Source organism: Amycolatopsis rifamycinica, from assembly GCF_000695625.1.
GTDB classification, from domain to species: Bacteria; Actinomycetota; Actinomycetes; order Mycobacteriales; family Pseudonocardiaceae; genus Amycolatopsis; species Amycolatopsis rifamycinica.
This window is the reverse complement of sequence record NZ_JMQI01000068.1, coordinates 55,598-267,622: the sequence shown is the minus strand read 5'-3', so window position 1 is coordinate 267,622 and position 212,025 is coordinate 55,598. Positions and strand designations below refer to the sequence as shown.

Here is a 212,025-nt window from a genome sequence, read left to right as displayed (position 1 = left end):
CCGCTTCGGCCGCCGGCCGCCGGGTGGGCCCGCCGCATCGATCGATCGCATAGCGCGCCGCCGCTGACGGCGATCAGCTCATCAGCCTAGTTACGGCGGAGACGCCCGCTGGCAGGGTCGAAGCCATGCCACCCTCCGATCGCGCTACAGCAGACGCTCACGCCGAAGCAGCACGTCAGGCCATCGAGCAGGGAAGGACCAGCGCCGACCCGATCAGTCTGGCTACGGCCGAGGCGCTCTTAGCCATCTTCCACCAGCTCAAGCACATGGATGACCACTCGGTCGCCTCCGACCAGGTATCCACTCTGATTGGGGCCATCGACACGCTCACCTACAAGCTCTCTGATCACTAGCGGCCACCACCCCGAAGCCGGATCATGACTACGGCCGGTAGCACCGCGTCAAGGCGGGAAAGCGTGCCTTGACCCGGCACCACCGGCCGCGTGCTGGCTTCGTATCGGGGTGATGGGGGAGGTCTGGGCGTGGGCCAGGTCATGCCATTAGCGTGCCATTCAGGCCGGTCAACCAAGGTCAACAAGGGGTACCACGAGGTAGGCCCGCCCGCAGGTCAGGGCCACTTTCGAGCATGATCACCCTGGTTCCCAAGCTGAATACGCGGGTTCGATTCCCGTCATCCGCTCTCAAGTCGAGGTCCAGCGTTGTACTCGCTGGACCTCGACTTTTACGTCGCCTAGGTTGGGCTTGTGAAGCTACCGGCCTCACCTAAGCTCCCCGTATCCGCCTTCCAGCGGCACGCCTTGTTCAACGCGCCCAGACCACGTCGTGTTACCTCTTGTGCACCCCACGATGTGGTCGCGTACTCCAACCTCGTAACAACGCGAGCCTGCGCAGCGACACTTACCGCCGACCGATACACGATCTAGCCAAAACACGCACGACACGAGGTTTCGTTACGAGACGGCGACAGTGGGTCGCGTATGCTCCACACAGGACGGAGGACCGCACGATGGAAGTTGAGCCCCCATCACCGCCGGGCGAGAGCGATTTAGGCAGCCTCCTGGACAGCCGCCTTTCCTCCATCGGACTTACGACGGCTGACGTACCGGCCCTGACGGAAGCTTTTGAGAGAAGCGCCGGTTTAATAAACAGAGCAAGAAAGCTAACCGAAGAATCATTTGCTGACATCGATAGTCCGATCGATATTATCGGATTTGGTTCACTGGCTCGCCACGAATTCACCTCGGCGTCCGACCTGGACTACCTGGTAGTTACCTACGGACTTCAATCGGAGACAAATACTACGCGTCGGTTTTTGCAGCATGCAGACCTGCTTCGCAACCGGTTGATCGAAGGCGTAGAACTTAACGGGCCCGGCGCTACTGGAGTCTTTGGTCGAGTTATCTCTGCTCCTGACATGGCCGAGAGGATCGGCTTAGAAGAAGACACCAATCACTCCCACACGAGACGAATTCTCCTCCTAGAGGAATCGACTTCCCTTTTTAAGCCAGATCTCCATCTTAAGCTACTAGAAACAATCATTAAGCGATATCTGTACGATCGCGTCCGAGGACGAGACAACGTTCCACGTTTCCTACTTAACGATATCGTGAGATACTGGCGCACAATTACCGTGGATTATCAGGCCAAGACCTCGAAGGGTACGGCCTACTCACTTCGCTACCTGAAGTTGCTCACCTCTCGAAAGCTTACCTTTGCGTCATCTATAACTCCGCTTATAGAATGCCAAGACATAGCGCACGACGCCGTCGTCGATCACCTAGTCGCCGCATATCAGGAGCCACCGATACTGAGGCTTCTTCGCCTCGGAAGACGGCTTCAAACCGATGAAGAAAAGAACGAGCTGCGATCAATCATAAAGATCTCCGATAAATTCACCAGCAATCTAGGGTCAAAGGACTGGCGCGACGCCGTCGGTTCGGACTGTCAAGCATTAGACCCTCGAGAAACGCCAAACTTCGGGACCGCACGACTCGATGGCAAGAACCTGCAGGATCACCTGCAAAATCTATTCACCTCGTCAAGCGTTGAGCACTTCACGAAGAAGTACCTGATCTTCTAGGCGGCCTTAATGGATTACTTTCATCACCCCAGAGAAGTCGGTTACCTTTGCGAATCATGCGACTTCGAACTCTGGACTCCAATCGCTACCCTCTCGACCTCTACATTGGGCCTCTATGACGATAGCCGATTCCGCGGTCGCTGCATACTCGCCCTACACGATCATTATGACAACCTGGCAGAGCTCCCAGAAAATATGGCCGCCTCCTTCATGGAAGATATAAGAATCGCCTCGGTGGCGATTCAAAAAGCAAGCGGTGCCGATCGAATGAACTTAGCGATATTGGGAAACAGGGATCCACACATTCATGCGCACCTTATTCCCCGCTTCCCTTTGGAGGAAGAGTTTCCACGGGACAGCCCATGGAAGGATTCACGCGTTAAGGAAGCCCTGCCTCAGAACCTCAAAGAACGTTTAGTTAGCGACATTGCGGCCCATCTAATCCGCACGCCGATAGCTTGATATCCGAGAATCTAAAAATCTGACGTGTACCGCAGGCAAGCCGGTTTCCTCCGCGCGGGCCAGCGCCTCGGAAGCCGACGCGGAACCCAAGCGGTGCAACAACTCCGCCCGCGACGCGTGCCACCACGGGTAGTCATCCAGGCCCGTCAACGCGTCCACCAGCGCCAATGCCGCGGCCGGGCCGTCGCGTTCCGCCACCGCGGCCGCGCGGTTTAAGCGGACCACCGGTGTGTCCTGCACCGACAACAGCACGTCGTACCAGGAAATCACCGCGTTCCAGTCCGTCGCTGAATACGACGGGGCGAGGTCGTGGCAAGCCGCTATCGCTGCCTGGACCACGTACGCGTTCGGCGTCGATGGTGTCCGGCGCAGTGCCCGGCCGACCAACGCGACGCCTTCCTTGATCAGCGACGCGTCCCACAGCGAACGGTCCTGCGCCGACAGCAGCACCGGCTCGCCGGAAGGCAGGAACCGCGCGGGGCGGCGGGCGTCCTGCAGCAGCACCAACGCCAGCAATCCCAACGCCGTCGGCTCGTCCGGCATGAGGGACACCAGCAAGCGGGCCAGGCGAACAGCCTCGGAAAGGAGCGAAACCCGGCCCGTGTAGCCCTCGTTGAAGATCAAGTACACCGTCGACGCCACGCCGGCCAAGCGGGAAGGCAGCTCCTCCGCCGACGGGACGCGGTACGGAATTCGCGCCTGAGCGATCTTCTGCTTCGCCCGCGTCAGCCGCTTCGCCATCGTCGCTTCCGGGACCAGCAAGCCGCGGGCGACTTCCGCGGTCGACAAACCGCCCAATGTCCGAAGCGCCAAAGCCACCTGGGCCTCCAGGGACAACGCCGGGTGGCAGCACGTGAAGACCAGCCGCAGCAGGTCGTCGCGGACCGAAAGCGGGTCCGGGTGCGGGTCGATCGATGGCATCGCGACGGCCTCCTTCCCGAGCCGCTTCGCCTCGCGGCGGGCCACGTCCACCGCGCGGTGGCGGGCCGTCACCAGCAGCCAGCCGCGGGGGTTGGCGGGGACGCCGTCGCGCGGCCACGTCTCCAGTGCGCGCACGACGGCGTCCTGCACCGCGTCTTCGGCCAGGTCGACGCTGCCGGTGACGCGGACCAGCGTGGCCAGTACCCGGGTGCCCTCGTCCCGGACCAGCCGCGCGACCGCGTCCCCGGCGCCGGTCACTTGCCGAAGTCGACGACCGGGCGGACCTCGATGGCGCCGTCCCAGGCGCCCGGGATGCGGGCGGCGACCTTGACCGCTTCATCCAGGTCGGCGCATTCGAGCAGGTAGAACCCGGTGAGGGCTTCCTTCGTCTCCGCGTACGGGCCGTCGCTGGTGACGATGTCGCCGCCCTTGCCGCCGGTGACGCGGACCGTCGTCGCGGTGGCCGTCGGGTACAGCGCCGCGCCGCCGCGGATCACCGCGGCCGCGCCCGCGCCGAACTCGTCGTAGTCCTTCATCATGTCCGTCGCCTCGGGCGTGGTCGGGTCGATGTCCGTGGCGTAGATGATCGCGGCGTACTTGGGCATGAGGGGCTCCTCACAGATCCTGACCGGCGCCGATCGCCGGCTTTCACTGTAAGGACGAACGGGCGAAGCCGCGCCGGGACACTTGCCGCGGAGAAAGTCCGGCGGGCAGGGTGAACGGATGGGAGAGCCCGCGTTGTTCGGCCCGGACTTCGATCGCGACCCCTCACCCGCCTACACCTGGCTGCGCGAACGACCGCCGCACCGGCTCGCCTTCCCCACCGGCACCTGGGCCTGGCTGATCACGCGGTACGCCGACGCCGTGACGGCGCTCAACCACCCCGCCCTGGTCAAGAGCCCCTCCGCCGGCAATGAGGAGTGGCGGCGCGCGGGCATGGGCCTGCCGCTCGACCACCGGCCGTCGCTCGCCTCGAACATGATCAACACCGATCCGCCCGAACACGCCAGGTTGCGGCGCGCCTGCGCCGGCGCGTTCGGCCCACGCCGGATGCGGCACCTGCGTGAGCGGGCCCAGCAGGTGACCGACGAGCTGCTCGACGCCGTCGAGGCGCGCGGGCGCGGCGACCTCGTCACCGACCTCGCCTACCCGCTGCCGATCGCGATCATCTGCGACCTGCTCGGGGTGCCCGAGCGGTACCGCGAAGACGTCCACGAGTGGTCACTCGTCATCGACTCCGCCGACGACACCGACGACGCCAAGGTCCGCGAAGCGACCGACGTCCTGGAACGGCTGGTCACCGAGGTCGTCGAGGCCAAGCGGGCGACGCGGGACACCGACCTGATCAGCGACCTCGTCGCGCAGGAGGCCACCGGCGAGCTCTCCGCGGACGAGGTCACGTCGACGGCCTTCCTCATCCTCATCGGCGGCCACGAGACGACGGTCGGGCTGATCGCGACCGGCGCGCTCACCCTGCTGACCCACCCGGCCGAAGCGGCGAAGGCCCGGACCGGCCCCGCTCACCGCGCCGCCGTCATCGAGGAGACGCTCCGGCTGCACGCGCCGCTGCAGAACGCGACCTGGCGGTTCCCCACCGAGGACGTCGAGATCGGCGGCCGGCTCATGCGCCCCGGCGACCCCGTCCTCGTCTCCGTGCTGGCCGCCAACCGGGATCCCGCGGCGTTCGCTGACCCGGACGCCTTCCGGCCGGGACAGCGAGCCGGAGAACGGAAGCACCTCGCGTTCGGCGCCGGGCCGCACCTGTGCATCGGCGCGGCGCTGGCCCGGCTGCAGGCCGACGTCGCCTTCGAGACCCTGCTCCGCCGCCTGCCCGAAGCCCGGCTCGCCGTTCCCGAGGAGGAACTCACCTGGTGGCCGAGCCCGATCACCCGCGGGCTCTTCCACCTGCCAATCGAGGTCTAACCCTCGACGAGCTCCCACTCCGAGTCCGGCGTCGCGCGGTCGTACACCTGGCCCGGCGCCGCCTTCAGCACCGTGCGGACGTCCGGGTACAGGTTCGCCACGTGCTCCAGCTCCAGGCCCTCGACCTCGAAGTCCTCCGCCTCCGGGACCTCGAAGCCGACGAACAGCCAGGTGCCGTCCTGCTCGCGGACGACCTGGCGGACCGCGCGGACCGGCTGCTCCGGGCCGGTCGGGATCTCGGTCAGGCCGGTGCTGATCTGGGCTTCGTCGTCCGGTGAGCCCTCGTACTCCCAGGCCGCGCGGCGCTGGGTGAGCAGCCGGATGTCCTCGTCCTCGTCGTCCGAGCCGGTCACCGACGAGAGCAGCCACGTGCGGCGCTCCGGGTCCCAGTCGGCGGCCATCCCGGTCGGCAGGCCCGCCAGCGCGGTCAGCTGCGGCAGCAGCTCGACGGCCTCGCGCAGCGACATCTTCCGGAAGCTCTCCCGGTTGACCAGCACGTCGTCGGACAGCTCGGTGCCGTCGCTGATGAACCAGTCGTCCTCGTCGTCCAGGACGACGAAGCCCAGCGCGTCGGGGTCGTTCACCAGGGCCAGCGCGATGATGACCGGCCCTTCCGGGTCCTGGCGCAGCGGCCATGCGGTCGACATGCGCCATATCCCACCATCGGAGCCCCTCGCACCGGGAGCCGGGGTCACCCGATCGATTAATTCATCAGGTGTTGATATCAGCCTCCGGCGGGATCATCATGGGCCTATGGTGCTCTCGAGACGTGTCGCCCGCTTCAACCGCGTCGCGACCAATCAGGTGCTCAGGCACGTCGCCGGCTGGGCGCCCGGCTTCGCCATGGTCGTCCACAAGGGACGCAGGTCCGGACGCGAGTTCCGCACGCCGATCAACGTCTTCCGCACGAAGGACGGCTTCGTCGTCGCATTGACCTACGGGCCCGGCGCCGACTGGGTGAAGAACGTGCTGGCCGCCGGCGGCTGCGCCCTGGTCTACCGGCGGAAGGAAATTCGCGTGCGCGGCGCCGAGCTCGTGCACGATGATGCGCGGCGGGCCATGCCGGTGCCGATCCGGCAGTTCCTCGGCCTGCTGGATGTCAACGACTTTCTGCTGTTGAAACGGGAGTAGCGATGCTCGAGGGGGAACTCGTCCGGTTGCGCGCGCTCGAACCGGAGGACGCCGACAAGATCTACGGCTGGGTGCACGACCCCGAGGTCGGCCGGTGGATGGTCAACGACTACCCGCGGTCGCGCGCGCAGATCCGCAAGCGCTGCGAGGAACGCCCGGTCAACAACTACGAGCTGGTCGTCCTCGGCATCGAGACGAAGGCCGAAGGCGAGTTGATCGGCATCGTCGACCTGCGGGACGCCGACCCCCGGGTCGGCAACGCCGAACTGGACATCTACATCGGCGACGCCGAGTACCGCGGCGGCGGCTACGGAACCGACGCCATGCGCGTGATGTGCCGCTACGGCTTCGACGCCATGCGCCTGCACATGATCACCCTCTGGGTGGTCGCCGGGAACGAGCGCGCCCGGCACGTCTACCGGAAGGTCGGCTTCTCCGAGGACGGCCGGCACCGCGAGGCCTTCGTCGGCGAAGGCGGCCGCCGCCACGACATGATCCTGATGAGCATGCTGAAGGGCGAGCTCACGTGAGCAGCCGGCGTGGCGCCCGCAACCGCCAAGCCTCTTCGAGCAGCTCACGCAGCTGATCGACGTCCACGCGGTCCAGGTCGACGATGACCATGCCGTGCCCGTCGTAGTGCGGGGTCGTGAAGAAGGCCGCGTCGCCGGAATCCAGCAACGCGGCCTTCTCGTCGTGGCCGCACAGCACCACCAGGCCACCCTCGGCCTCGGTGCGCAACCGCGCGAACCCCTTGCCCGCCACCTTCAGCGCGGGCGTGCGGTACCACGTCGACGCCTCCACCTCGGGCAATTCCGAGGCGAGGCGCACGACGTCTTCCCAGGTCGTCATGGGTCCATTGTCGACCCGGTGTCTTGGAGAAACCGGACCTACGGCAGCCGGGTGATCCGGTCCGCCGCGGGCGGGGCCAGGTTCGGGTGCGCGCCCAGGTAGGCGATCAGCGCGTCGAGGTCCACCGGGCCACCGGAGAGGTTGGTGCCCTTGGTGAACTCGGTGAAGCCGTCCCCGCCGGCGGCGAGGAAGTTGTTCACCGACACGCGGTACGACGCCGCCGGGTCGACCGGCGTGCCGTTGATCGTGATGGCCGAGACCCGCGAGCCCTGCGGCGCGGACGCCGAGTAGCTGTAGTGCAGCGAGCTGGAGATCTGCAGGAAGCGCGTCACCGTGCCCTGCCACTGCTGCTCCAACACGTTTTTCAGGTTCGCGCCGGTCAGCGTGATCGTCTGCATGATGTTCGCGAACGGCTGGACGGTGAACGCCTCGCCGTAGGTCACCACGCCGTCGCCCTCGCCGTTCGCCGAGGACTTGTACGTCAGGTCGGCGCGGATGCCGCCCGGGTTGGTCATCGCGACGACCGCGTTGTTGCTCTGCGTGCCCGCGAGCTGCGCGTCGGCGATGACGTCGCCGAGCGACGACTCACCGGCCGCGTTGCCCGCCGCCGGCAGGTCCGCCGTGATCGTGCCGACCTGCCTGTTCGCGATCGGCGCGGACTTGGTCTTGGCGTCGGCGATCAGCGCGGTCACGGCCGGGTCCGGGGTGACCGTGCGGGTGACGATCTCGTTGAACGCCTTGGTCTGCGCGCGCACGACGTCCCGCGTCTTGCGGCTGATCTTCAGGTCGACCACTGACAGCAGCCTGCCGAACGACGAACCCTGGATGACCGGCCGCGGCTGGCCCGCCGGGTCGTTGATCACGCAGTTGTACTGCTGGTGGCTGTGCCCGGTGAAGAAGGCGTCGACCTTCGGCGTCACCGCGGCCGCGATCGCCGCGGCGGGGCCGGGCCGCAGCTTGCAGTCGTTCGGGCCTTCGACCTCGGTGCCGTCGCCCTGGTGCAGCAGCACGACCTGCGCCTTGACGCCGAAGTGGTCGAGCAGGTTCGCGGTCCGGTTGATCGCCTCGACCTCGTCGCCGAACTTCAGGCCCTTGATGGCCTCGGGCGTGACGACCGTGGGCAGGTCCTTCAGCGTGGCGCCGATGACGCCGATCGGCACGCCACCCTCGAACTTGACGGTGAACGGCAACAGCGCGGGCAGGCCGTTGGTGAAGTACACATTGGACCCGATGAACGGGAAGTTCGCACCCTTGAAGGTGTTCTCGAACTGGCAACCGTCGGTCGGGTGGCAGCCGCCGAACTGCATGCGCCGCAGTTCCTGGTAGCCCTCGTCGAACTCGTGGTTGCCGACGACGGACGTGCTGACACCGAGCATGTTCAGGAAGTCGATGGTCGGCTCGTCGTGGAACAGCGCCGAGATCACCGGCGACGCGCCGATGTTGTCACCGGCGGACACGACGAACGAGCTGGCCACCTGCGCCCGCAGCTGCTTCACGTGCGTGGCCAGGTAGGCGGCCCCACCCGCGTCCACAGTGGTCCCGTCCGACTGCACCACGCGCCCGCTGGAGCCGGACGGCGGCTCCAGGTTGCCGTGCAGGTCGTTGAACCCGATGATCCGGACGTCGGTGGTGGGGTCCGGGCGCTGGCCCGCGGACGCGGGTGCGGTGGTCACCGCCGTGGTCGCCAGCGCGGCCGCGGCGAACACCGCGAGCCGGGTCGAAAGCCTCATGAGTTGTTCCTCCGATTCGCGCCCAAGGTCCCCGAACGGGCGCACGGCGGAGGATTCTGCCTCGCGAAGCAGTCACCTACCAGGGTCAAAAGACGGACGTAAAGCGAATGTCACCTAACGGCTTCCCTCGAGCAGCACCCGCGCGACGAGGTCCGGGTCGTCGTTCATCGGCACGTGCCCGCAGCCCGGCAGCAGCCGGAACACCCCGTCCGGCGCGACTTTCCGCAGGTCGGCGACACGCGGCCGGGCGAGGATCCGATCACGCCCGGCCCAGGCGATGGTCACCGGGACGCCGGTGACCGGCCCGGTGAACCGGAAGTCGCCGCGGGACTGGGCGGCGGTGGGCTCGAAGCCCGGCGCGGTGGCGAGCGCGCGGGCGTCCTCGACGACGGCGTCCGGCGTCTGCAGCTCGGGCCGTCCGACGATCATCCCGGTCAACGCCCGACGTCCGGACGCCGTCGCGGCGATGCGGCGCACGACGTGCGGCGGCGTGCGCTGCGCCAGGGCGCGGTGGGCCTTGAGCGTGGCGATCGCGTACATCTTCTGGCGGCGGTTCCACAGCCCGGCGGGCGACAACGCCGTAACGCTGCGGACCAGGCCCGCCTGCCCGAGGGCCAGCGAGAGCAGGCCGCCGAGCGAGTTGCCGGCGACGTGCGGCCGGCCGAGCCCGAGGTCGGTGAAGAGCTCCTTGAACATCACCAGCGCGGGCTCGATGCCGTACCCGCCGGACGGCTCGGGCGACTCGCCGAAGCCCGGCAGGTCGACGGCGATGACGTCGCGATGGGGCGTGAGCAGCGGGAACACCGGCGCCCACGCCTGACGGCGGTGGCCGATGCCGTGGATCAGCACGAGCGGCTCCCCGCGGCCCGCCCGGTCGTAGACCACCTCGTCCATGACCCGAGGGTAGCGGAATCTGCAACCTGAAGTAACAGTTACTTTGCGTCCGGTTCGACCCGGGTCCCGGAGTCGGCCGACCGCTGCACGGCGTCGAGCACCCGGTGCACGCGCAGGGCGTGCGCGAAGTCCGGCAGGTCGCCCTTGAGGTGCCGGGCGTAGGCGTGCGCGACGTTGTACGACGGCTCGGCGCTGCGGCCGGCCAGCTGCGGCAGCTCGTACCGCGCGGGCACGGTGAGCTTTTCGAGCGTGCCGGTCCGGCTGCCGCGCAGCGTCAGCTTCGCGATCCAGAACAGGGGGTCCGCGGCCTCGACGACCAGCGTGCCCTCGGTGCCGTTGATCTCCCAGTGGAAGTTCGTGGCCGGGGACGTCCCGCCGCGCAGGTGCAGCGACGCGACGGCGCCCCCGCTCAGCACGCCGGTGACGGCGATCTGGTCGGGCGCGGTCATCTCGACGGACTCGCCGGTGACCTCGTCACGCACGCGCGGCCGGACGGTCGCCATCGTCGCCGACAGCTCGGCGAAGCCGCCGAGGACCATGGCGAGGGTGTCGACGGTGTGCGCGAAGGGGATGGTCAGCATCGTCGCCCCGCCCGCGGGGTGGAGCTGGTAGTCGCGGCCGGCCCGCACCGAAGGGCCCCAGTTCGCGCCCGAAGCGATGAGCGACGTCGAAAGCACGCGGCCGACGTAGCCGTCCTTGATGAGGTCCCGCAGGTAGCGCAACGCCGGCGCCGACCGCCCCTGCAGGCCGACCGCGGTCGTCTTGTCCCGCGCGGCTTCGGCCAGCGCCTCGGTCTCGGCCAGGCTGACGCCCAGCGGCCACTCGCTCAGCACCTGCTTGCCGGCGGCCAGGGCGGGCTCGATGAGCGCCCGGTGCTGCGGCACCTTCACGGCGACCACCACGAGGTCGACCTCCGGGTGCCGGGCCAGTTCCCCGGCGTCGCCGAAGGTCAGCGGCACGCCGTACTTCTCCCCGGCCACCCGCGCCGACTCGGCGTTGCTGCCGGCGAGCGCGCGGAGTTCGTAGCCGTCCACCGCGGCCAGCGCGGGCACGTGCGCGGTCGCGGCCCAGCCGCCGTTCGCGCTGAGCCCGACGATGCCGACCCGGACCGGTGCCATGAGCGTTCCTTTCGTTGCCTGCGAAAGAGTGCGACGTGCCGAGCGTCGTGCGCATTCCCGTATCGGCGCAAGCAGCATCCGGTTACGCCGGCATGACATCGATCACCCGTAACCCGCCGATCGGCCGCGCGCGGGTCGGCCGAGTGGCCGAGGACGTCGGGCTCATCGACCGAAGCGGCCCCCGGGGCAAGATCCATAGCGTCGGTGGCATGACGAACGCACAGCTCACGGCCCTCCAGCACGGCTTCATCGCCTTCCTCGCCCTGTGGGCCGTCGTGCTGGTGCCGCAGCTGATCACCCAGCTCGCCCGGTACGGCGGCCTGCGGCCGCGCGGCGTCGCCACCACCGCGGCGGTGCTGCTCTACGGGTGCATGACGCTCGCGGTCGTCTTCCTGCCGCTGCCGGGCCCCGGCACCCGCCGGCTCGCCCAGACCGTGCAGCTGCACCCGTTCCAGTGGATCGCCGACATCCACACCGAGCTGCTCAAGCACGGCGGCGCCTGGTTCCTGACGCAGACGTTCCAGCAGGCGTGCCTGAACGTCCTGCTGTTCGTGCCGCTCGGGGTGTTCGCCCGGATCCTCTGGCGCCGCGGCCTGACCGGCACCGCGCTGATCGGCTTCACGGCGTCACTGCTCATCGAGGTCACGCAGCTCACGGCGAACTTCGGCACGGCACCGCACGTCTACCGCATCTTCGACGTCGACGACCTCATGAACAACACGCTCGGCGCGGTGGCCGGCTGGGTGTTCGGCGCGCTGCTGCTGACGCTCCGGCGTTCACCGGTCGACGTGCAGCCGGCCCGGCGCGAGCGGGTCCACCTCGCCGAGGCGCGCTAACCGGGCTTTCCGCTGCAGCGCGGCTCGCTTGGCGGCCCGCCGATCCTCCAGGACGACGACGAGCGCGGCGACGGCCAGGACGAGCGCGACCAGCCCGAGGACGATCGGAAGCTGCACGAATCCTCCTCGGTACGGCGCTGTGCGGGAGATCACACAGGTTACGCAGGTCGGTACCGAATCCGCTACCCCCTGCGACGGGGCCGGGCGGCGAACCAGGTCCGGTCGGCGGACAGCCAGCCGCCGAAGGTCAGATCGGCCGAGGTCAGCAGGTCGTCGAGGTCGAGGCGGCGGCAGGTGAACTCCTGGTGCCACTGCCGGCCGCGCGCCGCGTAGCGGACCGTCGCCGACAGCAGGTCGCCGTCGCGGACCACGTCGGCCAGCTCGATCTCGACCTCGCCGAGCCGGCCGCCCTGACCGGATTCGACAGTGTCGAACCACGCGGGCGGATGCCACTCGACGACGAGCTGCCCGCCCGGCGCGAGGTGCCGCCGCGCGGCCGCGAGCATCGCCAGCCGGTCCGCGTCCCGCTCGGTGTTGACGAGGTGGCTCGCGAGCAGGACGACGTCGAACTCGCGGCCGAGCCGCAGGTCGCCGATGCGGGCGCAGACGGTCTCGGCGCGGACGTGCCCGAGCATGGACGGCGAGTCGTCGACGGCGACGACCTCGTGCCCGAGCTCGATCAGCCGGTGCGTGACCCGGCCGGCCCCGCTGCCGAGTTCGAGGATCGACGCGTCCGGCGGGACCGCCGCGTGCACGATCTCCGCCTCACCGTTCGGCGGCAGCAGCAGGTAGACGTCGACGGGCGAGCCGTCCGCGGTGACCTCCATCCCCCGAGCGTGCCGGAAACTGGACGGGTGAGCACCCGACCCACCAAGGACCAGCTGGCCGCGGCATACAACGCCACGATCCCCGACGTCATCGCCCCCGGCCTCGACGTCCTCTTCTGCGGCATCAACCCCGGCCTCTACTCCGGCGCCCTCGGACAGCACTTCGCCCGCCCCGGCAACCGCTTCTGGCCCGCGCTCCACAACGGCGGCTTCACCCCGCGGCGCTACACCCCCGATGAGCAGGACAAACTGCTCGACCTCCACCTCGGCATCACGAACGTCGTCGCCCGGACGACGGCCCGCGCCGACGAACTCACCGGCGACGAATTCCGCGAAGGCGGGCGGATCCTCACCGCGAAGGTGCTCGAGTACCGGCCGCGGTGGCTGGCCGTCGTCGGGATCACCGCCTACCGGACCGCCTTCGGCTTCCCGAAAGCGCAGGTCGGCCCGCAGGACCACCGGATCGGCGACACCCGCGTGTGGGTGCTGCCGAACCCGAGCGGGCTCAACGCGCACTGGACGCCGGCCGGGCTGGCGGCCGAGTTCGCCCGGCTCCGGGCCGCATCCCGAGACTGTCGAAATCGTTGAACGGGCTGCGAGCCACCCTCAGTAGCGCCGACTGCCCCATCAGGTCCTCACCCGCCCGCCCGAGCCAGTTCTCCAAGATCGAGTTCTACTGAAAGTTTGCTGTGACCGGCGGATTGGGCCATGAGGGGGATTTGGCGTCATGAGCTGCGCAATCGCGACTCGTACCAAGCAGGAGGAGTTGCTTCCACCGGTCCGAGCAGGGCGACCGGACGGCGCCGGAGACGTCCGGTGCCCCGGGGAGCGACGGCGCAGAGACGGAGGCCCGCGATGCACGGCATCGAGCCCACCCGCAGGCCCACCGGCCCGCCCGCGGCCGGCGGGCGCAGCCTCGGCGTGGCGGTCGTCGATCCCGTGCCGATCTTCCGCGACGGCCTCGCCGCGCTCGTGCACCGCAACCAGGGCCTGCACTGGGCCGGCCAGGCCGCCAGCCACCACGCCGCCCTGCAGCTGTGCGAACAGGTCAAACCGGACGTCGTCATCCTGGACTCGGCGCTCGACCCGAACTGCCACCTGACCAAGCTGCTCAACGCCGGCGACCCCGCGCTCATCCTCGTCATCCTGATCCGTGACCCGAATCGCACCCAGCAGTACCTGGCGGCCGCGATCGCCGCCGGCGCGCACGCCATCGTGCCGCGGTCGATCGATTCACGCCGGCTCGCCGAAGCGATCCGGCGCGCGCACAGCGAACGCCGTTACATCGACCCAGCCCTGGCCGCGCTGACCGCCCGGCCGAAGCGCGCGGCTGCCTCGAAGGGCGACCTCGCCCACGACAGCCCACCGGCGCCACGCGGCGCGATGCCGCTGTCCAGGCGCGAATACCAGGTGCTCCAGCTGGTCGCCGAAGGACTCGAGAACTCGGCGATCGCGAAGCTGCTGTTCCTGTCCGTCGAGACCGTCCGGACCCACGTGAAGAGCATCCTGCGCAAGCTGTCCGCCCGGGACCGGACACACGCGGTGACGATCGCCTTCCGCAGCGGGATCCTCATCGCCCGCCCCGAGGACGGCTACGTCCCGGTGACGGCGGACACAACGGTGATCCCGGGCCACCGCTGACGCCCGATCCCCAGGCCGAAGGCAACATTCAGGGGAATTTCCGATACTCGGAAGTGCGGATCTGCTTGCTCCAGTTACCCGCAAGTAATATCCTGAAGTTACCGGCGAGTAAGGCGAACATGTGCCCGGCCGGGGAGCCGAACACATTGGAGTGACGACATGGGCCACTACAAGAGCAACGTCCGAGACCTGGAGTTCAACCTCTTCGAGGTACTCGGCGTGCAGGAGCGCCTGGGCAAGGGTGTGCTCGCCGAATCCGACGAAGAGACCGCCCGCGGCGTGCTGTCCGAGCTGAACAAGCTCGCGACCGGCCCGCTCGCCGAGTCCTTCGCCGACGCCGACCGCAACCCGCCCGTGTACGACCCGAAGACGTTCAGCGTCAAGATCCCGGAGTCGTTCAAGAAGAGCTACAAGCAGCTCCTCGACGGCGAGTGGTGGCGCCTCGGCCTGACCAACGACCTCGGCGGCTTCGGTCTGCCCCCGACCGTGCAGTGGGCGGCGTCCGAGCTCATCCTCGGCGCGAACGCCCCGCTGTTCATGTACATGGCGGGCCCGAACTTCGCGATGATCGTGAACAAGAACGGCACCGAAGAGCAGAAGCACTGGGCCCAGCTCATGATCGACCGGCAGTGGGGCGCCACCATGGTGCTGACCGAGCCGGACGCCGGCTCCGACGTCGGCGCGGGCCGCACCAAGGCCACCAAGCAGGAGGACGGCTCCTGGCACATCGACGGGGTGAAGCGGTTCATCACCTCGGCCGAGCACGACATGAGCGAAAACATCATGCACCTGGTGCTCGCTCGCCCCGAGAGGCCCGGCATCGAGACCAAGCCGGGCACGAAGGGCCTGTCGCTGTTCCTCGTGCCGAAGTTCCACTTCGACTCCAAGACCGGTGAGCTGGGCGAGCGCAACGGCGCCTTCGTCACGAACGTCGAGCACAAGATGGGCATCAAGGCCTCGACGACGTGCGAGCTGACCTTCGGCCAGCACGGCACCCCGGCCAAGGGCTGGCTGCTCGGCGAGGTGCACGACGGCATCGCGCAGATGTTCCAGGTCATCGAGTACGCCCGGATGATGGTCGGCACGAAGGCCATCGCGACGCTGTCGACCGGTTACCTCAACGCGCTCGAGTACGCCAAGGAGCGCGTCCAGGGCGCCGACCTGCCGAACATGCTGAACAAGACCGCCCCGCGCGTCACCATCACGCACCACCCGGACGTCCGGCGCTCGCTGATGCTCCAGAAGGCGTACGCCGAGGGCCTCCGTGCGGTCTACCTGTACACCGCGTCGTTCCAGGACCAACTGTGGACCGGCGAAGGCGACCAGAAGCTCGCCCACGGCGTCAACGACCTGCTGCTGCCGATCGTCAAGGGCGTCGGCTCCGAGCGCGCCACCGAGCAGCTCGTGCAGTCGCTGCAGACCCTGGGCGGGTCCGGCTTCCTGCAGGACTACCCGATCGAGCAGTACATCCGCGACGCCAAGATCGACTCGCTGTACGAGGGCACCACGGCCATCCAGTCGCTGGACTTCTTCTTCCGGAAGATCGTCCGCGACAAGGGCCAGTCGCTCGCGTACGTGGCCGGGGAGATCACCAAGTTCATCGAGTCCGAGGCGGGCAACGGCCGGCTCAAGAACGAGCGGGCGCTGCTCAAGCAGGCCCTCGAGGACACCCAGGGCATGCTCGGCTCGCTGATCGGCTACCTGACGGCGTCCCAGGAGGACCCGCAGAGCATCAACAAGGTCGGCCAGCACACGGTCCGCCTGCTGATGTCGGTCGGTGACCTGCTCATCGGCTGGCAGCTGCTCAAGCACGCCGAGGTCGCGATCGGCAAGCTCGACGCCGGCGCGTCCGCCAAGGACGTCCCGTTCTACGAGGGCAAGATCGCCTCGGCTTCGTTCTTCGCGAAGCAGGTGCTGCCGGAGCTGACCGCCCGCCGCGCCATCGTGGAGGCCGCGGACAACGCGCTCATGGAGCTCGACGAAGCCGCGTTCTGATCAATGTGTTCCGCCGAAGGACCCCTTCCCGGCCGGGAAGGGGTCCTTCGGGTTTCGGGGCGCGATCGTCGGGGAATTCCGTCTTCGAGTTCGCGGGATCCGAGTGGCCGGACCCGCACCGAGAGGAGAAGCGATGACTGTCGCCGGCATCATCAGTGCCATCATCGTCGGGTTGATCATCGGCGTTTTGGGCCGGCTGGTCGCTCCCGGCAAGCAGAACATCCCGATCTGGCTGACGATTCTGATCGGTATCATCGCCGCGTTCATCGGCACGGCCATCGCGCGTGGGCTGGGCTACGCCGACACGAACGGTATCGACTGGCTGGAGATCCTCACCCAGGTCGTGCTGGCCGCGATCGGTGTCAGCATCGCCGCGGCGGCCTACGGCCGTCGAGGGGTAACCCGGTAACGCTTCCGGTTGACGGCCCGGCCGGTTCACCTTCGGGTGAGCCGGCCGGGCTTTTCCGTGCCTACCTCGTGGTCGAAGCGCGCGCGAGCGCGACCGCGAACCCGGCGCCTACCAGCAGCAGCACCGCGGCCCACGTCATGGTCGTGGCGATGGCGTGCGCGGACGAACCCGCGGCGAACGCCAGGAAAAGACTCCCGAACGTCGCCACGCCGATGACCTGGCCCAGCTGCAACGTCGTCGTGAGCAGGCCGCTGGCGTCCGCGGCCCGTTCCAGCGGAACGTGCGTGAGCGCTTGGGCCATCAAGGACCCGAACGCCGGGCCCATGGAGAAACCGAACAGCACGAGCGCGGCGAAGAACAACGCTCCGCCGTTTCCGCCGTCCTTGAGGCTGAAAGCCAGAAGTGCGTAGGCGATCGCCGACCCGGCGTAGCCGCACGGCGTCAGAGCCGCGTGGACACGAGCAGGGAGCCTCTGCCAGAAGAACCCGCACAGGCCGAAGACGACACCGCCGGGCGCCATGCCGAGCCCCGCGGCCAACGCCGTCTCCCCGAGGCCGGTCTGCAGGTGCAACGCCACGCAGAACAGGAACCCGCCGTAGGACGCCACGCCGGTGGCCAGCGCGGCCAGTCCCGGTGCGACACCGCGGATCCTGAGGACACCGAGGTTGACGAGCGGATCCTGCACCCGGCGTTCCACGGCCACGAACAGCACCGCCAGCAGCACGCCGGCGCCGAGCGAAACGAACGTCCACAGCGGCCAGCCGGTTTCGTGCCCGAGGACCAGCGGCAGCACCACGAGCACCACCGCGGGGACGGCGAGCGCGAGGCCGGCGAGGTCGAGCCGGCGGCCCGCCTTCGCCGCGACGCCGGGGACCAGACGCAGGGCGAGCACGGCCACGAGCACCCCGATCGGCACGTTGACCAGGAAGATCGGCCGCCAGCCCGCCCCGAAGAGGTCGGCACCGACCAGCACCCCGCCGAGGACCTGGCCGGACACGAACGCGACCGAGATGACCGCGGTGTACGCGCTGAGCGCCTTGGCCCGCGCGGGACCGCTGAACTGCGCCTGGATGACGCTGATGACCTGCGGCATCATCAGCGCGGCCCCGGCGCCCTGTGCGATCCGCGCGACGATCAGCGTGGCCGGGTCCGGCGCGAACCCGCAGAGCAGCGAGCAGGCCGTGAAGACGAAGACGCCGGTGACGAACAGCCGTCGCCGCCCGAAGAGCTCGCCGAGGCGGGCGCCGGTGATCAGGAGCATCGCGTAGCCCACGGTGTAGCCGGAGACGACGAGCTGCAGCGCGGCGCCGGACGCGTGCAGGTCGGTGCGGATGTCGGTCATGGCGACGTTGACGACGGTGACGTCGAGCAGCGCCATGAACTGGCCGAGCAGCAGGACGGCCAGCATCAACCACGGCCGCGCGGCCCGGTCCGGGATGGCCGGGGCAGAGGTGGTCAGAGTCATGCTGCTGACCTTGGAGTTCTTCCGCCGTGGGCGGAGAGAGCCTGGGGATGCTGGTACCGGCAGCACCTGCTTGGCCCGAAATTGTCGGACCCCTCGGGCACCATGGTCCGCATGACGTCAACGCAGGTCCACACCAGCCGCCGGGAGGAGCTCGGCCAGTTCCTCAAGGCGTGCCGCGCGCGGATCGGCCCGGAGGAGGTCGGGCTGCCGCCCGGCGTCCGCCGTCGCACGAGCGGGTTGCGGCGGGAGGAGGTCGCGCTGCTCGCCGGCGTCGGCGTCACCTGGTACACGTGGCTGGAGCAGGGGCGGCCGATCAACGCGAGCGCGCAGGTGCTCGACGCGGTGGCGCGCACCCTGCGGATGGACCACCCCGAGCGGGAGCACCTGTACCGGCTGGCGGAGCTGACACCGTCGCGGCTGCCGTCGTCGGCCGAGGTGGTGCCGGACGCGGTGCGCGAGGTGCTGCGCGCGCTCGATCCGCTGCCCGCCACGGTCGTCAACGGCCGGTTCGACGTGCTGGTGTCGAACGCGGCGCACGAGGACCTGTTCCGGGAGTGGCACAGCCTGCCGTGCCTGCACAAGAACCTGCTGTGGTGCTGCGTGACGGAGCCCAACGCGCGGGGGTTCCTGCTGAACTACGACGAGGAGGTGCCCCACATGGTCGCGCGGATGCGCGCCGAATACGGCAGGCACATCGGTGATCCGTCCTGGGAAGAGGACATCCGGCGGCTGTCCGCGCTGAGCCCCGAGTTCGCCGGGCTGTGGGCGCGGCACGAGGTGGCGGAACCGCGGCCGCGGCTGCGGGAGTTCGAGCACCCGCGGGCGGGCCGGATGCGCTTCCGGCTGACCGAGCTGGCGGTCTCGGAGGCGCCGGGGCTGCGGATCCAGGTGTCCACCCCGGACGACGCGTCGACGTGGGCGTCGCTGCCCCGCACTCGGCTGGAGGGGTCGTGACGTCACTCGATCTGAGCGACCAGGGGCTGACGTCGGTGCCCTCGCTGCCGTCCGGCGTCACGCGGCTCGACCTGTACAAGAACTCGATCTCGGACGTGCCCGGGTCGCTGTGGTCGCTGACCGGGCTGCGCGTGCTGAACCTGGCGGCGAACCGGATTTCCACGCTGCCGCCGGGGATCTCGGCGCTGACGTCACTGCACACGCTCGACCTGGCCCACAACCGGTTCGACTCGCTGCCGGACGAACTGGGCGAACTGGCCGGGCTCACCGAGTACCTGTACATCAGCGACAACCGGCTGACGAAGTTCCCGGCCGCCTGGTGCCGGCTGGGCAAGCTGCGGTACCTGGGGTGCACGGACAACCGGCTCACGTCGTTGCCACCGGACCTGTCGGGGTTCGCGGCGCTGCGCGAACTCCGGCTGTACCGCAACGAGCTGACCGCGCTGCCCGAGTCGATCGGGGCACTGAGCGCGTTGCGGGAGCTGCACCTGCGGGGCAACCGGCTGACGTCGCTGCCGTCGTCGATCGGCCTGCTGAGTGAGCTGCGTCAGCTCGACCTGCGCGAGAACTTGTTGACGACGTTGCCGGATTCGCTGGCTCAGCTGTCCAAACTGGACAAACTGGATCTGCGGTGGAACAAGCGGCTGCGGGAGCCGGCGTGGCTGCGTGACTTCGAGGAGGCGGGGTGCATGGTCCTTCGCTGACAACTCAACAGAGCACGGTCGGGCGCGGACCGTAGGTCGCCGTGTGCGACGTCCGCCGGAGCTCGGCGCCGCTCGTGAGGTCGTAGAGCACGCGCGTGTCGGTGACGCTGAAGCCGGACGAACCGATCGAGGGCCGGCACGAGCCGGCACCACCCGAGCCGAACTGGATCGGTGGCGGCTCGCCGGGCGTCTGCGCGCCGGTCTGGCCCTCGACGCGGAAGTGGCGGGTACCCCAGATCCGGACGGTCACCGAGCCGCCGGAGACGGAGGCCTGGATGGCGACGCCGGTCGCGGCGTCGTTGGTCAGCTTGAGCTCGGCCGGGCTGCCGTCGGCGTTGACGGCCTTGGCGTCGCGGCCGGCGGGGTAGCGGTCGAGGTACCGGTCGTGCTCCAGGTGGCCGGCGTCGGCCAGGCCGGCGAGGTAGGCGGCGTTGTACAAAGTGGACGCCAGCTGGGAGACGCCGCCGCCGACCACTTCCGGGCCGGTGCCGTCCTCGTCGACCGGGGCGGGCACGTAACCGCTGCCCGCGGTGCGCGGGCCGGAGCGGGCGCCGAGGCTGAACGTCTCGCCGGGCTTGACGATCGTGCCGGAGACGCGGGCGGCGAGCGTCCGGTTGTTCGTCTCGGCCGGGCCGGTGAGGCCGCCGGTGGTGAACTCGCCGATGACCTCCTTGATGCCGAGCGCGTTGGCGGCGTCCGTGGTCACGCTGGGTGTCGACGTGCTGTAGACGACGGGCAGGTCGCGCCCGTCGGTCTTCTTCAGCACGTCGATCAGGGGAAGGAAGGTCTTCTCCCAGTCCACCTTGCGGGCGTCCTCGGAGGGCTCGACCGTCGGCTGGTCGCCGGTGAAGACGATCTGGGCGTCCTTGCCGTCGGTCTCGGTGCCGGCGAGCGGGTCCTTGAGGGCGGCCTGCAGTTTGCCCTGGTCGATGCGGACCTCGACGGCCCCGCCCTCGACGGCGGCGAACCGGAAGGCGGACGCGATCGTGACGGGCTTCAGCGGAACGTCCTTGCCTTCGCCGTGCACGACGACGGGCTTGGCGACGGCGGGCACGACGATCTGCTGACAGGCGGCCTGCACCCCGGCGGCGGTGGCCCGCACGGGCGTGATCGCCATGGCCAGCTTGACCCCGCCGGGGTCGAGCCAGTGGTCGGTGACGGTGTGCACGGCGCCGGCCAGATCGGTCAGCTGCTGGCCCTGCCGCGGCAGGATCGGGTGGGCGGTGACACCGCCGTCGCTGCCCTCGATTGGGGTGAACCCGACCGAGCCTTCGGTGGCGGGGTGGTTCAGCTTGCCCTCGGCCAGCTCGCGGACGGCTTCCGCGATCCGGTTCTGGTCGGTGCGCGTGGCCACCCCGACCTCCCGGCTGGTGAAGAAGGACATGATCCGCGTGATCGGGCTGAGCGGCTGGTGCCCGGCGAGCCCGAGGGTGTTCGGCCAGTCGAGCCCAAGCCCGGACTGCGAGGGCACAAGTTCGGCCTGCACATCCCCGCCGTGGACGGCGACGGGCCGGATCAGCCGCGGCTCGAGCTCTTTCCGCAGCTTGGCTTCGGCCTCGGCGTGGCTCAGCCCACCGACGTCGATGCCGGCCACGGTCACCCCGCGCGGCACATCCCCGGCACTGACGGCGAGATCGATGGCGTAGAGGATGACGAAGAGGCCGAGGGCGAGCCCGATGGCCATCATGGTCAGAGCCACGCCCCTGCGCAGCTTCCGAGCCGGAGTCTCCGCAGCCGGCGGCGGCGCGGGGGTTTCGAGGAGCTCGCCGAGCAGATCATCGGAGAAGAGATCACCGGTGGCGCCGGTAGCGCCGGCCGGCGGCGCGGCAACCACCGGAGGCCACGCCGGCACGACTTCGGTCGGCGCCTCGGCGCCAGCCCCAGTTTCGGCCGGCGGCTCGGCGGCCGAGGGCCACTCGGGCGCCACATCACCAATCGCCTCGGCGGACGACGCATGCTCGGCGGGCGCGGGCTCGACAGACCCGGCCACGACAGGCGGCTCGGCGGACGTGGGCGGTCCCGGCACCACGCCCGCGGGCCCGGCGGCCCCGGCCACGGCTGGCCGCTGGGCGGACGGCTCCGGCACACTCGCAAGCCCCGCCACGACAGGCGGCTCAGCGGGCGGCCCCAGCACGCTCGCAAGCCCGGCCACGACAGGCGGCTCAGCGGGCGGCCCCAGCACGCTCGCAAGCCCGGCCACGGCAGGCGGCTCAGCGGGCGCGGACGGCTCCGGCACCACGCCCGCGGGCCCGGCGGCCCGCGCAGGCCCGGCCACGGCAGGCGGCTCCGGTGCCGGCAGCTCCCGCTTGGCGTCCGGCCACACCTCGGCGGCCGTCGCGTCGACCGGTTGGGGCTCGGCTTCGAGCGTTTCCGCGCCCTCGCGTCCCTCTTCGTCTGCCACGCGCCTGCCTTTCGCGGGACCGGCCTACAGGTAGAGCCCCGTCCCGTGCTCGGTTCGCTCGGTCGCCACCGCGTGGATGTCGCGTTCGCGCATCACCAGGTGCCCCTCGCCCTGGATCTCGACCTCGAGCTGATCTTCCGGGTTGAAGAGCACGCGGTCGCCGATCTTGACGTTGCGCACACTATTGCCTACGCCCAGTACATCACCCCAGGCGAGCCGGCGCGCTACCTGCGCCGTTGCGGGGATCACGATGCCGCCGCTGCTGCGGCGCTCTCCCTCTTCCGGCGACAGCCGCACGAGTACCCGGTCGTGCAGCATCTGGATTTCGAGTTTCGGCCCGTCAGACACGGCCTGCATGTTACCCGCCGGTCCGGGGTTCACCGGCCATGACCAGGCTCAGTTCGCCGGCCCCGCCGTCCTCGATCCGCACCGGGACGCCCCAGTCCTGCCGGGTGATGCGGCACGCCGGGTGGTCGCCGCCGTCATCGCAGCTCGCGGCCTGGGCGACGACCTGCAGCACGCCCTCCGGCACGCCCGGCGCGAGCCGGATCTTGCGGTTCAGGTCCGTGCCCGTCCCGCCGCCGTCGGCCAGCAGCGACGGCGGCGACGCGCTGATCTCCAGCCGCGTCGACGGGCCGAAGCGGTCGTCCAGCTTCTCGCCGGGCGGTGCCGTGAACACCACCGAAAAATCGATCTCGCCCGGGGCGAGCACGGTCGGCGGGCGGCGCACGGCGTGCGCGTCGCCGGTGACGAGCGTCGGCTCGGCGGCCGGGATCGGGCCGAGCCGGTTGCCCGCGGACTCGACGACCAGCAGCTCGCCGTCGTGCAGCAGCAGGCCCTGGGGCTCGGCGAGGCCGGTGGCGATCGTGCTCACCTGGCGGGTGAAGACGTCGAAGCGGCGGACCGCGCCGTTGTAGGTGTCGGCGATCGCGATCTTGTCGCCGGGCAGCACCGCGAGGCCCAGCGGGTGCTGGAGCAGCGCCTGGTCGGCCGGGCCGTCGGTGTGGCCGAACGAAAACAGGTCGACGCCGATCGCCGTGTGCACGGTGAACGACTCGCCGTCGGGCTCGATCGAGCGCAGCGCCGACGTCTCCGCGTCGACGAGCCACAGCTTGTCGCCCTCCACGGCCAGGCCGGACGTCTGCGCGAAGAACGCTTCGCCGACGTCGCCGTCGCGAAGGCCTTCGACGGTCGTGCCGGCGAAGCGGCGGATCGTGCCGCCGACCGGGTCGAACACGCTCAGCGTGTGGTTGCCCGCCATGGCGACGACCACCCCACCGGCCGGGCCCCACCAGGCAACGTCCCACGGGCTCGTGAGGTCGACCCCGACGGCTTTGCCGGAGTCCGATCCGCTGCGCCACTGCGCGCCGGTGCCGGCGACCGTCGTCACTTCGCCGGTGATCAGGTCGAGGCCGCGCAGCCGGTGCCCGGCCGTGTCGGCGACGACGGCGTGGTAGCCGACGCGCTCGGCGATGTCGTACGGCAGGAGCGCGATGCCCGACGGCTCGGTGAAGGTCGCGATGTCGAACGGGCCGTCCTGGCCTCCGCGGGCGCCGCTGCCGAAGCGGCGGATGACGGTTTCACCGTCCGAGGCGAACTCGACGATCGCGTGGTGCCCGGTGTCGGCGACCAGGACACGGCCCTCGGCGGTGGCGACGGCCTTGCTCGGGAACCGCAGCTCGCCGGGCTGCTCTTCGACGGGCACGTACGGGCTGCCGCCGCGTCGCAGCGTCCCCTTCGCCTCGTGCTTCTTCACGAGATCCGCGATGACGCGGCGAAGCGCCTCTTCGTGCCCTTCGCCCGCGGCGACGTGCACGACGTACCCCTCGGGGTCGACGACGACCAGTGTCGGCCACGCGCGGACCGCGTACTGCGACCACAGCTCCATCTTGGGGTCGTTGACCACCGGGTGGTGCACCTCGTACCGCCGGACCGCGGCTTCGATCGAGGCGCGCTCGCCCTCGTGCAGGAACTTCGGCGAGTGGACACCGATGGTGACCAGCACGTCCGCGAACTCCGCTTCCAGCGGGCGCAGCTCGTCGAGCACGTGCAGGCAGTTGATGCAGCCGCTGGTCCAGAAGTCCAGCAGGACGATGCGTCCGCGCAGCTCGGCGAGGGTGAGCGGGCGGCCGCCGGTGTTCAGCCAGACGTCGCCGCGCAGCTCGGGAGCACGCACGCGGCTCTGCGGTCGTGGAGAAGTCACGGCTTGAGTGAACTACACGCGCTCACGCTGTGTTCCCCAGTCCGCCCCGATGAGAGAACAAACTCACCCGGCCGTGGGTCCCCAGGTCGGGGCGAAAAAGGACGCGCGGGCCGGTGAGCCGCCGCTTAGGCTCGGGTCATGACCCCCGTCCAACCGGCCGGCGCCCTCACTCCGGAGGAGGCGCGGCACCTGCAGGAGAACCTCCGGGAACCCGTCCGTCCCGGACTGAGCGAAACCGAGCTCGACGACGTCGAGCGCCGGTTCGGCTTCCGCTTCGCCGCGGACCACCGGACGTTCCTGTCCGCCGGCGTCCCGATCGGCGACCGCTGGCCCGACTGGCGCTGCGGCAACGCCGAGCAGCTGCGCAAACGTTTGGCCTGGCCGGTCGACGGCGTGCTGTACGACGTCGAGCACAACGGCTTCTGGCTCCCGGACTGGGGCACGCGCCCGGTCGGCCCCGAGGACGCGGTCCGCGAGGCCCGCCGCCGGCTGGCCGACGTGCCGCAGCTGGTGCCGGTGTGCGGGCACCGCTACCTGCCCGGCCTGCCGGGCACGGTGGGCTACCCGGTGCTGTCGGTGTACCAGACGGACATCATCGTCTACGGCAGTGACCTGCGGGATTACCTGCACCGCGAGTTCGCGACGGGCGGCATCAGCACGGCCCCACCGGACGGCCCGCGCTACATCCCGTTCTGGTCCCGCTTCATCGACTAGCCTCGGCGGCGGCTCAGTTCTCCCGGCGCAGCATGCGGCTGACACCGGCCGCCACGGTGGTCGCCAGGATCCAGCCGGATGCCGTGAAGCCGGCCGCCACCCAGTTGTCCGGGCCGTGCATGTACCACCTGGACTTGTTGCCGAAGTCCACGATCGGGACCAGCAGGTCCGCCGTGTAGATCACCGGGTTCCACTGCAGGCCCGTGTCCTGCTGGTTGACCACGCAGCGGGGCCCGTTGCGCATGAAGCGGCCGGACTGGTCGTAGATGCAGTCGTCGGAACCCAAGCCGAACCACAGGCTGCCCAGGACCAGCAGCGTCAGCAGCCAGCCGAGCGCACGGACCGGGCGGTAGCCGTAGCCGACCATCGAACGCTGGAGCCAGCTCCACAACCGGACGCCGGGCCCGAAGAACTTGAAGCCGCGCGCCAGAGCCTCGTACCTGAACTGCTGCTTGCGCAACGCCACCGTCGACGCGTGCTCTTCGTTTCCCGCCGCGCGGAGCATGTGCGCGAGCTGGTCGTACGGGCCCGGCCGGTACCCGCGCATGGCGCTGCGCAGCAGCTCGATGCGCGCGTCGAGGGCCTTGTCGTCGTCGAGGGGGATGCCCTTCTTCAGCGCGTCGTAGCGGAAGTCCTCCAGCTCGATGCCGTCGGAGGCGGCCCAGAACTGCTCGTTGTCGCTCAGCGTTCCGCAGTGGGCTCGCCGCAGCACGATCCGGCCCGTCGGCGGGCTGCTCGGCGTCAGGATGAACTCGTCCGAGGCGACGTCGCCCGCGTCCAGGGCCACGCCGAACGGTGGTAGCGAGCCGAGCTGGGAGCCGCGCAGGTCGACGCGGCGGGCGACCTGGGCGCCGTCGAGGTTGACGCCGCCCTCGGCCACGAACGGGCGGCCGTTGTTGTCCCGCAGGGTCAGGTCGCGGCCGACCCGGCCGGTGCGGACGTCGAGGGAATAACTGCTGGTCGCGCGGCGGCCCGGGTCGGTCAGCCGGGTGCCCGCCAGGTTGATGCTGCCGCCGACGTCCACGCCCTGCAGGCGCAGCGTGCCGTGGATCGTGGCGTCGGTGAGCTGGAAGTTGCCCGCGATCTTCGAGCGCCGCGCCGAGAACACGTCGCGGCCGGGGTGGCGGAACATCGAGTTCCAGGCCAGGAAGTTGCCGCCGACCGTGACGTCGGCCAGGCGCAGCTGGCCCGTCGGCACGCGCAGGCTCGTCGCCTCGATGTCGCCGCCGATCTCGGTGCCGTCCAGGTGCAACGCGCGGTCGTAGTACGGCACCGTCTTGCCGCGCTCGACGCGGATCTCGGCGCCGGCCAGCCGCAGCGAGCCGCCGACCCGGGCGTTGACCATGCGCAACGTGCCCAGGGCCTGCAAGCCGTCGGACAGTTCGACGTTGCCGTCGACGCGCATCCGGTCGGCGACCAGCGCCGGCCGCGGGTCGATGTACGGGTCGTTGGACTTCCACGCGTCGACGGCGATCGGCCCGTGCTGGGACACCGTCAGCTTCGCTTCGCGCAGCGAGATGTCGCTGTCCACCGTGGCGCTCGGCAGGTACATGATCCCGGTGGCGGAGAACCGCTTGCGCTGGCTCGGCGGCCCGTAGTTGTCGACCTCGCACAGCAGGCTGCCGCCGATGTGCAGGCCGTTGCCGTTGAGCGCGAAGCCGTCCGGGTTGTTCAGCGTGGCGCCCGAGAAGTTGACGTTACCGCCGGTCCGCAGGCCGGGGAGCCGGACTTCGCCGTTCGCGACCATCCGGTAGGCCAGCAGCGCGCCGGCGAGCACCAGCCGGTCGGCGTGGATGGCCTTGCCGTGCGGGTGGGCGATCACCGTGCGGGTGAGCACCAGCGAGCCCTCGATGACCGCGTCGGTCAGGTTGACCGCGGCGTTCGGCATGCCGCGTTCGCGGTCGTCGCCGCGCTGGACGGTCGTCTCTTCGATCTCCCGCCGGTCCCCGTCGACCTGCACGACGCTGCGGATCAGCCGGACGTCGTTGCGGCTGCGCATGTTGCGGGCCTTGAGCCCGGGCAGCCAGCACTTGCGGAACACCAGCCCCAGCAGGCTCGCCTCGCGCACGTCCGGCGGCTGCTCGAACCGGCAGCGCTCGAACCGGAACAGGTACTTCAGGTCCGCGGCCCGCAGGTCCAGCGTCCCGGTGATGTAGGCGTCCTCGACGTAGACGATCGGGGCGTTCGTGGCCTGCCGCCGCCAGCGCATCAGGCCCGCGTTGCCGGGTTTCAGCAGTTCGGAGGCCCGGACCTCGTAACGGCGGTCCGGGATGCCCGCGAACGGGTCGAGAGGGGGCAGCACGCTTTCGGTCGTCAAAACGCCGGCCCCCTCCCTCACCCGCTTTCAAAATAGCGAATCCGGACGGGTTTCGTCAGGCGTTCGGGTTGAGCACCCGGGCCAGGAACTCCTTCGTCCGCTCCTCGCGCGGGCTCCCGATGACCTGGTCGGGCGGCCCCTCCTCGACGACGACCCCGCCGTCCATGAACAGGACCTTGTCCGCCACCTCGCGCGCGAACTGCATCTCGTGGGTGACGACGACCATGGTCATGCCGTCCTTGGCGAGCTGCTTCATCACGCCCAGGACGTCGCCGACGAGCTCCGGGTCCAGCGCGGACGTCGGCTCGTCGAACAGCATCAGCTTCGGCTGCATCGCCAGCGCCCGGGCGATGGCGACGCGCTGCTGCTGCCCACCGGACAGCTGCGCCGGGTAGTTCTTCGCCTTGTCCGCGAGGCCGACGCGCTCCAGCAGCTCGTGCGCCCGCTGCCGGACCTGGGCCTTCGGCTCGCGCCGGACCTGGATCGGCGCCTCCATGACGTTCTCGAGCGCCGTCATGTGCGGGAAGAGGTTGAAGCGCTGGAACACCATGCCGATGTCCTTGCGCTGGAGCGCGACCTCCTTCTCGCGCAGCTCGTGCAGCTTGTCGCCCCGCTCCTTGTAGCCGACCAGCACGCCGTCGACGTAGAGCCGGCCGGCGTCGATCTTCTCGAGGTGGTTGATGCAGCGCAGCAGGGTCGACTTGCCCGAGCCGGACGGCCCGATCAGGCAGAGCACCTCCCGCTCGTGCACCTCGAGGTCGATGCCCTTGAGGACGTCGACGCTGCCGAAGCTCTTGCGGATCTTCTGCGCGGAAACGACCGGGGTCATCGGGCTCCTCCGCTGGCGCCGGAGCCGAACCGGAAGCCCAGCATCCGTCCCGCCCACCTCGTCTTCGTGGCGACCTCACGCGAAGTGCCGCGTGAGAACCGCTTCTCGATCTGGACCTGGACGACCGTCAGGATCGACGTCATGAACAGGTACCAGGCCGCCGCCGTGATCAGCAGCGGGACCGTCTTGTAGTTCTGCGAGTAGATGGTCTGCACCGCGACCATCAGCTCGAAGTAGCCGATGACCACGACCAGCGACGTCGTCTTCAGCATGGAGATCGTCTCGTTGCCGGTCGGCGGGATGATCACCCGCATCGCCTGCGGCAGGATGATCCGCCGCAGCGTCTTCGTCCGGCTCATGCCGAGCGCGCTCGCCGCTTCCAGCTGGCCGGAGTCGACCGACTGGATGCCACCGCGCACGATCTCGGCCATGTACGCGGCTTCGTTGAGCCCCAGGCCGAGCAGTGACGCGGTGAACTGCGTGATCAGCTGGTTGGTGTCCCAGCTGACGAACTCCGGGCCGAACGGCACCCCGAGCCCGAGCCGGGGGTAGGCCAGCGCCAGGAAGTTCCAGATCACCAGCTGCGTGATCAGCGGGGTGCCGCGGAACAGCCAGATGTAGACGGCGGCCGCCCCGGACATCAGCGGGTTCGGCGACAGCCGCATCACGGCCAGCAGGATCCCGCCGAGGATCCCGATCAGCATCGAGATCACGGTCAGGATCAGGGTGTTCTGCAGGCCCCGCAGCACCCGGTCGTCGAAGAGGTAGTCCCCGACGACCGGCCACTGCAGTGCGTCGTTCGTGATCACGCTGCGGACCACGATGAACGCGAGGAAGAGGATGACCACCCCGGCCACCCAGCGCCCGTAGTGGCGCACCGGGACGGCCTTGATGGGCTCCGCGTCGATCGGCGCCCCGGTCGGAGGCGCTTCGGAGGAACTCACGAACTACGTCCTAACTCGACAGACTCAGGAGGCCGGGTTGATCTCCGACTTGGTGACCGCGCCGGCGGCGTTGAGACCCCACTTGTCGAGGATCTTCTTGTACGCGCCGCTGTCGATCAGCTTCTGGATCGCACCCTGGACGGCCTTGCCGAAGTCACCGCTGTTCTTCGGCAGCACGATGCCGTACGGCGCCGTGTCGTACGGCGCGCCGACCGACTCGAGCTGGCCGTTGGTCTGCTTGACCGCGTAGTCGATGACCGGGGAGTCGGCCAGCTCGCCCTGCACGCGCTTGGCGGTGAGGGCCAGGTTGACGTCGGTCTGGGCCTGCAGCTGCGTGATCTCAATGGCGGGCTTGCCCGCGCCGGTGCAGGCGGCGTTCTTCTTGTCGAGGTCCTCGACCTGCGTGGTGCCCTTCTGGACGGCGACCTTCTTGCCGCACAGGTCGTCGGCCTTCAGGCCGTCCGGGTTGCCCTTCAGCACGGCCAGCGAGGTGCCCGCGCTGTAGTAGGAGATCATGTCGACCGACTGCAGCCGCTCGGCGTTGATGCTGAACGACGACATCGCCAGCTCGTACTTCTTGGCGCCGATGCCGGGGATGATGCCGTCGAACGCGGCGTTCTGGAAGTCCATCTGCACGCCGAGCACCTGGCCGATGGCGGTGCCGAGGTCGACGTCGAAGCCGGCCGGCTTGCCGTTGTCGACGAACTCGTTCGGCGGGTAGCTCTGGTCCTGGCCGACCACGATCTTGCCGTCGGCCTTCACGTCGGCGGGCACCATGGCGGCCAGCGCGTCGTCCTTGGCGACCGCGCCCACGTCACCCGATGCGGTGCCCGGGGCGGCGGCGGAGGTGCTGCTGCCGACGTTGCCCGCGCCGCTCCCTCCCGCTCCGCACGCCACGGTCAAGCCGACCAGGGCGAACGCAGGCAGCAGGGCGATCGCCTTGAGCTGGGTTCCTCGGGGCACGTCGTCACTCCTTGTAGTTCTCAGGTTCTGAGAGCACGCATATTGCCACTCATCCATACCAAAGCACAGCACCGTGAAGTTACAGCGATGTTTAGAGGAGCGCGCGACTGTCGCGTCCGGAGCGCGCGGTGGGTGAGGATGTCGACCATGAACGCCACCCCGCCCCGGCTGCCCCCGTCCGGTCGACGCGCGCGGAAGACGGCGACCAGCCGGATCACCCGTCCGGGAGACCGGTTCGAGGGATACCTCTCGCCGGCGCGGCCGCACGCCGGCGCCTACGACGAGATGTTCGCCGCCGACGGCACGGTCCGCGGCCCGTACCGGGCGTTGTACGAGTCGATCGCGGCCCTCGACGCGCACGACCTGCAGTCCCGCTCCCAGGCCCTGGACCGGGCGATGGTCGACCAGGGCATCACGTTCTCGCTGTCCGGGCAGGAGCGGCCGTTCCCGCTGGACCTGGTGCCGCGGGTGATCCAGGCCGCCGAGTGGACGAAGCTCGAGCGCGGTGTCGCCCAGCGCGTCCGCGCGCTCGAGGCGTTCCTCGCCGACGTCTACGGCGACCGGCAGATCCTGCGCGACGGCGTGCTGCCGCGGCGGCTGATCACCTCGTGCGAGCACTTCCGCCGGGAGGCGTTCGGGATCACCCCGCCGAACGGCGTGCGCATCCACGTGTCCGGAGTGGACCTGGTCCGGGACGAGGAAGGCACGTTCCGGGTGCTGGAGGACAACCTCCGCAACCCGTCCGGGGTGTCGTACGTGATGGAGAACCGGCGCACGATGGCCCGGGTCTTCCCGGACCTGTTCGCCCAGCACCGCGTGCGACCGGTCGGCGACTACGCGTCGCACCTGCTCCGGGCGCTGCGCGCGGCGGCCGCGGCGAACGTCGCCGACCCGACGGTCGTCGTGCTCACGCCCGGCGTGCACAACTCGGCCTACTTCGAGCACTCGCTGCTGGCCCGGCTGATGGGCGTCGAGCTGGTCGAAGGCCGCGACATGTTCTGCCGCGACAACGTCGTCTACCTGCGGACCACCGAGGGCGAACGCCAGGTCGACGTGATCTACCGGCGGATCGACGACGAGTTCCTCGACCCGGTGCACTACCGGCCGGACTCGGTGCTCGGGGTGGCCGGCATCCAGAACGCGGCCCGCGCGGGCAACGTGGTCGTCGCGAACGCCATCGGCAACGGCGTCGGCGACGACAAGCTCGTCTACACCTACGTGCCGGAGATGGTGAAGTACTACCTGAACGAGAAGCCGCTGCTGCCCAATGTGGACACCTTCCGCTGCTGGCTGCCGGACGAGTTCGACCACGTCATGGCCCACCTGGACGAGCTGGTCGTGAAGCCGGTCGAGGGCTCCGGCGGCTACGGGATCGTGTTCGGGCCGGAGGCGACCGCGGCGGAACTGGCGTCGCTGCGGCGCAAGGTGCGGGCGAACCGGCGCGGCTGGATCGCGCAGCCGGTGGTCCAGCTCTCGACCGTGCCGGCCAAGGTGGACGACCGGCTCGCGCCGCGGCACGTCGACCTGCGGCCCTTCGCCGTCAACGACGGCAAGGAGATCTTCGTCCTCCCCGGCGGCCTGACCCGGGTGGCGCTGCCGGAGGGCAGCCTGGTCGTCAACTCTTCGCAAGGCGGCGGCTCGAAGGACACGTGGGTGCTGACCTCCCGGGCGTCGACGGCCGAGCGGGAGCTGGCGCAGCCCGCGCTCGGCGCGATGTCCACTGTGGATGGACTGGTCGCCGAGCAGGGCCCGGAGCTCACGACGTCCCAGCAGCAACAGCAGCAACAGCAGAGCTAGGGAGGTTTCGCATGCTCGCCCGCAACGCGGAGTCGCTGTACTGGATCGGCCGGTACGTCGAACGCGCCGACGACACCTCCCGCATCCTGAACGTCTCGGTCCACCAGCTGCTGGAGGACGCCACCGTCGACCCGGACCACGCGAGCCGCCAGCTCCTGGCCGTCCTGGGCATCGACCCGGAGGGCGCGGAGTCGCTCGACGTGTGGAAGCTGACCGAGCTGGTGGCGTACGGCAAGGACAACCCGGCGTCGATCGTCGGCTCGATCAACTCGGCGCGCGAGAACACGCGCGGCGCCCGCGAAGTCGTTTCGACCGAGCTGTGGGAATGCCTGAACGCGACGTGGAACGCGGTGCCCGACCGGCAGCGCTACGCGCGGCGCGCCGGACCGCACGCGTTCCTGTCCTTCGTCGAGGAGCGCGCGGCGATGTTCGCCGGGCTGGCCGATTCGACGATGAGCCGCGACGACGGCTGGCTGTTCATGGTGCTGGGCCGCTCGATCGAACGCGCCGACATGGTGGTGCGGCTGCTGCTGTCCCGGGTCGCCGATCGCGCGTCTTCGCCGGGCTGGATCACGGTGCTGCGCTCGGCCGGCGCGCAGGACACCTACCTCAGGACGTACCGGGGTGCCCTGGACGCCGGCCGCGTCGTGCAGTTCCTGTTGCGGGACACGCTGTTCCCGCGCTCGGTGTTCCACGCGCTGCGGCAGGCCGAGGAGTGCCTGCAACAGCTCGACCCGGGTGGCGGCCCGCGCACCAACGAGAAGTCCGAGGCCCTGCGCGAGCTCGGCCGGGCCCGCAGCGAGCTGGAGTTCCTCCGCCCGTCCGAGCTGCTCACCGACCTGCCGCGGCGGCTCGCCGCGCTGCAGACGTCGATCAGGGAGATCGGGGAAGCGGTTTCGATGCAGTACTTCAGCACGTCGCCGTGGGTGGCGTGGAGCGGCGCGGAGGTTTCGCTGTGACGTGGCAGCTGCGGGTGGCGCACCGGACGGGGTACCGGTACGCGACACCGGCGACGCAGTCGTACAACGAGGCCCGGCTGACCCCGCGCTCCGACCGCCGCCAGACCACGGTGGCGACGCGCATCGAGACGACCCCGGCGACCCGCGCCTACCGGTACACGGACTACTGGGGCACGGTGGTGACGTCGTTCGACCTCCACGCGCCGCACACCGAGTTCACCGTGCTGGCGACCTCGGTGGTCGAGACGGCGGACGAAGCGGAACCGATCCGCACGGCGTCGTGGAAGGACCTGCGGTCCGACACGGTCGTCGACCACCGCACCGAGTACCTGACCCCGACCGACTACACCCCGCGCGACGTCACGCTGGCCCGCGAGGCCCGTGCGCTGCGGCGCGGGCTGGACCCGGCGGACGCCGTGCTGGCCGTCTGCGAGTGGGTGAACCAGCAGCTCAAGTACCAGCCGGGAACGACGGGCGTCCACTCGACGGCGACCGATGCCTGGCAGGCGCGCGAGGGCGTCTGCCAGGACTTCGCCCACGTGACGCTGGTGATGCTGCGGGCGATCGGCGTTCCGGCGCGGTACGTCTCGGGGTACCTGCACACGAAGCCGGACGCGAAGCTCGGCGAGGTGGTCGAGGGCGAGTCGCACGCGTGGGTCGACGTCTGGACCGGCGGCTGGTGGGCGTACGACCCGACGAACGCGATCCCGGTCGGTCCGCGGCACGTGTGGGTGGCCATGGGCCGGGACTACGCGGACGTGGCGCCGTTGAAGGGGATCTTCACCGGCGGCGGTCAGTCCACTTTGGACGTCTCGGTGCACCTGACCCGGCTGGCCTAGAGCAGGAAGGTCCCGCCCGCGGCTTCGGCGACCTCGGCGCCGAGGGCGGACGCCGGCGTGTGCGCGCCGAGTTTGCCCTCGCCGCGGGCCAGGCGGGCCGCGACCTCGGCCACGACCGCGTTGGTGAAGTCCATGGCTTCGTCCGCGCGGAGCCAGCCTTCGCGCGTCGTGCCGTCGGGCCAGGTCACGACGGCGTGCCCCCACGTGTGCGTGCGGGGACGGGGTGCGGCCTTCGTGCGGACCGCGGCGAGCCGCCGGACCGCGAACCGGCGCACGGCCGGGATCGACACCACCCGGCCGAGCAGCGGGAGCAGGGCCCGGACCACCGGGGCGGTCGGGGCGAGCCCGGAGAACACCGTGACGTCCGCCGCTCCGCTCGCGCGCTGGGCGGCGACCAGCTCGCCCGAGTCGATGCCCGCCACCTTCGCCGTCTCACCGTCCGGCAGGACAAGGGTGCGCGGCTTGGCGCCCCGAGCCGAGACCGCGGTCATGGCGTCGACGATGCTGGCGGCCAGCGCGACCCCCACGGCACCTGCTTCGACGGCGACGGACGCCAGCGCGTCGACCTGCACGCGGCTCGGCGTTTCGCGCCCTTCGCACAGCTTCGCCACGACGGCTTCCGTGGCCAGGACGCCGAAGCCGGCGCCGGTCACGAACGTGCTGCCACCGGACAGGGCCTCCTCGTGCAGGTCGAGCAGCCGCGAGACGGCGACGAGGTCCGCGGCCATGTCGACGTAGTGCCCGCCGGGCAGGCACGCCCGCGCGATCGTCGCGGCCGTGGTGGCGTACTCGCCGATCGTGTTGACGACGACCGCCGGCCGCTGCCGCCGGATCTCCGCCGCCATGGCCTCGGCGCCGTCGGCGACGACGTACTTCGAGCCGCTCGCTTCCAGGCGTTCCCGGTTGCGCCCGACCAGCACGACCGGCAGGCCCCGGCGCTCGAGTTCCGCCGTGATGCCCCGGCCGGTGCGGCCCGCCGCTCCCAGCACCCAGATCTCCATGACGACCTCCAGTGACGTCTCAGTGTGTCATCACCGACCCTAGCACGTGATGACACACTGAGACGTCAGTTAGGCTGGGGCGTGGCCAGATGGGATCCCGGGACCGCGGACCGGCTGCGGAAAGCCGCGCTGGAGCTGTACGCCGAGCACGGCTACGACGCCGTGACGATCACGCAGATCGCCGAACGCGCCGGGATCACGCGCCGCTCGTACTTCCGTTACTTCCCCGACAAGCGCGAAGTGCTCTTCGCGGGCGCGGAGCAGCTGCCGCCCGCGGTCGCCGAAGCCGTGCTCGCCGCCGAAGAAGGCGAGTCGCCGTTGCGCACGGTCCTCGCCGCGCTGGCCGACGTCGGCACGCGGGTCGCGCAGGCCGTCGACCCGTCGCCCGAGCGCCGGGCGATCATCGCGGCCACGCCCGAGCTCCAGGAACGCGAGCGGAGCAAGGGCGCGGCGATCACGACGGCGATCCGGGACGCGCTCGAGCAGCGCGGAACCCCGCCCGAGCTGGCGAAACCGGCGGCGCAGGTCGCGGCGATCATCCTCGGCGACGCCTTCGACCGCTGGATCGACGCGGGCGGCACCCAGGACTTCCCGGCCTACCTCGACGCAGCCACCGCGGCCTTCCGCTCGGCCTGCGGCGGCACTTTCACGTGAAAGTGACCTGGAGGACCCACCTCCGTGTCACTTTCACGTGAAAGTGACCTGGAGGACCCGCCTCCGTGTCACTTTCACGTGAAAGTGGCGGTCAGCCGCGGGCGTGGGCGTCCAGGATGTGCGCGACGGCCTCGGTGACCTGCTGGGCGTAGCCGAGGTGGAGCCACTCGTCCGGCACGTGGATGTTCGAGTCGGCCCCGCACGCGCCGGTGACCAGGAACTGCGCCTCCGGGTACTTCCGCGAGAGCAGGCCCATGAATGGGATCGACCCGCCCATGCCGGTCGCGCGGTGGGGACGGCCGAACACCTCGTCGCTGACCGTGCGCAGGGCCGTCGTCAGCCACGGCGACTCGGTCGGCGCGTTCCAGCCGTTTTCCGCCTGCGGCGAGCCGAGCGTGACCTTCGCGCCGTACGGGACGTCGGTGGTCAGGGCGCGCTTCACGGCTTCGAGCGCCTTCTCGGCGTCTGCCGTCGGCGGGAGCCGGAAGCTCAGCGTCAAGGTCGTGCTCTCGCGCAGGACGTTGCCGGCGTCGGCGGGCTTCGGGAAGCCGTCGGCGCCGATCACCGACAGCGTCGGGCGCCACGCGTTGTTGAGCATCAGCTCCAGCGCGTCCTCGGTGATCACGCGGCCGCCTTCGACCAGCGGGAAGGCCTTCGAGAGCGCCTCCGGGAAGTCCTGCGAGACGGCCTTCAGCTCGGCCAGCCGGTTCGCCGGGACGTCGACCTTGAGCTCGTCCAGCAGCAGCTCGCCGGTCGCGCTGTCCTCGAGGCGTTCGATCAGGTGCCGCAGGATCCGGAACGAGCTCGCGACGACGCCCGACGCGATGCCCGAGTGCTGGGCCGACCCGAGCAGCTGCACGGTGACGTCGAGGTGCAGCATCCCGCGCAGGCTCGTGACCAGCCACAACCGCTCGTAGTCGCTGCCGCCGGCGTCGAGGCAGATCACCAGCGACACCTCGCCGATGCGGTCGGCCAGGTGCTCGACGTAGGCGGGCAGGTCGGGACTGCCGGACTCCTCGCCGGTCTCCAGCAGCAGCACGATGCGGGCGTGCTCGCCGCCGGCCGCGTGCACGGCTTCGATCGCCGTCGTCGCCGCGTAGCCGGAGTAGCCGTCGTCGACCGAGCCGCGGCCGTACAGCCGGCCGTCGCGGATCACCGGGGTCCACGGGTCGAGGCCTTCGGACCAGCCGCCCACCGGGGGCTGCTTGTCGAGGTGGCCGTACATCAGGACGGTGCCCTTGTCCGCCGCGCCCGGGGTCGCCGGGACGTCGACGAGCAGCAGCGGGGTCCGGCCCTCGAGCTGGACGACCTCGAGGCTCGCGCCGGGCAGGTCACGCCCGGCGATCCACGCGCGGACGTGGTCGACGGCGGCGGCGAGGTGGCCGCTCTTGGCCCACTCGGCGTCGAAGGCCGGGGACAAGGCGGGGATCGCCACCAGTCCGGACAGGCTCGGGACGACGTCGTCGGTCCACGACGTCACGACGGATTCACGCACGGATTTCTGCTCCACGTGGCCCATCGTGCCACGCGCGCCCCGGCGTGCCGCACGTCACAACGGTGTCGCCGGCGCGGGTGATCAAGCGATCACGCGAAGCGCGCCGCGCCTGGTGGGCGCGCGCGCCGATTCCCTACTCTCGTAGGTCCGATGCTCGGGCTTCCTAACGTTTCCCCTGTTCAGAGCGCCTTTCTCAGCAACAAATCAGCATCCGTGACTCACCAAAACGCGGACCTTCGTGCCAGGATGTCGGCGAGAACCGTCAACGCCGACGGTGACCGAGCGCTTCGGACCCGATGCGCTGGTCCCGCCGGTGCAGTCGCTGTGGTCGCCACAAGCGGCCGCCAGAGGCACCGACACCAAGGAGTACAGCGCATGCCGTCCGAACAGTGGACGCACCCGGAGCCTGGAGACGGCCCCGCCGCGGTCGCGGCCCAGCCCTCTCCCGAACAGGTGATCGCCGGATTGCGAGCGACCAGCGAAGGTGGCGCTGAGCTCACTCAGCTGCTCACCCCCGAAGGCGAACGGGTTCCCTCGCCCCAGTTCGACAAGTACGTCGAGGACGTCGACGCCGAAGCGCTCCGCGGCCTGTACCGCGACATGGTGCTGGTGCGGCGGGCCGACCGCGAGGCGAACGCGATGCAGCGCCAGGGCCAGCTCGGCATCTGGGTCCCGCTGCTCGGCCAGGAGGCCGCGCAGATCGGCTCCGGCCGCGCGCTGAAGGCCAACGACATGGCGTTCCCCAGCTACCGCGAGCACGGCGTCGCGTACGCGCGCGGGGTCGACATGAAGGACCTGCTGGGCATCTTCCGGTGCACCGACCACAGCGGCTGGGACTACCAGCAGCACGGTTTCCACCCGTACACCATCGTGATCGGCAACCAGGTGCTCAACGCCGCCGGCTACGCGATGGGCCAGAAGTTCGAAGGCAAGGTCGGGGACGACGACGGCGAAGCGACCATCTGCTACTTCGGCGACGGCGCCACGTCGCAGGGTGATGTCCACGAAGGATTCGTCTGGGCCGCCGTCTACGACGCGCCGCTGGTCTTCTTCTGCCAGAACAACCAGTGGGCGATCTCCGAGCCGACCGAGCGCCAGTCGCGCCTGCCGCTGTACCAGCGCGCCCGCGGCTACGGCTTCCCCGGCATCCGCGTCGACGGCAACGACGTCCTGGCCTGCCTGGCGGTGTCGCGCTGGGCGCTCGACGAGTGCCGCCACGGCAACGGCCCGGTGCTGATCGAGGCGTTCACCTACCGGATGGACGCGCACACCACGACCGACGACCCCACCCGCTACCGGCTCTCCGACGAGCTGGAGGAGTGGAAGCTCAAGGACCCGATCGAGCGCGTCCGCGCGTACCTGGCCCGCGGCGGCTTCGCCGACCAGGCGTTCTTCGACAAGATCCAGGAAGAGGCCGACGCGTTCGCCGCCGACCTGCGCGAGTACACGTTCAACATGCCCGAACCGCCGCCCGAGAGGATCTTCAGCAACGTCTACGCCGAGGGCAACCCGGTGCTGGACGCGCAGCGCGAAGAGTTCCTGTCCTACCTCGACGGCTTCGTATCGGCGGGTGAGCACTGATGTCCGACCTCCAGAAACTCACCATCGGCAAGGCGCTCAACCTCGGCCTGCGCCGCGCGATGGAAGAAGACCCCAAGGTCCTGATCATGGGCGAGGACGTCGGCAAGCTCGGCGGCGTCTTCCGGATCACCGACGGCCTGCAGAAGGACTTCGGCGAGCAGCGCGTGCTGGACACGCCGCTCGCGGAGTCCGGGATCATCGGCACCGCGGTCGGCCTGGCCGTGCGCGGCTTCCGGCCGGTGTGCGAGATCCAGTTCGAGGGCTTCATCTTCCCCGGCTTCGACCAGATCTCCTCGCAGCTGGCGAAGCTGCACTACCGGACGCAGGGCAAGATCAAGATGCCGGTCGTGATCCGGGTGCCGTTCGGCGGCGGGATCGGCGCGGTCGAGCACCACTCCGAGTCGCCGGAGTCGCTGTTCGCGCACATCCCCGGCCTCAAGGTCGTCTCGATCTCCAACGCCGTCGACGCCTACTGGGGCATCCAGCAGGCGATCAAGTCGGACGACCCGGTGCTGTTCTTCGAGCCGAAGCGGCTGTACCACTCGGGCGCGCTGCGCGCGGAGATCGACGTGGCCGGGACACCGGCGCAGGTGTTCTCTTCGCAGGTCGTGCGCGAAGGCACGACGGCGACGGTCGTCGCGTACGGCCCGTCGGTGAAGGTCGCCCTGGACGCGGCCGCCGCGGCCGAAGACGAAGGCAAATCCCTCGAGGTCATCGACCTGCGGACGCTCTCGCCGCTGGACCTCGGCCCGGTGTTCGAGTCGGTGCGCAAGACCGGGCGGCTGATCGCGCTGTCGGAGGCGCCGTCCGAGTCGTCGCTGACGTCGGAGATCGCCGCGCGCGTCCAGCAGGAGTGCTTCTATTCGCTGGAATCGCCCGTCCTCCGGGTGACCGGGTTCGACACGCCGTACCCGCCGGCCAAGCTCGAGGAGCACTACCTCCCCGACCTGGACCGGGTGCTGCACGCCGTCGACCGCTCACTCGCCTGGTAAGGGGGATTTCCGCGCAATGCCCACGTACAAGCAATTCCCCCTGGCCGACACGGCGGAGGGGCTGACCGAAGCCGACATCCTGTCCTGGCACGTGAAGCCGGGCGACACGGTGACGGTGAACCAGATCGTGGTCGAGATCGAGACCGCGAAGGCCGCCGTCGAGCTGCCGATCCCGTGGGCCGGAGTGGTCACGGAACTGCACGTCGAGCCGGGGCAGACGGTGGAGGTCGGCACGCCGATCCTCACCATCGACGTCGACCCCGGTGGTGCGGCCGCTCCCGCCGCCGCTCCCGCCGCCCCGGCTCCGGCCGAGGAAGAGGAGATGAAGCCGCTGGTCGGCTACGGCTCCAAGGCCGTGGTCACGCAGCGGCGGGCCCGGAAGGGCGCTGAGCCCGCTCCGGTGGCCGCTGTTGCCGCGCCGCCCGCTCCCGTCGCCCCCGCTCCGGCGGCTCCGCGCGGCGGGTACGTCCCGCTGGCGAAGCCGCCGGTGCGGAAGCTGGCGAAGGACCTCGGCGTCGACCTGCACGCGCTGACCGGCACCGCGGACGGCGGTGTCATCACGCGTGAAGACGTCGAGCGCGCCGCCAACGGGACTCCGGTCGTCACGTCCACCGTGGACAGCGGAACGCGCGAGCGGCGCGTGCCGATCAAGGGCGTCCGGAAGATGACCGCGGCCGCGATGGTGCAGAGCGCGTACACCGCTCCGCACGTCACGGAGTTCCTGACCATCGACGTCACGCCGATGATGGAGTTCCGCGAGAAGCTGAAAAAGTCGCGGGAGTTCGCCGGGGTCAAGGTCACGCCGCTGACGTTCGCCGCGAAGGCCGTGTGCCTGGCGGCGAAGCGCACTCCGGACGTCAACGCGGTCTGGGACGAGCAGGCGCAGGAGATCGTCTACAAGGACTACGTGCACCTCGGGATCGCCGCGGCCACCCCGCGCGGCCTGATCGTGCCGAAGGTCCGCGACGCCGACTCGATGTCGCTGAAGGAGCTGGCTCAGGCACTGACCCAGCTCACCGAAACGGCCCGCGAGGGTAAGACGTCCCCGGCGGACATGGCGAACGGCACGATCACGATCACCAACGTCGGCGTGTTCGGCGTCGACACCGGCACGCCGATCATCAACCCGGGTGAGTCGGCGATCCTGTGCCTCGGCGCGATCAAGGACCAGCCGTGGGTGGTGGACGGCGAGATCAAGGTCCGCAAGGTGCTCCAGCTGTCGCTGAGCTTCGACCACCGGGTGGTCGACGGGCAGCAGGGCTCGGAGTTCCTGGCCGACGTCGGCGCGCTGCTGGCCGACCCGGCCATGGCCATGACGTACTGAGTTTCCGCAGGTGAAGGCCGCTTTCGGGCGGCCTTCACCTTTACTCATTTGACGGAGTGAGCACTCACTCCGCACAATGGACGTCATGACACCAGCATCCGAAACCCGGCGAAGAGCGCCGGGCATGAGCGTCGAGGCCCGGCGCGCCATGATCGTGCACGCGGTGCTGCCGCTGCTGATGGAGCACGGCGCGAACGTCACGACCAGCCAGATCGCGCGCGCCGCCGGCATCGGCGAGGGCACCATCTTCCGCGCGTTCAAGGACAAGGACGAGCTCTTCGACGCCTGCACCGCGGAGGCCCTGCGGCCCGACCACGTGCTCGACGCGATCGCCGAAATCCCCGTCGACCAGCCACTCGAAGACCGGCTCGTCGAAGCCGCCGAAGCGCTCGGCGCCCACCTCGAGCGGATGGGTGCGCTGATGGGCGCCCTGCACGCGTCCGGACGGCACAAGCACCGCGACCCCGAACAACGGCTCAAGGACCAGCGCGGCACCTGGAAGGGCGGCCGCCGCGAGTCGATGGCCGCCATGCGCGGGGCGATCGAGGAACTGTTCGTTCCCGACAAGGACCGCCTGCGGCTGCCGCCCGAGCAGCTGGCGTCGCTGTTCCTGACCCTGTTGTTCGGCGGCCGGCGGCTGGCGCCGGACGTCGAGGCGCCCACCACGCGCCAGGTGGTCGACGTCTTCCTGCACGGCGCCGTGGAGGTCCCGTGATCCCGGGCGGCGGGGGCGGCTTGGAGTCCGTGCTCGCCCGGCGCGGCCGGCGGCGGCACGCCGTTACGGTGCCGGAGAGCGGGCTGACCGGGCCCGTCGACATTCCCGAGCCGAAGCAGGACGACCAGCCGAAGGACCTGCGCTCCCGGCTGAAGCGCGCGAAGACGTCGGTGGCGGGCACAGTCCGCGGCCTGCCCAAGGTCGTCAAGCTGACCTGGCAGGCCAGTCCGGTTCTGACGATCCTGCTGGCGCTGATCACGCTGCTGTCGGGGCTGCTGCCGACGGTGACCGCGTACGTGGCGAAGCTGTTGCTCGACGCCGTCGTCGCGGCGATCCAGGGCAAGGGCACCACGGGCGACATCGTGAACGTCGCGCTGTTCCAGTTCGGCGTGCTCGCCGCGACCGCGATCAGCAGCTCGCTGACGTCGATCGCGCAGTCGCTGCTGCAGGAACGCATGACGCTGACCATCCGCCACCAGGTGATGGCGCACGCGAGCGAACTGCACCTCGCGTACTTCGAGGGGTCCGCGTCCTACGACATGCTGCGCCAGGCGGCGCAGGAAGCGCCCATGCGGCCGCTGTCGATGATGAACTCCGCGCTGGGGCTCGTGCGGACGCTGATCACGTTCGGCAGCATGGTCGCGCTGCTCGTCTCGATCAGCCCGCTGCTGGCCCTGGTCGCGCTGGTGGCGCCGATCCCGGCGTTCATCTCGCAGTCCAAGTACGGCTCGCGCGCGTTCTGGCTGACGTTCCTGATGTCGCCGATCAAGCGGCGGATGGATTACCTGTCGTCGCTGGTCACCACGGACACCTACGCGAAGGAGACGAAGCTGTTCGGGCTCGGCCCGTACTTCGTCGACCGCTTCCGCCGGCTGGGTGTGGTGTCGTACGAGCGGCAGCGGAAGCTGACGATCAACCGCAACATCAGCTCGACGGCCTGGGGGCTGTTGAGCACGTTCGCGGGCTCGGCGATCGCGCTGTACATCGCCCTGGAAGCGGTCGGCGGCCGGCTCACGCTGGGCGACCTGGCGTTGTACACGGCCGCGGCGACGTCCGTGCAGACGTCGGTGTCCGGGCTGTTCACGGCGTTCTCGGGGATGTACGAGAACAACCTGTACCTGGACACGCTGTACCGGTTCCTGGACACGAAGCCCGAGATCACGGCGCCCGCGTCACCCCGGCCGTTCCCGTCTGTCGTGGACGGTCACATCGAGTTCGATTCGGTCACCTTCGCCTACCCGGGTTCGGAGGAGCCGGCGCTGGAGGACGTCAGCTTCGAGATCCGCCCCGGCGAGACGGTGGCGGTGGTGGGCCGCAACGGCGCGGGCAAGTCGACGCTGTTCAAGCTGCTGTGCCGGCTGTACGACCCGACGGAAGGGCGCATCCTGCTGGACGGCGTCGACATCCGCGAGTACGACCCGGTGGAGCTGCGCACGCGGATCAGCGCGATGTTCCAGGACTACGTGACGTACCAGGGAACGGCGGCGGAGAACATCGGCCTCGGCGACCTCACGCGGCTGGAGGACCGTCCGCACATCGAGGACTCGGCCCGCCGCGCCGGAGCGGACGAGCGCATCGAGCGGCTGCCTTCCGGCTACGACAGCCCGCTGGGGAGGTGGTTCGACCAGGGCGTTTCGCTGTCCGGCGGGGAGTGGCAGAAGATCGCGCTGGCCAGGGCGTTCCAGCGCGAGGCGCCGATCTTGATCCTCGACGAGCCGACCTCGGCGCTGGACGCCCAGGCCGAGCACGACCTGTTCGCGCGCCTGCGTTCGCTGTCCGAAGGCCGGACGACGCTCTACATCTCGCACCGGTTCTCGACGGTGCGGCAGGCGGAGCGGATCCTGCTGCTGGACCGCGGGAAGGTCGCCGAATACGGGACGCACGAAGAGCTGATGGCGGCGAAGGCGGGGTACGCGGAGCTGTTCACGCTGCAGGCGCAGGCGTACTTGGACGAAGTGCCGGGCTGAGCAGAACCTTGCCGGCGCCCTCACGGCTCTCGACGCGGGCGTGCGCCGCGGCCACCTCGGCGAGGGGGTAGGTCCGGTCGATCACCGGGATCAGCGTGCCGTCCGCGACGAGGCCGAGTGCCTCGGCGCGGGCGGCCGCGACCCGCTTCCCGTAGGCGTCCGGCCCGCCGAAGCCGATCAGGGTGATCCCGCGGGCGAGCAGGCCGGCGACGGGGAAGACCGGGAACTCGCCGCTGAGCATGCCGTAGGCGAGGATGCGCGCGTGCGGCGCGAGCTTCGCGGTGAGCTCGCCGGCGCGCGGGCCACCGATCGACTCGAAGACGACGTCGATGCCGTCGGGTACCTTCTGCCGCCAGTCCGGGTCGCGGTGGTCGACGTCGGCCTGTTCGTTCCCCGCGGTGGTGACGACCCGCGCACCCCTTCGTCCGGCCAGCCGGGCCAGGTGGCCGCCGATCGCCCCGGACGCGGCTTCGACCAGCACGGTCTCTCCGGCCTCGACGTCCGCGGTCTCGATCAGGGCGAGCGCCACGGAGGCCGGGACAGCGGCGGCGACGGCCTGCGCGGAGGTGAGGCCATCGGGCACAAGCGTGTACTCGCTCGCGGCGACGACCTCGGCGTACGCGCCGCCGGTGTAGGACATGGTGACGACCCTTTTTCCCCTCAGGCTCGGATCGTCGGCGTCGAGGACGATCCCCGCGGCCTCGTGCCCGAAGATCGACGGCTGCCCGGCCGGGAGCAGCCCGGACCGCAGCTGCGTCTCGTAGAACGGCACCGCGATCGCCTCGGTCCGGATGAGGACTTCGCCGGGGTTCCGCGTCGGTTCGGGCCGGTCTTCGACCTTGAGGACTTCCGGGCCACCCGAGCCGTACTGCACCACTGCCCGCATCGCATTCCCCTAACTGGACCATCGGTCAACTTACGGTCTCCTACTATATGGACCACCAGTCAACTTGTCGAGGAGCTTCATGGAGCGCGCTGACGCAGCCCGCAACCGCCAGGCGATCCTGCGCGCGACCGAGGAGCTGTTGTCGACGCACGAGCTGTCCGACGTGTCGATGGACCGCGTCGCGGCCGCGGCCGGCGTCGGCAAGGGGACGGTGTTCCACCGGTTCGGCAATCGGGAAGGCCTGATGCGAGCCCTGGTGGAGTCGCGGGTCGAGCAGCTTTCCGCGGCGTTGACCTCGGGCCCGCCCCCACTCGGCCCGGGCGCACCTCCGGCTTCGCGCTTGGCGGCGTTCTTCGACGCGGTGGTGGAGCTGGCTTCGAAGAACGTCAAGGTGATGGCGGCGTTCGAGCAGGCGTCGACGGACCGGCTGAACAGCCCGGTGTACGTGGCGTGGCACGCGCACGTGTCAGGGCTGATCGCGGCGGCGTCACCGGGGCTGGACGCGGACTTGGTGGCCCACCTGCTGCTGGGCTCGTTGCACAGCGACCTGGTCCTGCGGTTCTTGAAGTCCGGCGAGACGGATCGGCTGGCCGCGGGACTGAGGTCGATGATCGAGACGCTGCTGCGCTGACCCGGGGTGCGGCCGGGAGCAAATCGGACAGCTCGTTCGTTGACCGGGTATGGCTGTCGCGTTCCTGCTCTACGTCATCGCCGAGATCGCCGCGATCTGGGCGGTGGGTTCGGCTGTCGGCGTGCTCGGCACGCTGGGCCTCCTCCTGGCGGGCGCGTTCTTGGGCTCCTGGCTGGCCCGTCGCGAGGGCGGCAAGGCGATGAGGGCCTTCACAGCCGCGGCCCGCTCGGGACGGCCGGCGGAGAAGGAACTCACCGACGGGATGCTGGTCGGTCTCGGTGGCGTGCTGATCCTGGTGCCCGGGTTCGTCAGCGACCTGCTGGGGTTGTTGCTGATCCTGCCGCCTTCGCGGGCCGTGGCTCGTCGGTTGTGGTTGAAGCGGATGGAGAAGCGGGCGGTGAGGTTCGCCAACCGCCGTCGTGGGCCGGTGATGGTGGTGGACAGCGAGGTGGTGTCCGCGGAGGAGCCACACCGCCGCGACCAGCCGACGGTGATCGAAGGCCGGGTCGTGGAGAACTGATCACGCGTGCACGCTGCGGTGGTACTCGAGGAACTCGCTGCCGAGGTTGTGGGACTCCTGCACGGTCAACACGCCCACCGGCTGGCCATGACGAACGATGGTCAGGTCCGGGTCGATGACAATCGCCCCGCGGTCGAACTGCACGTGGCAATTGGGACAGAGGCAAAGCACGTTCGGCGGCAGGTCCGGGCCGCGGTGGAGACCCCCGAGCGCCTGGATGTGCGCTCCTTCTGAGTATCCCCGGCCGTCACCCACGAGCAGGCGGACACTGCAGATCTGACAAGTGTGGTCGTACATCTTCTTCACGTACTCCACGACCTCGGTGGAGCGGACAGTTCGTTGCGTGACGACCTTCTTGCGTTCCGGCTGAAAATTGCCGACGGGTGCTTCACCGTGGTGCAGTTCACCTGACAACAAGACATCTTGCCTGGCGAAGGCGACGTCCACGCCGACGCTCATCTTGACCATGCGGAACCGACAAATCTGGTAGCCACCCTGACCCGCCACCAACGCGGCATCGTCGACTCGAAACAGACCGTCGTAGCGGTAACCCGAATCAGGAGCGTACGGCGACTTCCGATCCGCACCGCGTACGACCCGTACCGGAGCACCGGTCAGCCAACTGGTGCGCAGGGCGGCGTTCCCCGAGGCTTCGAAGGTCTGATCGGCATTCTGCCGACCGCGGCCATCCCGACCTCCGTGGCCGGTGTAGAGCAACTCATCTCCGTGATCGTCGTCGTCCTCGTAACCGCCGGACGACACGATGGATTCAGCACCCGTCTTTGCAGTTCCTACAATCCCCGCCTGAAGCGCACGGTGGACGCCACTCGCCGCCACCTCCGCCCGGCTGGCGAACACTGCACCTTCCGGATAACCGGGGATTTCGCCAATGCCGGGCGCAAGGCCCGCGGCTGACATGACGTTGAGGTCCCGGAAGTCAAAGCCCAACCCGGTCAACCGCGCGACGACGGTCTGCAATCCACCGCTGAACTCTCCGGCCGTGAGGGCCTGGCCAGTCGCATACCCGTGAGCCGCGCCAAGCAGAGCCTTCGAGTCGTACTGCTTGCCGCCATAGAGCACGACATAGCGCCGCGACTGGCCGAAGCCGTACTTGTCCAAGAACGCATCACGGCCGAGGTCATCGAACTCGGCGATAGCTTTGTGGACATGCTCCTGGTACACGTCGGCAAGACTCATAGCACCACCCTAAGGTGGGACACCGACAGTTTGCTGTCACCAGCCTGCGACAGCTAGTCCACGGACGGCTTAGGGATGTCGAAGTAGCTGGAGAACCGCACGGCCGGGGCGTACTCGCCCTTCACCTTCACTCGGCCCGTCACGAACATCGCCGCCACTGCGGCGTTGCCGGTGGCCATCCTGATGAAGTCGTCCACCGCCAGGGTGATCGTCGTGTCCGGGGTTCGGGACAGGTCCGTTGACGAGACGCACATCCCGTCCTCGATCACCGTCTGGAAGCGGTCGTAACCGTCTTCTCCTGAGCCCTCCGAGAAACGCCAGGAAACCACGCAATCCACGTGGCGTGCCCGGGCCGGTGAGAAATGCTCTGACATTCGGCGGAAAATCTCGTCCAAAAACACCGAGCGCAGCTCTGGGTGGTCCGCGATCGCCCTCAGTTGTTCGCGGGAGGCTCGGCGGACCACGTCCACCAGGACGTCCGTCGACAGGGAACTCAGCTCGATGCCGGCGCCCGCGGAGCCCAGCATGTGCAGGGTTTCCAGGACCTGGACGAACTGGGACGGCGTCAGGTTAGCGATGACCAGCTTCTCCGCGAACGCGTTCACCACGTGGCCGCCGCGGGCTCGGTGGGGGCGCGGGAGGCGCCATTTCGCTTTTCGGGGCACGGGCGGACTATACGGGGTGCGGTAGGTCGAAGAAACCGATCAAGCCGGCCGCGAAAGCCAGGTCGCCCTTTACCTTTATCCTCCCCGTGACGAACAGCACCGCTGGGGTCGCTTGGTGCGTTACGAGACGGAAGAAGTCGACCGGCGCGATCGTGATGGTGACTCGCGGAGCTGAGTGCATCTCGCGGCTGACCGTGCACGATCCGTGCGAAATCGCCGTTTCGTAGCGGTCGTAGCCGCCTTCGCCCACTCCGCCGGACAGGCGCCAGTGGACCACCGCGTGCAGGTCGCGGGCTCGGTCCGGCCGGATGTGGGCGCCCATGCGGGCGAAGATCTCGTCCAGCACGCGCTCTCGCAGCGCGCGGTCCGCGACGACGCTCTCCAGCTGCGCGCGCGACGCCGAGGCCACCAGGGACGCGAAACGGGCCGGCTCCACCTTGCTCAGGTCGAACGCCGGTGCGCGGGATGCCAGCGTGACCAGTGCCTTCAGGAACCGCCGGAAGTCGTCCTTGCGGAGCTCGGCCGGGTCGAGAGCCTCCACCAGCGCGTTGACGTCGAGGGCGTGCCCCTCGGGGCTCAGCGGGTCGAGCCGCTCCAGTTCGTCGAGCAGGGCCGCTCCGCGGAGCTCCGCGATCCGATCGGCGCTGGTCATCCCGGCGTTTTCGGCCATGGTCACCCCTCTCCCAGTTACTCATGCGTAAGGCTACCCGTCAGTAGGTAGGCGGGCAAGCGTGCCGAAATCACCCTGACGGGTCCACTGCCGGTACCGTCTCCGGGCAGCAACGAGGAGGTCCAGCGTGTCAGAGGAAGATCAGCGTCCGCCCGAACGGGCCAGGCGGCTGCCGCGTGCGGTGCGCGAGCGGCAGATCCTGGACGCGGCCGTCCAGGTCTTCTCGCGGCACGGCTACCACGCCGCGTCGATGGACGAGATCTCCGACGTGGCCGGGGTGTCGAAGCCGATGATCTACACCTACCTCGGCTCCAAAGAGGACCTGTTCGGCGCGTGCATCCGCCGCGAGGCGACGCGCCTGCTCGAGGCCATCCAGGCCGGCGTGCAGCCCGACCTGCCGCCGGACATGCAGCTCTGGCACGGCCTGCGGTCCTTCTACCGCTTCGTCGCCGAGTACCGCGAGTCCTGGACGGTCCTGCACCGCCAGGCCCTCACCGTCGGCGGCGCCTTCGCCGCGGAGATCACCGACATGCGGGCGCGCGCGATCCAGCTCGTCGCCGCGCTCGTCGTGTCCGCCGGCACCCGCAAGGGCGTCGGCGAGCAGGCGGAGTTCTCCGGCGAAGGGCTGGCCGCGTCGCTGGTCGGCGGGGCCGAGTCGCTGGCCGACTGGGCGCTCGACCACCCCGACATCTCCGACGGCGTCCTCGCCTCCTGGCTGATGAACCTCGTCTGGCTGGGCTTCAACGACCTCATCGAGGGCGCCGTCTGGAAGCCGTCAGAGTGAGCTGATCGTCCCTTCCAGGTGCGGCTTCGACTTGCTCCACAGCTCGAACGCCCAGCCGTCGTCCACCGCCCAGGACGTGAAGGCCGCTTTGGCCGGCAGCAGCACCGGCTGCTTGAAGCGGACGTCCACCGTGAACGCCTCCGGCAGCCGGCCTTCGAACGCGGCCAGCGCGTGGGCCTTCGTCCACATGCCGTGGGCGATCGCCTTCGGGAAGCCGAACAGGCGCGCAGTCAGCGCGTGCAGGTGGATCGGGTTGCGGTCGCCCGAGACCTCCGCGTAGCGCCGCCCGATGTCGCCCGGGACGCGCCAGATCGCGTCCGGGGTCGGCGGGGCCAGCTGGTCCCGCCGGGAAGAACCGGAGCCGGCGCCGCGACGCAGGTACGTGCTGACGTCCGTCCACACCTGGTCATCACCGGCCCAAGCTTCGCTGATGACGTCGAACTGACGGCCCTTCTCGTGCGGACGCAGGTTCTCCGCCCGCACGCGGATGGTCAGCGGCTCGCTCACCCGCAGCGCGCGGTGCTGGGTGATCCGGTTCGCCACGTGAACCATGCCGAGCAGCGGGAACGGGAAGCCCGGCTCGGTCATCAGCGCCATCTGCAGCGGGAACGCCAGCATGTGCGGGTACGTCGCCGGCAGCTCGTCGCTCAGCCGGAAGCCGCACACCGTGTTGTACGCCGCCAGGTGGGCCGGGTCGACGACGACGCCGGTGCGGACCAGCTCCGTGTCCGGCAGCGATGAGCCCGACGGCTTGCGCAGGACGCCGCCGAGCAGCGCCTTCGGGTACAGCGTCGCCAGGCTCGGCGTGCTGTCGAGTTCGCGGATCGCCACGTCACGCCCCCAGCAGGGCCTGGCCGCAGACGCGGACCACGTTGCCGTTGACCGCCGACGACGCCGGGTTCGCGTACCAGGCGATCGTCTCGGCGACGTCGACCGGCAGGCCACCCTGGCCGAGGCTGGACAGCCGCCGCCCGGCCTCGCGGATGAACAGTGGCACCGCGGCCGTCATCTTGGTCTCGATGAACCCGGGCGCGACGGCGTTGATCGTGCCGCCGTACGCCGCGAGCTGCGGCGCGCCGACGTTCACCATGCCGATGACGCCCGCCTTCGACGTCGCGTAGTTCGTCTGGCCGACGTTGCCGGCGATGCCCGCGATCGACGAGACGCCGATGATGCGGCCGTTCTCGTTCAGCACGCGATCGGCGAGGAGCTTGTCGTTCACCGCGAGCTGCGAGGCCAGGTTCACCGCGATCACCGAGTCCCACGCGCTTTCGCTCATGTTGCCCAGCGTCTTGTCGCGCGTGATGCCCGCGTTGTGCACGACGATGTCGACGCCGCCGTGACGCTCCTTCAGGTACTCCGCGAGCTTCGCGGGCGCGCTCGGCGAAGTGATGTCGAGCTGCAGCGACGACCCGCCGACCTTGTTGGCGACCTTCGAGAGGTCACCACCCTGCGCCGGGATGTCGAGCGCGACGACGTGCGCGCCGTCGCGGGCCAGCACCTCGGCGATCGCCGCGCCGATGCCGCGGGACGCGCCGGTGACCAGCGCGACCTTGCCGTCCAGGGGCTTCTCCCAGTTCGCGGGCGGGGTCGCCGTCTTGCCTTCGGTGCCGATCCGGATCACCTGGGCGTCGACGAACGCCGACTTCGCCGAGAGCAGGAAGCGCAGCGTCGACTCCATGGCCTCTTCGGCGCCGTCGGCGACGTACACGAGCTGAGCGGTCGCGCCGCGCTTCAGCTCCTTGCCCACCGAACGGATGAAGCCCTCGAGCGCGCGCTGCGCGATCCGCTCGCGGCCCTCGACCTGCTCCGGCGGGGTGCCCAGCACGACGACCCGGCCGGACGGGCCGACGCTGCGGATCACCGGGTGGAAGAAGTCGTAGACCTCGCGCAGGCGGGCGGGGTCGGTGACGCCGGTGGCGTCGAAGACCAGCGCCGCGTGCCGGTCGGCGGCCGTGGCGATCACCTCGATGCCCGCGTCGGCCAGCTGGTCGCGCAGGGTCTTCTCGAGCCGTCCGCCGGGCGCCGCGCCGAGAAGTGCGGGACCCTCGAGGGCGGGTTGCCCGGGCTGGTACCGACGCAGCGTCGCGGGGTTCGGCAGGCCGAGCTTCGGCACCACGAACTTCCCCACCGGGGTTTTCGTGAACTGCTGGTACCTGTCAGCCATCGGATGCCTCCCGTGCAGTCTGCGTCACGTCGCAGTCTAACCTACTCGCTAGTAGGTTACAGTGTGAGGGACACGACCAGAGAGGTGAAGTTCATGCCGCCGAAGAAGACGCCAGCTGTACGCAAGGTCGCGATCATCGGGGGCAACCGGATCCCCTTCGCGCGGTCCAACGGTCCGTACGCGAAGGCGTCGAACCAGGACATGTTCACCGCCGCGCTCGACGGTCTGGTCAGCCGCTTCTCGCTCCAGGGCGAAGTGCTCGGCGAGGTCGCCGCCGGTGCCGTGCTCAAGCACTCGAAGGACTTCAACCTGGCCCGCGAGAGCGTGCTGGGCAGCAAGCTCTCGCCCGCGACACCCGCGTCCGACGTCCAGATGGCGTGCGGCACCGGCCTGCAGGCGATCGTCAATGTCGCCAACAAGATCGCGCTCGGCCAGATCGACTCGGCCATCGCCGGCGGCGTCGACACCACGAGTGACGCGCCGCTGGCCGTCAACGAGGACCTGCGCCAGATCCTCATCCAGCTCAACGCGGCGAAGACCCTCGGCGACCGCCTCAAGCTCGTCGCGAAGATCCGCCCTGGCCACATCGTCCCGGCGATCCCGCGCAACGAGGAGCCGCGCACCGGCCTGTCGATGGGCGAGCACGCGGCGCTGACGGCGAAGGTCTGGGAGATCACCCGCGAGGCGCAGGACGAACTGGCCGCGAGCAGCCACCAGAAGCTGGCCGCCGCCTACGAGCGCGGGTTCTTCGACGACCTCGTGACGCCGTTCCTCAAGCTCACGCGCGACCAGAACCTTCGGCCGGACTCGACCGCGGAGAAGCTCGCCAAGCTCAAGCCGGCCTTCGGCGGCCCCGAGGGCACGATGACCGCGGGCAACTCGACGCCGCTGACCGACGGCGCGTCGACGGTCCTGCTGGCCACCGACGAGTGGGCGAAGGCGCACAAGCTGCCGGTCCTGGCGTACCTGACGTTCTCGCAGACGGCGGCCGTCGACTACGTCCACGGCGACGAAGGCCTGCTGATGGCGCCCGCCTACGCCGTGCCGCGGATGCTCGCGCGCGCCGGGCTGTCGCTGCAGGACTTCGACTTCTACGAGATCCACGAGGCGTTCGCGTCGCAGGTGCTGGCCACGCTCAAGGCGTGGGAGGACCCGGCGTTCGCCAAGGAGAAGCTGGAGCTGGACGAGCCGCTCGGCGCGATCGACCGGGCGAAGCTCAACGTCAACGGCTCGTCGCTGGCGGCCGGGCACCCGTTCGCCGCGACCGGCGGCCGGATCGTCGCGACGCTGGCGAAGCTGCTGCACGAGAAGGGGTCCGGCCGCGGCCTGATCTCGATCTGCGCGGCCGGCGGCCAGGGCGTCACCGCGATCCTGGAAAAGTAGCTTTCACGTGAAAGTGCCCCTCTCGGGATTCCCGGGAGGGGCACTTTCACGTGAAAGTGCCGGTCAGCTGGGGAGGGCCTTCTGGGCGCGCTTCGCGAGCTTGTTCGCGCGCTTCTCGGCCTTGCGGCTCAGCTTGCCGGCCGCGGCGCCGACGTCCTTGGCCGCGTTCCGCGCGCGCCAGGCCGCCGACGGCTTCCCGTGCGTGTCGGCGACCGCGAGCAGCAGGCCGCCGGCCAGGCTCGCGTTCTTGAAGAACTGGATCTGCTGCTGCTGGCGCTCGCCCGGGTCCTTGAGGGTCCAGAAGCTGTGCGTCGAGAGCGTCGTGGGCACCAGGCTGCCGAGGAGCAGTCCGGCCGCGAGCCGCGGCGCCTTGCCGGCCGCGAGGGCGAGACCGGCGCCGATCTTCACCGCGGCGTCCATCCGGACGAGCGTCACCGGGTCGCGCGGGACCTGCTCGGGGACGACGTCGCCGAACTTCTCGAACGCGTTGTTGAGGAACGGTTCCGCCGCCTTGGCGTGGCCCTCGGCCTGCCTCAGCGCATTGATCCCGCCCGTCACGAAGATCGTGGCGAGCAGGGGACGTGCCACTCGACGGAGTATCACGGTCATAGCCTTCCTCGTACGGGCCGCTGCCTGGTCGAACCTACTCCGTGGATGCCCGCTCGGCCCGGGCTCGAATCCTCATCGGGCTTTCTGGGTGTTTATAGTCCTGACGCTAGATAGCGCTATGGAGCCTTAGCGGTTGACCTTGACGTGGCGTCAACTTCTATCGTCGAAGTCATGGAGTGGTCGATCCAGGACATCGCCCGCTCGGCGGGGACCACGAGCCGGACGCTGCGCCACTACGGCGCCGTCGGCCTGCTCGAGCCCAGCCGGATCGGCAGCAACGGCTACCGCTACTACGACGAGCAGGCGCTCGTCCGGCTGCAGCGGATCCTGCTGCTGCGCGAACTCGGCCTCGGGCTGCCGGCGATCGCCGAGGTGCTCGACGGCCAACGCGACAGCGCCGCGGCGCTCGAAACCCACCTGGAGCTGCTCGAAGGCGAGCGGCGGCGGATCGGACGGCAGATCGAGTCGGTCCGCACGACCCTCCGGAAACTGAAGGGAGGTGAACAACTGATGGCAGAAGAAGTTTTCGACGGCTTCGACCACACGAAGTACGAGAAGGAGGTCACCGAGCGCTGGGGCGCCGACGCGTACAAGCGCGGAGACCAGTGGTGGCGCTCGCTCTCGGCTGACGAGAAGAAGGCACACCAGCAGGAGCAGCTCGACATCGCGGCGGCGTTCGGCGCGGCGCACGCTTCGGGTTCGACGCCGGGTTCCGACGAGGTCCAGGCGATCACGCGACGGCTGCACGAGTGGCTGCGGCCGGCGGTCTCGTCGGTGTCGGCGGGGTACTTCGCCGGACTCGGGCAGTTGTACGTGGACGACCCGCGGTACGGCGTCGAGGGCGCGACGGCCGAGTTCGTCCGGGACGCGATGAAGATCTACGCGGAGCGGAACCTGACCACCTAGTGGCGCGTCGTAAGGGGCGCACTGGGGGTAGGGACGAGCAGGGCTGCAGACCTGTTCGTCTCTATGTACGGCCATCCGGTCGAACTCCGGCGACACGCGCTAGCCGTCTATGGCGGAATATCGGGTCCACGCTAGAAACGCCGATAGCTTGGCAGAGTGGACCCCATCCGCAACCCCTTCGCGCCGGGCGCCGGGCAACGGCCGCCCGAGCTGGCCGGTCGGGAGCGTGAGCTCAAGGCCTTCGAAGTGGTGCTGGAACGCGTTGCGCGGGGGAGACCCGAACGCAGTCTCGTCCTCACCGGCCTTCGCGGGGTCGGGAAGACCGTGCTGCTCGGGGAGCTGCGGGCGATGGCCGTGCGGCACAAGTGGGGGGCCGGGAAGATCGAGGCGCGGCCGGACGCCGAGCTGCGGCGGCCGCTTTCCGCCGCCCTGCACCGGGCCATCCGGGACCTCGCCGTGCGGCACCGGGCGCCGGATCGGGTCGAAGAGGTGCTCGGGGTGTTGAAGGCGTTCGCGCTGCGGGCCAACAAGCCCGACGCCAAGCTGCGCGATCGGTGGCAGCCCGGCATCGACGTGCCCGCCGCGCAGGGGCGGGCCGATTCCGGGGACATCGAGATCGACCTCGTCGAGCTGTTCACCGACGTCGCCGAGCTGGCCGCGGACGTCGGGACCGGCGTCGCCCTGCTCATCGACGAGATCCAGGACCTGCAGCCGGACGACGTCTCGGCGTTGTGCGCGGCCTGCCACGAACTCTCGCAGTCCGGTGCGCCGCTCGTCGTCGTCGGGGCCGGGCTGCCGCACGTGCCCGCCGTGCTGTCGGCGTCGAAGTCCTACTCCGAACGGCTCTTCCGCTACGCGCGCATCGACCGGCTCAGCCGCGAGGACGCCGACTTCGCCGTGATGGCGCCGATCGAACGCGAGGACGCCGGCATCGAGCCGGAAGCCCTCGACGCGCTCTTCGACGCGTCCGGCGGCTACCCCTACTTCATCCAGGCCTACGGCAAGGCGGCCTGGGACGCGGCGCCGTCCGACCCGATCACCGTCAAGGACGTCCAGGTCGCGGCGCCCGAGGCGGAGTCGGAACTGGCGGTCGGCTTCTTCGGTTCGCGCTACGAGCGCGCGACGCCGGCCGAGCGTGAGTACCTGCAGGCGATGGCCTCGCTGACCCAAGGGCGCGACGAGCCCGCCGGCACCGCCGACGTCGCCGTGTTCCTCGGGCGGAAGCCGTCGTCGCTGTCGCCGGCGCGCGACAGCCTGATGAAGAAGGGCCTCGTCTACTCCGCCGAGCGCGGGCAGATCGCCTTCACCGTCCCGCACTTCGGCCACTACCTGCTCGGACGCGACTGACCTGGGCTTTTCCCGCTGTCTCGCCCTCTATGAGCATCACTAAGGTTTTCTAGTGATAGTTTTAGATATCTCTAGAGAGCGCTAGCCGGTTGCTTCGCCGTGACCGTCGCCACCCCAAATCTCTCCGGCTCATACCCAAGTTTGCCGATGATTCATCGGCTAGTGCGCCAAGTCACCGGATATTCATTGGCGTCCTTGTGAAAAAAGGCGCATACTAGACCTACAAGCCACCGAGAACCCTCGAAGGGGATGCAGAAACCGATGAACAACATCGCCGCCAAGCTCCGTGCCCGTCGCGCCGAGGCTCGCACTCGCCGGGCGCTGAACCGGGCGATCGACACCGCCGCCACCGCGACGGTCCGTCAGGAACTCATCGCGATCGCGCAGGCTCGCTCCGGCTACATGCGCTGATCTCTCACCCCGTGGCTGGTCGCCCATTCGAGTGACGTAGGCCACATCGTGCTCACGGTGTAACGCCGCCCGGAGGGGCGTCGATACCCAGTACGACCCCGTGATGCTGGCGGACCCCCGACCTGGCAGCATCGCGGGGTTTCCCATTTCCCCGGAAAATCCCTTGCCGGCGGAGCCGTCCGCAGTAATCTTTGACTTCGTCAACGAACTTGTTGAGGTGGTCAATGAACGACGCTCAGCTGGCCGACCGGGTCTCCGCGGTTCGCGCCTTCAACCGGCTCTACACGTCCGTCATCGGCGTGCTCGACGAAGGACCGGCGGACGCCGAGTACTCGCTGCCGGAAGCGCGCGTGCTCTTCGAGCTCGCCCACCAGGACCCGCTCCCCGTCACGGACCTGCGGAAACGTCTCGACCTCGACGCCGGTTACGCGAGCAGGCTGCTCGCGCGCCTGGAGTCCCGCGGGCTGATCGTGCGCGAACGGTCCGAGGAGGACGCGCGCCGCCAGCTCGTCCGGCCGACCGCCGCGGGCCGGGCCGCCTTCGCCGTGCTGAACCGCCGCTCCACCGACCAGATCGGCGGACTGCTGCGCCGCTTCGCCGACGAAGACCAGCAGCGCCTGCTGGCCGCGATGCGCACGATCGGCGACCTGGTCGGCGACCGCCGCCGCGACCCGGCCCTCGTCCTCCGCCCACCACGACCGGGTGACCTCGGTTGGGTGGTGGAACGGCACGGCGCGCTCTACGCCCGCGAGTACGGCTTCGGCGCCCGGTTCGAGGGACTCGTCGCCCGGATCGTCGCGGATTTCGCCGAAACCCCCGACGATCCGCGGCAGGCCTTCTGGATCGCGGAACTCGACGGCGAACGGGTGGGCAGCATCGCGTGCACCCGGAGCCAGGACGCGGACACCGCGAAACTTCGGCTGCTGCTGCTCGAGCCGGCGGCGCGCGGCCACGGCGTGGGCAAGCGGCTGGTCACCGAGTGCGTTTCGTTCGCCCGGGCCCACGGCTACCGGGCGATGGAGCTGTCGACGGTCTCCATCCTCGACGCCGCGCGTTCGCTCTACCGCGCGGCCGGGTTCGAGCTCGTCACCGAGAAGGACTTCGACGACTGGGGGCCGAAGCTGACCGACGAGACCTGGCGCCTGGAGTTCTAGCGGGGCACCCGGCCGAGCAGGAAGAACTCGGGGTTCGGGCGGAGCGCGGTGAGGTGGGCGAGGCGGTTCGACATCGCGAACAACGCCGTGATCGCACCGATGTCCCAGATCTCGTCTTCGGTCAGGCCGGCGTTGCGTGCGGCTTCGAGGTCGCCTTCGCCGAACAGGGCCGAGTCCTGGGCGAGGGCCAGTGCGAGGTCGACGATCGCGCGGCCGCGTTCGTCCAGCTCGACCTGCCAGGGGTTGCTCGACACGCGGTCGGCCAGCTCGGGGTCCTTGGCGCGGATGCGCAGGATCGCGCCGTGGGCGACGACGCAGTAGGTGCAGTGGTTGGCCCCGGAGGTCGCGACGACGACCAGCTCGCGCTCGGCCTTGCTGAGTCCGCCGGTGCGTTCCATCAGGGCGTCGTGGTAGTCGAGGAACGCGCGCAGCTCGGCGGGACGGTGGCCGAGCGCGCGGAAGATGTTCGGCACGAAGCCGGACTTGTCCGCGATCGCGCCGATCCGCTCGCGCAGGTCGTCGGGCAGGTCTTCGAGTTCCGTCACCGGGAACCGGCTCACCGCGTCAGTCATGGGCTTCACGCTAGCCGTGGTTGGCTGGGGGCGTGACGGACTACGTCGACGGGTACTGCGAACGCGTCGGGCCCGGGCTCTGGGGTGAGCCGCTCAACAGTCTCAGCAACCTGGCTTTCCTCGTCGCCGCCGTGCTCGTGTGGCGGCTGGCCGACGGGGACCGGACCGGGCGCCTGCTCGCCGGGCTGATCGGGCTCATCTTCGTCGCGAGCAGCGCTTTCCACCTGCTCGCCACGCGCTGGGCCGCCGTCGCGGACTCGGTCGCCATCCTCGTGTTCGTGCTGGTGTACGCCGTGCTGTTCGCTCGCGAGCACTGGCGCCCGCGACACGCGTGGCTCGCCGCGCCGGGGTTCCTCGCCCTCACCGTCGTCACGGCGTTGCTGGGCGGCGGGCTGTACCTGGGCGCTCTCATCGGCTTGGCCGCCTTCGCCGCCGTGCTCGCCTTCGAGCGCGACGCCTACTGGACGCACTTCGCCGTGGCAGGCGCGGTTTTCGCGCTCTCACTGAGCCTGCGCACGCTCGACCGGGACGTATGCGGCTACGTCCCGGTCGGCACGCACTTCCTCTGGCACCTGCTCAACGGCGTGGTGCTGTACCTCGTCTCGCGAGCGCTGCTTCGTCCTTAGTGGACGCCGATCGGGCGCAGGTTCTTGTCGTGCTCGTCGGTGTGGTAGTCCTCCGGCTCGGTGTCGTCCGTGCCGTTGAACACCTTCAGCTGCCGCGCGATCACCGTGCCGATCGCCGCGATCACCAGGTTGCCGATCAGGGCCACGAAACCGACGTAGATCTGGACCTGCGACCCGGCGAACGGGTGCCAGCCGAACAGCGACAGGTTGCCCAGCGGGAGCGCCGAGCCGCCGAAGTGGAGCTTGCCGTTGGCCGGGTTGGGGATGCCGTACAGCATGATCAGGCCCCAGCCGATGCCGACGACCCAGCCCGCGATCAGGCCCCAGCGGTGGAACCAGCGCGTGTACAGCGCCAGCGCCACGGCCGGCAGCGTCTGCAGGATCAGCACGCCGCCGATGAGCTGGAGGTCGATCGAGAACTGCGGGTCGATCAGGATGATCACCGCGACCGCGCCGAGCTTCACGACCAGCGAAGCCAGCTTCGCCTGCTTCGCCTCTTCCTGCGGTGTCGCGTTCTTGCGGAGGTACTCCTTGTAGATGTTGCGCGTCCACAGGTTGGCCGCGGCGATCGACATGATCGCCGCCGGCACCAGGGCGCCGATGCCGATCGCGGCGAACGCGATGCCCGCGAACCAGGACGCGAAGGTGCTGTCGAACAGGACCGGGACGATCGTGTTGCCGTCCGGCTTGCCGGTCGCCGCGTTCGTCAGCGGCTTGACGCCCGCCGTGATCGCCACGTAGCCGAGCAGCGCCAGCAGGCCGAGCACCAGCGAGTACGCCGGCAGCGCGACCATGTTCCGCTTGATCACGCTGCGGCCGCGCGAAGCGAGCACGCTCGTCAGCGAGTGCGGGTACAGGAACAGCGCGAGCGCCGAACCCAGGGCCAGCGTGGCGTACTGCAGCTGGTTGTTGGCGGTCAGCAGGACGCCGTCGGCCTTCGACGGGGTCTTGTCGAACTTGGCCACCGCGGTGTCGAAGATGTGCGACCAGCCGCCCAGCTTCGAGGGCAGGTAGATGATCGCCACCAGGATCACGAGGTAGATCAGGATGTCCTTGACGAACGCGATCAGCGCGGGCGCCCGCAGGCCGGACTGGTAGGTGTAGAAGGCCAGGATCACGAAGGCGACCAGCAGCGGCAGGTGCCCGACGATGCCGGAGCCGTTGATGCCCATCGTCCGCAGCACGGCTTCGAGGCCGACCAGCTGCAGCGCGATGTACGGCATGGTCGCGACGATGCCGGTGATCGCCACCAGCAGCGCGAGGATCGGCGAGCCGAAGCGGCCGCGCACGAAGTCGGCCGGGGTGACGTAGCCGCGCACCCGCGAAACCGACCACATCCGCAGCGCCGGCAGCAGAACGATCGGGTAGACGACGATCGTGTACGGCAGCGCGTAGAGGCCGAGCGCGCCGGCGCTGAACACCAGCGCGGGCACCGCGACGAACGTGTACGCCGTGTAGAGGTCACCGCCGAGCAGGAACCAGGTGATCCACGAGCCGAACTTGCGGCCGCCGAGACCCCATTCGTCCAGGTGGTCCAGCGTGCTGCCGCGCTGCCAGCGCGACGCCATGAAGCCGAGCACGGTAACCAAGGCGAACAAGAGCGTGAAGATGATCAGCTCGGGCCACTGCAGGTTGCTCATCGAGCGTCCCCTTCGTCCAGGTCGTCGACGCTCAGCCGGTCCGGGGCGTCAACGGTCGGCTTGTCCCGCGTCATCAGGTAGACGATCCAGGTGCTCAGCACCCCGACGGCCACCATGAGGAACTGGAACCAGTAGAAGAACGGCATCCCGAACAGCCGCGGACCGTCCATGTTGAACAGTGGCGTGACCAGGACAAGCAGCGGGACGATCAGGAGCAGGTTCCACGGGCTGAACTGAAACCCGCGCACCTTCCTGTCGTGCTTCGCAGTCGACATCGGACCTCACCTAACACTCCCGTAACCGACCGCTCGACCTTAAGACCTGGGTGACAGCGAGTCACGCTTGTCCGATATCGATTTGATCGCCACGGTCCGCGATGCCGACCAACGTCGCTTGCCCCGCCCTCACCGGACCTATATCAATAGCCCGACTCCGCACGCGCAAACCCAAAAGGGGCAACCGTATGACACGACTCCGCTACGCGGTGGTGATCCCGGCGATCGCCGGCACCCTGCTGGCCGGGTTCACGCCTGCGTTCGCAGGTCAGGAGGTCGCGGCCGGTAAGCAGCCGCTGAACTCCACGAACATCCCGGCGCAGTACGCGAACCAGAAGCTCGACTGGCACAAGTGCGCTGTCCCCTCCGAGCTGCCGACGGCCCCGCCCGCGGGCGCCGAGGACATGGAGTGCGCGACCTACAAGACCCCGCGCAACTGGTACCAGGCGAACGCCCAGATCGACCTGACCATCGCGGTCAGCCGGCTGAAGGCGAAGCAGGACGCGACCGCCAGCGTCGTCACCAACCCCGGTGGTCCCGGCGCGCCGGGCCGCAACTTCCCGGCCCGCCTGCGCAACCAGACGAAGCTGCGGGAGCACCAGGAGATCGTCGGGTTCGACCCGCGCGGCACCGGCAAGAGCACCAACATCACCTGCGGTGGCGCGATCGGCACCGGTGCGGACCTGGACCCGCGTGACCGCGACCGCGGCAACCTGAACCTGATCCTGCAGGCGACGAAGTACGCGGCGCTGTCCTGCCAGCAGAAGTCCGGCGAGCTGGGCCCGCTGATCAACACCGACCAGACGGTCAAGGACATCGACCTGCTGCGCGTGCTGCTCGGCCGCGACAAGATCAACTGGGTCGGCTACTCGGCGGGCACCTGGATGGGCGCGCACTACGCGCAGGCCTACCCGGCGCGCACCGGCCGGTTCGTGCTCGACTCGGCGACGGAGTTCACCACGACCTGGCAGAAGTCGTTCGACTGGCAGCCGCTCGGCTTCGAGCGCCGCTGGCGCTCGGACTTCCTCCCGTGGCTGGCGAAGTACGACAAGCTCTACCACTTCGGCACCACCGGCGAGGCCGCCCGCCAGACCTACGAGCAGGTCCGCTACGCCCTGACCCAGGGCGCGGTCACCCTGCCCGACGGTTCGACCGTCTCGGCCAACGGGCTCGACTCGTTCATCGCGTCGCAGATCTACTCGAAGCGCGCCTTCCCCGGCCTGGCCGACTACCTGGTCAGCGTCCGCACGCTGACCCAGGGCACCGCCTCGGCGGCGGCCAAGTCCTCGGCCGCGCAGAAGGTCAAGGCCGGCGACAAGAGCACCGTCACCTACGGCCCGCAGCCGCTGATGGTGCCCGCCGACGGCGACGCCTACGACGCCAGCTTCTGGACCATCCCGTGCAACGAGGGTCCGTGGACCGGCTCGCCCAACAGCGCCATCCGGGACTCGCAGAAGCTGATCGACCAGCAGCTGCCGCTCCTGGGGGCCGGCTGGTTCATCCAGCCGTGCCTGTTCTGGAAGAAGCCGCCGTCCCCGCTCCCGGTGCTGGACGGCAAGGGTGTCCCGCCGGTGCTGATCGTCGAGTCGGAGCACGACCCGGCGACGCCGCTCGAGGGCGCGAAGCGTGCGCACAAGGCGTTCGCGGGTTCGCGGATGCTGACGATCACCGGCGAAGGTGACCACGGCATCTACGCCGGCGGCAACGCGGGTGTGGACAAGGTCGTGGAGGCCTACCTGGTGGACGGCGTGGTGCCGAACGACCAGAGCCTGCCCGGCATGCCACTTCCGGTGCCCGCGGGCGCCTGAAGGCACTAGATGTGGTGGGGCCCCGCCGAACTCCGGTTCGGCGGGGCCTTTTCCACACCTGTGCACAGAGTTATCCACAGGCCGTGGACAACTCATCTGGTATTCCATCCATGCCCCCGCCCCCACCCTCAACGGAGGCGCTTCGCGCCGCAGCGGTATTAGAATGCCGCTTATGGTGCGGGTACCGCTGACAGACGAAGAGCGCGAACGGGGCGAACGCCTCGGCCAGGCGCTGCGGGCGGCGCGAGCCGGCCGGAGCATGGTCGACGTCGCCGCGGAGGCGGGGATCTCCGTCGAGACGCTCCGGAAGATCGAAACCGGGCGCATCCCGACGCCGGCGTTCTTCACGGTCGCGGCCATCGCCGACGCCGTCGGCCTGCCGCTGGAGGAGCTGCGCGCGGCCGTCACGCCCGCCGCGTCACCCCCGCTGTCGCAGGCGAGCTGACCAGCGGAAATGCCCTGGCGGCTCACTGAGGACATCGACGACTTCCTCGCCCGGACCGGCGATTTCCTGCGCTCCCGGCCCGCGCTGCACACCTCGCAGCTGACCCGGCTCGAGCAACTGCGCACCCACGAGGAAAAGGGCACGCTCTTCGGCCGGCTGGAGCAGGGCGGCGAGGTCCGCGCGATCTGCTACCGCCGCCCGTCGCAGCGCCTGATCCTGACCCGGGTCGCCCCCGACGAGGCCGAGGCCCTCGCAGCGGACCTGGCCGGCCAGGCGTTGTGCGGAGTGACCGCGGAGGACGACACCGCCACCGCGTTCGCCGAGGCGTGGCAACGGCACACCGACGCGGTGCCGGTGCCCGGGGTGCGGGTCCGGCTCCACCGGCTCGGCGAGCTGACCCCGCCGGAGCCGATGCCCGACGGCCGCGCCCGGGAGGCGCAGCACGGCCCGGAGGTCATCCGCTGGTGCAGCGAGTTCGCCACCGCGGTCGGGCAGCAGCCCCTCGCCGACGAGCGGTCCTGGGCCGCCTCGAACTTCGCCGGCAAGCGGTTCACGTTCTGGGAGACCGGCTGTCCCGTCGCCATGGCGGGCCGGACCCCGGTGCTGGCGGGCATGGTGCGGGTCGACCCCGTCTACACCCCGGCCCGGTTTCGCGGCCGGGGGTACGCGGGCGCCGTGACGGCCGCGGTGAGCGAGGCCGCGCTGGCCGAGGGCGCGACGGACGTCGTCCTCTACACCGATCCCGCCAACGTCACCAGCAACGCCCTGTACCGGCGCCTCGGCTACGTCCCGATCGCCACGTTCACCGGCTACGACTTCTCCTAGACCGGGCGCAGCTGCTTGAGGATGTGCTCGCGGTCGTTGAGGAACGCGCAGCCCGGCACCGGCAGGTCGTAGCTGTTGAGCAGCTTCTCGAAGTCCGAAAACTCGTCGGCGGAGAAGCCGAAGCCGACCCGGTAGGCGTGGGCGGCCAGCACGTCGGCCAGCTCCTCCCACTCACCGGCCCACAGCAGCGTCCGGTAGTGCGTGTAGTCCTCCGGGGAGAGCCGGTTGCCGATCGTGGTCAGCACGCTGTCGGCGAAGAAGCTGATCCGGTTCTCCTTGAGGTCGGCGACCGTCGGGTTCGCCGGGTCCCGCGCGGTGTCGGGGTTGCGCACGACACCCGGCCCGGCCACCGGGTAGGCCGTGTGCACGTGCCCGTTGTCCTCGACCAGCACGATCAGGTGCACGTTGAACCGCTCGCCGGCACAGCGCCACCGGCCGTTGCGCTGCTGCCGCCGGGGCTCGCTGGGGTCGTTCGCGACGTCCTTGACCACGGAGATGATCTGCTCGTCGGTCCAGCCGGCCGGGAACTCGCTGGTCGCCCTGCGCCCGACGCCCGGTGCGTGCCCGCCGCCCACTGGCTGCTCCCTTCGTCGCAACGAGAGTAGGTCAAACGGCGGCGGCGAGCACCACGATGCCGACCAGCTGCAGATCGAGACCGCGGAAGAGCTGGCGGGCGAGGTTGCCGGGCATCGGGCCCATCGGGGTGTCGACGAACCCGGGATTCGCGTAGTCAACGGCGGTCCGGGTGACCGTGCGCAAGATCGAAAGCACCGACAGCGGCACGGCGAGCCAGGCCGTCGCGGCGAACGACGTCCCACCCGCGAGGGTGACCACGACGAGCGCTGTCCCCCACAGCAGACCCACTCCGGCGAGCACCAGCCCGTGGGCCAGGACGAGGTCGCGATCGGCCGAGCCCAGCCACCGACGGCGACCCGGATTGCGCCAGAGCTCGCCGAGCCCGCCACCGAACGGCAGCAGCGCCACGTACGCACCGATGCCGATCAGGACCGCGCCCGGCACCGTCGGTACGGCGATGTGCGCGACGACGACCGCGAGCCCGACCAGCAGCGCCGCACCGGCGTACCGCGCCCGGCCGAGCGTGCCCGCCCAGGCCAGCCGCAACGGCGTCGGGCGGCGCAGCGAAACCCCGCCGACCGGCGCGGACGGCGGGAGCAGCATCATCGGGTCGAGGAAGGTGACGGCGACCGAGCGCAGCACGCGCCCGTCCCACCCGGCGAGCAGTGCCGCCCGGCCCGCGCGTGACACCGGTTCGCCGCCGAAGGCCAGCGGCAGCGCCGCGGCCAGCACCCCGGCCGCGACGAACTGGACGGTGACCGGCCCGAGGCCGAGCGCGGCGATCCCGAGGCCGAGGACCGCGAGCACCAGCGGGCCGAGCGCGTCCGGCCACCGCGACGTCCGCCGCGCCGAGGCGAAGGCCGCCACCCCGGTCGCGGCGACGACCGCGACCGCCGCGCGCCACTGGTCCAGCCCCGCCCCGCCGACGGCCAGCAGCAGCGCGGCCAGGTAGCCGGTCACCGCCACCACGCCGGTCCACGCGCCGAGCAGCCGGAGCGTGACGACGCGGCCGCGGTCGACCGGGGCGAAGTCGAGCCAGGTCAGCTCGGCCGGTTCGACCCACGCGAAGCCGCGGCGCAGCAGGCCGCGCCAGCCGACGGCGCAGCACAGCGTCAGCAGCCCGAGCACGGCCGGGAAGTCCACAATGGACGAGCCGTAGAGCGCGGGCCGCCAGCTGTCGACGTGGAAGAACGCGGTGAACAGGAACCCGAAGCCGAACAGGAAGACGAAGGTGGCGGTGTCGCCGCTGAAGATCCCGCCGAACCGCTTGCGGCCCGGGATCCGCATCCGCCTCGGCGCCCGCGTCACCACAGTTCGAGCACGCTGTCCGCGGCCTCCAGCAGCGGCGGGTGGTGGGTGGCCACCACGACCGCCGCGCCGGCCGCCGTCGACCGGGCGATCACCTCGACCAGCCACTCCTTGCCCGCGGTGTCCAGCGCGCGTTCCGGCTCGTCCAGCAGCAGCACCCGGTGCGGCCGGGCGGTGACGCCGAGCAGCAGCAGGCGGCGGCGCTGGCCCGCGGAGAAGTGGCCGGACGTCACGCGCATGCGTTCGCCGAGGCCCGCGTCCCGCAGCAGCTCCTCGTGGTCGCCGAGGTCGGCGCCGAACGAGCCGGACAGCAGCTCGAGGTGCTGCAACGGGGTCAGCTCGGCGAAGAAGTCGGAGTCGTCGAAGAGCACTGACACCTTGCGGCGGAACTCGACGTCCCGCTCGTCCGGCACCTTGCCGTCCACCAGCACGCGGCCCCGCTGCGGCTTCTGCATGCCGTAGAAGCAGCGCATCAACGTCGATTTGCCGACCCCGTTCGGCCCGACGATCGCGGCGCACTCGCCGGGGTCGACGCTGAAGTCCAGGTCGTCGAACAGCCACAGCTCGCCGGCCCGGACGCCGAGCCCCTTCGCGTCGATCATCGGAGGGCTTCGAGGACCGGCGCGAACTCGTCGAGGAACGGTTCGAGGATGGTGAAGTAGCTGAACCCGAACCGGTCGCGGTGCCCTCGGAGCTGCTCGGCGATCTGCGCGGCCGTGCCGACGAGGGCGACCGGCAGCTCGCCGATCTCCGCGGCGCTCAGGCGGCCGCCCACCAGCTGCTCCAGCTCGGCCAGGCCGGCCGCGCGGTCGTTCGTGACCTTCACGAACTGGCAAAGCAGGTTGAACTCGACCGAAGACGCGCGGTCGCCGAGTTTCGCCCGGACGAACGCCACGCGCTCGTCGACCTCCTCGGCCGCGGCCGCGGCCAGGGGCGAGCCGTCGGGAGTCTTGGTGGTCCCGGTGAAGCTGATGATGTCGGCGTGCTCCGCGGCCAGCGTCAGCAGCCGGTCGCCGCGGCCGCCCAGCAGCAGCGGCGGCCCGGCCGGGCGCACCGGCGCCGGCTTGTGCTCCGGGTCGGCGTACAGCCGCTTCAGCTCGGTGATCGTCCGCTCGAGGTGGTCGACGCGCTCGCGCGCGGACGGGAACGGCATCCCGGCCGCCTCGAACTCCTCCTTGACGTACCCGGCGCCGAGCCCCAGCTCCAGCCGCCCGTCGGTGAACTGGTCGGTGCCCGTGACGTCCCGGGCGAGCAGCACCGGGTTGTAGAACGGTGCGTTGAGCACGAACGTGTTCAGCTTGACGCGCGAGGTGACCTCGCCGGCCAGCACGAGCGCCGGGAACGGCGGCGCCATGCCCAGGTGGTCGGCCGCCGACAGGACGTCGTAGCCGAGATCCTCGGCTTTGCGGCACTTCTCGACCCAGGCGGCGCGGCCGGCCGGCACGAGCATGTTGATCCCGAAACGGAAATCCCCAGTCATGCCGACCAAGGTACTCAGCGGAGCTTTTCGATCACCGGGGCGAGCCTGGTCAGGTCGTCTTCGAGCACGGTGAAGTAGCTGGCGCCGAGCGTCTCCCGCGTGTGCCGCAGCTGCTCGGCCACCGCTTCCGCCGAGCCGGCGAGGACCGTGGCGAGCGCGCCCAGCTCCTCGACGCCGAGGTGCGGCACGAGCTCGTGCGCCGCTTCCAGGGCCGCCCGCCGGTCGTCGGTGATCCGGACGAAGTGGACCATCAGGTTCAGCTCGGCGTCCCGGCCGCCGAGCACCCGCTTCACGAAGCCGGCGCGCTCGGCCAGCGCGGCGGGACCGGCCAGGGCCAGCCGCCCCTCGGCCGCGCCGGGTGCCGTTCCGGTGAGGGCGATGGTGTCGGCGTGCGCGGCGGCGAAGGTCAGCATCCGGTCGCCGCGGCCGCCGAGCAGCAACGGCGGCCGCGAGCGGCCGGCGAACGTGCGCTCCACCTCGGTGACCAGGTCGGCTAGCCGGCCGAACCGGCGGCCGGGCGTGCCCCAGTCGATCCCGGCGGCTTCGAACTCCTCGCGGACGTACCCGGCGCCCATCCCGATCTCCAGCCGGCCGCCGGTGAACTCGTCGAGCGCGGCGAGGTCGCGGGCCAGCAGCACCGGGTTGTGGAAGCTCGCGTTGAGGACGTAGGTGTTCAGCCGGATCCGCTCGGTGGCTTCGGCGGCCAGGAGCAACGTGGGCAGCGGCGCGACCCGCCCGAGGTGGTCGACCACGCCGACGACGTCGTAGCCGAGGTCCTCGGCCTGACGGCACTTCGCCATCAGCTCGGCCCGGGAGCCGGGCACGTACAACGCCACGCCGAAGCGGAACGGTCTCATGGCCGCGAAACTACCCGGAAACCAAGACGGGGACGCCTCCCGGATGCGGCCGGGAGGCGTCCCCTGCTCAGGGAAACTCAGGCGAGGCGCTGGGCCAGCGCGTCGAGCTCGTCACGCAGCGACGTCGGAACCTTGTCGCCGATCTTCTCGAACCACTCCTCGATCAGCGGCAGCTCCTCGCGCCACTCCTCGGGCTTGACGTCCAGGGCGGCCTGGATGTCCTCGAGCGGCTCGGTCAGGCCCTCGGTGTCGAGGTCCTCCGCCCGCGGCACGAAGCCGACCGGCGTCTCGACGGCGTTGCCCTTGCCCTCGACGCGCTCGACGACCCACTTCAGGATCCGCGAGTTCTCGCCGAAGCCCGGCCACAGGAAGCGGCCGTCGTCGCCGCGGCGGAACCAGTTGACGTAGAAGATCTTCGGCAGCTTGGTCGCGTCGGCGTTCTTGCCCAGGGTCAGCCAGTGCTTGAAGTAGTCACCGGCGTGGTAGCCGAGGAACGGCAGCATCGCCATCGGGTCGCGCCGGACGTTGCCGACCGCACCGGCGGCCGCGGCGGTGGTTTCGGACGACATCGTGGCGCCCATGAAGACACCGTGCTGCCAGTCGCGGGCCTCGTTCACCAGCGGAACCGTGGTCTTGCGACGGCCGCCGAACAGGATCGCCGAGATCGGCACGCCCTTCGGGTCGTCCCACTCCGGCGCGAGGATCGGGCACTGCGACATCGGCGTGCAGTAGCGCGAGTTCGGGTGGGCGGCCTTCTCGTCCGAGTCCGGCGTCCAGTCCTGGTGCTTCCACGAGGTGGCGTGGGCGGGCTTGTTCTCCATGCCCTCCCACCAGATGTCGCCGTCGTCGGTCAGGGCGACGTTCGTGAAGACCGTGTTGCCCTTCTCGATCGTGCGCATCGCGTTCGGGTTGGTGTGCCAGTCGGTGCCCGGCGCGACGCCGAAGAAGCCGAACTCCGGGTTCACCGCGTACAGGCGGCCGTCCTCGCCGAAGCGCATCCAGGCGATGTCGTCACCCAGGGTCTCGGCGCGCCAGCCCGGGATGGTCGGCTGCAGCATGGCGAGGTTGGTCTTGCCGCAGGCGCTCGGGAACGCCGCCGCGACGTAGTGGACCTTGTCCTCGGGCGAGATCAGCTTGAGGATCAGCATGTGCTCGGCGAGCCAGCCCTCGTCGCGGGCCATCACCGACGCGATGCGCAGTGAGTAGCACTTCTTGCCCAGCAGGGAGTTGCCGCCGTAGCCCGAGCCGTAGCTCCAGATCGCGCGCTCTTCGGGGAAGTGCGAAATGTACTTCGTTTCGTTGCAGGGCCAGGAAACGTCCTTCTCGCCCGGTTCGAGCGGCTTGCCGACCGAGTGCAGCGCCGGCACGAATTCACGCTCACTGCCATCCGGCGCGATGAACTTCTCGAGGGCCGCCTTGCCCGCACGGGTCATCACGCGCATCGAAGCGACGACGTAGGCGAAATCCGTGATTTCGATACCCAGCTTGGGATTGTCGTCGCCGAGCGGGCCCATGCAGAACGGGATGACGTACATCGTGCGGCCGCGCATCGAGCCGCGGAACAGCTCGGTCATGGTGGCCTTCATCTCGGCCGGGTCCATCCAGTTGTTGGTCGGACCGGCGTCCTCGGGACGCTCCGAACAGATGAAGGTCCGGTCTTCCACGCGGGCGACGTCGTTCGGGTCGGAAGTGGCCCAGAAGGAGTTCGGCTTCGACTTGAGCTGCACGAACGTGCCCGCCTCGACCAGCTCCTGGTTGATCCGGGCGGCTTCTTCGGCTGACCCGTCGACCCACACCACGCGGTCCGGGGTGGTCAGCTCGGCGACCTCCCGGACGAAGGACAGCACGCCGGTGTGCGTCGTCGGCGCGGTGTCCAGTCCGGGGATGGCGACTGCGGTCATCTCTACTCCTGACTTCCGACGACAAATGCGCCCGCACCGGAACGACGTTGTCCCGGTGCGGGCGTCATTGCCGGCGACCGAATGGCTTCGCGCACCGGCTGGCGAACCGGTGTGCGCGATTTGGGATTCTTCGAGAGTAACCGCATGACCGGCAGGTAACAGAGAGCTGACGTGTACGTTCTCTCACAGGACCGATAAGGGGATCGATTCAGAAGGCGGCTTTCTTTTCATTGACGACATGAAGAAAGCCCGGGGCGGAAGCCCCGGGCTTTCAAACTATGACGTGGGTCACCTCAGTTCGGCGAGATCCACTGCCCCGTACCGGAGTCGATGCGCGCGACGCCCTCCAGCGTCTGCGTGCCGGCCTCGCCCCAGGCGGCGTCCGCGGCCGGGTCGCCCTCGGCCGGGGTGTTCATCAGTCCACTGGCGACTTCGGTCCACTGGCCGGGGCCGGAGTGCTCGAACGTCGTGGTCGTGCCGTCGGACTCGGTCTGCACCGCGATGTCCGCTTCGCCGTCGCCGTCCTTGTCGGTGAAGGCGATGGTGCCGCCGCTCTTCGTCTCGACGATGGCGGTGTCGTTGTGTCCGTCGTGGTCGGTGTCGATGGTCGCGACCCCCGCGTCCACCTCGCCGTCCGGCAGGTCGGCGTGGATGTGGCCACCCGAGCTGTCGTCCCGGCCGCCGGTGTCGGAGTCGTCGTGGCCGCCGCCGGAGCCGTCCTGGATCCACTGGCCGCTGGCCTCGTCGTAGACGGCCTGATCGACGACCTTCCCGTTCTCGTCCAGCACCGCGTAGTGGTCGGCCTCGCCGTCGTGGTTCGTGTCGATGAAGGCCTGGGCCGAGCCGTTCTCGTGCTCGATGATCGCGGTGTCGTTCACCCCGTCTTCGTTCACGTCGTAGTTGACCTCGGCCTGGTAATCCTGGCCGTCGACGTGGACGGTCATCGCGTCCGGGCTGCTCGCGTCGGTGTCGCTGCCGCCGCTCTCGTCGACCCACATGGCACTTCCCCCTTCGAACCGGGTAACACGCTCCGACCTGCTGTCTGAGGGTATGACTCACCGTAGGCCCGTTCGGTTCCGCTTCACAACCGGACCGGCGATCAGGCCGTCTTGTCCCGCAGCGCCCGGATCCGCGTCAGGAAGGCTTCGGCACGCTCACGGCCGTCGCTGACCTCCTTGAGCCGCTTCGACACGACGGCGATCTTCTTGGCCCGCTCCTGCGCGCCCATCTTGATCGTCTTGTCGACTTCCTTCAGCTCGGCCTCGATCGCGTCGATGCGCCGGCCCAGCGCTTCGTCCAACGCCATCGACAGCTGCTGCTCGGCCTCGATGAGCTGCTCGGCGACGAGCTGGTCGAGCGTCGAACGGGCGTCCGCGATGGCCTCGACCAGCCACTGCTTCATGTGCTGCTTGTCGGCGGCGTGCTTGCGCGTGCGGGCCATCCACCAGCCGGCGCCGAGGCCGATGATGATCGTCGCGGGCAGCACGACCGGGTTCAGGATCGCGACGCCGGCCAGCGGCAGCGCGGCGACCTTGCCCGCGCCGACGCCGCCGGAGATGCCCATGAAGACGAGCAGCTTGTCCTCGGCCGTCGGCGGCTTCTTGTCCGGCGGGCGCAGGACGACCGGCGGGCCGCCCGCGCGGGCGAACTGCGCGCGGATGACGTCGAGCTCTTCCGGGGAGAACAGCTCCGACAGCGAGACGTTGGTGACCTGGTTCAGCCGCTGCGAAAGCAGCATCGAGATCCGCTGCGACGTCGTCTGCAGCGCGATGTCGACCTGCTGGGGCAGCGCGGCCAGCTCGTCGCGCTTGGCCGCGTCGATCAGCTGGCGGAAGTGGGTCTGCGCGTCCCGCATCTGCCGGCTGCTTTCGTGCCCGACCTCGACGCGGGTGCGCTGCACCTCGCCGCGCAGCTTCAGCTGCCAGCCGCGGGTCGAGGTCCGGCGTTCGGCCTGCAGCTGGTCACGGCGTTCGCGCAGCTGCTCGGCCTCGGCCTCGCCTGCCGACAGCGCCCGGCTCTCGGCCTGCAGCTTGGCCTTCAACTCGCCGAGCGCACTGGACAGCGCGCGCAGCGTGTTCGCCTCGCCGAGCATCGCCGAGCGGCCGACGAGCAGCTCCTGCAGCGCGGTCTGGATCGCCGCGACGCCGGACTTCTCCCGCAGCATCGCGGCCATCTGCTCGTTGGGCGCCTTCGCGGCGGTCTCGAACATCCGCGCCGACACCGGGTGGAACACCGCCTCGGCGAAGCGGGGCGCGTGGTCGCGCAGCAGCTGCCGGTCGGCCGCCATGACCTCGCGCCAGCCGCGGAACATGTCCACCTTGGTCAGCGCGAACACGACGGTCTCGACGCGCTCACCGACGTCACGCAGGAACTGCAGCTCGGTCGAGGTGAACGGCGCCGACGCGTCGACGACGAACAGCAGCGCGGTGGCGCCCGCGGCGGCTTCCTTGGCCAGCTCGCCGTGCATCGAGTCGAGCCCGCCGACGCCCGGCGTGTCGACCAGCGAAAGCCGTTCGAGCAGCGGCACCGGGCCGGTGACCTCGACGTACCGCGGCGGGATCTGGCCCGGCGGCAGCTCGTGCGCGGCGGACACCCAGTTGATCAGCTGGCCGAGGTCGATCGGCACCGGGGCGAGCTGGCCGGGGTAGCAGGCCTGCGCGCCCCAGGTGTCCGCGTGGTCGAACACCAGATAGGTCGCGGTGGCGACGTCGGCGTCCACCGGGGACAGCCCCGGCCGCGCGAGCAGGGCGTTGACCAGCGAACTCTTGCCGCGGTTCGTCTCGCCGACGACCACGACGGCCGGCTTCTTCGGCCGGGCCTTCCGGATTTCCTCGACCCACTTGGCGGCGGCCGGATCGGCGTCGCGGACGACGGTCAGCAGCTGGTCTCGGGTCGCGGCGACCTGGGCGGGCAGGCTCGGCGCGGTCGGTGCGCTCACGGGCTCTTCTTCGCGTAGACGGTGACGATCGGGGCGCGCAGGAGGCGGTCGTGGTCGGCGAAACCGGTGACCTCGGTTTCGGCGACGATGCCGTCGAGCGCCGGGTCTTCGGTCGGGACCGCGCCGCCGGCTTCGTGGCGGGCCGGGTCGAACCGCTCGCCGTCGGGCCGCAGGGCGTGGACGCCGATCGCGGCGAGCCCCTCCTCCAGGCGTTCGACGACCCCGCCGCTGCGGGCGCGGTCCAGCGCGTACAGGCACATCTGGATCAGCGCCTGGCGATCGGCGAGGGCCCGTTCAAGATCACTCACCTGCTGCAAGGGGTGCACATCGGTGTCCGACGCGGCGGAGCCGCCGCCGGTTCCCTCCTTGCGAAACCACGCCATGCGGACAGTTTGGCGGACTCACCCGCCGTCCGGAGGCGAAACCGGGCGAAGGAACCGGATCAGGATCGTCCGCAGGATCGCCAGCTCGGCCGCCAGATCGAGGTCCGGATCCAGGCTCGCCCGCGAAACCATCGCGTCGATCAGGCCGGCGAGCCACCCGGCGGCCGCGTGCGGGGCGACGCCGGGGTCGGCCAGCCCGGCGTCGGCGGCGCGGGCGACCAGCACCGACAAGCCGTCGCGGAGGGCCGCGTCGTTGCGCCGGATCAGTGCGGCGAACTCGTCGTCGCGGGCGGCCTGGGCGGCGGCTTCCAGCACGAGCCGGGCGATCGCCGGGTGCGCGACCTGGCCGGCCAGCTCGGTGACGACGTCGAGCAGCGCCGCCAGCGGGTCCGCCGTCTTGGCCGCGGCTTCGAGCCGTTCGGCCGTTTCGGCGGCGTCGTCGGTGAAGATCGCCGTGAACACCGCGCGTTTGCTGGGGAAGTAGTGGAAGAGGCTGCCGGAGCTGATGCCCGCGGCCCGGCAGATGTCCGCCGTCGTCGTCCGCTCGAAGCCCTTCTCGGCGAAGCACCCGGCGGCGGCGTCGACGATCGCGCGGCGCTTGGCCGCGTGCTTGACCGGGTCGACCGTCCTCATCGCTCGACCGGCGGCTCGTCCAGCCAGGGGTAGCCGTGCTCGGCGAAGGCGGGCGCCAGCTCCCGACCCGAGAGGTCGGTCTTCTCGCGGGCGATTTCCCGGCCGTCGGTGGTGCGCAGGACGAGTTCCTTGCCGTCGAGGTAGACGGCTTCGAGGTCGGCCTCGATGCGGCGCTTCCGGTCGCCGCGGACCAGGGTGACGCGGCTCGGCGACACCGTGACGACGAGCCGCTCGTGCGCCCAGATCACGGCGAACACCAGGCCGAGCACGAGCCCGCCGGCCACCGCGGCCAGCGTCGCCCACGGCTGCGGCAGCTTCGTGAGCACCTTGAACACACCCTGGAACGGGAAGGCGGGCAGGTCGCTCACCCAGGCGGCGATGGCCCAGACACCCACGCCGAGCGCGCCCCCGATGAGCGGGCAGCCGACCCAGGACCCGGTGCGCAGCCACGACGGCTCGTCGACAGTCGTCTCCATGCCGCCATTATCAGACCGAGCGCTCGGTTTATCTCGCCGGGGTCAGACGAGGTCGTCGATCACCTGGCGGAGGACGGCTTCCAGGCCGGCGCCGTCTTCGGCGAGGCGGGAGGAGACGAGCAGCTGATCTTCGGCCGTGCGCAGCCAGATCGAGCCGGCCACCGAGATCTCGATGACGTTCAGGCGGAACGGGTAGGCGCGGCGGCCCTGGCGCACCTCGGCTTCGCGGACCAGTTGGCCGAGCCGCTCGCCGGCCACGATCTGGCGGCGGTAGAAGCCGGGCGCCCACGGGGTGCCGCCCGGCGGCTCGTGCGTCCCGCGCAGGGCGGGGCCGCGGGCGTTGGCGAAGTGGCGGGCCGCGGCCGGGGCGAAGAAGTCGACCGCCTGGCGCATCGCCGAGCCCGGGGCGAGTGCCGTCCGGCCGTACCGGGCGCGGGCGCTGCGCGGATCGGGGTCCTCGCGGTTGCGCAGGAAGGCCAGCAGGTCGACCCACCAGTCGGCCCACTGCGCTTGCACGGCCGCGCGGTCGAGCCCGGCCGGGACGTGCACCGGGACCTGCGGCTCCACCGGCGGCAGCACCTGTCCTTCGGAAACGGACAGTGCCAGGGCGTCACGGATGTACAGCGCGACGTCGACCTCGGTCTCGCTGCTCCAGCCGGCTCGCCAGGATGTCGTGTTTTCTAGGCGCACGTTTTCACGATACGCGGGAAACACCCCAGCTCAGGCGAAGTCGGCAAGCAGAAACAAACTCATGCTTCGCGGACCTGTTGCCAGATCAAGAAGTAGGCGCGGTGGACGACGTGCGCGACGCGGCTCTGCGCCGGCGTCGCCCCGAAGGAGGCGAAGGACCGCCACCAGCCCGCGCGCTCGAGCGCGTGCGCGGCGAGCTCCGGCCGCGGGGCGCCGGGCTTGCCGAGCTGGGCGCCGATGTCGGCGTTGCTGCCCACCCGCAGCACCTCTTCGGACAGGTCCTCCGGCATGTCGACCGCGCCGGAGGCGACCAGCGTCAGCGCCTCGAGCAGGCGCAGCTGGTGGGCCTCGGGCTTGGCGAGCAGCACCTCGATGGCGTCGTGGACGCGCTGGCGCTCGGCCGGGTCCGCCGAGGCGTGCGCGAGCGCGGTCACCGAGGCCAGTGCCGCGGCCGCCTTGATGCCGTCGGCGCGGGCGGCGAACACCACCGCCAGCCGCTGCCGGACCGCTTCCAGGCCGGACGCGTCGAGCAGTGCCCGCCGCAACGCACCCGCCGTGATCTCCGGTTCCTTGCGGATGGCCTCGACGGCGTGCGAGACGCCGAACAGGTCGAGCTTCTCCAGCAGCCGCAGCCGGGTGCCCGCCGGGACGTCGCACTCCCAGCTGGTGAAGATGTCGGCCGAGATCAACATGGTCTGGAGGACGTCGTCGTCGAGCTCGGCGAGCTGCCGCAGGGCCTCGGCGTCGGCCGAGGTGAACCCGCCGGACTCGGCGGACTCGGCGATCAGGCCGATCACCGGCAGCACGTCGGCGACGCGCGGCTTCAGCGTCGAGGCCTGCTTCTCGGCGAGCAGCGTCGCGGCCTTCCAGACGTCACCGCCGGAACCTTCGACCGACTCGGGCGCGATGGTGTCGGCCTTGTTGAGCACGGCGATCGCGTTGACCGGGCCCGCCTCGCGGCTCGCGGTGGCCGCGGTGAAGGCGGCGAGGGCCTGCTGGTCGTCCGCGCGGACGCCCTGCGTGACGACGTAGAGGACCGCTTCGGCGCCGGCGACGGCGTTGCGCGAAGTGTCGTCGAGCTCGTCGGAGCCTTCGTCGTCCTCTTCCTTGCGGTGCTTCGCCGCGCCCAGCAGCTGCTCGGTGCGGGACACCGAAGCGGCGTCGAGCGAGCCGAGGCCCGGGGTGTCGATCACCGTCATGCCCTGGAGGACGGCGTTGGTCAGGTACGCCTCGATGTGCGACACCTGCTCGATGTCGACGCCCAGCTCGGCCGGGATCATGCCGTCGGCGGCGAACGGGAGCACCTGCTTGCGGCCGTCGGTGAAGACGATCTCGACGCGGTCGACCGTGCCGTACTGGAACCGGGTCACCAGCCGGGTGCACTCGCCGATGTCGGTGGGCGCGACCCGGCGCCCGATCAGCGCGTTGACCAGCGTGGACTTGCCCGACTTGATCCGGCCGGCGACGGCCACCTGCAGCGGCGCCCCGAGCCGGCGCAGCACCTCGGCGAACCCGGCGGCGGTGCGCGCGGAGACCTGCGGCTGCAGGCGGTGACACAGGTTGGCCACCGACATCGACAGCGGACCCGCGAGCCGGCCCTGCTCCGGTGACGTCACGGCCCCCAGCCCTCCCCGTCGTTCGGACAACCCCTGAATCGTGCCATGCGCCTCATCCCGTGGTCGCACCGAAGGTGGTACCGCCGACGGACGCGCGGTCCCGCCGGCGCGACCTAGTGTTGTGTGGTGCGACGGCTGAGTCTCTGGATGCGTGCCCACCCCATGGCGGGCGACTCGGTGCTCGCCGTCCTGCTGGGCCTGTTCGACCTGCTGCTGTTCGTCGCCGGCGGGTTCGCCGAGATCGACGACCTGCCGCCCTGGTACATCGCCGTGCCGGTGGACGTCGTGATGGTGCTGCCGCTGGTGTTCCGGCGGATGTCGCCGCTGTGGTCGGCCTACACCGTGCTGGTGATCGGCATCGTGCACGGGACGCTCGAGCTCGGCATCTCCAGCGTCGCCGCACTGGCGATGAGCATCTACTCGGTCGTCGTGTACGCGGGGCGGCGGCAGGGGCTGGTGTTCGTCGGCGCGGTCGTCGTCGGTTCGGCCGTGCAGCTGGCACTGGGCCCGGCGGACGAAGTAGTCATCGCGGCCCTGTTCCTCGCGTTCGGGATCGCCCTGTGCTGGACGCTCGGCGAGTTCGTCGGGGCCCGGCGCGCCTACGACGTGGAAGTGGAGGCCAGGTTGCACCTGCTCGAGACCGAACGGGACCAGGCCACCCGGATCGCGGTGGCCGAAGAGCGCGGCCGGATCGCGCGCGAGCTGCACGACGTCGTCGCGCACGCGGTGAGCGTCATGGTCGTGCAGGCCGACGGCGCGTCGTACGCGATCCGGAGCAACCCCGAGCTCGCCCAGCGGGCCCTGCAGACGATTTCCGAGACCGGCCGCGGCGCGCTCGGCGAACTGCGGCGGCTGCTCGACGTGCTCCGCAGCGACGACGCGGACGGCGAGCCCCGGGTGCCCCAGCCGGACGCGCACGCCCTCGCCGAGCTGGCCGACCGGATGCGCACCGCGGGCGTCCCGGTGGACCTGGAGCTCGGCGAGCTCGGCGACCTGCCGGCCGGCGTCTCCCTCGGCATCTACCGGATCGTCCAGGAGTCGCTGACGAACACCCTCAAGCACGCCGGGCGCGGCGCGACCGCTTCGGTGCGGGTGCACCGCACCGGCGACCTGGTGGAGGTGCTGGTGTCCGACGACGGCGCCGGCCACGTCCCGCAGCTGGTCCCGGCCGGGCGCCGCGACCCCCGGCTGCCGGGCGGGAACGGGTTGATCGGCATGCGCGAGCGCGCGCACGTGTACGGCGGGACGTTGGACGTGGGCCCGGCTCCGGGCGGAGGGTGGCAGGTCCGCGCGGCCCTGCCGGTTAGGTTGGACAAGTGATCCGGGTGGTGGTCGTCGACGACCAGGAACTGATGCGCGTCGGGTTCCGCATGGTGCTGGGCGCCCAGGCCGACATCGACGTGGTCGGTGAGGCGGGCGACGGCGCGCAGGCCATCGAGCTGGCCGAGCGGCTGCGTCCCGACGTCGTGTTGATGGACGTCCGGATGCCGGTGCTCGACGGCGTCGAGGCGACGAAGCGGATCGTCGCCGCGGGTACCGCGCGCGTGCTCGTGATGACGACGTTCGACCTGGACGAGTACGTGTACGCGGCCCTGCAGGGCGGGGCGAGCGGGTTCCTGCTGAAGGACACCCAGCCCGACCACCTGGTCTCGGCCCTGCGCGCGGTCGCCTCGGGCGACGCGGTGGTGTCGCCGTCGGTGACCCGCCGGCTCCTGGACCGCTTCGTCGGCACCGGCAGCGGGCCGATGCGGGACACCGCGGAGCTGGACGTGCTCACCGACCGCGAGCGGGAAGTGCTCGTGCTGATCGCCAAGGGCATGTCGAACCTGGAGATCGCCGAGGCCCTGTTCCTCTCCGAGGCGACGGTGAAGACGCACGTCGGGCGGATCCTGGCGAAGCTGGAGCTGCGGGACCGGGTGCAGGCCGTGGTGCTGGCCTACGAAACCGGCCTCGCCCGCCCCGGCCTCGCCTGAACTCAGGCGGCACTTTCACGTGAAAGTGCCGCCCGGACCGCTGCGACTACGGCCTTCGGCGTCTCGTAGAGCTCGGCTTTGGTCACGATCACGAAGCGCCAGCCCAGCGCGCGCATCGCTTGCCGGCGTGCCCGGTCGCGCTGCGGTTGATCGCCGTCCCGGTGCCAGTCACCGTCGTATTCCACTGCGAGCTTGTGTGCGGGAAAGGCCAGATCCAACCGGCCCACGAACGCACCTCGTTCGTCGATGACCGGAACCTGGAGGTCGGGTTCGAGGCCGGCGACCGACAGCCAGACCCGCAATTCGGACTCGGGAATGCTCTCCGAACGGGGATCAGCGAGCCGAAGGGCTTGTCTCGCACGAGCGATTCCGCCCTCCCGGCGACCTATCAGGAAGTCCGCCAGCGTGGACGCGTCCACGGCTCCGGCGCGGAGCAAGGCGTCGAGGTAGCCGACGACTTTCGGAAGCGAACGATGCAGCTTCGTGTTGGTCAGGATGTCGAAGGCCAGGCGGGTCGAGGAGGCCAGGCGGATTCCTCGCCACGGCTCACTGTCGATCCGTCCCCTGCTGGTCCGTCGGATGTGCACACCGTTCTGCAGGGCGAACAGCAGGCGTTCGGGCAGGACGAACTCGACCGGGGCCTGCACACCGACCAAGTCCGCACCACGAACGGCCGCGGCTGAGCACCCCGTGAGAACCGCATCGGCCGGCGCGAGCAGCGCGGCTGCCCTGCAGCGCAGAACGTGGGTGACAGCCACCGTCGAGGCCACATAGACGTTGCGGAAGAGCCTGGTGAACAGCGGAGATCGCAGGGTTCGTTCGGTGACCGCACCAGCGGCAACGGCATGACTGCCCAGGAACGGCTCGGCGAACTCGAACTCGGCGGAGGTGAACGACACGGCCCCAGCATGCCCCGCCCCCGCAGGCCGCCCCCCATTCCAAGATCAACAACGTCGAGTTGCCCACACCTCCCCGAAGATGTGGACAAGCGCCACTTTCACGTGAAAGTGCCCACCTGGGGGCGCCACTTTCACGTGAAAGTGGCGGGTGTGGGTCAGCGGAAGTCGTCCGGTGGGGTGGTGGCCGGGTCCTTGCCTGCGTTGCGGACTTCGGTGAGCCAGCGGCCGAAGTCGGGGCGGTCGCCGTCGATGTCCGTGTAGTCGTACTCCTTCATCAGGGTCCAGGACGCCAAGGTGCGGCCGGCGAAGCGGGCGACCTCGGGGTCCTGTGCCAGGGCCGCGACGCCGCGGGCCAGGAGGTACGGCGTTTCGGAAATCTTGAAGTCGACCGGGGCCAGCTTGCCGACCGCGTCGCGCCAGTTCTGCTCGGTGACCTCGAAGTGGTCGAGCATCGCCTCCGAGCGCAGGAACCCCGGTGTCACCGCGAGGCCGACGCAGTCGTTCTTCTTCAGCTCCGCGCCCAAGGCACGGCCGAGCGCGCGGATGCCGCACTTGGCCAAGTAGTACGGCAGGCCCGCGCCGACGTAGTCGTCGTTGTCGCCGTCGGTGACCTCCAGGACCAAGCCGCGGCGGGCGACCACCAGCGGCAGCAGCTTGTGCAACGCGATCAAGTGCGTGTCCAGCGCGTTGTGCGTCAGGGTGAGCGCGTCCTCCAACGGCGTCTCCCAGAACGGCGCGTCGAACAGGGCGTACATGTCGCCGCCCCAGACGTCGTCGACGAGGATGTCGATTCCGTCCACTTCGGACTCGATGCGGGCCTTCAACGCGTCCACATCGGACACCGAAGTGAAATCGCAGCGGACGACGACCGCGCGGCCGCCCGCCGCCTCGACCAGCTCGCCGGTCTCTTCGATCGTCTCCGGGCGCCGCATCGGCGATTCCTTCTCGCGCGTCGTGCGGCCGGTGACGTACACCGTCGCGCCCGCGCGGCCCAGCTCCACCGCGATCGCCCGGCCGCAGCCCCTCGTCGCGCCGGTCACGACCGCGACCTTGCCTTCCAAGCTCATGCGTCCTCCCGTCCGCGCCACGCGGCCAGAACCGCGTCGACGTCCTCCGCCAGCCGGTCGGCCAGCCGCCCGTGCGGCCGGATCGACCAGTCGAGCGATGCCCCGTTGAGCACGCCGAGCACCGCGCGGGCCGCCCGCGGCACGCTCGGCGCGTGCGGCAGCGACCCGGCCGCCGCCCGCACGAGCCGCCGCAGTTCGTCCTCGACCGCCGTGAAGTGCTCGCCCAGCAGCGACCGCAGCACCGGGTCGCCGATGTCCACGCCGAGCTGGCCCAGGTGGTTCGCCGCCTCCTCGGCGTCGCCGAGCACCGCGTAGACCGACACCGCCGCGGCGCGCAGGCCGTCGACCGGGTCGTCCGCCCGCGCGGCGCACTCCCGCATCTGCTCGACCGCCCGCCGCGTGGCCCGCCGGCTCATCGCCTGCAGCAGCCCGCTCTTCGAGCCGAACCGCTGTGCGACCGTGCCGACCGAGACACCGGCCTCGGAAGCCACCTGCGCCAGCGTGAAACCGGGGCCGAAGCGGCCGATCACCGCCTCCGCCGCACCCAGCAGCCGCTCGTCAGTGATGCTCCTCGGCCGGGCCACGCAGTTATTGAACCATAGTTCATTAATGACGTCGAATCAGGGTCGACTCAGGGTCATCACGGATCGCGCATCGGCCGAAGAGCCAGCAAGGTACTACTCAGGTAGGGGGAGCGGTTCGGCCTCCAGGGTGACGCGCGAACCATCCCCGACCCGCGACGATGAACGCGTCGTAAGCGAGGGGCGGAAGAGGAGCAGTCATGATCGAGGCAACGGGCCTCACCAAACGGTACGGAAAGACGCTGGCGGTGAACAACCTGTCGTTCTCCGTGTCCGCGGGCCAGGTCACCGGCTTCCTCGGTCCGAACGGGGCGGGCAAGTCCACCACCATGCGGATGATCCTGGGCCTGGACAACCCGACGGGCGGCCAGGTCACCATCGGGGGCAAGAAGTACCACGACCTCAAGGAGCCGCTGCGCACCGTCGGCGCGCTGCTCGACGCGAAGTGGGTGCACCCGAACCGCTCGGCGCGGGCCCACCTGCTGTGGATGGCGAAGTCCAACCGCATCCCGGCCACCCGCGTCGACGAGGTGCTCGACACGGTCGGCCTGACCAGCGTCGCGAACAAGCGCGCCGGCGGGTTCTCGCTCGGCATGTCGCAGCGCCTCGGCATCGCGGCCGCCCTGCTCGGCGACCCCGAGGTGCTGCTGTTCGACGAACCGGTCAACGGCCTCGACCCGGAGGGCATCCTCTGGATCCGGAAGTTCATGCACCGGCTCGCCGAGGAAGGCCGCACGGTCTTCGTGTCGAGCCACCTGCTTTCGGAGATGGCGCTGACCGCGAGCAACCTCGTGGTGATCGGCCGGGGACAGCTGATTTCGCAGTCGTCGACCGAAGACTTCGTCGCCCGCGCGGCCGAAAACACGGTGAAGGTGCGTTCTCCGCAGCTGGCCGAGCTCCGGGACGCCCTGCAGCGCGCCAGCGCCGGGGTCGCCGAGGAGCCGAACGCGCTCGTGGTGTCCGGCATGGACAGCGACAAGATCGGCGAGATCGCCGCCGCCAACCGGATCGTGCTGCACGAGCTGAGCCCGCAGACCGGCTCGCTCGAGCAGGCCTTCATGCAGATCACCGGCGACTCCGTCGAGTACCACACGGGTCTCGACGCCGAGGCGCAGCACGTGCTCGAGTCCGCCAAGTAACCGGGGAAACCAAGATCATGAACCTGCTCGCGGTCGAACGCATCAAACTGTTCAGCACCCGCTCACCGTGGTGGTGCGCGCTCATCACCCTGGCACTGGCCATCGGCTTCGCCGCCATCGTCGCCGGCGCGACGCCGTCCGACGCGCAGCTCACGCTGCCGGCCACCCAGTTCGGCGGCTCCCAGTTCGGCATCGCCGTCGTCATGGTGCTCGCCGCGCTCGCGGTGACCACCGAATACCGCTTCAACACCATCCGCACGACGTTCCAGGCCGTGCCGCACCGCTCGCCGGCGCTGGTCGCCAAGGCGATCGTCGTCGCGCTCGTCGCGCTGGTCATCGGGGAGATCGCCGCCTTCGGCGCACTGGGCCTCGGCATGCTGATGCGGCCGAACGACGGCCTCGGCCTGCACACCACGCAGGACTGGATGAACGTGGCCGGGCTCGGACCGGTGTTCGCGATCAGCGCCGTGCTCGCCGTCGCGCTGGGCGTCCTCATCCGCCACAGCGCCGGGGCGATCGCCCTGCTGCTCATCTACTACTTGGCCGTCGAAGAGCTGGTGCAGCTGATCCCGAAGGTCGGCCACACCATCCACGAATGGCTGCCGTTCAACGTGGCGAACAAGTTCCTCCGCGGCACGGTGGCCGGGGACGTCGACGGCCCGGCGCCGTCGGACTCGCCGCTGAGCCCCGGCTGGGCGCTGGCGTACTTCGCCGGCATCGCGATCGTGTTCCTGCTCGTCGCGCTCGGGGTCGCGAAGAAGCGGGACGCCTAGGGGAGATAGAGGGGAAACAGGGGAAAACGGGAATCCGGGTCGCGCTGTCGGGGGGCGACCCGGATTCCCGTTTCGCAGTAGGCTCGCCTCGACGGACGGGGGAGCCCATGATCGAAGCGACGGCACTGACCAAGCGCTACGGCGCCACCACCGCGGTCAACGACCTGACGTTCACCGCGCGATCGGGGCGCGTCACCGGCTTCCTCGGCCCGAACGGCGCCGGCAAGTCGACGACGATGCGGCTGATCCTCGGCCTCGACCGCCCGGACGCGGGCCGGGTGCTCGTCGACGGCGTCCCGTACCGGGAGCTGCGAGATCCACTGAGGACGGTCGGCGCGATGCTGGACGCCACCTGGCGCCACCCCGGCCGCAGCGGGCGCGACCACCTGCGCTGGCTGGCCGCGACCAACGGCATCCCGGCCAAGCGGGTCGAAGAGGTGCTGACGCTGGTCGGGCTGACGAGCGTCGGCAAGACACGCGTCCTGCAGTACTCACTCGGCATGCAGCAGCGGCTCGGGATCGCCGCCGCGCTGCTCGGCGACCCGCGCGTGCTGCTGTTCGACGAGCCGGTGAACGGCCTCGACCCCGAGGGCATGGCGTGGATCCGCCAGCTGCTGCACGCGCTGGCCGCCGAAGGCCGGACCGTGTTCGTGTCCAGCCACCTGCTGCCCGAGATGGCGCAGACCGCGCAGGACCTCGTCGTGATCGGCCGCGGCCGGCTGATCTACCAGGGCACCATGGAAGAGTTCATCGCGCAGACGAGTGAGCACGGCGTGCGCGTCCGGACCCCGCACGCGGACCGGCTGCGCGCGGCGCTGACCGGCCAGGCGGAGTTCACCGAGACCGGCGACGCCTTCGTGGTGTCCGGATTGGACAGTGACCGGATCGGGCAGCTCGCCTTCGACGCCGGCGCGACGCTGCACGAGCTGAGCCCGATCACCGGCTCGCTGGAACAGGCCTATCTCGATCTCACCCGTGACGCCGTCGAGTTCGCGGTGCCGTCCCCGGAGGCCGCCCGATGATCGCCAACCTCCTCCGCGCCGAGAGCATCAAGCTGGCCAGCACCCGGGCGCCGTGGTTCTGCCTGGCCATCGCCATCATCGCGCCGCTCGGCTTCACCGCGCTGGTCTTCGCGCTGGCCGGCGCGGAGATCCCGCCGACCGTGGGCAACACCCAGATCGCGACCGGCAACGGCCGGACCGTGCTGCTCGTCCTCGCGGTGCTCGCCACCGCGTCGGAGTTCAACTGGGGCACCATGCGGCTGACGTTCCAGGCGGTGCCGAGCCGGGTGCCCGCGCTGCTGGCCAAGGTCGTGGTCGTCGGCGCGGTGGGCACGGTGCTCGGCCTGGTCCTCGGCTTCGGCTCCTGGGGCCTCGCCTCGCTGGTGCAGCCGGACGCCGGCCTCGCGCTGCGTTCGGCCGCCGACTGGCGCTCGGTGCTCGGCCAGAGCCTGGTCTTCCTCTTCACCGCGGTGGCCGGGGTCGGCGTCGCGCTCCTGCTGCGCAGCGTCGCCTTCGCGCTGACCGTGGTCATCGTGTGGACCCAGGTGCTCGAAGGCATCTTCGTGTTCATCCCGGGCTTCGGCAAATACGTCTACCAGTGGATGCCGTTCCACGCCGCCGACGAGTTCGTCGGGGCGGGCGGGTTCGCCGCGGGACCGCTGGGGCTGTCGTCCGCGCCGATCGGGCCGTGGGGCTACCTCGGTTACTTCGCGGCGATCACCGTTGCCCTGTTCCTGGCCGGGGTGCTCGTGACGGCACGACGCGACGCCTGAGCGTGACGGCGGTCTCATTACCCTACAAATCCTTGTTAACAAAAGGTGAAACACCTGTGGCTTCTCTCACAGGCGCCGGACATACTGCTACGACCAGGCAAGATTCATAAGGAGAGCACCGGAACCGTCTGAACTCCCCTGGAGGTGACCCTTGACGGTGGACACCGGGCAAGAATTGGGCAGCACGATTCCCCGAGCCCGCGTCGAAGACGACGCCCCCCGGCTCGAACCCATGCTGGACCTCGAATGGTCGCGGGCGATCGAACTCCCGCAGGCCGCCATGACGGCGACGACGCCGGCCGAACTCCGCCGCGCGTGGGTGCACCGCGCGCCCGAAGACAGCGTCCTGGCCCTGTTCCGCGCTTCGGCCGGGATGGGCGGGCCGATCCCGGCGCCGTGGTGGCTGCGCGCGGTCGCGGACGGCAGGCTCGATTCGCGGGAACAGGGTTTCCGCGTCGAGGACCGGATCGCGCAACTGCTCGGGCCGCGCCCGGGCTGGGAATTCGTCCCGTGGGCCGCGGACGGTGAATCCGGCTACTGGGAGTTCATGCCGTCCGAACGCGGCAAATCGGGGCACGCGATTCCCACGACGGTGATGAACACCGACCGGCACCCGGGCTGGATCGACGTCCTGCCCGCGCACACCGGCCGGACGCCGGACCCGATCCCGGTCGCCGGTTTGGCCGGGCTGCGATCTCGCCTCGGAGTGTTCGAAGCCGTTCGTTAATCTCCCGTTGTGGAGAACGAAGACGGACGTCGGCTGCGCAGCGTGGTCAGTTACGTCAAGCGCGGTGGCCGGATGACCGTCGGGCAGCAGCGGGCGTGGGAAGAGCACTGGCCGCGGCTGGGCCGCACGGTGAGCGAGCTGCCCCCGGGGCCGCTGGACTTCACCGCGTGGTTCGGCCGCGAGGCGCCCGTAATGCTGGAGATCGGCTCCGGCATGGGCGAAACGACGTCGCAGCTGGCCGCCGCGGCGCCGGAGCTCAACTACGTCGCGGCCGAGGTCTACGACCCGGGCCTCGGCCAGCTGATGCTGCGCGCCGAAAAGCTCGGCGTCGAAAACCTGCGGCTGCTGCACGGTGACGCCGTCGTGCTGCTGACCGAGCACGTCGAGCCGGATTCGCTGCACGGGGTCCGGCTGTTCTTCCCGGACCCGTGGCCGAAGAAGAAGCACCACAAGCGGCGGATCGTGCAGCCGTCGTTCGTCGCGCTCGTCGCCTCGCGGCTCGCGCCCGGCGGCACGTTCCACATGGCGACCGACTGGGAGAACTACGCCGAGCAGATGCTCGAGGTCTGCTCCGCCGAGCCGGCGCTCCGCAACCGGTACGACGGCTGGGCGCCGCGGCCGGACTGGCGGCCGGTGACCAAGTTCGAGCAGCGCGCGGAGGTCGAAGGCCGCGTCTCGCACGACCTGATCTTCGAAAAGCCATAGCGGCACTTTCACGTGAAAGTGCCGCCCCCTGGACGTCACTTTCACGTGAAAGTGCCCCGTGGGTTCGCCCCTCCCCCGACAGAGGGGCGAACACTCATTCCTCGGCCAGCGGCTCGGCCTGGACCCGCTTGAGGGCGGGCGTGCAGACCGACGCGCCGAGCAGGGCCACCCCGACCCCGAGCACGACCGGCGCCAGCAGCCACGGGCTGAGCACGATGCCGCGCGCGTCGACCATGCTGAACAGCCCAACGCCGACCAGTACCCCGACGATTCCCGCGCCGATGGTGGCGACCAAGGCCGGCAGCGCCGCTTCCATCCGCAACGCCCTCGCCAGCACCCGCACCGGCGTGCCCGCGGCCATCAGCGCACCGAACGTCCGGCGCCGGTCCATCACCGAGCCCGCGGTCGCGACCGCGGCACTGCAGCCGGCCAGGATGCCCGCGGCGATCAGCCCGATCACCGTGACCCGGCGCAGGTCGCCGAGCTCGATCTGCTGGTTGTACAGGTACTGGTCGCGGCTGCCGATCTCCGCACCCGCCGCCGGCCCGGCCAGTGCCGTCCGCACGATTTCCCGGTTCGCGTCGGTGGTCGGCGCGACCACGGTGTAGTCCGTCAGCTTGACGCCGTCCGGCAGCGCGGCCGGATCGACGATCAACGTGTCCGACAGGTCCGCGTCACGGGGGTGCACGGCTTCCACCCGCGTCCCCGACTTGGCGGCCACCGCCTGCCCCTCCCAGTTCGCGGCGAACTTGTACTGCGCCAGGTCGATCGCCGAGTCCCCGAAGACGGCCGGACCGCCTGTGCAGTTCTCCGGCGTGAGCCCGTAGCGGGTCAGCTTGACGGCGTCGGCGCAGGTCAGCACCAGCGCGCGGTGGCCGTACCGGTTGGGTGCCTGGCCCTTCACCAGGTAGACCTCGCCGACCGCGACCGCCTTTTCGCTCTGGCCGTACTTCTGCAGGGACGCGTTGGCCTGGTCGACGATCCTGGCCGCGTTCTGGTCGGTGGCGTCGACGTAGAGCACGGAGTCGACGTAGGATCGCCCGCCACCGGCCATCGACTCGAACGTCGGCAGCAGCGTCAGCGCCATCGACCCGGCGAACACCGCCAGCACGATCCCGGCGGACGCGCGGTAGGCGCCCTTCGGGTCGTCACGCAGACGACGGCCGGCCAGCAGCGCGGACGGGCGCCGCCAGATCCGGACGAACGTGCCGCCGACCGCCGACGTCACCCACGGCCCGACGATCGCGGCCGAGCCGACCAGGAAGAACAGGCCCGCCATGACCAGCCCGATGCCGCCGGTCTCCTTCACCGTCGTCACGGCGAAGAGGAAGAACGCCCCGGCCACGGGCAGCGCCAGCAGCCGCCACCAGTGCAGCGGCTTCTTCGTGTGCCCACCGGTCGCGAACAGCGGGTTCTTGAGGACGCGGCGCAGGCCGAGGACACCGGCCAGCACCACGAGCACCGGGATGGCCAGCACGATGAACACCGTCAGGCCGATCGGCAGCGCGAAGTCGGCCGCCAGCCAGGTGCCGCCGGCCCACGGGACGAACGACGCGAGCCCGTGCAGCGCCGGGCTGATCAGCAGGCCGAGCAGCGCGCCGACGCCGGCCGACAACGTCGTCTCGGCGGCCACCATGTTCGTGACCTGGCCCGGGGTGGCCCCGGCCAGCCGGATCGCGGCCAGCCGCCGTTCCCGCCGGGCCGCGGTGAGCCGCGCCGACGACGCGACCAGCACCAGGCTCGGCACCAGCAGCACGATGATCCCGACCCAGGACAGCAGCATCAGCAGCGGGTCCGGGCTCGCCTTGCCGCCGGGGAAATCCGCCAGCGGGTAGGCGTTCTTCGGCATCGCGTCCGGCGTGTGCCCCACGAGCGCGACGAGCTGTTCCGGGAAGCGGAGGGCGCCATCGCCGAGCGCGCCGACGGGCTTGCCGAACCGGTCGCCGAGCTGCGCGGCCGGATGGGCCTGCAGGAGCCGGCCGAGCGCGGGCGACACGACGGTCTCGCCCGGCCCCGGCAGCTGCGGCACGCCCGGCGGCAGGGCGATGGCCCCGGCGCCGGCGATCGGCGCGATGTCGACGCGGACGATCTGCTGCCCGTCGAAATAGTCCGTGGCGGAGTTGAACAGCAGCTTCTGCGGGCCGTCGAGCTGGTAGCCGACGTGGTGTTCGCCCTGCCAGAGGGCACGCTGCTCGCGGTTCTGCGTGGCGAACGGCAGCGTCGCCAGCAGCAGCACCAGCCCGGTCGCGACGGCCACCCCGATCGCGGTGAGGATCGCCGACGTCCGGGTCCGCCGGTCCACCCGCAGCACCCGCAGGGCGATCTGGAGGGAGTTCACGCCGCCAGCCTCGTCGCGATCAGGCCGTCGCGGATGGCGACGGTCTTCGGCATCGACTCGGCCAGCTCGCGGTCGTGCGTCACCACGAGCACCGCGGCCCCGGTCTCGTGCGCGGCGCCGAGCAGGGCGTCCATCGTCTCGCGGCCGGTGCGCGTGTCGAGCGCGCCGGTCGGCTCGTCGGCGAAGATGACCTTCGGCCGGTGGGTCAGCGCCCGCGCGATCGCGACGCGCTGCGCCTCGCCGCCGGACAGCTCGCCGGGACGGCGCTTTTCCTTGCCGGCCAGGCCGAGGCGCGAAAGCCAGACGCGGCCGGCGTCGATGGCCTCCTTGCGGCCGAGCCCCGCCAGCAGCGACGGCAGCGCGACGTTCTCTTCCGCCGACAGCTCGGCCACCAGCATCCCCGACTGGAAGACGAACCCGAACTCGGTGCGGCGCAGCTCGCTGCGCTTCTTCTCGCCGAGGTGGTCGATCCGCTGCCCGCCCAGGAAGATCTGCCCGTCGTCGGCCCGCAGGATGCCGGCCAGCACGTGCAGCAGCGACGTCTTGCCCGAGCCCGACGGCCCGACGATGGCGACGGCGTCCCGCGGCTGGATGTCGATGTCGATGCCGGCCAGGGCGTGCTGCGTGCCGTAGCGCTTCACCAGCCCGCGGCCGGACAGCACCGGGCCGTTCGTCGCGTGTGGAGTGTTCGGGTCCACGTGGTTCTCCCTGTCGGTTCGGATCTTGGTGCCGATGAGCCTCGCCGAGATCGGGGGGTGTCCACTTCGGGCAGACGGCCAGTCACGCCCCGGCGCGCATCGGCCGATCGGCCGAGGGAGCGCGGGCCACTCGGCCAAGGTGCGGGTACCGGGGAATCACGTAACGTCACGTTGTGCCCGCCGCACCTCCCCCGAAAACGCTCTCGACCCGCGCCGCCGCCCTGGTGCGGCGCATCGGCGTGCCTTCGGCCGTCCTGTACGCCGCGTTGCTGTTCGACGTCATCTACACGACGCAGGCCGCGCTCGACGACCACGGCCCGCCCCTGGTCGACTTCGGCCTGCTGCCCGGCATCTTCGCGATGGTGGCCTGCGGGCTCTGGGCCCAGAAGCGGGCCGCCGTGGCCGGGGTGGTCGGTGGCGGGGTGCTGGTGTTGTCCACCCTCTTCATCCACCTGTTGCGCATCCCGCCGTACTCCAGCGTGCTGCCGAAGGTGACCATCACCGAGGTCGTCGCCGGGGTGCTGATGGTCTACTACGTGGCCCGCCGGGCGCAGGCGGGCGTGGCGTTCTGCGTGATCGGCTTCCTGGTCTTCAGCGGCCTGGTCGCGGTGTTCGGCCGGTACGCGGGCGTCGGCGAGATCGACGGCGGCACCGGCACCCAGGCGCTGCTGTTCGGCCTGCTGCTGCTCGTCGGTCCGCTGGTGCCCGCCATCGCGGCCCGCGACCGCGGCCCGCGCGCCGGCCCGCGCACGCGGCTGCTGCGCCGGGTGAACGAGCTGTCGATGGGGCAGTGGCCGCTGATGGGGCTGCTCGCCTTCGCGCTGCTGTTCGAGTTCGGCTACACCTACTCGAACACCGCCCGCGGGTTCCCGATCCTGTTCTGCTCGATCCTCGCGGCCGTGATCGCGGTGCTGTCCCCGCGGCGGCCCGCGGACGCGCTCCTCGGCCTCGCCGGGGTCGTGCTGCTGTCCGCGGTCATCATGCCGTTCCTGCAGCTGCGCTCGTTCGACTACCCGGTGCCGGGCGGCATCCCGGCCACGCAGATCGTCGCCGGCATGGGCGTGGTGGTGAACCTGACCCGGGCGCGCGGGCTGAGCCAGTCGTGGGCGCGGGTCGCGGTGCTCTCGAGCGTCGTCGCGCTCGGGGCGATCCTCAACTCGGACGCCCGCGACGGCCTGCAGACCGATCCCCAGACGCTGTCGCTCATCGCCTTCGCCGCGACGCTGATGCTGGGCATCTCGATCGCGGTCGGCCTGATGCTGCGGTCGCGGGACTCCGAACGCACCCAGGCCGTGCAGTCCGCGGTGAGCGACGCGCAGACCGCCGAGCGGATGGCGCTGGCCCGCGAGCTGCACGACGTCGTCGCCCACCACGTCACCGGGATCGTCGTGCAGGCGCAGGCCGCGCGGATGATGGCCGAGAAGAGGCCCGAGATCGCGGTCGAGGCGATGGCCCGGATCGAGAACGCCGGCGTCGAGGCGCTCGCGGCGATGCGGCGGCTCGTCCGTTCGATGCGCGGCGACGCCCCGGCCGGGATGAGCGAGTTCAGCGAGCAGGCGACCACCGATCTCGGCGCCGACCTGCGGAAACTGGTCAAGAGCGCCAATCACGGCGTGCCGACGTCGATGCACCTCGACCTCCCGCCGGACCTGCCGCACGAGGTCGGCCGCTCGGCGCTGCGGCTGGTGCAGGAGTCCTTGACGAACGTCGGCAAGCACGCCGCCGACGCGACCGAGGCGTTCGTCGTCGCCGAAGTGGCGGGTGGCGAACTGCACCTGCGGGTGACCGACAACGGGCGCGCGACGGCGCACCGGCCGGCCGGCGGATCGGGCGGCTACGGTCTGGTCGGCATGCGCGAACGCGTCGCGCTGCTCAAGGGCCGGCTGACGGCCGGGCGGGGCCCGGACGGCGGCTGGCGCGTCGAAGCTTGGCTGCCGCTGGCGGCCGGAGAAGGGGACGAGTGATCCGGGTACTGATCGCCGACGACCAGGAGATGGTGCGGATGGGTTTCCGCATGATCCTGGACGCCCAGGACGACATCGAGGTCGTCGCCGACGTCGCGGACGGCGTCTCGGCGGTCTCGAAGGCCCGCGAGCTGCGCCCGGACGTCTGCCTGCTCGACATCCGCATGCCCGGCCTCGACGGCCTGGAGGTCACCCGCCAGCTGGCCGGGCCGGACGTGACCGACCCGCTGAAGGTGGTCGTGGTGACCACGTTCGACCTCGACGAGTACGTCCACACGGCGTTGCGCAACGGCGCGTCCGGATTCCTGCTGAAGGACGCGGGGCCGGCCCTGCTGATCGAAGCGGTCCGCGCGGCCGACCGCGGCGACGCGCTGGTCTCGCCGCAGATCACCGTGCGCCTGCTCAAGCACTTCGACGGATCGGGCACGCAGAAGCCGAAGGTGCCCCCGCCGTCCGAGCCGCTGACGGCCCGCGAGCTGGACGTCGTCAAGGCGGCCGCGCGCGGGTTGACGAACACCGAGATCGGCGCGGAGCTGTTCATGTCGCTGTCGACGGTGAAGACGCACCTGGCGTCGGTGCAGAGCAAGATCGGCGCGCGGAACCGGGTGGAGACCGCGGCCTGGGCGTGGCGGAGCGGAGTCGTTTCGTGAATCCGGGTGCGTAGTATCCAGAGATGCAACGCCGTTTCCACGCTCCTGTCGTTCTCCCCGCCGACCCGTCCTGTTCGCTTCTTCGTGACGCGGTCGTCGATGTCGACGCCGATGGGCGCATTTCGTACTGCGGACCGGCGGCCACCGCCCCCGGGTCCGCCGCACCGGTCACCACCCTGACCGGCATCCTGCTGCCCGGCCTGGTCAACACGCACGCGCACAGCCCGATGACGCTGCTGCGCGGAATGGGCGGCGACCTGCCGCTGCTGCCCTGGCTCAACGAGATCATCTGGCCGGCCGAGGCGAAGCTGCGTCCGGAGGACGTCCGCACCGGCATGCTGCTCGGCTCGGTCGAGATGCTCCGCCACGGCGTCACCACCAGCGCCGAGATGTACTTCGAAGGCGAGCAGCTGGTCGACGCGGTCCTCACCACGGGCGGCCGCGTGCTGGTCGCACCGCCGGTGATGGAGCTGCCCGGCCTCGACTGGCGGGCGCAGCTGGCCGGCATCGAGCGCTGGATCGACACGGACGGCCTCCGCTTCGGCCACGGCGACCGCATCGAGCTGGGCTACGGCCCGCACTCGGCGTACATGCTGTCCGAGGAGGCGCTACGGGCGACGGCGGAGTCGGCTCGCTCGCGGGGCGCGCTGGTGCAGATCCACGTCGCCGAGGCGGCGAAGGAGGACACCGCCGTCCGCGAGGCGCACGGTTCGGTGCCGGCGCTGCTGCGTGAGCTGGGCATGCTGGACGGCCGGATGCTGGCGGCGCACGCGATCCACCTCTCGGATTCGGACATCGCGCTGTTCGCGGCCCACGGCGTCGGCATGGCGCACTGCCCGGGTTCGAACGCGAAGCTGGCTTCGGGGATCGCGCGGATCAAGGACCTGCGGGAGGCGGGCGTCGCCGTCGGGCTCGGTACCGACGGCCCGGCGTCGAACGACGACCTCGACCTGTGGGAGGAACTGCAGCTCGCGGCCATGTTCGCCCGCCTGGCCACGGGGGACTCGACGGTGCTGACGGCGGCGGACGTGTTCCTGCTGGCCACCCGCGGCGGGGCTTCGGCGCTGGGCCGGTCGGACATCGGGGCGTTGGAGCCGGGCCGGTGGGCGGACCTGGTGCACATCGACCTGGACGACCCGGCGTTCGCGTGCGGCCTGGACGTGCCGGATGAGCAGCTGCTGTCGAACCTCGTGTGGGCGGCGGGGTCGCGGCGGGTGCGGGACGTGTGGGTCGCGGGCGAGCAGGTGGTGGCCGAGGGTGAGTCGGTGAAGGTGGACCGGGCGAAGGTGCAGGCCGGGGTGGCCGAGACGGCGGCCCGGCTGCGGGCCTGATCCACAATCGGGCTCGGCTGTGGACAACCCGGCTTTGGCCGACCGGGTTGTCGGGGGGCGCCGATAGACTGGACCTGGGGACGCCCCCTTTTCCGTAGTTCCGGATCAAGGAGCTGTGGTCACCAGGCCTGGCGTGACTTACGCCCCAGTCGAGTGCACGATCCGGGCGGGGTGGTGTCCCCGGGTCTGGTGGCATCGAGGGACCGCTGAACAGGGACACGGCCACCAGCTTGGTAGGTCTCGTCGTTACGTGGGTGCCGGCCATCAATGCCCAACCTGGTGACCATCTGGCCGGCGAAGCCACCCGCCTCAGCAACGCATCCGCGGCCTGTTCACCGGCATCCACCCCGCCCTCGAACACGCCGTCGGCCCCGGATCTCGCATCCGCCGGTGCTGGAAATCCTCTCCCGCTGCGGCGACCCGATCGGGATCGCCAAGGCCGGCCGCCGCAAGGTCACCGCGGTCGCCGAGGTTCACGCTCCCCGCATGGGCGAGCGACTGGTCGAGGCGATGATGACCGCCTCGGCGAGCAAACCGTCACCGTTCCCGGCTCCGGAAGGGGCACTTTCACGTGAAAGTGCCCCTTGGTGGGGTCAGCGCGGGCGGAGGATGACCTCCGTCGGGTGGGCGTCCGGGGTGGCTGAGATCGCCGTCGCCACTGCGGTGGCTACCGAGTCCGCCTTCAACAGGTGCGACGTGTCGTACTCGCGGCCTTCGCCCGCGAAGATCTCCTGCTGCATCTCCGTGTCCGTGCGGCCCGGGTAGACGGAGGTCACGCGGATTTCCGGCTCCTCCTCTCGGAGGGCGTCGGCGAAGGCGCGGACCGCGAACTTGCTCGCCGCGTACGGGGACCAGCCCGGGCGGGCGTTCAGGCCCGCTCCCGAGTTGATCACCACCACGTGGCCTCGGGCCGTGCGCAACGCCGGGAGCAGGAGGCGGGTCAGCTCGACCACGGCCAGGGTGTTGACCTCGAAGTTGGCTCGCCACGCCTCAGCGGAGGCGTCCTCGATGCGGCCCAGGCGCGCGACGCCCGCCGAGTGGACCAGGACGTCCAGGGACGGGATGGCCGCGATTGCCGCCGCCAGGGACGGCGGGTCCGTCAGCTCCACCGGCCACGGCGTAGCGCCCGGGAGCTCCTTCGCCAGCGCGGCCAGGGCGTCCGCGTCGCGGCCGCCGAGGAGCAAGCGGTGCGTCGGGGCCAGCTGGTGGGCGACCGCCGCGCCGATTCCGCGGGAGGCGCCGGTCACCAGGGCGAGGGGAAGATCCGTCATTCCCCCACCGTAGCGGCGAACCCGGCGTCCACCGTGCGGTCTTCGCGCTTGCCGGGGCCGAGGGTCCGCGGGTCCGTGCAGCCGGACGCCGGGTCCGCGTCGGAGTCGCGGGGGTCGTCGCCGGTGTGCTTGGCCGTCGGGTGGTGGCCGTCCGCGGTGAAGCACACCTGGTACGTGCCGTCCGCCAGGCCGTCGAAGCCGTACGTGCCGTCGGGGCCGGTGACCGCGCTCGCCAGTTCCTTGCCGCTCACGTCCTTGAGCACCGCCTTGACGCCGGCGAGGCCCGGCTCGCCCGCGTCCTGCTGCCCGTTGCCGTTCGTGTCGGCCCAGGCGAAGTCGCCGATGCGGTTCGTCGGGGCGAGCAGGCCGAGGTCGGCCGCGAAGTCCTCGTGGGACGGGCCACCCACCGTGCGCGGGGCGGTGCAGCCGTCCGGGTCGGCGTCCGAATCGCGGTCGTCGCTGCCGGCGTCGCGGCGGGTCACGGTGAAGTCCGCCGGGACCGCGAAGCAGACCTGGTAGGTGCCGTCCTTCAGCTTGTCGAAGCCGTACTTGCCCTTGTCGTCGGTCGTCGTGGTGCCGACCGTGCCGCCCGCGCCGTCCTTCAGCGTCACCTTGACGCCCGCGACGCCGGGCTCGTCCGGGTCCTGCAGGCCGTCGCGGTTGCGGTCGGCCCAGACGAAGTCGCCGATCTTCGCGATGGCCGGCGGCGGCAGCACGGTGATCGTCGCCGACGCCGTCTTGTCGCCGAGCGTGCCGCCCGGGTGGTGCACGCCGGTGACCGTCGCCGTGTTGACGTGCCCGCTGTCGGCCACCGTGAGGTCCGGGTGGTCGCAGGTCAGCTGCCGGTTCGCGCCCGCGGCCAGCGCGAACGGCTCGAACGTCCCGGCGCACCACGGGTCCCGCACGGTGATCCCGGTGAGGTCCTGGGTGCCCTCGTTGGTCACCGTGATGCGGTAGTGCGCGGTTTCGCCGGCGGTGACCGTCGCGAACGACGCCCACGCGCCGGTCGCCGGGTTCTGCACTTCCTTCTTCACCGAGTACGCCGCGAGCTGGAGGTCGACGCAGTCCCAGTGCAGCCGGTCGAGGGTGGTCGTGGCGAAGAACTTCACCGCCGTCGCCTTGGCCGGCGCCGTCGCCGCCGGGAACTCCTGCCGGACGAGGTCGCCGTCGCCGGAGAAGTGGTCGGCGACGAGCTTGGTCTCCTGGATCTGCGTGCCGGTGGCGTCGTAGAACCGCAGGCCGGTGGCCGGTTCGTACCGCGGCGCGCGCGAAGCCGTCCAGACGCTGAGGGTGTAGACGCCGCCGGGGACGAACCGCGCGGTCTGGTAGGCGGTGCTGGTCTTGCCGTCCGGCGTCTGGATGACCGCCGCCCGCTGCCCGTCGACGGCGTACTCCGGCACGGTCAGCAGCCGGGGCACCTTCGCCGCCGGGGTGCCGGGCGGGACCGGGGCGGCCGGGGCGAACAGGTACCCGTCCGGGGCGCCGTTGCGGGCCGCGAGCTCGACGCTCGGGTTCGCCGCGAGGCCACCGCAGACCGGCGGCGCGCCCTCGGCGATGGACGCGGACGCGGGCACGACCGCCGCCGCGATCGCCACCACCGCCACCGCCACCGTGCGCCCGGAGAAGATCACCCCTCGACTATGGCGCGCGACGCGGGCCCGCACCGGCCGAGACCCGTCCACGTAAGGGTGAACCTCGGCCGGTGCGGGCCCGGTGCGTCAGCGCTCGCCGATGCGGCCGGGCAGCCCGAAGCGGCCCTTCTTCCACACCGAGACGATGGCCGGGCGCGGCTGCGCGGTACCGCCGTCCGGCCAGTGCGACGTCGGGTTCGCCGAGCTCGCCGCGTTCTCACCCGGGTGCTGGACCGCGACGAGGACCAGGTTGTCGGTGACGACCGGGCCGCATGTCTCGGCGCCGACCGGGACCGACAGGAACTGCTTGACGTGGCCGCGCTCCGGCCCGGTGACCGGCACCGAGAACAGGCCGTCGTTCGCGCCGAGGGCGTTGCCGTCGGTGGCGACCCACAGGTTGCCGTGCCGGTCGAACGCGACGTTGTCCGGGCAGGAGATCAGGCTGACCTGGTCCTTCGGGAAGCCGCCGAAGTAGGTGTCCGCCGCCTTGGGGTCACCGCAGACCAGCAGCAGCCGCCAGGAGAACTTCGTCGACGCCGCGTCGCCGCGGTCCTCCTCCCACTCCAGGACGTGGCCGTTCTTGTTGCTCACCCGCGGGTTGACCTCGTCGACGCCGGCCTTGCCCGCCGCGCCGCGGTCGCTGTTGTTGGTCAGCGCCGCGTAGATCCGGCCGTTGACCGGGTTCGGCTCGATGTCCTCCGGGCGGTCCATCTTCGTGGCGGCCACCTTGTCGGCGGCCTGGCGGGTGAAGACGTAGACCTCTTCGGCGGTGAACCCGTCCACAAAGGACTTGTTGCCGCTGGCCAGCGGGATCCACTCGCCGGTGCCGTCGAACTCGCCGTCGGCCGGGAGCTTGCCCGTGCCGTCGATCTCGCCCGGGCTGTCGCCGGTGAAGCGGGCGACGTACAGCGTGCCCTCGTCGAGCAGCGCCGAGTTGTGCCGCCGCGCGTGCGCGCTGTTGCCCGGCTTGTACTTGCCCTTCGACACGAACTTGTAGATGTACTCGAAGCGGCTGTCGTCACCGGAGTAGACGGCGACGCGGCCGTCGGCGGTGATCTTGATGTTCGCGGCCTCGTGCTTGAAGCGGCCGAGGGCGGTGTGCTTGATCGGCGTCGAGTTCGGGTCGTTCGGGTCGATCTCGACGACCCAGCCGAACCGGTTCGGCTCGTTCGGCTCCTGCGAGACGTCCCAGCGCTTGTCGAACCGCTCCCACTTGCGGGTGCTCGTGCCGCTGCCGACGGAATAGCGCTTGAGCCGCGCCGCCTCGACCGGGTCGGTGACCTTGTCGGAGTTGGCGAAGTACTGGTCGAAGTTCTCCTCGCCGGAGAGCACGGTGCCCCACGGCGTCACGCCGCCGGAGCAGTTGTTCTGCGTGCCGCGGACCTTGCGGCCGGACGGGTCGGCCGAGGTCTTGAGGAACTTCGAGCCGGCGGCCGGGCCGCGGACCTCGAAGATCGTGTCGAGGGTGATCCGGCGGCCGTACCGGCTCGGGACCACCTCGAGCCCGCCGTGGATCGGGTCGCGGCGGGCCTGCAGCACCGAGAGGCCGTGCGCCGCCCAGGCGATCTTGACCTGCTCCTCGGTCGGGTTGGCCGGGTCGTACTGGTCGGCCGGGAACATGTGGACCTCGGTCGTGTACTCGTGGTTGACCACGAGCAGGTTCGACAGCCCCAGCGGGTCCTGCGGGATCAGGCCGACGAAGTCGTTGTTGTAGCCGAACTGCTTGGCCTGCGCGGCCGCGGTCTGCTTGGTGAAGTCGAACTTCGGCGCGCCCGCGACGACCGGGTCGCCCCAGCGGACGACGACGCGCTGGGCGTAGCCGTCGGGGATGCTGACGGCGTCGAGCTTGTTCGGCGGGACCGGCGTGAAGTCGGTGCCGGGCACCGGGCGCGGCTTCGGGCCGCCGTGGCCGTTCGCCGAGACGTCAGCCGGAGCGGCGGCCGCGGTGCCGGTCGAGAGCGCGGCGAACCCACCCGCGGCGGCGGCCATCACGGCGCCGGCCTTGAAGACGCGGCGGCGGGAGATGTCCTTGACCACGTCGCCGAAGTACTCGTTGTCGGTCTCGTTCGCCTCCGGGTGGGCGCACGCGTTGCCGCAGCGGTACTCGCAGGTGATCGGAGAACGTCCACCCGCGTGCGCGGGGAACAGCGGGAGCAGACGGTCGGGCACAGCGCCTCCATGGTGGGAGTTCGGGAACCCAGCGACCGTATGTGCCGAAAACCAGCCGATCCAGACATCCGGATGAACAACGGGTGTATTACTCGCAATGCTCACGCGCGGGCGCCTCCGAACGGCCGACGGCCCCCGGACACCTGGTCCAGGGGCCGTCGCTCTGCGTGAGATCAGAACTCTTCGCCGACGAGCACCGCTTCCCGCGGCACCGTGTGCGGGTCCGCCTTCTTCTCCCGCAGCGAGAGCAACCCGCCCGCGACCAGGCACAGCACGGCGGAGGCGACGAACGGCGCCTGCGGCGAGCCGAACCACTCGGCGACGTGCCCGACCAGCGTCGCGGCGACCGCGCCGCCCAGCCAGCGGCAGAAGTTGTAGCCCGCGCTGGCGACCGGGCGCGGCGCGTCGCTGATCGACATCGCGGTGCCGGTGAACAGCGTGTTCAGCAGCCCGGACACCAGGCCGGAGACGACGATCCCGGCCACCAGCACCGGCTTGCTCGGCACGGCGAGCACCAGCATCAGCACGGCGTACCCGAAGACGGCGGCCGCGGCGGCGTGCCGCTCGCCGAGCCGGGCGGCCAGCCGCGGCGCCAGTGCGACCCCGGCGACGGCGACGCACAGGCCCCAGCCGCAGAACACGAGCCCGACGGCGATCGCGCTCCAGCCCAGGACGAACGGCGACCAGGCGAGCACCGCGAAGAACGCGGCGGTGTACAGCGCCGAGGCGACGGAGGTGCGCAGCAGGCCGGTGTGCTTGAGCGCGCGCAGCGGGTCGAGCAGCCTGATCGGGTTCCGCTGTTCGTGCTTGTCGCTCTTCAGGAAGACCGCGCACAGCACGAGCGCGCCCGCCATCAGGATCGCGGTGCCGAGGAACGGGCCGCGCCAGGAGATGCTGCCGAGCACCGCGCCCAGCAGCGGGCCGACCGACAGGCCGACGCCGAGAGCGGCCTCGTAGAGCAGGATCGCGCCGGACTGGCCGCCGGTCGCGGCGCCGACGATCACCGAAAGCGCCGTCGCGATGAATAAGGCGTTGCCGAGGCCCCAGACCGCGCGCAGCCCGACGAGCTGCTCGATCGACCCGGCGGCCGCGCACAGGGCGGTGGCGGCGACGATCAGCGTCAGCCCGGCCAGGACCGTGCGCTTCGCCCCGAAGCGGGCGCTCGCCGCGCCGGTGACCAGCATCGCGACGACCTGGACGCCGAGGTAGGACGAGAAGAGCAGGGTGACCTGGGACGGCGTCGCGTCCAGGCCCTTGGCGATGGACAGCAGGATCGGGTCGACCAGGCCGATCCCCATGAAGGCGATGACCGCGGCGAACGCGGTGATCCACACCTGCTTGGGCTGGCCCTTGACCGCGTCCAGCAGGCTCGAGTGGTGTTCAGCGCTCATCGCTGATCAGTTCCTCCTTCTTGGTGTCGACAAGTAGCTTGGCGAGAGCGGGCAGGGCGGCCTCGATCGCGGCGCGGTCGGCTTCGTCCATGGCGATGAGCCGCTCGCGGAGGAACTCCTCGCGAGCCGTCACCAGTTCGGCGTAAAACCGCAGGCCCTCGTCGGTGACTTCGACCAGCACCGCCCGGCCGTCGGCGGGGTCCGGACGGCGGGTCGCGAGCCCGAGCCGCTCGAGCCGGCCGACGACGTCGGTCATCGACGGCAGCTTGACCCGTTCGAACTCGGCCAGCGCGCTCATCCGCCGCGGACCGCCGTTGACCAGCTCACTCAGCACCGAACCCTGCGTGAGGGTCAGCGTCAGCTGCGGGGTCTGCCGGCGCACCTGGTGGTAGAGCCGGAAGACCAGCGGCCGCAGCCGGTGGGCGAGGTCGGTGATCGCGGAAGTCACTTAGCCAGGCTAACAAAAATTAGTAAGGGTAGCTAAGTAAGTCCGCTCACAGGCTAGGCTCGGGCCATGGACGCGGTGATCTTCGACCTCGACGGCGTACTGGTGGACTCCGAGCGGATCTGGGACGAAGTGCGGCGCGCGGTCGTCGCCGAGCACGGTGGCACCTGGCGCGAGGAGGCGACCCGGGCGCAGCAGGGGATGAGCACCCCGGAGTGGGCCCGCTACCTGGTGGAGGAGCTCGGGGCCCAGCTCTCGCCGCCCGAGATCGCGACTCTGGTGGTCAAGCGCATGGCGGCGCGGTACGCGGCGGAGCCGCCGTTGATCCCCGGTGCGGTGGAGGTCGTGCGGCAGGTGTCGGCGCGGTGGCCGGTGGCGATCGCGAGCTCGTCGCCGGTGATCCTGATCAAGGGCTTCCTCGACGTGACCGGCCTGCCGGTGGGCGCGGCGGTGTCGTCCGAGCAGGTCGGGGCGGGGAAGCCGGCGCCGGACGTGTACTTGCGGGCGGCCGAGCTGCTGGGCGTGGCGCCGTCGGAGTGCGCCGCGGTGGAGGACACGACGAACGGGCTGCGGTCCGCGCTGACGGCGGGCATGGCGGTGTACGCGGTGCCGAACCCGCACTTCCCGCCGGACCCCGGGGTGCTGGAGCAGGCGACGGCGGTGGTGGAGAAGATCACCGACCTGCCGGGGGCGCTGGGGCTCAGCTGACCTCGAAGCGCACCGGCGGCGAACCGGGCTTCACGTCGGCGAGGAACAGCCGGTCGCGGCCCAGCGTGCCGACCTCCTTCGCCTGGCTCAGGTCGCCGGCCTCGTCGTAGAGGCGCAGGCCCCGCACCGCCGGGTCGGCGAGGACGACCGCCTTGCCCGCCGGCAGCGGGCCGCCGTCCTTGCCCACGTACCCGGCCCGGACGACACCCTCCGACCGCGGGACGCACGACGGCGACTCGATGCCGAACTGCGAGCCGTCCCCTCCGTAGCCGGCCCCCTTGGCGTACGTCTCGACGCAGAACCAGCGCTGCCCGCCCGGGCCGGTGGGATCGGTCGCGTACGAGGTCCACAAGTCCGTCTGGCCCGGGAAGTCGGTGATCGCCACCGGCTGATCGCCACCGGCCAGGTTCTTCGGCGCGATCTCCGGCTTGCCGAGCACCAGCTCCTGCCCCGGCTTCGCCGCGGGCGGCGGGGGCGGCGGCTCGGCCGTGTTCAGCTGGGTGGCCAGCAGCACGCTGGTCAGCACCACCAGCACCGCGGCCAGCGGCGCGCCCCACACGGCGGCCCGGTGGCGGCGCGGCCGGCGCCGCTGCCTGCGCTGCTGCTCCGCCCAGGCCGCGTCGAGGTTGGGCGTGACCTCCCCGGCCTGCCCTCGCAGTGCTTCGGCCAGCTTGCGTTCGAGGTCGGTCATCGCTCACCTCCCAGGTCGTCCCCCAGGTGCTTGCGCAGATTCTCCATGGCGTGGTGGGTCGTCGCCTTGACCGTGCCCGGTGAGATGCCCAGCGTCTCCGCGATCGCCGTCGTGCTGAGGTCGAGCCAGTACCGCAGCACCAGCACCTCACGCTGCCGGCGGGACAGCTTCGCCACCACCGCGCGCAGTTGCTGGTGCTCCCAGTTCGCCACCGCCCTGACCTCGGCCGACAGCTCGTCCGGTGGCCGGTCCTGCGGCGTGCGCCGGACGACGCGCAAGTGCCGGGTCCGCGACCGCGACATGTTCACCACGGTCGTGCGCAGGTAGCCGGCCACGCGCGTGTGGTCGGTCAGGGAGTCCCAGCGCTGGTGGAGCTTGACGAAGGCCTCCTGGGCGACGTTCTCCGCGTCGTCCGCGCCGAGCAGGTGGGCGAGCCGGGTCATCTGGCCGAAGTACTCCCGGAACAGGTCGTGGAAGGTCGGCGCGCCCAGGTCCCCCGGCGCGCTCTCGCCCACACTCGCACTCACACCCCGCCAACGCCCACCCCGCCCCACCGGTTTAGTGCACCACGCGAAGAAGGCCGCCACCAGGGGTGACGGCCTTCTCCGGGGACGGCTTTACCGCTCGACTTCGCCGCGGATGAACTTCTCGACGGCGTCGCGGGCGGTCGCGTCGTCGTACTGCTCCGGCGGCGACTTCATGAAGTAGGAGGAGGCCGACAGGATCGGGCCGCCGATCCGGCGGTCGAGCGCGATCTTCGCCGCCCGCACCGCGTCGATGATGATGCCCGCGGAGTTCGGCGAGTCCCACACCTCGAGCTTGTACTCCAGGTTCAGCGGCACGTCGCCGAAGGCGCGGCCCTCGAGCCGGACGTAGGCCCACTTGCGGTCGTCGAGCCACTGCACGTAGTCCGACGGTCCGATGTGGACGTTGCCCTTGCCGAGGTCGCGGTCGACCTGCGAGGTGACGGACTGGGTCTTGGAGATCTTCTTGGACTCGAGCCGCTCGAGCTCCTTCATGTTCAGGAAGTCCATGTTCCCGCCCACGTTGAGCTGCATCGTCCGGTCGAGCTGGACGCCGCGGTCCTCGAACAGCTTGGCCAGCACGCGGTGCGTGATGGTGGCGCCGACCTGCGACTTGATGTCGTCGCCGACGATCGGGACGCCGGCGTCGGTGAACTTCTGGGCCCACTCCGGGTCGGAGGCGATGAACACCGGCAGCGCGTTGACGAACGCCACGCCGGCGTCGATCGCGGCCTGGGCGTAGAACTTGTCGGCCACCTCGGAGCCCACCGGCAGGTACGACACGAGCACGTCGGCCTGCGCCTCGCGCAGCGCGGCGACGACGTCGACCGGGGTCTCGTCGGACTCCTCGATCGTCTCGCGGTAGAACCGGCCGAGGCCGTCGTGGGTGTGACCGCGCTGGACGGTGACGCCGAGCGGCGGCACGTCGGCGATCTTGATGGTGTTGTTCTCGGAGGCGAAGATCGCCTCGGACAGGTCGCGGCTGACCTTCTTGGCGTCCACGTCGAACGCGGCGACGAACTCGATGTCGCGGACGTGGTACCCGCCGAAGTCGACGTGCATCAGACCGGGGACGCGGGTGGCCGGGTCCGCGTCGCGGTAGTACTGGACACCCTGGACCAGCGACGCCGCACAGTTGCCGACGCCCACGATGGCCACCCGTACGCGGCGGTTCTCGCCCATGGGGTTTTCTCCTTCATCCGTGTCTGTTCAGTAGGTCTGGTGCCGCGACGCTGCGGCCCGGGCCGGGCGGCTCAGGTCTCCGGACCCTGCCGTTCGGCTTGTTCGTGCGCGATCAGCTCGTTGAGCCAGCGCACCTCCCGCTCGCTGGTCTCCAGCCCCAGCCGGTGCAGCTCGCGGGTGTAGCGATCGATCTTCTCCTCGGCCCTGGCCAGCGCCGCCCGCATGCCTTCACGGCGTTCTTCGACGCGGCGGCGGCGGCCCTCGAGGATCCGCAGCCGCACGTCGGCCGGGGTCCGCGAGAAGAAGGCCAGGTGGACGCCGAAGCCTTCGTCGTCCCAGGTCTGCGGCCCGGCGTCGCCGAGCAGCTCACCGAAGCGCTCCTTGCCCTCCGCGGTGAGCTTGTAGACCCGCCGCCCGCGCCGGGACCACGCACGGTCGTCGGCCTCGTCCAGCTCCTCGACCAGGTACCCGGCCCGCAGCAGTTTCCGCAGGGTCGGGTACAGCGAGCCGTACGAGAACGTCCGGAACGTGCCGAGCGTCTCGTGCAGCCGCTTGCGCAGCACGTACCCGTGCATGGGCGCTTCGTGCAGAAGACCGAGGATCGCGAACTCCAGCACACCGCACCCCCTTCCGGGAACAAACCGAGACGACCCGCGTTGCTCCGAACGAGCGCCTCGATCCAACCTACTCAGCCACTATATCGGCCCGATACATCGAAGTGGCGAAGGTAACCCTGTCGAAGTACCCACCGCGGTCGAAATTCACCGGAGTGTTATCGATCCTCCGGCGTGTCCGCGCCGGTCCGGGGCCTGCGGCCGCTAGGGGCGTGGACGTCACAGGAAGAGCCCGTACTCTGTCCTCGTGATTAACCAGCGGCAGGTCGTGGACTACGCGCTGCAGCGCCGTGCGCTGCTGGCCGAAGTCCGCTCCGGGCGCGTCGGCAGCCACGAGGCCTGTGACGCGAGCCCGTACCTGTTGCGGGCGGCGAAGTTCCACGGCCGGGACGGTGATCTGCCCTGCCCGATCTGCCGCCAGGCGCCGCTGACCCTGGTGTCCTGGGTCTACGGCGACGAACTCAAGCACGTCGCGGGCTCGGCGCGGACCCCCGAAGAGCTGGCCAGGATGGCCGGCTCGTTCGCCGAGTTCACCGTGTACGACGTCGAAGTGTGCCGGGCGTGCCACTGGAACCACTTGGTGCAGTCATACGTCCTGGGCACAGGGGAACCGGCGGGTCCGCGAAGGACCGCGGGCCGGTGAGCCACCGTACGACCATCGCAACACGCAGGTCAGTGCCCCTGCGGGTACTGATCCGGGAGGCCCATCCGTGACCGACGACAACCGCTCCTGGCCGAACCAGGAGCCAGACGCACCCCGCCGTGCCCAGTGGCCGGGTGAAGAGGCGGGCCCCGCGTGGCCCGGTGAGTCGCCCCGGCGCGCCACCCCGCCTCGCGGCAACCCCCGGCAGGGCGGCCCGGCCTGGCCCGCCGGCGACGAAGCCGGCCAGCAGTGGGCCGATGACCAGCCACGACGGCCCCAGGCGCCCCGCGGCCAGAACGGCGCGGCCGGACGGCGTCAGCCGCCCCCCGGCCGCCGTCCCGGTGGCCCGCCCGGCTCGCCGCCGCAGGGCTTCCGCCAGCCGCCGTCCGGTCGTCGTCCGGAACCGGAACCCGAGCGTGAGCCGGATCTCATCACCCACCACGCGCACAACGGCACCGAAGACTCCTACGAGCCGTACGACGACGACCGCTTCGACGAATTCGCCGACGACGTCGAGCCCCGGCAGGAGCTCGACGAGAAGGGCCGCAAGGTCCTCACCCCGGCGCAGCGGAAGAAGCGCCGCTGGAAGATCATCCGGCGGGTCGCGTACGCGTGCGTCGGCGTCTTCTTCGTCGTCCCGGCGATCGCGTTCGTGATCACCTACTTCCTGGTCGACGTGCCGACGCCGGAGAGCGTCGCGGCGCTGCAGAGCCAGCCGATCACGTACTACTACGCCGACGGCAAGACGGTGATGGGCCGGCAGCTGCCGAAGGGCGGCGACCGCCAGCTGCTCAAGCCGGGCGAGATCCCCGACGTCGTCAAGCACGCCGTCTACGCCGCCGAGGACTCGACGTTCGAGACCAACTCGGGCTTCGACTTCACCGGCATCCTGCGCGCGGTCTTCAACCAGGCGACCGGCGGCCAGGGCGGTGGCTCGACGATCTCCCAGCAGTACATCAAGAAGGCCACGGAGAACGACGCCCCGACGCTGACCCGCAAGTGGACCGAGCTGGCCAAGTCCTTCAAGATGAACAACCAGGAGTCCAAGGAAGAGATCATCACGGGCTACCTGAACATCATCTACTTCGGCCGCTCGGCGAACGGCATCCAGGCGGCCGCGAAGGCCTACTTCAACAAGGACGCCAAGGACCTCAGCCCGTCCGAGGCGGCGCTGCTCGCGGGTCTGATCCAGGGCCCGAGCCGCTCGGAGAACCAGGAGTACGCCCAGCGCCGCTGGAACTACGTGATGGACCAGATGGTGGCCAACAAGTGGCTGCGCGCCGACGAACGCGCGAGCGCGCAGTTCCCGACGCCGGTCCCGAAGGCCGCCAAGGACACCGGCCAGTCGATGTCGTTCCACATCCAGCAGCGGATCGACGACGAGCTGGCGGACCAGGGCTACGACAACGCCAAGCTGCACGCGACCGGCGCCAAGGTCTACACCACGATCGATCCCAAGGCCCAGAAGGCGGCCGAGGACGCGGTCGCGAACAAGATGAAGGGCCAGCGCGACGACCGGCTCCTGGGCGCGCTGGTCGCGGTGAGCCCCAAGACCGGCGGCGTCCTCGCCTACTACGGCGGCCCGGACATCGTGAAGAACGACAAGGGCGAAGACCAGACCGGCCAGGACCGGGCCAACCAGGCGCGGAACCCGGGTTCGTCGTTCAAGGCGTTCGACCTCACCGCGTACCTGAAGATGGGCAAGGGCCTCGGCGACACCTTCGACGGGCAGAACAACCGGAAGTTCGGCAACCCGCCGAAGACCATCCGCAACGCGGGCGAAAGTTCCAGCTGCAGCGCGCAGTGCACCGTCGCCAAGGCGATGGAGATCTCGGCGAACACCGTGTTCTACGACATGGTCTTCAACATCACGAAGCCGGGGCGGGTGGCCCAGGCCGCCAACGAAGCGGGCGTTCCGACGTCACCGCAGATGAGCCAGGACATCAACATCGCGCTCGGTGGTGGTGCCACCGTGGCGACGCCGGAGGCCATGGCCGCGGGGTACGCCACCTTCGCCGGCGACGGCATGCAGCGTCAGGCCCACTTCGTCGCCAAGCTGACCAACGCCCAGGACGAGGTCGAGTTCGACGAGAGCAAGTACCAGCCCAAGCCCGCGTTCGACAGCGACGCGCAGAAGACCGCGCAGATCGCCGGCAACGTGACCACGGCGCTCGGCCCGGTCATCAAGCACTCCAACCTGCAGTGCCCGGCCGGTCACCAGTGCGCCGGCAAGACCGGTACGCAGCAGTACGACCCGCGGGACGGCGACCCCGCGGCGTACAAGGACCGCAACGCCCAGACCTGGATGGTCGGCTACACCCCGTCGGTCTCGGCCGCGGCCTGGGTCGGCGGCGACGGCAACATCCCGCTGCACGACAACGCGAACAAGCCCATCTTCGGGAGCACCATCGCCGGGCCCATCTGGCAGGAGTTCATGAAGAACTACCTGGAGGGGACCCCTGGCGAGAAGTTCCCCAAGGTCGACCCGATCGGCAAGGACGTCAACGACGTCACCACGACGCAGGCGAAGCCCTCGGAAACGCCGACGCCGTCGGAGACGCCGAGTTCGACGCCGCCCGAGACGTCCTCGGAGACGTCCACCGAGACCGAGACCTCGTCGTCGCGGCCGACCCGCACGTCGCGGCCGGGTCCGGGCGGGTCCACCTTCCCGCTGCCGCCGGGCGGTGACGGGTTCGCCCGGCCACCCGGCTCGGAAGAAGGCTGATCCGAAGGCCCCGCACCGCTTCCGGTGCGGGGCCTTCGCCGTTTCGGTGAACCACCGCCGCCGGTGGTCCGTGTGGAGTGTCGAGGGGTCTGCGCCCGCGGCCCACCGGCGTACCGGAGGACGGCCCGTGTACACCGACCGAAATCGCTCGAGGTCCGGCCGGAGGCCGATCCCGCGTGGCCGCTACGAGCCACGCCGGCCTCTCCCGCGACCGGACGAACCAGACGCCGCCGCCGAGGTTGCCCCGCCGGACCCGCGCAGGCGCCGCTGGAAGACCGTCCGGCGGGTGCTGTACGTGCTGTCCGGCCTGTTCTTCCTGGTGCCCGCGGTCGCCTTCGTGATCACGTACTTCGCCGTCGACGTGCCTTCGCCGGCGACGGTCGCGCAGTCGCAGGGCCAGGCGGTCACCTACCTCTACGCCGACGGCACCGAGCTGGGCAAGGACGTGCCCACCGGCGGCAACCGGCAGATCCTCGACCCGGCCCAGATCCCGGACGTCGTCAAGAAAGCCGTGATCGCCACCGAAGACGCGTCCTTCGAGACGAACTCCGGCTTCGACGTCTCCGGCATCCTGCGGGCCGCCTACAACCAGGTCAGCGGCGGTTCCGGCGGCGGCTCGACCATCTCGCAGCAGTACATCAAGAACGCCTCCGGCGACGACGCACCGACGTTGACGCGCAAGTGGGTCGAGCTCGCGAAGTCGTTCAAGATGAACCAGACCTACGAGAAGGCGGACATCATCACCGCCTACCTCAACATCATCTACTTCGGCCGCGGCGCGTACGGCATCCAGGCGGCGGCGCAGGCGTACTTCGGCAAGGACGCCGCCCAGCTGAACTACTCCGAGGCCGCGCTGCTCGCCGGGCTGATCCAGCAGCCGGGCCGGTCGGAGAACGCGACCGTCGCCCGCGACCGGTGGGGCACGGCACTGGACCGCATGCAGCGCAACGGCTACCTCTCCGCCGCCGACCGGAGGGCGGCGAAGTTCCCGAAGCCGGTCCCGCTCGTCGAATCGCGGCAGGCAACCACGCTCAACCCGTTCGTGAAGAAGCTGGTCAAGGCCGAGCTGGCCGCGGCGGGGATCCCCGAGGAGAAGTACTACTCGGGCGGGTTCCAGGTGTTCACGACGATCGACTCGAAGGCTCAGGAGGCCGCCGAAAAGGCCGTGGCCGAGGGCATGGCCGGGCAGACCGACGACCGCATCCTCGACGCGCTCGTCGCCGTCGACCCGAAGACCGGCGGCGTGCTCGCCTACTACGGCGGAGCACCGATCGTGAAGGGCCCGAACGGCGAGGACCAGGCCGGACGCGACTGGGCGGACGAACCGCACAACCCCGGATCGTCGATGAAACCGTTCGACCTCACGGCGTTCCTCAAGGGCGGCCGCGGCCTCAACGCGGTCTTCGACGGCCGCTCGCCGCGGACGTTCCCCGACGTGCCGCTGCCCGTGCGCAACGCCGGCACCAGCAGCAGCTGCTCCGAGCAGTGCACGGTGGCCGAGGCGATGCAGCGGTCCACGAACACCGTCTTCTACGACATGGTGCTCAACGTGACCAAGCCGGGCGGGGTGGCCGAAGCCGCGCAGGAGGCGGGCATCCGCACGAAGGACACCGGCGGCCGCAGCGTGCTGTTCACCGGCGACAACAACATCTCCATCGGCGGCGGCCAGACCGCGGTCACGCCGGCGGACATGGCCGCCGCGTACGCGACCTTCGCCGCCGGCGGCGTCCAGCACAACCGCCACTTCGTGCAGAAGGTGACGAACTCCCAGGGTGAGACCGCCTACGAAGCCGACACGCGGGCGACGGACGCGTTCGCGGACAACGACCGCGGCAAGAGCAGGCAGATCGCCGGGAACGTGACCGCCGCGCTGGCGCCGGTGATCCCGTTCTCGCGGCTGTCCTGCCCGGCGGGCCATGAGTGCGCGGGCAAGACCGGCACGCAGCAGCACACGCCCGGTGAAGACGAACCGGCGTCCGCGGCGAACACGAACGCGCAGACGTGGATGGTGGGCTACACGCCCTCGGTCTCCGCGGCGGTCTGGGTGGGCGGCGACGGCGACAAGGCCCTGCGCGGCCCGACCGGCGCGCCGCTGACGCCGTCGGTCATCGCCGGGCCGGTGTGGCAGCGGTTCATGCAGCTCTACCTGGCCGGGAAACCGGCCGAGCGCTTCGACCGCGTTCAGGCGATCACCTCGCCGCAGGACGACCAGCTGCAGCTGCAACTGCAGCTCCAGCAGCAACAGCAGCAGTTCCAGCAGCAGCAGCAACAGCAGGACCAGCGCTTCACCCCCGGCCGCGGCGACGGCCCCCCGGACCCCCGGCAGAACCGCGTGCGCGGCAACGACCGGCGTGACGGCCGGGGCCGCGGCAACGGCAACGACACCGGCCAGGCGAACTTCGGCCCGTGACCGCGGGCCGGCCGGGGGAGGAGGCCGTGACCTCGGAGCTGGGGGGGTCACCGGGGTCACGGCCGGTCAGGGGGGTCAGAGCTCTACGACGGTGCCTTCGACGCCGGAGCGGTGGGCCGCCTCGATCACGCGCAGGGCCGCCACGGACGACGCCGGGTCGACGGGGAACTCGCCTTCGCCGCGCAGGGCGTCGCGCACCTGGGCGTAGAACTGCTCGTAGCGGCCGACCTCGGTGGGCACGGTCTCGATCTCCGGGCCGACGCCGAGCTTGCCGGCGTCTCCGGCCGGCTCGGTGCCCCAGCCCGCGTCGCCGGGGCGCAGGCCCGCCTTGATCTGCGGTTCCTGCACGTCGAGGCCGTACTTGGTGAACGTCGCGCGGTCGCCGAGCACCCGGAACCGCGGGTTCTGCGTGCCCGCCAGCGCGGTCGCCCACAGGTGCGAGCGGACGCCGTTCGCGTGGTGCAGCGCGACGAACACGTCGTCGTCGACCTGGACGCCGGCCCGGCGGCGGTCGACCTCCGCGTAGACGCGGGTGACCGGGCCGAACAGCTGCAGCGCCTGGTCGACGATGTGCGCGCCGAGGTCGTAGAGCAGGCCACCGGCCTCGGCCGGGTCGCCGAACTCGCGCCAGTTGTCCTTGGGCTTCGGCACCCAGCGGTCGTACCGGGATTCGAAGCGGAACACCTCGCCGAGCCGCCCGGACTCGAGAACCTTCCGCACGGTGAGGAAGTCGGAGTCGAGCCGCCGGTTCTGGAAGACCGTCAGGCCGACGCCCGCCGCTTTCGCCGCGTCGACGACCTGCTGGGCTTCGGCGGCGGTCGGCGCGAACGGCTTGTCGACGACCACCGGCAGGCCGGCTTCGATCGCCCGCAGCGCGAGCGGCACGTGCGTGCGGTTCGGGGTGCTGACCACGACGAGGTCGAGGTCAGCCGCCCGCTCGAACAGCGCGTCGGCGCTGGGCACGACCTCCGCGCCCGGGTGGTCGGTGCGGGCCTGGGAGGCGTTGCTCGACGTCGTGATCACCGCCGGGGTCAGCCCGGGCGTCGCCGCCACCAGGGGTGCGTGGAAGACACGTCCCCCGATGCCGTACCCGAGGATGCCCACGCGCAAGTCTTCGCCCATGCCGCCATTAAACAACAGCGTTGCCTAACTGGCCAGACGTGCGAAGATCTCGTCCATGGCGGAGACCGGGGTGAACCTGCGCGACGTGCGCGCCCACAACCGCGCCCTGCTGCTCACGCACATCCTGCGCGCCGGCGGCCTCAGCCGGGTCGAGCTCGCCGAACGCACCGGGCTCACCCAGCAGGCCGTCTCCAAGATCGTCCCCGAACTGCTCGGCACCGGCCTGCTGGACGAGCGGCGGCAGCCCTCCGCCGGCGTCGGCAAACCCCGCACCGCGCTGCGCATCCGGGCGGGCGCCAAGCACGCGCTCGGCGCGCGCCTCGACCGCGACGAGTACCGCGTGCTGCGCACCAACCTCATCGGCGAGGTCGAGGAAACGGCGGGTGGCCCGCTCCCGCCCGGCTTCCCGCCCGAGCAGGCCGTCGAAGCCATCGGCGCCACCGCGCTCGAGCTCGCCGACGGCTTCGACGTGCTGGGGCTCGGCCTCGGCGCGGTCGGTCCGCTGGACCACCTCGCCGGCCTGGTCCGCGACGCGACGAACATGCCCGGCTGGCACGACGTCCCCCTGCGCGACCTGCTCGAGAAGCGCACCGGGCTGCCGGTGACGCTCGACAAGAACACCAACGCCGCCGCCTTCGCCCGGCTCTGGCCGCACGGCGAGCCGACGGCGACCGCGGTGGTGCTCGTCGGCACCGGCATCGGCGTCGGCCTGCTGATCGACGGGCGGCTCTACCGCGGCCCGCGGACCAACGCGGGTGAGTTCGGGCACACCACGATCGCCTTCGACGGGCCGCGCTGCGGCTGCGGGCGGCGCGGCTGCGTCGAGATCATGGCCAAGCGCGCGCCGGACACCCGGGCCGCCGCCGGCTTCCTCGGCATCGGGCTGGCCGACCTGGTCCAGGTGCTCGACCTGGAGCGGATCGTGCTGGCCGGGCGGGCGGTCCGGGACGAGCCGGACGTCCACCGCGAGGCCGTCTCGGCACGGCTCGAGGAGCTGCTGCCGGTGCCGCACTGGCAGCGCATCGAGGTCGTCGAAGACACCTCCGGCGAGGAACTCGTGACCCGCGGCGCGGCCGCGGAGATCCTGGCCTCGTTCTACGCGAATCCGGCATGATCACCGGCTTCACCGCCGCGCACCCCGATCCCCGATACGATCCGCCTCGTGCCAGAGGAGACCACGCGGGAGGCGGAACCCGGCCCCGTGACGCTGACCCGGGCGGAACGGGTCGTCCCGAGCTGGAACGAGCCCCTCGCCGCGGCGGTCACCAGACCACTGGGCGGCCCGCTGGGTGAGCACGCGGCGGTCGGCAGGCACTGGTTCTGGTCGCCCCAGCGCGTCGGGCTGCTGCTGGCCACGCTCGCCCTGATGCTGTGCTGGTTCGGCAAGGGCTCGTGCATCCAGCAGTACCAGGACGCCGGCGGCAACACCCAGCTCGACTGGCGCGCGGGCCGCCCGTTCGTCGCCATGTGCTACTCCGACATCGTGCCGCTCTACGGCTCCGAGCGGCTCGACCGGCCGGGCACCTTCCCGTACTACACGTCGTGGCGGGAAAGCTCGCAGACCGCCGAGGACAACACCCGGTACATGGAGTACCCGGTGCTCACCGGCCTGTTCCAGTGGGTGAACGCGAAGCTCGCGGCGGGCTGGTACAACGTCGCCCGGTCCGGCTGGCTGCCGGGCGCCCTGCCGGTGGCGATCTACTTCGACATCACCGCGTTCTTCCTCGGGCTCGCCTGGCTCGTCACCGTCTGGGCGACCGGCCGGACCGTCAAACGCCGTCCGTGGGACATGGTCCTGGTGGCGATCTCGCCGCTGGTCCTGGTGCACGCCTTCACCAACTTCGACGCGCTCGCGACCGCGTTCACCGCCACCGGCCTGCTCGCCTGGGCGCGGAAACGGCCCCTGCTCGCCGGGCTCCTGCTCGGGCTCGGCGCGACGGCGAAGCTCTACCCGCTCCTCCTGCTCGGCGTGCTGTTCGCCCTGTGCCTGCGCGCGGGCAAGCTGACGCCGTTCTGGAAGACCGCGGGCGCCGCGGTCGCGACGTGGCTGGCGGTGAACGCGCCGTTCATCCTCACCGCGACCCGCGGCTGGTGGGAGTTCTTCCGGATGAGCACCCTGCGGCCGATGGACCCGGACTCGCTCTACAACGTGTTCTCGTACGTCAGCGGCTGGCCCGGGTTCGACGGCGTGCTGCAGAAGAACCAGACGCCGACGTACCTGAACATCACGGTGGCCGTGCTGTTCCTGGCCTGCTGCGCGGGAATCGCCTACCTCGCGCTCGCCGCGCCACGGCGGCCGCGCGTCGGCCAGCTCGCGTTCCTCGTCGTGGCCGCGTTCCTGCTGACGAACAAGGTGTGGAGCCCGCAGTACTCGCTGTGGCTCGTCCCGCTGGCGGTGCTGGCCATCCCGCGCTGGCGGCTGCTGCTCGGCTGGATGCTGATCGACGCCGTCGTCTGGGTGCCGCGGATGTTCTACTACCTCGGCGTCGACCACAAGGGCCTGCCCGAGGGCTGGTTCCTCGGCACGGTGGTGGTCCGGGATCTCGCCGTCGTCGGGCTGTGCGTGCTGGTCGTCCGCGAGATCTACCGCCCGGCCACCGACCTGGTGCGGATCGAGGGCGAAGACGACCCGGCCGGCGGCTTCCTCGACGGCGCCCGGGACGTGATCATCCCGAACGCCACCCGGCGCCGCCGGCGGGCCGTGACCGTCTAACCCAGCTGTTCGCGCAGGTAGGCGATGTCGGCGGCCTGGCCGTCGGGCGGCGTCTCGACGACGACCGGGGCGCCCGCTTCGCGCGCGACGGCGACCAGCACCTCGGGGTCGATCGTCCCTTCACCGCGCACGACGTTGGCGTGCCGGTCGCGGGTCGAGCCGAACTCGTCGCGGGAGTTGTTGAGGTGCACCAGGTCGATCCGGCCGGTGATGGCCTTGACCTTTTCGACGGCGGTCGCCAGGTCCCAGCCCGCGGCGAACGCGTGGCAGGTGTCAAGGCAGAACCCGGCGCCGAACTCGCCGACCTTGTCCCACAGCCGGGCGATGATGTCCAGGTCGCGGGTGATCGCGTTCTCGCCGCCCGCGGTGTTCTCGATCAGGATCGGGACCTTGAAGCCGCCCTTCTCCTGCTCGCGCTCGAACAGCTTGCGCCAGTTGTCCAGGCCGGCCTCGACGTCGTCGTTCGCGCCGACGTGCCCGCCGTGCACGATCAGGCCCTTCGCGCCGATCGCCGCGGCGCCGTCCGCGTGCTGCGTGACGTTCTTCCGGGACGGGATCCGGATCTTGTTGTTCAGCGAAGCCACGTTGATCAGGTACGGCGAGTGGATGAACACCTCGACCGGGTCGGCCGCGATGGCCTCGCCGTGCGGGTGCGGCTTCGGGGCCTTCCAGCCCTGGGGGTCGGAGAGGAAGAACTGGACGACGTCGGCCTTGCGCTCGGCGACCGCGGTCAACGGGTCGTCGTCACGGATATGGGCGCCAATCAGCATGCCGAGCACGGTACTCCGGACCCCATTTCCGGCCGGTGAGCCCGGTTGGTGACGCTCGTGGAGTACCGTGAGCGCGTTCCGTGATCGAAAAATCGGTCCGACCTGCCGGAGGGGCATGATGGGGAAGCACGTCGCCCGGATCACCGCACTGGGGTTCACCATCGCCGTCTCGGCCGCGCTGACGGCGCCGGGCCCGGCGAGCGCCGGCACCAGCCCGACACTCGGCGGGAGCTGCGGGTCCACGCTGCAGAACGGGAGCTCACCCGGCCTGACCCTGGACGCCGGCGCCCCGCTGAACGCCCCGAACCAGCTGACCGTCGGCCTCGACTCGAGTTCGCGGAACACGAACGGCACGGCCCCCCTGCTCACGCTGCCGCTCGGCGACACCGTGAAGGCGCTGGGCATCGGCCGGGTGCCGGTGGTCGGCGACGCGGCGGCCAAGGGCGTCTGCCCGGCCGCGCAGGCCACGGTCAACGCCGTCGGCGACCTGACCCAGAACGTGGTTCCCGAACTGCCGCCACTGCCCTCGCTGCCGCCACTGCCGCCGCTGCCGCTGCCGCCGGGCCCGAACCCGCCCCAGCCGCAGCCACCGCAGCCCGCTCCGCCCGGCCCGAACCCGCCGAGCCCGGGACCGAACCCGCCGGGCAGCAGCATCGGCCCGGTGGTCACCGGCCAGGGCAACGCCGGTCTGGCGGGCGACGCCATCTCGGGCATCTTCACCAACGCCGCGCTGCTGCCGGGCACCCTGCTGCAGGCGCCGGTGATCGCGCAGATCATCCCCGGCCAGCAGGTCCCGCCGCCGACCGTCGACGCCCAGAAGTCCGGCACGGCGGAGGCCCTGCCGGGGGTCACCCCACCGGCGAAGCTGCCGATGCTGCTCGCGGTGCTGGCGCTGGCGATCGTCGCGGCCGCGCTGGTCCGCGCCTGGATCCGCCGCAACCCCGCCTGACGCACGGTGACGCCGGCTTCCACCCGAATGCCGGACATTTCTGAGCGAGCGGGCGTCACCCGGCTGCCTTAGCGTCGTTGTACTGGTAAGTAGGCGACGACACCAGGGGCGGCGAGCATGCAGGATCGGACACGGAGGGCTACGGCGGTCGGTGCGGCGGCGGTCGTCCTCGCGGGTTCCGCCGTGCTCGGACTCCCCGGCACCGCCTCGGCCGAGACGAAGACCGTGCCCTGCGGCAGCACCGTGTCGGCCGCGCCGGGCGACCACATCCAGGGTTCGCTGCTCGGCCTGCCGCTCATCGACCTGGGCATCGTCACCCAGGCGACCACCGTGCTGACCACGACCGTCGGCGGGCTGCTCAAGACGGTCTGCTCGGTCACCGTGAAGGTGGTGGACACCGTCGTCGCACCGCTCCCCGGCGTCGGCGCACCCGCGGCGAGCGCGATCAACCAGGGCGTCCAGGGCGTGACCAGCGGCGTCCAGCAAGGCCTGAGCGCGGTGAGCGGTGGCGGCAAGCAGTCCTCGCCGCAGCCGGGCACGGGCGGCAACCAGCAGCAGCCGCCGCCGGCCCAGGGCGGGTCCGGGGGCGCGCCGCAGGGCGGCACCCCGGCGGGCACCATGCCGATCCCGGACGCGAACAGCCCGCTCCTGCCCGGCTTCGCGAGCACCCCGGTGTTCGGCGGCTTCCCGTTCGCCCTCGGCACGGGCTACGCCCCGATGCGCGACTACAGCGGCATCCCGTTCGCGACGGCCGGCCTGTTCACGCCGTCGCCCGCGCTCCGGTACGGCAGCCAGATCCCCGGGTACGCCCCGCAGTACGGCCTCACCGGTCCGGATGGCACGTCGGACGGCAATTCCGGCGTGCAGACGGCGGGTCAGGCCGAAGCGCTACCGTCCGCATCGGACGGTTTCACGAACGGGTCGAATCTTCCGCTGCTGCTGGCCGTTCTGGCACTGTCCGGAGTCAGCGCCGGGCTCGTCCGCACGTGGGTGATCCGCCGGATGGCCGCTGCGAATTGATCCAACTGCCGAGTATCTTTCGCGTATCTCCCTCGTTCATCCTGGTGTCGCCTCGAACGACGCCCCCGTGATCCCCCCTGGAGGACAGCTCGTGCGGAAGACCATGACCGTCACCGCCATCGCCGCGTTCATGGTCGGCGGAGCTTTCTTCTCCATGGGCACCGCCTCCGCCGCGACGACCCTCGCGGGCACCTGCGCGGGCTCGGTCGGCGGCAGCATGGGCGACACGGTGGCCGTGCAGGGCTCGTCGGTGAAGGAGTTCGTCCGGCAGGGCGCGAAGGACCAGGTCAACGTGCTGACCTTCGCGACCGTCTGGCCGGACGCGCTGGCGGACACGATCGCGGGCAAGGGCGCGCTCAACGTCGGCACGGTGCCGAACTCGGCGGGCGGCACCATCGCCGGCGACGCGATCGGCACCGTCGTGGCGAACGCCCTGAAGGGCGCGGCCGGGCTCGGCGTGCTGCCCGACACCCAGACCAAGGTGCTCAACTCGATCAAGAGCCGGGTCGCCCAGGGCTGCGGGCTGACCACGATCGCCACGAACTACGTCGCACCGGGCGCACCGGGCGCGGGCAACGCCGGCACCCCGCAGGCCCGCACCGACACCGCACCCGGCGGCGCCGCCGGCAACCTCTCCAACCTGAACCCGGGCACCGCCGGCGGCACGGGCGGCAGCGCCCCGATGCGCGACTACGGCGGCATCCCCACCGCCACCGCCGGCACGGCCGTCGCCCCCGGCGTGCGGTACCCGGCGAACGGCACCCTGCCCGGTGACGCGTCGGCCCCGCAGGCGGGCCAGGGCGACCAGAGCGGCCAGGGCGCGGACGTCCGCGACGCCGGCAACGCGCAGTCGCTGGCCTCGAACGGCGCGTCCAACGACGTGCAGCTGCCCATGCTGCTCGCGGTGATCGTGCTGGCCGGCGTGACCGCCGGGCTGGTCCGCACCTGGGTCCTGCGCCGGGCCGGCTGACCCCCGCCGTCCGGTCCTGTCGGTACCCCCAGGTAGCCTTACCTGGACAAACCCTCCTGCCACGGACAGTCCGTGGCCGCGAGCCCATAGGAGGTGAGTGGTTGTGTCACGCCATTACGAGGTAATGGTCATCCTGGACCCCACGCTCGACGAGCGCACGGTCGCCCCCACGCTGGACAACTTCCTCAACGTGATCCGCACTTCGGGCGGTTCCGTGGAGAAGGTCGACGTCTGGGGCCGCCGCCGCCTTTCGTACGAGATCAAGAAGCACGCCGAGGGCATCTACGCCCTGCTGGACCTGAACTCCTCCGCGGACGCGGTCAAGGAGCTCGACCGGCAGCTGTCGCTGCAGGAGACCGTGCTCCGCACCAAGGTCATGCGTCGCGAGGTCAAGCGCGCCGCGGCCAAGCCCGCTGCCGCCAAGGCCTGAGCCCGAGGGGAACCCCGATGGCTGGAGACACCGTCATCACGGTGGTCGGCAACCTGACGTCCGACCCGGAGCTGCGCTTCACCCCGTCCGGTGCGGCGGTCGCGAACTTCACCGTCGCGTCCACCCCGCGCACCCTCGACCGGCAGTCCGGCGAGTGGAAGGACGGCGAGGCTCTCTTCCTGCGCTGCAACATCTGGCGGCAGGCGGCGGAGAACGTCGCTGAGTCCCTGACCCGCGGCGCCCGCGTCGTCGTGCAGGGCCGTCTGAAGCAGCGGTCGTTCGAGACCAAGGAAGGCGAGAAGCGGACCGTCGTCGAGCTCGAGGTCGACGAGATCGGCCCCTCGCTGCGCTACGCCACGGCCAAGGTCAACAAGGTCAGCCGCGGTGGCGGCGGTGACTTCGGCGGCGGCGGTGGCGGCGGTGGGAACCGCGGCGGCGGCGGTGGCGGAATGCCGGCCGACGACCCGTGGGGTTCCGCGCCCGCCGCGAGCAGCGGTGGCGGCGGCTTCTCGGACGAGCCCCCCTTCTGATCTCGTACACATCCACAAAGATTTGACTTTCCAGGAGTAACCAGTGGCCAAGCCACCCATCCGCAAGCCCAAGAAGAAGGTCTGCGTGTTCTGCAAGGCCGAGAAGAAGGGCCGCCCGGAACTGATCGACTACAAGGACACCAACCTGCTGCGGAAGTACATCTCCGACCGCGGCAAGATCCGTGCCCGTCGCGTCACCGGCAACTGCAGCCAGCACCAGCGTGACATCGCCATCGCGGTCAAGAACTCCCGCGAGATGGCGCTGCTGCCCTACACCTCGACCGCGCGCTAAGGGAGGGCACGAAAATGGCGAAGATCATCCTCACCACGGACGTGGCCAACCTGGGCGGCCCCGGCGACATCGTCGAGGTCAAGGACGGCTACGCGCGCAACTACCTGCTCCCGCGGGGCTACGCGATCGCGGCCTCCAAGGGCGCGGAGAAGAATGTGCGCACCATCCAGCGCGCGCAGGAGAGCCGTCGCATCCGCGACCTCGACCACGCCAAGGAGATCAAGGCGGCGCTGGAGGGCCTCGGTGCCATCCAGCTCACCGGCAAGGCGGCCGAGGGCTCGAAGAAGCTCTTCGGTTCGATCACCGCCGGCGAGATCGTCGACGCGATCAAGGCGGCCGGTGGCCCGCTGCTCGACAAGCGCGTCATCGAGCTGCGCGACCACATCAAGACCGTGGGCAAGCACTCGGTCGGCGCCCGGCTGCACCCGGACGTCAAGGTCGACGTGCGGCTCGAGGTCAAGGCCGTCGCCCAGTAGGTCAAGGCGGCAACGTCGTGAAAAGGCGGGTCACCCCCTGGCGGGTGGCCCGCCTTCACGCTTTTCGGGGAACCTCGGACACCGTGGCGGCGTCGGAGGAGAATGGGCGAGGACGCGAAGGGGATGGGATCGCATGGCTAACGAGGTCAACATGTCCGCGCCGGCCGGCGGCGGTGGCGGTTTCACGTTCGACGCCGACAAGATCGACAGCGTCATCAAGAAGTGGCAGGACCTGCAGGCCGACCTCAAGCGCGACTACGCCGACGCCAACCTGATGGCGAACGTGAAGGCGCCCGGCAAGGAGTTCGCCAGCGGCGACTGGGAGAAGCTCGCGAACCCGTCCGGCAAGGCGTTCCTCGAGCAGAACCAGAAGATGCAGGAGTACGTCAAGAACTACATCGACGCGCTCACCGCCGCGAAGCAGAAGATCACCACCAAGGAGTCGGACGCCTTCACCGACCTCTCGAAGACGGGGAACCAGGCCACGTGAACCGACGATGCATCGCCGTCCCGGCGCTGGCCTTCGCCGTGCTCGCCCTCGCGGGCTGCGGCGGCAAGACCCGGGGCACCGCCAACCCGGCGCCGTCCACGGCCGAATCGGGCAGCGAGACCACCCGGTCCACCGCCGACACCGCGCCGAGGGTGCCGGTCCCGTTGAACACCGCGTCGATCACCTCGGACGCCTGCGCGACGATGAGCGCGTCCGGGCGTTCCTCACTCGGCCTCGGCGAAGGGCAGCCGCGGACCACGGGCAACGGCCCGAGCTGCACGTTCCAGGAAGCCGCCGACCCGGGCAACCAGATCGACGTGACCACGGTGACGGCGAACAAGAACGGGCTGCAGGACGTCTACGACACCAAGGCGAACGACGCCTACTTCGGTGAAACCCAGGCCTACGGCTACCCGGGCGTCTACGCCGCCGCGGTCGACGACCGCAAGAACGGCAAGTGCGGCCTGTTCGTCGCGGTGACCGACCAGCTCACGGTCAACATCCTGGTCCAGTACGACAACGGCGCCGGCGCGGCGGACCCGTGTTCCGTGGCGATGAAGTTCGGCGAGTCGATGATCCGCACCCTGGGAGGCTGAGATGCTGGAGCTCGTGCTCCTGGGCGGCTTCGCCGCCTACAACATGGCGACCACGCATTCGGACGACCACACGTCGGTGCAGGGCGACCGCAAGATCGACTGCTACGACATCTGGGAGAAGATCACCACCGGCCCCGGCGCCGGCTCGATCGAGAGCGGGCAGTCGGCGGCGAGCCGGCTGAAGGGCGCCTACCAGGAACGTCTCACCACCATCGACGCGCTGGCCAAGGAGATGGACGCGGCCTGGACCGGCGGCGGCGCCGAAGCGGCGCAGCAGGCCGGCGCCCACCCGCTGCGGGTGTGGATGGAGGATTCCGGCACCAAGCTCACCGACTCCGACAAGTACCTCGGCGAGCAGCACAGCGCCTTCACCACGGTGCACGCGCAGGTCCAGCAGGTGCCGAAGGACCCGCCGAAGAACAACCTGCTCAACGCGGTGACGCCGTGGACGACCGACACCGACCGGGCGATCCGCGACTACAACGCCAAGGGCCAGGCCAACGTCGACGCCTTCAACACCTACTACAAGGCGAGCAACGAAAACGGCCAGGCGATGCCGACGTACTCCGCGCTCCAGGGCCAGCAGGAGAACGTCAACGTCGACGGCGGCGGCAAGGACGGCAAGAAGAAGCCGGGCGGCAAGGACGGCAACGGCTCGGGCGACAGCACCGGCAGCGGGAACCCCAACGGCTCGGGTTCGGTGCCCGGCGTCACCATGCCCGGGCCCGGCGGCGTGCCGTCCTTCCCCGGCCAGCCGAACACCCCCGGGGGGAACTTCGACCCGGGCAAGGTGCCGGGCTTCGACCCGTCGAAACCGCCGAACTTCGACCCCTCGAAGATCCCGGGCGGGAACTACGACCCGTCCCGGATCCCCGGGGCCGGCCAGTACACGCCGCCGAACTTCGGCGACGGCACCCACTCGTCGGGGTTCGTCCCGCCGAAGATCCCCGGCGCCGGCGGCGGCTTCGGCCCCGGTGGCGGGGGCGGCGGCGCGGGCGACTTCTCCATCCCCGGCGGCGGTTTCGGGCCGGGCGGCTCGGGCGGGATCGGCGACCCGGCGGCGGGCTTCGGTCCGGGTGGCGTGGGCTTCGGGCCCGGCGCGTCGACCGGGGCCATGCCCGGTGCCGGCGCCGGTGACGCGGCCGGCGCGGGCCGGGGCGGCGCGGGGGCCGGCGGGGCGACGGGTGGCGCGGCCGCGGGCCGCGGCGGTGCCTCCGGGATGGGGGGCATGGGCGGCATGCACCCCGGCGGCGCCAAGGGCCAGGGCGGCGGCGACGAGGAACGCACGTCGAAGTACCTGCTCGGCGACGACCCGAACGACATCTTCGGGACCGACGAGCTGACCGCGCCGCCGGTCATCGGCGAGTAGCGCACGCGGGACGTCCGGGCGCGTGCCAAGATGGGCGCGCCCGGCTCTCGCGGGTTCACCACACGATCTTATTTCTCTGTGTCCGATTCTTTCTGGGGGAAAGCGGTGCTGGACAGGCAGGTCACCATCACGACCGGCACCCTGATCAACCTGATCCGGCGCCGGGGCGGCGAGCCGCACACGGTGCTGTCGGAGACGCCGACCTGGTACAGCGACGAGGCCCAGCGCGCCGAAGACGAGCAGACCAACGCCGAGCTCGCCAAGGCCGGGCTGTTCGGCCCGCGCGGCATGCACCCCGGGTTCGTCGCGACGATCGAAGCGATCGCCCGGCCGCAGCTGGAGTACTACGGCTGGATCGACGGCGGGTTCCAGGGCAAGCCGGTGAGCTACCGGCTGCTCGCCGGCAGCGCCGGGGGCGAGGCGTTCGTGCTGGCCAAGCACGAGGAGCTGGACGTCGTCGTGCTGGAGTCGACCAGGCCGCACGAGCTGCTCGACGACTTCCTCGGCCAGATCCCGAAGCTGGCGCCCGGCCGCGGGACACCGCTCGCGGTGCCGAAGAGCCAGATCGAGGGGACCGCCCGCGGCGATGACGGCGCCGGGTTCGCGGTGCTGCGCAGCGACCGCCCGGCCGAGGGTTCGCAGGAGGTCGAAGAGCTCCGCCGGATCCTGGCGTTGCGCCGGATGGGGAGCGGCAGCCTCTACGTGGCGGCCCGCAGCCGCACCGGCGCGCGGCACCGGATCGAACGCCCGGTGAACTACATCGATACCTCGGAAGGCCGGTGGCTGACCGAAGAGATTCCGGGCCGGGGCGAGAACCGGATCGCCTTCACCCCGGCCGACCAGCGCGTTCTCGCCGATCGGTTACGCAGCGCACAGGGCCGGCTCACCGCGGCTTGATCGACGAGCCGTTCAGCCCACCGGGTAACGCGTCTACCCTCCGTGATTTCATCCACAGCTCCCTGGGGTCAATGGGCCTGAGCTGGTCCACGACACGCCGAAGGACGGACTTCTCGCGACACGCCGGACGAGTTTTCCGCGAGTTCTCCACACCTTGTACACAGCCTCTGACCTGCGGATTCAGTTAAGCCCAGCACGCTTGTCCCCAACTTGTCCACAGCTCTCGGGGCACCTGTGATTGGTTACCCCCGTTCATCCCCAGGTTGTCCACAGAAGGGTCCCCACCCTGAATTGCCATCGGCCTTCCGGGGGATCTAGCGTGCCCGCTCGGGCCTGTACTCACGGTGGTGCTCCGCGTGTCTGCGGCAGCCGGCCGGCGTTGTCGCCGATCATCGGGGGACGAGGTCCGCCAGGGCCGGTGCACGAGCGCCGGCCCGTGCTTCGAGAGCGAAGATCCGGCATAATCGAACGGATGTTCGACACGATGAGGAGGTGTCCGGGGCGGTGGCGCTGACCGACGACCGCAGTCCGATGTACGCGGAGTCCGACCCGGGTCCGAGCGACCCCGGCCCCGGCGGCTTCGACCGCCAGCCGCCGCAGGACATCCCGGCCGAGCAGTCCGTGCTCGGCGGCATGCTGCTGTCCAAGGACGCGGTCGCCGACGTCATCGAGGCGCTCGGCCCCGACGACTTCTACAAGCCGGCGCACCAGGCGATCTACGACTGCATCCTCGACCTCTACGGCCGTGGCGAGCCCGCCGACCCGATCACCGTGTCGGCCGAGCTGGAGCGGCGCGGAGAGCTGGCCCGCGTCGGCGGGGCCCCCTACCTGCACACGCTGATCGCGACGGTGCCGACGGCGGCGAACGCGGGGTACTACGCGGAGATCGTCTCGGAGAAGGCGGTGCTGCGCCGGCTCGTCGAGGCGGGCACCCGGATCGTGCAGTACGGCTACGGCGCGGCGGCGGGCGACGGCGCGAACATCGACGAGGTCGTCGACCGCGCGCAGGCCGCGATCTACGACGTCACCGAGCGGCGGACCAGCGAGGACTACGTCGCGCTGGAAGAGCTGCTGCAGCCGACGATGGACGAGATCGACGCGATCGCCTCGCGCGGCGGCCAGTCCCAGGGCATCCCGACCGGGTTCGCCGACTTCGACGAGCTGACCAACGGCCTGCACCCCGGGCAGATGATCATCGTCGCGGCCCGCCCCGGTGTCGGCAAGTCGACCCTCGGCCTCGACTTCGCGCGCTCGGCGTCCATTCGGCACGGCCTGACCAGCGTCATCTTCTCGCTGGAAATGAGCCGCACCGAGATCGTCATGCGCATGCTGTCGGCCGAGGCCAAGATCCGCCTCGCCGACATGCGCGGCGGCAAGATGTCCGACGACGACTGGACGCGGCTGGCCCGCCGGATGAGCGAGGTGTCCGAGGCGCCGCTGTTCGTCGACGACTCGCCGAACATGACGATGATGGAGATCCGCGCCAAGGCCCGGCGGCTGAAGCAGCGGCACGACCTCAAGCTCGTCGTCCTCGACTACCTCCAGCTGATGACGTCCGGCAAGCGCGTGGAGTCGCGGCAGCAGGAAGTCTCGGAGTTCTCCCGGCAGATGAAGCTGCTGGCCAAGGAGATCGAGGTCCCGGTGATCGCGATCAGCCAGCTGAACCGTGGTCCGGAACAGCGCACGGACAAGCGCCCGATGCTGTCCGACCTGCGTGAGTCCGGCTCACTGGAGCAGGACGCCGACCTCGTCATCCTGGTCAACCGCCCGGACGCCTGGGAGCGGGACGACCCGCGCGCGGGCGAGGCGGACCTGATCATCGCGAAGCACCGCGCCGGGCCGACGGCGACCATCACCGTCGCGCACCAGCTGCACTACAGCCGCTTCGTCGACCTCTCGCACGACTAGCCGAGAGCGCTGTACCCGCGGACGAACGCCGTGAGGAGCCGGCCGAAGTTCTCGCGGTCCTCCTCCGGCCAGTCCGCCATGACCTCGGCGAACACCCCGCGCCGGAAGGCGTGCAGTTCGTCGAGGTGTGCCTGGCCGGCGGGCGTCGGCACGAGCACCGCACGCCGTCCGTCGCGCTGATCGGCTTCGCGGCGAAGCAGCCCTTGCTCGACAGCGCGCGCGACGAGCCGGCTGGCGCGCGGCTGGTCGACGCCCATCGCCGCGCTCAGGGCCGTCACGGTGCTGGGTTCCCCGCGTTCGGCGAGCTCTTCGACGACGTCGAGCAGCTCGAACACCGGGTCGTGCGCCCCGCGGCCCCTGGCCTTGCCGATGCGGCTGAGGGCCCGCCGCTGCTGGCTGCGGCGGATCGCGATCATGGCGCGCTCGACGTCGGCCACGGCGTCCGGCATGGTTGCTCCACCTCCGAACTGAATGTACTTTTACATGTAGTTGTTCGTTGACATATCGGAGTCCTCATGAAACCCCTCGGCTGGTGGCTGCGCCACCTCCACGAGCTCCTCGAATCCTCCATGGCCCAGGTCCTCGACGCGGAGTCACTGACCCGCCGGCACTGGCAGGTACTCAACACGATCGCCCTCGGCGCCCGCACGCCGGAGCAGGTCGACACGGCGATGGCGCCGTTCGTCGCCGGAGAGGGCTCGATGGCGCCGAAGGTGGCCGACCTGCGCACCCGCGGCTGGGTCGCCGAGGACGGCACCCTGACCGCCGACGGCCGAGCCGCCCACGCCCGGGTCGAAGAGCGCGTCAAGGAGTTCCGCGCAAAAGCCGTCGAGGGGATCGGCGAGGACGACTACCGCACCACGCTGCGAACGCTGGAACAGTGCGCCGCCAACCTCGGAGCCGCCTGAGGAATATCCGAGGGCGCGCCGGTGTCGACTACATAGTAGTTGAACTTTCAAGCACTGGAGCGCTCGATGACCCGCACCCCGGTTCTCTACCTCAGCCACGGCGCCCCGCCGCTCGCCGACGACACGACGTGGACCCGCCAGCTCGCCGAATGGTCCGCCGACCTGCCGGAACCCCGCGCGATCCTGGTCGTGTCGGCGCACTGGGAAGAGGCGCCGCTGACCATCGGGGCGACGACGACCGTGCCGCTCGTGTACGACTTCTGGGGCTTCCCCGAGCGCTACTACCGGGTGAAGTACGCGGCTCCCGGCGCGCCCGAGCTGGCGGCGAAGGTCCGGAAGCTGCTGCGCTCGACGGAGACGCCGGTGCACGACGCCCCGGAGCGCGGCCTCGACCACGGCGCCTACGTGCCGCTGGTGGAGATGTTCCCCGGCGCCGACGTCCCGGTGCTGCAGGTCTCGATGCCCTCGCTCGATCCGCGGGAGCTGTTCGACCTCGGCCGCAAGCTCGCGCCGTTGCGCGACGAAGGCGTGCTGATCATCGGCAGCGGCTTCTTCACCCACAACCTGAGCGGCATGGCCCGCGCCACCGACGGGACGCCGCCCGCCTGGTCGGCCGAGTTCGACCACTGGGGAGCCGAGGTCCTGGGCAGCGGCGACGTCGACACGCTGCTGGACTTCCGGCACAAGGCGCCGGCGGCGACGCTCGCCCACCCGCGGATCGAGCACTTCGCGCCGCTGTTCGTCTCCCTCGGCGCCACCTCGGACGAGCGTTCGGGTCGCACGGTCATCGACGGCTTCTGGCACGGCCTGGCGAAGCGTTCGCTCCAGTTTTCCTGATCGCCCCGGAGACGCGAGCGAGCCCCAGGAGCCGGGTGGCTCCTGGGGCTCGTCGTCTCCAGGGAAGGAGAGCCTTTCGGTTCCGCTGTCGCGGGCCGGGGCGCTCCGTGCGAGGTCACCCTCGCGGCGCGGTGGAGCGCCTGTCCGCGGCAGTGGGATCGGGGGCCGGGCGGGCTCTGGCTGAGCCCGCCCGGCTTCGGTGCACTACTTGCGCTTGATCAGGCCGATCAGCTTCGCGAGGAAGCCGGTGGAGTCCAGGCCCGACATCGCCGGCACCTGCGGGGCGCTGTCCAGCAGCGGCAGCTTGGCGTTCACCGGCAGCTCGGCCGGAACGGCCGGGGTGACCGGCAGGGCCGAGGTGGACGGCAGGGCCGGAGCGGCCGGCAGCGCGACGGGCAGTTCACCGGTCGGCAGGTCCGCACGCGGAGTCTGGCCCGGCAGCACGGCCGGCAGCGCCGGCATGGCCACGGGCAGGGCCGCGGCCGGCAGGCCCGCACCACGCAGGTCCGCACGCTCGGTCTGACCCGGCAGCACGGCCGGCAGCGCCGGCAGCGCCACGGGAAGGCCCGCGGCCGGCACGCCCGCACCACGCAGGTCCGCACGCTGGGTCTGGCCCGGCAGCAGCCCACCCACGGCCGGCAGCGCCGGCAGGCCCGCGGCCGGCAGGCCCGCGCCACGCAGGTCGGCACGCTGCGTCTGGCCCGGCAGCACGCCGCCCACGGCCGGCAGGGTCGCCTTCGGCAGCGCCGGCGTGCCGGTGAGGCCGCCGACGGCCGGCAGCTGCGCCGACTTCGTCAGCCCGGCGAGCGGGGTGGCGGCCGACGGGACGTCAGCGCGCTCGAGGCCGACCGGAATCGTCGTGGGCACCGAGGGGAGGCCGTCGGCGGACACCTCGGCGTCCGGCAGCTTCGGGGCCAGGCCGGTCGCGGAGGGCAGCTTGCGGACCGGCAGTCCGGCGGTCGGCAGGTTGCTGGCGAGCCCGGACACGGAGGGCAGGCCCTGGGTGGACAGCCCGCCGATCGGCAGCTTGCCGGTCAGCCCGTTCAGCGACGGCAGCTCACCGGTGATCGGCAGGCCGCCGAGCAGACCGCCCAGCGAAGGCAGTCCCTTGGCCGGCAGGCCGCTGCGGACCGCCGCCAGCGACGGCAGTTCGCCGGCCGCCAGCTCCGCGCCCTCGGCCGGGAAGAGGGTGTCCTCGTCCTCGTCGACGCGCGTCAGGTTCGCCGCTTGCGCCGTGGCGACCCCGAGCAGTTCGAACGGCACCCCGAAGATCTGCACGGGAGCGGCGAACGCGCCGTACAGGTTGTTGCCCGACACGCTGGAGTGGTCGCCCGCGGTGACGGACTTGCCGCCGTTCTCCGTGGCCAGCGTGTTGCCGCCGAGAGCGTGCGCCACGCCGCCCACGGCCGCCGAGTCGCCGAACATCTGCGCGATCGCGGTCAGCGGCAGGTCGAGGATGTTGCCGGAGAGCGCGCCTTCGACACCGGAGGTGGTGTCGTCGCCCGCGTTGTCGACCTCGGTCATGTTGATGCCGGCGCCCCTGGCGACACCCACGACGCCGGGGGCGTCACCGAAGACCTGCGCCACCGCCAGCGGGTCCGCGCCGACGATGTTGCCGGCCACGCTGCCGCGGTCGCCACTGGTGGTGGCGTCGCCGCCCGCCTCGGAGTCGACGTCGTTGGTGCCCTCGCCGGTGCCCAGCGCGGCCCCGGCGATCCCGTCGCCGAAGACCGAGCCGGCGCCCGCGACCGGGGCCTTCACGATGTTGCCGGTCAGCGCACCGTCGCGGCCGTCGGTCACGGCGTCGCCGCCCGCCGTCACGTCGGTGATGTTGTCGTTCTTACCGGTGCCGATGCCACCGACCGCGCCACCGACGCCCATCGCCTGCACGGGCAGCGCGACCGGGGCCTCGACGATGTTGCCCGCGGCGGAACCCGCCGGGCCGTGGGCCTTGACGTCGCCGCCCGCGTTGGACGTCGTGTCGGTCGAGCCCTTGCCGTGGCCCTGGCCGAGGAGAGCGCCACCGATGTTGGCCGCCTGCACCGGGGTCGAGAGCGGGACGGTGCCCAGGTTCGAGCTCAGGAAGCCGCCGTCGTCCACGGTGCTGCCACCGCCGCCGCCGGAGACGACCTTGGTTTCGTCGGCCGCGCCGGAGCCCTGGCCGATGAACGAGCCGCCGATGCCGAAGACCTCGGCGGGCAGGCCGACCGGGACCTGGACGAGGTTGCCCGAGCCGGCCGAGTCGTTGCCCTGCGTGCCGTCGTACGCCCCGGCGGTGACCGTCTTGTCTTCGGTCGCCGTGCCGGTCGCGTTGCCGATGTGGCTGCCGCCGACGCCGAAGACCTCGGGCGCGCCCGCGGCCTGCGTGTTGACGATGTTGCCGCCGAGGACGGCGCGGTTGCCCTTGGTGTAGCTGCCGTTGCCGGCGTTGGCGTCGGTCGTGTTGTCGTGCGCGGAGGTCGCCTGGCCGATGTAGGTGCCACCGATGCCGAAGGCCTCGACCGGCAGCGCGAGCGACGGGTTCAGGACGTTGCCCGACCCGCTCGAGTCGTCGCCGGTCGTCTTGACGAAGCCACCCGAGTCGACAGTGCTGGAGGAGCTGCCGACGCACGGGAGGCCGGAGGAGGCGTTGCCGATCCACGAGCCCGCGACACCCGCGACGTTCGCGATCGGGGAGAGCGAGGCCGCCCCGGCGTTGCCGGACAGGAACGAGTCGTCGCCGCTGGTCTCGAGGTAGGTCGGGATGCCCAGGCTGCCCTTGCGGGTGGCCCCGGCGAACGCGTCCGCGGAGGTGACGCAGCCGGCGGCGTTCGCCAGCGAGCCCCACACCGCACCGGCGTTGCAGTTGAACTTGGCCGGCAGGGCGATCGGCGCACCGACCACGTTGCCCGAGTCCGAGGCGTTGTCACCGGAGCTCAGCAGCGAGCCGCCGGACGCCGCGACGGTGTCGGCCTGGTAGCCGTGGCTCTGCCCGTTGCCGAGCAGGTACGAAGCGGCGTTGCCGGTCACCTGCACCGGGGTGGCGAACTGCCCCGCCACCACGTTGCCCGAGAGGGCCGAGCCGTCGCCGTTGGTGTCGACGTCGCCGGTCTCGGTCGTGCTCTGGCTGGCCGAACCCCCGGTCACGCGGCCGGTGCCGCCGGCGGCACCGGCGCCGTTGCCGGCGATCTGGACGGGGAGCGCCCAGTCGAGGACGACGGCGTTGCCCGCGATGCTCGAGTTTTCGCCGGTCGTCTTGACGTCCTGGTCGTGGCCCCAGGTCTGCTGGTGCTGGGTGCCGTTGACGTGCGCGTCACCGACCACGCCGACCGCGTTGTCCACGATCTGGATCGGGACGACGACGTCGCCACTGATCTTGTTGCCCTTGAGGTTGTTGTGGCCCGGGGTGAAGCCACCCGCACCGTCGGCCTGGGACGAGCCGCCCAGGGTGGTGTCGTTGACGGGGCTCGAGTAGTCGAGGTGCTTGGAGCCCTCGTTGACGGCCTTGCTGACCGGCTTGGTGCTCAGCTCCGTCTGCCCGGCGGGCAGGTCCAGCTGGCCGAAGGGGGTGCCGACCGCGTTGTTGGCTTCCTGGATCGGAGCCGTCACGTTCAGGTCGAGCGGCGAGGCAGGGGTGTCAGGGTTGACGTTCTCGTCAGCCGAGGCGATGCCGGTGCCCAGCATCAGCAACCCACCCGTGACAAATGCGGTCTGGAGTCCGCGCTTTGCCCACGTCTGCATGGGGTTTTTCTCCTTTATTTCGGGTTCCCTTGCGGGTTCATGAGGGTGCGCCCGTCGAAAGAGGAAGGCGTCCGAGCGCACCGAGGGGGGGGTGGAACTTCTTGCGGGCGCGAGAAAGCGCACCGCCGTGTCACGGGTGTGGAGCGGACGCGAAGCCGTCAGGGAACGACGGAGGTGGACGCGTCAGCGACCCGTGGAGGGAGGTGTTCAGTCAGGAGTGACGCCGGGCTGTTCGCCCGGGGTGCGCAGCGAGTGGCGCAGGCCGGCGCGGCTCATCGCCGCGACGGCGGTGTCGACGGCTTCGGTCGTCCAGAAGGGGACGCCGAAGTTGAAGCCGTCGAGGTGTCCACCGGGGGCCGTGGTGCCACCCGGGGCGGTGGGGACGGCCGGCGCGACCGGAAGCTGCGCCGGGTTCAGCGGCGACGGCAGGTCACCGCGGCCGTGGCGGGAATGCCCCGCGGCCCCGGTGACGTCGTCGGGCTGCCAGCCCGCCGGCATCGCGAGCGCGGCTCGCAGTGCGGCGGGGAGTTCGACGGTCGAGACGGCGGGCGTGCCCGCCCCCTCACCGGTGGTGGTCACCGGCTCCGCCCCGGCCGGGGCGAGACCCGGGAGGCCGGGGAACGGGACCAGGTCGCCGTGCCCGGCCGGGTCGAGCAGCTGCCACACCTGGCGGCCGAAGTTCTTGGCCGGCGCGGGGGCGATGGTCTCCTCGATGACCTGGCGGGTGTCCTCGGGCTTGCGCGCGATGTGCTCGAACGCGCCGAGGGTGCGCTGGGCCGGGCTCAGCACCGCGTCGTCGACGAGGTCCGTCACCGAGGCGTCGACGTGCTCGGACACCTCGTGCCCGACCGTGGCGGCGTCGGTGGGGCCGCACGGGCGCGGGGCCTGCGGCTCGCTCCACGTCGTCGCTTCCTGGTGGCAGGCCACCTCGGCGACCCCGCCGGCGACCTCGCCGGAGAAGTGCCCGGCACCGCGGTTCGCGTCGCCGATCCCGGCCACGGTGGCGTCGGTGACCGGGGTGACCGAGGCGGTGCCCACCTGGACGGTGCCGCCGGAAGTGGTGTCCGCGGAAGCAGTGTCGGCGGAAGCGGCGGCGCCGGAGACCAACCACGCGGCGGCGGTGCCCGCCACCGCGCCACCGACCACGAGCAGCGCACGCGACACGAGACGGCCGACGCGCTTGGCGCCCTGCCCCTCGTTCGCGGTGATCGCCACTCGTCGTCTCCTCGTGCTGGGTTCGTGATCCGGCCGTTGCGAAAGCGACCTAATCAAACCGGCGCGCCGCCGCGCATCCTCGACACGACTTGATGCCCCCATCGTGTGAAAGACACATCGTGTAGCCCGGTCTGACGGTCGGTGATCACGCCTGGCCGGCCCGTGTGCCGGACGCGGCGGCGGGAAAGCGGCCGGATCGGGCGGTCCAGCCGCTACGGTGATCCGGTGACCCACGCGCGACGCGAAGACCCGTTCCTGCCGGAGCACGAGGACGTCACCGGGCTGATCCCCCGGGGCCTGCGCATCAGCGCGGCCCTGGCGTGGCGGCTGATCGTGGTGGCCGCGGCGTTGTACGCCGTGGGGTGGGTGGTCGGCCGCCTGTCCGTCGTCGTGATCCCGCTGGGCATCGCCCTGCTGCTCTCGGCGCTGCTCGCGCCGGCCGTGCAGAAGCTCGTGGCCGTCCGGTTCCCGCGGGGACTCGCGACGGCGATCGTGCTGATCGCGGGGCTCGCCGTGCTGGGCGGCCTGCTGACGTTCGTCGTCACGCAGTTCTCGAGCGGGCTGCCCCAGCTGCAGAAGCAGCTCAACGACAGCCTCAACCAGATCAAGGACTGGCTGATCAACGGCCCGGTGCACCTGCGCCAGGAGCAGATCCAGGAGTTCATCAACCAGGTCTTCGGGTTCCTGCAGAACAACCAGAGCTGGCTCACCGACACGGCGCTGACCACGGCGGGCACGGTCGGCGAGATCGTCACCGGCTTCCTGCTCACGCTGTTCATCACCATCTTCTTCCTCAGCGGCGGCGAGGGCATCTGGACGTTCCTGGTGCGGGTCGCGCCCGGCCGGGTCCGCAACCGCGTGGACGTCGCCGGGCGCCGCGGGTTCGCGTCGCTGGTCAGCTACGTGCGGGCGACGGCGGCCGTGGCGGTCGTCGACGCCGTCGGCATCGGCGTCGGGCTGTGGATCGTGGGCGTGCCGCTGGTGATCCCGCTGGCCACGCTGGTGTTCCTCGGCGCGTTCATCCCGATCATCGGCGCGGTCATCACCGGCGGCGTCGCCGTGCTGATCGCCCTGGTCACGAACGGCTTCATCGGCGCGGTGATCGTGCTGGCCATCGTGATCGGCGTGATGCAGCTGGAAAGCCACGTGCTGCAGCCGCTGCTGCTCGGGCGCGCGGTGAAGCTGCACCCCCTCTCCGTCGTCCTCGCCATCACCGTCGGCCTCGTCGTGGGCGGGATCGCCGGCGCCCTGATGGCGGTGCCGATCCTGGCCGTGCTCAACGCGGGCGTCCGGTCCCTGCTGCACGAGGAGAACCCGGACCCGGCCGAGGTGAACGTCCTCGCCGACCAAGCCGCGCAGCCGAACGACGCCGAGCCCGGGTCCCCGGGCGCCACGGTGCCCACCCGCGGCGAGGACGACGAAGAGAAGTGACCGTCCGCAGGACGCCCGACCCGGTCACGCCCATGTGGCGGGGCGTGACCGCCTTCCGCTTCCTGACCTGGGCGTTCGCCTGCGGCACGGTGATCGTCCAGAGCGGCGAGTACCGGCGCGAGTGGCTGGCGTGGACGATCGTCGGCGTGATGGCCGTCTGGTCGGCCGTGAGCGGCTTCCTCTACCTGCGCGAGCGGACGCGGCCGCCCGCGCTGGTCGTCTTCGACCTGGTGCTCACCACCGGGCTGCTGCTGACGTCGCCGTGGGTGCTCAGCGACACGCAGTTCGCACAGAACGTCCCGCTCATCACCACGGTGTGGGCGGCCGTGCCGCCGGTGGCCGCGGGCGCGCGGTTCGGCGCGGTCGGCGGGGTGCTCGCCGGCCTGGTCGTCGGCGTGGCGACCGCGCTGGCGCGGGAGAAGTTCGACATCGACGTCGCTCGTGACGGCGTCCTGCTCGCCGCCGCCGGGCTGCTCGTCGGCATGGCTTCGACGATGGCCCGGCGGTCGGCGGCGCGGCTGGAGCAGGCGCTGCGGAAGGAAGCGGCGACGGCCGAGCGCGAGCGGCTGGCCCGGTCGATCCACGACAGCGTGCTGCAGGTGCTCGCCCGCGTCCGCAAGCGCGGCAACGAGGTCGGCGGCGAAGCGGCGGAGCTGGCCCGGCTGGCCGGCGAGCAGGAGATCGCGCTGCGGTCGCTGGTCACGACCGAGCCGGTGAAGCCGAACGAAAGCGGCCGGACGAGCCTGCGGGCCGCGTTGCAGCTGCTCGCGACGTCGTCGGTGCAGGTTTCGGCCCCCGCGGACGACGTCGAGCTGCCGGCGCACGTCACAGGCGAGCTCGTCGCCGTCACCCGCGAAGCGCTGTCGAACGTCGAGAAGCACGCAGGCCCGGATGCGCACGCGTGGGTGCTGCTGGAGGACCTCGGCGACGAGGTCGTGGTGAGCATCCGCGACGACGGACCGGGCATACCGGACGGCGTTCTCGAGCAAGCCGCCGCGGACGGGCACCTCGGCGTGGTGGAATCCATCCGGGGGCGGGTCCGCGACCTCGGGGGAAGCGCGACCCTCGACACCGGGCCCGGCCGGGGCACGGAGTGGGAGGTCAGGGTGCCGAGTACGAGGGGTGCGAGATGAGCGACGAACCGCAGATCTCCGTGATGGTGGTCGACGACCACCCGATCTGGCGCGACGGGGTGGCCCGCGACCTCACCGAACACGGCTTCGACGTGCGGGCGACCGCGCCGGACGCCGACGCGGCGGTGCGGATCGCCCGCACCGTGCAGCCGGACGTCGTCCTGATGGACCTCAACCTCGGCAGCACGTCGGGCGTGGACGCCACCCGCGAGATCACCGCGGCGCTGCCGTCGACGAAGGTGCTGGTGCTTTCGGCGAGCGGCGAGCACAAGGACGTCCTGGAGGCGGTGAAGGCGGGCGCGTCCGGCTACCTGGTCAAGTCGGCGTCCGCGGTGGAGCTGGTCGACGCCGTGCACCGGACGGCCGCGGGCGACCCGGTGTTCACCGCGGGCCTGGCCGGGCTGGTGCTCGGCGAGTACCGGCGGATGGCCGACGCGCCGGCCGAGGGGGCCGAGCCGCCGAGGCTGACCGAGCGCGAAACCGACGTCCTGCGCCTGGTCGCGAAGGGGCTGACCGCCCGGCAGATCGCCGAGCGGCTGGTGCTGTCGCACCGCACGGTGGAGAACCACGTGCAGTCGACGCTGCGGAAGCTGCAGCTGCACAACCGCGTCGAGCTGGCCCGGTACGCGATCGAGCACGGCCTCGACGGGGAGTGACCCTCAGGGGATGATCGCGAGGCCGGACCAGTCGCTCTTCGGCAGCGCGGCCTGGCCCAGGCGCCACTGCGGTTCGCCGGGGTGCCAGGCGGCGAGAACGCGGTCGGCGAGCACCAGGTCACCGGCGGCCGACCAGGCGAAGCCGCGGTCGAGGTGCTCGGTGACGAACGGCATCCCGGGAGCGTGGTCCCAGGTCGGCCCGGACGGGCGCAGCAGCCAGATGTCCCTCGTCTGCGTGTTGGTGCCGCGGTAGGCGGGGTTCGCGAAGTCGACGGCCCAGACGGCTCCTTCGCGCGAGGGCACCACGGTGGGCGCCGCGCCGATCGAGGGCCGGTTGAGCTTCTGGCTGCGGTTGTCCCGCAGGTCGACCAGGGTGAGGTCGGTCAGGCCGTCGAGCAGCATCCAGTCACCGGCCGCGCCGAGGATGCGCGGCGCCTGCCGGATCGTGCGGCCGGTCGCCGGCTCGATCAGGGCGTCGGTCGACTCGGCGGCGTCGGCGTTGATGGTGATCAGCAGGCCGTGCGCGGTCTCGGTCCGCACCCGGGTGCGGCAGCTGGCCGGCTGGCCGCGGCCGAGCTCGCCCGCGGCGAACGAGACGTGCTGGAGACGGCAGTCGTCCGGCGCGTCCTGCCGGATCAGCCACAGCCCTTCGCCGCCGGCGTCCGGCGCCGCCGACCAGGCGCGGCCGAAGGATCGCGGCGGGCTCGATGGCCCGGTGTACTCGAGGATCTCGAAGGGCTCGGGGTTCCGGGTGTCGCGGGGGCGGGCCGTCAGGACGACGTGCGTCCCGGCGCGGACGGCGTCCAGCCGGACGTCGCCGCCGGGGTAGCCGGGCGGGCTGACGGCGGTGCCGCGGTCGGCGTCGAACAGGGTGGGTCCGGCGGTCGGCAGCAGCGCGGTGACGCCGATGCCGCCGGTCGCCTGGATGCCGGACAGTTCCGCCAGCGGAGCGGGCGGTGGCGGCGGCGGGTCGGCGGTGCACCCGGCCAGCACGACGGCGGCCGCGACCGCGGCGGCGACGCGGAATACGGGTCCGTTCAGGGTTTTCCCCCGATCTCCCTGGTGATATCCGGTTCTACCATCGTGGGCATGGGCGAGGAAGAGACCGTTGCGGCGGAACCGGTGACCGAAACCAAGCCGTTGAGCGAGCGCGATCTCCGGGTGTCGGACGACGAGCGCGAGCACGTCGTCGGCGTGCTGCAGAAGGCGATCGGCCGCGGCATGATCGACCTCGACGAGTTCACCGAGCGCACGGACCGCGCGCTGGCGTCGAGGACGCGCGGTGAGCTGAACGCCGTGCTGGCCGACCTCGCCGGGCTGTACCACCCGGCCGCGGCGCTGGCCGCCGCTCCGGCGTACGCGCCTCCGGTGGGCTACCCGGGCTACTCGACCGGGCAGCGGTTCGAGCTGAACGCGAAGTACTCGTCGCTCGTCCGCGGCGGGCCGTGGGTGGTGCCGTCCGAGCTGGTGGTGCGCAACAAGTACGGCTCGACGAAGCTGGACTTCACCGAGGCCCAGGTGCAGTCGCCGGTGGTGCACATCGAGCTGGACGCCAAGTGGGGCTCGGTCGAGATCATCATCCCGGAGCACGCCTCGGTGGACCTCAACGCGATCAGCGACGTCAAGTTCGGCGCGATGGAGGACAAGACGCGCAGCAACGGGCGGATGGGCAACCCCCGGTACGTGCTCACCGGCCGCGTCCACGGCGGATCGCTGGTCGTCCGCCACCCGCGGCGCGGGCTCTTCGGCTAGCCGGGGCCCCTCTGCCCCCGGCGTCAAGAAGGCCTCCCCACCCAGGCATCGGGTGGGGAGGCCTTCGCCGTCGTCAGACGGCCAGCGGCCGGATCGAGCGCAGGTGCCGGGCCACGAAGAAGACCAGGACGGCGAACCCGGCGGCGGCGAGCCCGGCGACGACGTGCAGCCCGGTGGGGAGGCCGTGGGAGCGGACGACGGCGTTGCCGAGCGTGCCGACGGTGGCGAGGCCGAAGGCGTAGCCGAACTCGTTGACGGTCTGGGCCAGCGAAGCGGCGGCGCCCGCCTTGCGCACCGGAACCGAGCCGACGACGAGGTCGGTGCCCAGCGCGACCATCGGCCCGACCCCCAGCGACGTCACGGCGAACCCGAGGGACGGCCAGACCGGCCCGGCCCCGGGCGCGACGAGGGTGAGGATCGCCATCCCGGCCGCGGCGAGGGCCACCCCGCTCGCGATCAGCCTCCCGGGCCGCACCCGGCGGGCGAGCACGGGCGCGGCGAGGAAGCTGACGGTGGAGGCGGCCATCCCCGGCAGCAGCCCCAGCGCGGCCCCGACCGGTGTGAGGTGCTGCGCGAGCTGGAAGAACTGGGCGACGAACAGCATGGTGGTGCCGCCGAGCATGCTGAACAGCAGCATCCCGCCGAGCGTGGTCCGGAACGCCTTGGCGGCGAAGAGGCTGAAGTCGACGAGCGGGTCGTCGAGCGTGCGCTGCCGCTTCACGAAGACGTACCCGACGATCAGGCCGGCGCCCAGTGCGAGCACCGGAACGGTCCGGAGCCCGTCGCGGGCGATTTCCTTGACGCCGTAGACGACGGGCAGGATCGCGCCGAGGGAGAGGGCGACACTGGGGAAGTCGAGGCGCCCGGCGGTCTCGTCCCGGTACTCGGGCAGCAGTTTTGGACCGATGACCAGCAGAAGGACCATGGCGGGAACACCGAGCAGGAAGACCGAGCCCCACCAGAAGTGCTCGAGCATGAAGCCGCCGACCATCGGCCCGACGATCGCGCCGACGGTGAAGCAGCCGGCCCAGATCCCGATGGCTTCGGCCCGCTGGCGCGGGTTTTCGAACATGGTGCCGATGAGCGAGAGCGTGGAGGGAGCGAGGGTGGCCCCCGCGATCCCGAGCGCGGCCCGCGCGGCGATCAGCATCCCGGCACTGGTGGAGAAGGCGGCGAGAACGGAGGCGCCCCCGAAGGCGGCGGCCCCGATGAGCAGCAGTTTCCGCCGCCCGATGCGGTCACCGAGGGTCCCCATGGTGACCATGAACCCGGCGACCATGAAGCCGTAGGTGTCCATGATCCAGAGCTGTTCGGTGCCGTCGGCGTGCAGGCTGACGGCGAGTTTGGGAAGGGCGAGCACGAGGACGAAGACGTCCAGCGAGACGAGGAGGGTGGGCAGAGCCAGCACGGCCAGCCCGATCCACGCCCGGCGCCCAGCCCTGACGGCTGCCGGCCCACCGGCCGGGGCCTCTGCTTTGCCGGCCGGGGCCTCGGCCCGGCCGGCCGGGGCGGAGGTGGTGGCGGTCATGGTGAGGTCCTCTCGACTCGGGTGCTTTCGCTTCTCACCTCTTCGTCGAGCGGCCACGGGCGGGATCGACAACGGCCCGGAAGTTTCTGCGGCCGTCCCGGGGGAGCCCCGGGACGGCCTTGGGCGGGTTGTCCACACCCCTCGGTCAATGTGGACAACCACGCCGGTTCAGGTTCGCACAGTTCAGCACCGTCGGTGATGACCGATAGACTGAAAGTGGGGGGCGCCCCTGCGGGCGGGGGATGATTCGCGCGGGGCGAAACGAACGGGCTGGGCAGATCGGGCTCAGCCGGCCCGAGAGGAGCCCAGCTTAAGCGGGCTCCCGGTCGAGGCGAGCCCGGGCCGGGTAGGTGGCGAGCTGGACCAAGGCTTCGCCGCCGAGCAGCGCCGGGCGCTCAGAGGCCGGCCTGCTCCTTGGCGCCGACCACGCCCCGGCGGTCAGGACCGGCCACATTCCGCGCCGCAGGTTTCGGTGGTCCGGGTGGCTGCGGTCGAAGCCGGCCCGTGTGCGCGCGACGCGACCTGGCCGGGGATGCCGGTGGCCAGGTCGGCGTCGGGCGTTGTCAGTACCTCAGGGGCGGGCCGCCGCGCGGGCGGCTGCCGGGTTTGCCGTGGCCAGGGTTGCCTCCGCCAGGGCCTCGCACTCCGCGAGCGTTGCCGCCGCCAGGCTGGCTCCCACCGCGCGGACTGCCGGGGCGTTCATCGACAGGCTCGTCAGGCCCAAGCCCGCCAGGACCAGGGCCAAGCGCGGGTCGGCGGCCGCTTCGCCGCAGACGCCCGCTGGTTTGCCGGTGGCCTTGGCCGCGTCGCCGATCAGTTTCAGGAGGCGCAGGAGCCCTGGCTGCCACGGGTCGTTGAGCTTGGCCACCGCGCCCAGCTGGCGGTCCGCCGCGAACGTGTACTGGGCCAGGTCGTTCGTGCCCACCGAGACGAAGTCCACGACCTCGAGGATCTCGCGGGCGGTGAGCGCCGCCGCCGGGATCTCGATCATCACGCCCGCGCGGGCGATGCCGGCCGCTCGGACCCGCTCGGCGAACCAGGCCGCTTCCTCGACCGTCGCGACCATCGGGGCCATCACCGAGACCTCGGCGCCCGAGTCGTCCGCCGCGCCGGCGATCGCTTCGAGCTGGCGGTCCAGGACCTCGGGGCGGTCGAACGCCACGCGCAGCCCCCGGACGCCGAGGGCCGGGTTCGGTTCGGCCTCCGGGGACAGGAAGGCCAGGGGCTTGTCGGCGCCCGCGTCGAGGGTCCGGACGATCACCGGCTTGCCGCGGAACGGCGAAAGCACCGCCGTGTACGCCGCGCGCTGGTCGGCCACCGACGGCTCGTCCGAAGCGTCCAGGTAGCAGAACTCGGTGCGGAACAGGCCGACCCCTTCGGCGCCCGCGTCCGCCGCGGCCTGGGCGTCGGCCGGGGAGCCGACGTTGCCGTAGACCTTCACGCGGTGACCGTCGGCCGTCGCGCCCGTGCCGTTCCACTCGGCGAGCTGGGCCACCGTGGCCGTGACGACCGGGGCCGACGGGTCCGCAGCCTCGACCGTGCCCGCGTCGCCGTCGACCGCAAGCGCTTGCGCGTCCAGGGCCAGCAGGCCGCGCACCGCGACGACGGCCGGGATGCCCAGGGCACGCGCCAGGATCGCGGTGTGGCTCGTCGGGCCGCCCTCTTCGGTGACCAGGGCGAGGACCTTCGCCGGGTCGAGACCGGCGGTGTCGGCCGGGGCGAGGTCGCGGGCGACCAGCACGCTCGGCGACGCCAGCTCGGGCACCCCCGGCGGCGCGATGCCGAGCAGCTCGGCGATCAGCCGGTCACGCACGTCGCGGACGTCGCGGACGCGCTCGGCCATGTACCCGCCGGCCGCGGCCAGGGCTTCGGCGAAGCCTTCGGCGGCCTGGTAGACGGCGCGCGCGGCGGGCAGTCCCTGCGTCTTGACCAGGGTTTCGGCCTGCGACGCGAGCGCCGGGTCGGCCGCCATCGCCGCGGTCGTGATGAGGATCGTCGCCGCCTCGCCGCTCGCGGTCTCGGCCTGTTTCTCGAGCCGGCCGGCGACGATCGCGGCCGCGGGGACGATCCGGGCGGCTTCGGCGGCCGGATCGGCCGGGACCGGGGTGGCGGCGGGTTCGCCCAGCGGCTCGGCGACGCGGACGACCAGACCACTCGCGCGGCCGGGGCTGACGGCGACCCCGGACAGGGACGCCACGGCGGCATCAGACTCAGGCATGGTCTAGACCATAACGCAGGTAGGCCTGGATATCTCGTGGTGGCGGGCACAAACCTCGCTGCCGTACCTGTTCGATCACCGGCCGGACCTCCTCGTGCCACCAGGAGCCGGCCAGTTCGCCGCGGCTGCGCACCGGCCGTCCGGCCAGCATACGGCGGAAACCCCAGGCCTCGGCCGAGTCGGCGAGCCGGAACCAGTCGGCCGGGTCATCGAGCCACAGGCCGAGGCGGACGTCGTCCGGCAGCGGCACGCGCTCGAGGAACATCCGCTCGGCGGCCTTCGACGGCAGGTCGGCGAGGGTCAGGCAGCGCAGCGCGCAGGCGACCGTGCTGATCCAGCGGACCCGCGCGCGGACGGTCCGGACGCCGCGGGCTCGCGCGATGCCGACGCGGTGGTGGCCGTCCTCGACGAAGAACATGTCGGAGAGCCGCACGAGCCGCACCGGCGGCAGGTCCGCCGTCGTCCGCGTCAGCTGCTCCCAGCGGTCGCGCAGTGCGCGGTTGCGCGGCCGGAACTCGCGGTCGAAGTCCCCGGCGCGGGCGACCGTGCCGACGATGCCTTCCACCGGGACGTCGTAGACGCCTTCGTCGAGCTCGGTCTGCTTGCCGAGTGCCTTGAGCGTCTCGTCGAGCGGCATGATCGCGAGCCGGTCGGGACGGCGGGCGTCGGCGATCGCCCGCAGCTGAGCGGCGTAGCCGCGCCACCAGGCCGAGCTGAACGAGTCGCCCATGTGACGTCCAACACGGCCGTCCGGATGATCATTCCCCCAGGTCGGCGGCGGTCGGGTAGGACGGCTGGGCGCCGGGCCGCGTCACGCTGAACGCCGCGACGCGCACGGCCCGCTTGGCCGCGGAGACCAGGTCGGCGCCGTCGGCGAGCGACGCGGCGAGCGCGCCCGCGAAGGCGTCACCGGCTCCGGTGGTGTCCACGGCCTCGACCTTCGGTGACTCCACCTCGGTCGTGCCGTCCGGTTCGACGACGACCGCGCCGGCCGCGCCGAGCGTGACGACGGCGGCGCGCGGCCCGAGTTCCAGGAGCTCCCGGAAGTCCGCGCCCGGACCGGTGAGCCAGGCGGCCTCGTGCTCGTTGACCAGCAGGACGTCGAGCTTGGCCAGCGTTTCCGGGGAGAGCTTCGCGGCCGGCGAGAGGTTCAGCAGCACCTTCACGCCCCGTTCGGCGGCCCGCGCGACGGCGTGCTCGACGGTCGGCAGCGGCACCTCGAGCGACGCGACCATGACCTCGACCCCGTCGAAAACGGCGTCGACGTCGGCGGGCTCCAGGCTCGAGTTGGCGCCGGGGGACACGAGGATCGAGTTTTCGCCGTCCGGGGTGACGGTGATGTAGGCGATGCCGGTCGGCCGCTCGCTGGTGCGGACGAGCCCGGTGTCGACGCCCGCTGCCCGCAGTGAGTCGAGCAGCAGCCGGCCGTAGGGGTCGTCGCCGACGGCGCCGAGCAGGGCGACGTCGGCGCCGAGCCTGCCCGCCGCGACCGCCGTGTTGGCTCCCTTGCCGCCGGGCGAGAGGACGGTGTCCCCGCCCAGCACGGTCTCGCCACCCGCCGGCCGCCGGTCCACGGCGACGACGAGGTCGGCGTTGGCGGATCCCACAACGAGTACGTCGGAGTTCATACCGCACTGTCCCACGAAAGCCGTCCGACCAGGTCGGGAAGGGTGGACAAGGGGAAAGTGAAGGTTTTTGTAACTTATCCGGCGTTGAGTGCGACAATCATGCGAGCAGCGGATACCCGTCACTCGATCGGGGGATGTCCGTCCCCCGGCCGTCACGTCACGGACCGATCCCGCTCTCCAGGTGCGTCATCACGCTGGACGTGGTGACAGTGCCCCCACCGGCGCGAGCCGGACAGGGCATCAGGTCGTCGGCGCCGATCACGTAGCCCCCCGAGTGATCGGCGTCGGCGGCGCCCCGACGACCAGCCGCCGCACGTTCTTGGCCGCGCCCGGGGAAACCTTCGCCGCCAGCGGCCGATCCTCCCCGCGGCGGAGGACCGCGTGGACCGACACGTAGTGGCGAGTGGACTTCTTCCCCGCGGGTGCAGTAGTCAGCCGGGCGAGGTCGCCGCGCCGCACCCGGACCGGATCGCCTTCGTCGGGCCGCCAGGTGACCGCGTCGGCGGTCAGGACGAATTCGCCGGCGTCACCGCGGTAGCGCGTCAGGTAGAGCAGCACCCAGATCGCCAGTGCGACCGGCAACGGGATCTCCGGCGGGATGTCGTAGCAGGCCGGCGCCACGAAGTCGGCGATGACGGCCAGCCAAGCCGCCCACAGGACGAACAGCCGGCCGGCGGAAGCCTGCTCGGCGCGAACGAGCGTGCGCGCCTGGTCCGCGCTCCAGCGCTTGACCAGCCGCCGCACCGGGTTCGGCACGCCGAAGCCGCCGCGCCGGACGTTCTTGGACGTCCAGCGGACGAGGCCGGGGCGGTACCGCTCGATCGCCGCCGACGCCTTTTCGGCCTCTTCCCTGGCCATCGCCGACGACAGGATGAAGCCGTCTTCGGACTTGTGCCGGCAGTCGGGGTTCAGGTTACGGATCGCCTCCTCGTCCACCAGCGAAACAGCGAGCGCGACGCGGTCGTCCGGCTGTCCGCCTCGGAAGTCGAAGCGGCGGACGTCCTCCCAGGGCAGGACGAGCGTCGTCTTGTCTTCGAGCGGCTGCCGGAACCCGTCGGGACCGAATCCGACCGTCGCCGTCACCAGCGAGCCGTTGCGGCGCATGTACCACCGCATGATCGGCCAGCTGCAGAAGCACAGCATCGCGAGCACGCCGAGCGCGGGCGCGACCAAGCGCGCGACCGGGTCATGGCTGCGCGCCCACACCAGCAGTCCGGCGGCGACGGCGGGCGCGAGGCCGAGGAACGCCAGGCAGCCCGCGCTTGTCCGCAGGGCGGACGGCTGATGGTGGATCGGCAGCCGGACCTGCACCACGGTCGTTTCCGGCCCGCCGGGAGTTGTCGGCACCACGGCGGCTAGATCGAGCCGGAGATGCGCCGGCCGCCCTGCTGCCGGAAGACGGGCTCGGCGGCCGCGGGCTTCTTCTCGTTGTAGTGGTTCTCGCGGTACTCCTTATCGGCTTCGTCGTAGGCGCCCGCGGTTTTCTTGCCCGCTTCCTTCCCGGCTTCTTCACCGAGGGCCTTGGGCAGCTCCTGGATGCCGTCCTTGACGACGCCCGGTGCCGCCCGGACCGCGTCCCGCAGCGCCGCGAGCAGCTTCTGGCCAACGGTGCGGAACAACCCGCTCAGGTGGTTGAACTGGCTGATGCCCTTCCGGAAGGCCCGCACGAGCTTCTGCAGCCATTCCGACATCCGCCGGCCGCACTTGACGATCTCGGCCGTGCCTTCGCCGGCCACGCCGGCGGGCGCGGCGGGGCCCGGGTACCGCATGAGGATGCTGATCAGCTTGCCGATGCATTCCGTGAGCAGATCCCGCAGCACGCTGCGCACGACGTTCAGGATGCTCTTGCAGACGTCGATCAGCACGGAGATGGCCTTCGCGCCGCCCGCGACCCCGGAGTACATGTCACCGAGTTCGGCGGTGAACGCGCGATAAGCGTCCGCGCCCTGCCCCTGCCACTGCGCGCTGTCCGCCTTGACCGTGTCCAGAAGATCCTTGGCGACGGCGTCGATCTCGTCGCTGATGCCACTCCACGTCTCCTGCATGACGTCGAGCTGTTCCTGGTTCCCGGTCACCCAGTCGAGCGGAGCACGCAGGACCTCGACGTGCTCGATCAGCCACCCGAGCCCCATGCCGGCCAAACCGGCGATCGGATCCTGGACGAACTCCATCACGCCGGCGGCGCCGAAGCCAAGGTTCAGCAGACCTTCGGTCCAGTCGTCGTCGGCCGCCTTTGCCGCCGCGTCCCAGAAGTCCTGCGCCATCCCGGCGCCCTCGAGCGCCGAGGACCCTTCGTCGACCTTTTTCTTGGCTTCCGCCACCAACGCGTTCTCAGTCAAGGTGGATGCCTTCCAAGCTCGCCTTGACGTCCTGCTCGCGCCAGTCGACGTGCTGGGACCAGGTGCGTACGCGGTCGATCTGCTCCTGGGCGACGTTCTTCGCGTGGCCGATCGAGTCGCTCCCCAGGGTCTGGGCGACGCCGCACAGCGCGCCGAGACCGCTGGCCTGGCCGATGAGGCCGAACGCCATCGGGTCGACGACCTGGGCCGCCGCGTCCAGCGCCTTCGCGAACCGGTCGACGAACGGTTCGAGCTTCTTCGCGTGGGACAGCAACTGCTCCGGATCGATCCGGATGTCCGCCTGCGGCTCGTTCAAGGTCTTCCCTCCCTCGTTCCCGTGCTCAGCGCAGGTAGTCGCCGTCGCTGAAGTAGTCGTCATCGGTGCCTGCTTCGGGTGCGGGACGCGGTGGCGCCGGCTTCGGCTTCGGCTGCGTCGGTGGCTCGTCCTCGGCGATGAAGCGCGCCCCCTCGCTCGTGGGCGCAGCGGGGCCACCATCGACGAAGCCCTGCGGCTCCGGCTCCGGGAATTCACGGTGGAGCTGCTGGACCAGCTCGTTCATGGTCTCGGTGCCCGCGATCGACGGAATCCCCGCCTGCACGGCACCCGCCAGCTTGCTCTGCGCGCGCTGGACGGTCCGCATGATCTCGTCGGCGAGGTTCGCCTTCTCCCGCACCGCGTGCCCGATCTCCAGGCCGACGAGGTTGCCGAGGTGGTTGACCTTGACCGCGATCTGGCCGTCCTGGCTGCGCTCGGACACGGAGACCGCCGCCAGCTCGGCCTGCATGCGGTCGCCCCGCCGCTTGGCCTCGGCGATCTTGGCGTCGAAGCTCGCCAGCAGCTGCTCAGGATTCGACACGCGAACCTCCCCTGTTCACGTCAGTAGCCGTACGGGCACCGAGTGTGGCACAGCGGTCCGACAGTTTCCGGGGAGTTCCGGTTTCCCCCGGGCTGTGCACCTTTTCGGTCGATTCTTCGCACAGCCGGTAACCGCCACGGTATCGTGCGTGACGCAGGAGGGGATCGAACGCGAGGGGAGCGCGGTTCGGTGGGGTTGTTCGGCGACATGCTCGACGCGGCCAAGCACGTCGGGTCCGAGATCGCGCACGCCGTCGCCTCGGGCGGTGAGCGGCTCGGCAACGTCCTGACCGGGGCGGGCGTCGGCCTGCTCGCGGGTGGGCTGCCCGGCGCGGTCGCGGGGGCGTACATCGGCTCGCAGACCGGCACCGGGGCGGCGAACCCGCAGGCGGCCGGGCTGTCACCCGGCCAGCTGGTCAAGGTCGTGATGAGCGGGCCCGGCACCGAGTCGCTGCAGACGGTGCACAAGGCGGGGATCGACCAGTCGGCTTACCAGCGCCAGCTCGAACAGGGCACGCGCGAACTGACTTCGAACCTCGAATCCGCGTGGACCGGGGGCGCGTCGGACGCGGCCCGGGAGCGCCTCCAGCCGCTGACGGCGTCGGCGGTTTCCGCTTCGACGAGCCTCGACCGCAACTCGACGCTGGCCCAGACGCAGATCGACCAGTTCCACCGGATGAAGAACTCGCTGCACCCGGACGTCACCGACCAGCCGCCGACGCGCAGCGCCTGGGACGTCGCGACGCCGTGGGACACCGACACCGAAGACAAGATCAACCAGTACAACCGCAAGGCCCAGGAGAACGTCGAGCGGTACACCGCGTATTCGCGGCAGTCCAGCTCGAACACCGCGGCCCGGACGATCGACTACGGCCAGCTCCGCGAGTACACCGGCGGCGACTTCACGGTGCGGGACCCGAAGAAGCCCGTCGAACCGAAACCCCGGAAGCGGACGACGACCGGCGACGACCGGCCGATCGGGGCCGAGGTGCAGCCGCCGCCGGCCGTCCACCCGCCCGTCGTCCAGCCACCACCGCCGGGTCAGGTCACGCCCCCGGGGCAGGTGACGCCGCCGGGGCACGTCACACCGCCGGGATCGCCCGCGTCCGGTGTGGACGACAGTGTGCGTGCGCAGGGTTACGTGCCGCCGTCGGCGCAGTACCCGCCGGGCTACCAGCCACCGGGGACCGGATTCGGTCCCGGAGGTGGGTCCGGTCCGGGCTTCGGGCCTGGTTTCGGCCCTGGCGGCGGCTTCGGGCCGGGCTCGTCGTCCGGCGCGGGCGGCGGCACCGGCGCGGGAGCCCGCGGTCCGGGTGCCCGCGGTCCGGGCTCGGCGACCGGAGCCGGCGTCCCAGGCGAAGGACGTGCCGGCGCGGCCGGCAGGGGCCGCGGCGGCACGGCGGGCAAGCCGGGCGCGCCGGGGATGGGCGGCATGGGCCACGGCGCCAAGGGCGGCAAGGGTGAGGAGGACGCGGAGCACCAGCGCGCGTCGTACCTGGTGGAGGCGGATCCGGAGAGCATCTTCGGCGGCTCCGACGAGCGGACGGTGCCCCCGGTGATCGGGCTGTGATCTTCCTGCCCAAGGCCGCCCTGCTCACCGCGTGGGAGTGGGAGCGGCACGGCCCACCGCCCCCGGTCCTCGGCGCCGACAACCTCTGGCTCGGCGACGAAGCCCGTAAGCGGTTCGACGAGACTGTTCTCGACGTCCTGGCATCGCTCCGGCTGGCGGCGGGCGGCACGTTGACGCGGGAATTCCGCGACGTCCTGCGCGTCCTGGCCAAGGGCGTCCACCAGTTCACGGCGTGGCTGGGCGACATCGAGGCGGACGAGTCGGGCGCGGTGCTCGTGTCCGCCTCCGGGCCCGACGCGCTCCGGCTGATCCGAAAGGACGACGCGGTCCGGATCGACGTCGTGGAGCCGTCGCGGCTCGCGGAGTCGCTGGTGGACGTGCTGCCGCCGGTACCGCCGGCGCGGATTTCGGCGGTGTCGATCCCGGAGGCGCGGTTCTCGGGCCGCGCGGAGGAGCAGTCGTACGACCTCGAGGACCCGACTCTCGACCGGGGGCGGGACCCGTTGCCGTGGGCACGCCGGCTGATGGCGGCACGGCGGACGGGGCTGCACCAGTGCTACGCCGTGAACCGGGGCACCCGCAGCGCCCCGATCACGGCGGTGGACATCGCCGGGACCGGACGGGTGCTGACGTACGTGTACCCGGGGCGGGAGCGGATGGTCAGCTTCCAGCCGGGCACCCGGGCTGCGCTGACCGAGGTGCTGTACGCGACCCTGAACGGGTTAGGGGGAGGACGATGACGGGCTCGATGTTCAGCGGGATCGACTTCTGGGCGACGGACATGCCGAGCAGTGGGTCACGGCCGGCTGGCGGGCAGGGATTCGCGATGAGCTCGGCCGAGATGCGGGCGATGCTCAAGAAGGCCGAGGACCAGCTCAACACCGTCAGCGAGCAGATCCGTGAGGCCGACATCCTGAGCCGGGCGAAGCCACCGGCGGAAGAGCCGGTCAGCCAAGCGGCGGTGGACGGCCGGAATGGCATCAACGAGGCTGGTCGCTATTACCAGGGCCATCTGCGGTATCAACTCGATTACTACACGGAGCTGACTCACCGGATGAGGCAAGCACTCGGCATCACGGAAGCGGCGGACCGGCAGGCCGCAGATTCGACCAAGAAGATCGAGGGGTCGCTCGAATGATCCGACGGGTTCTCGCCACCACGGCCGCCGCGATCGCCGGAATGGCTGTGCTGGCCTCGTGCACCGGCGATCGCCAGACCCCCGGGACGGCCACGCCGGCTCCGTCGAGCGGGGCGGAACTGCCGAACAGCGGCGCACCGAAGGTCGACAACCCGCTGCCGGCAAAAGTGTTGGAGGGAAGTCCATGTGATTCGGCGCTGACAGAGCAGCAGCTGAAGGACTACCTCGGACAGCCCGGCGCTGCGAAACCCAAAGACTCGGAGCTGGGTCCGATGTGCGACTGGGCCAGCACGTCCGGAAGCGGCGCCGGGATCCTGGTCGCCTATGAGACGAAGACCGGGCAAGGCCTCAGTCTCACCTACAAGGTGGAAAAGCCGAAGGCCAGCCGTTGGGTCGATGACCTGGCGCCCGTCCAGGGCTATCCGGTCGTCGGCTACGTCGACGTGGGTGCCAGCGGCCAACGTAGCTGCGTGATTGTCGTCGGCGTCGCGGACGACTTGGCCTATTCGACCTCTTTGGTCCTGGGCAGCGATTCGGGCAAGGACGCCTGCCAGCTCGGTCGAGGCGTGGCCGACACGGTGCTGACCAACCTCAAGGCGCGCGCCTGAGCTGCACCTTTTCGTTACGGCGCAGATAGCGTCAACGCAAAATCCGTCGTAGCAAGCACCTAGACTGTTCGGATGAGCCACCCCACGCGGAGGGGTCGCGCGCGTGCGGCTACCGAACAGGACATCCGGCGGACCGCCCGGAAACTGCTCGTCGAGCAGGGGCCCGAGGCGGTCACGCTGCGGGCCATCGCGCGGGAGCTGGGGATCACCGCGCCCGCGCTGTACCGGTACTACGAGTCGCGGGACGATCTCGTCGAGAACCTGCGGCTGGACGTCTGTGCCGATCTGGCCGACGAGCTCGCCGAGGAGATCGCCGACCTGCCGGATGACGGCGTGCTGCAGTTGTTCGCCATCTGCAAGGGCTTCCGGCGGTGGGCCCTCACCCACACGAAGGAATTCACGCTCGTCTTCGCGTCGCCGACCGGCGGGGTCGGGTCGACGTCGGGGAGTGCGCTGAGCCGGGTCGACGAGCCGTTCGGGCGGATCTTCCTCGCGGCCGCCGGGCGGGTGCTCGCGCGGCACGACATCGTGCTGCCGTCGGCCAGCGGGGTGCCCGATGAGCTGCGGGACGACCTGAAGACCTTCCAGGAGTCGCTGGTCGCCGTGCTCGTCGAGTCCGATCAGGGCGTCCCCGTCGAGAAGATCGACCTCGGCGTGACGTACCTGATGATCCAGTTCTGGGCCCGGCTCTACGGGCACGTCACGCTCGAGGTCTTCGGCAACTACCCGATCCCGATGTCCAAACCGGACGTCCTGTTCGAATCGATGCTCGCCGACCTCGCCCGGGAGATCGGGCTCTACTCGGCTTAGGCCGCGTGGCCGCCGTCCACCGACAGCACCGAAGCCGTCACGTATCCAGCGCCGGAAGAAGCCAGGTAGGCGACAGCCGCGGCCACCTCGGACGGCCTGCCGTAGCGGTCGAACGCCGTCAGGGCGCGCTGGTCCACCGCGTACGGGCCGTCGGCCGGGTTCATGTCCGTGTCCGTCGGGCCCGGGTGGACCAGGTTGACCGTGATGCCGCGCGGGCCGAGCTCGCGGGCCAGCGCCCTGGTCAGGCCGACCATGGCCGCCTTGCTGGTCGCGTACAGCGCCATGCCCGGGCCGGGCACGCGGTCGGTGACGCAGCTGCCGATCGTGATCACGCGGCCGCCGTCGCCCAGCACCCCGGCCGCCGCCTGGGTCGCCGCGAACACACCGCGGACGTTCACCGCCAGCACGCGGTCGACGTCTTCCAACGACGTCTCGGCCAAAGCGCCGACAAATCCGACGCCCGCGTTGTTCACCAGGACGTCGAGCCCGCCGAACTCGGCGACCGTCGCCCGGACCGCCGCCGACACGGCGGCGGCGTCCGCCGAATCCGCCTGGATCGCCAGCGCGCGGCGGCCGAGGTGCTTGATCTGCTCAACCACCTCGGCCGCGCGTGCGGCGTTGTGCTGGTACGTCAGCGCGACGTCCGCGCCGTCCTCGGCGAGCCGCAGTGCCGTGGCCGCGCCGATGCCCCGGCTGCCGCCCGTCACCAGTGCCACCTTGCCGTCGAGGGTCATCCCCGGTTCTCCTTCGGTCGAGCCGTTTTCGTTGACAGCTCAATCAAATCGGGAACGCGGGAGAAGCACCGGCGGCTTTCCGCCGTGAAGCTAGAGGACGATGTTGACCAGCCGTCCCGGCACCACGATGACCTTGCGCGGCGAGCCGTCGCCGACCATCGCCGCGACCTTCTCGTCCGCCAGCGCCGCCGCCTGGACCTCGTCGTTCGAGGCGGACGCCGCGACCGTCACCCGGGACCGGACCTTGCCGTTGACCTGGATCGGGTACTCGACCGAGTCCTCCACCAGGTACTTCTCGTCCACCACCGGGAACGGGCCCTGCACCAGCGAGTCCACGTGGCCCAGCCGGTGCCACAGCTCCTCCGCCATGTGCGGGGCCAGCGGCGCCAGCATCAGCACCAGCGGCTCGGCCAGCTCACGCGGCGTCGCCGCGGCCGCGCCGTACACCTTGGTGACGTGGTTGTTCAGCTCGATCAGCTTCGCGCCGGCCGTGTTGAACCGCATCTCCGCGTAGTCCTCGCGGACGCCGGCGATGGTCTTGTGCAGCACCTTGCGGTCCGCCTCGGAAGCGTCCTCTGTGGACACGCGCAGCTCGCCGGTCGTCTCGTCGACGACCAAGCGCCACAGGCGCTGCAGGAACCGGTGCGCACCCACGACGTCCTTCGTCGCCCACGGACGGGACATGGCCAGCGGGCCCATCGCCATCTCGTAGAACCGGAACGTGTCGGCGCCGTAGTTCTCGGCCATCTCGTCCGGCGTGACGACGTTCTTCAGGCTCTTGCCCATCTTGCCGTACTCCTGGGTGACCTCTTCGTCGTTGAAGAAGTACTTCCCGTCGCGCTCCTCGACCTGCTCGGCCGGGACGTAGACGCCTCGCGAGTCCGTGTACGCGTACGCCTCGATGTAGCCCTGGTTGAACAGCTTCCGGTACGGCTCCTTGGACGTCACGTGGCCCAGGTCGAACAGCACCTTGTGCCAGAACCGCGAGTACAGCAGGTGCAGCACCGCGTGCTCGACGCCGCCGACGTACAGGTCGACGCCACCGGTGTCGTCCGCGCCGTACTCACCCGGGCGCGGGCCCATCCAGTACTGCTCGTTCTCCGGCGCGCAGAACGTCTCGCTGTTCGTCGGGTCCAGGTAGCGCAGCTGGTACCAGCAGGAACCCGCCCAGTTCGGCATCGTGTTGATGTCGCGGCGGTAGGTCTTCGGGCCGTCGCCCAGGTCCAGCTCGACCTCGACCCAGTCCGTCGCGCGCGCCAGCGGCGACGACGGCATCGAGTCGCGGTCCTCGGGGTCGAACGTCACCGGCGAGTAGTCGGCGACCTCGGGCAGCTCGATCGGCAGCATCGACTCGGGAACGGCGTGGACCTCGCCGGCCTCGTCGTAGACCACCGGGAACGGCTCGCCCCAGTAGCGCTGGCGCGAGAACAGCCAGTCGCGCAGCTTGTACTGCACGGTCCCGGTGCCGGCGCCCTTCTCCGACAGCCAGTCGATGATCGTCTTCTTGGCCTCGGCGACGTCCATGCCGTCCAGGAAGCCCGAATTGATCGCCGGCCCGTCACCGGTGTACGCCTTGCCGTCGAAGCCCTCCGACGGCTGCACGGTCCGGATGATCTCCAGCCCGAACTTCTCGGCGAACTCCCAGTCGCGGACGTCCTGGCCGGGGACGGCCATGATCGCGCCGGTGCCGTAGCCCATCAGCACGTAGTCGGCGACGAAGATCGGGATCTGCTTGTCGTTGACCGGGTTCGTCGCGTACGCGCCGGTGAAGACGCCGGTCTTCTCCTTGTTCTCCTGCCGGTCCAGCTCGGACTTCCGCGACGCGGCGACGCGGTACTCCTTGATGGCCTCGGCGGGCGTCGCGGCGCCCCCGGTCCAGCGCTCGTCGACGTCCGCGGGCCACTCCGGCGCGACCAGCTTGTCGACCAGCGGGTGCTCGGGCGCCAGCACCATGTAGGTGGCGCCGAACAGGGTGTCCGGCCGGGTCGTGAAGACCTCGATGCCCTCGTCGCCGGAGGAGAAGGTGACGCGGGCGCCGTGCGAGCGGCCGATCCAGTTCCGCTGCATGGACTTGACCTTCTCCGGCCAGTCCAGCAGGTCCAGGTCGTCGACCAGGCGATCCGCGTACGCGGTGATCCGCATCATCCACTGCCGCAGGTTGCGGCGGAAGACGGGGAAGTTGCCGCGCTCGCTGCGGCCGTCGGCGGTGACCTCTTCGTTCGACAGCACGGTGCCCAGGCCCGGGCACCAGTTGACCGGCGCTTCGGAGATGTACACCAGCCGGTGGTCGTCGATCACCTTCTTCCGCTCGGACGCGCTCAGCGACGCCCAGTCACGGCCGTCCGGCGTCGGGCGCGAGCCGTCCGCGAACGCGGCTTCCAGCTCGGCGATCGGGCGCGCCTTGCCCGCCTCCGTGTCGTACCAGGAGTTGAAGATCTGCAGGAAGATCCACTGCGTCCAGCGGTAGTACTCGGGGTCGATCGTGGAGATGCGACGGCGTTCGTCGTGGCCAAGGCCCAGGCGCCGGATCTGGCGCAGGTAGGTCCGGATGTTCTCCTCGGTGGTCTTGCGCGGGTGCTGCCCGGTCTGGACCGCGTACTGCTCGGCGGGCAGGCCGAAGGCGTCGAAGCCCATCGTGTGCAGCACGTTGCGCCCGATCATCCGGTGGTACCGGGCGAAGACGTCGGTGCTGATGAAGCCCAGCGGGTGCCCGACGTGCAGGCCGGAGCCCGACGGGTACGGGAACATGTCCTGGACGAACAGCTTGTCGCTGGGCACCGGCTGCCCCTCGACGGCGAGCGGCCCGACGGGGTTGGGCGCGTGGAAGGTCCCCTGGTCGGCCCAGTGGTCCTGCCAGCGCTGCTCGATCTGACCCGCCAGCGCGGCCGTGTACCGGTGCGCCGGGACGTCGGTCCCTGTTGTCTCGGTCATCGCCGTCTTCCTCCGTCGCAGCTCCAGAAACAACTCGACCCCCCAGCCACCAGGGCATGAGGGGTCGCCGCGCCGGCCGGGCCGGGCCCGGTCAGCGCGGCAGGCCAAGCCCCTTGAAGAACAGGAGCAGCCGAGCCGTGTTCATGTGCACATCGTAACTTGCTGGTCAAAGCCGTTCGGAGGGGACCGCCAGTGCGGCGAACTGGGTGACCTGGGTCGCGGAGAAGTTGTTGTCGCTGACGATGATCAAGCTGCGCTCGCCGTTCGGCAGCTTCGGCCCCCACGTCATGCCTTCGAGGTTGTCCACAGTAGACAGCCCGAGGTCGGCGGCGTCGAAGAGCAGGCGCTTCTTGACCGGCTTGACGTGCTTGGCGTCGGCCAGCGACTTGACGTTCAGGACGTTCGTCGCGCCCTTCGTGTCGATCTCGTAGACACGGACCTTGTTGCCGACACCGGTGCTGAACGAGCGCTCCATCATCAGGAACCTCGTCGGGTCGGCCTGGTCGACGGCCAGCATCGACGAGACGCCGGTGGTCGCGAACCCCGTCGACGGCACCGGCGCGGCGAACAGCGGTTCCTGCGGGTAGGCGTACTGGGCCAGGACCGGGCCGAAGCGCGACTGCAGGGTGATCCGCGAGAGCGCGCCGGACGTCGTGGTCGCCTCGGGACCGTCCTGCAGCAGCGGCCCCTCGACCTCGCTGGCCAGCAGCGAGCCGAAGCCGGCGAACGTGATGCCCTCGAGCACCAGGTTCTGCCGCGGACCCGCCGTCGGCGTCATCTTCTCGTTCGCGGGAATCGGCAGGTCACGGACGTATTCGCCGTCTCGGCGCGCCTCGCGGATCGACGGGTCGATCAACGTCGTCGCCGTCCGCTCGCCCTCCTGCGACCAGTAGTAGCCGCCGGTCCACGGGTCGACGCGCAGCTCCTCGGGGTCGATCGTTCGCTCGTTCTGCGGCTTCGACGGATCGTTCCGCGCGAGCGGCGGGTACGGGGTGCCGTCGGGGCGCAGGAGCGGCTTCGTGCCGGTGAAGGTGACGTCGCCGACGCCGTCGGCGGTGACCGGGAAGGTCGCCGTGTAGAAGCGGGCGGGGTTGATCGCCGACCGGTCGTCGCAGATCAGCGCGTACCCGCCGGTCCGCGGGTCGTAGTCGATGCTGGACAGGCCGCCGACCGTCGTGCCCTGGAACGGCAGGGCGTTCGGGACGATCTTTTCGCCGAGCAGCCGGACGGGCCGCTGGTGACTTTCGGTGGCACTCGCCGGTGTCGCGGCGAGAATTCCCCCGATCAGGGCAGCGGTCAGGACGGTGGGCAGTACACGCGGTGACATGGCCTGTAGCACAGTCGACCAGGGTATCCGGCAGGTTGCCGGGACGTCACGCTTATCCTTGACCCCGTGTTCGCTATCGCGCTGGTTCCGATCGTGCTGGGTCTGCTTGTCGGCTTTGGTGGGTTCCTCGGTTTCCGTGAGCGCTTGACGCGCGAAGGCGGCACCGGTGTGCGCACCGAGGCGGCGCTGCGCAGCGAAGAAGCGTTCAAGCTGGCCAACCGCGTCGCGGGCCTGCCGACCATGGCCGGGGGTGCGATCTCCGTGCTCACCGGGCTGGCCGGGCTGGCCATGCCGACCACCGGCGGCCTGATCTCCGCCGCGCTCGCGGGGGTGCTCGCCATGCTGCTGCTGGTCATGGGCGGTGGCGTGCTCGGCAACCGGGCCGCGCTGACCGTGCCCGCCCCGGCTCCGGCCGCGCCGGCCGGCTGCAGCGGCTGCGCGTGCGGGGCCGGCGGCTGCGGCGTCTTCAAGAAGGACGACGCTTAATTCCGCTGGAGGTCACCCGGATGGGTGGCCAGCAGGGCCAGCGGGATGCCCTGACGGCGGAGCACCTGGCTCCACAGGTCGCCGTCCGGCGAGGCCAGGATGTCGCTGGGCAGCGCCGGCACGATGACCCAGTCGTCGCGCTCGATCTCGCCGGCCAGCTGCCCCGAGTCCCAGCCCGCATACCCGGCGAACACGCGCACGCCGCGGACCTTCGGCACCAGGACCTCGGGATCGGTGTCCAGGTCGACCAGCGCGACCGGGCCGCGGACGGCGATCACCCCCGGCACGCTCGCCGCCGTTTCGCCGGTGCGCAGCGCGGCCAGGCACAACGCGGTCTTCTTTTCGACCGGCCCGCCGACGAACACCGCCTGGGGCTCGGCGACGTGCCCGCCCCAGTTGGGCAGCACGTCGTGCACGGCGACGTCGCTCGGCCGGTTCAGGACCACGCCGAGCGTGCCCTCCTCGCGGTGATCGATGACGAACACCACGGTCCGGCGGAAGTTCGGGTCGACCATGGTGGGGGCGGCGACCAGGAGCGTTCCCGGTTCAACCTCGGCGTCCGCTGGCACAGACCCATGATCCCACCCTTGGCCGGGCGATTGACTTCGGCTCGGGAACAATCGCCCCAACAGCCTCGTTTGAAACATGTGGCCGGCGCACTCCGTGTCCCCCGGGCTCACTGAAGAACCGCCTTTGTGGAATACCGTCCGGCTGGAGCCACACTGCGCATAGCCGCCGAGAGGCGACCTCAGTGCGCCGGCCACCCAATCTCTTGACCGGTGTCCTACGACCGGGCCTTAACCTTGACTCCGTGACGATCAGCGCCCGGACGGCGACAGTGCGAAGAGGCCCTCGGGAGCTGCTCAAGGACCCCGACTTCCGGCGGCTGCTCTTCACGCGCTTCGCCGCCAGCTGGGGCGACGGCGTCTTCCGCGCCGGGCTCGCGGGCGCCGTCCTGTTCAACCCCGAGCGCGCCGCCGATCCGCTGGCCATCGCCGGCGGGTTCGCCGCGTTGCTGCTGCCGTACTCGGTCGTCGGGCCGTTCGCCGGTGCGCTGCTGGACCGCTGGGATCGCCGGAAGGTCCTGATCTTCGCGAACCTCCTGCGCGGGCTGGCGATCGTCTGCGCGTCCGCCGCGGTCGGGCTGGGATTCGGCGGGATCGGCCTGTTTTCGCTGGCCTTGGCCGCGGAAGGCATCTCCCGCTTCATCGGCTCGGGGCTCTCGGCAGCACTGCCGCACGTGGTCGAGGAAGAGAGCGTCGTGACGGCGAACGCCTTCGCCACCACGCTCGGCTCGGTGGTCGCCGTCATCGGCGGTGGTTGCGCGATCGGCCTGCGGGCGCTGTTCGGCAGCAACGACATCGGATCGGCCGAGACGACGGCCTTCGCCGTCCTCGGCACCCTGGTCTCGGCGTTCATCGCGCGCGGGTTCGCCCGCGGCGTGCTCGGGCCGACGGTGGTCGACGAGCCGCCGAACCCGGTGCTGGCCGTCGCGCGGGGGCTGGCCGACGGTGCCCGGCACGCGTGGCGCGCCCCCAGCGTCACGGCCGGGTTCGTCGCGCTGTTCGCGCACCGGGCGTCGTTCGGGGTGTCGCTGCTGGTCACCGTGCTGCTGATGCGCAACTACTTCACCGACCACGGGATCTTCCGCGCCGGCCTGCCGGGGCTCGGGCAGATCGCCGCGCTCGCCGGGGCCGGCCTGCTGGTCGCCGGTCTGCTGACCGCGCGGCTGATCCGCCGGTTCGGCCGGCTGCGCGCGGTGCTCGGTTCGCTGCTGGTCGCCGCGATCGCGCAGTCCGCGCTGGGCCTGCCGATGCTGTTGCCGCTGGCGCTGCTTGCGTCGTTCCTGATCAGCGGGGCCGGGCAGGTGCTGAAGCTGTGCGTCGATTCGTCGATCCAGCTCGACGTCGCCGACGAAGCCCGCGGCCGGGTGTTCGCGCTGTACGACACGCTGTTCAACATCACCCAGGTGGCGGCGGTCTCGGTGGCCGCGCTGGTCGTGCCGGACGACGGCCGTTCCCCGGGTCTGCTCATCGCCGCGACGGTCTGCTACCTCGCCGGCGGAGCCGGGTACGTGCTCGCCCGGCGCCGGGCGATTCGCTGACGCAAACACCCGAACCGGTCACGGTGACTGCTCCATTGGCATTAGGGTGACGAGCAAGTCATTAGTAGGTTCGAGGGACACCGGGGGCACCTGTGACCACCGCGGGCGACGACCGTGCACGGCTCGAAGCACGCAATGCCGCGATGAAGGACCAGGTGGACACCCTCCTGGAGAACTTCGAGCGGCAGACCGCGCAGCTGCGTGACGCCCAGGCCGCCGCCGCCGAGACCACCGCCCAGGTGAGTTCGCCCGACGGGCTGGTCCGCGCCACGATCGACGCCGGCGGCAGCCTCGCGAAACTCGAATTCGCCCCGAACACCTTCGAGCGCACGACACCCGCGCAGCTCGCGAACACCGTCCAGACGCTGGTGCGCCAGGGTTCGCTGCAGGTCAAGCAGAAGATCGCGGACCTGATGGCGCCGATCACCGAGGGCCTGCCCGACCTCGCGGACCTGGTCGAGGGCGCGCCGTCGCTGGCCGGGCTGGTGCCGCCGATCCCGTCGTTCGACGAGGTCGCCGAAGAACCGCCGGCGCCGCGGCCCGAGTCGTTCGAAGAGGGCGGGTCGATCCTGCGCAACGAGCAGGCGCCGCCCGTCCCCGCTCCGAAGCCCACCCCCAAGCGCGTCCGCCCGCCGCGTGACGACGACGAAGAGCCACCGTCGTCCTGGATGACGAGGGGCGACTGATGCCCGCGGGGGGTTCCGGGTTCACCGCGGAGCCGGACGCGGTCCTGCGCGCGTCGAACGGCCTGGTCACAGCGGCCGACGCGCTCGACAACGCGACGAAGGCGCTGCAGTCGGCCCTGGCCGCGCAGGGCGAGTGCTGGGGCGGCGACGAATCCGGCAAGCAGTTCGCCGAGGACTACGTGCCGGGTGCGCAGGGCGCCGTCGAAGGGTTCACCAACCTCGTGCAGGGGTTGCGGGGGATGCAGCAGAACGTCGCCAAGTCGATGAAGGCCCTGTCGGGAGCCGACGAAGACGTGACGTCCCAGCTGAGCAAGGGGCAATGACGCGTGGGTATGGAGATGCCCGACGCGGTCAAGTGGCTGCTGCCGATAGTCGTCGGGGAGAGCTGGCCCGAGGGCGACGAGACCAAGCTGCGCGCGCTGCGCGACGCGTGGCACACGGCGTCTTCGGCGATCGGCCCGGTGGCGGAGACGGGCAACGTCGCGGCGTCCGGCATCCGCGACAACTGGACCGGTGACGGCGCCGACGCGTTCGCGGAGCAGTGGAAGAAGTTCGTCGACGGCGACGAGGCCTACTTCAAGCAGCTGGCCGACGCGGCGAAGGCCCTCGGCGATTCGTGCGACCAGACGGCACTGGACGTCGAGTACACGAAGTACATGATCATCATCTCCCTGATCGTCCTGGCCGCCCAGATCGCGGCGATGATCGCGGCGGCGGCGGTGACGTTCGGCGGTTCGACGGCGGGGATCGCGCCGGCCCAGATCGCGACCCGGATGACCGTGCAGATGCTGTTCCGGCAGCTGCTCGAGAAGCTGGCGCAGCAGGGGTTCAAGCAGGTCGCGAAGGAGCTGCTGGAGAAGCTGCTCAAGCAGGGCCTCAAGAAGATCGGCATGGAGGTCCTCAAGAACGAGGCGATCAACCTCGGCATGGACGCGGGCATCCAGGGCCTGCAGATGGCGAAGGGTGATCGCAAGGACTGGGACTGGTCGAAGACCTCCGACGCGGCGATCTCGGGCGCGGTCGGCGGCGTCGTCGGAGCGGCGTCGGGGTCCATCGGGCGAGGAGCGACCGAGGGGCTTTCGCACAGCGCCGGCGGCCAGATCGCGGACGCGGCGATGCGCGCGGGAGCGCGGGGCGCGGTCGAGGGGGTCGCGCAGACCGTCGGCCAGGCGGCGGTGACGGGCGATCTGGGGTCGTTGACACCGGAGCAGCTGCTGATGGGCGCGTCCAGCGGGGCGGTCGGCGGGGCTGTTGACGGCGCCAAGGCGCAGATGCACTCGGTTCATGAGGCGAACATTCCGCGGGCTGATGGGGATTCTGGTGGCTCGGGGGATTCCGGGGAGTCGCGGGACTCTGGGGAGTCGCGGGACTCTCAGGGCTCGCGGGACTCTGGGGACTCGCAGGACTCCGGTGACTTGGGGGAGCCGCGGAACTCTGGGGACTCGCGCAACTCGGGGGACTCTGGCGGCTCGCGGGACTCTGGGGGCTCGCGGGACTCCGCGGACTCGGGGGAGCCGCGGAACTCGGGGAACTCGGGGGACTCCCAAGGCTCGCGGGACTCCGGGGAGTCGCGGCGAGGGGCTGAGGAGGAGCCGAGTTCGGCTTCGGGACCGGAGTCTCGGGGTGAATCCTCCGCGGAGCCTGAGTCCCGTCGTGAGTCTTCGGAGTCGCGGGGTGAGTCCGAGTCGCGGGGTGAGTCCGAGTCGCGCGGTGAGTCCACGTCTGAGCCGGACTCCCGCCGTGAGTCTTCGTCTGAGCCGGAGTCGCGTCGGGAGAGCTCGTCCGAGCCCGCGTCGCGAAGTGAGGAGCCGCGCCGTGAGGCGGCCTCCGCGCCCGAGTCGCGCGGTGAAGAGCCGCGCCACGAGACTTCTTCCGCGCCCGAATCGCGGAGCGAAGGACCTCGCCACGAGGCCTCGCCGGAACCTGAGACCCGCAGCGAGCAACCGCGCCGTGAAGCAGTCTCCGAGCCGGGACCGCCGGAAGCGCGGACGGCACCCGAACCGCAGCAAGGCGCAAGCGGATCCCAACCGGCCGCCGAGCACCGGGCGCCCGAGGCGTCGCGCCCCGGCCCGGACCAGCAACCGGGGCGTCCGGCCGCAGAGCAGCGCGAGGCACCGGCTTCGACGGCGAGCCAGTCGTCGACGGGCGGCTACGGAATGGCCCCACCACCGGGCATCGGCCCGGAACCAGGGCGCCAAAGCGCCGGCGGCCGCCCCCAGGACAACGTCGGAGCGGCGGGCTTCGCGGGCGGCTCGAGCCAGCCGTTCGCGGCGGATGGCGGGCAGGCGGCGGCGTTCCAGAACGGGCCGTCACCGCAGCAGGGACCACCACCGGGCGGGTTCACACCCCCGCCCCCGGCCGGCCCCCCGAACGGCGTCGGCGCACCGGGACGAACGGCTGGTCCCGGCCCACGCCCGGGCGGCCCGACGCCGCAGGCGGGCGGTGACCAGCCACGACGGGTCCCGCCGCAGGATCCCCGCCGGATGCTGCAGGGCGGCCAGCCGCCGATGCCACCCGGCGGGTACCGGCCGGGAGGGCAGCCTCCGCAGGGCGGACGGTCCCCGCATGGAGCGCAGCCGCCGCACGGTGGACCGCCTGGCCACCCGCACGGCGGGCAGGCAACGCAGCCAGGCGGACAACTGCCGCACGGCACGCAACCAGGACAGCCGTCGAATGGCGGCCAGCAGGCTCAGCTTGGACAACTGCCTAACGGCACGCAACCGGGTCGGCCCTCGCACGGCCAGGCAGTTCAGCCCGGCGGACAATCGCCGCTCGGCACACACGCGGGCCAGCCCCGGCACAGCGGTCAGCCCGGTGGTCAGCTACCGCACGGGGGGCAGCCGGGCGGTCAGCCGCACGTCGGCCAGACTCCTCAACCCGGCGGGCAACCGCCCCACAGCACGCAACCCGGGCAGCACCCGCACAGCGGCCAGCCTGGTGGTCAGCTACCGCACGGGGCGCAGCCGGGCGGGCAACCGCACGTCGGCCAGCCGGCTCAGCCCGGCGGGCAACCCCCGCAGGGCATGCAACCGGGCCAGGCTCCGCGGAGTGGGCGGCCGCCTCGCGGTGGGCAGCCGCCGCTGGGTGGTGGGCAGGCAGGTCACCCTGGTGGACAGCCGGCGCATGGGGGACAGCCGCCGCTTGGGGGGCAGGGGGTGCCGCCTGGGTCGATGCCTCCGCAGGGTGGGCAGTCTCCGCAGGGTGGGCAGTCTCCGCAGGGTGGGCAGTCTCCGCAGGGTGGGCAGCCTCCGGTTGGGCCTGGGGGGCGGCCTCCTCAGGGTGGGGGGCAGCCGTATGTGCCGGGGCAGGTGCCTCAGGGTGGGTTGCCTCCGCAGGATCCGCGGCGGATGCCGCCGCATTCCGGGATGCCGCCGCAGGGTGGGCAGCGGCCGCCGATGCCGGGGGGGCAGCGGCCTGCCGGGTATCCGAGCCAGCCTCGGGGTCCGCAGGGCCCCGGGCCGCACCCCGGTGGACGGCCGCCGATGCCGCCCCCGCCGGGTGGGCGGCCGCCGCACGATCCGCGGCTGGGGGCGCCTCGGCCGGGTGGGCCGGCGCAGGTTCCGCCGCCGCGGTTCGGGCCGCCGCAGGAACAGTTGCCGCCGCGCGGACCGTTTGAGCCGCCGCGGCCGGTGGAGCGTGCCCCGGAGCCGCCGCGACCGTCCGAACAGCCGACTCCGGCTGCGGAGCCCACGCAGCAGCCGGTGGCCGAGCAGTCGCCGGTGCGCGAGAGGCCGGTCGAGCAGCCGACTCCGGCTGGGGAGCCCACGCAGCAGCCGGCGGCCGAACAGTCGCCGGTGCGCGAGAGGCCGGTCGAACAGCCGACCCCACCTGGGGAGCCCACGCAGCAGCCGGCGGCCGAACAGTCGCCGGTGCGCGAGAGGCCGGCCGAGCAGCGCACGCCTGCACCCACCGAGCAAGCTCCGGCGCAGGAGCCTTCGGCTGAACGGCGAACGCCGACCGACGAACGCCCAGCGGACGAACGCGCCGCTGAGCGGCCGGACCAGAGCACGCCTACGCCCGCCGAACAGACACCGGCACCAGAGCACCCCGCTGAACTGGGCGCACCTGGCAACGAGCGGCCGGCGGACGAAAGCACCACCACCGAGCGCGAGCCTGCACAGGAGGGTCCGGCCGAGGGACCGGACCAGCACGCGCCCGAGCAGAACCGGACCAGCGAACCGACGCAGGAACGCCGCGACGAACAGCCGACGCCCACCGAGAAGCCGCCGACGGACCAAGACCGCCCCGCCGAGCGGTCGGCGAGCGAAAGCACCCCCGAGCGCGAGCCCGCCCAAGACCGCCCCGCCGAACGGCCGGACCAGACGGCCGGGCACCACCAAGCAGACGAACCGGCGCCGGCTCATGAACGGGCGGCGGATGAAAACGCACCCGCCGCCGGGCACGAGGCCGGCCACGACCGCCCGACCGAACAGCCCGGGGACGATCCGAACCCGACCGATGCCGGCGAGGTGCCGGGCGAGGCGGGTGGGACGGCGCGCGAACGCGACTACGGGCAGTCCGACCTCGACGAGCCCTACCTCACCGATCCTGGCTTTCACACCGATGATCCCGCCGGGATCCGGCGGATCGAAGACACCTTCATGGACTCCGGGAAGGCGAGTCACCAGGACGGTGAGTGGCGGCACGAGCAGGTCCACCGCGAAGCGCGGGCGAAGCGCGACGAGTGGCACCCCGGGATGTCCGACGCCGGGGCCGTCGCCGTGCATGCCTACACCCGGACCGAGATGGTCGGGCCGCTCAACCACGCGCTGCGGATGGGGAGTCCCGAACTCGTCCACCTCGCGCCGCAGGCGGCCGCGCTTGTCTCGGGGTTGAACGAGCTGCCGCCGCATGAAGGCGTTGTCTCGCGGCGGGTGGACTTCAAGGGTGATCTGTCGCGGCTGCAGGCCTTCCTCGCGCGCTTCCACGACGGGGCGCACATCACCGAACCGTCGTTCCTGAGCTCCTCCAAGGTCGACGCGCAGCACCCGCGCAGCTCCTTCCCCGGCGAAGTCGAGATGCGGATCCAGTCGAAGACCGGTCGCGACGTCGAAAAGCTGGCCAGCCTCGGACACGAGCGCGAAGTCCTCTTCAAGGCCGGGACGCAGTTCAAGATCACCGGCGTCGAAGAGGGGCCCGGTCACCCCAACCACAAGCCGGAGCCGGTGCGTGGGGAACCGCACTACGTCGTGCACGCCGAAGAGATCGCGCCCGGGGAGCCGGGGCACCTCGGCGAAGCCGACGCGCGCGATGCCATCGAGCAGCGCCGGGCCAGTGAGCGGGCCGACGAGGACCGGTTCCAGCGCGAAGCCGACGAAGAGCTCGCGAAGTTCTACGAAGAGAACCCCAAATACGCGCCGGGCAACGACCTGGCGTCGAAGCTCAACCCCTTCGACGAGCCGGGTGCGGAGCCGCTGCCCGAACGGCGGCCGCCGGCCACCGGGGAGCCGGCGGGGGGCTGGTCGCAGCTCGCCGAGCCGCTCACGCCCGGCGGGCCGCCCGTGCTGCACGCCGGGTCCGTCGAGACGCCGCAGCAGCACGCGCGCCTCCTGCGCGACGCCGTTCCCGAGCTCGGCGGGGTCAACACCCGCAACGCCTACAGCCCGGGCGGCCTCGAGAACGGCTACCGGACCAACGCCGCCGAGTCGATGGTCGCCTTCGAGCGGCGGATGAACGGCGAGGACGTCGTCGCCGGGCCCGCCCGGCAGCAGAGCCTCGCGCAGATCAGCGAACAGCTCGGCGGGCAGTGGAGCAGCCGGGACAGCTTCGACGGCGTTGCCCGCGAGCTCGGCGAACGTCCCGTCGGCGCGCGGACGGCCGTCGCCTTCGAGACGCCCCAGGGGGAGTCGCGGCTGGTCGCGGCCGTCCACACCGAGCACGGCGTGCTGTTCGCCGATCCGGTCACCGGGCGGCTCGCCGAGCTGCCGGCGGACGCCACCGGCATCCACACCCTGCCGCTCGGTGGGGGCGACGCGCCTCAGCACCACGAAGCGCCTCAGCACCACGAAACGCCTCAGCACCACGAAGCGCCCTCGCAGCACGAAGGGATCAGCGACCGGCTCAACCCGCAGCCCGAGCGGGTCCCGCACGACGAGAACTACCTCTTCGACGGCGAGCACCGCGGCACCCCGGCCGACCACGAGAGCATCCGCCGGGCCGTCGGCGACGAGGACATCTACCAGCAGATCCACGACCACGCGCTGGCCAAGCGCGACGCGGCCGGCAACCTCGCCCACCTGACCGACGAAGGCGCCGTCGCGCTGCACGGCTACACCCGCGGCGAATACGCCTACGACGTCAACGAGGCTTTGCGCCGCGGCACCGATCACCCCGGCTTCGACCTCGCGCAGCAGAACACCCGCGCGATCATGGACGGCCTCAACCAGATCGCGCCCGAGTCCGGCGAGACCATCCGCGCCTACGACGTCGGCGGCGACCCGCGGCTGGCCGAGCTGGTCACCAAGCCGTACGAGCCGGGCTCGGTGGTCGTCGAGCCCGCGTTCTCCAGCGCGTCGATCAAGACCGGCGAGTTCTCGACGTCGAAGTTCGGCGACGACATCGAGCTGCACGTCCGCTCGAACAACCTCCGGGACATCTCGAAGCTCGCGGAGAACCCGGGTGAGCGCGAATCGCTGTCGCCGCCGGGCACCCAGCTGCTGATCCACGAGCGGCGGCTGGAGACCGTCGACGGCCGGCGCAAGTGGATCATCGTGGCCGAGGAGATCGGGCCCGGCCACCCGCGCTACCTCGATCCCGAGACCGCGAAGCAGAAGATGGCCGAGCGGCGGGCCGAGAACGAGCACAACGCGCCCGAGTTCGAACGGCGCAAGCAGGCCGCGATCATGGAACGGCTCGGCGGTCTCGGCGAGCCCGAGCACGTCGCCCCGCAGCCGGACCAGCCGTCCGTCCACGACGTCCAGGACGGCCCGGCGGAACCCCCGCCGCCGCCCGTGTCCGTGCACGACTACTCCCGGCTGGCCCGGGCGACGAACCCGCCGTTCGAACCGGCCATCCACGCGGGCGGGACGACGGAGAGCGAGCGCGCGGCCTACGTCCACGACCGGCACCCGCACCTGCGTGACGTCAACCCGGGCTTCCGCGAGCCCGGCGCCTTCGAAAACGGCTACCTGACGAACTGCACGCGCGGTCCCCGGGCCTACATGGACCAGCTGCGCGGTGTCGACACGACGGCCGAGCCGATCCTGCCGCACGAGATGGGCAGCCGCGGCACGCTCGAACACCTCGAGGGCGAGTTCGGGCAGACGTTCTCCGCGCGCGGCAGTTACGACGACGTCATCCGCGAGATGCGCGGGATGCCGGTCGACCACCACGCCGTGGTCGCGGTGAAGTACCCGGGCCCGAACGGCGTCGAGTACGGGCACGTGGCGATGGTCGTGCACACCCGCGAGGGCGTCGCGTTCATCGACCCGCAGTCCGGCGACCTCATGCACCTGCCGCAGCCGGCGAACAGCATCAAGCTGATGCACCTCGGGACGCCGGACGAGGTGCACGTCCAGACCGGGCACGACGCCGGCGACACGCACGGCGGCTACGGCTCGGCGGCACCGCACGACGCCTTCCTGGCCAGGGACGACGTCGCCGCGGCGCTCGACGGGCACGCGGACGCCGACTACATCCGCGCGCACCTGGGAGAGCACCCCGGCTTGGTGCGGGTGCTGTCCGACCCGGCCAACGACTACCTGACGCGCTCGCTGCTGGACAACCCGAAGACACTGGCCAGCCTGCTCCACCATCCCGAGGCGATCCCGATCCTCGAGGACGCGGTTCACGAGGTGAACGAGCGCGGCTACAGCGTCATCGACGACGTCGAGCGGCAGGGGGTCGAGCCGTTCGACCCGACCCCGGAGCAGGCGGAGATTTCCGCGGATGTGGCCCGGATTGCCGACGTGGTGCAGCCTGACGCGCTGCGGCACGGCAGCTTCGACCAAGGCCGGGTCGGCGATCCGGAGTACTGCAGGCAATGGGTCGCGGAAGAGCGCGAGCGCTGGCCCGAGACGCAGGGCACGCTGAACCGCATCACCGAGCGGATTGCCGGCGAGACCGATGGCCATCCGGGGTTCCGGCCGGAGCCGAAGGACAGCGTCCGAGCGTTGGCGAAGATCGAGAAACACGGTTGGGATGGTTCGCTACTGCACGACCTGGTCGGCGCCAAGATCCAGTTCGAGCAAGTGGCGGACTTGTACCGCGCCTTGGACGCGGTACGCCGGGATCCCGAACTGAAGATCGTCGACTTCACGGACCGCCTGGTCGATCCGAAGGAAAGCGGCTACCGGGACTTGCAGCTCAACGTCCGGCTGCCGAACGGGCACGTGGCCGAATTGCGGCTGCACCTGACGCACATCGACGGCGTGGCGTCGTACGAACACGCGCTCTACGAGGTACGCCGCGACTTCGAGACGTTGAGCAGGAAGGAAGGACGCGGGGGCTTCTTCTCGCCGGAGGAGGCAGCTCTCGTCGCCGCGTTGACCGAGCAGGTCCGAGGCCGGTTCGGCGAGGCGTTCCGGCGGGGACTGACATCCGAGGAGAGCGGCTGATGGCCCTTCAAACCCCCAGTTTCTACCGGTACTACGCCCAGACCTACCGGATCGACTCGACGCCCGACGGCGGGTTGCAAGGCACCATCCTCAATCTCCGAACGGGGTTCTTCGAACAGGATGAGGACCGCAGCCACATCCTCGAGCTCATCTGGTCGACCACCGAGTCGAACATCCGCGGTCCGTTCAGCGAAGAGAAATTCATCCGGGAGACCGAGGTCCAGCGGAGCCACTACCTCTCCGGCGACGGCCCGATCTTCGCGCTTTACGAGACGATCAACGGGATCAACGGCACAGCCACCCGGGAGGGACGCAGCCGGACCGAGCAGGAGACCGCGCTGGTCCACGCGCTCCAGAAGCGCACCTTCAAGATGTGGGAAGACGAGGCCGCCCGGATCGCCGCCGGTGAGCCGCCGTCGTTCACGGTGACGAGCCGGTTCAACGCGGGGCAATGATTCACGTGGAACATCGACTTTCGCCCGCCGAGCAGCGCACCCTCCTGGTGCGGCTGGGAAAGCTCGTCCGCGAGCACCGCCTCAACGCCGACGTGCCCGCCGTCGCCGACTTCCGGCAGCTCGGGAAGCACACCGAGACCGCGGGGCACAACACGACCGTGCCGGACGAGGTGGCGGACGTCTTCACCGAGCTGCGGGCCGGCATGTACGCCGAAGGCCGTGGCACCTGGCTGCAGGCGCGGTTCGCGCTGAACCCGGACGGCAGCTTCGACTTCGACTTCGCGCTCGACGACGACCCGATGTGGACCGAGGCCCCCGAGCCGGCCGCCTACCCGGAGGAACTGGCCACGTTCCCGCGGGCCGACGAGCACATCCCCGACTGGTGGCGGCTGCGCGCGCAGCTGCCGCTGGGCGTGGTGTTCCGGCACGCCGACGTCGGGGGCCCGGACGTCGAACGGCCGCCGCTGACCGACACCGAGGTGCCGCTCGTGCTGCAGTACCTCGAGCGGGAGGCCGTCGTGCACGAAGACGGAGACGCGCGCTTCCACACCGACGGCACCTGGATCTGGTCCGACGCCGTGCCGCTCCTGCTCGCGGAGCACGGCGTGCCGCCCGAGCCGGAGCTCGTCGCGCACATCCGCCGCCACCACTTCCAGCCGCCGTACGTCGAGCCGCTGGTCCGGCGGACCGCCGAGGCGGACCTGCTGGGCCAGCCGCGGCCGAAGCCGTCCCGCGCGGACGTGAAGAAGACGGCCGGGGACGTCGTCGCCGAGCTGGAGACCACGCCGGACCCGCAGCTCGGCGACGAAGAGCTGCTGATCGTGCTGGTGCAGCGGCTCGGCGAGCACGGGGTGTGGCCCGAGGCCTACCGGGTCGGCGAGCGCGCGGACGGCGCCTGGTGCCTCAACTACACCCCCGACGGCTGGGAAGTCGCCGCGCACGCCGGCGGGAAACCCCGCGCGCCGAAGTACTTCGCCCGGCTCGAAGACGCCGCGCAGCAGCTGCTGGGCGCGTTGCTGCTGCACCCCGCCCGGATGACCGCCGGGCACGAAACACCGCGGGAAACCGCGAGGGAGCTCGACGACTGGCCGGTGCACCCGGCGCCGGGTGAGCCTCCCCTCACCCTGCTCCGCAACAAGCGCATCACCCGGCTGGTGGCGGGTACGGTCGTTCTGCGCTTCGGCGAGGAACCCGGCAATCTCGTTCACCACGGCGAGGTACGGTTCGCCACGACGTCGCTGCCGCTCGAACGGGAGCGGGTGCGACGGAGCTACCGGCTCAGACGCCCCCTGCACGTGATCACCGGCATCACGGTTCCGTGGGCGAACCTGCCGGGTGGCGCGGTGGCCTTCGTGCTGCCGAAGACGATCGCCGAGCACGAGTCCGACGGAAGCCTGGAGAGGATCGAGTAGGTGGAAGCGGCGGAAGCGATTGCCAAGGTCGGTCAGTGGCTGCGCGCGGTGCACGGCCCGGACGTCTCCGGCCCCGCGGGCTTGCGGGTGGACACCGAGAAGGTCCTGCGCATCCCCGAGGGCTGGTCGGTGCCCTACAACACCATCGCGTTCCTCGACGAGGGCCGGCCGGAGAAGGAGATCTTCCCGCCGCCGTCGGTCGTCGTCCGCGAGCCGGACGGCGAGCTGCGGCAGGCGCACCCGCACCCCGGCGGGCTGTCGGTGCCGGTGGCGTTCCCCGGCCAGGAGAACTGGCGCGAGGTCGTCGACCCCGAGTACGTCAAGGCCGGGCTCGGCGAGCTGGGCGTGCCGCTGCAGGCCGTCGCGGGCTGGGTGAAGGTCGACGCCGAGGGCAACCAGACCGGCGAAGAGCGGGAGAACCCCGAGTACAAGGCCGGGCCGATCCGCCGCGGCTACCCGAAGCCGGAGAACACCCTGGAGACGCTGCTGTCGTTCGGCAGCGTCGGCTGGCTGACCCGGGAACTGCTGCTCATCGGGCTGATCCGGTGCGAGGTGTACGTCCCGCTCGACCTGGAGACCGGCAAGACCGACCGGTTCTACTTCGCCGAGGAGCGCAACGAGCTCAAGGTGTTCAGCTCGACCCGGCACCTGCCCTGGCGCGAGCACGGCTGGTGGAAGGTCGACGTCGCGACGCTGGCCGAGTTCGAGCACCCGCCGAACCTGGTGATCAACGGCGGCCCGACGACCATCGAAGACGTCTCCAGCGGCGAGCTCGCGGAGATCGTCAAGCGGTTCCCGCGGCACGAGCCGCGCATCGACGTGCACGGCCGCTGCCCGGAGGCGGAGGAGGACCTGATCCGGGTCGCCGCCGAGACCGCGGCCCGGATGGGCCTGCCGGATCCGGTGAAGCCGCCGCTCGTGGCGGCCGAAAAGGCCCGGCGGCGCGGCTTCGAGCTGACGGCCGAGGAGTGCGCGAAGACCATCCTCGGCGAGTCCTGGCTGAAGCGGCTGAGCATGCCGGAGCCGCCGCGCAGCAAGCCCAACGACCTGCGCGCGAACGGCTTGGCGCCGGCGTATGACAACTCCGGCCGCCCGGTGCCGCGGCTCGACACGTTCGGCAAGTACTTCGAGCGGGACCTCGACGGCTTCCGCTACGGCTGGCAGCGCGTCACGGGCGCGTACGTCGGCTTCGCGCTCGGAGAGGCGCTTGGCGCGGCCGTCGACCGGATGATGCTGCACGACATCCACGCGAAGTTCGGCATCGAGGGCATCACCGACCTGATCCCGGCGTTCGACCAGCCGGGCCGGATCGGCTCGCTGACGCAGCGGCTGCTCTTCTACACCGAGGCCGTGATCCGCAGCCCGCACCGCGAGCAGCCGGAGTCCCGCGAAGCCGAGCAGCTGTTCCCGGACGTCGTGCGCGGGGCGCTGCAGCGCTGGCTGCGCACCCAGGGCGCGCCCATGGACGCGCCCGACGGCTGGCTCGTGCAGGTCCCGGACCTGCACGCCCGGCGCGACATCGACGACGCCGAGCTCAACGCCTACCACCAGCTCGCGACCGGGGTCACCGGCGCGCCGGCGATGACCGGCCCGGCCGCGCTGATCCCCGCGCTGCCCGCCGCGCTGACCATGGCCGGGCCCGGCAGCGGGTTCAGCGGCGGGGCGCGGCAGGCCGTGCGCGAACTGGCCGGCGTCACGCACCCCGACGAGACCGACCTGACCGCCGCGACCTACCTGACCTGGCTGTTCGAGCACGCGCTGACGAAGGACGCGTTCAGCTTCCCGATCTGGAACACCAGCCGCGAGGTGCTCAACCCGGACAGCCAGTTCCAGCAGGGCCCGGAGTGGACGGCGATCGGGGACATGGTCGCCGAGTCGGTGCCGTTCTTCGGCGAGCACGGGCTGCCCGATCTGCGGATGCCAGAGCTCATCGGCGACGGCAAGACGACGCTGTCGGTGCTCGGACGCGCCTTCGCGGCGTTGTCGGGCTTCGAGAACTACCCGGAGCAGGCGCTGCTTCGCGCCGTCAACCACTCCGGCCGCAGCGCGCTGACCGGGGCGATCGCCGGGGCCCTGCTCGGCGCGCGCACCGGGATCCCCGGGCTGCCGCAGAAGTGGGTCGACCAGCTGGAACTGCGGTACGTGGTCGAGAACGTGGCTTCGGACGCCTACTGGCACTTCGACCGGCGCTCGGCGCTGAGCGCGCTCGGGGACGTCTGGATCGAGCGGTACCCGCGGCATTAGCGCGAGGATGGGGAGAATGGACGAAGAGGAAGCCGTCGCGCGCGTGCGGGAGTGGTTGCGCACGCGGCCCGGCGGCGACCGGCTGCGCATCCGGCCGGAGTTCACCGCGCGCCGCCCGGACGGCTGGAGCTTCACGGTCAACGCGGCCGGCTACCTGGACGGCACCGACATCGGCGCGGGACTGTTCCCCAGCCCGGTGGTCTTCGTGCCGGACGACGGCGAAATCCGGTTCGACCAGGCGGCGATGGCGAGCACCCCCGCCGAGGCCGAGTGGCGGCCGGACGTCGACCCCGAGTTCGACGAGAAGGCGTTCCCCGAGCTGGACCTCCCGGTGCGCACCGTCCGCGGCTGGACCCGGGCGAACGGCGAGTACCGCGTCAACGAGCAGTACACGCCGGGTCCGGTCTGGCGCGGGTTCCCGGTGCCGTCGACCGACGCCGAGAAGCTGCTGAACTACCTGGCCGCGAACTGGATCGGCCGAGCCGAGTTCGCCCGTGCCCTGCTGGACTGCGACGTGCTGGTCCCGCTGCCGGACGGCAAGCCCCTGCTGCGGCCGGTCCCCGGCAAGGGCGAGCGCGAGGTCATCGCCTACAGCTCGTCGGCGAAGGTGCCCGGACGCTACCCCCGCCGCTGGCGGGTGCCGGTCCGCGAGCTCCCGCCGTCGACGGGACTGACGCTCGACCCCGGCACCGGGCTGGTCCGCAGCCTCACCGCCGCCGAGCTCGCCGCGGTCCGCGGGGACGCGACCGACCCCCGGCCCCCGGTCGAGGAGCCCGCCCCGGAAGCCGGGCCCGAGGTCGCCGCCGCACTGCCCGCGCTGGTCGAGGAGTTCGGCGTCGAGCCGCCCGACCTGCTGGAACGGCACCTGCGCTACGCCCTGGACCACGCGCGTGACCAGCACTTCGAGCTGACGCCCGGCGAATGCGTCCGCTACCTGCGCGGGTTCGCCTGGCAGTACCGCAACGGCGTCCGACGCCGGGCCGGCCAGGAGTCGGAATGGCCCGCCGACCTGGGCGCGAACGGGCTGATCGCGCACGTGGACGAGGACGCGCGGCCGCGGCCGGTGCCGTGGACGTTCGGGAAGTTCTCCGCCTTCGGGACACCGGCCGACCGCTTCGCGTGGCACCGGATCGTCGGCGCGTACGTCGGCTTCGCGATCGGCGACGCTCTCGGTGGCGGCGCGGACCCGGCCGGCCCGCTGCCGTTGGGCGGCCTGACGCGGCACCTGCTCTTCCACACCGACATCGTGCTGCGCGGCCTGCCGCCGGTCCCGACCGGCGAAGTCCCGGCGACCCTGCCCGAGCCGGACCCGGTCGGCTGGCTCGCCGTCGCGACCCGGCACGCGGGCCCGGCGCCCGCCGAGTTCTCCGCGCTGCTGGCCACCGCCTTGGCCGCGACCCCGGCCGGCGCCGTCGCCCTGGCGGACGTCGACGGCGAGCAGTACGCGAAGGACGTCGCCCGCGAGCTGACCGGCAGCGCGGCCGGCGCCGAGGTCACCGAGGGCGTCGAACTGCTGGTTTCCCTGTTCCAGGCCCTGCTGACGCGGGAGCCGTTCGCCCTTCCGGTGCACGTCCGGCTGCACGAGGTGGGCGGTGACCTGGCGGCGTCGACGCTGGCGCTGCGCGCGGACCGCGACGCCGACGACGTGTCGCAGCTGGAAAGCATCGGCGACGGCCGGAGCGTCCGGTCGGTGCTCGCCCGCGCGCTGTTCGCCGCGGCCAAGCGCGGTTACGACCCGGAAGCCGCGATCACGCTCGCCGCGCGGTCCGGTCCGGTGGCCGGGGCGATCGCCGGGGCGCTGGTCGGCGCCCGGGCCGGCGTGCCCGGCCTGCCCTGGGCGACCAGGCTGCCCGACCTCGGTCTGCTCGAGGACGTCGCGAGCGACGTCTTCTGGTACTTCAACCGCAACGGCCTCCAGACGGAGGCCGCGGAACACGCCCGCTGGGAGCGCCGGTACCCGAGCGGCCGGTTCACCCCGGAACCGAAGGGACCGAACTTGCGATCGCGACTGCGGGGCAGCCTGCTGGCCGGGGCGATCGGCGACGCGCTCGGCGCGAAGACGGAATTCGACTCGATCGACCGGATCCGCGAGATCGCCGGGCCGGACGGCATCACCGACTTCATCCCCGCGTACGGCGGCGTCGGCCGGATCACCGACGACACGCAGATGACGCTCTTCACGCTCGAAGCGCTGATCAGGGCGCACGCCCAGCGGCGGAAGACCGGCTCCGCGGACGTCGTCCACTCGCTGCAGATGGCCTACCAGCGCTGGCTGCACACCCAGGGCGTCACGTGGGACCGGGCCCGTGGGCCGCAGTCGGCGGTCGAGGCGGCCGACGGCTGGCTGATCACCCACCAGGAGCTGTTCAGCCGGCGCGCGCCGGGGTTGACCTGCTTCGGCGAGCTGGAGGCGTACGGCCGCTCGGGCGTCCGGGGCACCATCGACCGCCCGGTGAACAACTCGAAGGGCTGCGGCGGCGTGATGCGCGCGGCGCCGATCGCGCTGTGGTCGGACGACCTCGCCGAGGTGTTCCGGCTCGGGGCCGAGAGCGCGGCGCTGACCCACGGTCACCCGAGCGGGTACCTGTCGTCCGGGTGCTTCGCGGTGATCGTGCACGAGCTGCTGCACGGAAAGTCGCTGCTCGACGCGGTCGCGACCGCGCGGGCCGAGCTCGTGAAGCACCCGGGGCACGAGGAGCAGAGCGCGGCGCTCGACGCAGCCTTGGCGCTTGAGGGGCCGCCGACGCCGGAGAAGCTCGAGTCGCTGGGCCAGGGCAATGTCGGCGAGACGGCGCTGTCCATGTCGGTGTACGTCGCGCTGACCACCACGGACGCCGATTCGGCGTTGCTCGCGGCGGTCAACCACAGCGGCGACAGCGACTCGACCGGTTCGGTCTGCGGCAACCTCGTCGGTGCGATGTACGGCGAGGAAGCCCTGCGGCGAAGCTGGCTCGACCAGCTGGAACTCCGCGAAGTCATCGTCGGCCTGGCGGACGACGCGCTCGCCGAGTTCGGCCCGGACGCGCCGGGCGACGACCGGTGGTTCGCTCGGTACCCGGTCGACTAGGTTCTTGTTCCACGGGGGGACGGGGAGGACAAACGTGCGTTACCGGGTTGAGGTGGCCGAACGCCCGGACGGCCTGTACGCGACATGGGGCGAGGGGACCTTCCGCGCGCAGCGGTCGACCACGGACGGCACCGTGCTGCTGTCCGTGCTGCCCGAGGAAGAAGCGCCGGAGGGCTTCGACAAGGAGTTCGACGGCCGTCCGGCGAAGGTCGTCTCGGCGAGCGAGGTGCCGTCGACGTTCACGCTGCGGACCTTCGCCGAGTACGACGGCGAGATCTTCGAGGTCGCGCAGGGCGACCGGCCGGAGCTGACCCTGCGCTGGGTCCGCGACGACGCCGCCCGCGCCGCGCAGCTGGGCCTGACCGACTTCTCGGTCACCGTGCCGGCCAAGCAGGTCACGGCGCTGTGGCAGACGCGGCTGGACTTCACCGAGACGCCCGAGGCGCGGCCACAGCCGGGCACCGGCGACCAGAACGCGCTGCTGCGCGCCATCGGCCGGACCCTGCTGCACACCGTGCCGGGCGGCTGGTCCCGGGTCGGCGCCCAGTTCCGGCAGGTCGGGGACTACGCCGAGATCGAGGTCCGCGCGGTCGGCGACGAGGACGGCCCGGTGTCGGTCTCGCTCCCCGCGGCGCCGCGGCTCGGCGGGCTCTTCGCGCGGCTGCGGGCGGCGATGTACCAGGCCGAGGCGGGCACGTGGTTCCAGGGCACGTTCACCCTGGACGCGCAGTCGCAGTTCGACTTCGACTTCGACGCCGACCGCGAGCCGGACTGGCGGGTGCCGCCCAACGACGGTGGCCGCCCGTCGACCGCGGCCTACGAGCTGGAGCTGGCGACCTTCCCCCGGACGCCGAAGCACCTGCCGGCGTGGCTGACCGCGAAGGCCGGGCTGCCGCTGGACATCGTGTTCCGGAGCGCGCGGGTCGCCGACTCGCACGTCGAGGGCGAGCGCCCGGTGGTCAACCGGCCACCGGTGCCGCCGGACCAGGTCCGCGGCGTGCTCGACTACCTGTTCCGGGCGCCGGTCGCGCTGCACCGGCCCGCGCCGCTGCCGGACATCTTCGGCGGGCCGGGCGCCAAGCCGGACGTGCCGAACGCCTTCCACACCGACGGCACCTGGATCTGGCCCGCCGCCGTGCCGCACTACCTGCGCAAGTACGGGGTGCCGCCGGAGCCGGAGCTGGTCGAGCACATCCGGGCGGCCGGCTTCCGGCCGCCGTTCGTCGGGGAGCTGGTCCGCGCGACGGCGGAGGCGGAGATCCTCGGCCAGCCGCGGCCGCCGCAGACGGCCGCCGACCTGCCGGACGAGCGCGCGCTCACCCGCGTCGCCCGTGGCGAGCAGGTCCGGAACCTGCGTGGCGCGGAGACGCTGGAGCTGCTCCAGCAACGGCTCGCCGAGCACGGCGTGCCGCCCGCGGCCTACCGGATCGGCGCCAACGAGATACCGGCCGAAGGCGTCTGGACGCTGCGCCGCGCCGAGAACGGCTGGGAGGTCTCGCGGCCGCCGTCCGACGAACCGGTGGCGTTCGGCTCGCTCGGCGACGCGGCCCGGTTCCTGCTCGGCGTGCTGCTGATGCTGCCGCCGCGGCCGGCGGAGGAGTCCGACCAGCCCGCCGACTGGCCGATCCTGCCGATGCGCGGCGAGCCGCCGTTGAACTTCTACCGGGGCAAGCGCCTGATCACGCTGCCGCCGGGCACCACGGTCGTCCGGTTCGGCAACGAGACCGGCAACCTGGTGCACGAGGGCGGCTCGCGGTTCGTCGACACGGCCCTGGCGTTCGAGCGCGAGCGCGACAAGCGGCGCTACCGGGTGCAGCGGGCGATCCGCGTGCTGACCGGCGTGGCGGCGCCGTGGGGCGGGATGCCGGGCGGCGCGGTCGCCTACCTGCTGCCCCGGCCGCTGGCCCAGCACCTCGAGACGGGCTCGCTCAGCAGGCAGTGATCAGGACGGCGGGCGACCACCAGTAGTCGGCGAGCGGGGAGACGCCGACGTCGGTGAAGCCCGCCGTCGTCAGCTGCTCGGCCCAGGCCGCGGCCGGGTGCTCCCAGTTCGTCCGCTGCTGCCCGGAGACGATCCCGAGCAGCACCGGCAGCAGGAAGCCCTGGGCGACGAGCGAGGCGTCTTCGCCGTACTCGGCCACGCCCCGTTCGTAGCGCTCGACGAGCGATCGGAGGTGCTCCGGCGAGCCTTCTTCGAACTCGGGGACGTCGAACTCGGCGATCACCAGCGTCCCGGTGCGCGGCTGGAGCGTGCGCAGCACCTCGGCGCGCTGCTCCGGCTCGATGGACTGCAGGGCGAACGTCGACTGGACGAAGTCCCAGCCGAGGTCGTCGCGGGCCAGGAAGTCCTGGGCGGTCGACTGCCAGCACTGGGCCGACGGCACCCGCTCGTGGACGCCTTCGAGCAGCGCGGCCGACGGTTCGACCAGGTCGATCCGCGGCGGGAGGTGCGACGCCTGGTCCAGGGCGGGCACCACGGCGAGGCCGTCACCGCAGCCGAGGTCGAGCAGCGACTCCGGCTTCGCGCTGTCGTACCGCGCGGCCAGCTCGGCGCTCAGCGCCCGGTACAGCTCGACGTTGCCGCCGCCGCGGATGAACGCGGTGAACGCGCTCGGCTGGTCGTACACCGGCGCCGAGCCGTCCCCGGCCAGGTAGGCCCGCAGTTCGTCCGCCAGCGTGGAGCCGGCGCGCCCGGCCTGGGCGGCGAGTTCGGCGGCTTGGTCGCGGTCACCGGCGCGGTAGGCGGCGAGGGCGTCGGTGAGCGGCTCGATCGAGGTCATGGTCAGGAGATATCAGAACGGGACCCACAACGTCACCCGCGTGCCGCCCCCGGCGAGTCCCGACTCGACCAGCGACGTCCCGCCGACCTCCGCCAGCCGCGCGGTGATGGACTCGCTGATCCCGAACCCGGCCGGGTGATCGGCCTTGTCGAACCCGCTGCCGTGGTCGCGGGTGATCACCGCGATGCCGCCGTCGCGCTCTTCGACGCGGACCACCACCCGGTCGGTCCCCGAGTGCTTCATCGTGTTCCGCATCGCCTCGCGGACGGCGTCGCGGATGGCGATCTGGCGGACCTCCGACAGCGTGTCGTCGTCCAGCTCGGCCACCACGAGCTGGGCGCGCAGGCCGTCGCGGGCCATTTCGGCGGCGAGCGCGGCGAGCTTCTCGCCCAGCGGCCGCGCGCCGGCCTCGGCCCCCTCGGACGCCGCCGTCTCGATCGTGTGCCGGATCTCCATCGCCTGGGCCCGGGCCAGCCGCTGGATCTCGACCAGGCGCTCTTCGGGGTCGCCGGGGCCGGACAGCGCCATCGCCTCCAGCGTCTGCAGCACGGTGTCGTGCAGCCTCCGGTGCTGCTGGGCGCGCTCGGCCAGCCGGCCGTTGCGGGTGCCGTAGGCCAGCGCCAGGCGCGTGCCCAGGCCGGTCAGCACCAGCGCGGCGGTGGCCAGGAACAGCTCCGCGAGCAGGACGGAGTACGTCGAGAACGCGGCCGCGACCAGGAAGCCGCCGGTGTTCAGCCAGTTCGCCAGCATTCGCAGCGGGAAGCCGATCAGGCCGAACACCACGCCGCTCGGCAGGCCCAGCGCGAGCGTCAGCAGGCCGATCTCGCCGTAGAGGTGGACGCTGGTGACCGCGAGCGCGTCGAAGTACGCCGGCGTCGGCACGGTCGCCGCGATGACCAGCGGCGAGAGCACGGTGAAGGCCAGGTCGACGGCCAGCAGCTTCCCGGCGTTCCGGCCGCTGAACGGCGCCGAGCGGAACATCCAGCGGAAGCCGGCCACGTTCAGCGCCACCGACAGCAGGGTGAACACGGCGACCGGCAGCAGCCCGGTCGCGCCGTGCTGGAGGACGTAGACGCCGAACTGGCCCGGCACCGCGAGCAGCCGGTAGGCCAGCGGGATGAGCACGACGTACCGGGTCGCCCGCAGCAGCAGCCCGTCGCGCTCGGTGGGGTCGATCGGGCCCGACATCCGCGAGATGCGTCGCAGCGCGTGCATCGGGGCCGGGTCGGCGATCTCGTCCGGCAGCTCACTCGTGGCGGTGGCGATCGCGGGGGCGCCGCGCCTCAGCAGCGCCACCAGGAAGCTGCCCCCGCCCGCCACGGCTCACGCGTCCCCGACGCCGTTTTCCGCGGCCCACTTCTTCAGCTCGGCGACCGCTTCGTCGTGCTCCAGCGGCCCCCGGTCCAGGCGCAGCTCCTTGAGGAACTTCCACGCCTTCCCCACGTCCGGCCCCGGCTTGAGGCCGAGCAGCTCCATGATCTGCTCGCCGTTGAGGTCCGGCCGCACGCGGTCGAGGTCCTCCTTGGCCTTGAGCGCGGCGATCCGGGCTTCGAGGTCGTCGTAGGTCGCCTGCAGCGCCGCGGCCTTCCGGCGGTTGCGGGTGGTGCAGTCGGCGCGGACCAGCTTGTGCAGCCGGGTCAGCAAGGGCCCGGCGTCGGTGACGTACCGGCGCACCGCCGAATCCGTCCACTCACCCTTGCCGTACCCGTGGAACCGCAGGTGGAGGAACACGAGCTGGGAGACGTCGTCAACGATCTCCTTCGAGAACTTCAGCGCCCGCAAACGTTTGCGGGCCATCCGCGCGCCGACCACCTCGTGGTGGTGGAAGCTGACGCCGCCGCCCGGCTGGAACTCCCGCGTCGCCGGCTTGCCGACGTCGTGCAGCAGTGCCGCCAGCCGGAGGACCAGATCGGGCCCGGACGTCGGTTCGTGGGTCTTCTCCAGGTCGATCGCCTGGGCGAGCACGGTGAGCGAGTGCTGGTAGACGTCCTTGTGCTGGTGGTGCTCGTCGATCGCCAGCCGCATGCCGGACACCTCGGGCACCACGCGATCGGCCAGGCCGGTGCCGACCAGCAGCTCCAGCCCTGGCCGCGGGTCGTCGGCCAGCAGCAGCTTCGACAGCTCCGCCTGCACCCGCTCGGCGGTGATCCGGTCGATCTCTTCGGCCATCGACGTCATCGCGTCGACCACGCGCGGCGCGGCGGTGAAGCCCAGCTGCGCGGCGAAGCGGGCGGCCCGCAGCATCCGCAGCGGGTCGTCGGCGAACGACTCCTGCGGCGTCGCCGGGGTGTCCAGGACCTTTTCCCGGAGCGCGCTCAGCCCGTCGTGCGGGTCGATGAACGTCTTGGACGCCAGCTCGACGGCCATCGCGTTGACCGTGAAGTCGCGGCGCAGCAGGTCACCCTCGATGCTGTCGCCGAAGGTGACCTCGGGATTGCGGCCGACGCGGTCGTAGCTGTCGGCGCGGAACGTCGTGATCTCGAGCTGCGTGCCCTTCTTCGTCACGCCGACCGTGCCGAAGGCGATCCCGACGTCCCAGACCGCGTCGCCCCAGCCGCTGACGATCTTCAGCACCCGGTCGGGCCGGGCGTCGGTGGTGAAGTCGAGATCTTCGGAGCGGCGGCCGAGCAGCGCGTCGCGCACGCTGCCGCCCACGAGGTACAGCCGGTGCCCCGCCCTGGCGAACCGTTCCGCCAGTTCCTCCGCCAGTGGGGAGACCCGCATCAGCTCCACCACCTGCTCCTCGACCACGTCGTTCACGAAAATCCCACTACGTTCCAGGTGCGATAGCTGCAGGCACCGCCGGACACGGACACGGAGAGCCAGCCTACCGGGGCAACCGTTTGCTCTAGCATCGCAGCATGTCTGGATCAGCCGGCCGCCCCGGCGCCTCGAAGCCGCGCAGGCGGCGCAGGCGTCAGCGCGGAAGGCGCCTGACCACGGTCGACGAGACGTCGGCCGGTGGCCTCGTGGTGGACCCCGGCCGCGAACAGGCGGTGCTGATCGGCCGGCTCGACCGGCACGGCAGACTGCTGTGGTCGCTGCCCAAGGGCCACATCGAGGACGGTGAGACGGTGGAACAGACGGCCGTGCGCGAGGTGAAGGAGGAAACCGGCATCTCCGCGCGCGTCATGCGGCCTCTGGGCACCATCGACTACTGGTTCGTGGCCGAGAAGCGGCGCATCCACAAGACCGTGCACCACTTCCTGCTCGAAGCGCTCGGCGGCGAGCTCTCGGACGAAGACGTCGAGGTCACCGAGGTGGCCTGGGTCCCGCTGGCCGAGCTGGAGACCAAACTCGCCTACTCCGACGAGCGCAAGCTCGTCCGGAAGGCCAGTCAGATGCTCAAGGAACTTTTCGCGCGCCCGGACGTCCACGGACGAGACGAGCACGCCCCTGAGGGAGCCCCCGAGTGAAGCGGTTCGCCGCAACCTTCCTGTCCGTCCTGTTCCTGGCCGTCCCGGCCCTCGCCGGCGCCTCGGTCGCCCAGGCGCAGGAGGGCGCGCGCCTGCGCATCGACCTGGCCGGGCTCAGCCCGCGGGTGATCACGACGTCGTCGACGACGCTGACCGTCACCGGCACGGTGACCAACACCGGCGACCGCCGGATCGCCAAGCCGCAGGTGCGGCTGCAGGTCGGGGACCGGGCGACGACCGAACGCGGGATCGGCGACGTGCTGTCCGGTGTGGTCGTCAAGGACACCCCGCTCACCGAGTTCACCTCGATCGCCGACGTGCTCGAACCGGGCCACAGCGCCCCGCTGAACATCACCGTCCCGCTGACCGGGCCGCGGGCGGACCGGTTCCGCCCCGGCGTCTACCCCCTGCTGGTCAACGTCAACGGCACGCCGGAGTTCGGCGGGCCCGCGCGCCTGGGCGCGATCAGCATGCTGATGCCGGTGCTGGCCGCGCCGGGCAAGCAGGCCACCACCCGGGCGGGCGCGCCGAGCATGACCCTGCTCTGGCCGCTGACCGGCAACATCCCGCACGTCTACGCGGCGCCGTACGGGAACCCGGTGGTGCTGGCCGACGACCGGCTGGCCGGCGAAATCAGCGGGGACGGCCGGCTGAACGCGCTGGTCACGTCGGCGGCGTCGGCCCTGGGGAGCAGCTCAAACCTCGCGAAGTCGATGTGCTTCGCGCTCGACCCGGACCTGCTCGCGACCGTCGACGCGATGACGCGCGGCTACCTCGTCCACACCGACACCGGCACCGTCCAGGGCAAGGGCGCCGAGGCCGCGAAGGCGTGGCTGTCCGACGTCCGCTCGCTGGTCGCCGGCCGCTGCGTGGTGGCGCTGCCGTTCGCCGACGCCGACCTCGACGCGCTCACCCGCATCAAGCCCGGCGACACCGGCCTGGTCACCCGGGCCGCCTCCGGCGCCGCGACCATCCAGCAGCTGACCGACGTCCCCCCGCAGACCGGCGTGCTCTGGCCGGACGGCACGCCCAGCGCGCCGGTGCTCGCCGCGCTGGCCGAGGCCGGGGTGCGGACCGTGCTGACCGACGCCGGCAAGCTCGCGCCCGCGGCGGCCGGCGGCGGCGTCACCGTCCAGGGCAGCACCGTCCGCCTGCAGCCGACCGACTCGCTGATCTCCGCCGCGATGACCGGCGTCCCGACCGTGCCCGGCTCGGTCACCGCGCCCGCGACGACCGAGCGGGCGATCGCGAGCCAGAACGGCCTCGGCGCCCTCGCCTTCCGCGCCGGGCTCGGCCTGGCCGCGGGCCAGCAGCGGCCGGACCACCTGCTGGTCGCGCCGCCGCGGCGCTGGGACGCCTCGGCCGAGGAGTACGGCACCTACCTGCGGCAGGTCGGCGACTTCCTGACCGCGGGCGTGGTCACCGCGACCGGGTTGCCGTCGCTGCTCGCCGCCGCCCCCGAGGCCGCCGGCTCGGTCGGCGACGGCGGTCCGGACCCGGCCACGGGCGTCGACGCCGGCGTCGTCTCGACGCTGTCCGGTGTCGACGGCCAGGCCACCGGGCTGGCCTCGGCGATGCAGCTCGACCCCACCAAACGGGTGAAACCGGACGACGTCGTCGAGCCGGTCCGGCTGGCCGAGCTGCGCGGCGCGTCGACGGCGTGGCGGGGGCTGCCCGCGGACGCGGCGACCACGAACGCCCAGGCCGAGCTGGCCGCGATCAGCGGCCGGGTGACCGTCTCGCAGCCGAAGCAGACAATCGCGCTGGCGTCCGGCAACTCGCCGCTGCCGGTGTACGTCAGCAACGACCTGCCGGTCGGGATCAACGCCCGGTTCGCCCTCGACAACAACACCGGCCTGCGTCCGGGCGACGCCCAGGACCGGTTCTTCCCGGCCAGCGGCGGCAAGAACTACTTCCTCCCGGTGGAGGCGCTGCGGGCCGGCCGGTTCAGCGTCGATGTGTCGTTGCGCACGCCCACCGGTACCCCGCTCGGGTCGTCCGCGCGGTTCGAACTGACGTCGACGGAGTACGGCGCGATCACCATCATCGCGACCGTCGCCGCAGGTGTGGCCCTGCTTCTGCTCGCCTCGCGGCGGATCTACCGGCGGATCAAGGACGCCCGCGCGGGACGCGACGTCGTGGGCTGATCCCTCGGCCTGTGAGTGTTCCGGGCGGTTCGCGATTACCCTTGGTCCGCACGTGCGCGGCACCGGGCCGCGGTACCGGAGTAGAGCACCGAGGATTGGGCACGCGTTGGAGAGAGAGCCGGGCTTACCACCCGAGCGTGCGGGTCGTCCTCGGCGCGAAGGCCCCCCGCCCCCGCAACGGGGCGACGGGCCCCCGCCGGTCCGCCGCCGTCAGCCGCCGCCTCCGCCCCCGGAGCGCGGCCGCCGCCAGCCACCCCGCAACGGCCAGACGCGCCAGATGCCGGCCCCGGACGACGCGACGGTCCGCGACCAGCGCCCGATCCGCGAAGACGGCCCGCCCCGCGACGGCCGCCCCCGCCGCGGCGACCAGCCACCCCCCGACGGCCACGCGCCCCGAGGCGGCCGCCCGGTGCGCGAGGACCGCCCACCCGCCGACGACCGCACCCCTCGCGGCGACCGCCCGGTCCGCGACAAGCGCGCCCCCCGGGGCGACCGGCCGGCCCCGGCCGAAGGGCCACCCCGCGGCGACCGCCCCGCCCGCGACCAACGCGCCCCACGTGGCGACCGCCCGACCCCGGACGACCGCCCGGCGCGCGACCAACGCGCCCCGCGTGGCGACCGCCCGACCCCGGATGACCGCCCGGTCCGCGACCAACGAGCCCCGCGTGGCGACCGCCCGGCCCAAGACGACCGCCCGGCCCGCGGCGACCGTGCACCCGGCGACGACCGCCCGGTCCGCGACCAGCGCGCCGCCCGCGGCACCCGGCCGGGGCCGGACGACCTGCCGCCCCGCGACCAGCGCGCCCCCCGCCCGGCCGCGGAGGAGTTCCCGGCCCGTGACGGCGGCCCCCGTGGCGACCGGCCGCGCGACGACCGGCCCCGGGACGACCGCGGCCCGCACGACGACCGCGCCCTCCGCGAGGACCAGCCGCCGCGCCGGGTTCCGCCGCCGCAGGGCGGCCGGCCACCGCGCAACGCCGGCCCGGCGCCGACGCGGGTCCAGCCCGTGCCGCCGCCGAGCGGCGCGCAGCCGGTGCCGCCGGGCAGCCCTCAACCGGGCCTGCCGTCGCCGGGCCAGCCGCTGAGCGGCGCTCAGCCGGTCGCACCGTCAGTCAACCCCCAGCCGGGCCTACCGCCGCACAGTGCTGGGCAGCCGGGCAACCCCCAGCCGGGTCTGCCGCACGGCGGTGGACAGCAGGGCAACCCCCAACCCGGCCTGCCGCACAGCGGTGGACAGCCGGTCGTGCCACCCCCGGGCCAGCCACTGAGCGGCGCTCAGCCGGTCGCACCATCGGGCAACCCCCAGACCGGCCTACCGCCGCACAGCGGTGGACAGCCGGCCGTGCCGCCCCCGGGTCAGCCACTGAGCGGTGCTCAGCCGGTCGTGTCACCGGGGAACCCGCAACCCGGCCTGCCGCCGCAGGGCGGAGCGCAGCCGGTCCCGGGCCCCGCTCCGCACCAGGGGCGGCTCCCGCAGCCGGCCCCGCCCTCGACCCCGCCACCCGGCAATCCGGCGCTGGGTCCCGGTACCCCGCCGCCGGGCACGCCCGTCCCGCCGCGCGGCCGCGGCTCCCGGCGTCCGGCGCCGGTCCGGCCGTGGCAGGAGGAGGCCACCCAGGTCCAGCGCCCGCCGGACCCGGAGGCGACGCGGTTCATCCCGCGGACCGCCGGCGTGCCGATGAACTCGCGCTGGCCGGTCGCCGACCCCGACGTCATGCGGCCGTACGACGCGCTGGCCACCCAGGTCATGCCGGCGCTGAAGGGGCCGCTGGTCAAGCCCCGACCGGACGGCGAAGTCCAGGAGGCCCCGGCCAAGGCGCCGTCGCTGGCGAAGGCGTCCGGCCGGATGGCGATCGCGTCGCTGATCAGCCGGATCACCGGCTTCCTGTGGAAGCTGCTGCTGGTCGGCGCGATCGGCCAGGGCATCGCGAACGACTCGTTCAACGTCGCCAACACGATGCCCAACATCATCTTCGAGCTGCTGATGGGTGGCGTGCTCGCCAGCGTGGTGGTGCCGCTGCTGGTGCGCTCGCAGGACGACCCCGACGGCGGCACGGCCTACACGCAACGCCTGATCACGGTGGCGTTCTCGCTGCTGCTGGTCGGCACGGTCGTCGCGGTGATCGCGGCCCCGGCGTTCACGAGTCTCTATGTCGACTCGTCCGGCAAGGCCAGCGCCGACCTGACCACGGCGTTCGCCTACCTGCTGCTGCCCGAGATCTTCTTCTACGGCGTGTTCGCGCTGCTTTCGGCCGTGCTGAACGCCAAGCAGGTCTTCGGGCCGACGGCGTGGGCGCCGGTGATCAACAACCTGGTCGTCATCTTCACGATCCTCGTCGTCTGGATCATGCCCGGCGACATCGACACCGAGAACGTGTCGATCACCGACCCCAAGGTGCTGACGCTGGGCATCGGCGTCACCGGCGGCATCGTCGCCCAGGCGCTGCTGCTGGTCCCGCCGCTGCTGCGGTCCGGCTTCCGGTTCAAGTGGCGCTGGGGCATCGACAAGCAGATGAAGGAGTTCGGCGGCCTCGCGCTGTGGATCCTCGGCTACGTCGCGGTCAGCCAGATCGGCTACACGATCAACACGCGCGTCCTGACCAGCGGTTCGCCCGGCGGTGTCACGGCCTACAGCAACGCCTGGCTGCTCTTCCAGCTGCCGTACGGCGTCATCGGCGTCTCCCTGCTGACGGCGATCATGCCGCGGATGAGCCGGGCGGCCGCCGACGGCGACCACAAGAAGCTGATCGGCGACCTGTCGTACGCGTCCCGGATCTCGACGGTGATGCTCGTGCCGATCTCCGCGGTGATGACCGTGGTCGGCGGCTCGATCGGCATCGCGCTGTTCACCTTCGGCAAGGGCACGGTCGAAACGGCCGAGCGGCTCGGCGACGCGCTCGCCATCTCGGCCTTCGCGCTGCTGCCGTACGCGCTGGTCATGCTGCAGATGCGCGTGTTCTACGCGATGAAGGACGCCCGCACGCCGACGCTGATCATGATCGTGATGACGCTGGTCAAGGTGCCGCTGCTGTACCTGTGCCCGGTGCTGCTGTCGCCGGACAACGTCGTGCTCGGCGTGATGATGGTGAACGCGCTGACGTTCGTGGTCGGCGCCATCCTCGGCCAGGTTTGGCTGTGGGTGACGCTGGGCAACTTGCGCAGCAAGCGAGTCATCGGCGTGATTCTGTTCACGGTCGTCGCGAGTGTCCTGGGTGTCGCCGCCGCGTGGGTCGCGGGCAAGCTCGTCCCGGACTCGTTCGGGCCCACTTTCGGTGCCTGGGTGAAGCTGTTGCTGCAGAGCATCGTCGGCATCGTCGTCTCGTTCGGCGTGCTGGTGGCGCTGAAGGTCGAAGAGCTGAAACCGGCCACTTCGAGGTTCACCCGGTTGATCAAGCGCGGGTAACGATTGAGGTACGGAAAGCGACGACTCCCGCGTCGTATTCTGGGTACCCTCGGTGCGGGGAGCTAGCGGGAGAGTGCGGGTGGACACGAGGCGGAGCGAACAGGCGGGGGGTGCGAACCACGTGGGCAAGGCCCAGGTCGGATCGCTGGCCCCCGGGCGTGTGGTCGGCGACGGCCGCTACCGCCTCCTCGCGCAGTTCGGCGTGGACGAGCGGGGCGACGCGCACCTTTGGCGTGCGCGCGACGGGCAGCTGAAGCGGGACGTGGCGCTGACCCTGCTGGTCGGCGACCCGGCGGATCCCGAAGCCGCCCGGCTGGCCCGGCGGACGCTCGAACGAGCGACACACGCGTCGAAGTTCGGCCACGGCGGCGTCGCCCGCGTGCTGGACGTGCTCGCCCTCGGCAGCGGCATCACCTCGGGCGAAGGCCTGCTCGGTGTCGTCGTCGCGGAGTGGACCAAGGGCAGCGACCTGGTCGACCTCGTCGCGCAGCGGCCGGTGGCGCCCGCCGCGGCCGCGCGGATGGTGCAGGCGCTGGCCGAAGCCGTCGAGCAGGCGCACCAGAACGGGCTCGTCCTCGGCCTCGACCACCCCCAGCGCCTGCGGCTGACGCCGAACGGCGCGCTCAAGCTCGCGTTCCCCGGCCCGCTGCCGGAGTCGACGCTGCGTGACGACGTCAAGGCGCTCGGCGCCGTCCTGTACCTGCTGCTGACCGGCCGCTGGGCGCTGCCCGGCGGCCCGCCCGCGATCCCGGCGGCCCCGATGACCCCGCAGGGCCGGATCGTCCCGCCGCGCCAGCTGGTGCCGACGGTCCCGGCCGACCTGTCGTCGCTGGCCGTGCGCACGATCGAGGACGGCGGCAACGGCGGCATCCGCACCAGCGCGGCCATCCTCCGCGTCCTCGACCAGGTGGCCGAGGAAGAGGAGCGCACCCAGCTGATCAAGGCCGTCGGCGGCGAGGTCGAGCCCGACGGCACGATCTGGACGACGAAGAAGCCGGTCAAGGACGTCGCCCGGCGGCGCAAGCTCGCGCTCGGCGTCACCGTGCTGGTGGTCGCGACCGTCGTCATCCTCGCCTGGGGCGGGTTGATGCTGATCAACGTCTTCCAGGGCGATTCGAAGGCGACCGGGCCGTCGATCAACGTCGCCGCACCGCCGGCGTCGAGCCAGTCGGCGGCGGCTCCGCCCGCGTCGTCTTCGGCACCGGCGCCGCCGCCGACGCCGAAGGTGGGTGACCCGGTGAAGGCGCAGGCCGCCGCCGTCTACAACCCGGAGGGCAAGGGCGACAACACCGGCCGGGCGAAGAACGCGATCGACGGCAACCCCGGCACGGTCTGGAAGACCGAGCAGTACAAGCAGCAGTTCCCGGCCATCAAGCCCGGGGTCGGGCTGGTCGTCACGTTCGCCGACGACATCAACCTCAGCCAGGTGAAGATCAGCGCCGGCACGCCCGGCACCAAGGTCGAGATCCGCTCGGCGACCGAGAAGAACCCCGACCTCGCCGACACGAAGGTGGTCGGCAACGGTGACCTGAAGGACGGCGACACGACGATCCCGCTGGCGCAGCCCGTCCAGGGCAAGTACTTCATCGTCTGGATCACCGCGCTGGGTGGCGACAACGGCCAGTTCCTCACCCAGATCGGTGATCTGTCCTTCCTGCCTGCGGGGTGACGCGCCCGGCCGGGTCAGTAGGCTCTGCCGGGTGACAGCTGCAGCTCCCACGGATGCGGATCTGATAGCGGCTCACGCCGCGGGGGACCCCCATGCGTTCAGCGAACTCGTCCAGCGACATCGCGACCGCATGTGGGCGGTGGCCCTGCGGACGGTCCGTGACCCGGAAGAGGCCGCCGACGCGTTGCAGGACGCGTTCATCTCGGCGTTCCGCGCGGCCGGGAACTTCCGGGCGGAGTCGCAGGTCACGACGTGGCTGCACCGGATCGTGGTGAACGCCTGCCTCGACCGGATCCGCCGCCGCCAGGCACGCCCGACCGTGCCGCTGCCGGAGACCGGCTTCAACGAGCCCGCCACGCCGCGCGACTCGATGGCCGAGCGGGAGACGAGCCTGCTGGTGCGCGAGGCGCTCGACCAGCTGCCCGAAGACCAGCGTGCCCCGATCGTGTTGGTCGACGTCGAGGGATACTCCGTCGCCGAGACGGCGAAGATGCTCGGCATCGCCGAGGGCACGGTGAAGAGCCGGTGCGCGCGGGGCCGCGGGAAACTCGCGAAGGTTCTCGGGCACCTGCGGAACCCCGATGCGATTGCGAACGTCCCAACTCACGAAAGCAAACGGGCCGGGCGCCAGCCGGGTAGCGGGGAGGGACGATGACGGACGAAAGCCGGGGGATCGGGGGGACCGTCGGTCCGCCCTGGTCTGTCGACGTGCTCGCCGACCTCCACGCCGGTGTCCTGGACGACACGCGGGCGGCGGAGCTGTGGCCGCTGGTCAACGCCGATCCCGAAGCCCGGGCGATCCTGGACGCCCTCGACGCCACGCAGGCCGACCTGGCCTCGCTCGCCGACGCGCCGGCCCCGCCGATGCCCGCGGAGTTCGCCGCCCGGCTGGACGCGGCGCTGGCCGCGGAGGCGGCTGCCGCCTTTCCTGGACGAACACAGCCTGAACGGACACAGTCCGAACGTCCGGAGCCGAGCGCACCGCAGGGCGCGCAGGTGGTGGACCTCGCGGCGGCCGGGCGGAAGCGGAACAAGCGGCTCGGCTGGGCCGCCGGCGTCCTGACCGCGGCCGCGGCGGCGGTCGTCGCCGTGACCCTCGCCATCCCGAACACCTCGCCGCAGCCCGGCACCCCGAACGTCGCCGCCCCCGCGCCGACCGGCCCGTCGGTCGGCAACGACGGCGCCGGCGCCCAGGCGCTGGTCGGGAAGGCCATCGGCGTCCGCGACTTCGGCCCGCTGCAGAACGAGGACCGCCTCGACGCCTGCATCGCGGCGGCCGGGCTGGACCCGAAGGTGCGGCCCGAGGGCGTCCGCCCGGTGAACGTCGGCGGCAAGGCCGGGGTGATGATCATCCTGACCACCGGCAAACTCGCGCAGTTCCGGCTGGTGGCCTTCGGCGCGGACTGCGGACCGGGCAATCCCGCGGTCCTCTTCGACAAGGTCGTCGGGGAGAAGTAGCGGCTGTCACGGCTGGGAACATGGCCACCTAACATCGTGTTGAGCCTGGTACAGGGTCACTACGAGCGGAGGTCACGGGTGGCTGCCGAAGAAATCAGGAACCTGATCATCGTCGGATCGGGTCCTGCCGGATACACCGCTGCCGTTTACGCGGCACGGGCCCAGCTGGAACCGCTGGTGTTCGAGGGCACGCAGTTCGGCGGCGCGCTGATGACGACGACCGAGGTCGAGAACTTCCCCGGGTTCCGCGACGGCATCATGGGTCCGGACCTGATGGAGGAGATGCGCAAGCAGGCCGAGCGCTTCGGCGCCGAGCTGCGCGCGGAGGACGTCGAGTCGCTGGAGCTGACCGGGGACGTCAAGTACATCCACGCGAACGGCAAGCGCTACGCCGCCCGCGCGGTCATCCTCGCCATGGGCGCCGCGGCGCGGTACCTCAACGTGCCGGGCGAGCAGGAGCTGCTCGGGCGCGGTGTGTCGGCCTGTGCGACCTGTGACGGCTTCTTCTTCCGCGACCACGACATCGTGGTCGCCGGCGGTGGCGATTCCGCGATGGAGGAGGCGACCTTCCTGACGAAGTTCGCGAAGTCCGTCACGATCGTCCACCGGCGCGACGAGTTCCGCGCGTCCAAGATCATGCTCGAGCGCGCCCGCGCGAACGAGAAGATCAAGTGGCAGCTGAACTCGCAGATCACCGAGGTGGTCGGCGACGGCAAGGTCGAGGCCCTGAAGCTCAAGGACACCAAGGACGGCAGCGAGTCGACGCTGGACGTGTCGGGCTTCTTCGTCGCGATCGGCCACGACCCCCGCAGCCAGCTCGTGCGCGGGCAGGTCGACCTGGATGAGGACGGCTACGTCGTCACCAAGGGCAAGACGTCCTTCACCAACCTCGACGGCGTCTTCGCGGCCGGCGACCTGGTGGACCGCACCTACCGGCAGGCGATCACCGCCGCGGGCTCCGGGTGCAGCGCGGCGATCGACGCGGAACGCTGGCTCGCCGAGCACGGCGACTCGGACGCGCACGAGGCGTCCGAGCTCGTCGGCGGCGGCTACGGCGCGGGCATCAACTGACTTTCCGGCTTCCAACCACCCCTGAAGGAGAAACCATGGCCAACACCGTCAAGGTCACCGACGCGACGTTCGTCGACGAGGTCCTGACCAGCGAGAAGCCGGTCCTCGTCGACTTCTGGGCCACCTGGTGCGGCCCGTGCAAGATGGTCGCCCCGGTGCTCGAGGAGATCGCGGCCGAGAACGGCGAGAAGCTGACCATCGCCAAGATCGACATCGACGAGAACCCGAACACGCCGCGTGACTACCAGGTGATGTCCATCCCGACGCTGATCCTGTTCCAGGGCGGCAAGCCGGTGAAGCAGATCGTGGGCGCCAAGCCGAAGGCCGCGCTGCTGTCGGACCTCGCCGACGTCCTCTGAATCGAACCACTCCGGCGAACCCGGGGCCTGCGGGAATCCTCCTGCGGCCCCGGGTTCGTCGTCTTTCGGGTGAATCCGATCGAGGTGTGTGAATCGAGCGTGACGACGGCCCAGGCGGGTACTCCACGAACGGGTCCTTGACCGACCTACCGGGCCTGCGCTGTCACCCAGAGTTGGCAAGGCACAATAGAGGACCTGGGCTCGGCCCAGCGAAGGTTTTCCCGAGAATCCTGCCACGCACCGAACCCCCGAAATCGGTGCCTGAGGAAGAGCGAGGAGTGCATGCGGGTACTCCGCCGCGGTGACGCCGGTCCGGACGTCGCCGAGATCAGGTCCATCCTGGCCGGGATGGACCTGCTCCCGCCGGTCACCGGTACCGACGACTACGGCACGTTCGACGTCGCCGTCGAGCACGCCGTCCGTGCCTTCCAGCAGCGTCGTGGACTGATGACCGACGGCATCGTGGGTCCGGCGACGTTCCAGGCGCTCAAGGGCGCCAGCTACCACCTGGGCAGCCGCCCGCTGTCGTACATGATCGCCTCCCCGGTGCACGGCGACGACGTCTTCACGCTGCAGGAGCGGCTCACGGAGCTCGGCTTCGACGCCGGCCGCCCCGACGGCTACTTCGGCCCCCAGACCGAGCGCGCGCTCAAGACGTTCCAGCGCGACATGCGCCTGACGCCGGACGGCATGTGCGGCCCGGCGACCATCCGCGAGCTGCACCGCCTGTCTTCGCCGCGCGCCCGGGGCGGGCGTCCCGTCTTCCTGCGCGAGCAGGAGCAGGTGCGCCAGGCCGGTCCGCGCCTGCGCGGCAAGCGCATCGTGATCGACCCCGGCCACGGCGGCGACGACCTCGGCGTGGTCGCCGGCGGCCTGCGCGAGGCCGACATCGCCTGGGACCTCGCCCGCCGCCTCGAAGGCCGGATGAAGGCCACGGGCATGGAGGCGCTGATCTCCCGCGGCCCGAACCACAGCCCGACCGAGCTCGAGCGGGCCAGGTTCGCCAACGACGCGGGCGCCGACCTGTTCCTCTCGCTGCACAGCGACAAGAACTCGTCGCCGCGAGCGCAGGGCGTCGCGAGCTTCCACTTCGGCAACGGCAACGGCACGACGTCGACGGTGGGCGAGCTGCTGGCCGGCTTCATCCAGCGCGAGGTCGCGGCCCGCACCGGCATGCTCGACTGCCGCACGCACTACAAGTCGTGGGACATCTTCACCCGCACCCGCTGCCCGGCGGTCCGGGTCGAGATCGGCTACCTGACGAACCCGGACGACGCCCGCAAGCTCGGTGACCCGGCGTTCCGCGACATCGTCGCGGAGGGCATCCTGATCGCCGTCAAGCGCCTGTACCTGCTCGGCGAAGGCGACCAGCCGACGGGCACGTTCACGTTCGCCGACGTCCTGGCGCACGAGCTCGCCAAGGCCGAATAGGGTCGACCACAACCCCTAGCGGCTCTCCTTCACCTGCCCCACCACCCCTGGGGACGCGGTCGGCGCGTCCCCAGGTTCGGGGGCAGTTCTCCACAGGTTTTCCACCGCTCCTATCAGCGCTCTGTGGATAACTCGGCACTTCTTCCACAGTTGTGCACACCGGTGTCCGGGCATGCCTAAACACCGGCGCAAACGTTTGCGGAAACGGATTCAGGCGCGGCCGAGGCTCGGCTCGGCGGTGGTGATCGTGACCTGGCCGAGCAGCCGTTCCAGGGCCGCCTCGACGTCTTCCTTCCAGGTGATCGCCGACCGCAGCTCGAGGCGCAAGCGGGGCCACTTCTGGTGCGGGCGGACCGTCTTGAAGCCGACGCTCTGCAGGAAGGCCGCCGGCAGCACGCAGCTGTGGCCGCCGTCCGGGTCCGCCTCGTCGGGACGAGCGTCGCCGAAGGCCTCGATCGCGCGGACGCCGCGCTTGGTCAGGTCCTTGGCGACCGCCTGGACGAGCATCCGGCCCAGACCGCCGCCACGGAACTCCGGGAGCACCTGGAAGGCGGTCAGCAGGACGGCGTCCGCGCTCGGCGGCGACGTCGGGAAGGCCAGTGCGCGCGGGACCGCGTTCGGCGGGGCGTACAGCACGAACCCGACCGGCAGCGTGTCGCTGTAGACGATGCGGCCGCAGGAACCCCATTCGAGCAGCACGCTCGACACCCAGGCTTCCTTCTCGACCTCGGTCGCGCCGAACTCCTCGGCCTGGTGCTTCAGGTGCGGGGCGAGTTCCCAGTACACGCACCGGCGGCAGCTCTTCGGCAGGTGCTCGAGGTTGTCCAGTGTGACGCCCACGACGCGACGCGACACTCGTGACCTCCCCTGACCTGCGCTGCCGACCGGCTTCCGGTCGTCAAGCCGCGCGAGAGCCACGGCACGAAGACGGGAGCCACGGTCGAGGATAGGCCGATGTGACGAGCACCGGAAGGCCAGGGGGTCCTGATGGGTGCCCGGTTACACTCGATGGGATCTACAGCTCCCGCGGGAGTGACCGTGTCCACCGAGCCCCGGGTGAACGTCGATGACCGAGAACCGCCCCAGCACCTCGCACAGTGGCCTCCCGAACCGCACGGGCCGCCAGAACCTCGACCCGCACCTCGAGCGGTACGCGGCGCGCACCGCGGGGATGACCGCCTCGGAGATCCGGGCGCTGTTCGCGGTGGCCAGCCGGCCCGAGGTGGTTTCGCTGGCCGGCGGCATGCCCAATCTCGCGGCGCTCCCGCTCGACACGCTGTCGGCGCAGGTGGCCGAGATCATCGCCGAAGACGGCCTGGTGGCGCTGCAGTACGGCTCGGCGCACGGCATCCCGGTGCTGCGGGAGCAGATCTGCGAGATCATGGCCCTGGAGGGCATCAAGGCGCACCCGGACGACGTCGTGGTGACCGTCGGCTCGCAGATGGGCCTGGACATGGTCACGCGGCTGTTCTGCGACCCGGGTGACGTCGTGATCGCCGAAGGCCCCTCGTACGTCGGCGCGCTGGGCTCGTTCGCCGCCTACCAGGCGCAGGTCGTGCACGTGGCGATGGACGACCACGGCCTGGTCCCCGAGCTGCTGCGCGAGGCGCTCGCGCGGACGGAGAAGGCCGGCCGCCGGGTCAAGTTCCTCTACACGATCCCGAACTTCCACAACCCCGCCGGCGTCACGCTGGCCGTCGAGCGCCGCGCGGAGATCCTCGAGATCTGCCGCGAACACGGCGTCCTGGTCGTCGAAGACAACCCGTACGGGTTGCTCGGCTTCGACGGGCAGACGTACCCGGCGCTGCGGTCGACCGACCCCGACAACGTCGTGTACCTCGGCTCGTTCTCGAAGACGTTCGCCTCCGGCCTGCGCGTCGGCTGGGTGCTCGCGCCGCACGCGGTGCGCGAGAAGCTCGTGCTCGCCGCGGAGTCGGCGACCCTGTGCCCGCCGACGTTCAACCAGATGATCGTGTCGCGCTACCTGGCCACGCACGACTGGAAGGGCCAGATCAAGAAGTTCCGCGAGAACTACCGCGAGCGGCGGGACGCGATCCTGTCCGCGCTCGACCAGTACCTGCCTCCGGGCTGCTCGTGGACCAAGCCGGACGGCGGCTTCTACGTCTGGGTGACCGTGCCGGAAGGCGTCGACACGAAGGCGATGCTGCCGCGCGCGGTGACCGCGCGGGTGGCGTACGCGTCCGGCACCGGCTTCTACGCCGACGGCTTCGGCAGCCGCCAGATGCGGCTGTCCTACTGCTACCCGACGCCGGAGCGCATCCGCGAGGGCGTGCGGCGGCTGGCCGCGGTGCTGGAGTCCGAAATGGACCTCGCCCGCACCTTCGGTAACGTGAGCGCGCGCCAGATCCAGGGACCGCAGAACCCGTCCCCGGACACGGTCTAGTTCTTCACTCTAAGGAGTTTCCACGGTGGTCGACCGTACCGTTGCCGTGCTCGCCGGCGGGCTCTCGCACGAACGCGACGTCTCGCTGAGGTCCGGGCGGCGGCTCTCCGCGGCGCTCAAGTCCGAAGGCCTCGGCATCGAGGAGTGGGACACCGACGCGGGCCTGCTGGAGCGCCTGCGCACCCAGCGCCCGGACGCGGTGGTCGTCGCGCTGCACGGCGGTGAGGGCGAGAACGGCTCGGTGCAGACGGTGCTGGAGATGCTGGACGTCCCGTTCGTCGGCACCGGCTCGCAGGGCTGCCGCCGCGCGTGGGACAAGCCGACCGCGAAGGCGCTGCTGCAGAACGCCGGGTTCGTGACGCCGAGCTGGGTGGTGCTGCCGCACAGCACGTTCCGCGAGCTCGGGGCCCAGGCGGTGCTCGACGCGATGGTGGAGCGCCTCGGCCTGCCGCTGATCCTCAAGCCCGACCAGGGCGGCTCCGCCCTCGGCACCCAGGTGGTGCGCGAGGCGGCGGAACTGCCGGCGGCGATGGTCGGCTGCTTCGCCTACGGCGACACGGTGCTCGCGGAGCGGTTCGTGGACGGCGTCGAGGTGGCCGTGACGGTCATCGAGGGCGAGAACGGGCCCGAGGCCCTGCCAGCGGTCGAGATCGTCCCGGAGAGCGGCGTGTACGACTACACGGCCCGCTACACGGCCGGCCTGACGGACTTCTTCACCCCCGCCCGCCTCGACGACGCCGCGGCCAAGGCGGTGGCCGAGCTGGCCGTCGCCGCGCACCGCGTGCTCGGGCTGCGGGACATCTCCCGCACCGACGCGGTCGTCACCTCGGACGGCACGGTGCACTTCCTCGAAGTGAACCCGTCGCCGGGACTCACCGAGACGTCGACGGTCCCGATGGCGATCGAGGCCGCCGGCAAGTCGCTCGGGACCGTGTTCGCCGAACTCATCGGGCGCGCGATCTCCCGCTGACTCCGGATACGTGAAAGGCCACTGCGGAAGCTCCGCGGTGGCCTTTTTCGTGTCGCGGTTGATCATCACGGGGCGTGGTTACCGCGACTGCGCCGAGCAATCATCACCGTGACGAAACACCCTGGGGTGATCCCTAGTCGGTTTTCGGTGTCTGATTTGCCCCATTCGCATCGATGATCGCGACGATCCGTTCGAGGTCGTCGACCGAGCCGAATTCGAGGGTGATCCGGCCCTTGCGGCGACCGAGGTCGACCTTCACGCGGGTGTCGAAGCGGTCCGAGAGCCGGTTCGCGAGTTCCTGCAACCCCGGCGCCTGGATCGGCTTGCGCGGCGCGGGCTTCGGCTTGGCCGGCTTCTCGCTCTTCTTGAGCGTGACGGCTTCCTCGGTCGCCCGGACCGACATGCCCTCCGCGACGATCCGCGCGGCGAGCTCCTCCTGGCTTTCGGCGTCCTCCAGTGACAGCAACGCACGCGCGTGCCCGGCGGACAGGACGCCCGCCGCGACCCGGCGCTGCACCGGCAGGGGGAGCTTGAGAAGCCGGATGGTGTTGGTGATGACCGGGCGGCTGCGGCCGATCCGGCTCGCCAGTTCCTCGTGGGTGACCGCGAACTCGTCGAGCAGCTGCTGGTACGCGGCCGCCTCTTCGAGCGGGTTCAGCTGGACGCGGTGGATGTTCTCCAGGAGCGCGTCACGCAGCATCGACTCGTCGGCGGTCTGCCGGACGATCGCCGGGATCGCCTCGAGCTCCGCCTGCTGCGAAGCACGCAGCCGGCGTTCGCCCATGACGAGCTCGTACTCGTCGTTCCCGAGTTCACGGACGACGATGGGCTGCATGAGCCCGAACGCGCGGATCGAGTGCTCGAGTTCGGCGAGCGCGTCTTCGTCGAAGACCTGGCGCGGCTGCTTCGGGTTCGGCTTGATCGAGCTGACCGGGATCTCGCGGTAGACCGCGCCGGCCACCTCGCCGCCGTGCGGCTGCGCCTGACCGTTCGCCGCGAACCAGCCCTTGTCCTCGGCCGCCTTCTTGTCCGCCGCGGTGCCGTCGACGGGCGCGGGGAGCGGACCGCCGCCGGTGGGTCCGGTCGGGATCAGGGCGGCGAGGCCGCGCCCCAGCCCTCCTCGACGCTCGGTCATGTCGAACTACCCTTCTCCATCAGTGCGCCGCGCTCGGCGATCTCCTTGGCCGCGTCGACGTAGCTCATCGCCCCGCGCGAACCGGGGTCGTAGGCGAGCACGGTCTGGCCGTACCCGGGTGCCTCAGACACCTTCACGCTGCGGGGGATGACGGTCTTCAGCACGGTGTCGCCGAAGTGGTTCCGCACCTCGTTCGTCACCTGGTCGGCCAGCTTGGTCCGGCCGTCGTACATGGTGAGGAGGATCGTCGAGACGCGGAGTTCGCGGTTGAGGTGCTGCTGCACGAGCTCGATGTTGCTCAGCAGCTGCCCGAGACCTTCGAGCGCGTAGTACTCGCACTGGATCGGGATGAGCACCTCCTGCGCGGCGACCATCGCGTTGACCGTCAGCAGGCCGAGCGACGGCGGGCAGTCGATGAGGACGTAGTCGACCCCGATCTCGTCGAGGATCTCCGAGGAGATGGCCTCCTTGAGCCGGGACTCGCGGGACGCCATCGAGACGAGTTCGATCTCGGCGCCGGCGAGGTCGATCGTCGCGGGGACGCAGAAGAGGTTGGGGGACTGCTCGGTCGACTGGGCGGCTTCCGCGAGCGTCACCTCGCCGATCAGCACCTCGTAGATGGAGGGCGTCCCGGACCGGTGGTCGACGTCGAGCGCGGTGCTGGCGTTGCCCTGCGGGTCGAGGTCGACGACGAGCGTCTTGAGCCCGTGGAGCGCGAGCGCGGCGGCGAGGTTGACCGTGCTGGTGGTCTTGCCGACGCCGCCCTTCTGGTTGGCGACGGTCATCACGCGGCGACGACCAGGACGGGGGAGCTCCCCTTCCTTCGGATGCAGCAGACGCGCGGCGCGGGCGGCTTCCTCGGCGATCGGCGTCCAGCCCACGTCGTGGCTGGTCTCCGTGGAGTCGGACGGCGGGGGATTCACCGGTCTCGACACCTCCTCCATCTAGACGTCTGGTCGGTGGTCGAGTCGCTTCGTTTCACGTGGAACATCGCGGCTCGTTAACGCTTCCTGCTCCGCGCCTTCGGCTTGGTCGCCGCCGGCAGGCGCCGGATCTTCACAACCGTGCTGGGGACCTTTAGTACTGCGGCACCGCATTCGACGATCAACGGGTCGGCCCCGCCGGCCTTCCGGATGGCGGCTCCGTCCCGCTCGATCTCCTCCGCCGCGCTGGCGCCCTTGAGGGCGACCAGAAAGCCATCGGAACGGACCAGCGGCAGACACCAGTCCGCGAGACGAGCGAGCGGCGCGACCGCGCGAGCGGTGACGATGTCGGCGCCACCGTGCTGCTCACGCACAGGCCGCTCCTCCGCGCGTCCACGGACGATGGTGATCGGGAGTTCCAGCTTCTCGGCCACCTCGGCCAGCCAGTCCACCCGGCGGGCCATCGGTTCGAGCAAGACGATATCGAGGTCCGGTCGGGCGATCGCCAGCGGTACACCCGGGAGCCCGGCGCCCGACCCGACGTCGACCACGCGAGCGCCCTGAGGCATCTGTTCGCCGATCACCGCCGAGTTGAGCACGTGCCGCTCCCACAGCCGCTCGACTTCCCGCGGACCGATGAGCCCCCGCTCGACCCCGTGCCGCTCCAGGAGTTCGACGTACCCGGCCGCTTGGTCGACGTGCTCACCGAACACTCGCTCCGCCGCGGTCCGCACCGCCGCGGCGGCCTCCTCCAAGCTCACTCCGTCTACTCCTCGTCCGCCGGTTTCACGTGAAACCGCGCTCGTTCGATTGTCCCCGATGAACCCGAGAAGACGAGCCGACAGTCCGAAGATGTGGACAACTCCACTCAGCCGGTCGCCCCTGCGGACAGTTCCACGTGAAACATCACGCGTGTAATTCGCTCCGCTAAGCCCATCCGCGTAGCCACCGGCACAAAGAAGCGGCCCCACCCGAACCAGTCGGATGGGGCCGCTCTCCAAGCGAACCGGGACTCACGCCTCCGGGAAGATCACCACGCGGCGCTTGGGGTCCTCGCCCTCGCTCTCGCTCGTGACGCCCGAGACCGTCGCGACCGCGTCGTGGACCACCTTGCGCTCGAACGGGCTCATCGGCTGCAGCCGCACCCGCTCGCCGCTCTTGAGGACCGACTCCGCCGTCGAGCGGCCGAGCTCCTTGAGCTCCTCGCGGCGGTCCGCGCGCCAGCCCGCGATGTCCAGCATGAGGCGGCTGCGGGAGCCCGTCTCCTGCTGGACCGCCAGGCGGGTCAGCTCCTGCAGCGCCTCGAGCACCGTGCCGCGCGGGCCGACGAGCTTCTCGAGGTCCTCGCCGCCGTCGATGCTGACGATCGCGCGGCCGGCTTCCACGTCGAGGTCGATGTCACCGTCGTAGTCGAGGAGGTCCAGCAGCCGCTCGAGGTAGTCGCCGGCGATGTCACCCTCCCGCACGAGGATGTCGTCGTCGCCACCTCCCGCCTTCTGCTCGCCCGCCTCGCCGTCGGCCGGCGTCACGTCGTCCTGATCGGCGTCGATCGTTTCGATCGTCTCCGACATCATTCGTCTCCTCTCCGAACCGGTCGCGCTCAGCGGCGCTTCCGGCCCGACTTCCTGGTCGAGTCTTTGAGAAGGCCCGGCACGCCGGTGCCGTTGTCCTTCGAGCCGTTCGGGCCGCTCGCGTCGGCCGGGGTCTGGTCGGCCGCGGCCGCGGTCGCGCCGTCGCCGTCACCGGCCGCGGCCGGAACGGTCTGCGCGAAGCCGTGGGCGGAGCCGGCCTTGGCGACCTTCTTCGACGAGCCGGTCTGGGCGGGCTGGTTCTTCTTCTGCTGGACCGGCTTCTGACCGACCTTCGGCGCGGTCGGCTTCTGGCCCGGCTTCGGCCCGAGCGTCGCGCGCTTCTCGGCGGCCTCCGCCTTGCGAGCCGCCTCTTCCTTGTCGATCTTCGTGTAGACGAGGCGCTGCTGCATCAGGGTCCAGCCGTTGTTCGCCAGCCAGTAGAAGAGGAGGCCGAGCGGGAACAGGGCACCGAAGACGAGGACACCGAGCGGGAAGATGTACATCGTCAGCTTGTTCATGATCGCGGTCTGCGGGGTGGCCGACGCGGCGTTCTGCCGGGCCACCGAGTGCCGCGCGGTGAGGTGCGTGGCGATCGACGCGACGATCATCAGGGGCAGCGCGACCGGGAGCACGCTCCAGTGGAAGCCGACGTTCGTGGCCCCGCCGCTGACGACACCGACACCGTTGTAGACGGCCTCACCGAGGTTGACGCCGAACAGCTTCGCGTTGACGTAGGACTCGACGTCGTGCTGGCTGAAGAAGTAGTTCTCGGTCTTCGCCCCGCCACCGGGCGGCGGCATCGTGAACGCGCGGAGGACGTGGTTCAGGCCGATGAACACCGGGATCTGAAGCAGCATCGGCAGGCAGCTGCCCAGCGGGTTGACGCCGTGCTCCTTCTGGAGCTTCTGCATCTCCGCGGCTTGGCGCTGCCGGTCGTTCGCGTACTTCTTCTGGATCTTCTTCATCTCCGGCGCGAAGTCCTGCATCTTCTTCATCGACCGGACCTGGTTCACGAACGGCTTGAACATGATGCCGCGCACGGTGAACGTCAGGAAGATGATGCCGAGGATCCAGGCGACCGCGGTCGATTCCCCGAAGACGAACCCGAAGACCTTGTGCCAACACCAGAGGATGAAGGACACGGGGTAGTAGATGAAATCGAGCACTGCTGCTACTCCTCGATCGGTGTTTCAGGTCTGCGGTGCCGCCACGAGAAGGTCTCGGGCACCGGGTCGCGGCCGGGTGGCGTCCAGGGGCCGCAGCGCAGCAGCCGGCGCAGCGCGAGGTAGGAGCCGCGGCCGGCACCGTGCCGGGTGAGGGCTTCGACTGCGTACGCGCTGCAGCTCGGGTAGAACCGGCAAGCCGGCGGGAGGAAGGGCGAAATCGCCTTGCGGTAGAGCTTGATGGGGAGCAGCAGGACCCAGGCGACGGGACCGGGCCGCGGGGGCTCAGGCTCCACGTCGTGATCGTGGTCGTGCTTGTCCTCGGGGGTGGCTCGCATGTCGGTCACACCGCTGATCCGTGGTCGGGGGCCGCGTCCGCGGGACGCGTCGGGCGGGGGACATCCCCGGCCGGACGGCGCGACGACAGAAGCCCCAGCCGCCGCAACGCGGCGTCGAGATCGGACCCGAGCTCGGCGCTGGAAGCGGTCGACGACGGCGGCAATGCCCGTACGACCAACGCAGTGCCGGCGGGCAGTGTTCCGAGCCTGGCCGAAACGAGGTGACGCAACCGGCGGCTGACCCGGTGGCGGACCACCGAGTTGCCGACGGCTTTGCTCACCACAAAACCCGCCCTGGCCGCCGACGGTGCGTCGGCGGCCTCGGACGGGTCCGTGGTCAGCGCGTGGACGACGAGGCGGCGCCTGCCTGCCCGGGACCCGCGACGGAGAACCACGCGGAAATCCTCACTCCGCCGCAGGCGTGCGGCAGCCGGCAGCACAGCGCGCCCCGATCGTGCGATCAGGCGGACAGCGCGGCGCGGCCCTTGCGACGGCGGGCCGCCAGGATGGCCCGGCCGGCGCGGGTCCGCATGCGCAGGCGGAACCCGTGGGTCTTCGCGCGGCGGCGGTTGTTCGGCTGGAAGGTGCGCTTACCCTTGCTCACTGCTTCTCCTGTGTGTCGCGTCGGGCGGAAGAATCTCTTCCCCGCCTGGCGTGTCGTGCGGGCGCACGGCAGTCTCTGGTGTCTCCTACCAACGTGTGGCCTCGTCACGACGAGCAACGACAACGTGGGCACGCGAAACGCACCCGTCGCATACGGGAGACCTTACGAGGGTACGCACCCCCGTCGGGCGGCCGGTAAGCACCCCCTCGGCCACGGTACGCGACCGGCCCGCGCGCCCGGTGCCTTCGACGCCGTGACACCGAATGGCCACCGGCCGTGCACCGTGAAATGCTGGCCGCCCAGGATGCCTTGTGGCCGCGAGCGGGGCTTGTTAGCGTGCCCCTCTCGGGTCACCGGTCGAGGTGCACGAGTATCCGGGTGGTGGAGTGCCCACCGGCGTACGACGAGCCCGCAGGTGGCGGCACCGCGGGTCGCCGTACATTAGTGCACAGCTGTGGACAACTATGTGGATATTCGCTGTGCCGGTGCGCGGACAGGTCTCCTGTGATCGCCGGGTGGAGTGACCGGGTGTTCCGGGGCCGGTTCGGCCGTCCACGCCGACGAGGGGAGGGGAGCCAGACAGGTGTCGGATCACCAGCACAATCTGGGTGTCATCTGGGAACAGGTGGTACGCGAACTGTCCGACGGGACCCTGTCCCCCCAGCAGCGCGCCTGGATGCGGGTGACCCGTCCGATCGGCCTCCTCGACGGCACGGCGCTGCTCGCGGCCCCCAGCGACTTCGCGAAGGAAGCGATCGAACGCGGGCTGCGCGGCGCGATCACCGACGCGCTCTCCCGGCGGCTCGGCCGCGCCATCTCCCTCGCGGTGAAGGTCGACAGCGCCGAGGCCGTGGCTCCGGCGCCCGCGCCTCGCTACGCACCGTCACCCGGCCGGGTGGAAAACGGCGTCAGCCCTGAACCCGCCCCGCCGATGCCGGGCAACGGCACGCCGATGATGCCGCCCCCGCGGCCCGCCGAACCCGCTCCGCAGATGCCGCCGCCGATGCCGCCCCAGATGCCGCCGCCGATGCCTCAGCACCAGGCCGTCGCGGCGAAGCCGGACGACGGCGACGACACCGACGAGGAAGTCGACGAAGAGGGCGAGGCGCTCGCCGCGGTCCACGAGATCTGGCCGACGTTCTCCGGCCAGCCGATCGCCGGCCAGCCCTACACCGCGCCGGCGCAGCCGCAGACGTCGAAGACGAAGCTGAACGAGAAGTACACCTTCGACACGTTCGTCATCGGCGCGTCCAACCGCTTCGCGCACGCCGCCGCGGTCGCCGTCGCCGAAGCACCCGCCCGCGCTTACAACCCGCTCTTCATCTGGGGCGAGTCCGGGCTCGGCAAGACGCACCTGCTGCACGCGGTCGGCCACTACGCGCAACGGCTCTTCCCGGGCATGCGCGTCCGGTACGTCTCGACCGAAGAGTTCACGAACGACTTCATCAACTCGCTGCGCGACGACCGCAAGGTCGCCTTCCAGCGGCGCTACCGCGACATCGACATCCTGCTCGTCGACGACATCCAGTTCCTGGAGGGCAAGGAAGGGACGCAGGAAGAGTTCTTCCACACCTTCAACACCCTCCACAACGCGAACAAGCAGATCGTCGTCAGCTCCGACCGCCCGCCGAAGCGCCTCGAAACGCTGGAAGACCGGCTGCGGACGCGGTTCGAGTGGGGTCTCATCACCGACATCCAGCCACCCGAGCTCGAAACGCGCATCGCGATCCTCCGCAAGAAGGCGGCGCAGGACCGGCTCGCCGTGCCGGGTGACGTCCTGGAGTTCATCGCCTCTCGCGTCGAGGCGAACATCCGGGAGCTGGAAGGCGCGCTGATCCGCGTCACGGCGTTCGCGTCGCTGAACCAGCAGCCGGTCGACAGCGCACTCGCCGAGATCGTGCTGCGCGACCTCATCCCCGACTCCCACGCCCCGGAGATCACCGCGCCGACCATCATGGGCGTCATCTCCGAGTTCTTCGACGTGACGCTCGACGACCTGTGCGGCCCGGGCAAGACCAAGGCGCTCGCCACGGCTCGCCAGATCGCGATGTACCTCTGCCGCGAGCTGACCGACATGTCGCTGCCGAAGATCGGGCAGACGTTCGGCGGCCGCGACCACACGACGGTCATGCACGCGGACAAGAAGATCCGCAAGGAGATGGCCGAGCGCCGGCGGATCTACGACCAGGTGCAGGAGCTGACGTCGCGCATCAAGCAGCGCGCCCGCCAGTAGCACATCCCTTATCTCCCAACGACTTCGGGGGCGTCCACGCAATGTGGACGCCCCTTCGTCGTGTTTGGAGTGTCCGAAGCACGCGTACGCCCGCGAAGCAGCGAAGGCACGTACGCGCGCTTCGCAAACTCGCCAAAATTGTTTGTACACAAGGGGTTTTCCCCACCGTGTGGGCGGATTGCCCACAGCGCCAACGGATCTCCCACCAGCGACGACCCGGATTCGGTCCACATCCCGCCCACAGCCGATCCACAGCGCATCCACACCCTTGTCCACGCTGATTCCACAGGTTGCCCACATGCTGTGCACAGGAGGTGCCGATCACTCGGAAGAGGGGTTCGGACCCCGTCCGGCACCCCCAGACCCTGGGTACAAATCGCCGCACACCTGGGGACAACCGTGGGGACAACTGGGGACAGCTGTGGACGAATCCGGGGCCGGGCGAAACCATCCACGGACGCCTCGATCTACCCACAGGTCTGCCACCACGGTTCTCCACATGCCCGCGAGCCGTCCGACCTGCGCGAACGAGCTCAATCCACACAATCCACAACGCCTATTACTGCTACTGCCCTTAGATCTTCTAAGAGAGAGAACAAAACAAAAACAGGCGATGGACGAAGTTGGGGACAGCCGCGAGATCGAGTCGGCAAGTCGACAAAGTCAAGGGGAGGCCGAGGTGACGGGGGTGGCCGCGACGGCCTAACGTGGACGCCTGCACCTGGTCCTCGCTCCGGCCGCTCACGCGGAGGGCGGACCGGCCGGAGGGGACAGCGGTCACTGCCCCGCGAGAACGAGGCCTGGCCCGAGCCCGCAGGGGGCTCGATCGTCGAAAGGATGCGCGCATGAAGATCCGCGTCGAGCGTGACGGGCTCGCCGACGCCGTCGCGTGGGTGGCCAGAAGCCTCCCCAGCCGGCCGCCGGTGCCGGTGCTGGGCGGTGTCCTCCTCGACGCCGGTTCGGACGGCGAAACCGACGCGCTGACGGTCTCCGGCTTCGACTACGAGGTCTCCGCCACGGTCGGGGTCCCCGCGACGATCGCCGACGGCGGCCGCCTCCTGGTGTCCGGGCGCCTGCTCGCCGACATCACCAAGTCGCTGCCCGCGCAGCCGGTCGAGATCTCGGTCGACGGCGCGCGCGCCACCATCACGTGCGGCAGCGCGCGGTTCTCCCTGCCGACCATGCCGGTCGAGGACTACCCGCAGCTGCCGTCCCAGCCCGCCTTCGCGGGCGAGCTCGCGGGCGACGCGTTCGGCCAGGCCGTCACCCAGGTCGTCGTCGCCGCGGGCAAGGACGACACGCTGCCGATGCTCACCGGCATGCGGCTCGAGATCTCCGGCAGCTCGCTGACCCTCGTCGCGACCGACCGGTTCCGGCTCGCCATGCGCGAGTTCACCTGGCAGCCGGCCGAGGGCCTTGCCGACGCCGCGGTGCTCGTCCCGGCGCGCACCCTCGCCGAGGCGGCCAAGACGCTCGGCGCGAGCGGCGCCACGATCCGCCTCGCCCTCGCCAGCGGCGAAGGCCTGCTGGGCCTGTCCGGTTCCGGGCGCTACACGACGACCCGCCTGCTCGACGCGGAGTTCCCGCCGTACCGCCAGCTGCTCCCCGCGTCGCACACCTCACGCGCGGTCATCGACGTGTCCGCGCTCACCGAGTCCATCAAGCGCGTTTCGCTGGTGGCGGAGCGGGGGACTCAGGTACGACTGGAGTTCGGGGACAACTCGCTGCGGTTGTCCGCGGGCGGCGACGACGAGGGAAGCGCCGAAGAAGAGCTGCAGGTCGAGTACGAAGGTGAGCCGGTGACCATCGCGTTCAACCCGGGGTACCTCGTCGACGGCCTCGGCGCGCTCCACAGCGACCGGGCGGAGCTGACGTTCACCACGCCGAACCGGCCCGCGCTCATCAAGCCCGCCGACGCCGAGGGCAACGTCGTCCCCGGCTACCTCTACCTCCTGATGCCGGTCCGCCTCCCGGGCTGACCCGCTTCTTCTCTTCAGCACGTAAGGGGATCTCGATGGTTCAGCTCGGTCTGATCGGCCTGGGCAAGATGGGCTTCAACATGCGTGAGCGGCTGCGCGCGGCCGGTCACGAAGTGGTCGGCTACGACCGCAACCCGGACGTCAGCGACACGACCTCGCTCGAGGACCTGGTGTCCAAACTGGACGCCCCGCGGATCGTCTGGATCATGGTGCCCGCCGGCGAGCCGACCCGGGCGACCGTCACCGAGCTGGGCAACCTGCTCGCCGCGGGCGACATGGTGATCGACGGCGGCAACTCCAAGTACACCGACGACAAGCTGAACGCCGATCTGCTCGCGGCGAAGAACATCGGCTACCTGGACTGCGGTGTGTCCGGTGGGGTGTGGGGCAAGGACAACGGCTACGGCCTGATGGTCGGCGGCGCGGCCGCGGACGTCGAGCGCGCGATGCCGATCTTCGACGCGCTCCGCCCGGAGGGCCCGCGCGAAGAGGGCTTCTCGCACGCGGGCGACGTCGGCGCCGGGCACTACGCGAAGATGATCCACAACGGCATCGAGTACGGCATGATGCAGGCCTTCGCCGAGGGCTTCGAGCTGCTTGAAGCCGCGAAGGTCGTCAAGGACGTCCCCGCTGTGATCAAGGGCTGGCAGCGCGGCACGGTCGTCCGGTCCTGGCTGCTCGACCTGCTCGTGCGCGCGCTCGACGAGGACCCGGAGCTCGACGACCTCGAGGGCTACGTCGAGGACTCGGGCGAAGGGCGCTGGACGCTGGAAGAGGCGATCAACAACGCGGTGCCGGCGCCGGTCATCTCGGCGGCGCTGTTCGCGCGGTTCGCTTCGCGGCAGGAGCACTCGGCCGCGATGCGCGCGGTCGCCGCGCTGCGCAACCAGTTCGGCGGGCACGCCGTGAAGAAGGTCGGCGGATAGGGAGCCCCTGGTGTATCTGCGCCACCTGCAGGTCACCGACTTCCGCTCCTGGCCGCAGGCCGATCTCGCGCTGGAACCGGGACCGACCGTGCTGGTCGGCCAGAACGGCCGCGGCAAGACCAACTTGCTGGAGGCGATCGGGTACGTCGCGACGCTGGGCTCGCACCGCGTCGCGACGGACGCGCCGCTGATCCGGCACGGCTGCGAGCGCGCGCTGGTGCGGGTCGCGGTGGTCAACGAAGACCGCGAGCTGACCGTCGAGCTCGAGATCACGGCCGGCCGGGCCAACCGCGCCCGGGTCAACCGCGGGGCGGTCGGCCGTCCGCGTGACGTGCTCGGGATCCTGCGCACGGTGTTGTTCTCCCCGGAGGACCTCGCGCTCGTGCGGGGCGACCCGGGTGAGCGGCGCCGGTTCCTCGACGAGCTGCTGGTGCTGCGCGCGCCGCGGTACGCCGGGGTCCGGGCGGACTACGAGAAGGTGCTGAAGCAGCGGAACGCCCTGCTCAAGACGGCTGGCAAACGACGTACGGGCCGTGAAGACCCGTACGCGCTGTCGACGCTCGAGGTCTGGGACGACCACCTGGCGGTGGCGGGCGCGGAGCTGCTGGCCGCGCGCCTGAACCTCGTCGCCGACCTCGCGCCGTACGCGGCTTCGGCGTACATGGGGGTCGCGCCCGACTCGCGTCCGGCGAAGATCGCCTACCGGTCGTCGCTGGGGGCCGCCCTGCCGGAAAAGTACGGCGTACCGGACGGCGAACGGGCGCAACCCGAGGTGCTGAAGGACGTCTTACTCACAGCGCTGGGCGAGGCCCGCAAGGCGGAGCTCGAGCGCGGCATCAGCCTGGTCGGCCCACACCGGGACGAACTGGAGCTGATCCTGGGCCAGGCACCGGCCAAGGGCTACGCGAGTCACGGCGAGTCGTGGTCGTTCGCGCTGGCGCTGCGGCTCGGCAGCTACGAGCTGCTGCGCGCGGAGGCCGGCGAGCCGGTGCTGCTGCTCGACGACGTGTTCGCCGAGCTGGACCGCAAGCGCCGGGCCCGGCTGGCCGAGGTGGCCGCGAGCGCCGAACAGGTGCTGGTGACCGCCGCGGTCGACGAAGACGTGCCCGGAGAGCTGGCCGGTCAGCGGTTCACGGTGGCGGATGGTGAGATCACGCGTGGCTGAGCAGAGCGATCGAACACGCCGGGTGACGGGCCGCGCAAACAGCACCCGATCTGGGGACAACCCTGTGGACAGTGTGGATAACACGGTGAATGAGTTATCGCTGCCCGTGACCGTACCACCAAATGGGTGGCGTAAAACGCCTAAAAACGACACCAAGGTTCCTTCTGGTACCGAGCGTGATGGCGACGTTCCGCCGAATGAGACGCCGCCGACCGGGCGCGACCTCGCCCACGCCGCGCTCGAGGCCGCGAAGGCCAAGGCGAAGGAGCGGGGCGTTCCGCCCGGCCGCCGTCGTCCCGCGGTCGGCGGCGGGCAGAACCCCCGGCGTCGCCGCTGGTCGGGACCGGGTGCCGACGCGCGCGACCCGCAGCCACTCGGTCAGCTCGTTTCCCGGCTGATGCGGGACCGCGGCTGGAACGAGAACGTCACGAGCGCCCGCGTCTTCGCCCAGTGGTCGCGGCTGGTCGGCGAAGACGTCGCCGAGCACGCGCAGCCGGTCGCGCTCAAGGACGGCGAGCTCACCGTCCGCGCCAGCTCGACGGCGTGGGCGACCCAGCTCCGGTTGCTGCAGGGAAAGCTGCTGGCCAAGATCGCGGCGGGGGTCGGCAACGGCGTCGTCAAGCGGATGCGGATCCAGGGGCCCACCGCCCCGAGCTGGCGGAAAGGGCCTCGCCACGTGCCCGGCCGCGGCCCCCGTGACACGTACGGCTGACCCGGGTTGCGCGATGCTCGGTGAAAGCCCCGAGAACGCATCCAGGCCTCCCGAGATACGTCAAGACTCGGCTCGAACCGATTTCGTCCGTCTGTGACGCGTTCAGGGGTGTCCTTGCCGCATGTCAGCGGACGCGGCCAAGTACACTGGAGGAGAGCGAGCGTCCGCTCGGGCGAGACGAGGAGAAACAACGCCGGTGACCGAGAACAAGCACGAGTACAACGCGTCGTCGATCACGGTGCTCGAAGGCCTCGAAGCGGTCCGCAAGCGCCCCGGCATGTACATCGGTTCCACCGGTGAACGCGGCCTGCACCACCTCGTCCAGGAGGTCGTCGACAACTCCGTCGACGAAGCGATGGCCGGGTACGCCACCAAGGTCGAGGTTACCCTCCTCGCCGACGGCGGGGTGCGCGTCGTCGACGACGGCCGCGGCATCCCGGTCGACATGCACCCCAAGGAGCAGAAGCCGACCCTCGAGGTCGTGCTCACCGTGCTCCACGCGGGCGGCAAGTTCGACAGCGACTCCTACGCGGTGTCCGGCGGCCTGCACGGCGTTGGCGTCTCCGTGGTGAACGCGCTGTCGACGAAGCTGCTCGCCGAGGTCAAGTACGGCGGCCGCAGCTGGCGCCAGGAGTACACCGACCAGGTCCCCGGCCCGCTCGAGGACCTCGGCCCGGCGGACGAGACCGGCACCACGATCACGTTCTGGGCCGACGGCAACATCTTCGAGACCACGACGTACAACTTCGAGACCATCTCGCGCCGGCTCCAGGAGATGGCGTTCCTCAACAAGGGGCTGACGCTGTCCCTGCGCGACGAGCGCGTCGCCGACGAGGAGACCGAGGCGGACGCCGAGGGCAAGGTCGCGCGGGTCAAGGAGAAGACCTACTGCTACCCGGGCGGGCTCGAAGACTTCGTCAAGCACATCAACGGCAGCAAGGACCCGATCCACTCCAGCGTGATCTCCTTCGAGGCCAAGGGCACCGGCCTCGAGGTCGAGGTCGCCATGCAGTGGAACAACGGCTTCACGCCGTCGGTGTACACGTTCGCCAACACGATCAACACCCACGAAGGCGGCACCCACGAAGAGGGCTTCCGCGCCGCGCTGACCCGCGTCGTCAACGCGTACGCGCGCGACAAGAAGCTGCTCAAGGAGAAGGACGCGAACCTGACCGGTGACGACGTGCGCGAGGGTCTCGCCGCGATCGTCTCGATCAAGCTGTCCGAGCCGCAGTTCGAGGGCCAGACCAAGACCAAGCTGGGCAACAGCGAGGCGAAGACGTTCGTGCAGCAGACGTCGAACGAGTGGCTGGCGGACTGGTTCGAGCGCAACCCCACCGAGGCGAAGACGATCATCAACAAGTCGATCTCCTCGGCCCAGGCCCGGATGGCCGCGCGCAAGGCGCGTGACCTGGTCCGCCGCAAGGGCGCGCTCGACATCGGCGGCCTGCCCGGCAAGCTCAAGGACTGCCGCTCCACCAAGCCGGAGGAGTGCGAGCTCTACATCGTCGAGGGTGACTCGGCCGGCGGCTCCGCCAAGGAGGGCCGCGACTCGATGTACCAGGCGATCCTGCCGATCCGCGGCAAGATCATCAACGTCGAGAAGGCCCGCATCGACCGCGTCCTCAAGAACACCGAGGTCCAGTCGCTGATCACCGCGCTCGGCACCGGCATCCACGACGAGTTCGACCTCCAGAAGCTGCGCTACCACAAGATCGTGCTGATGGCCGACGCCGACGTCGACGGCCAGCACATCACCACGCTGCTGCTCACCCTGCTGTTCCGGTTCATGACGCCGCTGATCGAGCACGGCCACGTCTTCCTGTCGCGGCCGCCGCTGTACAAGATCAAGTGGCCGCGGGCCGAGCCGGAGTACGCCTACTCCGACCGCGAGCGCGACGCCGTCATCCAGGCGGGCGTCGAGGCCGGCAAGCGGCTCCCGAAGGACGACGCGATCCAGCGCTACAAGGGTCTCGGCGAGATGAACGCCGAAGAGCTGTGGGAGACCACGATGGACCCGGCCAACCGGCTGCTGGGCCAGGTCACCCTCGACGACGCCGCCCAGGCCGACGAGCTGTTCTCGGTCCTGATGGGCGAGGACGTCGAGGCCCGCCGCTCGTTCATCACGCGCAACGCCAAGGACGTGCGCTTCCTGGACGTGTAGGCGTCCCTCGTTCTTCGTCCCGCCAGGCCCACGCACCCGAGAAGGACCTCATGACGGAAACTCTGCCGCCGGCTCCGGACCACGACCGGATCGAACCGGTCGACATCCAGCAGGAGATGCAGCGCTCCTACATCGACTACGCGATGAGCGTGATCGTGTCGCGCGCGCTGCCGGACGTCCGGGACGGCCTCAAGCCGGTGCACCGGCGGGTCCTGTACTCGATGTTCGACTCCGGCTTCCGGCCGGACCGCGGGTACAACAAGTGCTCGCGCGTCGTCGGCGACGTCATGGGCAACTACCACCCGCACGGTGACTCGGCGATCTACGACGCGCTGGTGCGGCTCGCCCAGCCGTGGTCGATGCGGTACCCGCTGATCGACGGCCAGGGCAACTTCGGCTCGCCGGGCAACGACCCCGCGGCGGCCATGCGGTACACCGAGTCCCGGCTCGCGCCGCTGGCCATGCAGATGCTGGCCGACATCGAAGAAGACACCGTCGACTTCTCCGACAACTACGACGGCCGCACGCAGGAGCCCGACGTCCTGCCGTCGCGGTTCCCGAACCTGCTGGTCAACGGCGGTTCCGGGATCGCGGTCGGGATGGCGACGAACATCCCGCCGCACAACCTGCGCGAGGTCTCCGACGGCGTCGTCTGGGCGCTGGAGAACCCCGAGGCGACCGACGACGAGCTGCTGGCCGCGCTGCTGGTGCGGATCAAGGGCCCGGACTTCCCGACCAAGGCGATGATCCTCGGCACGTCCGGCATCGAGGACGCCTACCGCACCGGCCGCGGCTCGGTCCGGATGCGCGCGGTCGTCGAGGTCGAGGAAGACGCGAAGGGCCGCACGATCCTGGTCGTGTCCGAGCTGCCGTACCAGGTCAACCCGGACAACCTGGTCGAGAACATCGCGAACCTGGTCCGCGACGGCAAGCTCACCGGCATCTCCGACATCGCCGACGAGTCCAACAGCCGCTCCGGCATGCGGATCGTCATCACGATCAAGCGGGACGCGGTCGCGAAGGTCGTGCTGAACAACCTGTTCAAGCACACCCAGCTGCAGCAGAACTTCGGCGTCAACATGCTGGCGCTGGTCGACGGCGTGCCGCGCACGCTGCGGCTCGACCAGATCATCCGCCACTACGTGAAGCACCAGATGGACGTCATCGTCCGGCGGACCCGCTACCGGCTGCGGAAGAAGGAAGAGCGCGCCCACATCCTGCGTGGCCTGGTCAAGGCCCTCGACGCGCTGGACGAGGTCATCGCGCTGATCCGGCGGTCGCCGTCCGCCGACGAGGCCCGGCCGGCCCTGATGACGCTGCTCGACATCGACGAGATCCAGGCCGTCGCGATCCTCGACATGCAGCTGCGGCGCCTCGCGGCGTTGGAGCGCCAGCGGATCATCGACGAACTGGCCGAGATCGAGCTGGAGATCGCCGACCTCAAGGACATCCTCGAGAAGCCCGAGCGGCAGCGCGCGATCATCCGCGACGAGCTGATGGCGATCGTCGACAAGTACGGCGACGACCGGCGAACACAGATCGTCGGCTTCGGCGGCGACGTCACCGACGAAGAGCTCATCGCGGTCGAGGACGTCGTCGTCACCATCACCCGCACGGGGTACGCCAAGCGGACGAAAACAGACCTGTACCGCTCGCAGAAGCGCGGCGGCAAGGGCGTGCAGGGCGCGACGCTGAAGCAGGACGACATCGTCCAGCACTTCTTCGTCTGCTCGACGCACGACTGGATCCTGTTCTTCACGAACAAGGGCCGGGTGTACCGCACCAAGGCGTACGAGCTGCCCGAGGCCAACCGCAACGCGCGCGGCCAGCACGTGGCGAACCTGATGGCGTTCCAGCCGGACGAGCAGATCGCCCAGGTCATCGAGATCAAGAACTACGAGGTGGCGCCGTACCTGGTGCTCGCCACCAAGCGCGGCCTGGTCAAGAAGACCAAGCTCACCGATTTCGACTCCAACCGCTCCGGCGGCCTCATCGCCATCAACCTCCGCGAAGGCGACGAGCTGGTCGGCGCGGTGCTGGCGGCGGCCGAGGACGACCTGCTCCTGGTGTCGGCCGAGGGCCAGTCCATCCGCTTCCACGCGACCGACGAAGCACTCCGGCCGATGGGCCGCCCGACGTCCGGCGTGATGGGCATGCGCTTCAACGACGGCGACGAGCTGCTCGGCATCAGCGTGGTCAAGGAGGGCAAGTTCCTGCTGGTCGCGACCGACGGCGGCTACGCCAAGCGCACGGCGATCGAGGACTACCCGGTCCAGGGCCGCGGCGGCAAGGGTGTGCTCACCATTCAGCACGACCGCAAACGTGGCAGGCTGGTGGGTGCGCTCATCGTCGACGCCGAGGACGAGCTGTACGCGATCACCTCGAGCGGCGGCGTGATCCGCACGCCGGCGGGCGACGTCCGCAAGGCAGGACGGCAGACGAAGGGGGTCCGGCTGATGAATCTCGGCGAAGGCACCACTCTTCTCGCGGTCGCACGCAACGCGGACGAGCCCTCGGACGTCGCCAATGGTGACGCTCCCGAAGCGCCGGAAACACCGGAAGTGGCTGACGAGACGACGGCGCCGTCGGAGCAGTAAGTTCACAACTACGGACAGCGCCCCACGGCACGGGTAAGGACTGACTCTTCGTGACACCGACCGACAATCCCGAGGCAGCGGGTTCGAACGGAACGCCGGCGAGCCCGCCCTGGCAGCGGGTCGACAAGGAAGGCGACGCCGAAGCGACGGTCAAGCTGGCCACGGAGGAGGTGCAGCCCGCAGCAGCCGCCGAACGCCCGGTGGTGACGGGCAGCGCGGCCCCCCGCCTGTTCGGCGGAGCCACCGGCGACACCCCCCCGAGCGGCGAGGTCCCCCCGGCATCGGCGCAGCGAGCTCGCCCGAGCGCGCTGCGCCGCCCAGGCCGCGGCCCCCGCCGCGCCTCCCTCCAGGTGAAGCGGTTCGACCCGTGGTCGGTCCTCAAGTTGTCCCTGGTCCTGGGCGTCGCGATGTTCTTCGTCTGGCTGGTGGCGGTCGGAGTCCTGTACACGGTCCTGGACGGAATGGGCGTCTGGGACAAGCTGAACGGAACGTATTCCTCCCTGGTAGGCGGCGAGGGAGCCAACGCCTCGGCAGAACCCCTGATCAGCGCGGGCCGCGTGTTCGGCATCGCGGCCATCCTGGGCGCGATCAACATCGTCCTGGTCTCGGCACTGGCCACGGTGAGCGCGTTCATCTACAACGTCTCGGCGGACCTGGCGGGAGGCCTGGAGGTCACTCTCTCCGAACGAGAGTGACCCGGTTGCAGGGCCCCTTCGGGGGTCCTGTAAAGTTCTCCTCGTTCGAGGGCCTATAGCTCAGGCGGTTAGAGCGCTTCGCTGATAACGAAGAGGTCCCAGGTTCAAGTCCTGGTAGGCCCACGCACGTCAAGCCCGGTTCGCGTATCGCGAGCCGGGCTTTCCGTGACCTGGGTGACTAACTCGGTGACTGCCGCTCCAAGTCGACGGCGGCTGCCTGCACGTCCACGACGATGCCCACGACATTCGCGCGGTCCGGCGAGTGGCTGGTGAGGATGACGCCGGCGGAAACAGCTTTCTCAGCGAGTCGCCGATCGATTGTCGGGAGTGCGCCGGCGAAGCGGCCCGTTCGTGGTCGACGGCCGTCCAAGGTGAAGTTGAACTGTCACACCGGCCAGGTGTTCGCACCAGCAAATAGCTCCGTGTCGTTTCGGCGGATCCGGCCTTAGCTTCAGGCAATGGCGAACGAACTGACCATTCCGCTCCTGCCCTGTCCGTCCATCGACGAGATCGCGTCGTTCTACGAGATGCTCGGCTTCGAGATCACCTATCGGCAAACGCGGCCGAACCCGCACGTCGCGGTGCGGCGGGAAGACATCAACCTGCACTTCTTCGGGATGGACGGCTACGACCCGGCGCAGTCGTACAGCACGTGCCTGGTCATCGTGGACGACACCAGCGAACTGTTCGAGGCCTTTGCCGCAGGGATGCGGGCCGTGCACGGGAAACTGCTTGCCTCCGGCATTCCGCGCATGACCCGGCCGCGGCTGCGCAACGATCGGTACACCGGGTTCACCGTCGTCGATCCGGGTGGCAACTGGATCCGGATCCACAA

Annotated in this window: 192 protein-coding genes, 1 tRNA gene and 2 pseudogenes (1 of these 195 running past the window's edge); 107 read left to right on the top strand and 88 right to left on the bottom strand. The window is 70.9% G+C overall.

Annotated elements, in window-relative coordinates; translation table 11 throughout:
- Positions 1 to 125 precede the first annotated feature (125 nt).
- Together DV20_RS33950 and DV20_RS45205 are read left to right on the top strand one after the other, a co-directional pair.
- On the top strand, positions 126 to 353 hold the full coding sequence (locus DV20_RS33950) for a hypothetical protein (RefSeq protein WP_043787246.1): 228 nt from the start codon (positions 126 to 128) through the stop codon (positions 351 to 353).
- A 614-nt stretch (positions 354 to 967) separates the two neighbouring features.
- Complete coding sequence (locus DV20_RS45205; protein WP_152603792.1) at positions 968 to 2,041, top strand: DUF294 nucleotidyltransferase-like domain-containing protein; 1,074 nt, start codon at positions 968 to 970, stop codon at positions 2,039 to 2,041.
- A gap of 438 nt (positions 2,042 to 2,479) precedes the next feature.
- Here the strand turns inward: DV20_RS45205 and DV20_RS33945 are convergent, their stop codons facing one another.
- Together DV20_RS33945 and DV20_RS33940 are read right to left on the bottom strand one after the other, a co-directional pair.
- Positions 2,480 to 3,682, bottom strand: coding sequence for an RNA polymerase sigma factor (locus DV20_RS33945; RefSeq protein WP_043787245.1), 1,203 nt, complete (start codon positions 3,680 to 3,682; stop codon positions 2,480 to 2,482).
- Positions 3,679 to 4,029, bottom strand: coding sequence for a YciI family protein (locus tag DV20_RS33940; RefSeq protein ID WP_043787244.1), 351 nt, complete (start codon positions 4,027 to 4,029; stop codon positions 3,679 to 3,681). The genes DV20_RS33945 and DV20_RS33940 overlap by 4 nt, the downstream gene beginning before the upstream one ends.
- A 118-nt stretch (positions 4,030 to 4,147) precedes the next feature.
- Here DV20_RS33940 and DV20_RS33935 point away from each other — a divergent pair, with 118 nt between their 5' ends.
- Positions 4,148 to 5,347 (top strand): cytochrome P450 family protein, encoded by a 1,200-nt coding sequence (locus DV20_RS33935; protein WP_235191055.1) that lies wholly within the window; start codon positions 4,148 to 4,150, stop codon positions 5,345 to 5,347.
- Here DV20_RS33935 and DV20_RS33930 read toward each other — a convergent pair.
- Positions 5,344 to 5,994, bottom strand: a complete 651-nt coding sequence (locus DV20_RS33930; protein ID WP_043787243.1) for a hypothetical protein — start codon at positions 5,992 to 5,994, stop codon at positions 5,344 to 5,346. The two genes, DV20_RS33935 and DV20_RS33930, sit on opposite strands and share 4 nt — an antisense overlap.
- Positions 5,995 to 6,100: 106 nt before the next feature.
- On the opposite strand from DV20_RS33930, the gene DV20_RS33925 reads away from it, so the two are divergent.
- Together DV20_RS33925 and DV20_RS33920 are read left to right on the top strand one after the other, a co-directional pair.
- On the top strand, positions 6,101 to 6,478 hold the full coding sequence (locus tag DV20_RS33925; protein WP_043787242.1) for a nitroreductase family deazaflavin-dependent oxidoreductase: 378 nt from the start codon (positions 6,101 to 6,103) through the stop codon (positions 6,476 to 6,478).
- Between the two features lie 2 nt (positions 6,479 to 6,480).
- Positions 6,481 to 7,008 carry a GNAT family N-acetyltransferase gene (locus DV20_RS33920; RefSeq protein ID WP_043787241.1) on the top strand — a complete coding sequence of 176 codons (528 nt, stop codon included), beginning with the start codon at positions 6,481 to 6,483 and terminating at the stop codon, positions 7,006 to 7,008.
- Here the strand turns inward: DV20_RS33920 and DV20_RS33915 are convergent.
- The 4 genes from DV20_RS33915 to DV20_RS33900 form a co-directional block, all read right to left on the bottom strand.
- Complete coding sequence (locus DV20_RS33915) at positions 7,001 to 7,327, bottom strand: MmcQ/YjbR family DNA-binding protein (protein WP_043787240.1); 327 nt, start codon at positions 7,325 to 7,327, stop codon at positions 7,001 to 7,003. The two genes, DV20_RS33920 and DV20_RS33915, sit on opposite strands and share 8 nt — an antisense overlap.
- Positions 7,328 to 7,365: 38 nt before the next feature.
- Positions 7,366 to 9,057 (bottom strand): bifunctional metallophosphatase/5'-nucleotidase, encoded by a 1,692-nt coding sequence (locus tag DV20_RS33910; protein WP_043787238.1) that lies wholly within the window; start codon positions 9,055 to 9,057, stop codon positions 7,366 to 7,368.
- Positions 9,058 to 9,171: 114 nt separating this feature from the next.
- Entirely contained in the window at positions 9,172 to 9,951 is a 780-nt protein-coding gene (locus DV20_RS33905; protein WP_043787236.1) for an alpha/beta fold hydrolase, read from the bottom strand.
- 38 nt (positions 9,952 to 9,989) lie between these two features.
- A complete protein-coding gene (locus DV20_RS33900; RefSeq protein ID WP_043787234.1) occupies positions 9,990 to 11,069 on the bottom strand; it encodes a Gfo/Idh/MocA family protein in 1,080 nt (359 codons plus the stop codon).
- A gap of 209 nt (positions 11,070 to 11,278) precedes the next feature.
- Between DV20_RS33900 and DV20_RS33895 the strand changes: the two genes are divergently transcribed.
- The gene (locus tag DV20_RS33895) at positions 11,279 to 11,905 is read left to right on the top strand and encodes a VanZ family protein (protein ID WP_043787277.1); all 627 of its coding nucleotides are present in this window, start codon (positions 11,279 to 11,281) and stop codon (positions 11,903 to 11,905) included.
- Here the strand turns inward: DV20_RS33895 and DV20_RS46000 are convergent.
- Complete coding sequence (locus tag DV20_RS46000) at positions 11,846 to 12,022, bottom strand: hypothetical protein (protein ID WP_003058066.1); 177 nt, start codon at positions 12,020 to 12,022, stop codon at positions 11,846 to 11,848. The two genes, DV20_RS33895 and DV20_RS46000, sit on opposite strands and share 60 nt — an antisense overlap.
- 65 nt (positions 12,023 to 12,087) lie before the next feature.
- Positions 12,088 to 12,732: a class I SAM-dependent methyltransferase gene (locus DV20_RS33890; RefSeq protein ID WP_043787232.1), complete on the bottom strand. Its 645-nt coding sequence runs from the start codon at positions 12,730 to 12,732 to the stop codon at positions 12,088 to 12,090.
- A gap of 27 nt (positions 12,733 to 12,759) precedes the next feature.
- Between DV20_RS33890 and mug the strand changes: the two genes are divergently transcribed.
- The 4 genes from mug to DV20_RS33870 all read left to right on the top strand — a co-directional run bounded on the left by mug (position 12,760) and on the right by DV20_RS33870 (position 16,777).
- On the top strand, positions 12,760 to 13,320 hold the full coding sequence (mug, locus tag DV20_RS33885) for a G/U mismatch-specific DNA glycosylase (protein WP_043787231.1): 561 nt from the start codon (positions 12,760 to 12,762) through the stop codon (positions 13,318 to 13,320).
- A 267-nt stretch (positions 13,321 to 13,587) separates the two neighbouring features.
- A complete protein-coding gene (locus tag DV20_RS33880) occupies positions 13,588 to 14,373 on the top strand; it encodes a response regulator transcription factor (protein WP_043787230.1) in 786 nt (261 codons plus the stop codon).
- Positions 14,374 to 14,532: 159 nt separating this feature from the next.
- Positions 14,533 to 16,368, top strand: a complete 1,836-nt coding sequence (locus DV20_RS33875) for an acyl-CoA dehydrogenase (protein WP_043787228.1) — start codon at positions 14,533 to 14,535, stop codon at positions 16,366 to 16,368.
- A gap of 133 nt (positions 16,369 to 16,501) precedes the next feature.
- On the top strand, positions 16,502 to 16,777 hold the full coding sequence (locus tag DV20_RS33870; protein WP_043787227.1) for a GlsB/YeaQ/YmgE family stress response membrane protein: 276 nt from the start codon (positions 16,502 to 16,504) through the stop codon (positions 16,775 to 16,777).
- Positions 16,778 to 16,838: 61 nt separating this feature from the next.
- On the opposite strand, the gene DV20_RS33865 is transcribed toward DV20_RS33870, so the two are convergent.
- Positions 16,839 to 18,242 carry an MFS transporter gene (locus DV20_RS33865; protein WP_043787226.1) on the bottom strand — a complete coding sequence of 468 codons (1,404 nt, stop codon included), beginning with the start codon at positions 18,240 to 18,242 and terminating at the stop codon, positions 16,839 to 16,841.
- A gap of 111 nt (positions 18,243 to 18,353) precedes the next feature.
- Between DV20_RS33865 and DV20_RS33860 the strand changes: the two genes are divergently transcribed.
- Together DV20_RS33860 and DV20_RS33855 are read left to right on the top strand one after the other, a co-directional pair.
- The gene (locus DV20_RS33860) at positions 18,354 to 19,196 is read left to right on the top strand and encodes a helix-turn-helix transcriptional regulator (RefSeq protein WP_043787276.1); all 843 of its coding nucleotides are present in this window, start codon (positions 18,354 to 18,356) and stop codon (positions 19,194 to 19,196) included.
- The gene (locus DV20_RS33855) at positions 19,193 to 19,900 is read left to right on the top strand and encodes a leucine-rich repeat domain-containing protein (protein ID WP_043787225.1); all 708 of its coding nucleotides are present in this window, start codon (positions 19,193 to 19,195) and stop codon (positions 19,898 to 19,900) included. The genes DV20_RS33860 and DV20_RS33855 overlap by 4 nt, the downstream gene beginning before the upstream one ends.
- 4 nt (positions 19,901 to 19,904) lie before the next feature.
- Here DV20_RS33855 and DV20_RS33850 read toward each other — a convergent pair whose 3' ends face one another.
- The 3 genes from DV20_RS33850 to DV20_RS33840 all read right to left on the bottom strand — a co-directional run bounded on the left by DV20_RS33850 (position 19,905) and on the right by DV20_RS33840 (position 24,477).
- Positions 19,905 to 21,926 carry a VanW family protein gene (locus DV20_RS33850; RefSeq protein ID WP_407638367.1) on the bottom strand — a complete coding sequence of 674 codons (2,022 nt, stop codon included), beginning with the start codon at positions 21,924 to 21,926 and terminating at the stop codon, positions 19,905 to 19,907.
- 399 nt (positions 21,927 to 22,325) lie between these two features.
- A complete protein-coding gene (locus DV20_RS33845; RefSeq protein WP_043787224.1) occupies positions 22,326 to 22,658 on the bottom strand; it encodes a GroES family chaperonin in 333 nt (110 codons plus the stop codon).
- Position 22,659: 1 nt separating this feature from the next.
- Positions 22,660 to 24,477 (bottom strand): NHL domain-containing thioredoxin family protein, encoded by a 1,818-nt coding sequence (locus tag DV20_RS33840; RefSeq protein ID WP_043787223.1) that lies wholly within the window; start codon positions 24,475 to 24,477, stop codon positions 22,660 to 22,662.
- A 165-nt stretch (positions 24,478 to 24,642) separates the two neighbouring features.
- On the opposite strand from DV20_RS33840, the gene DV20_RS33835 reads away from it, so the two are divergent.
- Complete coding sequence (locus tag DV20_RS33835) at positions 24,643 to 25,218, top strand: hypothetical protein (protein ID WP_043787221.1); 576 nt, start codon at positions 24,643 to 24,645, stop codon at positions 25,216 to 25,218.
- Between the two features lie 13 nt (positions 25,219 to 25,231).
- Here DV20_RS33835 and DV20_RS33830 read toward each other — a convergent pair whose 3' ends face one another.
- From DV20_RS33830 to DV20_RS33815, 4 genes are read right to left on the bottom strand one after another with little or no spacing between them, the layout of a single operon-like run.
- Entirely contained in the window at positions 25,232 to 27,535 is a 2,304-nt protein-coding gene (locus DV20_RS33830) for a hypothetical protein (RefSeq protein WP_043787220.1), read from the bottom strand.
- A 55-nt stretch (positions 27,536 to 27,590) separates the two neighbouring features.
- On the bottom strand, positions 27,591 to 28,364 hold the full coding sequence (locus DV20_RS33825; RefSeq protein ID WP_043787219.1) for an amino acid ABC transporter ATP-binding protein: 774 nt from the start codon (positions 28,362 to 28,364) through the stop codon (positions 27,591 to 27,593).
- Positions 28,361 to 29,308, bottom strand: a complete 948-nt coding sequence (locus DV20_RS33820; RefSeq protein WP_043787218.1) for an amino acid ABC transporter permease — start codon at positions 29,306 to 29,308, stop codon at positions 28,361 to 28,363. Before DV20_RS33820 ends, DV20_RS33825 begins: the two co-directional genes overlap by 4 nt.
- A 24-nt stretch (positions 29,309 to 29,332) precedes the next feature.
- A complete protein-coding gene (locus tag DV20_RS33815; protein ID WP_200876554.1) occupies positions 29,333 to 30,271 on the bottom strand; it encodes an ABC transporter substrate-binding protein in 939 nt (312 codons plus the stop codon).
- A gap of 138 nt (positions 30,272 to 30,409) precedes the next feature.
- On the opposite strand from DV20_RS33815, the gene DV20_RS33810 reads away from it, so the two are divergent.
- Genes DV20_RS33810 through DV20_RS33800 form a run of 3 tightly spaced genes read left to right on the top strand, consistent with a single transcriptional unit; the run spans position 30,410 to position 33,866 of the window.
- Entirely contained in the window at positions 30,410 to 32,068 is a 1,659-nt protein-coding gene (locus tag DV20_RS33810; RefSeq protein WP_043787216.1) for a circularly permuted type 2 ATP-grasp protein, read from the top strand.
- Positions 32,069 to 32,079: 11 nt separating this feature from the next.
- Positions 32,080 to 33,027 carry an alpha-E domain-containing protein gene (locus DV20_RS33805; RefSeq protein WP_043787214.1) on the top strand — a complete coding sequence of 316 codons (948 nt, stop codon included), beginning with the start codon at positions 32,080 to 32,082 and terminating at the stop codon, positions 33,025 to 33,027.
- Positions 33,024 to 33,866: a transglutaminase family protein gene (locus tag DV20_RS33800; protein ID WP_043787212.1), complete on the top strand. Its 843-nt coding sequence runs from the start codon at positions 33,024 to 33,026 to the stop codon at positions 33,864 to 33,866. Before DV20_RS33805 ends, DV20_RS33800 begins: the two co-directional genes overlap by 4 nt.
- On the opposite strand, the gene DV20_RS33795 is transcribed toward DV20_RS33800, so the two are convergent.
- Positions 33,863 to 34,867: a saccharopine dehydrogenase family protein gene (locus tag DV20_RS33795; RefSeq protein ID WP_043787210.1), complete on the bottom strand. Its 1,005-nt coding sequence runs from the start codon at positions 34,865 to 34,867 to the stop codon at positions 33,863 to 33,865. The genes DV20_RS33800 and DV20_RS33795 overlap by 4 nt on opposite strands.
- A gap of 81 nt (positions 34,868 to 34,948) precedes the next feature.
- On the opposite strand from DV20_RS33795, the gene DV20_RS33790 reads away from it, so the two are divergent.
- The gene (locus DV20_RS33790; RefSeq protein WP_043787209.1) at positions 34,949 to 35,521 is read left to right on the top strand and encodes a TetR/AcrR family transcriptional regulator; all 573 of its coding nucleotides are present in this window, start codon (positions 34,949 to 34,951) and stop codon (positions 35,519 to 35,521) included.
- 91 nt (positions 35,522 to 35,612) lie between these two features.
- On the opposite strand, the gene DV20_RS33785 is transcribed toward DV20_RS33790, so the two are convergent.
- Entirely contained in the window at positions 35,613 to 37,031 is a 1,419-nt protein-coding gene (locus DV20_RS33785) for a M20/M25/M40 family metallo-hydrolase (RefSeq protein ID WP_043787207.1), read from the bottom strand.
- Between the two features lie 360 nt (positions 37,032 to 37,391).
- On the opposite strand from DV20_RS33785, the gene pdhA reads away from it, so the two are divergent.
- From pdhA to DV20_RS33760, 5 genes are all read left to right on the top strand, one after another.
- A complete protein-coding gene (gene pdhA / locus DV20_RS33780) occupies positions 37,392 to 38,597 on the top strand; it encodes a pyruvate dehydrogenase (acetyl-transferring) E1 component subunit alpha (RefSeq protein WP_043787206.1) in 1,206 nt (401 codons plus the stop codon).
- Complete coding sequence (locus DV20_RS33775) at positions 38,597 to 39,589, top strand: alpha-ketoacid dehydrogenase subunit beta (protein ID WP_043787205.1); 993 nt, start codon at positions 38,597 to 38,599, stop codon at positions 39,587 to 39,589. Before pdhA ends, DV20_RS33775 begins: the two co-directional genes overlap by 1 nt.
- A gap of 16 nt (positions 39,590 to 39,605) precedes the next feature.
- The gene (locus DV20_RS33770) at positions 39,606 to 40,913 is read left to right on the top strand and encodes a dihydrolipoamide acetyltransferase family protein (protein ID WP_043787204.1); all 1,308 of its coding nucleotides are present in this window, start codon (positions 39,606 to 39,608) and stop codon (positions 40,911 to 40,913) included.
- Positions 40,914 to 41,037: 124 nt separating this feature from the next.
- A complete protein-coding gene (locus DV20_RS33765; protein WP_043787203.1) occupies positions 41,038 to 41,628 on the top strand; it encodes a TetR/AcrR family transcriptional regulator in 591 nt (196 codons plus the stop codon).
- A gap of 20 nt (positions 41,629 to 41,648) precedes the next feature.
- A complete protein-coding gene (locus DV20_RS33760; protein WP_084093801.1) occupies positions 41,649 to 43,595 on the top strand; it encodes an ABC transporter ATP-binding protein in 1,947 nt (648 codons plus the stop codon).
- Here DV20_RS33760 and DV20_RS33755 read toward each other — a convergent pair.
- Complete coding sequence (locus DV20_RS33755; protein ID WP_235191054.1) at positions 43,552 to 44,481, bottom strand: quinone oxidoreductase family protein; 930 nt, start codon at positions 44,479 to 44,481, stop codon at positions 43,552 to 43,554. The genes DV20_RS33760 and DV20_RS33755 overlap by 44 nt on opposite strands.
- Positions 44,482 to 44,560: 79 nt before the next feature.
- Between DV20_RS33755 and DV20_RS33750 the strand changes: the two genes are divergently transcribed.
- On the top strand, positions 44,561 to 45,112 hold the full coding sequence (locus DV20_RS33750) for a TetR/AcrR family transcriptional regulator (protein WP_043787202.1): 552 nt from the start codon (positions 44,561 to 44,563) through the stop codon (positions 45,110 to 45,112).
- A 49-nt stretch (positions 45,113 to 45,161) separates the two neighbouring features.
- A complete protein-coding gene (locus DV20_RS33745; protein WP_043787201.1) occupies positions 45,162 to 45,632 on the top strand; it encodes an FxsA family protein in 471 nt (156 codons plus the stop codon).
- Here the strand turns inward: DV20_RS33745 and DV20_RS33740 are convergent, their stop codons facing one another.
- From DV20_RS33740 to DV20_RS33730, 3 genes are all read right to left on the bottom strand, one after another.
- Positions 45,633 to 46,829, bottom strand: coding sequence for a YDG/SRA domain-containing protein (locus DV20_RS33740; RefSeq protein ID WP_152603791.1), 1,197 nt, complete (start codon positions 46,827 to 46,829; stop codon positions 45,633 to 45,635).
- A 53-nt stretch (positions 46,830 to 46,882) separates the two neighbouring features.
- On the bottom strand, positions 46,883 to 47,434 hold the full coding sequence (locus tag DV20_RS33735) for an SCP2 sterol-binding domain-containing protein (protein ID WP_043787269.1): 552 nt from the start codon (positions 47,432 to 47,434) through the stop codon (positions 46,883 to 46,885).
- A gap of 67 nt (positions 47,435 to 47,501) precedes the next feature.
- Positions 47,502 to 48,164: an SCP2 sterol-binding domain-containing protein gene (locus DV20_RS33730; protein WP_200876553.1), complete on the bottom strand. Its 663-nt coding sequence runs from the start codon at positions 48,162 to 48,164 to the stop codon at positions 47,502 to 47,504.
- 127 nt (positions 48,165 to 48,291) lie between these two features.
- Between DV20_RS33730 and DV20_RS33725 the strand changes: the two genes are divergently transcribed.
- Positions 48,292 to 48,948 (top strand): TetR/AcrR family transcriptional regulator, encoded by a 657-nt coding sequence (locus DV20_RS33725; RefSeq protein ID WP_043787198.1) that lies wholly within the window; start codon positions 48,292 to 48,294, stop codon positions 48,946 to 48,948.
- On the opposite strand, the gene DV20_RS33720 is transcribed toward DV20_RS33725, so the two are convergent.
- Together DV20_RS33720 and DV20_RS33715 are read right to left on the bottom strand one after the other, a co-directional pair.
- Positions 48,940 to 49,779 carry a MaoC family dehydratase gene (locus tag DV20_RS33720; RefSeq protein WP_043787196.1) on the bottom strand — a complete coding sequence of 280 codons (840 nt, stop codon included), beginning with the start codon at positions 49,777 to 49,779 and terminating at the stop codon, positions 48,940 to 48,942. The genes DV20_RS33725 and DV20_RS33720 overlap by 9 nt on opposite strands.
- A gap of 1 nt (position 49,780) precedes the next feature.
- Entirely contained in the window at positions 49,781 to 51,115 is a 1,335-nt protein-coding gene (locus tag DV20_RS33715) for a 3-oxoacyl-ACP reductase (RefSeq protein ID WP_043787194.1), read from the bottom strand.
- Positions 51,116 to 51,208: 93 nt separating this feature from the next.
- Here DV20_RS33715 and DV20_RS33710 point away from each other — a divergent pair, with 93 nt between their 5' ends.
- On the top strand, positions 51,209 to 52,498 hold the full coding sequence (locus DV20_RS33710; protein ID WP_043787193.1) for an acetyl-CoA C-acetyltransferase: 1,290 nt from the start codon (positions 51,209 to 51,211) through the stop codon (positions 52,496 to 52,498).
- A gap of 63 nt (positions 52,499 to 52,561) precedes the next feature.
- Here DV20_RS33710 and DV20_RS33705 read toward each other — a convergent pair whose 3' ends face one another.
- Positions 52,562 to 53,107 (bottom strand): DoxX family membrane protein, encoded by a 546-nt coding sequence (locus tag DV20_RS33705; RefSeq protein WP_043787191.1) that lies wholly within the window; start codon positions 53,105 to 53,107, stop codon positions 52,562 to 52,564.
- 171 nt (positions 53,108 to 53,278) lie between these two features.
- Here DV20_RS33705 and DV20_RS33700 point away from each other — a divergent pair, with 171 nt between their 5' ends.
- The 4 genes from DV20_RS33700 (at position 53,279) to DV20_RS33690 (ending at position 56,925) form a co-directional block, all read left to right on the top strand.
- The gene (locus tag DV20_RS33700; RefSeq protein WP_043787190.1) at positions 53,279 to 54,013 is read left to right on the top strand and encodes a MerR family transcriptional regulator; all 735 of its coding nucleotides are present in this window, start codon (positions 53,279 to 53,281) and stop codon (positions 54,011 to 54,013) included.
- A gap of 156 nt (positions 54,014 to 54,169) precedes the next feature.
- Positions 54,170 to 55,360, top strand: coding sequence for an ATP-binding protein (locus DV20_RS33695; RefSeq protein ID WP_003058004.1), 1,191 nt, complete (start codon positions 54,170 to 54,172; stop codon positions 55,358 to 55,360).
- A 261-nt stretch (positions 55,361 to 55,621) separates the two neighbouring features.
- A complete protein-coding gene (locus DV20_RS45990; RefSeq protein ID WP_167344411.1) occupies positions 55,622 to 55,771 on the top strand; it encodes a hypothetical protein in 150 nt (49 codons plus the stop codon).
- Positions 55,772 to 55,995: 224 nt separating this feature from the next.
- On the top strand, positions 55,996 to 56,925 hold the full coding sequence (locus DV20_RS33690) for a bifunctional helix-turn-helix transcriptional regulator/GNAT family N-acetyltransferase (protein WP_043787189.1): 930 nt from the start codon (positions 55,996 to 55,998) through the stop codon (positions 56,923 to 56,925).
- Here DV20_RS33690 and DV20_RS33685 read toward each other — a convergent pair.
- The gene (locus DV20_RS33685; RefSeq protein WP_043787188.1) at positions 56,922 to 57,497 is read right to left on the bottom strand and encodes a peroxidase-related enzyme; all 576 of its coding nucleotides are present in this window, start codon (positions 57,495 to 57,497) and stop codon (positions 56,922 to 56,924) included. The genes DV20_RS33690 and DV20_RS33685 overlap by 4 nt on opposite strands.
- A gap of 32 nt (positions 57,498 to 57,529) precedes the next feature.
- Here DV20_RS33685 and DV20_RS33680 point away from each other — a divergent pair, with 32 nt between their 5' ends.
- Entirely contained in the window at positions 57,530 to 58,123 is a 594-nt protein-coding gene (locus tag DV20_RS33680; RefSeq protein WP_043787187.1) for a membrane protein, read from the top strand.
- Here the strand turns inward: DV20_RS33680 and mctP are convergent.
- Both mctP and DV20_RS33670 read right to left on the bottom strand, forming a co-directional pair.
- Positions 58,120 to 59,763 (bottom strand): monocarboxylate uptake permease MctP, encoded by a 1,644-nt coding sequence (gene mctP, locus DV20_RS33675; protein WP_043787185.1) that lies wholly within the window; start codon positions 59,761 to 59,763, stop codon positions 58,120 to 58,122. The two genes, DV20_RS33680 and mctP, sit on opposite strands and share 4 nt — an antisense overlap.
- Positions 59,760 to 60,038 carry a DUF3311 domain-containing protein gene (locus DV20_RS33670; protein ID WP_043787184.1) on the bottom strand — a complete coding sequence of 93 codons (279 nt, stop codon included), beginning with the start codon at positions 60,036 to 60,038 and terminating at the stop codon, positions 59,760 to 59,762. The genes mctP and DV20_RS33670 overlap by 4 nt, the downstream gene beginning before the upstream one ends.
- A gap of 188 nt (positions 60,039 to 60,226) precedes the next feature.
- Here DV20_RS33670 and DV20_RS33665 point away from each other — a divergent pair, with 188 nt between their 5' ends.
- The 3 genes from DV20_RS33665 to DV20_RS33655 all read left to right on the top strand — a co-directional run bounded on the left by DV20_RS33665 (position 60,227) and on the right by DV20_RS33655 (position 63,116).
- Positions 60,227 to 61,846, top strand: coding sequence for an alpha/beta hydrolase (locus tag DV20_RS33665; protein ID WP_043787182.1), 1,620 nt, complete (start codon positions 60,227 to 60,229; stop codon positions 61,844 to 61,846).
- A 172-nt stretch (positions 61,847 to 62,018) separates the two neighbouring features.
- Positions 62,019 to 62,291: a helix-turn-helix domain-containing protein gene (locus DV20_RS33660; protein WP_043787181.1), complete on the top strand. Its 273-nt coding sequence runs from the start codon at positions 62,019 to 62,021 to the stop codon at positions 62,289 to 62,291.
- A gap of 9 nt (positions 62,292 to 62,300) precedes the next feature.
- Entirely contained in the window at positions 62,301 to 63,116 is an 816-nt protein-coding gene (locus DV20_RS33655; protein WP_043787179.1) for a GNAT family N-acetyltransferase, read from the top strand.
- Here DV20_RS33655 and DV20_RS33650 read toward each other — a convergent pair.
- The 13 genes from DV20_RS33650 to DV20_RS33590 all read right to left on the bottom strand — a co-directional run bounded on the left by DV20_RS33650 (position 63,113) and on the right by DV20_RS33590 (position 75,932).
- Positions 63,113 to 63,691, bottom strand: coding sequence for an EndoU domain-containing protein (locus DV20_RS33650; protein WP_043787178.1), 579 nt, complete (start codon positions 63,689 to 63,691; stop codon positions 63,113 to 63,115). The two genes, DV20_RS33655 and DV20_RS33650, sit on opposite strands and share 4 nt — an antisense overlap.
- 31 nt (positions 63,692 to 63,722) lie before the next feature.
- Positions 63,723 to 65,003 carry a hypothetical protein gene (locus DV20_RS33645; RefSeq protein WP_043787177.1) on the bottom strand — a complete coding sequence of 427 codons (1,281 nt, stop codon included), beginning with the start codon at positions 65,001 to 65,003 and terminating at the stop codon, positions 63,723 to 63,725.
- Entirely contained in the window at positions 64,997 to 65,602 is a 606-nt protein-coding gene (locus DV20_RS33640) for an ABC transporter ATP-binding protein (RefSeq protein ID WP_043787176.1), read from the bottom strand. Before DV20_RS33640 ends, DV20_RS33645 begins: the two co-directional genes overlap by 7 nt.
- Positions 65,599 to 66,480 carry an LLM class F420-dependent oxidoreductase gene (locus DV20_RS33635; protein WP_084093798.1) on the bottom strand — a complete coding sequence of 294 codons (882 nt, stop codon included), beginning with the start codon at positions 66,478 to 66,480 and terminating at the stop codon, positions 65,599 to 65,601. Before DV20_RS33635 ends, DV20_RS33640 begins: the two co-directional genes overlap by 4 nt.
- Positions 66,481 to 66,494: 14 nt before the next feature.
- Positions 66,495 to 67,337: a TIGR03621 family F420-dependent LLM class oxidoreductase gene (locus tag DV20_RS33630; protein ID WP_084093797.1), complete on the bottom strand. Its 843-nt coding sequence runs from the start codon at positions 67,335 to 67,337 to the stop codon at positions 66,495 to 66,497.
- A 77-nt stretch (positions 67,338 to 67,414) separates the two neighbouring features.
- A complete protein-coding gene (locus tag DV20_RS33625) occupies positions 67,415 to 69,238 on the bottom strand; it encodes a phosphoenolpyruvate carboxykinase (GTP) (RefSeq protein WP_043787175.1) in 1,824 nt (607 codons plus the stop codon).
- A 293-nt stretch (positions 69,239 to 69,531) separates the two neighbouring features.
- On the bottom strand, positions 69,532 to 70,236 hold the full coding sequence (locus DV20_RS33620; protein ID WP_043787173.1) for a hypothetical protein: 705 nt from the start codon (positions 70,234 to 70,236) through the stop codon (positions 69,532 to 69,534).
- 101 nt (positions 70,237 to 70,337) lie between these two features.
- The gene (locus DV20_RS33615) at positions 70,338 to 72,176 is read right to left on the bottom strand and encodes a dynamin family protein (RefSeq protein WP_043787172.1); all 1,839 of its coding nucleotides are present in this window, start codon (positions 72,174 to 72,176) and stop codon (positions 70,338 to 70,340) included.
- Entirely contained in the window at positions 72,173 to 72,559 is a 387-nt protein-coding gene (gene grpE, locus DV20_RS33610; protein WP_043787171.1) for a nucleotide exchange factor GrpE, read from the bottom strand. Before grpE ends, DV20_RS33615 begins: the two co-directional genes overlap by 4 nt.
- A gap of 18 nt (positions 72,560 to 72,577) precedes the next feature.
- The gene (locus DV20_RS33605; protein WP_043787170.1) at positions 72,578 to 73,192 is read right to left on the bottom strand and encodes a TetR/AcrR family transcriptional regulator; all 615 of its coding nucleotides are present in this window, start codon (positions 73,190 to 73,192) and stop codon (positions 72,578 to 72,580) included.
- The gene (locus DV20_RS33600) at positions 73,189 to 73,668 is read right to left on the bottom strand and encodes a YqeB family protein (RefSeq protein WP_043787168.1); all 480 of its coding nucleotides are present in this window, start codon (positions 73,666 to 73,668) and stop codon (positions 73,189 to 73,191) included. Before DV20_RS33600 ends, DV20_RS33605 begins: the two co-directional genes overlap by 4 nt.
- 42 nt (positions 73,669 to 73,710) lie before the next feature.
- Positions 73,711 to 74,358, bottom strand: coding sequence for a hypothetical protein (locus DV20_RS33595; protein WP_043787167.1), 648 nt, complete (start codon positions 74,356 to 74,358; stop codon positions 73,711 to 73,713).
- 59 nt (positions 74,359 to 74,417) lie between these two features.
- Positions 74,418 to 75,932: a dynamin family protein gene (locus DV20_RS33590; RefSeq protein ID WP_200876556.1), complete on the bottom strand. Its 1,515-nt coding sequence runs from the start codon at positions 75,930 to 75,932 to the stop codon at positions 74,418 to 74,420.
- 189 nt (positions 75,933 to 76,121) lie between these two features.
- Here DV20_RS33590 and DV20_RS33585 point away from each other — a divergent pair, with 189 nt between their 5' ends.
- Together DV20_RS33585 and DV20_RS33580 are read left to right on the top strand one after the other, a co-directional pair.
- Positions 76,122 to 77,294 carry a sensor histidine kinase gene (locus DV20_RS33585; RefSeq protein ID WP_456356078.1) on the top strand — a complete coding sequence of 391 codons (1,173 nt, stop codon included), beginning with the start codon at positions 76,122 to 76,124 and terminating at the stop codon, positions 77,292 to 77,294.
- Positions 77,291 to 77,947: a response regulator gene (locus tag DV20_RS33580; RefSeq protein WP_043787162.1), complete on the top strand. Its 657-nt coding sequence runs from the start codon at positions 77,291 to 77,293 to the stop codon at positions 77,945 to 77,947. Before DV20_RS33585 ends, DV20_RS33580 begins: the two co-directional genes overlap by 4 nt.
- 2 nt (positions 77,948 to 77,949) lie before the next feature.
- Here DV20_RS33580 and DV20_RS33575 read toward each other — a convergent pair whose 3' ends face one another.
- The 3 genes from DV20_RS33575 to DV20_RS33565 form a co-directional block, all read right to left on the bottom strand.
- On the bottom strand, positions 77,950 to 78,846 hold the full coding sequence (locus DV20_RS33575) for an endonuclease domain-containing protein (protein WP_043787161.1): 897 nt from the start codon (positions 78,844 to 78,846) through the stop codon (positions 77,950 to 77,952).
- Between the two features lie 155 nt (positions 78,847 to 79,001).
- On the bottom strand, positions 79,002 to 79,913 hold the full coding sequence (locus tag DV20_RS33570) for an SDR family NAD(P)-dependent oxidoreductase (protein ID WP_043787159.1): 912 nt from the start codon (positions 79,911 to 79,913) through the stop codon (positions 79,002 to 79,004).
- Positions 79,910 to 80,497 (bottom strand): TetR/AcrR family transcriptional regulator, encoded by a 588-nt coding sequence (locus tag DV20_RS33565; protein ID WP_043787157.1) that lies wholly within the window; start codon positions 80,495 to 80,497, stop codon positions 79,910 to 79,912. The genes DV20_RS33570 and DV20_RS33565 overlap by 4 nt, the downstream gene beginning before the upstream one ends.
- Positions 80,498 to 80,694: 197 nt before the next feature.
- Between DV20_RS33565 and DV20_RS33560 the strand changes: the two genes are divergently transcribed.
- The 6 genes from DV20_RS33560 (at position 80,695) to trmB (ending at position 85,612) form a co-directional block, all read left to right on the top strand.
- A complete protein-coding gene (locus tag DV20_RS33560) occupies positions 80,695 to 81,633 on the top strand; it encodes an ABC transporter ATP-binding protein (protein ID WP_043787156.1) in 939 nt (312 codons plus the stop codon).
- 17 nt (positions 81,634 to 81,650) lie between these two features.
- Positions 81,651 to 82,406 (top strand): ABC transporter permease, encoded by a 756-nt coding sequence (locus tag DV20_RS33555; RefSeq protein WP_043787155.1) that lies wholly within the window; start codon positions 81,651 to 81,653, stop codon positions 82,404 to 82,406.
- A gap of 107 nt (positions 82,407 to 82,513) precedes the next feature.
- Positions 82,514 to 83,428, top strand: a complete 915-nt coding sequence (locus DV20_RS33550; RefSeq protein ID WP_043787153.1) for an ABC transporter ATP-binding protein — start codon at positions 82,514 to 82,516, stop codon at positions 83,426 to 83,428.
- A complete protein-coding gene (locus DV20_RS33545; protein ID WP_043787152.1) occupies positions 83,425 to 84,180 on the top strand; it encodes an ABC transporter permease in 756 nt (251 codons plus the stop codon). The genes DV20_RS33550 and DV20_RS33545 overlap by 4 nt, the downstream gene beginning before the upstream one ends.
- Positions 84,181 to 84,355: 175 nt before the next feature.
- Positions 84,356 to 84,907 (top strand): hypothetical protein, encoded by a 552-nt coding sequence (locus tag DV20_RS33540; RefSeq protein ID WP_167344414.1) that lies wholly within the window; start codon positions 84,356 to 84,358, stop codon positions 84,905 to 84,907.
- 72 nt (positions 84,908 to 84,979) lie between these two features.
- Positions 84,980 to 85,612 (top strand): tRNA (guanosine(46)-N7)-methyltransferase TrmB, encoded by a 633-nt coding sequence (trmB, locus tag DV20_RS33535; RefSeq protein WP_456356077.1) that lies wholly within the window; start codon positions 84,980 to 84,982, stop codon positions 85,610 to 85,612.
- Between the two features lie 94 nt (positions 85,613 to 85,706).
- On the opposite strand, the gene DV20_RS33530 is transcribed toward trmB, so the two are convergent.
- Both DV20_RS33530 and DV20_RS33525 read right to left on the bottom strand, forming a co-directional pair.
- Entirely contained in the window at positions 85,707 to 87,950 is a 2,244-nt protein-coding gene (locus tag DV20_RS33530) for an ABC transporter permease (protein WP_043787148.1), read from the bottom strand.
- Positions 87,947 to 88,648 (bottom strand): ABC transporter ATP-binding protein, encoded by a 702-nt coding sequence (locus tag DV20_RS33525; protein WP_043787147.1) that lies wholly within the window; start codon positions 88,646 to 88,648, stop codon positions 87,947 to 87,949. Before DV20_RS33525 ends, DV20_RS33530 begins: the two co-directional genes overlap by 4 nt.
- Before the next feature lie 173 nt (positions 88,649 to 88,821).
- On the opposite strand from DV20_RS33525, the gene DV20_RS33520 reads away from it, so the two are divergent.
- The 4 genes and pseudogenes from DV20_RS33520 to DV20_RS44395 all read left to right on the top strand — a co-directional run.
- Positions 88,822 to 90,612: a sensor histidine kinase gene (locus DV20_RS33520; RefSeq protein ID WP_043787145.1), complete on the top strand. Its 1,791-nt coding sequence runs from the start codon at positions 88,822 to 88,824 to the stop codon at positions 90,610 to 90,612.
- The gene (locus DV20_RS33515) at positions 90,609 to 91,262 is read left to right on the top strand and encodes a response regulator (protein WP_043787144.1); all 654 of its coding nucleotides are present in this window, start codon (positions 90,609 to 90,611) and stop codon (positions 91,260 to 91,262) included. Before DV20_RS33520 ends, DV20_RS33515 begins: the two co-directional genes overlap by 4 nt.
- 23 nt (positions 91,263 to 91,285) lie before the next feature.
- A complete protein-coding gene (locus tag DV20_RS33510) occupies positions 91,286 to 92,593 on the top strand; it encodes an amidohydrolase family protein (protein WP_043787143.1) in 1,308 nt (435 codons plus the stop codon).
- Positions 92,594 to 92,874: 281 nt separating this feature from the next.
- Positions 92,875 to 93,147 (top strand): annotated as a pseudogene (locus tag DV20_RS44395) (IS110 family transposase); the annotation flags it as partial.
- 39 nt (positions 93,148 to 93,186) lie between these two features.
- On the opposite strand, the gene DV20_RS33505 reads toward DV20_RS44395, so the two are convergent.
- From DV20_RS33505 to DV20_RS33485, 5 genes are all read right to left on the bottom strand, one after another.
- A complete protein-coding gene (locus DV20_RS33505; protein WP_043787142.1) occupies positions 93,187 to 93,864 on the bottom strand; it encodes an SDR family oxidoreductase in 678 nt (225 codons plus the stop codon).
- Complete coding sequence (locus tag DV20_RS33500; protein ID WP_043787140.1) at positions 93,861 to 95,495, bottom strand: DUF7850 domain-containing protein; 1,635 nt, start codon at positions 95,493 to 95,495, stop codon at positions 93,861 to 93,863. Before DV20_RS33500 ends, DV20_RS33505 begins: the two co-directional genes overlap by 4 nt.
- A gap of 87 nt (positions 95,496 to 95,582) precedes the next feature.
- Positions 95,583 to 97,664 carry a PhoX family protein gene (locus DV20_RS33495; RefSeq protein WP_043787138.1) on the bottom strand — a complete coding sequence of 694 codons (2,082 nt, stop codon included), beginning with the start codon at positions 97,662 to 97,664 and terminating at the stop codon, positions 95,583 to 95,585.
- 173 nt (positions 97,665 to 97,837) lie between these two features.
- Complete coding sequence (locus tag DV20_RS33490) at positions 97,838 to 99,055, bottom strand: MFS transporter (protein ID WP_043787136.1); 1,218 nt, start codon at positions 99,053 to 99,055, stop codon at positions 97,838 to 97,840.
- The gene (locus tag DV20_RS33485; protein ID WP_043787135.1) at positions 99,045 to 99,503 is read right to left on the bottom strand and encodes a MarR family winged helix-turn-helix transcriptional regulator; all 459 of its coding nucleotides are present in this window, start codon (positions 99,501 to 99,503) and stop codon (positions 99,045 to 99,047) included. Before DV20_RS33485 ends, DV20_RS33490 begins: the two co-directional genes overlap by 11 nt.
- A gap of 66 nt (positions 99,504 to 99,569) precedes the next feature.
- Between DV20_RS33485 and DV20_RS33480 the strand changes: the two genes are divergently transcribed.
- Positions 99,570 to 100,208 carry an HAD family hydrolase gene (locus DV20_RS33480; protein ID WP_043787133.1) on the top strand — a complete coding sequence of 213 codons (639 nt, stop codon included), beginning with the start codon at positions 99,570 to 99,572 and terminating at the stop codon, positions 100,206 to 100,208.
- Here the strand turns inward: DV20_RS33480 and DV20_RS33475 are convergent.
- The 4 genes from DV20_RS33475 to DV20_RS33460 form a co-directional block, all read right to left on the bottom strand.
- Complete coding sequence (locus DV20_RS33475) at positions 100,201 to 100,899, bottom strand: hypothetical protein (RefSeq protein ID WP_043787132.1); 699 nt, start codon at positions 100,897 to 100,899, stop codon at positions 100,201 to 100,203. The genes DV20_RS33480 and DV20_RS33475 overlap by 8 nt on opposite strands.
- Positions 100,896 to 101,426, bottom strand: a complete 531-nt coding sequence (locus DV20_RS33470) for an RNA polymerase sigma factor (RefSeq protein ID WP_235191053.1) — start codon at positions 101,424 to 101,426, stop codon at positions 100,896 to 100,898. Before DV20_RS33470 ends, DV20_RS33475 begins: the two co-directional genes overlap by 4 nt.
- A gap of 90 nt (positions 101,427 to 101,516) precedes the next feature.
- Positions 101,517 to 102,605, bottom strand: coding sequence for an inositol-3-phosphate synthase (locus DV20_RS33465; protein WP_043787129.1), 1,089 nt, complete (start codon positions 102,603 to 102,605; stop codon positions 101,517 to 101,519).
- 71 nt (positions 102,606 to 102,676) lie between these two features.
- Entirely contained in the window at positions 102,677 to 103,222 is a 546-nt protein-coding gene (locus DV20_RS33460; protein WP_013230991.1) for a PadR family transcriptional regulator, read from the bottom strand.
- A gap of 244 nt (positions 103,223 to 103,466) precedes the next feature.
- Between DV20_RS33460 and DV20_RS33455 the strand changes: the two genes are divergently transcribed.
- From DV20_RS33455 to DV20_RS33445, 3 genes are all read left to right on the top strand, one after another.
- A complete protein-coding gene (locus DV20_RS33455; RefSeq protein ID WP_043787128.1) occupies positions 103,467 to 103,862 on the top strand; it encodes a DUF5318 domain-containing protein in 396 nt (131 codons plus the stop codon).
- Between the two features lie 67 nt (positions 103,863 to 103,929).
- Positions 103,930 to 106,587, top strand: coding sequence for a transglycosylase domain-containing protein (locus tag DV20_RS33450; RefSeq protein WP_043787127.1), 2,658 nt, complete (start codon positions 103,930 to 103,932; stop codon positions 106,585 to 106,587).
- Positions 106,588 to 106,873: 286 nt separating this feature from the next.
- The gene (locus DV20_RS33445) at positions 106,874 to 108,997 is read left to right on the top strand and encodes a transglycosylase domain-containing protein (RefSeq protein ID WP_407638364.1); all 2,124 of its coding nucleotides are present in this window, start codon (positions 106,874 to 106,876) and stop codon (positions 108,995 to 108,997) included.
- A 75-nt stretch (positions 108,998 to 109,072) separates the two neighbouring features.
- Here the strand turns inward: DV20_RS33445 and DV20_RS33440 are convergent, their stop codons facing one another.
- Entirely contained in the window at positions 109,073 to 110,119 is a 1,047-nt protein-coding gene (locus DV20_RS33440) for a Gfo/Idh/MocA family oxidoreductase (RefSeq protein WP_043787125.1), read from the bottom strand.
- 55 nt (positions 110,120 to 110,174) lie between these two features.
- Here DV20_RS33440 and DV20_RS33435 point away from each other — a divergent pair, with 55 nt between their 5' ends.
- The gene (locus DV20_RS33435; RefSeq protein ID WP_043787124.1) at positions 110,175 to 111,233 is read left to right on the top strand and encodes an ROK family transcriptional regulator; all 1,059 of its coding nucleotides are present in this window, start codon (positions 110,175 to 110,177) and stop codon (positions 111,231 to 111,233) included.
- Positions 111,234 to 111,281: 48 nt separating this feature from the next.
- Entirely contained in the window at positions 111,282 to 112,832 is a 1,551-nt protein-coding gene (locus DV20_RS33430) for a glycosyltransferase family 87 protein (protein WP_043787123.1), read from the top strand.
- Here the strand turns inward: DV20_RS33430 and DV20_RS33425 are convergent.
- Positions 112,829 to 113,602 carry a deoxyribonuclease IV gene (locus tag DV20_RS33425; protein ID WP_043787265.1) on the bottom strand — a complete coding sequence of 258 codons (774 nt, stop codon included), beginning with the start codon at positions 113,600 to 113,602 and terminating at the stop codon, positions 112,829 to 112,831. The genes DV20_RS33430 and DV20_RS33425 overlap by 4 nt on opposite strands.
- A 115-nt stretch (positions 113,603 to 113,717) precedes the next feature.
- Here DV20_RS33425 and DV20_RS33420 point away from each other — a divergent pair, with 115 nt between their 5' ends.
- The 12 genes from DV20_RS33420 to dnaB all read left to right on the top strand — a co-directional run bounded on the left by DV20_RS33420 (position 113,718) and on the right by dnaB (position 123,529).
- A complete protein-coding gene (locus tag DV20_RS33420; protein WP_043787122.1) occupies positions 113,718 to 114,551 on the top strand; it encodes a hypothetical protein in 834 nt (277 codons plus the stop codon).
- 183 nt (positions 114,552 to 114,734) lie between these two features.
- A complete protein-coding gene (locus DV20_RS33415; protein WP_043787264.1) occupies positions 114,735 to 115,571 on the top strand; it encodes a hypothetical protein in 837 nt (278 codons plus the stop codon).
- 103 nt (positions 115,572 to 115,674) lie between these two features.
- Positions 115,675 to 116,541 carry a hypothetical protein gene (locus DV20_RS33410; RefSeq protein WP_051736239.1) on the top strand — a complete coding sequence of 289 codons (867 nt, stop codon included), beginning with the start codon at positions 115,675 to 115,677 and terminating at the stop codon, positions 116,539 to 116,541.
- A gap of 103 nt (positions 116,542 to 116,644) precedes the next feature.
- Complete coding sequence (gene rpsF / locus DV20_RS33405) at positions 116,645 to 116,971, top strand: 30S ribosomal protein S6 (RefSeq protein ID WP_200876551.1); 327 nt, start codon at positions 116,645 to 116,647, stop codon at positions 116,969 to 116,971.
- A gap of 17 nt (positions 116,972 to 116,988) precedes the next feature.
- Positions 116,989 to 117,501 carry a single-stranded DNA-binding protein gene (locus DV20_RS33400; protein ID WP_043787121.1) on the top strand — a complete coding sequence of 171 codons (513 nt, stop codon included), beginning with the start codon at positions 116,989 to 116,991 and terminating at the stop codon, positions 117,499 to 117,501.
- A 43-nt stretch (positions 117,502 to 117,544) separates the two neighbouring features.
- A complete protein-coding gene (gene rpsR, locus DV20_RS33395) occupies positions 117,545 to 117,793 on the top strand; it encodes a 30S ribosomal protein S18 (protein WP_003098744.1) in 249 nt (82 codons plus the stop codon).
- A gap of 14 nt (positions 117,794 to 117,807) precedes the next feature.
- Positions 117,808 to 118,269, top strand: a complete 462-nt coding sequence (gene rplI, locus DV20_RS33390) for a 50S ribosomal protein L9 (protein ID WP_043787118.1) — start codon at positions 117,808 to 117,810, stop codon at positions 118,267 to 118,269.
- A 133-nt stretch (positions 118,270 to 118,402) separates the two neighbouring features.
- Entirely contained in the window at positions 118,403 to 118,759 is a 357-nt protein-coding gene (locus DV20_RS33385) for a hypothetical protein (RefSeq protein ID WP_043787117.1), read from the top strand.
- Positions 118,756 to 119,355 carry a DUF3558 domain-containing protein gene (locus DV20_RS33380; RefSeq protein WP_043787116.1) on the top strand — a complete coding sequence of 200 codons (600 nt, stop codon included), beginning with the start codon at positions 118,756 to 118,758 and terminating at the stop codon, positions 119,353 to 119,355. The genes DV20_RS33385 and DV20_RS33380 overlap by 4 nt, the downstream gene beginning before the upstream one ends.
- Before the next feature lies 1 nt (position 119,356).
- Positions 119,357 to 120,724 carry a hypothetical protein gene (locus DV20_RS33375; protein ID WP_043787115.1) on the top strand — a complete coding sequence of 456 codons (1,368 nt, stop codon included), beginning with the start codon at positions 119,357 to 119,359 and terminating at the stop codon, positions 120,722 to 120,724.
- Between the two features lie 105 nt (positions 120,725 to 120,829).
- Positions 120,830 to 121,621 carry an ESX secretion-associated protein EspG gene (locus DV20_RS33370; protein WP_043787114.1) on the top strand — a complete coding sequence of 264 codons (792 nt, stop codon included), beginning with the start codon at positions 120,830 to 120,832 and terminating at the stop codon, positions 121,619 to 121,621.
- Positions 121,622 to 122,125: 504 nt separating this feature from the next.
- Positions 122,126 to 123,529, top strand: a complete 1,404-nt coding sequence (gene dnaB / locus DV20_RS33365; RefSeq protein WP_043787113.1) for a replicative DNA helicase — start codon at positions 122,126 to 122,128, stop codon at positions 123,527 to 123,529.
- Here the strand turns inward: dnaB and DV20_RS33360 are convergent.
- Positions 123,526 to 123,978: a MarR family winged helix-turn-helix transcriptional regulator gene (locus tag DV20_RS33360; protein ID WP_043787112.1), complete on the bottom strand. Its 453-nt coding sequence runs from the start codon at positions 123,976 to 123,978 to the stop codon at positions 123,526 to 123,528. The two genes, dnaB and DV20_RS33360, sit on opposite strands and share 4 nt — an antisense overlap.
- Positions 123,979 to 124,044: 66 nt before the next feature.
- On the opposite strand from DV20_RS33360, the gene DV20_RS33355 reads away from it, so the two are divergent.
- Both DV20_RS33355 and DV20_RS33350 read left to right on the top strand, forming a co-directional pair.
- On the top strand, positions 124,045 to 124,437 hold the full coding sequence (locus DV20_RS33355; protein ID WP_043787111.1) for a MarR family winged helix-turn-helix transcriptional regulator: 393 nt from the start codon (positions 124,045 to 124,047) through the stop codon (positions 124,435 to 124,437).
- 66 nt (positions 124,438 to 124,503) lie between these two features.
- Positions 124,504 to 125,274, top strand: a complete 771-nt coding sequence (locus DV20_RS33350; RefSeq protein ID WP_043787109.1) for a dioxygenase family protein — start codon at positions 124,504 to 124,506, stop codon at positions 125,272 to 125,274.
- Between the two features lie 204 nt (positions 125,275 to 125,478).
- Here the strand turns inward: DV20_RS33350 and DV20_RS33345 are convergent, their stop codons facing one another.
- Positions 125,479 to 128,994: a beta strand repeat-containing protein gene (locus DV20_RS33345; RefSeq protein ID WP_235191052.1), complete on the bottom strand. Its 3,516-nt coding sequence runs from the start codon at positions 128,992 to 128,994 to the stop codon at positions 125,479 to 125,481.
- Between the two features lie 207 nt (positions 128,995 to 129,201).
- A complete protein-coding gene (locus DV20_RS33340) occupies positions 129,202 to 130,209 on the bottom strand; it encodes a hypothetical protein (protein ID WP_043787106.1) in 1,008 nt (335 codons plus the stop codon).
- Between the two features lie 225 nt (positions 130,210 to 130,434).
- On the opposite strand from DV20_RS33340, the gene DV20_RS33335 reads away from it, so the two are divergent.
- Genes DV20_RS33335 through DV20_RS33325 form a run of 3 tightly spaced genes read left to right on the top strand, consistent with a single transcriptional unit; the run spans position 130,435 to position 133,429 of the window.
- The gene (locus tag DV20_RS33335; RefSeq protein ID WP_043787258.1) at positions 130,435 to 131,640 is read left to right on the top strand and encodes an AI-2E family transporter; all 1,206 of its coding nucleotides are present in this window, start codon (positions 130,435 to 130,437) and stop codon (positions 131,638 to 131,640) included.
- On the top strand, positions 131,637 to 132,773 hold the full coding sequence (macS, locus tag DV20_RS33330) for a MacS family sensor histidine kinase (RefSeq protein WP_043787105.1): 1,137 nt from the start codon (positions 131,637 to 131,639) through the stop codon (positions 132,771 to 132,773). Before DV20_RS33335 ends, macS begins: the two co-directional genes overlap by 4 nt.
- Positions 132,770 to 133,429 carry a response regulator gene (locus tag DV20_RS33325; RefSeq protein WP_043787103.1) on the top strand — a complete coding sequence of 220 codons (660 nt, stop codon included), beginning with the start codon at positions 132,770 to 132,772 and terminating at the stop codon, positions 133,427 to 133,429. Before macS ends, DV20_RS33325 begins: the two co-directional genes overlap by 4 nt.
- A 3-nt stretch (positions 133,430 to 133,432) precedes the next feature.
- On the opposite strand, the gene DV20_RS33320 is transcribed toward DV20_RS33325, so the two are convergent.
- Positions 133,433 to 134,422 (bottom strand): hypothetical protein, encoded by a 990-nt coding sequence (locus DV20_RS33320; RefSeq protein ID WP_043787102.1) that lies wholly within the window; start codon positions 134,420 to 134,422, stop codon positions 133,433 to 133,435.
- 96 nt (positions 134,423 to 134,518) lie between these two features.
- Here DV20_RS33320 and DV20_RS33315 point away from each other — a divergent pair, with 96 nt between their 5' ends.
- The gene (locus tag DV20_RS33315) at positions 134,519 to 135,181 is read left to right on the top strand and encodes a DUF1707 SHOCT-like domain-containing protein (RefSeq protein ID WP_043787101.1); all 663 of its coding nucleotides are present in this window, start codon (positions 134,519 to 134,521) and stop codon (positions 135,179 to 135,181) included.
- Between the two features lie 73 nt (positions 135,182 to 135,254).
- Here DV20_RS33315 and DV20_RS33310 read toward each other — a convergent pair whose 3' ends face one another.
- The 8 genes from DV20_RS33310 to DV20_RS33275 all read right to left on the bottom strand — a co-directional run bounded on the left by DV20_RS33310 (position 135,255) and on the right by DV20_RS33275 (position 143,751).
- Positions 135,255 to 136,709 (bottom strand): MFS transporter, encoded by a 1,455-nt coding sequence (locus tag DV20_RS33310; protein WP_043787100.1) that lies wholly within the window; start codon positions 136,707 to 136,709, stop codon positions 135,255 to 135,257.
- A 571-nt stretch (positions 136,710 to 137,280) separates the two neighbouring features.
- Complete coding sequence (gene ptsP / locus DV20_RS33305; RefSeq protein WP_043787099.1) at positions 137,281 to 138,927, bottom strand: phosphoenolpyruvate--protein phosphotransferase; 1,647 nt, start codon at positions 138,925 to 138,927, stop codon at positions 137,281 to 137,283.
- A complete protein-coding gene (locus DV20_RS33300; RefSeq protein ID WP_043787097.1) occupies positions 138,920 to 139,657 on the bottom strand; it encodes a hypothetical protein in 738 nt (245 codons plus the stop codon). Before DV20_RS33300 ends, ptsP begins: the two co-directional genes overlap by 8 nt.
- A 28-nt stretch (positions 139,658 to 139,685) precedes the next feature.
- A complete protein-coding gene (locus DV20_RS33295; RefSeq protein ID WP_043787096.1) occupies positions 139,686 to 140,555 on the bottom strand; it encodes a ribokinase in 870 nt (289 codons plus the stop codon).
- A gap of 258 nt (positions 140,556 to 140,813) precedes the next feature.
- Positions 140,814 to 141,905 (bottom strand): hypothetical protein, encoded by a 1,092-nt coding sequence (locus DV20_RS33290; protein WP_160169772.1) that lies wholly within the window; start codon positions 141,903 to 141,905, stop codon positions 140,814 to 140,816.
- Positions 141,906 to 141,910: 5 nt separating this feature from the next.
- Positions 141,911 to 142,894 (bottom strand): WXG100 family type VII secretion target, encoded by a 984-nt coding sequence (locus tag DV20_RS33285; protein ID WP_152603790.1) that lies wholly within the window; start codon positions 142,892 to 142,894, stop codon positions 141,911 to 141,913.
- Positions 142,887 to 143,210 carry a hypothetical protein gene (locus tag DV20_RS33280; protein WP_043787094.1) on the bottom strand — a complete coding sequence of 108 codons (324 nt, stop codon included), beginning with the start codon at positions 143,208 to 143,210 and terminating at the stop codon, positions 142,887 to 142,889. Before DV20_RS33280 ends, DV20_RS33285 begins: the two co-directional genes overlap by 8 nt.
- A 25-nt stretch (positions 143,211 to 143,235) precedes the next feature.
- Entirely contained in the window at positions 143,236 to 143,751 is a 516-nt protein-coding gene (locus DV20_RS33275; protein WP_043787093.1) for a YbaB/EbfC family nucleoid-associated protein, read from the bottom strand.
- Positions 143,752 to 143,940: 189 nt separating this feature from the next.
- On the opposite strand from DV20_RS33275, the gene DV20_RS33270 reads away from it, so the two are divergent.
- From DV20_RS33270 to DV20_RS33250, 5 genes are all read left to right on the top strand, one after another.
- Positions 143,941 to 145,320 (top strand): hypothetical protein, encoded by a 1,380-nt coding sequence (locus tag DV20_RS33270; RefSeq protein ID WP_043787092.1) that lies wholly within the window; start codon positions 143,941 to 143,943, stop codon positions 145,318 to 145,320.
- The gene (locus DV20_RS33265; RefSeq protein WP_043787091.1) at positions 145,317 to 146,060 is read left to right on the top strand and encodes an ESX secretion-associated protein EspG; all 744 of its coding nucleotides are present in this window, start codon (positions 145,317 to 145,319) and stop codon (positions 146,058 to 146,060) included. Before DV20_RS33270 ends, DV20_RS33265 begins: the two co-directional genes overlap by 4 nt.
- Positions 146,057 to 146,458: a hypothetical protein gene (locus DV20_RS33260; protein ID WP_043787090.1), complete on the top strand. Its 402-nt coding sequence runs from the start codon at positions 146,057 to 146,059 to the stop codon at positions 146,456 to 146,458. Before DV20_RS33265 ends, DV20_RS33260 begins: the two co-directional genes overlap by 4 nt.
- A complete protein-coding gene (locus DV20_RS33255; RefSeq protein WP_235191051.1) occupies positions 146,455 to 147,066 on the top strand; it encodes a DUF3558 domain-containing protein in 612 nt (203 codons plus the stop codon). The genes DV20_RS33260 and DV20_RS33255 overlap by 4 nt, the downstream gene beginning before the upstream one ends.
- 72 nt (positions 147,067 to 147,138) lie before the next feature.
- A complete protein-coding gene (locus DV20_RS33250; RefSeq protein ID WP_043787088.1) occupies positions 147,139 to 147,876 on the top strand; it encodes a TetR/AcrR family transcriptional regulator in 738 nt (245 codons plus the stop codon).
- On the opposite strand, the gene DV20_RS33245 is transcribed toward DV20_RS33250, so the two are convergent.
- The 3 genes from DV20_RS33245 to DV20_RS33235 form a co-directional block, all read right to left on the bottom strand.
- Complete coding sequence (locus tag DV20_RS33245; RefSeq protein WP_043787086.1) at positions 147,873 to 148,610, bottom strand: SDR family oxidoreductase; 738 nt, start codon at positions 148,608 to 148,610, stop codon at positions 147,873 to 147,875. The genes DV20_RS33250 and DV20_RS33245 overlap by 4 nt on opposite strands.
- A gap of 90 nt (positions 148,611 to 148,700) precedes the next feature.
- Positions 148,701 to 151,541: a leucine--tRNA ligase gene (leuS, locus tag DV20_RS33240; protein WP_043787084.1), complete on the bottom strand. Its 2,841-nt coding sequence runs from the start codon at positions 151,539 to 151,541 to the stop codon at positions 148,701 to 148,703.
- 166 nt (positions 151,542 to 151,707) lie between these two features.
- Complete coding sequence (locus tag DV20_RS33235; RefSeq protein ID WP_043787083.1) at positions 151,708 to 152,868, bottom strand: esterase-like activity of phytase family protein; 1,161 nt, start codon at positions 152,866 to 152,868, stop codon at positions 151,708 to 151,710.
- A gap of 66 nt (positions 152,869 to 152,934) precedes the next feature.
- Here DV20_RS33235 and DV20_RS33230 point away from each other — a divergent pair, with 66 nt between their 5' ends.
- Entirely contained in the window at positions 152,935 to 153,354 is a 420-nt protein-coding gene (locus DV20_RS33230; RefSeq protein WP_043787082.1) for an SdpI family protein, read from the top strand.
- On the opposite strand, the gene DV20_RS33225 is transcribed toward DV20_RS33230, so the two are convergent.
- Positions 153,351 to 154,001 (bottom strand): YqgE/AlgH family protein, encoded by a 651-nt coding sequence (locus DV20_RS33225; protein ID WP_268747460.1) that lies wholly within the window; start codon positions 153,999 to 154,001, stop codon positions 153,351 to 153,353. The two genes, DV20_RS33230 and DV20_RS33225, sit on opposite strands and share 4 nt — an antisense overlap.
- A gap of 191 nt (positions 154,002 to 154,192) precedes the next feature.
- Between DV20_RS33225 and DV20_RS33220 the strand changes: the two genes are divergently transcribed.
- The 4 genes and pseudogenes from DV20_RS33220 to DV20_RS47405 all read left to right on the top strand — a co-directional run.
- Positions 154,193 to 155,458, top strand: a complete 1,266-nt coding sequence (locus DV20_RS33220; protein WP_043787080.1) for an MFS transporter — start codon at positions 154,193 to 154,195, stop codon at positions 155,456 to 155,458.
- Positions 155,459 to 155,601: 143 nt separating this feature from the next.
- Entirely contained in the window at positions 155,602 to 156,144 is a 543-nt protein-coding gene (locus DV20_RS33215; RefSeq protein ID WP_084093800.1) for a YbaB/EbfC family nucleoid-associated protein, read from the top strand.
- On the top strand, positions 156,144 to 156,467 hold the full coding sequence (locus DV20_RS33210) for a WXG100 family type VII secretion target (RefSeq protein ID WP_043787076.1): 324 nt from the start codon (positions 156,144 to 156,146) through the stop codon (positions 156,465 to 156,467). Before DV20_RS33215 ends, DV20_RS33210 begins: the two co-directional genes overlap by 1 nt.
- A gap of 9 nt (positions 156,468 to 156,476) precedes the next feature.
- Positions 156,477 to 156,860 (top strand): annotated as a pseudogene (locus tag DV20_RS47405) (WXG100 family type VII secretion target); the annotation flags it as partial.
- A 2,229-nt stretch (positions 156,861 to 159,089) separates the two neighbouring features.
- On the opposite strand, the gene DV20_RS45195 reads toward DV20_RS47405, so the two are convergent.
- Positions 159,090 to 159,269 (bottom strand): hypothetical protein, encoded by a 180-nt coding sequence (locus DV20_RS45195; protein WP_152603788.1) that lies wholly within the window; start codon positions 159,267 to 159,269, stop codon positions 159,090 to 159,092.
- Between the two features lie 594 nt (positions 159,270 to 159,863).
- On the opposite strand from DV20_RS45195, the gene DV20_RS33200 reads away from it, so the two are divergent.
- The 6 genes from DV20_RS33200 to DV20_RS33175 are packed head-to-tail and all read left to right on the top strand — an operon-like array spanning position 159,864 to position 173,819.
- A complete protein-coding gene (locus DV20_RS33200; protein ID WP_235191049.1) occupies positions 159,864 to 164,699 on the top strand; it encodes a toxin glutamine deamidase domain-containing protein in 4,836 nt (1,611 codons plus the stop codon).
- Positions 164,699 to 165,154 (top strand): hypothetical protein, encoded by a 456-nt coding sequence (locus DV20_RS33195; protein WP_043787074.1) that lies wholly within the window; start codon positions 164,699 to 164,701, stop codon positions 165,152 to 165,154. Before DV20_RS33200 ends, DV20_RS33195 begins: the two co-directional genes overlap by 1 nt.
- Entirely contained in the window at positions 165,151 to 166,566 is a 1,416-nt protein-coding gene (locus tag DV20_RS33190; protein WP_235191048.1) for a TNT domain-containing protein, read from the top strand. Before DV20_RS33195 ends, DV20_RS33190 begins: the two co-directional genes overlap by 4 nt.
- Positions 166,567 to 168,810 (top strand): ADP-ribosylglycohydrolase family protein, encoded by a 2,244-nt coding sequence (locus DV20_RS33185; protein WP_043787072.1) that lies wholly within the window; start codon positions 166,567 to 166,569, stop codon positions 168,808 to 168,810.
- Between the two features lie 16 nt (positions 168,811 to 168,826).
- On the top strand, positions 168,827 to 171,877 hold the full coding sequence (locus tag DV20_RS33180; protein WP_043787071.1) for an ADP-ribosylglycohydrolase family protein: 3,051 nt from the start codon (positions 168,827 to 168,829) through the stop codon (positions 171,875 to 171,877).
- 34 nt (positions 171,878 to 171,911) lie between these two features.
- The gene (locus DV20_RS33175) at positions 171,912 to 173,819 is read left to right on the top strand and encodes a TNT domain-containing protein (protein WP_084093793.1); all 1,908 of its coding nucleotides are present in this window, start codon (positions 171,912 to 171,914) and stop codon (positions 173,817 to 173,819) included.
- Here the strand turns inward: DV20_RS33175 and DV20_RS33170 are convergent.
- The 3 genes from DV20_RS33170 to DV20_RS33160 are packed head-to-tail and all read right to left on the bottom strand — an operon-like array spanning position 173,806 to position 177,417.
- Positions 173,806 to 174,657 carry a class I SAM-dependent methyltransferase gene (locus DV20_RS33170; protein ID WP_043787067.1) on the bottom strand — a complete coding sequence of 284 codons (852 nt, stop codon included), beginning with the start codon at positions 174,655 to 174,657 and terminating at the stop codon, positions 173,806 to 173,808. The genes DV20_RS33175 and DV20_RS33170 overlap by 14 nt on opposite strands.
- A gap of 12 nt (positions 174,658 to 174,669) precedes the next feature.
- The gene (locus tag DV20_RS33165; protein ID WP_043787065.1) at positions 174,670 to 175,977 is read right to left on the bottom strand and encodes a sensor histidine kinase; all 1,308 of its coding nucleotides are present in this window, start codon (positions 175,975 to 175,977) and stop codon (positions 174,670 to 174,672) included.
- A 3-nt stretch (positions 175,978 to 175,980) separates the two neighbouring features.
- Entirely contained in the window at positions 175,981 to 177,417 is a 1,437-nt protein-coding gene (locus DV20_RS33160; RefSeq protein WP_043787063.1) for a CCA tRNA nucleotidyltransferase, read from the bottom strand.
- A 101-nt stretch (positions 177,418 to 177,518) separates the two neighbouring features.
- On the opposite strand from DV20_RS33160, the gene DV20_RS33155 reads away from it, so the two are divergent.
- Entirely contained in the window at positions 177,519 to 178,073 is a 555-nt protein-coding gene (locus tag DV20_RS33155) for an NUDIX hydrolase (RefSeq protein ID WP_043787062.1), read from the top strand.
- A complete protein-coding gene (locus DV20_RS33150) occupies positions 178,070 to 180,220 on the top strand; it encodes a DUF6049 family protein (protein WP_043787061.1) in 2,151 nt (716 codons plus the stop codon). The genes DV20_RS33155 and DV20_RS33150 overlap by 4 nt, the downstream gene beginning before the upstream one ends.
- A 124-nt stretch (positions 180,221 to 180,344) precedes the next feature.
- On the opposite strand, the gene DV20_RS43275 is transcribed toward DV20_RS33150, so the two are convergent.
- On the bottom strand, positions 180,345 to 181,274 hold the full coding sequence (locus tag DV20_RS43275) for a hypothetical protein (protein WP_152603787.1): 930 nt from the start codon (positions 181,272 to 181,274) through the stop codon (positions 180,345 to 180,347).
- A 462-nt stretch (positions 181,275 to 181,736) separates the two neighbouring features.
- Here DV20_RS43275 and murJ point away from each other — a divergent pair, with 462 nt between their 5' ends.
- From murJ to DV20_RS33110, 7 genes are all read left to right on the top strand, one after another.
- Entirely contained in the window at positions 181,737 to 183,623 is a 1,887-nt protein-coding gene (gene murJ / locus DV20_RS33140) for a murein biosynthesis integral membrane protein MurJ (protein WP_043787253.1), read from the top strand.
- 79 nt (positions 183,624 to 183,702) lie between these two features.
- The gene (locus DV20_RS33135; protein ID WP_043787060.1) at positions 183,703 to 185,292 is read left to right on the top strand and encodes a protein kinase family protein; all 1,590 of its coding nucleotides are present in this window, start codon (positions 183,703 to 183,705) and stop codon (positions 185,290 to 185,292) included.
- A gap of 31 nt (positions 185,293 to 185,323) precedes the next feature.
- The gene (sigM, locus tag DV20_RS33130) at positions 185,324 to 185,947 is read left to right on the top strand and encodes an RNA polymerase sigma factor SigM (protein WP_034284380.1); all 624 of its coding nucleotides are present in this window, start codon (positions 185,324 to 185,326) and stop codon (positions 185,945 to 185,947) included.
- Positions 185,944 to 186,750: a hypothetical protein gene (locus DV20_RS33125; protein WP_043787057.1), complete on the top strand. Its 807-nt coding sequence runs from the start codon at positions 185,944 to 185,946 to the stop codon at positions 186,748 to 186,750. Before sigM ends, DV20_RS33125 begins: the two co-directional genes overlap by 4 nt.
- Positions 186,751 to 186,828: 78 nt before the next feature.
- The gene (gene trxB, locus DV20_RS33120) at positions 186,829 to 187,821 is read left to right on the top strand and encodes a thioredoxin-disulfide reductase (RefSeq protein ID WP_043787055.1); all 993 of its coding nucleotides are present in this window, start codon (positions 186,829 to 186,831) and stop codon (positions 187,819 to 187,821) included.
- Between the two features lie 35 nt (positions 187,822 to 187,856).
- A complete protein-coding gene (trxA, locus tag DV20_RS33115) occupies positions 187,857 to 188,180 on the top strand; it encodes a thioredoxin (protein ID WP_003082899.1) in 324 nt (107 codons plus the stop codon).
- Positions 188,181 to 188,462: 282 nt separating this feature from the next.
- Entirely contained in the window at positions 188,463 to 189,611 is a 1,149-nt protein-coding gene (locus DV20_RS33110) for an N-acetylmuramoyl-L-alanine amidase (protein ID WP_043787054.1), read from the top strand.
- A 210-nt stretch (positions 189,612 to 189,821) separates the two neighbouring features.
- On the opposite strand, the gene DV20_RS33105 is transcribed toward DV20_RS33110, so the two are convergent.
- Positions 189,822 to 190,466, bottom strand: a complete 645-nt coding sequence (locus DV20_RS33105) for a GNAT family N-acetyltransferase (protein ID WP_013231060.1) — start codon at positions 190,464 to 190,466, stop codon at positions 189,822 to 189,824.
- A gap of 211 nt (positions 190,467 to 190,677) precedes the next feature.
- Here DV20_RS33105 and DV20_RS33100 point away from each other — a divergent pair, with 211 nt between their 5' ends.
- Positions 190,678 to 192,015, top strand: coding sequence for an aminotransferase-like domain-containing protein (locus tag DV20_RS33100; RefSeq protein WP_043787052.1), 1,338 nt, complete (start codon positions 190,678 to 190,680; stop codon positions 192,013 to 192,015).
- Positions 192,016 to 192,040: 25 nt separating this feature from the next.
- A complete protein-coding gene (locus DV20_RS33095) occupies positions 192,041 to 192,985 on the top strand; it encodes a D-alanine--D-alanine ligase family protein (protein WP_043787051.1) in 945 nt (314 codons plus the stop codon).
- A gap of 133 nt (positions 192,986 to 193,118) precedes the next feature.
- Here DV20_RS33095 and DV20_RS33090 read toward each other — a convergent pair whose 3' ends face one another.
- The 8 genes from DV20_RS33090 to rpmH form a co-directional block, all read right to left on the bottom strand.
- Complete coding sequence (locus tag DV20_RS33090) at positions 193,119 to 194,120, bottom strand: ParB/RepB/Spo0J family partition protein (protein ID WP_043787050.1); 1,002 nt, start codon at positions 194,118 to 194,120, stop codon at positions 193,119 to 193,121.
- The gene (locus DV20_RS33085) at positions 194,117 to 195,043 is read right to left on the bottom strand and encodes a ParA family protein (protein WP_043787049.1); all 927 of its coding nucleotides are present in this window, start codon (positions 195,041 to 195,043) and stop codon (positions 194,117 to 194,119) included. The genes DV20_RS33090 and DV20_RS33085 overlap by 4 nt, the downstream gene beginning before the upstream one ends.
- Positions 195,044 to 195,120: 77 nt before the next feature.
- A complete protein-coding gene (gene rsmG / locus DV20_RS33080; protein ID WP_043787048.1) occupies positions 195,121 to 195,804 on the bottom strand; it encodes a 16S rRNA (guanine(527)-N(7))-methyltransferase RsmG in 684 nt (227 codons plus the stop codon).
- 252 nt (positions 195,805 to 196,056) lie between these two features.
- Positions 196,057 to 196,614 carry a Jag family protein gene (locus DV20_RS33075; protein ID WP_043787252.1) on the bottom strand — a complete coding sequence of 186 codons (558 nt, stop codon included), beginning with the start codon at positions 196,612 to 196,614 and terminating at the stop codon, positions 196,057 to 196,059.
- Between the two features lie 29 nt (positions 196,615 to 196,643).
- On the bottom strand, positions 196,644 to 197,780 hold the full coding sequence (gene yidC / locus DV20_RS33070) for a membrane protein insertase YidC (RefSeq protein ID WP_043787047.1): 1,137 nt from the start codon (positions 197,778 to 197,780) through the stop codon (positions 196,644 to 196,646).
- Between the two features lie 5 nt (positions 197,781 to 197,785).
- On the bottom strand, positions 197,786 to 198,115 hold the full coding sequence (yidD, locus tag DV20_RS33065; RefSeq protein WP_043787251.1) for a membrane protein insertion efficiency factor YidD: 330 nt from the start codon (positions 198,113 to 198,115) through the stop codon (positions 197,786 to 197,788).
- A 5-nt stretch (positions 198,116 to 198,120) separates the two neighbouring features.
- The gene (rnpA, locus tag DV20_RS44390) at positions 198,121 to 198,555 is read right to left on the bottom strand and encodes a ribonuclease P protein component (protein ID WP_084093789.1); all 435 of its coding nucleotides are present in this window, start codon (positions 198,553 to 198,555) and stop codon (positions 198,121 to 198,123) included.
- A 20-nt stretch (positions 198,556 to 198,575) separates the two neighbouring features.
- Positions 198,576 to 198,719 (bottom strand): 50S ribosomal protein L34, encoded by a 144-nt coding sequence (rpmH, locus tag DV20_RS33060; RefSeq protein WP_043787046.1) that lies wholly within the window; start codon positions 198,717 to 198,719, stop codon positions 198,576 to 198,578.
- 583 nt (positions 198,720 to 199,302) lie between these two features.
- On the opposite strand from rpmH, the gene dnaA reads away from it, so the two are divergent.
- The 10 genes from dnaA to DV20_RS33010 all read left to right on the top strand — a co-directional run.
- Positions 199,303 to 200,952, top strand: coding sequence for a chromosomal replication initiator protein DnaA (dnaA, locus tag DV20_RS33055; protein ID WP_043787045.1), 1,650 nt, complete (start codon positions 199,303 to 199,305; stop codon positions 200,950 to 200,952).
- An 845-nt stretch (positions 200,953 to 201,797) separates the two neighbouring features.
- Positions 201,798 to 202,931: a DNA polymerase III subunit beta gene (gene dnaN, locus DV20_RS33050; protein WP_043787044.1), complete on the top strand. Its 1,134-nt coding sequence runs from the start codon at positions 201,798 to 201,800 to the stop codon at positions 202,929 to 202,931.
- A 35-nt stretch (positions 202,932 to 202,966) separates the two neighbouring features.
- The gene (gene gnd, locus DV20_RS33045; protein WP_043787043.1) at positions 202,967 to 203,857 is read left to right on the top strand and encodes a phosphogluconate dehydrogenase (NAD(+)-dependent, decarboxylating); all 891 of its coding nucleotides are present in this window, start codon (positions 202,967 to 202,969) and stop codon (positions 203,855 to 203,857) included.
- Positions 203,858 to 203,867: 10 nt separating this feature from the next.
- A complete protein-coding gene (recF, locus tag DV20_RS33040; protein WP_043787042.1) occupies positions 203,868 to 205,022 on the top strand; it encodes a DNA replication/repair protein RecF in 1,155 nt (384 codons plus the stop codon).
- A gap of 106 nt (positions 205,023 to 205,128) precedes the next feature.
- Positions 205,129 to 205,734, top strand: a complete 606-nt coding sequence (locus tag DV20_RS33035) for a DciA family protein (RefSeq protein ID WP_043787041.1) — start codon at positions 205,129 to 205,131, stop codon at positions 205,732 to 205,734.
- Between the two features lie 196 nt (positions 205,735 to 205,930).
- Positions 205,931 to 207,898: a DNA topoisomerase (ATP-hydrolyzing) subunit B gene (gene gyrB, locus DV20_RS33030; RefSeq protein WP_043787040.1), complete on the top strand. Its 1,968-nt coding sequence runs from the start codon at positions 205,931 to 205,933 to the stop codon at positions 207,896 to 207,898.
- A 50-nt stretch (positions 207,899 to 207,948) separates the two neighbouring features.
- Positions 207,949 to 210,495 carry a DNA gyrase subunit A gene (gene gyrA / locus DV20_RS33025; protein ID WP_043787039.1) on the top strand — a complete coding sequence of 849 codons (2,547 nt, stop codon included), beginning with the start codon at positions 207,949 to 207,951 and terminating at the stop codon, positions 210,493 to 210,495.
- A gap of 50 nt (positions 210,496 to 210,545) precedes the next feature.
- Positions 210,546 to 211,190, top strand: a complete 645-nt coding sequence (locus DV20_RS33020; protein ID WP_043787038.1) for a DUF3566 domain-containing protein — start codon at positions 210,546 to 210,548, stop codon at positions 211,188 to 211,190.
- Positions 211,191 to 211,239: 49 nt separating this feature from the next.
- Positions 211,240 to 211,313, top strand: a tRNA-Ile gene (locus DV20_RS33015).
- 335 nt (positions 211,314 to 211,648) lie between these two features.
- Positions 211,649 to 212,025 carry the 5' portion of a VOC family protein gene (locus DV20_RS33010; RefSeq protein ID WP_043787037.1) on the top strand. Its footprint extends 202 nt past the window's final position, so only the first 377 of its 579 coding nucleotides appear in the window; its start codon is at positions 211,649 to 211,651; its stop codon lies beyond the right edge, outside the window.

Excerpts from the sequence above, each read along its gene's own strand:
- DV20_RS33950 (WP_043787246.1), top strand. The coding sequence starts at position 126 with ATGCCACCCTCCGATCGCGCTACAGCAGACGCTCACGCCGAAGCAGCA.
- DV20_RS45205 (WP_152603792.1), top strand. The coding sequence starts at position 968 with ATGGAAGTTGAGCCCCCATCACCGCCGGGCGAGAGCGATTTAGGCAGC.
- DV20_RS33940 (WP_043787244.1), bottom strand. The coding sequence starts at position 4,029 with ATGCCCAAGTACGCCGCGATCATCTACGCCACGGACATCGACCCGACC.
- DV20_RS33935 (WP_235191055.1), top strand. The coding sequence starts at position 4,148 with ATGGGAGAGCCCGCGTTGTTCGGCCCGGACTTCGATCGCGACCCCTCA.
- DV20_RS33930 (WP_043787243.1), bottom strand. The coding sequence starts at position 5,994 with ATGTCGACCGCATGGCCGCTGCGCCAGGACCCGGAAGGGCCGGTCATC.
- DV20_RS33925 (WP_043787242.1), top strand. The coding sequence starts at position 6,101 with ATGGTGCTCTCGAGACGTGTCGCCCGCTTCAACCGCGTCGCGACCAAT.
- DV20_RS33920 (WP_043787241.1), top strand. The coding sequence starts at position 6,481 with ATGCTCGAGGGGGAACTCGTCCGGTTGCGCGCGCTCGAACCGGAGGAC.
- DV20_RS33915 (WP_043787240.1), bottom strand. The coding sequence starts at position 7,327 with ATGACGACCTGGGAAGACGTCGTGCGCCTCGCCTCGGAATTGCCCGAG.
- DV20_RS33910 (WP_043787238.1), bottom strand. The coding sequence starts at position 9,057 with ATGAGGCTTTCGACCCGGCTCGCGGTGTTCGCCGCGGCCGCGCTGGCG.
- DV20_RS33905 (WP_043787236.1), bottom strand. The coding sequence starts at position 9,951 with ATGGACGAGGTGGTCTACGACCGGGCGGGCCGCGGGGAGCCGCTCGTG.
- DV20_RS33900 (WP_043787234.1), bottom strand. The coding sequence starts at position 11,069 with ATGGCACCGGTCCGGGTCGGCATCGTCGGGCTCAGCGCGAACGGCGGC.
- DV20_RS33895 (WP_043787277.1), top strand. The coding sequence starts at position 11,279 with ATGACGAACGCACAGCTCACGGCCCTCCAGCACGGCTTCATCGCCTTC.
- DV20_RS33890 (WP_043787232.1), bottom strand. The coding sequence starts at position 12,732 with ATGGAGGTCACCGCGGACGGCTCGCCCGTCGACGTCTACCTGCTGCTG.
- DV20_RS33880 (WP_043787230.1), top strand. The coding sequence starts at position 13,588 with ATGCACGGCATCGAGCCCACCCGCAGGCCCACCGGCCCGCCCGCGGCC.
- DV20_RS33875 (WP_043787228.1), top strand. The coding sequence starts at position 14,533 with ATGGGCCACTACAAGAGCAACGTCCGAGACCTGGAGTTCAACCTCTTC.
- DV20_RS33870 (WP_043787227.1), top strand. The coding sequence starts at position 16,502 with ATGACTGTCGCCGGCATCATCAGTGCCATCATCGTCGGGTTGATCATC.
- DV20_RS33865 (WP_043787226.1), bottom strand. The coding sequence starts at position 18,242 with ATGACTCTGACCACCTCTGCCCCGGCCATCCCGGACCGGGCCGCGCGG.
- DV20_RS33860 (WP_043787276.1), top strand. The coding sequence starts at position 18,354 with ATGACGTCAACGCAGGTCCACACCAGCCGCCGGGAGGAGCTCGGCCAG.
- DV20_RS33845 (WP_043787224.1), bottom strand. The coding sequence starts at position 22,658 with ATGCAGGCCGTGTCTGACGGGCCGAAACTCGAAATCCAGATGCTGCAC.
- DV20_RS33835 (WP_043787221.1), top strand. The coding sequence starts at position 24,643 with ATGACCCCCGTCCAACCGGCCGGCGCCCTCACTCCGGAGGAGGCGCGG.
- DV20_RS33825 (WP_043787219.1), bottom strand. The coding sequence starts at position 28,364 with ATGACCCCGGTCGTTTCCGCGCAGAAGATCCGCAAGAGCTTCGGCAGC.
- DV20_RS33810 (WP_043787216.1), top strand. The coding sequence starts at position 30,410 with ATGTCGACCATGAACGCCACCCCGCCCCGGCTGCCCCCGTCCGGTCGA.
- DV20_RS33805 (WP_043787214.1), top strand. The coding sequence starts at position 32,080 with ATGCTCGCCCGCAACGCGGAGTCGCTGTACTGGATCGGCCGGTACGTC.
- DV20_RS33795 (WP_043787210.1), bottom strand. The coding sequence starts at position 34,867 with ATGGAGATCTGGGTGCTGGGAGCGGCGGGCCGCACCGGCCGGGGCATC.
- pdhA (WP_043787206.1), top strand. The coding sequence starts at position 37,392 with ATGCCGTCCGAACAGTGGACGCACCCGGAGCCTGGAGACGGCCCCGCC.
- DV20_RS33775 (WP_043787205.1), top strand. The coding sequence starts at position 38,597 with ATGTCCGACCTCCAGAAACTCACCATCGGCAAGGCGCTCAACCTCGGC.
- DV20_RS33770 (WP_043787204.1), top strand. The coding sequence starts at position 39,606 with ATGCCCACGTACAAGCAATTCCCCCTGGCCGACACGGCGGAGGGGCTG.
- DV20_RS33765 (WP_043787203.1), top strand. The coding sequence starts at position 41,038 with ATGAGCGTCGAGGCCCGGCGCGCCATGATCGTGCACGCGGTGCTGCCG.
- DV20_RS33755 (WP_235191054.1), bottom strand. The coding sequence starts at position 44,481 with ATGCGGGCAGTGGTGCAGTACGGCTCGGGTGGCCCGGAAGTCCTCAAG.
- DV20_RS33750 (WP_043787202.1), top strand. The coding sequence starts at position 44,561 with ATGGAGCGCGCTGACGCAGCCCGCAACCGCCAGGCGATCCTGCGCGCG.
- DV20_RS33745 (WP_043787201.1), top strand. The coding sequence starts at position 45,162 with ATGGCTGTCGCGTTCCTGCTCTACGTCATCGCCGAGATCGCCGCGATC.
- DV20_RS33740 (WP_152603791.1), bottom strand. The coding sequence starts at position 46,829 with ATGAGTCTTGCCGACGTGTACCAGGAGCATGTCCACAAAGCTATCGCC.
- DV20_RS33730 (WP_200876553.1), bottom strand. The coding sequence starts at position 48,164 with ATGGCCGAAAACGCCGGGATGACCAGCGCCGATCGGATCGCGGAGCTC.
- DV20_RS33715 (WP_043787194.1), bottom strand. The coding sequence starts at position 51,115 with ATGGCTGACAGGTACCAGCAGTTCACGAAAACCCCGGTGGGGAAGTTC.
- DV20_RS33710 (WP_043787193.1), top strand. The coding sequence starts at position 51,209 with ATGCCGCCGAAGAAGACGCCAGCTGTACGCAAGGTCGCGATCATCGGG.
- DV20_RS33705 (WP_043787191.1), bottom strand. The coding sequence starts at position 53,107 with ATGACCGTGATACTCCGTCGAGTGGCACGTCCCCTGCTCGCCACGATC.
- DV20_RS33700 (WP_043787190.1), top strand. The coding sequence starts at position 53,279 with ATGGAGTGGTCGATCCAGGACATCGCCCGCTCGGCGGGGACCACGAGC.
- DV20_RS45990 (WP_167344411.1), top strand. The coding sequence starts at position 55,622 with ATGAACAACATCGCCGCCAAGCTCCGTGCCCGTCGCGCCGAGGCTCGC.
- DV20_RS33690 (WP_043787189.1), top strand. The coding sequence starts at position 55,996 with ATGAACGACGCTCAGCTGGCCGACCGGGTCTCCGCGGTTCGCGCCTTC.
- DV20_RS33685 (WP_043787188.1), bottom strand. The coding sequence starts at position 57,497 with ATGACTGACGCGGTGAGCCGGTTCCCGGTGACGGAACTCGAAGACCTG.
- mctP (WP_043787185.1), bottom strand. The coding sequence starts at position 59,763 with ATGAGCAACCTGCAGTGGCCCGAGCTGATCATCTTCACGCTCTTGTTC.
- DV20_RS33670 (WP_043787184.1), bottom strand. The coding sequence starts at position 60,038 with ATGTCGACTGCGAAGCACGACAGGAAGGTGCGCGGGTTTCAGTTCAGC.
- DV20_RS33665 (WP_043787182.1), top strand. The coding sequence starts at position 60,227 with ATGACACGACTCCGCTACGCGGTGGTGATCCCGGCGATCGCCGGCACC.
- DV20_RS33660 (WP_043787181.1), top strand. The coding sequence starts at position 62,019 with ATGGTGCGGGTACCGCTGACAGACGAAGAGCGCGAACGGGGCGAACGC.
- DV20_RS33655 (WP_043787179.1), top strand. The coding sequence starts at position 62,301 with ATGCCCTGGCGGCTCACTGAGGACATCGACGACTTCCTCGCCCGGACC.
- DV20_RS33640 (WP_043787176.1), bottom strand. The coding sequence starts at position 65,602 with ATGATCGACGCGAAGGGGCTCGGCGTCCGGGCCGGCGAGCTGTGGCTG.
- DV20_RS33635 (WP_084093798.1), bottom strand. The coding sequence starts at position 66,480 with ATGACTGGGGATTTCCGTTTCGGGATCAACATGCTCGTGCCGGCCGGC.
- DV20_RS33630 (WP_084093797.1), bottom strand. The coding sequence starts at position 67,337 with ATGAGACCGTTCCGCTTCGGCGTGGCGTTGTACGTGCCCGGCTCCCGG.
- DV20_RS33625 (WP_043787175.1), bottom strand. The coding sequence starts at position 69,238 with ATGACCGCAGTCGCCATCCCCGGACTGGACACCGCGCCGACGACGCAC.
- DV20_RS33620 (WP_043787173.1), bottom strand. The coding sequence starts at position 70,236 with ATGTGGGTCGACGAGAGCGGCGGCAGCGACACCGACGCGAGCAGCCCG.
- grpE (WP_043787171.1), bottom strand. The coding sequence starts at position 72,559 with ATGGCGTGGTTTCGCAAGGAGGGAACCGGCGGCGGCTCCGCCGCGTCG.
- DV20_RS33605 (WP_043787170.1), bottom strand. The coding sequence starts at position 73,192 with ATGAGGACGGTCGACCCGGTCAAGCACGCGGCCAAGCGCCGCGCGATC.
- DV20_RS33600 (WP_043787168.1), bottom strand. The coding sequence starts at position 73,668 with ATGGAGACGACTGTCGACGAGCCGTCGTGGCTGCGCACCGGGTCCTGG.
- DV20_RS33590 (WP_200876556.1), bottom strand. The coding sequence starts at position 75,932 with ATGTCGGTGGCCAACCTGTGTCACCGCCTGCAGCCGCAGGTCTCCGCG.
- DV20_RS33585 (WP_456356078.1), top strand. The coding sequence starts at position 76,122 with ATGCGTGCCCACCCCATGGCGGGCGACTCGGTGCTCGCCGTCCTGCTG.
- DV20_RS33570 (WP_043787159.1), bottom strand. The coding sequence starts at position 79,913 with ATGAGCTTGGAAGGCAAGGTCGCGGTCGTGACCGGCGCGACGAGGGGC.
- DV20_RS33560 (WP_043787156.1), top strand. The coding sequence starts at position 80,695 with ATGATCGAGGCAACGGGCCTCACCAAACGGTACGGAAAGACGCTGGCG.
- DV20_RS33555 (WP_043787155.1), top strand. The coding sequence starts at position 81,651 with ATGAACCTGCTCGCGGTCGAACGCATCAAACTGTTCAGCACCCGCTCA.
- DV20_RS33550 (WP_043787153.1), top strand. The coding sequence starts at position 82,514 with ATGATCGAAGCGACGGCACTGACCAAGCGCTACGGCGCCACCACCGCG.
- DV20_RS33545 (WP_043787152.1), top strand. The coding sequence starts at position 83,425 with ATGATCGCCAACCTCCTCCGCGCCGAGAGCATCAAGCTGGCCAGCACC.
- trmB (WP_456356077.1), top strand. The coding sequence starts at position 84,980 with ATGACCGTCGGGCAGCAGCGGGCGTGGGAAGAGCACTGGCCGCGGCTG.
- DV20_RS33510 (WP_043787143.1), top strand. The coding sequence starts at position 91,286 with ATGCAACGCCGTTTCCACGCTCCTGTCGTTCTCCCCGCCGACCCGTCC.
- DV20_RS33505 (WP_043787142.1), bottom strand. The coding sequence starts at position 93,864 with ATGACGGATCTTCCCCTCGCCCTGGTGACCGGCGCCTCCCGCGGAATC.
- DV20_RS33490 (WP_043787136.1), bottom strand. The coding sequence starts at position 99,055 with ATGAGCGCTGAACACCACTCGAGCCTGCTGGACGCGGTCAAGGGCCAG.
- DV20_RS33480 (WP_043787133.1), top strand. The coding sequence starts at position 99,570 with ATGGACGCGGTGATCTTCGACCTCGACGGCGTACTGGTGGACTCCGAG.
- DV20_RS33475 (WP_043787132.1), bottom strand. The coding sequence starts at position 100,899 with ATGACCGACCTCGAACGCAAGCTGGCCGAAGCACTGCGAGGGCAGGCC.
- DV20_RS33465 (WP_043787129.1), bottom strand. The coding sequence starts at position 102,605 with ATGGGCGAGAACCGCCGCGTACGGGTGGCCATCGTGGGCGTCGGCAAC.
- DV20_RS33440 (WP_043787125.1), bottom strand. The coding sequence starts at position 110,119 with ATGGGCGAAGACTTGCGCGTGGGCATCCTCGGGTACGGCATCGGGGGA.
- DV20_RS33435 (WP_043787124.1), top strand. The coding sequence starts at position 110,175 with ATGGCGGAGACCGGGGTGAACCTGCGCGACGTGCGCGCCCACAACCGC.
- DV20_RS33425 (WP_043787265.1), bottom strand. The coding sequence starts at position 113,602 with ATGCTGATTGGCGCCCATATCCGTGACGACGACCCGTTGACCGCGGTC.
- DV20_RS33420 (WP_043787122.1), top strand. The coding sequence starts at position 113,718 with ATGATGGGGAAGCACGTCGCCCGGATCACCGCACTGGGGTTCACCATC.
- DV20_RS33410 (WP_051736239.1), top strand. The coding sequence starts at position 115,675 with ATGACCGTCACCGCCATCGCCGCGTTCATGGTCGGCGGAGCTTTCTTC.
- DV20_RS33400 (WP_043787121.1), top strand. The coding sequence starts at position 116,989 with ATGGCTGGAGACACCGTCATCACGGTGGTCGGCAACCTGACGTCCGAC.
- rplI (WP_043787118.1), top strand. The coding sequence starts at position 117,808 with ATGGCGAAGATCATCCTCACCACGGACGTGGCCAACCTGGGCGGCCCC.
- DV20_RS33385 (WP_043787117.1), top strand. The coding sequence starts at position 118,403 with ATGGCTAACGAGGTCAACATGTCCGCGCCGGCCGGCGGCGGTGGCGGT.
- DV20_RS33375 (WP_043787115.1), top strand. The coding sequence starts at position 119,357 with ATGCTGGAGCTCGTGCTCCTGGGCGGCTTCGCCGCCTACAACATGGCG.
- DV20_RS33360 (WP_043787112.1), bottom strand. The coding sequence starts at position 123,978 with ATGCCGGACGCCGTGGCCGACGTCGAGCGCGCCATGATCGCGATCCGC.
- DV20_RS33355 (WP_043787111.1), top strand. The coding sequence starts at position 124,045 with ATGAAACCCCTCGGCTGGTGGCTGCGCCACCTCCACGAGCTCCTCGAA.
- DV20_RS33350 (WP_043787109.1), top strand. The coding sequence starts at position 124,504 with ATGACCCGCACCCCGGTTCTCTACCTCAGCCACGGCGCCCCGCCGCTC.
- DV20_RS33345 (WP_235191052.1), bottom strand. The coding sequence starts at position 128,994 with ATGCAGACGTGGGCAAAGCGCGGACTCCAGACCGCATTTGTCACGGGT.
- DV20_RS33325 (WP_043787103.1), top strand. The coding sequence starts at position 132,770 with ATGAGCGACGAACCGCAGATCTCCGTGATGGTGGTCGACGACCACCCG.
- DV20_RS33315 (WP_043787101.1), top strand. The coding sequence starts at position 134,519 with ATGGGCGAGGAAGAGACCGTTGCGGCGGAACCGGTGACCGAAACCAAG.
- DV20_RS33310 (WP_043787100.1), bottom strand. The coding sequence starts at position 136,709 with ATGACCGCCACCACCTCCGCCCCGGCCGGCCGGGCCGAGGCCCCGGCC.
- ptsP (WP_043787099.1), bottom strand. The coding sequence starts at position 138,927 with ATGCCTGAGTCTGATGCCGCCGTGGCGTCCCTGTCCGGGGTCGCCGTC.
- DV20_RS33300 (WP_043787097.1), bottom strand. The coding sequence starts at position 139,657 with ATGGGCGACTCGTTCAGCTCGGCCTGGTGGCGCGGCTACGCCGCTCAG.
- DV20_RS33295 (WP_043787096.1), bottom strand. The coding sequence starts at position 140,555 with ATGAACTCCGACGTACTCGTTGTGGGATCCGCCAACGCCGACCTCGTC.
- DV20_RS33260 (WP_043787090.1), top strand. The coding sequence starts at position 146,057 with ATGACGGGCTCGATGTTCAGCGGGATCGACTTCTGGGCGACGGACATG.
- DV20_RS33255 (WP_235191051.1), top strand. The coding sequence starts at position 146,455 with ATGATCCGACGGGTTCTCGCCACCACGGCCGCCGCGATCGCCGGAATG.
- DV20_RS33250 (WP_043787088.1), top strand. The coding sequence starts at position 147,139 with ATGAGCCACCCCACGCGGAGGGGTCGCGCGCGTGCGGCTACCGAACAG.
- DV20_RS33245 (WP_043787086.1), bottom strand. The coding sequence starts at position 148,610 with ATGACCCTCGACGGCAAGGTGGCACTGGTGACGGGCGGCAGCCGGGGC.
- leuS (WP_043787084.1), bottom strand. The coding sequence starts at position 151,541 with ATGACCGAGACAACAGGGACCGACGTCCCGGCGCACCGGTACACGGCC.
- DV20_RS33235 (WP_043787083.1), bottom strand. The coding sequence starts at position 152,868 with ATGTCACCGCGTGTACTGCCCACCGTCCTGACCGCTGCCCTGATCGGG.
- DV20_RS33225 (WP_268747460.1), bottom strand. The coding sequence starts at position 154,001 with ATGTTTCAAACGAGGCTGTTGGGGCGATTGTTCCCGAGCCGAAGTCAA.
- DV20_RS33215 (WP_084093800.1), top strand. The coding sequence starts at position 155,602 with ATGAAGGACCAGGTGGACACCCTCCTGGAGAACTTCGAGCGGCAGACC.
- DV20_RS33210 (WP_043787076.1), top strand. The coding sequence starts at position 156,144 with ATGCCCGCGGGGGGTTCCGGGTTCACCGCGGAGCCGGACGCGGTCCTG.
- DV20_RS45195 (WP_152603788.1), bottom strand. The coding sequence starts at position 159,269 with ATGCGCCGGCTGTCCACCAGGGTGACCTGCCTGCCCACCACCCAGCGG.
- DV20_RS33195 (WP_043787074.1), top strand. The coding sequence starts at position 164,699 with ATGGCCCTTCAAACCCCCAGTTTCTACCGGTACTACGCCCAGACCTAC.
- DV20_RS33190 (WP_235191048.1), top strand. The coding sequence starts at position 165,151 with ATGATTCACGTGGAACATCGACTTTCGCCCGCCGAGCAGCGCACCCTC.
- DV20_RS33180 (WP_043787071.1), top strand. The coding sequence starts at position 168,827 with ATGGACGAAGAGGAAGCCGTCGCGCGCGTGCGGGAGTGGTTGCGCACG.
- DV20_RS33170 (WP_043787067.1), bottom strand. The coding sequence starts at position 174,657 with ATGACCTCGATCGAGCCGCTCACCGACGCCCTCGCCGCCTACCGCGCC.
- DV20_RS33155 (WP_043787062.1), top strand. The coding sequence starts at position 177,519 with ATGTCTGGATCAGCCGGCCGCCCCGGCGCCTCGAAGCCGCGCAGGCGG.
- DV20_RS33125 (WP_043787057.1), top strand. The coding sequence starts at position 185,944 with ATGACGGACGAAAGCCGGGGGATCGGGGGGACCGTCGGTCCGCCCTGG.
- trxA (WP_003082899.1), top strand. The coding sequence starts at position 187,857 with ATGGCCAACACCGTCAAGGTCACCGACGCGACGTTCGTCGACGAGGTC.
- DV20_RS33110 (WP_043787054.1), top strand. The coding sequence starts at position 188,463 with ATGCGGGTACTCCGCCGCGGTGACGCCGGTCCGGACGTCGCCGAGATC.
- DV20_RS33100 (WP_043787052.1), top strand. The coding sequence starts at position 190,678 with ATGACCGAGAACCGCCCCAGCACCTCGCACAGTGGCCTCCCGAACCGC.
- DV20_RS33090 (WP_043787050.1), bottom strand. The coding sequence starts at position 194,120 with ATGACCGAGCGTCGAGGAGGGCTGGGGCGCGGCCTCGCCGCCCTGATC.
- DV20_RS33075 (WP_043787252.1), bottom strand. The coding sequence starts at position 196,614 with ATGTCGGAGACGATCGAAACGATCGACGCCGATCAGGACGACGTGACG.
- yidD (WP_043787251.1), bottom strand. The coding sequence starts at position 198,115 with ATGCGAGCCACCCCCGAGGACAAGCACGACCACGATCACGACGTGGAG.
- dnaN (WP_043787044.1), top strand. The coding sequence starts at position 201,798 with ATGAAGATCCGCGTCGAGCGTGACGGGCTCGCCGACGCCGTCGCGTGG.
- gnd (WP_043787043.1), top strand. The coding sequence starts at position 202,967 with ATGGTTCAGCTCGGTCTGATCGGCCTGGGCAAGATGGGCTTCAACATG.
- gyrA (WP_043787039.1), top strand. The coding sequence starts at position 207,949 with ATGACGGAAACTCTGCCGCCGGCTCCGGACCACGACCGGATCGAACCG.